The organism is Mariniflexile sp. TRM1-10 (assembly GCF_003425985.1).
GTDB lineage: Bacteria > Bacteroidota > Bacteroidia > Flavobacteriales > Flavobacteriaceae > Mariniflexile.
Genome location: NZ_CP022985.1, coordinates 4,668,501 through 4,858,325, shown reverse-complemented (window position 1 = coordinate 4,858,325; position 189,825 = coordinate 4,668,501). Strand labels below are relative to the sequence as shown.

Here is a 189,825-nt window from a genome sequence, read left to right as displayed (position 1 = left end):
TCTAAAGTTCTTTTATATCGATTTCAAAAAGGTGATTGAAAGCTTCGAAAACTGATTTCGCCTCTTTTTTTCTAACAGAAATTGTTATTTGGCAATCCATTTCTAATTTTTGATTAGTAATGTTTAAATTTTTCTCCTTAATAATACGCATTACGGTATTCATGTTTTTATAATCGAAAGCGATTATATAGTCAACATTGATAGTTTTTTCAACAATGGATGCTTCTTCAAGGGTTAATTGCGCCGTTGCTTTGTAAGCACTTATTAAACCACCAACGCCTAATTTTATACCGCCAAAATAACGAACCACTACAATTAAAATGTTGGTAACTTCAAACGATTGTATTTGACCGTAAATAGGCATGCCCGCAGAATTACTAGGTTCGCCATCATCATTGGCACGATACAAAATATTTTCTGTTCCTAGTTGGTAGGCATAGCACCAATGTCTGGCGGCATGATGTTCTTTTTTTAATGCGTCTAGATGCAGTTTTACATCGTCTTCATTTAAAACAGGATAAGCATAACCAAAAAACTTACTGTTTTTTTCTTTAAATAAAATACCTTCGACTGAAGTTTCAATGGTTTTATATGTGTCTTTTTCAATCAAACCAATTAAAATAAACTATTTTTAATTTTAAATAAGTTTGCAATGTCTTCGGTTTTAGGGTTGATGTGCCATGTTTCTATACCTAATAGTTTAGCGGTATGGCAATTATCATTGTTATCATCTATGAAAAGACATTCATTTGCATTCAGTTTGTTTTCCTTTAAAACAAAGTCGAAAATCTCGCGGTTTGGTTTTCTTAAATTGATTTCGTGCGATAAATAAAATACATCAAAGCAATTTTTAAATACTTCGTAAAACGGTACCTGTTTTTTAATCCAATCTATGTGAAGTTCGTTGGTGTTGCTTAAAAGAATGAGCTTGTATTTTGAAGTCGCTTTTAATTGTTTTAAAAATTCCAATCGATGTTCGGGAAAATCTTTCAGCATAAAATTCCAAATGTCTATGAGTTCGTCATTTGAAAGATTTGGAAAGTTTTCGCTGTAAAACTCAATAAATTCTTCGGTTGAAATTAAACCCTGTTCGTAAAAGCTGTTAAAGGCAGTCATTTCCTCCGAAAAGGCATCAATTTTAAATTCGTTAAAAGTACGCTTGATAGCGCCTTCAATATCTAAATTGATGAAGACATTGCCAAAGTCGAATATAATGGTTTTAATCATTTTTGTAGGTTTTAAGCGTATCGCCCATAATGGTTTCTTCAGAAATTAATGTTTCTGAGAATTTTGGAGCTTTTACTCCTTTTTTGAAGTGGATGTTTCCTGTAAATACGCGCGCTTCATCCCAAAGATTTTCATCAATAAATGTTTGTAATGTTTTTACACCGCCTTCAATAATTACAGAATTGATGTTGTTCTTAAAGAGTATATCGCAAATTTGCTGTGCTGTATTTTTTGAAAAATCAATGTCCTTATTTGAAAGTGTTATGGTTTTAGCTTCATTATTAAAAACGGTATATGCTTCAGAAAGCTTGTTCTCTTTATCAATGACAATACGGATAGGGTTTTGCCCTGTCCAATCCCTTGCCGTTAAACTCGGGTTGTCTTGCAGAACCGTATTGGTCCCTACTAAAATGGCTTGTTCTTCGGCACGCCATTTATGAACCAGTTGCCTGGAATATTCATTGGTTATCCAAACGGGTTTTTGTTCGTTTTTAGTTTCCGGAGCTATAAAGCCATCAGCCGTTTCTGCCCATTTTAAAATGATATAAGGGCGTTTTTTGTTGTGAAATGTAAAAAAACGTTTGTGGTGCGCTTTACATTCGTTTTCTGCAATTCCAATAACCACATGGCAACCCGCTTTTTTTAGTTTTTCAATCCCTTTTCCTGCTACTTGTATATTGTCGTCAATACAGCCAATAACTACATGGGGTATTTGATGCTTAATGATTAAGTCGCTACAAGGTGGTGTTTTCCCAAAATGGGAGCAGGGTTCTAAAGTGACATATATTGTGGATTCCTTTAAAAGTGATTTGTCCTTTACCGAGTTAATTGCATTTACTTCGGCATGATTACCACCATAAGCACTGGTGAAGCCTTCGCCTATAATTTGATTGTTATGAACAATGATGCTACCTACCATGGGATTAGGTCTGGTAGTGCCTAAGCCGTTTTTGGCAATGTCTATACAGCGTTTTAAATATGTTTCGTGACTGGTCAAAAAATATGGATTATTTTATTTTTACTTCTTCGGTTTTGTCAATAGCATAGGTATGCGAAAAGCCTAAAACTTTGTAGTTAATCGCACCTTTATACTGTACGGTCATTTTTTTGGTTAGCAAGCTGCCAATTAAACTGCTTAAATGTTCATCGCCAAAAATACTATCAACAGGCACATGGGCTGTTAAAGGTATTGAAAAATCTTTTTTAGCAGGCACTTCAAATTTTTTAGACGAAACCGAAGCCATTTCGCTATCGTTAACAAAAACTTTTATGTTATTAACATGCAATTCGCCGCTAATAATATTTGGGTTTTCAAAAAAAGCATCTGCGGTAAGAATAATGTATTCTGGGGTGGATTCAAGAATTTTTATATTTTCAACTCCTAAAAATTCGGGTTTCTCATTTACGGAACAGTTTAAAAAGGTAAGCAATATTGTTGATAAGATTATAATGCGTTTCATCCCAATTTTTTTAGATTTTGTATCTTCATCCCGATAAATTTCGATACAAAATTAACATTTTAAAGTGAGTAAAGATACTATAGTTATTCGGAAAATAGAACCTAGTGATAACGCTCAAATAGAGCAGATCATTAGGGCATGCTTTCATGAGTTTAAAATTCCTTTGGAAGGTACGGCGTATTCAGACGAAGAAACACCACGCATGTACGAATCGTATCAAAACGATAATGATGTTTATTTCGTAATTGAACAGGATGGTGAGATTTTGGGCGGTGGTGGCATAAAACCTTTAAAGGATTTTGAAGAGGATGTGTGTGAAATCCAAAAGATGTATTTTTCACCTAAAGTAAGAGGGAAAGGTTATGGAAGGCTCCTTTTTGAAAATTGTTTGTCTGCTGCTAAAAATTTAGGGTATAAACAATGTTATTTGGAATCCACGCCACAACTTAAAGCTGCTATTCATATTTATGAAAGTTACGGATTTAAACATTTAAAAGGTGCTTTAGGAAATACGGGGCATTACTCCTGTGGTGTTTGGATGGTAAAGGATTTATAATTAACGATTTTGATTTACATTGCCTAGAACTGCTTTTTTTGGTAGTTCTGGACTCTCCAAAGGAGATGTGAATTGGATACCGGAGGCAAGGTCTTCGTGGAATTATTTAGATTAAAAAGAAAAACTTTGAATTTAAAAGACCTACAAAATACATTTCATAAAGAGTTAGACCTTTTATATGGAAAAGAAGAAGTAGATAGTTTCTTTTTTATGTTGGTTGAATCTTATTATAAAGTTTCTAGGCTACAATTGGCAATGAAACCCCAATTTTCACTTGAAAATTATGATGCTATTTTAGGTGCTTTGGAATTACTAAAAATGCACCAACCCATACAATATATACTAGGTTACACCGAATTTTATGGATTGCCTTTTAAAGTAAACGAACATACCTTAATACCAAGACCTGAAACTGAAGAGTTGGTTGCATGGATTTTAAATCACCAACCAATAACCACCAACCACCAACTAGGTATATTAGATATCGGAACGGGGAGTGGTTGCATAGCCATTTCATTGGCAAAACATTTACCAAATGCCAAAGTTTATGGCTTAGATGTAAGTCATAACGCTTTAAAAATAGCTAAGGAAAACGCTGGGCTAAATAAGGTTCATGTTGAATTTATTGAAGCCGACATATTAAATTCTGAAACTTGGAATTCGGATTTTCAAAATTTGAATTTTGATATCATTGTTTCAAACCCACCGTATGTGAGGGAGCAAGAAAAGCAGCGTATGAAACCCAATGTGTTAGATAACGAACCGCATTTGGCATTATTTGTTAAAGATGAAGATCCGTTATTGTTTTATAAAGCGATTACACGATTTGCTATTGATAAATTGTCTAAAAACGGGAGGTTGTTTTTTGAGATCAATGAGTATTTTGGAAGTGATATGATTCAGTTATTGGTAAAAAACCAATTTACCAATATCGAATTAAAGCAAGATATGTTTAAAAAAGATAGAATGATAAAAGGGGTGTGGAGTCCCCCTCAATGATTTTAGAAAATAATTTTTAGTACATGATAAAAATTCAAATATATTCAGATGTCGGTCTGAGCCTTTCGACTGCGCTCAAGATAAACTAAAATCAAAGACATTGGAAATATTGTTTTTAATAGCATTTCGACTTTAGTATATCTTGAGCTTTTATCTTCAAATGAAAATATATTTTCATTTGAAGATAAAAGCTCAGCTTCCGAAAGGCTCAATGTGACACGCTTCATTTTTGTTATGTACTAAAAAAATAATTATAAATAATATATTTGTGAATTAGTGGCAAATACTATGGATATAGAACAGCAAATACAAAGCTTACGCAACGAATTAAATCAGCATAATTATAACTATTACGTGCTTGATAATGCAACGATTTCTGATTTTGAATTCGATAGCAAATTAAAAGAACTTCAAGATTTAGAAGCGAAGCACCCGGAATTTTTCGATGCCAATTCACCAACACAACGCATAGGAGGTGAGGTAACCAAAAATTTTGAAACGGTTCCACATGAATATCGTATGTATTCGCTGGATAATTCTTATTCAAAAGAAGATTTGTTAGATTGGGAAACGCGCATAAAAAAGCAAATAGAAGGTGATATTCAATACACTTGCGAACTAAAATATGATGGTGCTTCCATTAGTTTAACTTATGAAAATGGCGTTTTTGTAAAAGCAGTGACTAGGGGGGACGGTTTCCAAGGTGATAATGTTACGGCTAATGTAAAAACCATCAAGTCGGTACCATTAAAACTAAAAGGGGATTATCCACAAAAATTTGATATACGTGGCGAAATTGTTTTGCCTTTTAAAGGATTCATTAAAATGAATGAAGAACGTATTGAGATTGGTGAAGAACCTTATAGAAACCCCAGAAATACTGCATCGGGCAGTTTGAAGTTACAAGATAGTGCCGAGGTTGCAAAGCGGCCTTTAGAATGTTTACTTTATAATTTAACAGGTGCCAATTTAGGAATTGATTCGCAATTTGATAGTTTGAAACGTGCTAGGGAATGGGGTTTTAAGGTACCTAATGATGCAAAACTTGTAAATTCTGTTGATGAAGTTTTTGAATTTATAGATTACTGGAATGTACATCGCCATAAGCTACCCTACGAAACAGATGGTGTCGTTATAAAAGTAAACAGTTTACGGCAACAGGAAGAATTGGGTTATACGGCCAAAGCACCCCGTTGGGCTATGGCATACAAATTTAAAGCAGAACAGGTTTCAACAAAACTAAATAGTATTGCCTACCAAGTGGGGCGCACAGGAGCTATTACACCTGTGGCGAATTTAGAACCCGTTGAGCTTGCTGGTACAACTGTAAAAAGAGCATCGTTACATAATGCCGACCAGATTGAAAAATTGGATATTAGAGTAGGTGATGAAGTGTATGTGGAAAAAGGCGGAGAGATTATTCCGAAAATTTTGGGTGTCGATTTAAGTAAGCGTCCGTTGAATTCAAAACCAACAGCTTATATTACACATTGCCCCGTATGTGAAACAGAATTGGTAAGACAAGCAGGTGAGGCGCAGCATTATTGCCCAAATTATAACGGTTGTAAACCCCAGATAATTGGTCGTATTCAGCATTTTATATCTAGAAAAGCCATGGATATTGAAGGTTTGGGAGGCGAAACCGTAGCGCTTTTAGTTAATGAAGGATTGATTTCTAATTATTCGGATTTGTATGAATTAACTAAAGAGCAGGTCATTCCTTTAGAACGTATGGCCGAAAAAAGTGCCGATAATTTAATTCAAGGTATCGAACAATCTAAAAACATCCCTTTTGAACGTGTATTGTATGCCTTGGGAATTCGATATGTTGGGGAAACTGTTGCTAAAAAATTAGCAAAGCATTATAAAAGTATTCATGCCATTGCTGAAGCATCCGAAGAGGCATTGGTAAATGTTGATGAGATTGGCGTTAAAATAGCTGAAAGTGTTCGTGCTTTCTTTTCTTCTGAGGAAAACATCCTTATAATAAATAGATTGAAAGCGTTTGGTGTTCAGTTGGAAGTTTCAGCTGAACAACTTATTGGGCAAACCGATATACTGAAAGGTCAAAGTATTGTTATTTCGGGTGTTTTTGAGTCAGTTTCACGTGATGAACTTAAAAAACTGATTGAAGATAATGGGGGTAAGGTGAGTAGTTCTATTTCATCAAAAACAACTTTTGTTGTTGCTGGGGACAGCATGGGGCCAAGTAAAAGAAAAAAAGCCGAAGACTTAAATATCCCCATTATTGATGAACATGAATTCTTACTTAGAGTATTGTAAGTGTTGTTTTTATCGATAAAATGTATTTTTTTATCGTTTAATTGTAAAATTTGTGTATGTTTGTACTTCAACCAAAAATTGTTATTATGAACAAGTCGAAAGTCTTGGTGATTTTAGCATTATTACTTTATATTCTATCTGTTGTATTTCAGTTTAGCGATGAAGATGTAATTGCAAACGCTCTCAAATCAATTATATTGCCAGTAGTTACTTTGTTATATTTTGTAACGGTAAAAAGAAAGTCATTATTTTTTACACTTTTTTTAGTGTTGTTTTCTATTTCAGATTTAATGATTTTTATAGTGCCTTATATTTCGCATGACATTGATTATTTTTTAGGAAATTCTTTATACATATTAGCATATGCTTCTTTACTTGTTGAAGTTTCTAAATCTATTTCTATAGTGTATGTTTTAAGGAATTATAAAATTCATTTACTGGTTTTAACCATTTTAAACATATATTTAATTTATGTTTTGCAGGTTATAGTAGATCCTTTTGTGTCTCATCAAACAAATGAATACTATATTGAATTGATATATAACATAGTCATGCTATTGCTATTGTCGGTTTCATTAGTAAACTATTTTTATAGAGATAATGTAAAGTCTTTAAGTATGTTTATAGGTGCTTTGTGTATTGTGTTTGGTGAAGTCATTTGGGTAGCATATACTTATATTTCAGAAAGAAACTTGCTTAATGCTGTTTCTACAACCTTATATGTATTAGCCTTTTATTTCTTCTATAAGCAATCTAAAATAGAGCAGGAAGTTGAGCGAGAAGAAGTAAATATGTTAATTAACAATCATTAATTAATGATTGTTTTTTAAAGGTGCATTTTCTATGTAAATACAGAATCATTGCAGATAGTATAAAAGTTAGTATAGCTGTATAAAATAACATACCTCCATCTTTATTTATTTCAATGCCTAATTAATGTTATTAAATGTATTAATATGGCACCACTAATAACTCCCAGAGTTACAATGGCCCCAGCCCAAATTGTTTTTGGTATTAGCAATAAAATGCCGGCAATAAGTTCTGAAATACCTATAGCTATTCTGCCATAAGGTTCTAGTCCTACTTTTTCAAAAATATATACACTATCTGGATGCGCAGTAAATTTAAAACGAAGTGTTTGAATTAAAATAACAGCTACTGTCATTCTTAATACTAATTGAATGTGTTTTTTTCATCATGAGTCTTTGGAAATCTTATGCTTAGACGTTTTTGGGGTCGTTACTTATCAGAAAATTTCTAATTTATCCGATAAAGTGCACAAAAATTAGTAAATAATCGATAAAAGTATGTTTTTATCGTTGAAATATACTTTTATGTTTTATATTTGGAGTAACCTACTTATGAGAATATTGTGAAAAATTGGTTTAAAATTACTTTTAGCAAAGTGTTTGTGTACGCGTTAGTATTGCTAATAGCAGTAAACGTTGTTGGTGCTATTACTGAAGATGCATTCATAATGAAAACAGTAAAGCCTTTTTTCATTCCTGTATTTTTAACTTTCTTTTTTATTAAATACCGGTATTTGGGTATTGCTTTTATTTCGTTTTTACTATTTTCCTTTTTAGGAGATTTATCATCAGTGTTTTTTTCAGAAGATGTTTTAATAGAAACTTCAAGTGTGCTATATGTTTTAAGCTATTTATACTTGTTAGTTATGGTAGCTCCAAAATTTAAACTTTTAGAAGCGAAAGCATTAATAGGCACCTACTTGCTTGGCGTTTTTTTAATAGCCGTTTACTTTTTATATGTGGCTCATGGTTTTTTAAGCGTTGTTGTTTCCAATAAAAGCGAAGTGCTCTTATTTGTAATTAAAAATTTCACTTTAATAGTTTTAACATTTGTGTCTTTTGGAGTGTATTTAAACACACAAAGTAAACAATCTGCATTGTTTTTAACCGCTGTAGTATTTTTTGGTCTGTCTGTAATGCTGAATTATGTGAAGTTGTATTATTTAAACAGTTGGAGTTTAGAACTGTTAGATAGGATTTTGTATGCCACTGCACTTTATGTTATGTTTATATACATTATGAACAGAGAAGTTTTAGTTGCTAAACCTAAAGAAATACAATTAAAGGATCGTTATCCATCTGATACGGTCTTATCTTAGAATACTCATTTTAACCGAAAATGAGATAGAATTCGTATAGATGAGTTCTTAAACAATAATTGAAGTTCCGTTAGCCGATTTATTTTTATTGGCATCGAAATAAAAATCGATTCTTCCTAGGTTAATGCCATAACATCCCACTTGATTAACAAGCATGTTTTTGCCATCTCTGTTTTTTACAATAGTTGGTTTTTGTAAAAATGTATGTGTGTGCCCGCCAATAATTAAATCAATATCCTTCGTTAAAGAAGCTAGTTTTAGGTCACTTATTTTATTTGGATCTGTTTTGTAATGATAGCCTAAATGCGATAAACATATAATCAAGTCGCATTTATCTTCCGTTTTTAAAATGTGTGTCATGTCTTGTGCTATTTCAACGGGGTTTAGATACTTTGTTTCTTTATACATGGCAGGGTCAACCAAGCCATTCAACTCAATGCCTAATCCAAAAACCCCAATTTTAATACCCCCTTTTTTGAATATCTTATATGGTTTTACATGGGTGTCCATTATGGTATTCGAAAAATCGTAATTTGAAGAAATAAATTGAAATTCGGCATGAGGTAGCTGGGCGTATAGACCATCAATGCCATTGTCAAAATCGTGATTGCCAATAGTTGCTGCATCATACTTTAATTTGCTCATTAATTTAAATTCCAATTCACCACCATAATAATTGAAATAGGGCGTGCCTTGGAAAATATCGCCAGCATCCAATAAAAGCGTATTTGGGTTTTCTAATCTTATAGATTCAATCAAACTTGCTCTTCTGGCAACACCGCCTTTGTTGGCATTCCTACCGTCCTCAGGTCCAAAAGCATCAATATGACTGTGGACATCATTGGTGTGTAAAATAGTTATTTTAGCTGTTTTTGGGACTGTTGAAAACGATTGAAGTCCAAAACCACCAACGGTCACCAATGCAGTTGTAGCCGATACTTGTTGTATAAAATCTCTGCGTTTCATTTGGTTATTTTAATTGAATAAATCTATCATCTTGTATAGGGTTTATGGTGTCCATTTTTTTAAAGTGGTCTATCAGGGCATTTCGTATTTTGTAATTTAAAACATACAGGCCCTCATTCGGTTTAAAAAAAGTCATGGCGTCACCACCATTATATAAATAATCATTAGTGGCAACATAATAGATTTTATTCGAAACAATTTTTTCATCATTTATAGAGGCTTCAACCACATTAAAATTTTTATCAATAGCCATTTTAAGTTTAGAAATAGGGTGTGCTTTATGTGCTTTGCTTAAATAGTTAACTAAGCTGTCTATTTGTGTTCCTTTTAAAGCAACAACAACGATGCTGTTCTCAAAAGGCATTAATTGAAAAGCAGTCCGGGTGGTTATATTTCCTTTATTGATAACGGAACGAATGCCACCATGGTTTAAAATAACCATATCTATATCTTTGCCTGTTCTACTTTTAAAAATGGGGTTGGCTTCACTAAAAACCGCATCTGCCATAAAATTTCCAATGGCCGTATTAAAAGCACCATCAGATTTTGTGTAGGTGCCAACAGCATACGACAACACACTATCTAAATCCTTTTCGATGTGGGCTCTATAAGGTTTTATAAAGGATTCAATTTCGGGGTCAATGGCTAATGAATCTGTAATTTGGATTTGTTTCCCTTCAATTTTAGTCAGATAGTCATTAGAAGGTTTGCAATTAAAAAGCAGTAATATAAATAACAAATAAATTAAATATGTAAACCTCATGTTTTTAGTAGATTTTTTGAATGTACTTTTGTTACCTTTGCGCAAAGTATAAATATAAATGATTTTAAAGGGTTTTAAAGAAAAATCTATTAAAAAACACATCAACAAATTGTTATCTAAAAGACATGTAAATGTTTCGGATACTAAGGTTGAAAGTTTAGGGATTATCTTTAATTTAGATGAAGTTGATGATTTTGAACAGTTCAGTGCGCTATCGTCTTATTTAAAAGTGCTTCCAAATAGATTAAAGCTTATAGCCTTTTCATCAAATAAAAAAGACACCCTTAAATCTTGGGATGTTTGTTTTAACCCAAACGATTTTGGTTGGAATGGTGCTATTAAAAATAGCGAATTACAAACCTTTTTAGATACCAAGTTTGATGTTTTGATCAGTTATTACGAAGCTGAGGTTACGGAGCTGAAATTGCTAACGGTCTTATCGAAAGCACAATTAAAAGTAGGCATATTGCAAACCGACGAACGTATAAATGACCTAATTATAAAGACCAACTTAACAGAATTTAACGTATTTAAAACCGAAGTTTTTAAATACCTAACTATATTAAATAAAATTAAAAATGAATAGTAAGTTTCTAGGAACTGGAGTTGCATTGGTTACACCTTTTAAAGCAGATTTAAGTATAGACCATGATGCATTGGCAAATATTGTAAATTTCAATATTGAAAATGGCGTAGAATATCTAGTGGTTTGTGGTACTACTGGCGAAACTGCAACCATAACTAAACAGGAAAAGAAAGATGTCATAGCAACCGTTTCTAAAGCTAATAATGGCCGTGTGCCAATGGTTTTAGGTATAGGAGGCAACAATACAGTGGAAGTTATAGAAGAAATAAAAGCTACAGATTTAGGTAATATAGATGCCATTTTATCGGTGTCGCCTTATTATACTAAGCCAACACAAGAAGGTATTTATCAGCACTTTAAAGCCATTTCGGAAGCATCACCAATAGACATTATTTTATATAACGTACCAGGTAGAACATCCAGAAATATAGAGCCAGAAACAACGTTAAGGTTAGCTAACGATTTTAAAAATGTGATTGGCGTTAAAGAAGCTGGAAACAGTGTGTCGCAATATTTACAGTTAATTAAAAACAAACCAGAAGATTTTTTAATTATTTCTGGTGATGACGATTTAGCTTTGGGTATTGTATTAGCAGGAGGTGCCGGTGTTATTTCGGTAATAGGGCAAGGGTTTCCTAAAGAATTTTCAGAAATGATTCGTTTAGGATTAGAAGGAAATGCCAAAGATGCCTATAAACTTCATTTCAGATTAATGGATGTTATTGGTTATATTTTTGAAGAAAACAATCCCGCAGGCATCAAAGGGGTTTTTGAAGCTTTAGGGTTGTGTAGAGACAGCGTTAGATTGCCACTAGTGCCAGCTTCAAATCAATTAAAAGAGAAAATCAAATCATTTATAAATAAGTTTTAGGACTGTTAAATATTACTTAATCCTTATGCTTGCTGTGTTTAAGCCGTTATTTTAGCGGTAAAATAATATTTTTAAAATCCATATTAATAACTTAATTTTGCATCTTGTTTTAAAACTATGAAATCGCAATTACAATATTCTTTTGAATAACATTAAAAATGTAGCGATTGCATATGACTTTAAAAAAACAGATGATAATTCTCATATGAATAGATTTCTTTACATATTAATAACTATCACACTTTTAAGTTCTTGCAGCGAGTATCAAAAAGTTTTAAAAAACGAAGATATTGCTGCCAAGTTTAAAATGGGTGAAGAACTATATAATGAAGGTAAATTTGCAAAAGCAAATAAATTGTTTGCCCAAATAGTGCCTAATTATAGAGGGAAACCACAAGCCGAAAAGTTGATGTATTTGTATTCATATTCGTTTTATAAAATGAAAGATTATTATACAGCAGGTTACCAGTTTGAGCGTTTTGCTTCAAGTTACCCTAAAAGTGAAAAGCTAGAAGAAGCCTCTTTTTTGGGCGCAAAAAGTTATTACATGTTATCTCCGGCTTATACTAAAGACCAAAAGGAAACTAAAGCGGCTATTGAGAAGCTTCAAGATTTCATCAATTTGTTTCCGGAGTCCGAATATCTTTCCGAAGCTAATAAATTGGTGAAAGAATTAGATTTTAAGTTAGAAAAGAAAGCATTTAGTATTGCTAAACAGTATAATACGATATCCGATTATCCAGCGTCTGTTAAGTCGTTCGATAATTTCTTGTTCGATTTTCCTGGTTCTACATTGAGAGAAGAAGCTTTGTTTTTAAGATTTGATTCGGCTTATAAACTTGCCGTTAACAGTATAGAATATAAAAATACACCAAACGGCATTGTTCCTTTAAAGAAAAACCGTTTGGAACAAGCCAAAGAATTTTACACAGCATTTAAAAAAGCCTATGCCAATTCCAAGCACATTGAAGAAGTAAATGAAATGGCTTTGGTTTTGGAGGAAGAGTTAAAAAAATATAGCACTAAAAGTTAAATAACAATGACAATGGATTTAAAGAAAACCAATGCACCTGTTAATACCATCACGTACGACAGAAATCAAATTGACGAACCAACAGACAACATCTACGAGTCAATTTCAATCATCGCTAGACGTGCTGAGCAGATTAACACAGAGATTAAAAAAGAACTTATCGATAAGTTAGAGGAATTTGCTACTTATAATGATAGTTTAGAAGAAATCTTTGAAAATAAAGAGCAAATAGAGGTTTCTAAATTTTACGAAAAATTACCAAAACCACATGCTTTAGCTGTTCAAGAATGGTTAACAGACAAAATATATTTTAGAAATACTGAAGAAGATAATCAGTAAACTTTTTTAAAATGTCAATATTAAGCGGCAAGAACATACTATTAGGAATTAGTGGTGGTATTGCCGCTTACAAAACAGCTTCTCTTGTAAGGTTATTTGTGAAATTGGGCGCCGATGTAAAAGTGGTTATGACGCCTTCTTCTAAAGATTTTATTACGCCCTTAACCTTATCAACACTTTCAAAACACCCGGTTTATTCATCTTTTACAAACGAAGACGAGGAGAATGCTATTTGGAATAGCCATGTAGATTTAGGTTTGTGGGCAGATTTGTTCATTATTGCTCCAGCTACAGCAAATACCTTGTCTAAAATGGCAAATGGTGTTTGTGATAACTTACTGATAGCAACTTATTTATCGGCTAAATGTCCTGTGTATTTTGCGCCTGCGATGGATTTAGATATGCACAAACATGAAAGTACATTACGGTCTTTTGAAGTTTTAAAAAGTTATGGTAATGTCATGATTCCTGCAACAAGTGGCGAATTAGCAAGCGGTTTGGTAGGCGAGGGTCGAATGGCTGAACCTGAAGATATTGTTTCGTTTATTGAAAACGATATTCTAGAGAAACTCCCCTTAAAAGGAAAAAAAGTGCTTATTACGGCGGGACCAACACACGAAGCCATCGATCCAGTGCGTTTTATTGGCAATCATTCCAGTGGTAAAATGGGTTTTGAAATCGCTAAAGCTTCAGCAAATCTTGGTGCTGAGGTTATTTTAGTTACGGGCCCAACGCAGCAAAAGGTATTACATAGTCTCATAAATGTTATTCCTGTTGTGAGTGCCCAAGATATGTATAATGCTGCCCACGAACATTTTAAAATGGTAGATATTGCTATACTTTCAGCCGCTGTTGCCGATTATAAACCAAAAGAAGTAGCTGCCCAGAAAATAAAAAAGAAAACATCTACGTTTACTTTAGAATTAGAAAAAACTAAAGATATTTTAGCTTCTTTAGGCGACATTAAAACCAATCAATATCTTGTTGGATTTGCTTTAGAAACCGACAACGAACTCGAAAATGCAAAAGACAAATTAAAAAGAAAGAATTTAAATTTAATTGTTTTAAATTCGTTAAACGATACAGGTGCTGGTTTTAAAAGCGATACTAATAAAGTCACTTTTATCGATGCCGAAGATACTGTAACCGAATTTCAATTAAAGTCGAAAGCAGACGTTGCCAACGATTTATTAAATAAAATTTTAGAACAAATTAATGCGTAATATACTCATAGCTTTAATATTCAGTTTCGGACTTGTAGGTTTTTCCCAAGAGTTAAACTGCAATGTGGTAGTAAATGCACAACAAACAGGTAACGAAAATCAGCCCATTTTTAAAACTTTAGAAAAACAACTCAAGGAGTTTATTAATAATACCAAATGGACAAACAAAACCTTTACCTCCCAAGAACGTATTGATTGTAGCATGATTATTAATATTGTAAACTACAGTGGCGAGTCGTTTCAAGCATCTTTACAAGTACAATCGTCTCGACCGGTTTATGGTTCGTCGTTTACAACGCCTATTTATAATTATAACGATAAGGATTTTAATTTCAGGTATTTAGAATTTCAAAATTTGATTTTTAGTCCGACGCAATACGAATCTAATTTAGTTTCTGTTTTGGCATTTCATGTTTATATGATTTTAGGTTTAGATGCCGAATCGTTTTCTCCAAACGGAGGCGACACATACTTTGAGCAAGCCCAAACCATTGTTAATTATTCTCAACAAGATAATTTTAAAGGCTGGAAACTGGCAGATGGGTTACAAAGTAGATTTGCGCTTATAGATAATATTTTGTCGCCAACCTTTAAGGAATATAAAGATGTTATGTACACTTACCATCGTAAAGGTTTAGATGTCATGAGTAACAACGCTAAAGAAGGCAAAGAGCAAATAGCAGCGTCTTTAAAACAATTTCAGGCTATGAATAGTCGTAGACCAAATTCATTTCTGCTCCGTACATTTTTTGACGCCAAGGCAGATGAAATTCAGCAGATTTTTAGCGACGGCCCCAATGTGAACATAGCAAGCGTTAAAGAAACCCTACAAAAAGTAGCGCCTATGCACAATAGCAAATGGCAAAATATTAAGTTTTAGGTTTCAAAGTTTCAAAGTTTTAAAGTTTCAGGTTTAACCAACACCAGCAACCAATAACCAAAACCCAACAACCAAGAGCCAATACCCATTAACCAAAAACATGTTAACATCACTTTCCATAAAAAATTATGCCCTAATCGATAAACTTCATGTAGAGTTTAACGATGGGTTTTCTATAATTACAGGTGAAACAGGTGCAGGGAAATCGATACTTTTAGGCGGTTTATCATTGATTCTTGGTAAACGTGCCGATTTAAGCAGTTTAAAAAACACAGAGGAAAAATGCGTTATTGAAGCGGTTTTTAATATTTCAAACTATAAACTTCAATCCCTTTTTAAAGCAGAAGATTTTGATTATGAAGCGCAGACTATTATCCGCAGGGAGATATTGCCTTCAGGAAAGTCGAGAGCATTTGTAAACGATTCGCCAGTTAACTTAAATAGTTTGCAGTTGTTGGGTGAACGATTGATTGATATTCATTCACAGCACGAAACGTTACAATTAACAAGTAACGAATTTCAATTTCAGGTTATTGATGCATTAGCTAATAACGATAAAACACTTCAAACGTATAAACAGGCACTAAAGGTCTACAAAAAACTAAAAAAGGAACTTAAAGAGCTTTTGGATTTTCAGGCTGATGCTATTAAGGAACACGATTATAATTCTTTTTTGTTGAATGAATTGGTTGAAGCCAATTTGGTTGATGGCGAATTGGAATCACTTGAAGAAGAAAGTGAAACCTTAAATAATATTGAAGGCATTAAGGAAAGACTTTCTGAAGCGTATCATTTATTAAATGAAGAACAAATAGGCATTTTATCAGCACTAACATCTTTAAAAAATACATTTCAAAAGCTATCAAGTTATTCATTAAAATACGAAGATCTATTTAATAGAGTGAATAGTAGTTTGATAGATATGGACGATGTGTTCAGAGAAGTTGATGTGTTGCAAGACAATTTGGAAGCAGACCCTAATAGGCTGGAAGTCGTCGATTCTAAATTACGAACACTTCATAATTTAATGCAAAAGCATGTAGTGACTAGTATTTCAGAATTAATCGAAATAAAAAATCAATTAGAAGAAAAGGTAGCGTTTACTGAAAATCTAGACGAATCCATACAGAAAAAACAATTGGAAATTGAAAATAAAGAAGCCGAATTAAATACGATTTCAAAAGATATTCATAATAAGCGAACCGAAATCATTCCGCAGCTAAAACAACAATTAGAAGTTCTTTTAGCAAGTTTGGGTATGCCCAATGCGCAGTTTAAAATAGATGTTGTTTATGGTGATGATTTTTTTGCAAATGGAAAAGATGATTTGTCATTCTTGTTTTCTGCAAATAAAGGAGGCCATTTTAACGAACTTAAAAAAGCAGCCTCGGGTGGTGAATTATCGCGTATTATGCTGGCAATAAAATCGGTATTATCAAAATACATTCAATTACCAACTATTATGTTTGATGAAATCGATACCGGTGTTTCGGGTGAAATATCAAATAAAATGGGCGATATTATGCTGCAAATGAGCAAAACCATGCAGGTATTTTCTATAACGCATTTGCCACAAATTGCAGCCAAAGGGCATTCGCATTTTAAAGTATTTAAAGAAGATATAAACAACGTGACACAAACAAATTTGATACAATTAAACCACGACGAGCGTGTTGTTGAAATTGCACAAATGCTTGGAGGTTTGGAAATGTCGTCTTCGGCAATTGCACATGCAAAAGAATTATTGAACTAAAAGTTTAAAGTTTAAAGTTTAAAAGTTTAAAGTTTAGTATTTTTGAACTTTAATTGTTTCAAATTGGCTTTTAAACAAATCAACATATAAACGAATCAACACATAAACTAAAGAATATGTCATACAATTTACTAAAAGGAAAAAGAGGAATCATTTTTGGAGCATTAGACTCAAATTCAATTGCTTGGAAAACTGCAGAACGTGTTCATGAAGAAGGCGGAACGTTTGTTTTAACCAATGCACCCGTAGCCATGCGTATGGGACAAATTAATGAGTTGGCCGAAAAAACAGGCTCTCAAATTATTCCTGCCGATGCCACTTCAATTGAAGACTTAGAAAATTTGGTAAAGCAATCGATGGAAATTTTAGGTGGTAAAATAGATTTTGTATTACATTCTATAGGCATGTCTATAAATGTTAGAAAAGGAAAACATTATACCGATCAAAATTACGAATGGACACAGAAAGGAACCGATGTTTCTGCCATGTCTTTTCATAAAGTGATGCAAACACTTTACAAGCAAGATGCTATGAACGAATGGGGAAGCATTGTAGCATTAAGTTATATGGCGGCGCAACGTGTATTTCCAGATTATAACGATATGGCCGATAATAAAGCCTATTTAGAAAGCATTGCACGTAGTTTTGGGTATTTCTTTGGTCGCGATAAAAAAGTGCGTGTAAACACCATTTCGCAATCGCCAACGCCTACTACCGCAGGTAGTGGTGTGAAAGGTTTTGACGGATTTATTGCTTACGCCGATAAAATGTCGCCACTTGGTAATGCCACGGCTTTAGACTGTGCAAATTATACAGTGACACTATTTAGTGATTTAACAAAACGTGTTACATTACAAAACCTGTACAACGATGGAGGTTTTAGCAACATGGGTGTGAGTGATGCTGTTATGAGTACCTTTGTAGGAGAATAAAATGTTACAAAACCTCATAGGTTTTTAAAACCTGTGAGGTCTAAAAAAATAAATTATAGCCACTTGTATAAGGTGGCTTTTTTGTTTTGATTGGTTACATTTGTGTTATGCAACTACAATTCTCATTCATAATCCCTGTTTATAATCGTCCCGACGAAATACAAGAGCTTTTGCAAAGTTTTGTAGGCTTGAATACCAATACTACATTTGAGGTTGTTATTGTTGAAGATGGCTCAACGATACCTTCAAAAAAAGTTGTTGATAATTTTAGATCAAAACTTGATATTTCCTATTTTTTTAAGGAAAATTCAGGTCCGGGCGACTCCAGGAATTTTGGGATGCAGCAGGCCAAAGGGAACTATTTTATCATTTTGGATTCCGATTGCATTTTACCCAAAAACTATTTATTTGAAGTAGAAAAAAGCTTAAAACAAAATTATGTGGATTGCTTTGGTGGTCCCGATGCAGCTCATGAATCCTTTTCTGATTTGCAAAAAGCCATTAATTTTTCAATGACATCGGTTATTACCACAGGCGGTATTAGAGGAAACAAAAAAAGCGTTGATAGGTTTCAACCCAGAAGTTTTAATATGGGAATTTCTAAAGAAGCGTTTTTGGCTTCAAAAGGTTTTGGGCTTATTCACCCAGGGGAAGACCCTGATTTAACCATGCGTCTTTGGAACTTAGGTTACAGAACAAAACTCATACCCGAAGCTTTTGTTTACCATAAAAGGCGTATTTCTTGGAATAAGTTTTACAGGCAAGTCTACAAATTTGGTTTGGTACGCCCCATATTGAATAAGTGGCACCCTTCAACAAAAAAAATGACCTATTGGTTCCCAACGTTGTTTAGTTTAGGTTTTATAATAGCTGTGTTTTTACTTGTATTTGAAGTTAAGTTATTCATCATGCTATATGCTTTGTATTTTGTTTTAACATTTTTAATCGCGTTTTATTCAACTAAAAACGTTTGGGTTTCGTTATTATCTTTAATAGCCATTAACATTCAGTTTTTCGGTTATGGATATGGGTTTTTAAAATCAACGTTAGCTGTTGAAGTTTTTAAAAAGAACCCTGAAACACATTTTCCTAATTTGTTTTTTAAACCGTCATGATAAAAAAAATAAAGTCAGACATATTAACCTCAATTAAGAATAAAAAAATAAATGTCTTTTTTTTATTTTTATTGTTGGCATTTATCATTTTAATGTTTACAAAACTTTCAAAAGAGTATACAAACACCATTGTTTTCAATATTGAAAAAGTAAATGTACCGCAAGAAGATGTTATTTTTGACGATTCAATAGCTTTAAACATTACTTTAAAAACACATGGTTTTAAATGGCTGGCCTATTATTTCTCTAAACCGAAAATTAAAATCGATTTTAAAAAAGATGTTTATAAAAAAGATTCTGTTTTTATTTGGAGTAAATCCAAAGCATATATAGAGAATACCCAGTTTGACAAACAAGTTGAGTTGCTAAACATATCTCCCGAAGTATTAACTTTTAGATATAGTGTTAACATGGTAAAGAAAGTCCCTGTTACATTAAATTCAAATATAAAATACAGTCCAGGGTTTGATGTTTCGAAACCCTATGTTTTAAAGCCAGATTCTGTTGTAGTAGTGGGACCTAAAGCTTTAGCTTCCCAAGTTGATTTTGTGGAAACCGAAAAAATAGAATTAACGAATGTTAGAAAAAATTTGTCGGAAACCGTTAAGTTAAAACTCCCTAAAAAAAATAAAGATTTGTCATTTTCAAACGATAAAGTGGTTTTAAAAGCAATTGTTGAAAAGTTTACCGAAGGTACCGTAAAAGTTCCTGTAACCATTATTAACGTGCCCAATAACATTAATTTAAAATACTTTCCTAAAGAAGTGAATGTATCTTATTACGTAAGTTTAAGTCACTTCAATTCAATTTCGGCTAAAGATTTTAAGGTAGTATGTAATTATAGAAAGGTTGTAAATAACCAATCGTTTTTAATACCGGAATTAGAAAAGTTTCCGCAAACGACTAAAAACGTAAAAATTAAACAGCAACATATAGAATTCATCATAATAGAATGATAGTAGTAGGTTTAACAGGCGGTATTGGAAGTGGTAAAACTACGGTTGCCAAACAGTTTATGGTGTTGGGGATTCCAGTGTATATAGCAGATGAGGAAGCGAAAAAGCTTATGAATACATCTCAAGTTATTAAGCGTAAGCTCATTCAATTATTTGGTAATGAAGCCTATGTGAATGATAGGTTGAACAAACCTTTTATAGCAAATATTATTTTTAACGATAAAAGCTATTTAGAAAAAATGAATGCTATCGTACACCCACAAGTGGCAACACACTTTAAAAAATGGGTATTAAAGCAAAATGCGCCCTATGTTATAAAAGAAGTTGCTATTTTGTTTGAGAATGATGGTTACAAACAATGCGATTATGTTATTACCGTAACAGCACCTAAGAACATAAGAATAGAAAGATTGTTAGAGCGGGACGCAACTACTAAAGATAAAATAGAAGCCATCATGAAGAATCAATGGTCTGATGAAGAAAAAATAAAACTTTCGGATTATGTTATAACGAACATAGACCTTGAAAACACGAAGAGAAAAGTTCTTAAAATACATAAAGAAATTCTTAAATCCATCACACAAACCTAAATTTTAACATTTTTGTTAATGTAAGGTTAAAAGCGTCAACGCTAAATGTTAAAATGTTAATTTTGAATGATGAGCAAAAAAATATTCATCCTATTAATCCTATTAATGAGTTTGTCTCTAATAGGTATTATTTTTGTTCAGGCTTATTATATCAACGGTTCTGTAAAAAATGAAAAGGAACGTTTTAGGTTTAATGTAAATAAAGTATTAAATTACGTTTCCAATACCATTGAAAAACGAGAGTACTCAGAATATGTATATACGCTTCAAGGTCTAATTTCCCAAGGTGTTGAAGTTGATACCTCGGTAATTAGAAATTTATATATTATTAAAGAAGATTTTGACTCTAAAGAAACCGTAGTTTATAGAAGCGGAACTCTAGAAGAAAATTATAAATTTAATTCATCGATCTTTGACATAGGTTTAGATACTATCAGCGTAAAACGTATTTTAAACAATCGCGAAACCAAAGTGTACCAAAACAGTGGCTCTAGTTTAGATTTAGATTTAAGCACAAGTGACAAGTTGTTGCTTTTAGATAAAATGTCTAGCACCGACGAAATTGTTTTTGAGGATATATATAAAGATTTAGCTTCTAGGTTGCCTATACACAAACGTGTAACCAAGGAAGAAATTCAAAAGTTATTGTCTGAAAAACTTAAAGAAGATGGCATTGACATTGATTTTGAATTTGCAATTTACAGTAACGGATTAGCAACCAGAATACGTAGTGATAATTTTGAAAGTTACGATGAATCGGCTTTTAGCGTGTATATGTTTTATAATGAAAATAACCAAAGCTCCTATAAACTTTTGGTGAGTTTTCCAGACGATAAAAAATTTATTTTATCATCAAACATGGGGATGATTTTGTTGTCGGTCATTTTTACGTCCATCATTATCTTAGCTTATGGTAGTGCTTTGCACCAGTTAGTGAAGCAGCGTAAGATATCGGAAATAAAGACAGATTTTATCAATAACATGACGCATGAGTTTAAAACACCCATCGCCACCATAAATTTGGCACTCGACGCTATAAGGAATCCAAAAGTTATTGACGATAAAGAAAAAGTATTGCGTTACTTGACAATGATTAAAGACGAAAACAAACGCATGCATGCCCAGGTTGAAAACGTGTTAAGAATATCTAAGCTAGAGAAAAACGAGTTAAATATAAGTAAGGATAGGTTAAACCTGCACGACTTAATTGAAGATGCTATTACGCATGTAGAACTCATTGTTGAAGATAGGCAAGGTTATATCAAAACATTTTTAGATGCACCGAAGGCGTCTGTTTTAGCAAACGAGAGCCATTTTACAAACGTCATAGTAAATATTTTGGATAATGCTATAAAGTATTCACCAGAAGCACCAAAAATAGAAGTATATACCGAAAATATTGGAAACAATATTTTATTAAAAATAAAAGATCATGGTAGCGGTATGAGTAAAGCAGCTGCCAAACGTGTGTTCGAAAAGTTTTATAGAGAACATACCGGTAATATTCATAATGTTAGAGGTCATGGTTTAGGTTTGGCCTATGTAAAAAGAATTGTAGAAGACCATCAAGGTCATGTATCAGTAGAAAGTGAAAAAGACAAAGGAAGCACATTTATAATAAAGCTTCCAATAATATCATAAATTATGGAAGAGCAAAAAAAGAAAATTTTATTAGTTGAAGACGATCCTAATTTTGGAATTGTTCTTAAAGATTATTTGATGATGAACGATTATGATGTTGTTCACGCAAAAAACGGAATGGAAGGTTTCGAGAAATTCAAAAAAGACGATTTCGATTTATGCATTCTAGACGTTATGATGCCTTATAAAGATGGTTTCACATTAGCTAAAGAAATACGTGAAAAAAATACCGATGTGCCTATTGTATTCTTAACCGCAAAAACGATGAAAGAAGATGTTTTAAAAGGGTATAAAGTAGGTGCTGATGATTATTTAAACAAACCCTTTGATAGCGAAGTGTTGTTAATGAAAATTAAGGCTATTATGCAACGTAAAGCCACTGAAACCATTTCGGACAGTAAACAGTTTGAATTTAAAATAGGTAGGTTCGATTTAAATTCTAAGCTACGGTTTTTAAAATTTGATGGAGGAGACCCTGTTAAACTATCGCCTAAAGAAAACGAATTATTGCGCCTATTAGCGTTACACGAAAACGATTTAATGCCACGTGAATTGGCACTTACCAAAATTTGGAGAGACGATAACTACTTTACCTCGCGTAGTATGGATGTGTATATTGCCAAACTACGTAAATATTTAAAACTTGACGATAAAGTAGAAATACTTAACATCCACGGCGAAGGGTTTAGATTGGTAGTAAACTAATTGACAGAAGTTATATTTAGATATTAAAAAATCCAGCAACTTGCTGGATTTTTTTATGGTTTGGGGTTTAAGTTTTTTTTTAAAATTGGGTGCTTTGTTTAACTATCATAATATAAAAACCGTTTCAATGTTTTATACCATATGCTAAACGAAACTAGTAGTTTTTTCTGATAAAATCAAATAAAAAAATCCTAATAGGTTTCTATCAAGATTTTAATATGCGTTTAGGTAGTTGTAGGTTGCTAAATCCGCTTACCCAACCACTCCTTAAATTCATAAAAATTTTGGGGTGCGACACCATGTCCCACAGGGAACTCAGAATATTGGTTTTTAATGTGTAAACTATTTAAAAAAGGTGAAGTTTGTCGCGCCCAATCTACAGGTATGACTTGGTCAACACTGCCGTGTGAACAATAAAAATCAAGATTCGAATAATCTCTTGTGTTAATGTCTTCAGGCAAAATATCTTTATTTACATAACCGCTTAAAGCAATGATATTTTTAACCTTTTCGGGGTAGGTTAATGCCACAGCATAACTTAAAATACTGCCTTGGCTAAAACCTAAAAGCGTGACGTTGTTTTTGTTTACAGGGTATTCGGCAATGGCTTCGTCAATAAAGTTCGCCATTAAGTCGCGCGATTGTTTTGCTTGCTCGTTATCGTTCCATTTGCCTTGTACTTCATCAAAATTAATGGCATACCAGGCATTGCCATAAGGAGGCATAGGGTAGGGTGCACGTACCGAAATAATAAAAAGTTCTTTGGGCAATTCCGATGAAAAAGAAAATAAATCGTTTTCATCGCTACCATAACCGTGCATCATAATAAGCAAAGGAGCGTTTTCGGTTAAAGAAGATTTTCTAACAATGTGATATAAAGAAAGTGAAGTGTTAGTCATAGTTATTTACCTAAATTAGCAAATAGTTTTTGGTATAATTCTCCAACAAGTGGTACGGTTTGCGCTTTTCTGGCGATGGCATTTGCAAAACCAAAAATAAAAAGTACGCCAAAAAACATGTAAAACCCAAAGGTAATAAACCAACTATCAAAAATGCCAACGATATAACCAAGGGCAAAAAACGTCAGCCATAAACCAAGAGATTGCCTTATATGAAAACTGGCAAACTCACTTTTATTTTCATTATTTAGGTAAAAGGCTATGATGGTTCCAAATATGGTTAAGTAACTTATAATAGCGTTGTTTCTTCCTGCTTCAATATCTTGTTCTGTCATACTTAAGAATTTAGCGAAACTTTATTATTTGAAATAATGCCATACACCGTTCCTTTTAAAGTTTCATTTTCAAAAATAGCATTTTTTGATTTGGAAATGATATTGTTTAAAGAAAAAGTATATTTAGTGTCTGGATTAAAAAGTGTGATATTCAGTTTATTACCAATATTTATAGGTGTTTGCTCTAAAGCAAATCGAGTTTTTCCTTTAGTTAAAATCTCGATGGTTTTTTTGGTGTTAAAAACTGTTTGTAAAGCACCAAAAGCACTTTCTAAACCAATGCTTCCGTAAGCAGCGTAATCAAACTCTATTTTTTTGTGTTCAATATCAATCGGGTTATGGTCGCTGGTTACCATATCAATGGTACCATCTTTCACGCCTTCAATAAGTGCATCTACATCGGCTTGTATTCGTAACGGAGGCAATACCTTAAAATGCGTGTTAAAATCGGTTAAAACGGCATCGGTAAAGTATAAGTTATGAATGGCGACACTACAAGTTACGTCCAATTTTTTCTTTTTGGCTTCCCGTATTAATTCCACCGATTTTGCTGTTGAAATGGTTGGAATGTGCAGTTTTCCACCGGTATATTCCAATAAAAATAAATCGCGGGTTATTTGCATTTCTTCTGCCAACGCAGGAATACCTTTTAAACCTAATTTAGTGCTTGTAATATGTTCGTTTATAACCCCATTTCCAGCAATTTTGTTTTCCTGCGGAAACGAGCAAACCAAACCATCAAAATTACTGGCATATTGCAGGGCAATTTTCATGAGGTTAGGATTAGCAATAGGTTTTTTATAATCGTAAAACGCAACAGCGCCTGCAGTATTCATGTCGTAAAGTTCGGCTAAATCTTCGCCTTTACTACACATGGTTAAGGCACCCATTGGTAATAAAGTAACCGCATTGTTGGCAGCTTTAGAGTTTACAAAAGTGATATCGGAATTAGAATCTATTACCGGATTGGTATGGGCATTCATAGCCACGGCAGTAAAACCAGATGCAGCAGCTGTTTTCAATCCGTTTGCAATAGTATCGCGTTCCTCGAAACCAGGTTCGCCAAAACACACGCTACTATCAAACCAACCTTGCGAAATATGAAGATTATCAAAGGTGACTTCTTGATATTTTTTAGTGTTTTTAATAGAATTGGAAATTTGGGTAATCACACCATTTTCAACTAATATATCTTGAGTTGTATTGTGAAATTCGCTTTTAGAATCTATAATGGTGGCAGATTTTATAAGTATGTTCATTTAAAGTATTTTAATATGAGCATTTCAATAATCAATAACGCTAGCGCAAAAATAACAAACCATTTCCATAAGGCGTTAACTTTTGCATCACTTTTTATACTATCGAAAATTTCGGTAACAGAATCGCTAACGGTTAGGTTTTTTGAAGCTGAGAGGTTTCTGTAAACCAAAGCACTTTCGTCTCTATTGTAATTATAACTGACGTTTTTAATGGTGTCGTTTTTGTTTTTAATAGCGTAAATAGAAGCTGTTGAAGGTGTTTCAGAAGTATTAATTACCACTTTGTTATTGAAATATTGCTGTTTCGGAATGATATTTATATCCCCATTTACCAAAGTCACAATGTCGTCTTGCTGTAATGATGTTTCTACATCAAAGGTATTTTCATTGCCAATGGTATAATATAAAGCAGGATTTTTAAAACTGAATTTCCCAATGTTGTAAAATGTTGGCACTATTAAAGGTGAATTTTTAAAACTGGAATTAGTTGTGTTTAATGCCGATGTGAACACAAATGTATGCTTGGTCTGATTTAAAAAAGGTTTACCATCTTCAAATTTCAGAATAGACGACGCATTTTTAGATGTTATATTATAAAAACTTGCCGTTGTTGGATATTGAAAATTATCAACTTGTTTTTCAAACACACCAGAACTGTATAAAGGATGTGAATAATTGATGGTAGTGATGCGTTTTTCGATTTGAATGTCCTCATTAAAGTGACTCCCAAAATGATTAAGTAATTGGTTGTAAGACTCCAGATTGATATCTGTTGAAGGAATGACAACAAGCGAACCACCTTGGTTTGTAAACGATTTTAACGCATCGATGAGTGCGTTTGGGATGCTGTTCAATTCATTTAAAACAATAACATGCTGTTGGTTTATAATGCTGTAATTTAATTGATTTTCATTGGTTGAAGTAAAATGAAACTCGTCATCGGTATAAATTCGTTTTAAAAACGAATCTTCTTCAGCATTGATGGCCAGTATGTTAATTTTAGCTGTTTTATTGATGTTGAAAAACAAACTGTTGTCAAACTGTAAGTTTGCATCATCAATAGTAATTTTACCATTTATAATTTTGCTAGCAGGAAGTGAAAAAGCGGTTTCAACTTGGTCTTTAATCGCAACCGATGTTTTTGCAATCAGTTCCTCATTATTAAATAGCGAAACAGGTAAATTTTCAATAGGTTCCCCACTATTTTTTATAAGTACTTTTAATTCTATTGAAGTGGCTGTAGTTTCCGTAATATAGGCCGAATCGATCGCTATATTGTTGGTGTTTACCGGTTTTAGCTGTACTAAATGTAAGTTGGTCAACGAATCCGTTTTTGGAGCGAATTCCGATGTATCTTGTTGGAAATCTGAAATAAACACCACGTTTTTTAAAGTATTTTTCTGTTTGCTAAAAAAGGTATTACTTTTTAGTAAAGCCGCTTCAGGTGTTAATCGGTTAGAAGAATAATCTAATTGCAATAAGTCATTCTTTATGGCTTTTATTGTGGTATTTTTAAAGGTGTCATCGTTAGTGATAAGACTTATGTTTTCATCTTCGGGCACATGACCAATAATATCTTGTATAGCTCGTTTTAAAAGCGAACCTTGATTACCTTTTGCTTGCATGCTAAACGAATTATCTAAATAAATAACCGTTTCTTTTTTGGAATTGAACGCATTTGATTTAGAAGTGAATGGTTGTGCAAACGCTATAACTATAGCCGCAAGCAATAAGAGTCTGGTATACAGAATCAGCCATTTTTTTATTTGCGAACTTTTACGGGTTTGTATGGTCGCCTCTTTTAAAAATGCGACGTTGGTAAAGGCTTCTTTTTGAAACTTACGCAACTGAAATAAATGAACAATAATGGGGATGAGCAGTAAAAATAAAGCGTAAAGAAGTTCGGGGTGTTTAAACTGCATTGTGTTTTATATTTTTCATCTGTTATATTTTATTGATTTTTATAGGTCAGATGTCATTCTCTAATGAACATGTAAGTATAAATTTTACTGTTATTGTTCATTTCAAAAGTAAACATTTTTCATTGAAGTCATTTAAACTTTTTGTTTGTAAGCGAAAAATTTAACCTTGCTCCAGCTGGCTCGTTCGCTAAAATAACCCACGAGGTTATTTTTTACGCTCCGCCCAGTTTCATAATGCCCCCTTTTTTATATTGCACAGCAAGGATACGGAACTTAAAAAGTCAAAATTAGGGAGCAAAATGTGAGTTTTGTAGGTAAAAGAAAAATTTAAAGGACTTCATTATTAAAAGTCATGGAAAATAAATTCCCTTCCCTAAGGACTCGGATTAACAAAAGAATATATAATCTTTCATGGGTTTCAAATTCAGCGTTTCCAAATAGCTTCTAATTTCCATCTGAGCTGTTTTATTTGCTACTGTAATGATACTTTGAGGGTTTTCAATTTTTGAAAGTGTATTAAAAGCTTTTAATTCTTTTCCGTAAATAGCTTTTCCAATTTTTTTTGGGTTATCGCAAATCCATTCAAAAGGAATATGTTTTTCTAGTAATATACTGGCTATTAATTTGCCTTTGGTACCCGCACCCCAAATGGTTAATGTTTTTGTTTTGTTATAATCAATATCTAAAAAGTGCCTTAGTTTTAATTCGGTAAAATGGTTTTGTGCGTAATGTACATGGGTTCTGGAAGTGCGTGTGCTGTAATCGCGCCATTGGTGTAATACCGTATCACAAGGAATGCATTTATAGTTGTGTTTATAAAACCGAAATGTTAAATCGTAATCTTCCGGATACCGGTGCGGATTAAACGCATCACAAGCTATCAAATCATTTCTATGAATCATCCAACAAGGTGATGGAATCACACACTCCTTATAAATTTCAGAATAATTGTTTCCTGTTTTAGTCAGGTTGTTCAACCATGTTTCATAACTTTTATAACCCTCACCAACTCCCGTTTTACTAAAATATTCAACTAAACCAACCGCTACATGCTTTTCGCCATAAGTGATTAAATTATTCAGCAAAACCTCTAATTTGTTTGGTAACATGATATCGTCGCTATCCATTCTGGTAATAAAGTCACCTTTACTTTTACTAAAAGCGTATTGTAGCGCATCAATAATGCCGCTTCCTGAGTTTTTTAAAAGTGTTATCCTGTTGTCTTTTTCCGCGAAAGCGTTTACAACATCATAGCTGTTATCCGTAGAGCCATCATCAACAATAAGTAATTCCCAATGGGTGTAGGTTTGATTTAATATAGAATTTATACAGTCTTCTAAATAGGTTTCCGTATTCTTAAAAGGGGTTAAAATACTTATCAATGGTTTTTGCATGCAGCGAATATACATAATGAAATCAGAATTTAGAATTCAGAATTATGGATTACCGTTTGAAAGATGCCTTTTTGATTGACGATTGACGATTGATGATTTTGAATTATGAGCTATAAGAGCTAAGAGATTAGACAAGAGACAAGAGAATTGACATAGAGAATACACGATAGACAAATATTTCTCGCTAAGGCGTAAAGGCGTAAAGCTTTTTAAGACGATAGATAATTGTACATGTAATCTAACAGTGAAACAAGAAACTTGAACAGAACTCCGAACCTATAACCTTAGAGCACCTTAAGTACCCATAACTTTAGTGCACTTTAAGTACTCATACCTTTAGGCACTTTAAATTCAGAATTCAGGTTAATTAAGCTTTTTAACAAAACCTTAAGATGTGGATGCGTAACATAATGGTAAATTGGGCGTCAATAAAAAAACTCTAAAAAGCCATTAATGAATACTAAAACTTTAGCCGCTTTATTTGCGGGTATTATATTAGCCAGCTGTAGTGCTACAAAAACTTCGGGAAATGATTTAGCGACAAGCCTTCCCATAGAAACTTCAATAAATTTATCAAAAGTAGAAAATGACAAAGCCCCTGTAGTTATTGACCCGGGGCGTTTTACTGTTGAAACAGTTACCTATCATTTGCCAAAAGTGATACAAGGTACTTATTCGGTAAGTGATTTTGGAAAGTATATTGACGATTTTAAAGCTTTTGATTATAAAGGTAACGAGATGCCTGTAACCAAAACCGATGTTAATACATGGGTTATTAAAAATGCGAAGCAATTAGATAAAATAACCTATTTAGTTAACGATACCTTTGATATTGAAGAAGAAGGCGGGATAGGAAAAGAAGAACCGTTTTCGCCAGCGGGTACCAATATAGAACCAACTAATTATGTACTTAATTTACATGGTTTTATTGGGTATTTCGATTCGTTAAAGAATAACCAATACAAATTGGATGTTACAGCTCCTGCCGATTTTGTTCGTACTTCGGCTTTACAAAATACAGGCTCGAAAACAAGTGAAGATGGTTCTAGTATCACGACAAGTTACTTTGCAACAAGATATTTTGATATTACCGACAACCCAATGATGTATGGTAATTTAAGTGTTGAAGAGTTTCAAGTAGGTGATATTAAAATTGTTTTAAGTGTATATTCCCCAAATAAAGTACACTCTGCAACGTCTTTAAAAGAAACCATTTTTAAGATGATGCAAGCCCAAAAAGCATTTTTAGGTGATATCAATTCGACACCACGCTACGATATTTATTTGTATTTGTCTGAAGAAAAAGAAGAGTCGCCAAAAGGTATGGGTGCATTAGAACATCATACCTCTACAGTGGTCGTTTTACCAGAATCTATGGATGAAGAAGCACTTGCAGAAAGCATGGTTGACGTAGTATCCCACGAGTTTTTCCATATTGTAACACCTTTAAGTGTACATTCAGAGGATGTTCATTATTTCGATTATAACAATCCAACCTTCTCAAAACATTTATGGATGTATGAGGGTGTGACCGAGTATTTTGCAAATTTATTTCAGGTAAACCAAGGGTTGATAGATGAAAATGAATTCTACAACAAAATCATGGAAAAAATTCAACGTTCAAAGTCTTTGAATGATGCCATGAGTTTTACCATCATGAGTGAGAATATATTAAAAGAACCCTATAAAAGCCAATATTTAAACGTGTATCAAAAAGGCGCGTTAATTGGCATGTGTATAGACATTTTAATGCGTGAAGAAAGTAATGGCAACCGAGGCATTTTGTCTTTAATGAAAGAACTATCAAACAAATACGGTAAAGACAAACCTTTTGAAGACGATAAACTTATTGAAGACATTTCGAGTATGACATACCCTTCGGTTCACGATTTTTTAACAACACATGTGGTTGGGGATATCCCAATTAACTACAACGAATTTTTTAATAAAGTAGGTTTGGAAATTGGTGAAGGCAGGATAGAAACGAATTATATTTTGATGAATGGCGCTCCGATAGTTAGTGGAGATCCTCAAACAGGCACTATATTTTTTACAGATATGGTTTTACAAAACAGCTTTTGGGCTGATAATGGCGTACAGCCAAATGACGTTATTAAATCTATTGACGGTACCGAGCTAACCATGCAAAATGCAAACCAAGTATTACAAGGTGTGTTTATGTGGAAACCAGGTAAAGACGTCGAAGTAAAATTAGAAAGAGATGGTAAAGAAGTAGTTGTTAAAACTAAAACCACACCAACTTACACAATGGGTGAAAGCATTGTGGAAAAGTCAGATGCCACACCAGCCCAAAAGAATATACGTGAAGCTTGGTTAAAAGGGTAATGTAATTCTCGATTTTAAAATTTATATTAACGATTGACGAACTTTAAGTTTGTCAATCGTTTTTTTTAATTACCCAATCAGGGTTTAAAACCCTGATTGGGTTGGTTCAAACCCTGATTGGGTTTGTTAATCATTAAAACCCCTCAAACACCCCCAAACCAAACAAAGCAAAATCGTATTTAACCGGATCGTTGGCATCAAAGGTTCTTAAAGCCGTATCTAATTCCAATAATGCTTTGGCATCATTTTGTTTTCGGGTAAGTAAACCCAATTTCCTCGCCACATTACCCGAATGGACATCTAACGGACATGATAATTGAGCAGGGGAGAGGCTGTTCCAAATACCAAAATCAACCCCAGCTTTATCGTTTCTCACCATCCAACGTAAAAACATGTTTATACGCTTAGCTGCCGAATTTTTTAACGGGTCGCTAACGTGTTTTTGGGTTCTTTGTAAATGTTCAACTTCAAAAAAAATGGTTTTAAATTTGGAGATAGATGTTTGAAGTGACTCTTTTTCGGCATGTTTAGCAAATACAGTTTCCAAACCGTTATGGTTTATATAAATGTTTCTTAGGCATTTTATAAACTGTATAGAATCATCACTATTAAAAGTTCTATGTACAAAAGAGTACAGCTTTTCTAAATCGGTTTCAGTATGATTCATTACAAAATCAAAAGGAGAATTATCAAGAAACTCCATGAGCCGTTTCGCATTATTAATAATGCTTTTTCGGTTTCCCCAAGCTATGGTAGCAGTTAAAAACCCCGCAATTTCAATATCTTCTTTTATCGAAAATTGATGCGGAATTTGAATGGGGTCGCTTTCAATAAAACGTGGATGGTTGTACTGTGCTACTTTACCATCTAGAAAGTCTTTTAGTTCTTTTTTATTCAAAAGATTCGATTTTAAAATTCAAAAATAGGCTTATTTTTTCACTCAGTTTTATGGGGCAAAAAGATCATTTTGTAACCACTTGAAAAAAAGACAATACGCGTTCACTAATTATATATCAACGCTACTTTGTAATTCATAGTAAATCAATGTTTTGTAAAATATTGTTTAGATTTATTCTAAATAACTTGCGTAAACTAATTTCTGTATATATTTTTGCGTCAAAATTATTATTTATATTAAGTCTAAATAAAACCAATGAAAAAACAACTGACCATTATTCTTTTTTTTACCTTAAATATTTTGGGATTTTCGCAAAGTGGAACCGTTAAAGGCATTATAAAGGATTATAATGACACCTCGCTATTTGGTGTTAATGTTAGTGTCAAAACCACTACAAAAGGTACACAAACCAACGAGTCTGGAATTTTTGAAATTTCTGGAATTAAAGATGGAAATTATGTACTTGCTATTTCTTACTTAGGGTTTAAAACGAAGGAAGTAGCTTTTACATTAAACTCGAATGAAACGACCGATTTAGGAACTATCACCCTTTATGAGGGTGACGAAATTTTAGATGAAATTGTTATTAACGGAAATAGAACCAATAAGTTTTCAAGAAAAGAAACGGCTTACGTGTCTAAATTAGCATTAAAAGATATTGAAAACACACAGGTATATAGTACCATTACAAACGAATTGTTACAATCGCAAGTAGTTACAAACTTTGATGATGCTCTTAAAAATGCAGCTGGTGTTGAAAATTTATGGACATCAACTGGTCGTGGTGGCGATGGTGCGGGCTATTATTCGTTGCGGGGTTTTTCAGTACAACCAGAATTGGTAAATGGTTTACCCGGTTTAACAAACGGTACTATTAACCCTGCTAATATTGAGCGCATTGAGGTAGTAAAAGGACCATCTGCAACCTTATTTGGTAATTCGGTAACGTCTTATGGAGGTTTAATAAACGTAGTTACCAAAAAACCTTATGTAGGTAATGGTGGCGAACTATCATTTACTTCGGGGACTTATGGTTTAAACCAAGTTACGGGTGATTTTAATACGGCTTTAGATAAAGAGAATAACATCTATTTCAGGTTAAACACATCGTATGCTACCGAGCAAAGTTTTCAAGATGCGGGCTTTAGAAAATCGTTTTTTGTAGCACCGTCACTTTCATATAAAGTAAGCAATAAATTATCGTTTTCATTTTATGGGGAAATTACGCAAGCGGAACAAACAAACCCAACGTTTTTATTCTTAAACAGAAGTGAGCCAACCGAAGCCGCAAATCTTAAAGAATTAAATTATAACAATAAACTGTCTTTTACAAGTAATGATTTATCTCTTGAAAACCCAACTCAGAACTATAGAATCCAAATGGATTACAAATTATCTGATACTTGGCAATCACAAACATTGCTTTCAAAAAGTTCTACTTCAACAAAAGGTTATTATACTTATTTGTTTGATTATCTTGTTTTGGGGGGTAATACATTTTCACGTTTCTTAAACAAGCAAAATGCAAATACGCAAACAACAGACTTTCAACAAAACTTTATAGGCGATTTTAAAATAGCTTCATTAAGAAACAGAATGGTTGTGGGTCTAGATTATTTTAATGCTACCGAAACGAATAACAGTACAGGTTATGCATTTTATGGAAATGTGACACCACAAGGTGATACAAGTGGCGATAATCCGTTTACTCCTGATGTTGAAACAGACAGCTATCCATTATCTACCTCAGCAGTTGATGCTGTTTTAGCTTCACAAGCTATTGGAAATGCAAAATCCAAATACCACATTTATAGTGTTTATGCATCAAACGTTTTAAACTTCACCCAAAGTTTTTCAGCCATGATAGGGCTTCGTTTAGATAGATTTGATAATGAAGGCAGTTTAGCAAACCCAGACGATGATTATGACCAAACTACATTTTCGCCAAAATTCGGATTATTATTTCAGCCCATTTTAAACAAACTATCACTGTTTGCCAATTACCAAAATGGCTTTAAAAATGTGGCTCCAGCTTTAGTAGGTGACCCAGGTACAGGTCCACAAACACTAAAAACATTCAATCCAGAGCAAGCTAATCAGTTAGAGTTTGGTGTTAAAACAAATCTTTTCAATAGCAGGTTAAATGCAACGGTAAGTTATTACGATATTAAAGTAACCGATAGGGTTATTACAGACCCAGATTCACCCTTCAATAAAATTCAAGGAGGCGAAGTGGTAAGTAGAGGCTTTGAAATAGAAATTAACGCAAATCCAGTGAATGGTTTAAATATAAGAGGAGGGTTTAGCAATAACTATAGTGAAACCACAAAATCCGATAATGCAAATATTTTAAACAGAAGACCTTTGGAAGCTGGTCCAAGAAACCTATATAATTTATGGGCAAATTATGAATTCCAAGAAGGAAGTTTAGACGGATTTGGTTTAGGTTTAGGAATGAATGGTGCTAGCGATCGTTTTGCTATTAATTATGCATCAACAGGTGAGTTTGTTTTACCAAGCTATACCATTGCAAATACCTCTATTTTTTATGCAGCCGACAAGTACACTATCAGTCTTAAATTGAATAATGCATTCAATAAAGAATATTATAAAGGTTGGTCTACCATCAATCCGCAAGCACCACGAACCTTATTGGCAAATGTTACTTATAGATTTTAATATTATCCACTAAATACTTTAAAGGGCAATTTTTTAAGTTGCCCTTTTTCCACTTGAATATGGCATATAAAAAAAACATTCTTTGGCTTCATAAAATTTTAGGATTAGTAACGGGTGTTGTTGTTTTTATTGTGGCTATTACAGGCTGTTGTTGGGCTTTTAAAGAGGAAATTGAAAGTCTATATGTAGATGATTATACAGTTGAAATACAAAATGCACCTATTTTAACACCAACAGAAGTTAAAACGATAGGCAATTCAGTTTTTCCCAACAATACCATACACGGAAGCATTTTCAATAATAGTAATGAAGCCATTGAAATTATTTTTTATGACGCGAAGCCTGAGTTTTATCAAAGTGTATTTTTAAATCCGTACACAGGAGATGTTATGCATATTGAGAACCATCTTTCTGGGTTTTTCTCTTTTATTTTAAAAGGGCACATGCGATTATGGTTTCCAAAAGATATTGGCGAGCAAATTGTTGGGACATCGATTTTAATTTTCATCTTAATCATCATTTCTGGGTTTATTTTATGGGTTCCTAAAAAGCGTAAAAACCTAAAACAGCGTTTAAAATTTATGTGGAAACCAACAACGAGGTGGAAACGTAAAAATTTCGATTTGCATGCTATTGTTGGATTTTACATCTGTTCGCTTGCACTCATTTTGGCATTTACAGGCACTATTATTTCTTATAATTGGATGAAGTATGTTGTATACAAAGCGGCAGGAGGTGAAAAAGTACCTCAGTTTATCATTCCAGAGAATGAAAGTAAAACGGTAAATTTAGATAGTGAAACGTTAGCGATTGATAATTTAATCGTGAAGCTTAAAAACGAATTGCCAAATGCCGTGAGTTACGAATTGCACTATCCCCAAAACGATTCGTCAAGCGTGTATGTTGAAGTATCAAATAGTAAAGGTGTTTTTTATGATACCGATTTTCGGTTTTACGATCAAAATACCCTTGAAGAATTAGAAACACCTGGTGTTTACGGTAAATACAGCGATACCAAAGTCGCTGAGAAAATATTGCGTATGAACTACGATATACACATTGGTGCTATAGGTGGATTACCTGGTAAAATTATAGCATTTCTAGTTAGTTTACTTACGGCAACCTTACCAGTAACAGGCTTTCTTTTATGGTATGGCAGAAAATATAAAAAGGAAAAACCTGTAAAAATTACCGATGAAAAGTAAAAATTAACTTTAAACAGTGAGATTTTAGTGTTTGAGCAAACTAAAAATAAAATTTATAACGTTATTTAGTCTCTAAATTAATGTATTTCTAAAACATTGTATTATGAGAAAAATGATAGTCCCCATTCTTGCACTTTTTTTTATAAGTTGTCAAGAAGATGATCCAAAACCACATGTTGATTCTGCATCTGCTATGGAAGCTTTAACCGAATATGCCATAGTAAATAAGGTTTTTCAAGATGCAGGTAATAATAGTGGCGACGCTGTTTTAAGTTCCGAAAATTCAGCATCTGTTTCAAAAATAAGTAAAGCGAATGCCGAGGGCCCAATAATAACCGTTGAACCCTTAGATTTAACCACGTTTCCTAAGACCATAACTGTAGATTATCAGGAGGGTGTGTTATGTAAAGATGGTATAACACGTAAAGGAATCGCGACTATCGTTTCAACCAATTGGTATGGTATAGAAGGTAGTGAGCATACAACCACCTTTAACAATTATTACCACAACGATTATAAAGTTGAAGGCACGCATTATGTGAAAAATTTAGGTGAGAATACAGATGGTGATTTGCAGTATACCGTTGTCATTGAGAATGGAAAAATAACCACAAAAATGGGTAAAACCATCAACTATACCGAGAATTCTACTAGAACTTGGGTAGCAGGTTCTGATACACCTTTTAATATTTGGGACGATGAATACATGCTAGATGGCACCCAATCGGGTGTGAGTTCAAAAGGTGTTGAATATTCGTTAACCATTGAAGAATCACTACATTTTGTGTTATTGCCAAGAAGCATCAAATCGGGTATTCTTGATATTGATGTTGCGAATATAAAAGACATCAAATTGAATTATACGACCTCTACAATTACCATATTGGGTCAAACGTTTCCTTTTGGTAATTGATTGAATCTACAACAATAATTAAACAAAAAGGGCTTATTGAAACGTTCAATAAGCCCTTTTTGTTTGCTAAAAACCTATTAGTTATTGGTTATTTTCCCATCAACCATGACTAACTTCCTATCAGCTAAATTGGCAAGTTCTTCATTGTGTGTTACAATCACAAAGGTTTGCCCGAATTCATCACGTAGTTTAAAAAACAAGCTGTGTAGATTTTCTGCAGATTCGCTATCTAAATTACCAGAAGGTTCATCAGCAAAAATTAAATCAGGATTATTTATAAGCGCTCTGGCTACGGCAACACGTTGTTGTTCGCCACCGGAAAGTTCGTTTGGTTTATGATTGTACCGGTGTGATAATCCTAAAAAATCCAATAATTCTTTAGCACGTTTTTCGGCATCGGCCTTTTTGGTGCCTTTTATAAAAGCGGGTAAGCAAGCGTTCTCTAAGGCAGTGAACTCAGGTAGTAATTGGTGAAATTGAAAAATAAAACCAATATGTTCGTTTCTAAACTTTGCTAAAGCTTTATCGTTAAGTCCGTTAATGCTAACATTGTTAATAGTAAGTTCGTAAGGTTCTTTGGAAGAAGCTCTGTCTAAAGTACCCAAAATTTGCAGTAAGGTTGTTTTTCCAGCACCTGAAGCTCCTACAATAGAAACAACCTCTCCTTTTTGTACATGAATGTCTACGCCCTTAAGAACTTCTAAATCCTTATAAAATTTATGAATGTTTTTTGCTTGAATCATAAGTGTAAAATAATAGCGTGAAAATACTACTTTAAGCCGTTCTGTACAATTAAGAGACTGTTTAAGTTTTATCCTTCAGCTATTTTTCGGTCTATACTGTGGCTATGAATCTCAAAATACCTTCATCTGACAAAAAATACCCTGTAAAACATTCCAAAACAACATTTAAACAGTTTCTGAGAATTGTTTTTATTGCTATCTCCTATTTATGCTTTATATTTAGGTATTACAAAAACATACAGAATGCCATATAAAAATTTTGAAGAATTCAACATGCAGGTTCCCGATGAAGTGACAGACAGGTATAAAAATATTATTAAAGACTTGGGGGAAAATACCGAGCGTGATGGTTTGCTAAAAACCCCAGAACGTGCCGCCAAAGCCATGCAGTTTTTAACGCAAGGGTATCATCAAGATCCTGTTGAAATTCTTAAAAGTGCCATGTTTAAAGAGAGCTATAACGAAATGGTTATTGTAAAAGATATTGAGTTGTATTCACTTTGCGAACATCATATGCTGCCATTTTTTGGAAAAGCACATATTGCCTATATACCAAACGGACATATCGTGGGGTTAAGCAAATTACCCAGGGTTGTCGATGTGTTTGCACGCCGTTTACAAGTACAGGAGCGCTTAACCGAGCAGATTTTAGACTGTATAAACGATACTTTAAAGCCCCAAGGCGTTGCTGTAGTTATTGAAGCGTCGCACATGTGTATGATGATGCGCGGTGTGCAAAAGCAAAATTCGGTAACCACTACATCAGGATTTAGAGGGCAATTTGAAAAAAACGAAACCAGAAACGAGTTTTTAAAACTGATAGGGAAGTAGTTTTTGGTATATTTATTGAATAAAGTTTCATAACATAATTTATTATATTACAACGCATGAATGATTCTATGAGTAAAAACAAAAAGCTCTTGCTTGGACTTTTGTTTGACGGCTGCGGTTACATATCGTTTGTATTTCCACCGTTTGATTTTGTTTGGGCACCCTTATCAGCATATTTGATGACCAAACTTTATAAAGGCACTTCTGGTAAAGTAGCGGCTGCCATCTCTTTTATAGAAGAAGCTTTGCCTTTTGTGGATATAATTCCATCATTTACATTGATGTGGATTTACACCTATGTTTTTAGTAAGGAAGAAAGCGTTATAGACATTAAAAATTAGGGATTATTTTTAATTACTTTAAAATTAAAATGTTCAGTACCTAGTAAGCCAGTACCATTTATCCCTTCAATAGCTCCAGAGAAATTAGTGTTTATATCTGAACAATAAAATTCTATGACGGCTTCTCCTTGTACATTGGTTATTATATCCGGTTTCCAAAACAAGGTGTTTCTATAATCAGGGAAAGGGTCATTTGCAGTTTCTTCATTATAAAAAGGTTGGTAGAATTTTCGATAACCATAATATCCCTTTAACATTTTTAAGTTGAATTTTTTTAATAGCTCATCTTCTGTAAATTTGGGATAATGATATTCTATTTGTTTAAATTCTCTTGTTGGGTAGCCAAAAGTAAATGGATGTGAAGTAGGGATATCGGTACCAGTAAATATTGTATATATTTTGCCTTCAATAGGTTTATCACCAGTTGTACAAGCAGGACAGTTTAACCACCCATGATGAACAAAATCTGTATTAAGATCAAGTTTAGCCAAACTATCCAAAACACCTATATACTTGTCTCGAAACACCTGTTTTTTCTTTGTAGACAGAAGCACCTCTTCTAGCTTGTTTACTTCATCTGGCACAATAAAGTCATTGTTTGTATTTTCTGTTTGTTCTTCTTTTTCTTGTTTGGGAAGCGGATAGTTTGTTGTTGTAGCTTTTCGATGTGTATTTATGTCCTCAAATGTAGCATCCTTAATATCAATAACGTATTTGGGCTTTTCAGGTGTCATGGGTTTTATATACAGATAACCTTTTTCTGCCATTTTGAAGTGTTTATATTCAATACTGAAAAAACCTTTGGAATCGGTCATCATCATATCTTTCTCCCGTAAAGCATCAGGGGTGTATGCCATTACAATTTTTTGTCCTTGTTCGTCTGGTTTTTTATTGGGATTTTCTAACCTTACGTGTCCAACGATACTATCTGAAAGAAGGTGCTGGAAATGTTCATCATGTCCTTTTAAATTAGCTTCGTTCCATATATAGCGTCTCCAGCCTTGAGTTAGTAATAATAAGTTTAATGCTTCGTGCCTGTCTTTATTGTCCTCGTTAAAATAATATGCAGGATTGTAAATGTTCCCTTTTATCTGTGTGGAAAGATAGTAATGTGTTAGTATGCTTTTGGTATCCGGTTTATTGTTATATATCTCATCAAAGACACTTAAACCTAAATGGGCCACAACAGGCTCATTGTTTTGGTCCGTTACTTTAATTTTAAGAACTGCTTTTTCCCTGGTTAGGTACTCACTTTTGTTAAGTACGGTTTTTATGTTTAGTTTTTGTTCTGGATTTACATAAATTAAGCGTTCGGCCACTGGTACCGCATTTTCATCAAAAAGGGTAACTTCGGCAATGCCATGCGGTATATCTTTTAGTGGGATCTTAATAAGGAGCTCTTTGTTTAAAGTGCCCATGGCAATGTTATAAACAATACCTCTGGACTGTACTCTTAAATAAATAGGTTTATCTGTTAGATCGGAACTTTGTGAAACCTTAAAAAGAGCAAGATCTTTATTGATATTTAATAATTGTAATGTTTTCCCGCTAGAACGTATATTGGGCAAATTATAAATTTTATCACTTTTAGGTTCTGTAAGCTGGATGTGGTAGTTGTTGTTTGAATTTGGAGTGAACATAAAACTCCCCATACCGGTATGTATGCTTTTAAACTCTGTTATTGGAATGTTGTTTTCATATAAGGTGCCCAAAACGTCAATGGGCAATCCTTTTGAATCTTCAGCTTTAAAGGCGATTCTGTTTAGGATTCCCGAAACCAAATCGCCACCCTCTGGGAAGGTTGCAAAATTTAAGATGCTGTCCTTTGTTATAAACTCTTGTCTTGGTTTGTTTTTTATGTTTCTAAGAATCTGTAGTTTACGTAGGGCATGGAATTCTTTTGTGCCTTTATAAAATGAATGGGAACTATAGGCTGCCAGTGTGTAAGAACCTGTATGTAAGGAATCGTTTAAAAACAGATGTCCATTTACAAAACCATTTTCAATTTCATATTTTTCTTCCCAGACAGCTTTATTTGTTTTGTCTTCAATTAATTGAACAAACAGTGTTTTGCTTTTTATGGATGGTAAAAGTAACTGGGCATCCAATACATAGCCTTTGAACCAAACATCTTCTTCGGTTTCATAAATACCCTTGCTTGTTTGTAGATAAATTACATCTGATAGATGTTGCTCAGATAAATTTGTTATTTGAGAGGCTAATTGATTGACAATCTTATTTTGGGAATATGTAATTGAAAAAGAAGCTAATAGAAGTAATATTGATAGAAATATGGTTCCATAATTTTTATGAAATTTATTTTTTAAAAGAAAAAAAGATAATATCAAATCACTTCTATTAGGCTTATAAATTTACAAATTATAAGTTAATCCAATATTTATATTTCGACCCATATTAAAAATACCATCTGGTTTTAAACGTGACAGATGATTTACATAGGTTTTGTTAGTTAAATTAGTTCCCGACAAAGTTACAGTAGCTTCGTTTTTAAATAGGTTGAAACTACCACCCAATCCGGCACTTAACAAGCTGTAGCCAGCAGTATTGGTTTCAAAAGCACTTGCGTTATTTTGGTTAAATGTTGTGGTTAATTTTACGAACGAATAGGCTTTTTTTAGCCAAGGTCTTTCAAATTCAACTCTTAAAATATTGGTTACTGAGTTTGCAGGAATTAAGGGCAAATAGCTATCATCTGTTTGTTTTCCGGTAACGGTTTCAAAACTAGACTCCATGTGTAGCCAATCTAAAGGATGTGGGTGGATGTGCAATCCAACTTCACCACCATATAAATTTGCGTCATTTTGTAGATAGACAAACACAGGATCGCCATCAATGCTTTCTCCGTTAGGTGACAGGTAAATGTAATTATTAATTGTGTTGTAAAACCCGTTCACAAAAAACTCAACATGTTCGTTTTTGAATTCCAAAGCAATATCCGTTTGAAAGTTTTGCTCACTTTCTAAATTTTCGTTTCCAATTTCGTAACGGTTTGTACCTTCATGGGAACCGTCAGACGTTAGTTCAGATAGGTTTGGTGCTCTAAAGCCTGTTGCTAAATTTATTCTTGCGGTTACTTTTTTTGCGATATCTGTTTTTAAACCCAAAGCACCATTAAAGCTATTAAAGTTTTTTTGTAAACCAGTTGCTACATCAATAGTTCGGTTATCAAATCGAGCACCCAATTGCACATCTGCTTTTTCAAAATGGATATGTGAGGTTGCTAAAACTCCAAAATCGTTTGTGGTAGCATTGGGTATTAACTGTTCTTCACCGTAATTGGTGTTTACTTGGTTCATCCCTTGGATGCCCACAATGGTTTCAAATTTCCCTAGTTTTGGTAGGTTGTATTTAACGTCGTAATTAGCTGTTTTCAACTTCATGTGAAGGGCAGCTTCCAATATTTCATTTTCGTCCTCAAGTTCTTCTTCATGTTCTTCTTCTTCGCCTTCTTCTTCATGGTGGTGTTCTTCAAACTCTTTTCTGTCGTTATAGATATAGCCCAAATTTATATCCAAACGTGAATCATTAAAAAACACAGATGATTTTGAGCTAAACACATGGTTTGTAATGTCTTGAAACGGAAGCAAAGGTGTTTTGCTAGTAGATTGTTCGCCAATTTCTTCTGGTATTCCTAATTTGGAATGGTTTACATTATAGCGAAACTCAGTTTTAAAATCTTCTTTTTGGTAGCCTATCCCTGCTTTAAAATCTTGTTCTTTAAAGCGCGTGTTGGTCACTCGGTATGTGTTTGTTTTATAATCGGCGTGTTCGGTTAAGCTTCCTCTGAATAAAAACTTAAAATGATCGTCTGATGATTTATAGCCAGCATTGGTGCTAAAACCTTGTGTATTGCTAAAGTAGTTGCCATTAAAATCGGCATTTGAAGTGTTGCTTTGGGCGAACTTTTCAGGGTTTATATAGAGTACGCCACCAAGTGCATCACTACCATAGAGTAGGGAAGCAGGTCCTTTTATAACCTCGACGCTTTCAATGCCCGAATCGCTAAGTCCCAAACCGTGCTCGTCACCAAATTGTTGGTTTTCCAATCGAACCCCTTGGGCATAAACCAAAACGCGGTTAGAACTTAACCCACGAATAACGGGTTTACCTATACTTAAACCTGTTGTAACGCTTTCTACGCCGGCAATATTGGTAATACCATCGGCTAAATTTACAGCACCATTGGCTTTTAAATTAGCGATGGTTTGGTGTTCTACTTTCATGACGTTTTCACTTTGTAGTTTGTGAAATGGTGTAGATACAATAACCGCTTGCATTTCAATTGCTGTAGGTGTTAGGCTTATTGTTAGGCTGTTTGTTGTTGGAATTAAGATGTTTATGGATTTTGTTTCGTAACCTAAAATAGAAACGACTATTTTACGATTTCCTGAGGGCAAATTTTCTAATAGAAAGTCACCATTTTCATTGGTATATGTCCCTTTTTCAAGCTCTGAAAGGTAGATGTTAGCATACGGTATTCCTTGATTTGTTGTAGCATCTGTAACAGTGCCTTTTATTGAGTTTTGGGCATATAGGTTTGTAATTGCTAGAAATAGCAATACATTAAATAGTATTCGCATAGTATGTTTTTAAATTTAATAATTGTTTTTAATACTGAATAAGTTTCAGTGTATTTTATAGAACGCGTTTAGGGTTCAAATTATTAAATTAAAGCTGGAGGTCCGCGGAGCGCTGTTTGTAAACGTTGAAAATCACTTAAAAATTGATACTGGGAAATAATTTGCAAAGTATCTTCTTCAAAAGAAATTAATTCAATATTAAAAAAAGTAAAGGTGTAAGCATTGCTTATTTTGAATTTATAAAAGTCGCATTCGGTATTTATTTCATGTAAGTGTGTAGATTTTTCACCTTTACAGATATCATGTTTATGGTGAGCAAAGATATGAGCAAATTTAGTCGCCGTAGGAACTAATAACGCTAATGCGAGCATTAATGTTATTGTTTTAAAAGCGATATGTTCCTTTGCTTTTTGCATTAACCTACTAAGCGTTTTAAGCCAATGCGTCTTAACATCTTTTTTTCAAAATTCCAGAAAAACTTATATTGTCCAAATAGCCAACCAAAAAAGACCAGCATAAATTGGTACATGATGAATAGTAAAACAATACGTGTTACCCAATATCCAAAAGATCCAAAACTTTCAGTAGTAATGTTTAAATAATTTAGGATAGGTTTTCCTATATATGATGCGGTTGAACCTGTTATGGCAAATACGATTAGTATCACAATAATTTCCCAATTCTGTTCAATACCCCAACGTTCTTTTAATTTTTCCACAAGCCTTATTTAAAGTGCAAATGTAATTAAAAGAGATTTAAATTCTAGGAACAAATGGTCCTAATCTTTGATTGTAAGTCAGCTGAAAATAAATAAAGTAATTATACAACTTGTAATTAACCTCATACCCATAGTCTATATCAGGCTGATAATCAATTTGCATTTCATATAAATTGGGGTTATATCTTTGTGGTTGTAACACACGATTATTCCATTCGTTTACATAAATTAAGTTTCTGTTTTCCAGATATTGTTGGGAATAGAAGCCTTCGGGCTTTGCCATACTGACTAACCAGGAGTTAAAACCGGGTTCGATGATGATGATTTCGTATTCCAATTCATCATTGGAAATGGTAACCGTATCACTAAGCTTCGCGTTTTCCTGTTTTTCATTTTTGTTAGCTGTCGTGGACTTTGTCGTATTGCAGCTTATGGCAAAACCACAAATTAGCAGGATGTATATGATAGACTTCATTTTTTTTAAGTTTTTAAGATTATATGTCCAAAACTAGTGCTTACTATGTTATTATAAAAGCTACAATGAGTGAAACCCAATTTTGAACGAGTAAAGTAGTCTTGTCTGTTTACTTAAAGTTACAAAAATCATTCCTTAAATACTTGTTTTTGAGTTGTTTTAACAAAAAACCAAAACTGTATATAAAGGAGTTAGGATTGGGACTTCGACAAGCTCAGTCTGACAAACGACAAGTTCAGCACAGGTTTTGTCGAAGTATGAGCCTGTCGAAGCTATCGAAAGCAGTGGTAGTAATGGACTTCGACAAGCTCAGTCTGACAAACGACAAGCTCAGTCTGACAAACCAAACGTTATTTTATATTTCTTTTTTTAGAATAAAAATGATACCTACCAATGATGTTTTTTACAAATAGGACTTCGATAAGCTCCATGTGATATGCTTCAATTTTTGTCATGTACTAAAAACAAAAAGTCAAAATGAGTTCAAAAAAAAGGCTGTCCTTATTTTTGGACAGCCTTTAAAAACGTTCAGGTTATTGTTCCCTATTTTAAAAGATTTATTATTTGTTCAGCTAACTCAGTACCAATTCTGTCTTGCGCTTCGTTGGTAGCAGCACCAGTATGTGGTGTTAACGATAGGCCAGCATTCATTAATAATTGAATTTCCGGTTTTGGTTCGTTTTCAAAAACGTCTAATGCAGCACCAGCTACTTTTCCGCTTTCAATAGCAGTTACTAAAGCAGCTTCATCAACCACACCACCACGAGCAGCATTGGCAATAAATACGCCTTTTTTCATTATTTCGAACTCTGGTGCACCAATAACATACTCTTTTTGGGCAGGTACATGTAAGGTAATAAAATCAGCTTGTTTTAAAACGTCTTCTTTAGAAATGGTTTTTATATCGAAGTTTACTTTTTGTCCGTCAAAAAATTCTAATTCCAAATTAGCTTTTTCAATAAACGGATCGAAAGCAATGACTTTCATGCCAGCTCCTAAAGCTACTTTTGCTGTTGCTTGACCAATACGTCCAAAACCTAAAACACCCAAGGTTTTTCCTTTAAGTTCCACACCTTTAGCGTATGCTTTCTTTAATTTACCAAAGCTAACATCGCCTTCAAGAGGCATGTCTCTGTTTGAGTTATGTAAAAAACGTGCCAATCCGTAAAAATGTCCAAATACCAATTCGGCAACGGAATGTGACGAAGAAGCAGGGGTATTAATAACGTGTAAACCTTTGCTTATAGCATAATCAACATCGATGTTATCCATACCAACACCACCACGTCCAATGATTTTAATGCTTGGACACGCGTCAATTAAATCTTTACGTACTGTTGTTGCACTGCGCACCAATAAAACACTAATTTGTTTTTCGTTTATATAGTTCGCTAGTTGCTCTTGTGCTACGGTTGTTGTAATCACTTCAAAACCACCTTTTTCAAGGGCTTCAATACCACTTTTTGAAATACCGTCGTTTGCTAATACTTTCATTTTATAAGTTAAAAGTTAAAAGTTAAAAGTTAAAAGTTTCAAGAACGATTATACTTTTTACTTCAGATTAATTTTATTTTTAAGGGTTCGAGTAAGCACTGCAAACTGCAACTGCCCACTGCAAACTTTTCATTTTAATGGTTCGAGTAAGCACTGCAAACTGCAACTGCCCACTGCAAACTTTTTAAGCCTTACTCTCCAATTCGCTCATGACCTCAACAAGTGCTTTTACACTGTCTATTGGTAGGGCGTTATACATGGAGGCTCTATAACCACCAACGCTTCTGTGTCCGTTTACACCGCTAATGCCTGCTTCTTTAAGCATGGTTTCAAAAGTTTCCTTTAAATTTTCATTTTCTAAAGTAAACGTCGCATTCATTAAAGAGCGATCTTCTTTTGCAGCAAAGCCTTTGAATAATGGGTTTAAATCAATTTCAGAATACATGACCTGCGCTTTTTTCTCATTCAATTCCTCAACGGCTTTAATACCACCTAAGCTTTTAATCCATTCTAAAGTTAACATAGACGTGTAAACCGAAAATACTGGAGGTGTATTGTACATACTACCATTATCGATATGGATTTTATAGTCCATGATAGAAGGAATGTTGCGAGATACTTTTCCTAAGATATCTTCTTTAACAACCACAAGTGTCGTTCCCGCAGGGCCCATATTTTTTTGTGCACCAGCGTAGATCAATCCGAACTGTGAAAAATCCAATTGGCGAGAAAAAATATCGCTACTCATATCGCAAACCATCGGGATTGGTGAGTTAGGGAATGATTTCATTTGTGTTCCAAAAATGGTATTGTTTGATGTACAGTGGAAATAATCGTAATCTTTAGGGATATCATACCCTTTAGGGATGTAATTAAAGTTAGCGTCTTTAGAAGATGCCACTTCATAGATATCGTCCAATTTTTTAGCTTCTTTAATGGCTTTTGAACTCCAAGCACCTGTATTTAAGTAACCAGCTCTTTTTTCTAAAAGATTCATGGCAACCATTAAAAACTGTGTGCTAGCGCCACCTTGTAAAAATAAGGCTTTGTAACCTTTGCCTTCTAGTCCCATAAGTTCTAAAACCAATGCTCTGGCTTGTTCCATAACATCAATAAAAGCTTTGCTTCTATGGGATATTTCTAATATAGATAATCCTTCATTATTAAAATCAAGAACGGCTTGAGATGATTTCAGAATGACTTCTTGTGGTAAAATACTTGGTCCTGCACTAAAGTTGTGTTTCTTCATTTGTGTTGTAGAATTTAAAGATGCAAAGTTGCTAATTAATTAGAAATTTAATGCTAAAAATTCAATAATTTTTTTAAGAAATTGCTAACAAAAATTCAACAGAATCGATACTATCCGCATAATCCCAAAGTTGAGGTTTTTGTGTAGCCCCAAATGCGATTTCGTTTTCTGTAAATCCGTTAGAAACAATGCACTGAATTTGACTTTTATCGGCTTCCAATTTGTCTTTTAATTGTGACAAATCGTCATAATATTCATAAAAAACGGTAGCGATTGGCGAGGCATAACTCGGGTCTTCTTTGATCATTAAAAAACCATTTTCCAGCATATCAAATTCGCTCATTAAATAAACCGCTTTGTTATAATCGTAGTTATTGGCGTATTTCGCTTTGTCAATAATAGGGTGCCAGTGGTACATGCCATTAAAAAAGGCATCAAAATTATAACCTTTGGGCAGGAATAGTTTCGAAACGTTTCGGCAGCCCAAGCCGTAGTATCTAAAAATATCCTCGGCTAGGTTTTTTAAATCGGCTTCGGTTTCCTGTCCTGTTAAAACGGCCACTGAGTTTCTGTTGTTTCTAATAATGGATGGTTTTCCTTTAAAATAATATTCAAAATAGCGTGCGGTATTATTGCTTCCCGTGGCAATTACAGCATCAAAATTTTCAATTTTAGCTTCCGTAAAATGTATGCTTCCTTTAAATTCAGGAGCTACATATTCCAGATATTTGGCTAAATAGGGTAGCAGGTGCTTATCGTTTGATGATTGTTTAACCAGCACCTTATGTCCCGTAATCAACACCGATAAAAAATCGTGAAACCCAACCAACGGAATGTTCCCTGCCATGATAATGGCCACTTGTTTTGGCTTCGTAACATTCATAGTGTACGGAGCGAGCCATTTGGTTAAATTATCGTGGGTTAAAGCATCTACCCAGCTTTTAATGGCAAACCTAATATTTTCGGGGGTGAACCAACCATTGTGTTCCTCTGCCAATTTTAATTGATGCTTGAATCCATCAAAGAATAACGCGTTGTGTTCAACATTCTCTTTTTTTTGAATTACTTCATTAGAAAATTGACTTAAAAAGTCTCCTAATTTCACAAATGCGGAAATTCTTTGTTGTAATTGCATGGTTAATTTGGTTATGAATACTTTTGGCGTTATTTTTGCGAGTACAAAGTTAGAAAGAAAAAACACTATGGCAATTATTATAACAGACGAATGTATAAATTGTGGTGCTTGCGAACCTGAGTGCCCAAACACAGCAATATATGAAGGCGCAGACGATTGGCGTTACAAAGACGGTACGAGTTTAACCGGTAAAGTCGTATTGACGAACGGCAGTGAGGTTGATGCGGATGAAGCCCAAGAACCTATAAGTGACGAGATTTACTATATCGTGCCAGATAAATGTACAGAATGTAAAGGTTTCCATGACGAGCCACAGTGTGCTGCGGTTTGTCCTGTAGATTGTTGTGTGCCGGATGATGACCATGTAGAAACCGAAGAGGAGCTTTTAGCGAAACAACGCTTTATGCACCCGGAAGAATAATTGACAATTGACAATTGACAATGAACAATTAGCAATTTGCAATGAACAATTAGCAATTGGTGATTAATAATAAAGAATGAAATCCTGAGCGTTTGCTTGGGATTTTTTTTTGTGAATCGTGAAAGGTGAATCGGGAGTCGGGAATCGTGAAAAAACGGGAGTCGTGAGTCATGAATCGGGAGTCGTGAAAGGGTTGATGGTTGTTGGTTATTGGTTGATGGTTTGTGTCCTAAATTCTGAATTCTGAATTTGTCAAATCGTCAATCGTAAATCGATAATGCTGTTAGTTTGCAAATCCATGACACACATTGACACATATTGACACAAATTGACACAATAGGTGAAAAAAGTAGGGGTTTTGTTCGAGTTTTGTTCGGGTTTTGTTCAGCTGTGGGTTTGGGGTCTGTTGTTTGGATGGGGGTTTGCCTGAACAAAGGGCGAATGAAACTCAACTAAGACTGTTGTCATACCTACTTTACATTTAAAAATGTTTTTGTAAGTGGATTTTTATTATATTCGTAAACATGTAAACGATATAACTACAATGGTGCTGCTGTTTGTTGTGGTTATACAATTGTTAGCCACAAGGCGAAAACCAAACTGAACGAATAAAAAAATGGAGAAAGATTATTTTCTTTTAGAGGACAAAAAAAAGGAAATTGAATCCAAGTTCTTAATCAAAAACGGTTGGTTAAAAATATACGAAGACGATTCTAAAGACTTTGACGATTCTGCTGGAATATATTGCTGTCTAATATCAAACGACAAAGTTGAAAAATACAGTGAAGACTATAATTGGCCACTTTCTATGGGAAGTGAAGGGAAACCATCTGTTTATGGAGATAACACATATAGATCCAATGACGAAGAAGGTTTAGAGCCTTTTTTACTCTACAAAAGCTTTTCATTACAGGAAACTTCAATAAAGTATATAGATGTTGCAGAAGAATTTGTTCTCTACTTTCGCCTTTACGAAAAAGGAAATGACAAACAAAACCGCACATTTTATTATGTAAGCGATTACGGAGAATTGGACGAAGTACTTACTATTGAGCCAAAATTGATTAAAGTTAAAATCAAGTATTTGAGGGAATATATCACAATGAGAGATATGAACTTCGTGGTTTGCTATGATTTTATGAGATTGCTAAAAAAAATCCCTTCAGATTGGAACATCAAACACAAGGATGAACTAATCAAAGAAAACGACTTTATTTACAGTCATTTAATTAGAAATGTATCCGAGAAAACTCAAAGTTGGGTAATGGGAAAATCATTCATTAAGCCTAATGACATAAAAAAGTCGCATTTTGACTTTGGAGAATCAAAAAATGAAAGCTTCATAATTGGAATTGATGACGAAGGGGACTTAATGTATGAAGACTGTGGAAAAACAGATGGAAATCATTTCAAAGTAACCTATTTCAAAAAAGAGGTTTTAAACAAATACTATAATGAACCAAACAAATATCAAGTTGATGGATTTAGCGTTGGTTCAAAATTTTTTAGATTAAAAATAGACAACAATGTAGATGAATACATTCCAGTATTTCTTACCAATTTAAGGATGCTGCCAGAATTGGAACAACTTCATTGGAAACAATACAATATTCCGCCAAAAGAAGGAATGAATATCAGCCGAACTTATTATAGGACAATGATAGAAGGACAATGGGCGGAGCAACCTGAAACGGTTGATTTATTTTTTAAATCAAAATATAAGAGTTTTAACAAAAAGTGGGAAGAGAAGTTTGGTTGGAAATTATATAAACCTTTGTCAAAAACGGATGAATATTTATTTACCGCATTACATAAAATAACATCCAACAATGTCAAAGCATTTTGTGAGCAAACATTGACTATAGTGAAACTGACCATTGACAGATTAAATGAAAAAGAATTAGCTAAAGGATTAAGTTTAGATTCTAAAGTTAGAGGAATTGGGAAATTTGAGAAATTTTTAGAATCTAAAGGAATGAATATTCCTGATATGTTTGAGTTCTTAAGAAATCTACAAAATTTGAGGTCTGGATTAATTGCTCACACATTTAGCGAATCAAATAAGGATTGTAAAAAAGCTCTCAAATATTTTGGAATTGAAAGTGATAATTACACAGAGGTTTTAGAAGAAATATTTGTTAAATCCGTATTTACTTTCAATACTTTAGAAAAATACTTTGAACTAAACGAGGAAAAGCACAGTGGCTAACAATGGTAGCCGTTGCACAAATCCATAAATTCATAAAAAACGAATTCATTTAAGTCCTTTTCAAGGGCTTTTTGATTTTTCAGCAAAGCAGTTTAGTTAAATTCTGGTAGGCTTAAATTGAAGTTTATTACGTTTTGAAGGCCATTTATTTTCTTAAATAAAAAAGCAAGTGCTCTAGCACTGCTTTTTGGTAGTTTTTTGGTAAACCTCAAATACTTTTTAACGTTATAAGCAACAGCGGAGTGACAATTAATAATTAACAATGAATAATTAATAATGAAATCCTGAGCGTTTGCTTGGGATTTTTTTTTGCTTTGAAGTGGGTTGGTTTTTGGTTTTTTGTTGTTGGTTGTTCTCAATTCTCAATTCTGAATTCTGAATTTGTCAAATCGTAAATCGTCAATCGTCAATCCTGCTAATTTGCAAATCCATGACACACATTGACACACATTGACACAAATTGACACACATTGACACATATTGACACAAATTGACACAAGTGCCCAAAAAAGTAGGGGTTTTGTTCGAGTTTTGTTCGGGTTTTGTTCAGCTATGGGTTTGGGGTCTGTTGTTTGGATGGGGGTTTGCCTGAACAAAGGGCGAATGAAACTGAACTAAGACTGTTGTTATACCATACCTACTTTACATTTTAAAATGTTTTTGTAAGTGGGTTTTTATTATATTCGTAAACATATAAACGATATAACTACAATGCTACTACCGTTTGTTGTGGTTATACAATTGTTATGGCCAATTAAAAAAACAAACTCTAAATATTTAAAGTATAAAAATTTGTATGTTTGATTTTTAAAATTTCATACAATGAAAATAAGTATTAAAAATCTAGGACCAATAAAAAATGCTGAATTTGAAATTTCTGATTTCACAGCAATTACCGGATTTAATAACACTGGTAAAACATATATTTCATATGCTTTATATGGATTTTTAAAAACTTGGTCTACTAACACTAAGAACTTAGAATTAGATGAAGAAATTAATTCATTTATTGAAAATGGAAGTTTAACTATTAAACTATCTAAATTCAAAAAAAAAGTTTTAGGTAATTTTTCTCAACTAACTAAAAATTATTCTGAAAATATACACAATATATTTAGCGCAAATGAGGAGGAGTACAAACAAACTGAATTTAATATAAGACTGAATCAGAATGATATTTTACTAAAAAACACAATTAATAGTGACATTTCTATTAAGGGGAAAAAAATTCTAAGTGTTAATAAAGATCAAGAATCTGAAGATCTAAATTTTAAAATAAATTTAGAAAGCAATACTAAATTACCTCCTAAATACATATTATCTGAAATTGTAAGTGAATACATTAATGAAGCACTATTAAATGAAATTTTACCAACTCCATATATCATAACTTCTGAAAGAACTGGTATTAATATTTTTCAAAATGAATTAGACATTAATAAAAATGTTTTTTTTGAGAAATTAGCACAAAGTAAAACAGGAAAATTTGACTTAAACCCATTTGAATATATAGATGAAGTTTTTAATAGATACTCTATTCCTATTAAAGATGGGATAGATAGAACTCGAGATATTGAAAAAGATTTTAAGCAAAACAGTTATATTTCCAAAGAATATCCTGCAATCGTTAAAAAACTAGAAAACAGTACTGGTGTAGGGTATAAAAACAATAAAGGTCAATACTTTATAACCTATAAAGAAGGGAGAAAAAAAATAGCATTACCTGTTTATTTAGGGTCATCTTCTTCTAGAGCACTTTTTGATTTATATTTATTCATTAAACATACTGCAAAAAAAGGACAATTACTTATTATTGATGAACCTGAATTAAATTTACATCCTAAAATACAAATCCAAATTGCTCGACTTTTAGCTTCTCTTTCAAATATTGGGGTTAAAGTTATGATAACCTCTCATAGTGACTATATTGTTAAAGAAATAAATAATTTAATAATGCTATCGAGCGATTTTGAAAATAAAGCTTCTTTTAAAAAATCGCACAAATATTTAGAATATGAATTTTTAAAAAACATCAATTTTTATATTACCGAAAATAGTACTTTGAGTCATATTGAAACTGATAAATTTGGATTATTACGTACAACATTTGATGATTCTATTAGAGAAATGCAAAATATTTCAGATGAGTTATATGAAAATCTATTATAACTATGAGTATAAATTGTATTAAAAACATTTTTGATGGAACATCTATAATTCCTTCTGCTCAGGACGAAATTATTATTAGAGAAACTGATAATAATGTTAAAGATAATAGCCTAAAAAAGGTTAAAATCAAAGGAATTAATAACCCTAATTTAGTTTGTTTTAAATTAGATAAATATGTTCCCTTGACAAAATACTTTAATTCAATTAATTCTGACGGAATAAATAAAGGGGTTGATGCTGTTATTTTCTACATTAAGGATGGAAAAGGTTATATTTTATTTATTGAATTAAAATCTTTTACTTTAAATCAGAAAGATGTTAGTAATAAATTTTTTGCTTCTACTGCATTTATTCATCAAATTGGTTATTTAGCAAAAAATATTTATGGAAAAAACATTCATGATTTTTCTTCATCCGCAATTGTTTTCTCACTAAACAGTAAAAACGATAGAGTTAATAAATTTGGTATGAGACCAGATATTCCTACAGTTAGTAATAAGAGTTATTCAAACTCAAAAAGCAACATACAAGTTCTTGAAATCCAAAAAAACAATGGAGAAAACTTCAATATATCTATGGATTGTATATTAACGAAAGCAAGGCATAAAGAATTAAAAAACTGGCCATAAAAAGTTAATATTTATCTCATAATGATGATTCTGTGGTGTTGGAATGTGGATAATTCCGGTAGGATTATCAATCATTTACTATTTAATGTAACTTGCTAGGTATCTTAATATATAGAAAAACCCATCATTCATTTAAGCACCTTTAGTTTTTGTCTCACAAAAGTCTCTCCTAAAAAAACAAAACCCCTTAATCTCCCCAACCCTTCAAAACCATTACAATTCTGACTTGCTCCTTGTTGGATGCATGGCTTGATGCTCTTTAAACTCCCCGATTTCATCCTTTAAGGTTTTATTGAGGTTTTGGAGTAGGTTGTTTTGGAACTTCATAATGCCAATTAAATCGTGCATGGCATTTAGGTTTTCCAATTGTTTGAAGACTATTTGTTCTAAATCGGCTTTGGTATATCTTGTGCTCATAATAAACTTGAATTAATTTTAGTTATAAATATTACATTAAAGAATCAAAAATAGATTCAATAATTATGTAATACGATTCAAATATAGCTTTTTAATATGAATCATCAAAACATTTTAATCAATTAACTTTGTGTTAAATGCTACTTACATAGCTTAAAACGATTCAAATGACTAGTAAAAGAAATTACAATAGAATAAGGGTAGTTTTGGCAGAACAGGACAGAACGAACAAGTGGTTGGCTGAAAAGGTCAGGAAAAACAGAACAACAGTTTCAAGATGGTGTACTAATGATATGCAGCCCTCCGTTGAGACTTTAGCTGAAATTGCCGAAATTCTAAATGTTGACATTAGGGAGTTGTTATTACCAACTAAGGATGTGAATAATTGAATACCTAAAATCGAAAAAAAGGATGACAGAACTTGGACATTATTTATCTAAAAAATCGGCAAGTAAAGCAGGGATTTCGAAGAAAACTGGAATTAGTAAATCTAGAATCAGTGAACTCACACTTAATCCATTTACGCAACTTAGAGCATGGGAATTATACTTAATTGCTTTGGCATTGGGTGTGGATCCTGGAGAAATGTTCAAAGACATCTTTACTGAATTAAAATTACCAAGTAAATAGAGACAAAAAACCTGATATGTTTTCGGGATATTGGTAATAGATGTTATACTGCATAACAAATTTTAGGTAATTTGAGAAATGAAAATACTGATTGTAACATTTGGAATAATAATTAGTATCGGACTATTCTCTAAAATGAGAATTGAACCGAAAATTGAGTTTGACCCAAGTATTAAACTAAATAATTTAAAACCAAAACCTGTGGGACTATTTTTATCGATGTCCGGAGTAATCGGAAAAACAAAAGAGGATGTTGAAAAATGTTTAAATGAATACGCTAAAGATAATAATGGCGACTTCGTAAAAGAAGATTTAGATAATGACAATGAAAATTTTTGTGTTTTAAACGAAAAAAATGGAAATGTAACAGTCTTTTATCCAAGTGGATTCAATGAATCTGGAGATATGTCAAAGTACATCTCTGAAAAATTAAATTGTCCTGTTTTCTTTTTTCATATTCACGATGGTGATTTATGGTTATATTTTTTATATAACAAAGGCAATTTAGTTGATCAGTTTAATCCGATTCCAGATTATTGGGATGATAGTTTATCTGAAACAGAAATCGATGAACAAAAAGGTAATCCACAAATCGTCACGAGATTAGTTCCAAATGTTAAAGAGCAAGACATTGTTAATTATTATGTTCGTTGGGATTTAGACGCAGAACCATTCAAGGCATATCCTCAAGATGAATTTACCAACAAGGATTGGCAAGTTGTAGATTTTATGAATAAGATTGGACTTGAATATCCAATATCTGATAGAGGAACTGCTTTAGGTACAGTTTACAAGTTTTGGATTCCTGAACCAAGTGAAAAGAATAAAGAAAAAGAAAGTTCCACTTCAAAGAAATGGTGGGAATTTTGGAATTAAAAACTGGCAACACCATTCATAACCGATTTGCACAAGGCATCTAAAACTATAAAAAATGGCTCTATTGACTCGTTGACAGAGATTTTAAAGACCCCATGAGCAACTCTAAAAACAAACAGATAAAAACTAAATTTGAAAGCAATTGGACTTCAAAATCATTAGAAAGTTTAGAAAAGGATATTTGGGGAGAGCCTAAATACGATAGTTATTTAGTTACAACTTGTCATAGACTCAGAAAAAAGGAGTTAAAGGATTTCAATATTGAAGACCTGAGAATTATGATTGGTCAAAATATTGGACTCAAGTTTTTGATTCCTTTAGCAATTGATAGGTTAAAAGAAAACATACTTGCTGAAGGTGACTTTTATGAGGGTGATTTATTGAAAGCTGTTTTGACTTCAGAGGCTGCTTACTGGAGGGAAGATAAGGAAAGTTGGAAGAAAATTATTGATTTGTTTAACATCAATATAGAGACATTAAATAACACGGATACTATATCAAAAATAAGAAAAGAATGGTTTGATGCTTTTTCAGAGTTTGAGAAATTTAATAATTGAACAGAAACAAATATGAGTTGGGATATTATACTATTTAGTTCAAAACAGAAAATAGACTCCATTGAAGATGTTGATGACAATCAATTTGAGCCAATGGATTTTTGTGAAATTCTTGAAAATTCATTTAGTGAAATATTAATAAATGAAAATCATAGAGAAATTAAAGGAAAAGACTTTTCAATTGACTTTTTCACCGATGAAGAACCTGTAAGTAATAAAATGATTAGTCTTTATGGCGAGAATGGCCTTTTTGAATTAATCGAATTATCCAAAAAGTACGGTTGGCAGATTTTTGATACTGGATTAGATGAAATGATTGACTTATACAATCCAGAAAAAAATGGTTATGAAAATCACAAGAAATATGTGGGACAGATTTTGAGAAGCAGATAAAAACGGTGTACAGCGTAAATATTTAAAAATGTTTGGAGGAGGAAGTATTCAAGGAATGATTACTAGCCTGAATAACAACAAAAAGTTACTCAGGTCTAAAAGACTTTTCAAAAAAGAGAAAACATTTCTTAGTTTAAAAAAGGAATATTTAAAAGCAGCTTCAGGAAAATTAGACCTTAAAAAGGCTTCAGCTAAGGAAATATTAGAAATAAGAAAGAAAGTAATAAAAAAAAGAAAAAAGGAACATCTCATTTTTATTGCAATGGCATTAATTGTGATAAGTATCTTTTCATATGTCCCTTTAAAATTAATTAAACAAAATAACTTACTAGTAAAAAATCAGCAAACATTAGAGTTTAAAGAAAAAGAAAATAAATTTTTAATTCTTATAGATGATGGTGATAATTGGTTTAAAAAAGGAGATTGGCAAAACGCTATTTTCCAATACCAAAAAGCAAAAAAAATGTTCTCTGATAATTATGATGTCAATTATAGACTTGTTAATGCATATAGTTTGCAATGCGAAAGAGAAATTAAAAATTGCCACGTTGCTAAGGAACTTTTAGACAAGCTGATTTTGGATTTTCCTGAAAAAAAACATGAATTGATTAAAATTAAAGACAGACTAGAGTACGAATATCAATAAAAACAACGAGTTGTAAAACGTTTGAATGAAACACATTTCAATAATAATATTTTCATTTCTGATTTGTAATTTATCAATTGCACAACATTCTGATAGATTTCTTGAACTTGTAAAAGATTTAAAAAAAATTGGCTCGGAAGTAGATACAACATATTATAAAAATGGGAAAATTTTGTGGATAATTTGTTGGACAACTTATGAGTATAATTCAGAAGAATTCTCAACAGCAACAGGGAAACTTGTGCAATACCACAAAAATGGACAAGTCGCAGATGAAAGTTGTTTGGGCAAATATGGAAATATCTTATCGAGCAAAGGGTTTGACAGAAATGGGAACAAAACCGTAGAATTTGTAACAACAGAAATTGATTCGGAAGCTAAATCCCTAGATGAGTTTTTTGACTCTTTAGGAGAGGTTCGTTTCAAAAGATACTACCGACATTATAAATGTTCCAATAAGTTAGGAATTTGTTATTTGTACAAAGAAGGACAAAGGGTTAACGGAAAGAAAAATGGACTTTGGACAACTTACAATGAAAACGGAGAAATAAGAAAAGAAAAAGAATATTAAGGAACGATTTACAACGCCAGTAACCGTTATACAAAACATATAAAACCATAAAAAATCACAGATATAGCTCCTTTTTTTTGAAAGCTTTTAAAACTTTTATATATTGCGTGGTATAAGAATTTTCATCATTTAAAAAAGGGGAGGAGATAGTGGGTAGAAGCTGTAAAACTTCCGTATAGCCATCCATATCAGCTGTATGAAAAGATAAAAGTTCTGAGTATAAATAAGTTGCCAACAAGCTGAATGAACGAACTATTTGAATTAAACAAAGGATTCCTGATTAAAGGATATTTATGGATAAGCGGAATTCTGACTTTCGGATTTTCCACATATTTGTTTTACTTTTCTTCAGAGGTTTCAACTAAATGGATTTTGACAATCTATTCTATCACTTTATTTTTTGCACCTACATTTGTTTTGTTTGCTTGGATTTCCGATTGGTTTCGTAAAAGGAGGTACAAAAACCGAATTCTATCTAAAAAACCTTATTCGGATTTAGAAAAAATCGGATTTAATAAAAGAGCAATTAAAACAAATCATAACAGTCTTAAAGATTACGTTTTGTTTGGAGAAATAAATGGTTGTCAAATAACTTTTGATATAGATATTTACAAACCAAGAATAGCAGAATTTGCAATTTATGGACTTACTAATAACCTAAACAGTAAAGACTACTTGCAAAAAGCTCAAGAATATGACTATTCGAATATTGACTTTACTAGATATTCATTCACAAAAAAAATTGACACTAGAAAAGAAAAGTTGAATTCTATTCAAGAATTAGAAAAAATTTTAACGGAATTGACTCACATTGTGAAAAAAGAAAAATATGAACCGATTCCAATAACAGAAGCAAAGCCAGTTGGCAACACCTTGTAAAAATAATTGCTTGGTTCTAGCCTATTCGGAAAACCCTGCGGATTTTCTTCTGGTTCGTTCCATTTTTAATAAGTTAGTTGCTTGCATACCCAACTATCCTTACACAATCACATCATCAGTAATTTGAACAAAAATGTGCCGATACGGAATTAACTCATACAAACCTCATTATGCTTGTTTCGAATGTCGAAAAACATTTAAGCGAAGATTGTTAATTGATATTGACGAGAATACTGGATATACAAAAGTTTGGGAAAATCAGCCATATAAATGTCCTGAATGTAACGGAATGACTGCTAATATGGGATTGGACTTTGAATCACCAAAAAAGTCGGATTTAAAAGCGTGGAATCATATTCGAAATTTATACGAAACGGGAATTACATTTCATTCTTGTGGATGTTCTGGACCTGGTTATATTCCGAAGGACAAAGAAAGTCTAATTGAGTTTCTAAAAGAGAAAAAAGATATTTATATAAAACACAGGAGGTTTTGGTCTAATAGAATTGTACCAAAAAATGATAGCGAAAAAAGTAAAGACTGGTACAAAAACAGTGAATATTTAATTTATATTCCGAATGAACTAAAGGACGGAACTAACAAGAATCGGAAAATTGATTGGGAAAAAGCTGTTGTTTATTGGAGTGAAAAAATTGAATACATTGAGAGTCATCTGAAAAAACTATAGACAATACCATGTCCTAACATATACTGCTTCTGGTTTTCCTTTTGGAAAATCCTAGTAAGGGTTGTGGTTTGTGTTTTTTAATTATCTTAGTTCTTAAATCATACAACGCCTGTTACAGAAACACGTTACCTGCAAGCTTACATCTATGAACACTGAAGAATTTGTAAAGGCATTTTATGTCGAAAAACAGAGTTTCCTGAAAGAATATCTTTCTGAAAATTCTGAAACCGAAGTTGGGCAATTAATTAAGTCACTTAATCTGACTGACCAACAGACTGAAATAATGAAAAAAGTGTTAGACACTTCCTTTACTGATATTTTTTATACCATTCTTTTAGGTTTAGACGGTTGTGCTTCTATTGGTGGGATACAAGAAATGTATGATCTGAAAGATGAAAAAGGAAATCAGTTAAATGGAGAAATAGAAGGTTATGCTTATGAATATTTTCACGAACCAAAGTAACTAATGGAGCTCATAGGTGAAGGGCAAGGCAAAAGAGAGGGGTGAAATTATATTTGTAATGTGTTTTATTTTTAATGATTAACAAAATGTTAGCCTTATTTTAAAGAGCGAACCGTATAAAATTGAAATGAAACTTTGAAAAAACAAACATTATCAAGATACAAATGGCAAGATATTTAAGGGACTTAAGTATACATATTGGACATGGGCAAAAGCTACCAGACGGATTATCAGAAAAGGATTTTAATCTGACTACACATACTGTTCAAGATATTTTTTTCTACTTGATTCCCACAAAGTTTGAATTTGGAGATATTTTGAAGCTGAACATTGACATAAAAGGCAATGGGGAAAAACCTGATGATGTCAAGAATTTTGGTGGGTATGTTAACTATTCATTTGTTGATTTTGATTTCCATAAATATTTCAGACTTCCAAAGGCCAAACAAAATGATTGGATTCTGAATGTCCTAAAAACAGTAATTGATAATATACCTGTTGAGGTTCAGGGAAATAAAATCAAGGTATTGGAAATTATAAACCACATAAAAGAATTGAAGTATGATTATTCTTTTGACAGTAAGAAACTAAGCAAATTCAATAAGTCAAGAAGTCTCAAAGCAATATTGACAATTAGGATTAATGATAACGGACAGAACGCCTCTTTAAAGATTGTAGACAAGCAAGGAGTCGAATACTATAATGACTTCTTGCTAAAAAACGTAGTATATGATTTTTATAATAAACTCCATAAAACGAAATGGATAGATAATTCATTTCAAGTATTCGATAGAAATGGGAATATATTTAAAGAGATAACAATAAAGAGCTAAGGGTTCACAAAACATATAAAACCATAAAAAAATCACAGATATCGCTCCATTGAATAATAAATGTTACTATATAACGAGTTACCCACAAAACAAGAAAACCGAGAGATATGACAACATTTAGAATTATAATACCAATGCTTTTTGCAACAATACTTATTGGTTGCAATACCGAAAAAAAGACCAATCCCGAAATTGAAAACATAAGCCACACGGAAAAAGAAACGGATACGGACACGCTGACCAAACACCTAAAACCGTTCAAATCGGAATTGCCTACTATCGGACTTTTGATGTATAACGGCGTGCTTCAAAGCGAAGTCATCGCAGCTTCCGACGTTTTTGCAAAACCGACAGAAGATGGAACACAGCTTTTCAACGTGGTGTCCATAGCCGAAACTAAAAATCCAATAACAACGGAGGAAGGCATGCATTTTGTTCCCGATTATACATTTGGGAACTGCCCGAAATTAACAGTTTTGTTTGTTCCAAGTGCTTACGATATGTACGCCCAAATTCACAATGAAAAGATTGTGGATTTTATAAGGGAGAAGAATAAAGAAACCCAATATACCGTGAGCAATTGTGCGGGAGCTCAATTAATTGGAGCATCCGGAATTGCAGACGGCAAGAAAATCGTTACGTGGATTGGCGGTGGGGAACAATTACAAAAGGACTATCCGAATTTAAAAGTCCAAAACGACAGTTTGGTAACTTATGTTGAAGATGGAAAATTCAGTTCTTCTAACGGAAATTTGGCGAGTTACATTTCTGCATTGAATGTATTGGAAAAAATGACTAGTCTAGAACATAGAAAGTTTGTAGAAAGTTATTTATATCTCGACCGACTTCAAAATTGGAAAGAATAAGTATTGTGGGCACAATGATAACCGTTTACTAAACATCAAAAACCATAAAAAACCACACAGATATAGCTAAATGTTATATAACTACAAAAAATGAGTCTAAATTTAGAAAAGGAACTTATTGAAATCATAGAAAGTGATTTATGGATGATTCATGTTTTGAAAACCGTTAGGGATTTAAAGCTAAATGATTCTTGGGTTGGCGCTGGTTTTGTGAGAAATAAGGTTTGGGATGTAAAACACGGAAAAGAAAGCACCGAACTTAATGATATTGACATCATATACTTTGACAAAACTAAACCGATTAAAGAGTATGACTCACACATTGAGACAAAGCTAAAATCAATAAGTCCAAATCTGAATTGGTCTGTAAAAAATCAAGCAAGAATGCACCTTAGAAATGGACACAAACCATATGCAGATTGTCATGAAGCCATTTCTTTTTGGCCAGAAACTGCAACTTCAATAGCAGTAAGATTGAATTCCAAAAACCGAATTGAGTATATGGCGCCTTATGGTTTGGAAGATTTATTTAATCTTTTGGTGATTCCTACACCTGGATTTGATTTAGCGACTTACAATGAACGAATTCAAGAAAAGGGATGGAAAGAAAAATGGAACCAACTGGAAATAAAAACCAGCTCTGCACAGTCTTCCAAAATAGTTATGTAAAAGGAAGAGAGTTCTGTATGTAAGCAAGTTGGCAGTCATTGGAGAAAAGATTTATGAAAATCAAAAGTTGAATAGATAAAGTAATATGAGGAAGATAGTTGCAGCATTAAATATGACACTTGATGGAATATGCGACCATACAGCAGGAATTCCAGATGAAGAAATACATCAGCATTATACAGAGTTATTAGGACAGGGAGACGCCATTCTATACGGTAGAACAACGTATCAACTTATGGAATTTTGGCGAACGTTTTTAGAAAATCCTTCCGAAGAAAAATCAATGAATGACTTTGCCATAGCTATTGACAAAATTCCAAAAATTGTTTTCTCCCATACGCTTAAAAATGTAGATTGGGAAAGCGCAACCATAGCAAAACGTGACTTAAAAGATAAAGTTTTTGAACTCAAGCAACAATCAGGTAAAACTGTTTTTGTTGGTAGTCGCAGTTTAATTATACAACTGATGAAACTTAACTTGATTGATGAATTCCAACTTTGCATATATCCAATGGTGGAAGGAAACGGTTTGTCATTATTTGAAGACATAAACGCCAGGATTATTTTTAAACTTGTTAAGACTAAAATCTTTAATAGTGGAGCTGTGATTCTGTATTATCAACCGAAAAAGGAATGATAAAGAAAAAATAAGGAACTACCAGCAATGGACGTTGGCAAACATTTAAGCTGAAAATATGAAATGGCATTTCACTGTTTTAATTATCTGTGTATTTACTATTTGTTGTAAAGGGAAATCAGAAAAACTAAAGGAAGAATCAAATAAAATTGACCAAATCCTCAATGTAAAAGATACTATTGATTTTGGTGATTTTATAGTTTATAATATTTATAAAAATCAAATCTTAGTTTATAGAGAACTAAAAGGAGAAAAGGATTCTCTTAAAATTGCAAACAAAATAATAAGGAACTTATTTACACCATATCCTGCGATATTTAAAAATTGTTGGAGCTATTCTGAATCAAACTTTATTGGGTGGAACACGCACTTAATAAAGAACGACACCATAATTAATGAAAGAATAAAACTTATAGAACAAATAAACCTTGATGCTATCATCAAAAACACTTATAAAACCGTTTCAGAACTTTCTGGCTACAAACCCACTGGAGCCTGGTATATATATTTCTTTTCTAGTCCTGATGGATGTGATATGTGTGGATGTGATTTAAATTCGATGCAATTGAATTTATCCTATACAAAGATGTTTGAAAAAAATTATATCAAAAATTTGCTACCCCATGAGTTTAATCATAATATTTATGACTTAACAAGTAAAAATGACCCTGATAATAATACCGTTCTTTGGGATGTTATCAGTGAAGGTTTTGCTACTTACTTTGCAAAAAAGCATTCCAACCTATCCATTTCAGAAGCTTTTATGACTTATTCAAAAGAAGATTATCGATGGTGTTTAGAAAATGAAAAAAGGATTTTTGAAAAGGCCAAACCACTATTATTTTCAACTAATGGAAAAGATTATAATGAATTAGGAACGGCTGAAAGAAATTCTTTTATGCCAGATTCTCCCGGAAAACTTGGCTATTTTATTGGTTATAGAATAATTGAAGAGTATGTTAAAAGAAATGGAGAGGACTCTTGGACAGAGGTATATACAATTCCTGTTAGAAAACTATTAAAAGAAAGCGGATATGAAAAGTATATATCCGAATTAAAATAAAAATGATTTTCCAACACCGTGTCCTATAGCTCATTGCAGCTGAATTCAAGTAACCCTATTTTAAAAAATATGTTTTGATAGTTTTTAAAACATTTATATATTGCATGGCATAAGAATTTTCATCATTTTCAAAAAGAAGTGATAGAAGATAAAAAACTAACGATATCTTGTATGTTTATGGGGTATGGAGTAATGAAATATAACGAGTTGTCTGTGATTTTAAAATAACACCCTAATGACAAAAACAGAGATCAAAGTATCAACTGAGTTTAAAACTCAAACTACCAAGGCGATAATTTCTATTAACTTTTTTCTATTAACTTATATACTCATGTTGGTTTTGGCTGTTGGGTTGACAGCCCTATGTGTTTATGGCGGAATAATGTTAATAGCTATTCGACCAATGTTAATAACCATAGCTTTAGGAATAGGATTAGCAAGTTTGGGAATTCTTGTGTTGTTTTTTCTACTTAAATTTATATTTAAATCGCACAAAGTTGATCGCTCACACCTCATTGAAATTAGAAAAACGGATGAACCTGAACTTTTTAGTCTCATAGACGAGATTGTGAATAAGGTTGGTACAGACTTTCCTAAAAAAGTTTATTTATCTACAGATGTAAATGCGGCAGTTTTTTATGACTCTAGTTTTTGGAGTATGTTTTTCCCAATCAAAAAAAACCTTCAAATTGGCTTGGGGCTAGTCAACACCATCTCCAAATCGGAACTTACTGCGATATTGAGCCACGAATTCGGTCATTTTTCTCAAAAAACAATGAAGGTCGGAAGTTATGTTTACAATGTAAATCAAGTAATTTTTAACCTTTTGTATGACAACGAATCGTATGATAAACTTATACAAGGGTGGGCAAATGTAAGTGGCTATTTTTCAATTTTTGTGATTATAGCGGTAAAAATTGTTGAAGGTATTCAGTGGGTATTAAAAAAAATGTATGAAGTTGTTAATAAGAATTATATGGGGTTGTCAAGAGAAATGGAATTTCATGCTGATGAAATAGCGGCAAGTGTAACTGGATTAGACCCTTTAAAAAGTTCTTTGCTGAGAATGTCCCTAGCCGATCATTCTTTCAACAGTGTTTTATCATTTTATGAGAGTAAAATAACCGAAAATAAAAAAACTGAAAATATTTATAAAGACCACTTATTTGTAATGAATTTTATTGCTCAAGACAATAAAATTGAAATTAAAAACAACTTGCCTCAAATATCGGAAGATGAATTAAATAAATTCAATAAATCAAAATTGGTAATTAAAGACCAGTGGGCTTCACATCCAAGTACAGAAGACAGAATAGCAATGCTAGAGAAAACCGGATTGAATTCAAAAAATGTGGACAACGAATCTGCAAATCTATTGTTTAGTAATATAGAAAAAACACAAAAAGAGCTAACTGGAAAGCTGTTTAAAGAAGTCGCTTATACCGGCGAGTGTTCAATTATTCCAAGTGAAGTGTTTCAGTCTGAATTCAAAAATGAATTTATAGAAAACTCGTTTGCTAAAGTGTATAATGGTTATTATGATAATAAAAATCCGTTAGTTTTTGACACAAAAAATACAATGGATCATTTAGCTGATATCAAATTGGAAGATTTATTTTCTGAAGAAATGGTAGATCTCGTTTATACAGCAATATCTCTGCAAACTGACATTGAAACGATTAAACAAATTTCAGAGAAGACTCTGCCCATCAAAACATTTGATTATGATGGAAAAAAGTATAGCCAAAAGGACAGTAAAATTCTTCTTCAAAAACTTGAATTAGAACTAAAAGAAATAAACGAACAGATAAAGCTTAACGACATAAGGATTTTTCAGTTTTTCAGTAATTGCGAGCGTGATAATGAAAATAATTCCGTGTTGGAGAATTTATACAATGAGTTTTTTGATTATGAAAAAGAACTTGATTCTAAATATGAAACCTATATTAAGTTGTCAAACGAATTACAATTTGTAAACTTCACAACGCCTTTTGAACAGATTCGAGCAAATTTTTTACGGATTGAACCAATAGAAGAAGATTTGAAAAAAGGAATAAGGGAATTGCTGGAAGACATTAAGTATGAATCTGAATTAACAAAAAAAATTAAAGATAATTTTGAATTGTACCTTTCTAAGAAATGGACGTATTTTGGTAACGAAAAGTATTTTGATAGTAATTTGGAAATGATATTTACAGCTATGAACAATTATGCTTTTCTTTTATCACGAGGTTACTTTTTATTAAAAAAGAAATTATTGAATTACCAACTGGAATTGATAAAAATCACAGATAATAACAGCGTATCGCAAGAGGGAGTTGTGCTTAACATTGGAAAATCGAATTGAATTGATATTTAAATCATTGAAATACGAAAAATACGCTCAAAAAGCAGTTGGCAAACTTCAAGAAAGTCAGCCTAGTTTTAGAGAAAAATTTGGTACGGAAAATTACGCAAATTGGTTTTATAATCAATCCACCGAAACATTAAGATTGTATAACGACGACAAAGAGATTTACTTCCGATATATTCCAGTTGGAACATTTTCGCTGAATACAAACACTTGGATGTGGGCTTGGGCGAATGAAGATTCTATTGAACTTGAAAAATTTAGGACATTAAAAATTAAAGAGTTTGGAGAAAAAAAGAATTACGAAAATCTGACCAATAAGCACTTTAATGGAGATAAATATACAGGTTGGGAATTAACAGCAATAGCTTTTGACATAATTGGTGGAATTGGAACATATCGAGTTATTTCTGGGCATTTAGAAAAATATTTTCTATTGACTGAACAGATAACGAAAGAAGAAGTCGAAAAAAGTGAAAGTGAATTAATTGAATGTAGTATTCACGGAAAAATAAGGAAGGCATTTATTTGCCAACATTTGAATACGGAAAACAAAATAGGGTTTGAAGAAGCATTTGAAACTTATCGTGGAATGAAATTGGATGAAGATGATGATTTTCAAGCATGGTGTACCGAATGCGAAAAAGTGCGACTAAAAACGGATGGTTGGAATGATGAATCTATGAAATTTGCTAATATTAAGTTGGTCTGTGAAAGATGTTACTTTGAAGTTAAAGAATTGAATTTGAACGAACTAAAATATTAAGGATAACATCGGTACCCGTTGCGTAAGACCTATAAAACCATAAAACATCATGGATATAGCCTCCTTTTTTTGATAGTTTTTAAAACATTTACATATTGCATGGTATGAGAGTTTTCATCGTTTTAAAAAAAGAAGTGATAGAAGATAAAAAACTAACGATATCCTGTATGTTTATGGGATATGAGTAATATATGTTATTATATAACGGGGTTGACTTAGGCTGAAAAATGAACAAAACGATTAATGAAATAATAAACCGACTAAAAAAATATCAAGAAGCTGATTTTGAATTAGACTCGGATTCGATAATTGTACATCCCAAAAACAAAAACGGATTTCCTGTTGTTCTGATTGACAATGGCAAAGGGAATTTTACGGTTGAATATGATTTTTGGCACGAAGAATTTAAAAGTGAAGAAGAAGCTATTAGTTGTTTTGGTTATGGACTGTCAAATGAATGCAGATTAAAAGTAAAGAAAAGAGGCAATAAACGAATAAAGTGGACTTTACAGTTTAACAAAAACGGAAATTGGGAAGACGAAAGTACAGTCGCAATTTTTGACTTCCAATTTTGGAAAAAATCAGAATATGAATTTTTGCAAAACGATTTGATAAAAAATATTTCGGAATAAAAAGCCAGCAGGTAACTCCGGCTGAGTTAAAAACCAATGCCGTTCTATCTACTTAGAAGCGCCTCTTCCCAAGAATAATTTTTAATTTAAATTATCCCATTAGTTATTTGAGTTAAATACTCCATGCATATACTTTAAATAATTAATGAATTAACTACATTTGCACTCGCAAATTATAGATTTCCGCTTTTGTGGAAATGAAAAAAATAAATTTTTAATGAAAGCAGGTATTGTAGGATTGCCAAACGTAGGAAAATCAACCTTATTTAATTGTTTGTCTAATGCCAAAGCGCAAAGTGCCAACTTTCCGTTTTGTACCATAGAGCCTAATATTGGTGTGGTAAATGTTCCAGATAAACGTTTAGAAAAGCTTACGGAGTTGGTAAACCCTGTGCGTGTGCAACCCGCAACCGTAGAGATTGTTGATATTGCTGGGTTGGTAAAAGGCGCAAGTAAAGGTGAAGGTTTAGGAAACCAGTTTTTAGCCAACATCAGGGAAACGGATGCTATTTTACACGTATTGCGTTGTTTTGATAACGATAATATTGTGCATGTTGATGGGAGCGTAAACCCCATTCGCGATAAGGAAACCATCGACATGGAATTACAGCTTAAGGATTTAGAAACCGTTGATAAAAAACTTGAAAAAGTAAAACGTGCAGCCAAAACAGGTAATAAGGAGGCGCAAAAGGAAGAAGCGGTTTTATTAAAAATAAAAGAAAATTTAGAAGCAGGCATTTCGGTTCGTGCTTTAGAGTTTACAGAAGATGATTATGAGGATTTTGTAAAACCTTCGCAATTTATTACTGAAAAACCAGTGATGTATGTATGTAATGTAGATGAAGCGTCGGCAGTATCCGGTAATAAATATGTCGATTTGGTAAAAGAAGCGGTAAAAGACGAAAAAGCCGAAGTGTTATTTTTAGCTGTTGGTACCGAAGCTGATATCAATGAGTTAGACGATTATGAAGAGCGTCAGCTATTTTTACAAGATATAGGTTTGGACGAGGCAGGTTCTGCAAAATTAATAAGATCGGCCTACAAGCTTCTAAAACAACAAACATACTTTACTGCAGGTGTTAAAGAAGTACGTGCTTGGACTATTGATATTGGTGCTACGGCGCCACAGGCAGCGGGCGTTATCCATACCGATTTCGAAAAGGGTTTTATTAGAGCCGAAGTGATTGGTTATGATGATTATGTGTCTTTTGGAAGTGAAGCCAAAGTAAAAGAAGCTGGTAAAATGCGTGTTGAAGGAAAGAATTATGTGGTTAAGGATGGTGATGTGATGCATTTCCTTTTTAACGTTTAATGTCACTTTATCGATAAAAGTAATTCGTTATTTTTTTTTATTGGTCACAGAAATAGTTAAAACTATGCACTTTAGTGCATTTCCCTTTTAGATTCTAAAAATTTTTACAGATTAATTTCACAAACTAACCTTGCAGATTTAGTCTGCGAACAAAACTAAGGACTTCAAGTCCATAGAAGTGGTTGATTTATTTATTCTAAATAAAAGTAAATAGTTGTAGGTAAACTTATATTTTTGAAATAGTTTTGTAATATTATTATTCTATACTATAAGTTATTATGCCTTACGTTAAAGTCGAAACCATTATTAATGCAGATATAAAAACGTGTTTTAATTTAGCGAGAAATATAGAGATTCATCAAGAATCTTTAAAACATTCAGATGAAATTGCTGTTGCAGGAAGAACTTCAGGTTTAATTGAGTTAAGCGAAACAGTTACTTGGGAAGCCAAACATTTTGGGTTTGTGCAGCATTTAACTTCAAAAATCACAGAATTTAAGTACCCAGATTATTTTGTAGATGAAATGGTTTCTGGAGCATTCAAATCATTTCGACACGAGCACCACTTCAAAAAAGTTGGTAAAAAAACAATTATGTCCGATGTTTTTTATTTCGAATCCCCTTATGGTATTTTGGGAAAATTAGCGAACTGGTTATTCTTGGAAAAGTATATGGCAAATCTTTTGCGAACAAGAAATGCATTTTTAAAAGAAAAAGCGGAATCTGTTGTCAGTGGTCAGTAGGCAGTATTCAGTAGCAGTAGGCAGTATTCAGTAGTCAGTAGACAGTAAGCAGTAGCAGTAGCAGTAGGCAGTAGCAGTAGGCAGTAACAGTAGGCAGTAAGCAGTAAGCAGTAACAGTAGACAGTAACAGCAGTAGTCAGTAATCAACAATCAATTCAACGATTAACCAATTCAACGCATAAACGTATAAACAATAGCCAGTAGGCAGTGGCAGTAGGCAGTAACAGTTGCCAGTAGTCAGTAATCAACAGTCAATTCAATGATTAACCAATTCACGCATAAACAAATAAACCCATAAACAAATAAACAATAATCAGTAGGCAGTCGCAGTAGGTAGTAGTTGGTAATCAACAATCAATTCAACAATTAAACAGTTAAACGATTCAACGTATAAACAATAGCCAGTAAGCAGTAGACAGTAGGCAGTAAGCAGTCGCAGTAGGCAGTAGTCAGTAATCAACAATCAATTCAATGATTAACCAATTCACGCATAAACAAATAAACGTATAAACAAATAAACAATAGCCAATAGTTGATGATTAACAACCAATTCAACTCATAAACCCATAAACTCATAAACTCACAAACAAAACCCACGTTTGAACATCGTAATTCCTTCCTACATTAATTCCTTGCCACTTACATGTAGTTTATATTCGCTTCATGCAATCAAAAAAGAAATTCATCTCCGGTATTTTAATAGGTATTTTAGGCATCGTCCTTTTTTCATCTAAAGCTGTCATGGTAAAATTGGCGTATCTATATCAAGTGGATGCGTTGAGTCTTTTGTTATTGCGTATGCTCTTTTCGTTTCCATTTTATTTGGTTATTGCTATTATATACAGCAGAAAAGAAAACCCTAGTGTTATTGTGAAAAGAGATTATTATTGGGTCGTGTTTTTTGGTTTGGTAGGTTACTATTTGTCTAGTTATTTCGATTTTGTAGGGTTGCAATATATTAAAGCGAGCTTAGAGCGTATCATCTTGTTTTTATATCCAACCATTATCATTATTTTCAACAAGTTATTTCTTAAAAAACCTATCAATTCAACACAGGCACTGGCTATATTTTTAACTTACATTGGTATTGTTATTACCTTTTGGGGCGAAGTGGCTATTTCTGGTACCGATACTTACTTAGGAGGGTTTTTCATTTTGCTTTGTGCCATTACTTATGCTGCTTATTTAGTGGGAAGCGGTTGGCTCATACCTAAGTTTGGTGTGGTTAAATTCACGTCCTATGCCATGATAGTTTCGTGCTTTTGTGTGTTTATTCATTTTGGTTTGTTTTCCAATGTAGACATTTTTGGTTTGCAATGGGAAGTGTATATGTTGGGTTTTTTAATAGCCATTTTTGCTACCGTTATTCCATCGTATTTGGTTTCTGAATCCATCAATCGCATCAATTCTTCAAATTTTGCAGTTATTGCTGGTTTTGGGCCTATTTCGACCATTATATTAGCAGGTATTTTTTTAAATGAAGTGCTTACATTGTTGCAGTTATTTGGTGCATTAATTGTTATTTTTGGTATCTTGCTGGTGTCTTTGAGGAGGGGTTAGGGAGTGGAGAAGTTGAGGAGTTTAGTAGTGGAGAAGTTGAGGAGTTTAGGAGTATTAAAGTTTCAGAGATTCAAAGGTTTCAGAGTTTAAAAGTTTAAAAAGAGTATTATATATTTTCATTGTTCATTACCAATATTAGTCACAGACCAAAACCCAGAACCAAGACCCAAGACTCAAGAACTAAGAACCAAGACCCATCAACCACAAACCATCAACCACAAACCATCAACCATCAACCAAAACCCAACTTATCAAACAATATTGTTAATTACTTTGTGTAATGGCAGTTTCATTTTTTCTAGGGTTGTATTATATTAGCGTCCAATCACAAAATCTTACTCAAAATCTATGGCTGAATTAACCAATTACACCGAAGATAATATACGTTCACTAGACTGGAAAGAGCATATTCGTATGCGCCCAGGGATGTATATTGGTAAATTGGGTGATGGCTCTTCACCAGATGATGGTATTTACATTCTTCTAAAAGAGGTTTTAGACAACTCTATTGATGAGTATGTGATGGGAGCAGGAAAGACCATCGAGATTTCCATTCAAGGTAGTAAAGTAACCGTTAGGGATTACGGTCGTGGTATTCCGTTAGGAAAAGTGGTAGACGTGGTTTCTAAAATGAATACCGGTGGAAAGTACGACTCTAAAGCCTTTAAAAAATCGGTAGGATTAAATGGGGTTGGTACCAAAGCGGTGAATGCCTTATCGTCATTTTTTAGAGTAGAATCTACACGCGATAATAAATCCGCTTCCGCTGAATTTGAACAGGGAAATTTAATCAATCAAGAGTTATTAGACGATACAACGCGCCGAAAAGGAACGAAAGTGTCTTTTGTTCCCGACGACATCATTTTTAAAAACTATAAGTATAGAAATGAGTATATCGTTAAAATGCTTAAAAACTATGTGTATTTAAACCCAGGTTTAACCATCGTTTTTAATGGTGAAAAGTATTTTAGTGAGAATGGACTGAAAGATTTATTATCTGAAAACATTAACGAATCAGATAGAACATATCCCATCATTCACTTACGAGGAGATGATATTGAAGTGGCGATAACGCATAGTAAAACACAATACAGTGAAGAGTATCATTCGTTTGTAAACGGACAAAATACCACGCAGGGAGGTACGCACTTAAATGCATTTAGAGAGGCTTTGGTAAAGACGATTCGTGAGTTTTATGGCAAAAACTACGATGCTTCTGATGTTAGAAAATCTGTTGTAAGTGCCATTGCCATTAAAGTCATGGAGCCTGTTTTTGAAAGTCAGACGAAAACCAAATTAGGCTCTACGGATATGGGGGGCGATTTGCCAACCGTAAGAACCTATATCAATGACTTTTTAAAAACGCATTTAGACAACTACTTACATAAAAATCCAGATGCAGCAGAGAAGATTCAACGTAAAATTCTGCAAGCAGAAAGGGAGCGAAAAGAACTTTCAGGGATTCGAAAACTAGCAAAAGACCGTGCCAAATCTGCCAGTCTTCACAACAAAAAACTACGTGATTGCCGGGTGCATTTTGGAGACACAAAAAATGACCGTAGTTTAGAATCAACCTTGTTTATTACCGAGGGGGATTCAGCTTCCGGAAGTATCACTAAGTCACGCGATGTAAATACCCAAGCGGTTTTTAGCTTAAAAGGAAAACCTTTAAATTGTTATGGCTTAAGCAAGAAAATTGTTTACGAAAACGAAGAGTTTAACTTATTGCAAGCCGCTTTAAACATTGAGGAATCATTAGAGGACTTGCGTTATAACAATGTGGTTATTGCTACCGATGCCGATGTCGATGGGATGCACATTCGGTTACTTTTAATAACCTTCTTTTTGCAATTCTTCCCAGAAGTCATCAAGGAAGGCCATTTATACATTTTACAAACACCATTATTTAGGGTACGAAATAAAAAGGAAACCATTTATTGCTATTCAGAAGAAGAGCGAAGGGATGCCATAGAAAAATTAAAGCCAAAACCCGAAATAACCCGATTTAAAGGACTTGGAGAAATATCACCAGATGAGTTTGTGCATTTTATTGGAGAGAATATCCGTTTAGATCCCGTTATGTTAGATGATAATATGTCTATTGAAGATTTATTATCATTTTATATGGGGAAAAATACACCGACACGTCAAGAGTTTATTATAGACAATTTAAAAGTAGAATTAGATATTATAGAAGACAACTAAAATAAAAAGTCATGTTATACAATAAGGAAAAACCAGTATTGAGAAAAAATGTTTACGATTTCGTAACCTCATTTAATAGAAATTTAAGTCATAAAAGAGCGAAGGGTTTCAAAAAAACCATGCTTAACGGAAAGCCAAAAAAATAAGATCGATTAATGATTGAAGACGACAACGATTTAATTAGCGGACAAGACGAGCCAACTGAAACCATTACCCGTGTTACGGGTATGTATAAAGATTGGTTTTTAGATTATGCATCGTACGTTATATTAGAACGTGCTGTTCCCGCAATTGAAGACGGTTTTAAACCTGTACAACGCCGTATCATGCACTCTATGAAAGATTTAGATGATGGGCGTTATAACAAGGTCGCAAATATTGTGGGGCATACCATGCAATACCACCCGCATGGTGACGCTAGTATTGCCGATGCTATGGTGCAAATTGGTCAGAAAGATTTGTTAATAGACACCCAAGGAAACTGGGGAAACATTCTTACTGGCGATAGTGCGGCGGCATCGCGTTACATTGAGGCACGTTTGTCTAAATTTGCTTTAGATGTTGTTTACAATCCTAAAATAACCGAATGGCAAGCCTCTTACGATGGGCGTCGAAAGGAGCCAGTCAACTTGCCGGTGATGTTTCCGCTGTTGTTGGCGCAAGGAGGTGAAGGTATTGCGGTAGGACTTTCAACCAAAATATTGCCTCATAATTTTATCGAACTCATAGATGCTTCCATCAAGCATTTACAAGGAAAGCGGTTCACGATTTTACCCGATTTTCCCACTGCAGGCATCGCCGATGTTTCTAATTATAATGATGGTTTAAGAGGTGGGCGTGTACGTGTACGTGCCAAAATATCGCAGTTGGATAAAAATACCTTGGTTATTACCGAAATCCCCTTTGGAACAACCACATCATCACTTATAGATTCTATTTTAAAGGCGAATGATAAAGGTAAAATCAAGATTAAGAAGATTGAAGACAACACCGCTGCGGAGGTTGAAATTTTAATTCACTTACCTTCGGGGCTGTCTCCCGATAAAACCATCGATGCCTTGTATGCTTTTACAAGTTGCGAGTCGTCCATATCACCATTAGGTTGTGTTATTGAAGACAATAAACCGCTGTTCGTTGGTGTTACGGAAATGCTGCGTCGCTCCACCGATAATACCGTTCAGCTTTTAAAGCAAGAGCTGGAAATACGTTTAGGCGAATTTGAAGAGCAATGGCATTTTGCTTCTTTGGAACGTATTTTTATAGAGAACAGAATCTATCGAGATATTGAAGAGGAAGAAACATGGGAAGGCGTTATTAGTGCCATTGATAAAGGGCTGAAACCGCATATTCAACATTTAAAACGGCCCATTACCGTTGAGGATATTGAGCGTTTAACCGAAATAAGAATCAAACGTATTTCTAAATTCGATATCGATAAAGCACAGCAAAAAATTGATGCCTTAGAAGAACAAATTGCCGAAGTAAAGCACCATTTAGAACATCTTATCGATTATGCCATTGCATATTTTACAAGGCTTAAGAAAGAGTATGGTGCAGGGCGTGAACGTAAAACAGAAATCCGCACTTTTGATGATGTCGATGCCACTAAAGTCGTTATCAGAAATACCAAACTTTATGTAAATAGGGAAGAGGGCTTCGTTGGTACCTCGTTGCGAAAAGACGAGTATGTTTGTGATTGTAGCGATATAGACGATATTATTGTGTTTACCAAAGAGGGTAAAATGATGGTAACGAAAGTCGATTCAAAAACCTTTGTAGGGAAGGATATTATTAACGTAGAGGTTTTTGATAAAAAGGACAATCGTACCATTTACAATATGATTTATCGCGATGGAAAAAGTGGTCCATCGTACATAAAACGCTTTTCGGTTACTGGAATTACCCGCGATAAGGAATACGATTTAACCAACGGCAATAAAGGATCGGTAGTGCTGTATTTTTCAGCAAATCCCAATGGTGAAGCCGAGGTAGTTAGTATTTTACTGCGTCAAGCGGGAAGCATTAAAAAACTGAAGTGGGATATTGATTTTGCCGATATTATAATTAAAGGGAGAAATTCCAAAGGAAACTTAGTTACTAAATATCCTGTTAAAAAAGTAGAGCTAAAAGAGAAAGGTATTTCTACATTAAAACCACGAAAAATATGGTTTGATGACGCCGTACAACGCTTAAATGTTGATGGCAGGGGCGAGTTGGTTGGCGAGTTTAGAGGTGAAGACCGTATCTTAATCATCAACCAAAAAGGTGTGGCAAAAACCATCATACCAGAGGTGACGACCCATTTTGATAGTGATATGATTGTGATGGAAAAATGGATTCCTAAAAAACCGATATCAGCTATTTATTTTGATGGCGAAAAAGAAAAATATTTTGTAAAACGATTTTTGATTGAAAACGAAAATAAAGAAGAAAGCTTTATTACCAACCATGATAAATCGCATTTGGAAATTGTTTCAACCGACTGGATTCCCATGGCTGAAATTGAGTTTACCAAAGAACGAGGCAAAGAGCGAAAAGATAATTTAATTGTAAATTTAGAAGAATTTATTGCTGTTAAAGGTATTACAGCTTTAGGAAACCAATTAACAAAAGAGAAAGTAAACCAAATTAGTTTATTGGAACCGCTTCCTTATGAAGCACCAGAAGAAGTACACGCCGATGATTTAGAAGTGGTTGATGAAGAAGATGTTTCTTTAGATTTGGATGAAAGCACTGAGGGTGATAATCAAAATAGAGATGATTCTAATTCTGAGAGTGATGATGATAGACTAGATGATAAAGGACAAACGAAACTGTTTTAACCTGAGCTCGATATAAATTTTAACGAAGTTTGATGTTAAAAGTTCAGAGTTCAGAGTTCAAAGTTCTGAGTTTGTACCGATGAAGTTTGTGATACACGATTCCACAATTATACGGCTAAACTGTTAAAAGTTAGAGGTACGTTTATCAATCTGAACTCAGGTTTTGTAATGATTTTTTATATAACTATTTAAACCCTTGGATATCAGATTACATTACATAGAACTCACGTTATTTTAATAATTTTATGGTATGATTTTCAGACTCATAATAATCGTATTGCTTGTGATAATTGCTTACTATTTATACCGTTTATATAAAGGCAATAGAAATTACTAAATCAGTAATAGAACTATTACATTGAGCCTTTCGACTGCGCTCAAGATAAACTAAAGCCGAAAATCTTATTAATCAAATTATCAATGCATTTCGGCTTTAGTTTATCTTGAAGTCGAAAGACAACCATTAACATTTTTTTAAATTAGGACTTCGACAAGCTCAGTCTGACAAAGTAAATGTCATTTTATATTACCTTTTTAGAATAAAAATGATACCTCAGATTGATATTAAAGTTTACTTTTTTGTCGCCTTCTTTTGTTTCTTTTCAATTCTAAAGCTTAAAAACTCCACAAAAAGTGAAAAGGCTATGGCAAAATACAAGTAGCCTTTTGGTATGGCGCCAACGGTATTTCCAAGTATTTTTGTGTGCGATAAATGCGCAGCCTCGGTAATTAACATAAATCCAATCAGAATTAAAAAGGCCAAACCTAATAACTGCATACTAGGGTGTTCATTAATAAAGCGACGAATCGGGTTTGCAAACCCAATCATTACAAAAATGGAAATAACCACAGCAATGATCATTAAAACCAAATTGTAGTTGTGATTGGGGTGCAATCCATTGGTCATACCAACTGCGGTTAGAATAGAATCGATTGAAAAAATAAAATCGATTAGCATGATTTGGACTATGGCCTGCGAGAGGCTTTTTATTTTTTTCCCTTTCAAGGCATCTTCATCGTGGTCGGGCATTTCAACCTTTTCATGTATCTCTGAAGTGCTTTTGTAAATCAAAAACAAGCCACCTCCAAATAAAATAACGGCTTGCCAGCTAACCGCGATATGAAGCCAGGACAATTCAATAGTATAGAAAGGGTCTTTTAAGCCAATTAAAAAGCTAACAAAAAACAACAAGATAATGCGTTGTACCATAGCTAAAATCAAGCCAATGGTTGTTGCTTTAGCTTGTTGGTGTTCGGGTAGTTTATTGGCTGCAATTGAAATGAATACAATATTATCAATGCCTAAAATTATTTCTAAAAAAGTAAGTGTTAAGAGTGCCATTATGGCATCGCTGGATAATAAAAAATCTATCACAATATGAAAATTTAGATGGGATTAAGTATGTAAAATTACTTAAAATTTACTTGTTCGATTAAGATTTTATACGAAATGTTTTTAGGTACGTTTTAACTGCTTTTTAATTTTTTCTATGGCAGCTTCAATAGACTTTTCAGGTTCAATAATATTATATTTACCCCAAAAGGCGGGGTCTTTAAAACCTGAAGTTTCATCTGCTAAAATAGTAGTTGGTTTTAGCATGTTTTCTTTGTTTTTAACTAATTTCGGGTTGGTAATACGCCAATCGGTAATAGCCATTTCACTGTTTAAGGTGTATACGCTATTAAATAATTTACCTTTCCAATTAACCTTAAAAGTTAGTAAAATATTGCTGTAGGCATAATGCCATTTTCCATTTTGGGTACGGTAGTTAACACGGTAAGAGGCTTCGGTAGGATATACATCTACTTTTCTTGGTTTCTTCCGAATATACATGTCGCTGGATAATTCTTTGTTTTCAACATTAAGTCTAAAAACAGCATTGGTTAATGCTAAAGTTTCGGAATCTATATAAAGTTTGCCGTAGTACAAAGGTTCTTTAATACCTGGTTTTTGTTTAAAATTGATAACATATACGGGTTTGTTATTCACTTGGGTCGATTCGCCAAAGCTGAATTCGTATAAAGCAATGTCTTCATTCGTAAATATATATTCTGGGTATTTTATAATATCGGTGTATAAATTACTAAAGGGACCTCCCTGAAGTTTTAAAGCTAATGTATCCAATCTGGAGTAATTGGTACTTTTTCTCGATTTTATAAGTTCGATAGCATCATTTTTAAAATTGCTGTAAGGCTGTTTATGTATTTGTACAACGGCTTCCGATAATGAAGCATTTTTTCGTCTCTTTTTAATGGTTTCTCTGTAAAAAGCAGTCATTAATGCGTTTTCATTATTATAAGCATTGCTTCTGTTTTTTAAAGTTTCCCGTAATAAGGTTTCGGCATCCTTAAAAGTTTTAATTTCTACCAAATTCAATTCTGTAATTGTAGGAATGAGTTTGATTTTTGAATTCGTATGTAATTCAGAAATTTTTAGTTCCTTTTTTTGATATCCTAAATGAGAAAATGTCACTGATTTATCGGCAAGTGAATCAGGTATTTTTAAAGCAAACTCACCATCGGAATTTGTTATGGTACTAATGTTTGAATCTTTAATAATGATGTCGGCAAAAATTAAGGCATCGTTAGAGTCATCATCTACAATTTTTCCTTTAATTTCTATAAAAGCTGTTGTAGTTTGCGCATTGAGATACTGCATGCCATTAAAAAAAAGAAGGCATGTAAGCATGGAAAGTAAAAAGCGTTTCATTTTCATGAGGTATTGATAGCTAATAATTTAGCTTGCATTAAGATACGAAAAAAAAAACGCTTATTTATATTGTTTATGTAATATTTTTTAACTTAAACTGTTGTTTATAAAAGACTTACTTCTTGTGTTGTGGGTTTTTAGGCGTATGACTCTCGGTAAGTGTCTTCATAAAAGCAACAATGTTTTTTTGTTCTTCGTCACTAAGATTTAATGCTTCAAAAGGCAAAGTTTGGTGTTCTAACTCAAAACCAAGTCCGTTACCACCACCTTTATTGTAAAAATCTACCACTTCTTCTAGGGTTTGATATACCCCGTTGTGCATGTATGGTGCTGTTTTTTCGACGTTTCGTATGGTAGGTGTTTTAAACATACCTTTGTGTAAATCTTCTTTGTATTTCCAATAAAATCCCAAATCATTGTCAAATTCTTTGTTATCAGATGTTTTTGGAACACCTATAACTTCTTTTTCAGTTTCGTTAAAAAATGGAGGTACAGTTCCATTTGTTAACGGGATAAAATGACAGGTTGCGCAAAGTGCTTTTCCCATAAAAAGATTATATCCCTGCCTTTCTTCATTTGTAAATGTATTTTCTTCACCTCTAATGTTTTTGTCAAATTTAGAGTTAAAGCTATTAAGTGTAGAAATGTATGACGAAATAGCCTTAATAACATCTTTGTTGTTTTTAGAAATACGACCATACGCATCTTTAAAAAGATCAACATAGGTAGAATCTTTTAAAATGATATCTGAAAACTCATGTACATTGGTATTAAATTCCTTGTCGTTGGTAAACACTAGCGAAATTTGGTCAATTAAACTACTCGCCCTACCGTCTAAAAAGAAACTTTGCTGAAATGCTGTATTTATTAGTGTTGGTGTATTACGTTGAAGCGGTTTACCATTATTGTCTAAATTAACTTTCATACCATCTGCATATCCTTTATTTGGAACATGACAGGTTATACAGGCCATAGTGCCATTTGAGGAAAGTTTAGGATCTGAAAATAGTTTTTCTCCAAGAGCAATTTGTTTGTCTGTTGGGTTTCTGTTTGTGGCTGGTGTAAAAAAGTTGAGGTTGAAGGAGTTATTTTCAAAAAAAGTTGGGGCATCAAAATTGAAAGGCTCTGTATTTACAGGATCCCAAAGGTTACTTGTTTTACGAATATTAACCCAATTTCGGGTGATAGGATTCATATAATCTCTGGTAAAAGTAAATCTATCAAACGTATCAAAATTATCATTTTGTTCAATAAATTTTACAGCTTTTGAAATGCTATTTAAAAAATCTATATCTAATGATTTGTTTTTATTTTGAATAATGGGCTGAATGGTATTTTGGTAAACTGTTTTTAAACCTTCCAAAGAAATTTTACTCTCATTAATTCCCAAATGACTTACAGGTGTATCGAAACCAGAAATGGCTAAACTTACAATTCTGAATAGTTGCTGATGGGTCGCTATAAAAAAGCGTTGGGCATTCAGTTCTCTTTTTTCAATGCCTTTTTTTAGTACATAAAGCATGCCCTTGGTTACATAAAGTTCTTGTTCGAAATCGGTCTTACTGGTTTCTTGTTCGTAAATGCTTTCTTCTATTTTTTGAAAGCCTACAGGGTTTAATACTTTTCCATTATCATCTTTATAAATAGGAAGTGCTGGACCGTTAGCTCTATGTCCAACTTCGGGGTTTAAATAGGAGGCATAAGGTTCAGATTTTTTAAAGGCTTCACGTGCGAGTGTGAAATATTGTTTAGATTTTGTGCCATCAAATCCTTCCTTTTTTAAACTATCTAGGTAATCTATAGATGTTTGAATGTTTTTTAAATAATAGTTTTGGGCACTTGACCAATTTATTGCAGCAATGGTAGTTTCTTTTTCTTTTTTACAAGATATAGCTAAGATTAAAAATATGGAAAAGGCTGATGCTTTAATGGGTGTTTTCATTTTGAAGGTTTTATAATAAAAAGAATCTCCATTAAAAAATGGAGATCTTTTTATCTTAGGAAATAATATGTTTTTATCTAGGAAGTCCTTTTAAAATAACAATTTGGCCACCTTGGTTATGTGGTAAGTTTGTTGATACAAAACTATCACTTTTCCAATAATGTGGTTGCAATGCTAAAATAAAGGTGTCAGGTACTCCAACTTTATCCGAAACATCAACTAAAGCTCCAAATTCACCAGAAAAACTGGAGCTTCCCGTAGGAGACAGATTGCTTTCTATTTTAAGTTCTAAGACAACTTTAGTGTTATTGCCATTTAAATCAGATTGATAAATATACGCAGCATGATTTCTACTAAAAGAGTTAGGGTCTTCTTGAAAATAAACATAGTTTTCGGTCACACAGATATTATCAGGACTTTGAAGTAAGGAAACATTTCCGTCATTATTGTTAGAATCTGTATTTCCGCTTATAATTTGAGTTAATTTTCCAGCTAATGGATTTGTAGCATCTAACTCTAATTTATAAATAGTTCCCCAATCGTTAACATCTCCCGTATTTGGACCAAGACCAGTTACAGCAAAGTATACGTTTCTAGCATTGGCATCACTTCCTTTTTGGTAATCTACGTCTTCAACTCTAATGAATTGAGATGCGTTAACGGCAGTACAAGCTGCTTCCATTTCATTTTTTGTCATGGCTGCACCATCAACAATTTCAACAAATTCCACATCGTAGGTTTTGCCAAAATCAAGAGAACCTTCATCGTAAGTGGTAGAAGCAGTAACATTCATAGCGCCCCCAGAACCGTTGGAAACCTGTTTAAATCTTAAAACGTAAATTTTTCCGTTTTCTAAATCGGCATCACTGTTTTCAGATAAATACATTATTACTTGACCCTTAGAGCCACTAGAATCATCATCACCTCCAATAATAACTGTTTTTCCTGAATAAGTGTTTTTTGGTAATGGCACTGCATTTTCCCATGAAAATTCACCAAGAGCATCTAAACCAAAATCGGCAGTAGGTGTTGGGGTTGTTACCCACGGATCAATACCTTTAACATCATAAGCAATACTTTCTGAAGCTGATAAAAATATATCTTTATCGCCGCCATGAATGTCTTTCTCCCACATAGTTCCTGAACATTGTCTTGCATAATCTGCAACACCAGCGTTTAACAACCAATCCCCTTTAATGGGGCTTAGGTTTTTATCAAAACGGATACGAGACACACCATAATCATCTTCAGCATTGACAACACATATATATTCATCACCATCTTTTAAAAATCCAGCACCATCTTGAGAACCAACTAATCGGAAACCGTTTGAAAGTACGTCGGTTGAACTTATTAAGGAATAGGCTTCTACAGAACTAAACTCTGAGTGCATTTGAACTAGAGGCGATAAAGATGATTTGTTAGTAAACATCATAGCAGAAGGCGTAAAATCTTCTCCATCTTGTCCGTCTTCTCCATCGACACCATCTTTTCCATCGACACCGTTTATTCCATCTTCACCTTCGCAGCTTATTAATACAGCACTTGTTGAAGTAAACACAAATAAGAATAAAAATAGTTTTAGTAATTTGTTCATAATCTAATAATTTTTTGGTTGTTATATTTGATGTCAAAGGTATTATTAGAGGTTTTTAAGTTTGTTAACTTAATACTGTGGTTTAATTAATTTAGGGTTATTGAAATGTAAACAAGGTTAATAATTTATTAATAGAAGCCCTTTTTATGGTTAAAATGTTGTTTTAAAATTAATACTGGATTTGCTGTAATGGTTATTAAGTATTAATTAAAAAAAAATCAAGACGAGTTCATTCACATTACTTTTTGTTTTTGTGGATTTATCTAAACTCTTAACGTATTTTTTAGATTTCTAAAATTATAATAACTGTATATTTACACTTAAATTCCACTATTTATATGCCAACCGATTGTATTTCATTTAAAAAAACAGGCTATTTTTCGTCACTTATTTGTGATTATTTAGATGAGAAACCAGAATTGCAACCTTTTTATAACCGATTTCCAAAACTTGAGAATTTTAAAGCACAGATGGATGAAAAAGCATTGTCTTTTAAAATGCAGTCTAGAACCGTTTTGGTTAACAGTTTAAAAAGGCAATACCAAAACACGACAATTTCAGAAAGTACCGCATTACATATTGAAGCTTTACAACTAGAAAATACGTTCACAATAACAACGGGACATCAATTAAACTTGTTTACGGGACCGCTTTATTTTCTGTATAAAATAGTGTCGGCTATCAATCTTTCAAAGGAATTAAAACATACCTACCCAGCGTATAATTTTGTGCCTATTTATTGGATGGCAACCGAAGACCATGATTTTGAGGAAATAAATTATTTCAACTTTAAAGGAAAAAAAGTCCATTGGAATAAAGAAGCGGGTGGGGCAGTAGGTGAACTTTCTACCGATGGTTTAGAAGCTGTGCTGAATTTGTTTTCTTTGGAATTGGGAACGAGCAAGAATGCCGAATATTTAAAAACACTTTTTGAGGAAGCTTATGTAAAGCATCAAAATTTAGCCGATGCTACCCGTTTTTTAGCGAACGAATTGTTTAAAGACTACGGTTTGGTAATTATTGATGCCAATGATGCCGAGTTAAAAAAGCAGTTTAGTCCTTTTATGGAAGATGAATTACTAAATCAAACGTCTTTTAAAAGCGTATCCAAAACAAATGAACAAATAAACAAATTGCCAAATCAGCCCTACGGTATTCAAGTAAACCCACGTGAGATTAATTTGTTTTATCTAACTGAAAATTTAAGAGAGCGCATTGTTTTTGAAGAAGGTGTTTACAAAGTCATCAATACTGATATATCCTGGAGCAAGAGTGAGATAATAAAACAGCTCTATGAGGTGCCGGAACGGTTTTCACCCAACGTTATTATGCGTCCGTTATACCAAGAAGTTATTTTGCCAAACCTTTGTTACATTGGTGGTGGCGGTGAGTTGGCGTATTGGTTTCAATTGAAGCACTATTTTAATCAGGTTAATGTGCCGTTTCCTATATTGTTGTTACGCAATTCAGTATTGATTCAATCTGAAAGTCAGTATAAAAAGCTTCAAAATTTAAATATTTCAAACGACGCTATTTTTTTAAAGCGCGATGCGTTCATTAATAAAAAAGTAAGAGAGATTTCGAATATAGATATTGATTTTTCAGAACAGAAAACAGCTTTAAAGCAACAATTCGAAGCATTATATAAACTAGCTGAACAAACAGACAAATCGTTTTTAGGAGCTGTAAAAGCGCAAGAAGTTAAACAGTTAAAAGGCTTGGATGCTTTGGAAAAGCGGTTATTAAAAGCCCAAAAAAGAAAACTGTCTGACCAAGTGTTTAGAATGACCGAGATTAAAAACGAGTTATTCCCAAACGGAAGCCTACAGGAACGCAACGCCAATTTTTCGGAGTTTTATTTGGAATATGGCGACCAGTTCATACCGGAACTTATAGAAAATTTAGAACCTTTAAAGGGCGAATTTTTAATATTAAATCTTTAAAAAATGCATAAGGCGGATATTGAATTGGTTGAAATGTCTATGGATGTCATGAAATATGCTATCGATAGATTATCATCTAAAAAAATTAAAATCGGCAAGCCTAGAAAGGAAGAAGAGCTAAAAGCATTAGTTGGCGAAACCATTACGGAAAAAGGCATTGGTGGTGAGGTGGCTTTTAATCTTTGGAAAAAGCATTTAATGAAAGCCAATGTGTCCATTGACCATCCCAGGCATTTGGCATTTGTACCTGCATCCCCAACAAGAGCGGCTATTATGTTCGATTTGGTTACATCGGCTTCAAGTATTCATGGGGCGTATTGGATGGAAGGTGCCGGCGGTATTTTTTGTGAAAATGAAGCTATGAGATGGATCGTATCCTTAACAGGTTTACCAAAAGGAGCCTTTGGAGTTTTTACTAGTGGCGGTACCGCTGCAAATCTATCGGCTATGGTGACTGCTAGGGAGCATTGGAGAGAAAATGATGTTTATAAAGACGAAAAAGGACTGATAATAACGTCTATTGGGGCGCATTCATCCATAAAAGCGATGGCAAAAGTGATTGATGTGGATGTTTTTTTAGTTGATACTGAAGATAAATTATTAGGAACTGAATTGGAAAACGCCATTAATAGTTTAACAGCGCAACAACGAAAAAGATTGTTTGCAGTAGTGGGGACAGGCGGAACAACCAATGCCGGTATTATTGATGATTTGGATGGTATTGCGTCTATTTGTGAAAAAGAAAATCTTTGGTTTCATGTTGATGCGGCTTATGGAGGTGGTGCTTTGGCAGCAGATTCTGTACGGCATTTGTTTAATGGTATTGAAAAAGCAGATAGTATTACCATAGACCCTCATAAATGGATGTTTTCACCATACGATTGTGGTTCGGTTATTTATAAAAATCCAGAATTAGCTAAAAAGGCACATGCTCAAGAAGGCTCTTATTTGGATATTTTTAAAGATGAAGGTGCCGATGGTTTCAACCCATCAGATTACCAGATACAGTTAACACGTCGTGTTCGAGGTTTGCCTTTATGGTTTTCACTGGCAATGCATGGAACGAACAGATATAAACAGGCGGTGGAACGAGGCATTGAATTGGCACAAATAGCTGGTAGATTAATTGATGAAAGCCCACATGTTGAGTTGGTTAGAGAACCAAGTTTGTCATGTGTATTATATAGAAGAATTGGATGGACACCTGAGGATTATACACATTGGACCTATAAAAACCATAAAAAAGGATTTGCTTTGGTAACGCCAACAAAATGGAAACAAGGCAATGCCTATGAAACAGTTTCCCGTTTTTGTTTTATCAATCCAGATACCACAAAAAAAGACATTGAAAGGATTTTGGATTCCATGCAGTAGAGATTGAAGTGGTTAAAAATAACATTGGGCCATAGATATGAGCCGAAAACTGGCTAAAGTATGGCAGAAAAAGGCACATAAAAGAGCCAAAGGATAAAATTTAAACAGGCTCTTAAAATTTATTTAAAAAATTGGTTTGGTAATTCGTCAATCTAAAATCAATTATTACTTTTGCGCATGCAACATGATAAGGTACTTATTTTAGACTTCGGATCGCAATACACACAGCTTATTGCCCGTAGAGTTAGGGAACTCAACATTTATTCCGAAATACATCCATTCAACAAAATTCCAACAAACTTTCAAGAGTATAAAGCTGTTATACTTTCTGGTAGTCCTTATTCGGTAAGAGGTGAACAGGCTTTGCACCCCGATTTAACAAATATTAGAGGTGAGAAACCTTTACTAGCGGTTTGTTATGGTGCACAATATTTAGCACATTTTTCGGGAGGAGAAGTCGCGCCTTCCAATACGAGGGAATACGGTCGTGCAAAATTAGCTTTCATTAAAGACAACGAGGATTTCTTTAAAAATATTCATGTAGGAAGTCAGGTTTGGATGAGTCATAGTGATACGATTAAAGAACTACCAACCAACGGTGTTTTAATAGCAAGTACGCATGACGTTAGCAATGCTGCCTATAGAATTGAAGGCGAGGACACGTATGCCATTCAATTTCATCCAGAAGTTTATCACTCTACCGATGGTAAACAGTTATTGGAAAACTTTTTGGTGGGTATTGCAGGTCTTAATCAGGATTGGACCCCCGATTCTTTTGTTGAAGAAACCGTGGCAGCTATACAAGAAAAAGTAGGAAACGACAAGGTGGTTTTAGGTCTATCGGGAGGTGTAGATTCTACCGTAGCAGCGGTATTGTTGAATAAAGCCATTGGCAAAAATTTATATTGTATTTTCGTTAATAACGGATTGCTTCGTAAAAACGAATTCGAAAATGTTTTAAGTCAATATGAGGGTATGGGACTGAACGTTAAAGGGGTGGATGCCTCTCAACGTTTTTTAGATGCCCTAGCAGGAATCGAAGACCCTGAGAAAAAACGCAAAGCCATTGGGAATGCGTTTATTGAGGTTTTTGATGATGAAGCCCATAAATTAACCGATGTAAAATGGTTGGCACAAGGTACTATTTACCCAGATGTTATTGAAAGTGTTTCGGCAACTGGTGGCCCTTCAGCAACTATAAAAAGTCATCACAACGTAGGGGGGCTACCCGATTTTATGAAACTTAAAATCGTAGAGCCTTTACGTGCTATTTTTAAAGATGAGGTTAGACGTGTAGGAGCTACTTTAGGTATCGATCCTGAACTTTTAGGACGTCATCCATTTCCAGGTCCAGGATTGGGAATTCGTATTTTAGGCGATATTACTGCCGAAAAAGTACGTATTCTACAGGAAGTTGATGCTATTTTTATTAACGGATTAAAAGAATGGGGACTGTACGATAAAGTGTGGCAAGCGGGTGCTATGTTATTACCTGTGAATAGTGTAGGCGTTATGGGCGATGAGCGTACATACGAAAAATGTGTGGCACTTCGTGCGGTTGAAAGTACCGATGGCATGACTGCGGATTGGGTAAATTTACCGTATGAATTCCTTCAAAAAACATCAAATGATATTATAAATAAAGTAAAAGGTGTTAATAGAGTCGTTTACGATATTAGCTCGAAACCACCAGCAACTATTGAGTGGGAGTAAAATTTCGTTGAAATACAAGCTTCTAACATTTTGATAAAGTTGGCGTTACAATATTTATAACTTATATTTAGTGTGTTGAATATCTTATTTATATAAATTGAACGTATATAATTAAGTCGGAATTAAATGGCTGTTGGCTGTGCGCTTTATTTTTTGGCATGCTATATGTATATTGAAAAACACCATTTTGTTCCTAACGTAATTAAAAAAATAGATTTACATGATTAAATTCTTTTCCGTTTTATGTTTCGTATTCATCTTCGGCATAAATGCTGTAACAGCCCAAAACTTTAGTACGCATCAAGTTAAAAAAGGAGAGACTATTCACGGTATTGCAGCACGTTATGGCGTGACGATTTCCGATATTTATGCCTTTAATCCGGATGCTAAAAAAGAATTAAAAGCCAATACGGTCTTAATAATTCCTATTTCTAAAGCAAAAATGACGCCAGTTGCTACTACAAAAGAATTACAAGGGTTTAAAGTACATAGAACCAGTAAGAAAGAAACCTTATATAGTATAGCGAAGCGCTACGATATTACTGAAGATGAGATAAAAAAGCACAACACTTTTTTATATGCCAATACTTTGCAAAAGGGCGATAAGCTTCAAATACCTGTTTTTAAAATAACTAAAGAAGCACCTAAAGCCACCACTAAACCATATTTGGTGAAAGCTAAAGAAGGGAAGTGGCGCATAGCCTATAAATTTGGTATTACAGTACAAGAACTTGAAGATCTAAACCCGGGCATGGGCGAAACACTACAGGAAGGACAACAAATTTATGTGCCTAATATGGATGGCGACGTTGTTAAAGAAGTTGATGAAAAATACAGTTATTACAATGTATTGCCAAAAGAAGGATTTTACCGTTTAAAACTTAAATTAGGGTTAGACCAAGAAACATTGGAAACTTTAAACCCTGAGTTGAAAAGCACTGGTTTAAAGGAAGGCATGGTTTTGAAAATACCGTATTCGAATAAAATGACCGATAGTAGTGAAACAGCCACTGAAAAAACACATTTAGAAAGCAGAATCACCAATTTCGATACCAAACACATTGCGGTTATGTTGCCTTTTAGATTAAATCGTGTCGATTTCGATTCTATTTCAGATATAAAAGGCAGTATAAAAAAGGATCCTTATTTAGATGCCTCTCTCGATTTTTATACCGGTGTTTTGTCTGCATTAGATTCCTTAAAATCATTAGGCATATCACTTAAAGTAGATGTTTACGATACCAAATATCAAGTAAGTGAAGTGTTAAGAATAATTAATGAAAACAATTTTAAAGATGTTGATGCGGTTATCGGACCGTTAACATCTGAAACCTTCGATAAAGCCGCATCCGAATTACGCGCTTATAATGTACCTGTAGTGTCACCAATAGGCACTAATTTAACATTATATGACAACGTGTTTCAATCACGACCATCAGACGACTTGTTAAAAGACAGAATTGTAAATTTTGTAAAAGCAGATTCGTTGGTAAAAAACATTGTTATTGTTTCAGACACAAAAAATGAATCGGTAGCCAACAGTATTAAAAGCGAATTTAATTATGCGAAATTGATCTACTCCCGAAAAAATAAACAAGGTAAGGATGAAAATTTCCTGTATGTAGAAGATATAAGAAGCACCTTGAAACCAGGAAGAAATATCGTGTTTTTAGAAACACAGAGCGAAGGTTTTGCTTCGAATGTTACCAGTATTTTGGGATCTTTAACGCAACGAACAGAAGGAAATCCCAATGCTATCGAAATCGTATTGGTAACAACCAATTTTAATGCCGCTTTTGAAGGTGATCAAGTATCTAACGAGCACTTGTCTAAACTTCAGTTTCATTTTGCAACAGCTTCAAAATCATATAGCGATACAGAAAACAATTCGTTTGTTAAACGCTATACACAAACCTATGGCATAACACCAAGTAAGCGTGCCGTTAAAGGTTTCGATTTGACCATGGATGTTGTGTTGCGTTTAGCAACTGCTGAAGATTTGTATCTATCTGCAAATAGCGCCCCTCTTACAGAGTATGTTGAAAATAAATTTGCTTATAAAAAGAAATTGTTGGGAGGTTATTATAACGATGCTACCTATATTGTAAAGTACAAAGATTTGGAAATTGTTGAAGTAAAATAAGGGCAAGTGCTACCAGACAAACAATTCTTAATAGACTTAGCACACACCAAAATGCCATTTGGCAAGTACAAAGACCGTTATTTAATAGACTTACCCGAATATTATGTGGTTTGGTATAACCAAAAAGGCTTCCCCAAAGGAAAATTGGGCGATATGCTTAAACAAGTGTACGAGCTAAAATTAAACGGCTTGGAAGCGTTGATACGGAATATCAAGAGGCAGTATCCTAAGTAGTTTTTTGGAATTCTCGTTTAACATTTGGTGGGTGCTGTTATAGCCAATGCTTTATTGGTATTTTTTCTTTCTATAGCTTTTTTATCAAATCTATTAGTTTGTCTTTAGTAATAGGTTTAATGACATAATCGGAAACCTCGTTAATTGCTTTTGCTCGTGTAATGTCGTCATGGGAAATAGATGAAGAGCAAATGTAAATGGTGATATTTTTTCCTATTGTAGGATTGAGTTTTGTGTATTCTTCAAGAAACTGCCAACCATTCATGATGGGCATACTAAGATCTAAAAGGATAATCTCGGGTAAAGCATCAACATTGTGTTTGTTTTCTTTTAAAAAATTTAAAGCATCTAAACCATTTTTGAAAACCTTTATTAGTTCAACAAGTTTAGTTTGTTCAATCGCTTTTTTTGTTAAGAAAACGAAAATGTCATCGTCATCAATGAGTGTAAGGGTTCTTATTGGATTCATATATTTTGGTTTTGAAATTCTATTAAAAAAGTACTGCCTGTGCCAGGTTGGCTCTCAGCCCAAATTTTTCCATTCATTGCTTCAACTTGGGTTTTTGTCATAAACAAACCAAATCCTTTTGCATCAGGATGTTTGTGAAATGTTTTACGAATTTTAAATATTTGATCTTTATGTAATACTAAATCGATCCCTAATCCGTTGTCTGCTACCGATAATATGACGGCATCATTTGCTTCTTTTTTAGTTTTTATTGTAATTATGGGCTGTCTGTTTGGGTGTCTATACTTAAGCGCATTACTTATTAAATTAGACAAAATACTTTCCATATATTTTTGAGGAAAATAGATTGTAGAAGCTTGGTTTAAGTTGATTTGAATATCTGCATCATATTCTTGAATTTGAGTTTCAAAACCTTTTAGAACCTTCTTTATACAATCTTTCAAAATTATTTTATCCGCTTTAATTTCAGTGTCTTGTTTCACTTGGATCGATTCTACCAATTCATTAAAAACATCCATTAAATGGTTCACAACAGGTTTTATTTTTACAAGTATTTCCTTACGCTCCATCTCATCTTGGCTTTGTTCAAGATAATCAACCAACATAGATATATTTATCAATGGTGCTCTTAAATTATGGGAAACAATATTGCAGAAATCAATAAGTTGTGTGTTTTTTAATTCCAAAATATGGGCGTGTTCAATAGCTTTTGCGTTATTTTTCTTGATTTGTTCTTCTCCCTCTTTTCGTTCGGTAATATCAGACCTAATAGCAACATACTGGTAAGGTTTGCCCACCTGATTTAAAAAGGGCACAATCGTTGTATCTACCCAATAAGTAGAGCCGTCTTTCGCTCTATTCTTCAGTTCTCCTTTCCATACGTTGCCATTTGCAATAGTTGTCCAAAGTTCCTTTATGAATTCTTTTGGGTGATACCCAGAGTTTATAATGCGATGGTCTTGTCCAATGAGTTCTTTGTTGGAATATTTTGATATTTTGCAAAAGTTGTCATTTACGTGCGTAATGATTCCTTTTTGGTCGGTAATGGCAACGATAGCCGATTCGTCAAGTGCATATTTATAATCAGAAATCTCTTTTAATATCTTTTTAAGTTCCTCTTCGCCTTTTTTTCTATCCGTTATATCTGAACGAATAGCAACATACTGGTAAGGTTTGTTATCCGCATTTAAAAAAGGGACAATCGTGGTGTCAACCCAATAAATAGTTCCATCTTTTGCCTTGTTTTTCAGTTCACCTTTCCATACGTTGCCATTGGCAATAGTTGTCCAAAGGTTTTTAATAAATTCCTTTGAATGGTAGCCAGAATTTATAATTCGATGATCTTGCCCAATTAGCTCTTCAGCCGTATATTTTGATATGTTACAGAAATTCTCATTTACATAGTTGATGATTCCTTTTTGGTCGGTAATGGCAATAATTGATGATTCATCGAGAGCATACTTGTAATCTGTTATTTTCTCCATAATCATATAAAACTTAGTGTGGATTAATTAATTTACGAAAAGGCAAAATTGTTTGAGGTATTACTTTTGTCTTTAAGCTTTAGGGGGAATGTGTTACAACTTTTATGATAGGGGTCAGTTTTTATTGACCATAATCAGCTGTTATTACGAAGTTAGTTGATTTTTTTTACAAAGACAAATTTTAAATCAAAAAATAATTTTCTTACTAAAATTGTTGTTAATAAACGTCCATTAAATAACTAAAAACTTATTCGGTAATAACTATTTTAATTTTGTAAATTTGCCTGCGTTTATAAGCGCAACATGACAACTACAGCAAAATACATTTTTGTAACCGGAGGGGTTACATCATCATTAGGAAAGGGCATTATAGCAGCATCACTTGCTAAGCTATTACAGGCACAGGGTTACAGAGTAACCATTCAAAAATTAGATCCATACATAAACGTTGATCCAGGGACATTAAACCCATACGAACACGGTGAATGCTATGTTACCGAAGATGGCGCTGAAACCGATTTAGATTTAGGTCATTATGAGCGTTTTTTAAACGTGCCAACCAGTCAAGCAAACAATGTTACTACGGGGCGCATTTACCAAAGTGTGATACAAAAAGAGCGTCGTGGCGAGTTTTTAGGTAAAACAGTACAAGTGGTACCTCATATAACCGACGAAATTAAAGAGCGTATCCAGCTTTTAGGTAAATCGGGCGATTACGATATTATTATCACCGAAATAGGAGGTACGGTTGGCGATATTGAATCATTGCCATATATAGAAGCAGTGCGTCAATTACGTTGGGATTTGGGTGAAGCAAATGGTATTGTAATCCACTTAACCTTGGTGCCTTATTTAGCTGCTGCAGGTGAGTTAAAAACCAAACCGACACAGCACAGCGTTAAAACGTTGATGGAAAGTGGTGTGCAAGCCGATATTTTGGTTTGTAGAACGGAACATGATTTACCATACGATTTACGTAGAAAATTAGCTTTATTTTGTAACGTTAGGGAAGAGGCGGTTATCCAATCTATCGATGCTTCTACCATTTATGATGTGCCAAATTTAATGTTGGAAGAAGGCTTGGATAAGGTGGTACTTAAAAAATTAGGCTTAGGAAGTTCTACTCCCGATATCACCAAATGGAACCAATTTTTAACACGCCATAAAAATCCTAAAACCGAAATCACTATTGGCTTAATTGGAAAGTATGTTGAATTACAGGATTCATACAAGTCTATTTTAGAGGCTTTCATTCATGCAGGTGCAGAAAACGAAGTAAAAGTTAATATTGAGTCTGTTCATTCCGAATATTTAAACGAAGATAATATTAAACTTAAACTAGCTCATTTAGATGGGGTTTTAGTGGCGCCAGGTTTTGGAGAACGTGGTATTGAAGGTAAAATTGACGCGGTTCGATTTGTGCGTGAAAATAATGTACCCTTTTTTGGTATTTGTTTAGGCATGCAAATGGCCGTTATAGAATTTGCCAGAAATGTGTTAGGTATTAAAGATGCCGATTCTACCGAAATGAGTCCCGATACCAGCAACCCCGTTATCGCTTTAATGGAAGACCAAAAAACGATTACCGATAAAGGGGGGACCATGCGTTTAGGTGCTTGGGATTGTGAATTGAAAATGGGCAGTGCGGTACGTGATATTTATAAAGCCGAAAATATTAAAGAACGTCACAGACACCGTTACGAATTTAATGGTAAATATAAGGAACAAATGGAAGCTGCAGGTTTGATAGCGACTGGCTTGAACCCTGAAACAGGATTGGTGGAAATTGTTGAATTACCAAGTCACCCGTGGTTTGTTGGTGTGCAGTACCATCCTGAATATAAGAGTACAGTTGCCAACCCACACCCTTTATTTGTGGCATTTGTTAAAGCAGCTTTAAATTATAAAAAGAAAAAGTCAAGTGTCAGAATGGCACAAAATTAATTTTGGATAGTTTATTGATATAGGGCAGTGCGTTTTATATACAACGCCAGTCTTTTTTACTAGATACATAGAGAATACATGGAAGAAAAAAAATTAGATATTAATTCGATTATAGGTTTTTTGCTTATTTTCGGAATATTAATGTACATGCTTTGGCAAAATCAACCAACGCCAGAAGAACTTGAAGCTCAAGAAAAAGCAAAACAAGAACAGGTTGAAGCCGAAAACAAAGCTAAAACACAGCAAGAAACCAAAGTAACCACCGCTGAAGATTATACAGTTGGTACGACCGATTCTCTTCAATTAGTAAAATTAAAAAGCAAATTAGGGGCATTTGCTTATTCTGCTGCAACTGCATCAAAAGAAGAAACTGTCGTAGAAAGTGATTTGTTAGCTTTAAAATTCAACAATAAAGGCGGCTATCTTTCTGAAGTAAAACTTAAAAAACATACCGATTTTAGGGACAGCCCAATCTATATAATTAAAGATAATAACGCATCTTTTAATATAAATTTCGGAACTACAGACAGTAGAATTCTAAACACCAAAGATTTATATTTTCAGCCTACCGTAACTAAAAACGGTAATACTACCGTAATTTCCATGAAATTAAAAGTGTCTGAAGCTAAGTTTTTGGAATACCGATACGAGCTAAAGGAAGGTGATTATATGATGGATTTTACCATTCGTTCGCAAGGGTTAAGTGATGTTATAAACAGCTCGCAACCTATTAATTTAGATTGGAAGTTAAAAACCTACCGCCATGCTAAAAGTATTTCTTATGAAAACAGATATACCGAGGTGGTGTTTGAATATGAAGATGGTAAAGACGATTATTTAGGGCAAGGTGACCTATCTGAAGATACGGCAGAAGACATAACCTATGTAGCCTTCAAGCAACACTTTTTTACATCCATTCTATTGACAGATACCTCATTTAAAACAGGAACTTTCGAGTCTAGAAATCTTGTTCAAAATGAAGATGTGGATACTATATATAATAAAGCATTTTCGGTAAAACTTCCTTTAGAACTTACTGGTGGAGAAATTAACAAATCTATGGACTGGTATTATGGTCCAAGTGATTTTAAAATTTTAAATAAATACGATAGAAATTTAGATGAGATTGTACCTTTAGGTTGGGGTATTTTTGGTTGGATAAACAAATATCTTTTCATTCCACTTTTTGCATTTTTAGGAGACTTCATGCCTTATGGAATTGCTATTATCGTAATGACCATTTTAATCAAATTATTATTGTCGTTCGTTCAATACAAACAATTTTTGTCGCAAGCGAAAATGAAGATTCTAAAACCGGAATTAGATGCGATTCGCGCAAAGCATAAAGACAATAAAATGAAAGCGCAACAAGAAACATTGGCGCTTCAAACTAAAGCAGGTGCAAGCCCAATGGCAGGATGTTTACCAGCATTGGTGCAGTTACCGGTATTTTATGCACTATTTCAATTTTTCCCATCGGCATTCGATTTACGTCAAAAAAGTTTCCTTTGGGTGGAAGATTTGTCGTCTTACGATACCATTGCAGAATTACCTTTTAAAATCCCATTTTATGGCGATCATGTTAGTTTATTCCCCATATTGGCTTCCATTGCTATTTTCTTTTATATGCGTTTAACTACGGGCGACCAAATGGCGTCGCAACCAACGCAAGAAGGGATGCCGGATATGGCAAAAATGATGAAGTATATGATGTACTTCTCGCCAATTATGATGTTATTTTTCTTTAATAATTACGCATCTGGGTTAAGTTTGTATTATTTCATTTCAAACGTAATTAGTATAGGTATCATTTTGGTAATTAAAAATTATATTCTTGATGAAGATAAAATTCATGCCCAAATCCAAGAGAATAAAAAGAAACCTAAAAAGGAAAGTCGTTTCCAACAAAAAATGAAGGAAATGATGGAGCAGGCAGAAAAGCAAAAACAAGTGCAACAAAAACGCAAAAAGTAATACCATTTAACAAAAAAGCTGCCAATTAAGGCAGCTTTTTTGTTGAACTCATTTAAACTTTTTTGATTGAAGTGAAAATTAGTCGTTTTTTGTCCAATCGAAGTTTTTTTTGAATTACATAGCAGGGCTATGGAAGGAAAAAAAGACATAGAGTGGGTGTAAAAGGGCAATTTTTTAGCCAATTGAAAAAAGTTTAAAGGAGTTCTATATATACAATTTGATACAAATAGTTTCGTTTAAAGATTATTCAGAAATAAAAAGAATTCATTTTGAAGTTTGTTCTATGAAATCGTCATAACCATAGTGCTTGTTTGCAAAAACCGATGAAAATTGAGCGATTACATATAACCTTTAAAAGACAATAAATACTTGTATATGAAAACAGTTTTTACAACCTTATTTATATTTATTAGTTTGCTTCTTACGGCACAAGAAATCAATCAATTTGATGCTAACGGCAAACATCATGGTATTTGGAAAAAGAATTTTGATGGCACCAATATACTTAGGTATGAAGGTGCGTTTTTACATGGTAAAGAAGTAGGCACCTTTAAGTTTTATAAAAACATCAAGAAAAAAGCGGTACTAACAGCTACCAAAGAATTTAATGAAACTGATAATAAAGCTTATGTGAAATTTTTTGCTTCAACTGGAAAAGTGATTAGTGAAGGACACATGGATGGCAAAAAGTATATAGGTGAGTGGAAATATTATCAAAAAACAAATAACAAGCTGTTAACCTTAGAACATTACAATGATTTTGGGAATTTAAAAGGTGAACGTATGGTGTATTATCCCAATGGACAAATAGCAGAAAAAAAAACTTATAAAAATGGGAAGCTAGATGGTATCTCTGTAGTGTATTCGGATACAAATGTACTACTAAGTGAACTAATATACGTTAATGGCGAATTACATGGGTATGCAAAATATTATTCACCTAAAGCCGAATTAGTGGCAGAAGGCTTGTATAAAAATGATAAGAAGGTTGGTGTTTGGAAGTATTATGAAGATGGAAAATTAACCGAAGAGAAAAATTTTAGTGATGTGCCTAAGTATCCAATTTTGATTAATGATTAACGATTAACGATTTTTGATTTACGATTAAACGATTAACCACATAACCTCATAACCATATAACCTCATAACCATATAACCATATAACCTCATAACCTCATAACCATATAACCATATAACCATATAACCATATAACCTTTAGTAGTATATAATTTATATCTTTGCAGAATAATTTTTTAATAAATGAAACATCCATGCTAAAAATATTTTTAACACACAGGAGCATGATTATGGATGTAACATCTGACCGATAAAATAACAATAAATATAAACAGATGAAACGGGTAATTATAGGGCTTTCAGGTGGTGTAGATTCTAGCGTAGCAGCTTATTTGTTAAAGCAGCAAGGCTATGAAGTGATTGGTTTGTTTATGAAAAACTGGCATGATGATTCGGTGACTATTTCTAACGAATGCCCTTGGTTGGATGATAGTAATGATGCGATGTTGGTTGCCGAAAAATTGGGTATTCCTTTTCAAACAGTCGATTTAAGTGAACAATATAAAGAACGTATTGTCGATTATATGTTTCATGAGTACGAAAAGGGAAGAACACCAAACCCAGATGTGCTTTGTAATAGGGAAATAAAGTTTGATGTTTTTATGAATATTGCCTTAGAACTTGGTGCCGATTATGTTGCTACAGGGCATTACTGTAGAAAAGGTATTATTGAAAAAGATGGTAAAGAAATTTATCAATTATTGACTGGGGTAGATGATAATAAAGACCAATCATACTTTTTATGCCAGTTATCACAAGAACAATTATCAAAATCCTTATTTCCCATTGGCGAATTAACGAAGCCTCAGGTGAGGGAAATAGCTATGGAACTCGATTTGGTAACTGCTGAAAAGAAGGATTCACAAGGACTTTGTTTTATTGGTAAAGTAAAGTTGCCCGATTTTCTTCAGCAGCAATTAAAGCCTAAAGAAGGTATTATTGTTGAAATTCCCAAAGAGCAATCTGTATTTAGCGAAGTTGAACCAGAATTCGATTCGGAAGAAGAAAAATTAAAATACCTGTCACGAAAAATAGATTATAGAGTCGATCAAGGTAAAGTAGTCGGTAAGCACCAAGGGGCACATTATTTTACAAAAGGCCAACGTAAAGGCTTGGCTGTTGGAGGTACTTTAGAGCCTCTATTTGTAATTGATACAAATGTAGAAGACAATGTTATTTATACTGGTCAAGGTAAAGAACACCCAGGGTTGCTGAAAAAGGCACTATTTGTTACCAATGAAGAATTACATTGGATACGTGAGGATTTGGCTTTGCAAGTAGACGAAACCATGCACGTGCAAGCAAGAATCCGATATAGACAACCCCTACAAAAAGCCGTTTTGCATAAAGTTGACAGTGGTATGTATGTTGAATTTGAAGCTTTTCAGTCGGCAATAACCGAAGGACAATTTGTAGCATGGTATTTAAAAGATGAGTTAGTAGGTTCGGGAGTTATTTCATAACTTGCTGTAAATTAAATATTATATTTACAATGAAAAAAAATCTGCTTTTTTTAATGCTGCTGTGCGTTCCATTTATTCTTTTAGCGCAGCAAGATGCTTGGGTGTATTTAAAGGACAAGCAAGATGTAGCAAATTCAGTTGCAAACCCCACAACTATTTTGACCCAAAAAGCCATTGATAGAAAAAATAGGCACCATATTGTTATTGATGCCCGCGACGTCCCAGTAAACGAAACATACATTTCACAACTTAAAGGAGCTACTGGTATTACGGTTATGGCAAAATCTAAATGGTTTAATGCGGTTCATGTGAGAGGTAGCGAAATCGACATTAATAATTTGCTAATCAGTTTTTCTTTTATAGACCATATTGAATTTGCCGACAAAAGTTTGAATGCTTCAAAAAAAGTTAAGCAAAAACAACAATCAAAATTCACGGAAACGTTAACCACTTTTAATTATGGTTCTGCTGGCAATCAAATTCAAATGATTAAAGGAGACCAATTGCATTTGGCAAATTATACAGGCACAGGAATGACGATAGCTGTTTTGGATGGAGGCTTCAAAAATGTAAATACAATGCTTGCTTTTCAACGATTACGTGATGCGGGAAATATTTTAGGCGATTACGATTTTGTAAATAGAGATGATGATATTTATACCAATGCAACTGGTAATCATGGAACATGGGTATTAAGCACTATGGCGGGTTATTTACAAGATCAGTATGTAGGTATAGCTCCAGACGCATCTTATTATTTATTTACTACTGAAGATGGTCCTAATGAAAATCCTGTTGAAGAAAGTTATTGGGTGGAAGCTGCAGAACGTGCCGATAGTTTAGGAGTAGATGTAATAAATTCATCATTAGGATATACTACCTACGATAATCCGAATTACAGTTACACAACTGCGGATATGGATGGCAATACCGCTTTTATTACAAAAGGAGCTAATATTGCTTTTGAAAAAGGAATGCTGGTTGTAAATTCTGCAGGAAACTCTGGGAATGATAGTTGGCAAATCGTTGGTGCTCCTGCAGACTCCCCAAATGTACTAACGGTGGGAGCTGTAAATGCTTCAGGTGATTATGTGTCGACTAGTTCGGTAGGAAGCGCAATTCAACCAAGTCAAAAACCAGATGTTGTAGCACAAGGACAAGCGAGTGCTATTATTACAGAAAATGATGTTATTTCAACCAGTAGTGGCACATCTTTTAGTTCGCCAATTATGGCAGGAGGCATCGTCTGTTTATGGCAAGCTTTGCCGGATAAAACAAATGCCGAAATTATGCAGTTGGTTCGAGAATCAGCTTCACAATACAATACACCCGATTATCTTTTAGGCTATGGTATTCCTGACTTGCAATTAGCATTAAGTTCAGCACTATCTGTTGATGAAAATTTTAGAGATAATAGTATAAATGTTTTTCCAAATCCAGTAAAAGACGTTGTTTATTTTAAACTAGCTTCAAATGAAGATTTTGTTGATGTAAATATTTTCAATATGCTAGGGAAACATCTTTCCCATGCATTCATTACCCCTACTAATAATCAAATGGATGTGTCATCATTATCAAGTGGGATATATCTTATCAAACTGGAATCTGTAAATACATCTAAAACCATTAAAGTAATTAAGCATTAAATGGCCAATAGAATCACGCAATTATTTCAAATAAAACACCCCATAATTCAAGCGGGTATGGTTTGGAATAGTGGTTGGCGATTGGCGTCTGCGGCAAGTAATTCGGGTATTTTGGGACTTATAGGAGCAGGTTCTATGTATCCTGAAGTTTTAAGGGAACACATTCAAAAATGTAAAAAAGCAACCAATAAACCTTTTGGGGTCAATGTGCCTATGTTGTATCCAGATATTCAAGAGGTCATGAATATTATAGTGGAAGAAGGTGTGAAAATTGTATTTACCTCTGCTGGGAATCCTAAAACATGGACTACTTGGTTAAAAGAACGCGGCATAACAGTCGTACATGTGGTCAGCAGTGTAAAGTTTGCATTAAAAGCACAAGAGGCAGGTGTAGATGCTGTCGTAGCCGAAGGTTTTGAAGCAGGTGGACATAATGGAAGAGATGAAACCACAACCCTAACATTAATTCCAATGGTTAAGGAACAACTTCAAATCCCATTAATAGCGGCAGGTGGTATTGCCACAGGTCGTGCTATGTTAGCAGTAATGGTATTAGGAGCCGATGGAGTACAGGTTGGAAGCCGGTTTGTTGCTAGTACGGAAAGTTCGGCACATAGCGCTTTTAAACAGCTTGTAGTAAATGCTAAAGAAGGCGATACCCAATTAACATTAAAAGAATTAGCACCAGTACGCTTAATAAAAAACAAATTTTATAGCGATATACAAGAACTTTACAAAAAAGCACCAACTATTGAGGAGCTTAAAACATTGCTAGGTAGGGCACGTGCCAAAAAGGGCATGTTTGAAGGCGATTTAGAAGAAGGAGAACTTGAAATAGGCCAAATTTCCGGGTTAATACATGATATAAAACCTGTCGCTCAAATAGTTGAAGATATACTACATGAATTTAATTTAGCTAAAGAGCAAGTTGCTTATTTATAGAATAAGAAAAAAAGGGAAAAATAATTTTTTCCCTTTTTTGGATATTGAAACAATAAGCCCTAATATTTTAAATCCCTAAAACAAAAGCTACGAGTTCCTTAAGCGCTATAAATTCTTAAAGATAATGATTTAAAATTCGCTAAATTATAAAAATTTATCAGTTAAAACCTTTAATATTATTATAAATTATTAACATTTGTTAATTTATTTCATTGTTGTCCGATAAAATTTTTACAATTCCCTACAAACAGAGTGATAATGGATTTATTAAAGAGGGTACTGATTTGTGGCCTTACAGTTTGTAGTAATTAGTTACTTACAATTATTAAAACAGAAATGTGAATAGAACCTGAATATTAATTTATTGCTATTTAGTCTATATGCTATTTTCTTTTAGCAAAGCGGTTTTGAATCTTTAATCGGACACTAATGAATTTATTTGTCGTATAAATAGTTGAAAATAATCACTTTAGTGCATTACCCTTTTAGGCTCTAAAAATTTTTACCGCAAATTCGCAGATTAATTACCTAAAATGATAAAAATTTGCGAATCTGCGGTAAAATTTCACCGATTAATTTTGCAAACTAACCTTGACTTTTAGTCTGCAAACAAAACTATGGACTTCAAGTCCATGGTTTATTTGCCTAAAATGATTTTTTTGAAAAATTGGTCTATGCTATTCCTAAAGCCTATTTTTGCAGAATGCAATTAAAAAACTATACCAAAGAATTTACATATAATTGGCAACTAGCGGCACCCGTTATGTTGGGTATGTTGGGACACACGTTTGTTAGTTTTGTAGATAATATCATGGTTGGTCAATTAGGAACTGCCGAGCTTGCAGCCGTGTCTTTAGGCAATAGTTTTATGTTTATTGCCATGTCTTTGGGTATTGGCTTTTCTACGGCCATAACTCCTTTAATTGCCGAAGCCGATGCAGAGAAAAATTTTGAAAAAGGAAAATCTACATTCAAGCACGGATTGTTTTTATGCACATTTATTGGTGTGGCACTTTTTCTATTAGTGCTATTAGCGAAACCGCTTATGTATTTAATGAAGCAGCCTGTAGAGGTTGTTGAGTTAGCAATTCCGTATTTAGATTTGGTAGCCTTTTCATTGATCCCTTTAATCGTTTTTCAAGGGTTTAAACAGTTTAGCGATGGCTTGTCTATGACACGTTATCCCATGTATGCCACTATTGTAGCGAATATTTTAAATGTGGTTTTTAATTATTTGTTAATCTTCGGAAAATTTGGTTTCCCGGAAATGGGTATTGTTGGAGCTGCTTATGGCACATTAATATCAAGAATGATCATGGTTTGGCATATATGGTTTTTACTTAAACGAAAAGAAAAGTCGAAAGCATTTGTAACCCACATAAAGTTTTTTGTATTAAATAAATTAATGCTTAGGAGAATTTTAGATTTAGGTTCGCCCAGTGCCATGCAAATGTTTTTTGAAGTAGGAATTTTTACGGCAGCTATTTGGTTAAGCGGGTTGTTGGGTAAAAATCCGCAAGCGGCGAATCAAATTGCATTAAATTTAAGTTCCATGACATTTATGGTAGCTACGGGGTTAAGTGTAGCAGCTATGATACGTGTAGGAAACCAAAAAGGCTTGCAAAATTATATCTATTTACGTCGAATCGCTTTTTCAATATTTTTATTGGGTATTATTTTAGCGTTTTGTTTTGCTGCCATGTTCTTTTTGCTGAATAACCAATTGCCAAAATTATATGTAGATTTTGATGATGCAAAAAATTTAGTTGATAATACAGAAGTAATAAAAATAGCCTCCAAATTATTAATTGCTGCGGCCATTTTTCAAATAAGTGATAGCATTCAAGTCATTGTTTTAGGAGCGTTACGTGGTTTGCAAGACGTTAAGATACCAACTATTATTACGTTTTTTTCGTACTGGCTTATTGGGTTTCCTATTAGTTGGTTTTTAGGTAAAGAAACCGCTTTTGGAAGTTTTGGAATATGGTTGGGTTTACTTGCTGGGTTAACAACAGCGGCTATTTTATTGTATATTCGATTTAATTATTTAACTAAAAAGCTTATTTTAGAAAGTCATTTTGAAAATTAATTTTGATATTAAACAGCCATGATTAATTTTTAATCACCCAAATAGTAGGGCTACTTGAGGAGGACAAAAAGCGCGTGTAAAAGGATATTTTTTAGCCAATTTTAAAAAATTTAAACGAGTTCTATAAAAAGAAATCAATACCAATGAATAAATATGATTAATAAATTATAGACTGTTTTTATTTCAATAGCGAATAAATTATAACTTTGATTAATTAAATAACTTAAGTGCATTTTTGGCACTTGCAACTTATAACTTAAAATGAACCTTCCAAAATTTATACTTGGCGATAACACCGATTATCCAAACGCTATTTATGTGATTCATACCGAATTTCCTAGATTTATTATTAATCTTGAAGATGATGAGATTGAATGGTTTGAAGATTTTGATGATGAAGATGAAAAGGAACTACTAGCCGAAACCGAGAACATGATTAAACAGGCTACCGAGTTTTATGATAATGAAATTTTAAAATACGAAGAGTAATTGCGTACGAAAGTAAAACGCCAAAAGCATTAAAATGATTGAAAAACTTTTAGAATACGATACCAAGTTATTTTTATTTTTAAATAATTTAGGTTCGCCAATTTGGGATAATTTGTGGCTAGTTATAACGCATGAAGTTACTTTTGTGCCTTTGTACGCTATTTTATTGTTTTTGTTATATAAAAAATTTGGACTTAAAGCATTATTGGTTTTTATAGTTCTTGTAGCTTTAATGATAACGTTTACCGACCAGATTACCAATGTATTTAAGCGTGGTTTTCAAAGACCAAGACCTTGTGGCGAAGCAAATTTAATTGACCAGATGCGTTTTATTGCTGTGCGTTGTGGTAAGTATGGGTTCTTTTCTGGGCATGCATCAAACTCTATGGCAGCAGCCGTTTTTGCTGGCTTGATGTTGCGACCGTATTATAAAAACTTGATATTCATTTTGCTTTTTTGGAGTGCTATTGTGGCGTATAGCAGAATTTATGTAGGGGTGCATTATCCGTTAGATATTGTTTGCGGTTTAACCTTTGGCGCTATAGGTGGATTCTTATTTTATAAATTAGGAAAGTACCTTTTAAAAAGATTTGTTTCTGCCTAATTTAAACAGTCTCTAAATCCCTATAACATTTAAAGCCTTTTTGAGTACCGAAATCTCTATGGTGCGATTTTTTATCATTAAGAACTCGCCATCAATTTGGGTTTGAAAGAAGAATCGTTTTTTTTGGATAATTTTGATGCTTTTTGTTTGATGGATTTCAACTTCTTTTAAAATATGGTGTTTTTTTATAAGCATGAGTAGCGTAAACAATGCTATTTTAAAAAAGCTTAACTTAGGAACAATAAGTACATCTAATTTGCCATCATCTAACGAGGCTTTTGGGGTTAGGCTTACGTTATAGCCCATTTGATTAGAGTTGGAAATGAAAATAAGAAACGGTTTTTGCTTTACAATTTCACCATTTAAGGTAGTTTCAACTTCAATAAGTTTATTCGATTTTCTTAATGATTTCAGGGTTGCTTTTACATAACTACTTAGGGTTCTTTTGTTAGCGGCTTCGTAATGTTTTATTACTTGTGCATCAAAACCAATGCCTGTGTTGCTAAAAAAGTAATGGTTGTTTAACTGGCCTACATCAATTTTTTTTACTGTTTGTTTTTTAATTAGAGCAAGCGCCTTATCTAAATTTTTTGGAATGTTTAAATTAGAAGCTAAACCATTTCCAGAACCAATAGGAATAATACCTAAAATAATAGTGGAATTAACTAAGCAAGAGGCTACTTCGTTTATAGTGCCATCACCACCACAAGCAACAATAACATCGGCATTTTCGGCTATGGAGTCTTGTGTTAATTTAATAGCGTGTTTCTTATAACCTGTAGGCTTTACAGCTATAGTAAAGTCCTTTGTATTAAAATGTTTATTAAGAAGCGCTAAATCTAGATTGTTATTGCCATTTCCGGCTATAGGGTTTAGAATAAAGTGTATATGTCTCACAGACTATCTTTTGATTTGAGACCGTCATTACGGTACAGATAATCTGCTGCTTGATAAAACGAAATGGTTTCTTCCAACAGATTTGTATTAATGGCTTTAGGTATCAAATTATCGTTGTCTGTTTCCCATTCATAATAATTAACAATGTGTTGATCGCTTAAAATCATTAATTGTTGGTCTTTTAAAAGCCCTAAATTTCGGTAGTTGCCTATAAAGGCACGCTCATCTTCCTTCTTCATTTTCATAATATCCAATCCGAATAAATTTGAAGTGTAGTCCCAGTTTAAAAGTGCAAATAGGGTAGGGAACATGTCTATTTGTGAACTTAATTTTTCTATTTTTTGAGGAGCTACATTTTCTAGGTTGAATATCATAGCGGGAATACGGTACTTGTCTATGTTTAAATTCCAACGCCCGGCACTACTGGCACAGTGGTCTGCCATAATTACAAATACAGTATTATTGAACCAAGGTTTTGTTTTAGCTTGTTTTAAAAAATCGCCAATGGCATAATCGGTATATTTTATGGCACCTTCTCTATTTGTTCCAGAAGGAATATCAATTTTGCCTTCAGGATAGGTAAAAGGTCGGTGGTTTGAGGTGGTCATTACAAAATTAAAGAAAGGCGTTTCGGTAAGATGTGCTTCATCAGCTTCTTTTAAAACTTTACTATAAATATCTTCATCGCAAACACCCCAGGCATTTTCAAAAGTTACTTCCTCATCATCTATATTAGTTCGTTTTGTTTTGATGCTTGAATCTAACAAAAAGCCTCTTCCTCTGTCGATAATATTAAATCCGTTACCACCAAAATAAGTGTTCATATTATCAAAATAGCCATCGCCGCCATAAAAGAAATTACGCTGGTAACCTTGTTTTTTAAACACGTCTCCAATAGTAAATAAATCTTGGTTTTTATCGCGTTTTACAATGCTTCTACCTGGTGTTGGTGGAATAGACAAGGTAATGGCTTCCATACCTCTTACAGTGCGTGTGCCCGTTGCGTATAGGTTGGTGAAAAACAAACTTTTGTTTGATAGTGAATCGAGTGTTGGCGTTATTTTTAATTCGCTTCCTAACGAATTTAGATAAGAAGCACTTAAACTTTCAATACAGATAAAAATAACATTGGGCTTTTGTGCTGGATGTAAGCTATCGGCATGTGTTATAGTTCTATAAATTTGCTTTTCTTTTGGTTGCAAAAATTTGCTGTTAGGTGCGCTTAATTTCTGTTTTACATTGGCGAAAGCTTTATTCTCATCAATGGTGACATAAAACTCGGTATACGATAATTCGTTGCTTCTAAAGGCAGCAAAAAAAGAATAGATGCCCGTTTTTGCTAATTCGTTGTTGTATCTATTCTTAAACTGTTCGGCATCTTTATTTTTAATGAATAAGGCAAATATGGCGACTATAGCAAAAATTACTATTGACGGTATTAATTTTTCTTTAAATGCGGTATCGTTATTAAATGTTTTTTTGAATACGTTTGTTTTTTTAGTAATGAACATTATTAAAATCAGTACACTTAAAATAGCTCCTAATAATATAGGAATGGGGTACGATTCATTAATGTTTTTAACAACTTCGTAGGTGTAAATCAAATAATCTACCGCAATAAAGTTAAAACGACGCTCAAATTCTTCCCAAAAGGTAATTTCAGCAAAAAAGGAGAAAAGAAAAACAAGAAGCCCAATAGCATAGGCTATGTAGGTAACTGTGCAATCGAAAATAGAACCGTATAGTTTCTTAGGAATAATTAATAAATAAATAATATACGGTAAGGCAAAAAAAGACACGGTGCCTAAGTCGAATATAAAACCAATCAAAAAGGTTTTAAGCAAAATAGGTAAAGAAGCATCTATTTGTGGATAATACCAAAACGTCAAACAAAACCTTAATAAAAAGGCAAGTAGCATAAATATTACTATAAATACTTTTAGTAATTCGAAACGTTTGGGGAAAATTTTATTCCACATATTTTTTTTGTTGAAGAATAAATTCTAATAGCTTATTCATTAAGCGGAACAGCAATTTTAATATCATCCCAAGCCATGGTTAGAGCTAAACTATCAGTAGAATTATCAAAAGCTATGGTGAATTGTTCTACTGGCGAATTTAATTTTTTAACGGGTACTTCAACATCTACAACATCATAGTTGGGATCCCACATGGGTTGCATTTCAGAATTTACACCCCAAGAGTATTGTTTAGAATTAAAAAGTACCGTCCAGGTGCTGTCTCTAGGGACTGTCCATAGCGTGTATTTTCCGGCAGGTAAGGGGATGCCTTTTATTTCCAGATCTTGATTGGTTTCAAAGGTAGTCGCTTCATTGGCACCTGTTCTCCAAACCTGATTGAAAGGCACTAAGGCACCAAAAATTTCCCTTCCTTTTTTGTAAGGTCTGTTATAAAACACTTTGAGTTTTAAATCGTTTAGTTCAAACTTTACAGTGTCTTTTGGACTCAAACGTTTTTCAAAAATATTTTCAACAAAAATAGAATATAAGAATAAGCCTAGGGCAACAATGGTTAAGAGTATTAAAATGCGTTTTAAAAAGGTGTTCATAAACTGGATATTATTTGGTAAATATACTTTAAAAAGTAATGATTTCTAAAATGCAAACGTAGAATTCTTTAGTTTTGTTTCATTCGTTAAAAATATTTTTTGCAACATTCCACTTTTTTTGTCGTCTTTAAAATGAACTAACTAAAACCAAAAGAAAAATTAGCATGTTTCAGGTTGACATTATAGAACAATGTAAACAAAACAATCGGAAAGCACAATTGCAGTTATACAACCAGTACTGCGATGGTATGTATAGTGTTGCCAAACGATTTTTGAAAGATGCCGATGATGCCGAAGATGTGGTGCAAGAGGCTTTTATTAAAGCATTCTCTAAGCTAAATCAGTACAAAGCAGAAGTCACTTTTGGTGCTTGGTTAAAACGTATTGTCGTAAATAAAAGTATCGATTTCTTAAAATCTAAAAAACAACAGCTTGTTGAATTAGATGAGGTGCACCTAAAAGTTGTAGATACTTCAGAAGACGACAAATGGTCGGTAGAAGACGTCATTACATTAAACGATGTAAAAAAGGCAATTAATAACTTACCTGAAAAGTATCAGTATGTGGTAATGCTCTATCTTATTGATGGTTACGACCATCAAGAGATTTCAGAGATCTTAAATATTTCTGAAGTTGCATCGCGTACACAACTATCTCGAGGTAAAATAAAGTTACAAGAACTGTTAACACTTAAAAGAAATGGCACAAGATATTAGAGAGTTATTTAAAGAAGATGCACAAACGCACGAAAAAATGCCAATAAATCATCAAAACAGGTTTCTTAAAAAGTTAGATGATGCATTCCCAATAGAAAGTAAATCTAAATTTAATAGGTTAAAAATAGCGGCTAGTATTGTAGTGTTTTTGGGTTTGGGTTTTGGTGCGTACAATTTTTTGAAACAAGAAGCACCAATACCAAATAATACAATCGTAAATACAAATACTGTTGAAACCAAAACATTGGGCGATGTGTCGCCAGGATTAAAAAAGGTTGAAGACTACTACTTAGCAAGTATAAATTTAGAGTTATCCAAAATAGAATATACGCCAGAAACTAAAGATCTTTTTGATGGCTATGTTGTTCAATTAGAGGAACTTGATAAGGAATATAAACGGTTGTCGGTTGAGTTAACCCAATCTGGTCCCAGTGAACTAACAGTCAATGCATTAATTGATAATTTGAAATTTCGTTTAAATCTATTGTATCGTCTAAGAGCACAATTAAAAGAATTAAACACTTCCGAAACCGGGGTTGACGAAGTAAAACAATCCATCTAAAAAAATCAAAAAATGAACAAATCAATTATAAAAACAACGCTTTTTGTTTTAAGCTTTTTTGTTGTAGGTTCTTTGTTTTCTCAACAAAAACTAACAAAGACAGCACAATCTATTGATGTAAACAAAGATGTTACCATCAATTTAAACACAAGTTATACAAACATTGTTTTTGATACTTGGAATAAAAGCACTGTTGAGATAGAAGCTTATATCGAAGGTGAAAAACTAAGTGGTGATGCACTAAAAAAAGCATTAAAAGACTGGCAGATTACCGTTGACGCTTCAAAAAGTGTCATCTCTATTTCAACTAAAGGAGGTGATTCCAATCCATGGTTCCATAGTATTAATGGTCATGCTAATGATGCGGTACATGCCGTTTTAAAAGAATTAAAGTTCGAATTGGCAGATTTACCCCCATTGCCCGAACTGCCACCAATACCCGCACTACCCATGATGCCCGAAATGCCTGAATTACCAAATTTACCAGAAGGGATAAGTAACATGCAGTTCGATTATGATGCTTATCAAAAAGATGGTGAGAAATATTTAAAAGAGTATTCCAAGAAGTTTGAATCTAAGTATGGTAAAGATTATGCCAAAAATATGGAAAAATGGGGTGAGAAATTCGGAAAGGAATGGGGCGAAAAGTATGGTAAGGAAATGGAAGCATGGGCTAAAAAGTTTGAAGGTAAATGGGAAGAAGAATACGGAAAACAAATGGAAGCTTGGGGCGAACAGTTTGCTAAGCGTATGGAACAGCAAGCAGAAAGACTTGAGAAGCAGCAAGAACGTATGGCCATCGAGCAGGAAAAACATGAACAAATACGAGAAAAGCATATGCAGGAACGTGAAAAGCATATGCAAGAACGAGAAAAACTTGCAGACGAAAGACGTGTTTTAATTGAAAAAATGGTAAGTGAAAAATCGAATACAAACGTTAAAAAAACCATTAAAATAAAAATGCCAAAAGGTGCTAAATTAAAAGTAAATGTAAAATATGGTGAAATAGAATTTGCTGCTAATATAGATAACTTGAAAGCAGATTTGGCATATACCAAGTTTACGGCGCAAAGCATTAATGGGAGTTCTACTTCCATTAATGCTTCGTACTCACCGATACATGTAGCCTATTGGAATTTAGGACAATTAAACCTTAATTATGCTGAAAATGTAAAATTGAGTAACGTAAAACAATTGGTTTTAAATTCTAATTCTTCAAACATTACCATAAATAATTTGTTAGGAAATGCTATTATAAACGGAAATATTGGGGATTTAAAAATTTTAAAAATTGACGATGCGTTTACTAATTTAAATATTATTCTTGAAAATAGTAATGCTATCATTTCACTTCCTAAAACAGCTTGTAGTTTACAGTACAAAGGAAATAAAAGCCGTTTTAGTCACCCTAAAAAATCTTCAAAAGAGACCTTATCAACTTTTTCTACAGGGAGTTTAAGCAGTGGAAAAAGTATAGTTGTAAATGCTAAATACAGCAATCTTACTTTCCAATAAGTACTACTTGCTAAGCTTTAGAATCCTAAAAGCACCTTGTATTACTAAAACGAAGACAACAGATCCAATGATTAAATCTGGTTTGTTGGAATTTAATAGATTTACCATGATACCAGCAACTATAACCCCGAGGTTAATAATAACATCGTTTGAGGTGAAAATCATACTTGCTTTCATGTGAGCTTCGTCTTTGCTTTTTGACTTTTGTAGCAGGTATAAGCAAATACCGTTTGCTATAAGGGCAAAAACTGAAACAACAATCATTGTTGTAAAATCCGGTAATTTTTCGTTTCCAAAAAAGCGCCTTAAAACTTCAACAAATCCTATAAAAGCCAGTGTTATTTGAAAATAGCCAGCAAGTTTTGCAATGTTCTTCTTTTTAATTAAGGTGCCGCCAACAGCGATGAGGCTAAGCCCATACACAAAACTATCTGCTAGCATATCTAAACTATCAGCAATCAATCCCATCGATTTTGAAATGATGCCCGTAGTTATTTCAATTAAAAAGAAACCAAAATTTATTAAAAGGACTGTGTAAAGTAGCTTTTTCTGGTTTGTAATATCGGTAAATTTGGTTTGGTTACTTTGTTCGGATACAAGTTTTTTGCATCCCAGATTTAGCTCCCTAATGGATTGCTCTATGTCATCAATGCCTCCCCAATGAAAAACGGTTAATTTTCGGTTTGGAATATCGAATTCGAGGTGTTTTATGTTTGATATGCCATCTAATTTCATTCTTATTAAGTTTTCTTCAGATGGACAATCCATTTTAGTAATTTCAAAAATTGTTTTTTCCATTCTTAAATTGCTTCATTAATTTGTTTAATAATTTCTGAAACATTGGTCAAATAATCAAACCACAAGGTGTTTTTATCCCTTTTAAACCAAGTAAGTTGGCGTTTGGCAAAGCGTCTGGAATTCTTTTTTATTTCTGAAATAGCAAAATCGAGTTCCCATTCACCTTCCAAATAATTAAATAATTCTTTATAGCCTACGGTATTTAAAGCGTTCAATTCTTTAAAGGGAAGTAGGTTTTTAATTTCGTTTAGTAAGCCTTGTTCCATCATGACATCTACACGTTGATTAATGCGGTTGTAGATGATTTCTCTTTCGGCAGTTAAGCCGATAGTTATGGTTTTAAAATGACGATTTACATGTTTCTTCTTTAAAAACGACGAATAAGGTTTCCCTGTGCCCATGCAAATTTCAAGGGCACGAATAACCCGATGTGGATTATCGATAGCGATTGTGTTATAAGCAACGGCATCTAATTCTTTAAGTTGGTTTTGAAGATAGGGGAGTCCTTTGGTTTCTAAATGGGTATTTAGGGTTTGCCTGATGTTGCTATCAACTTCGGGAAAATCGTCCAATCCTTTGGTTATGGCATCCACATATAAACCAGAGCCTCCAACCATAATGACAACATCGTGGGTTTTAAAAAGCTTGTCTAAACAGTTAATGGCTTCTTTTTCAAAAGTGCCAACGCTGTAGTTGTCTTGAATAGATTTATGGTGAATGAAATGGTGTTTTGCAGCGGCTAATTCTTCTTTTGAAGGCGCAGCAGTACCAATGCTCATTTCTTTGAAAAACTGTCGGGAGTCTGCCGAAACAATTTCAGTATTAAAATAATTTGCCAATTTAATACTTAAAGCTGTTTTGCCAATGGCAGTAGGTCCAACTATGGAGATTAGGTATTTAGGCATGGTGTAAATTATGGCCACATTTATAGCAAAACTTGGCGTTATCTTTATGTTTTTCGGCAGAACAATTAGGGCATGATTGCGTATTAAGATGCCATTGGTCTTTTTCAGGTTCTTGTTTTGGTTTGTTTTGTGCGGTATATTCAGCCGATACAATACCTGTCGGTACTGCAATAATGCCATAACCCAAAATCATAATTAAAGAAGCTATGAATTGCCCCAATGGTGTTTGGGGTGCAATATCACCAAAACCAACCGTAGTGAGTGTCACGATGCACCAATACACACTTTTTGGGATGTTTGTAAAGCCGTTTTCTTCACCTTCAACCAAATACATAATGGTGCCTAAAATAATCGTGGCTATTATAACAGTAAATAAAAATACCGATATTTTAGCACGGCTTGCTTTTATAGCTCTTGCTAGATTGTTGGAAGCTCCTAAATAACGCACTAGTTTTAATATTCTAAAAACCCTTAACAAACGTAATGCACGTAATGTAGCCAAGGCATGTACACCTCCAAAAATTATTGAAATATATTTAGGTATGGTAGAAAGCAAATCTACAATACCATAAAAGCTAAAAATATAACGAAAAGGTTTTCTTACGGTTATAATTCTGACAATATATTCTATGGTAAACAGAATGGTTATTATCCATTCCGATATATTTAGTAGGTCATGATACTTGGCATTAATACTTTTGACACTTTCTAGCATTACAAGCAAAATACTAGCAATAATGGTAATTAATAAAACGACATCAAACAACTTACCTGCAGGTGTATCTGCTTCATAAATTATTTCGTGTAGTTTTGTTCTCCAGTTTTTTTTTTGCTGTATGCTCATAACTTCAAAAGTAAAAAATCTTTTATTACTTCTTTTTTATTAAGATAAGGGAATTGGTCTGAACGTCTACGATTTTATTAAAGAATTCTTTTAAATAGGGATAATATTCTGGCTCGAAAACTGTTTCATTAAACTTAATTCTAAGTAGGAGACTTATTGAATTATCAGTTAAATTACTTGATAAAATTATTTGTCCTTTACCATCTGGTAAATTTAAGGCAAGATCTTTAGGTTTTTCTAAAATAGTATACGCTTCGTCAAAATTTAGTTTAAAGGCATAGTAATAGGTGTCTTTATATCCAAAATCTATAGGGTAAGTCCTTTCTTGAAGTTTAAAAGGGTTTTCGTTAAAAAACTTCATTATAAAAGGATTTAAATAAATGTGGTCTCCTGTTACATTGTCTTCATATTTAATATCGTAAGATTCTATAAAATCAGGACTTGTTTTTCCTTCACTTAATACCTTGTGATTGGAAATTTCAATATAGGGATACTTATCATGAATTTTATTAATATACACTTCTCTATTTGGGTAATATGCTTTTCTTGAGTCTAATGCATGATAGCCTATTTTTTTTCCATAAACATTGCCTGACATGTTTTCGTTGGCATCTAAATTTAATTCAATTTTATATTGTACGGTAGATGGTTTTTCAGGCTCAATGTTAATCCAATCACTTCCTTTTTTAAAATCTAAAATACGCCCATAACCATTTAAACATTTAAAAGGAATATCTCCAAAATTTAAGTATTTATCAGTAGCATCCAATAAATAAGTTTTGTCATTAATTGTCGCTTGTACTATTAAATAATTAAATTCTGAAATGACGGGGAATATTTTTGTAGCAAACCCATTGTCTCTGGTTGATAGTAAAATGGGTTTTACCTCCATACCAACACTTTCTAATAAATTGTGGAGTAAAATGTTTATGGATGAAATATTTCCGGATTTATTTTTAATAAGGTCTTTAACAGAAACCTCGTGAAATATTCTATACTCATCATTCCAAGTATAGTTTTCTTGCACATAATTGTAAATGCTTTGTGCTTTTTTTAAAGCATCGGTTTCATTTAGTATGTCATTGCTTAATAAGGTTTCAGTATCAACTGATTTCGTGAGTTGTTTGCCAATATTTGCATCTCCTCTTAGTTCGCTGTCAACTGTTTCCCAAGTTTTTGTATAGTTGTCTATAACGCCATTAAAACCTCTAAATATTTTTAGCTCGTACTCAATTCTTGCTAAATAATTTGATTTACTTGTCATGTAATCTTCTTCAATAAAAGCAGGGATATCTTCCATAGCATACACGTATTTTCCACAATGAGCAACACCACCATTAAAGGCACGTAAGCATTCTTTTTCTACCGAGGTGGTATTGGTTTTTAGTTTTCTGCCACCAACTAACTTGATATTATATTCATAATTACCAGGGATACTGGCTCGGTATTCACTATATAATTTGGGGATATCTTCTTGAAAACTCCAGCCCTTATAATTAAACATAAAAGGTGAACTAAGGGTATAGCTATAAGCTATTACTGAGCCTTCTTTAATATTAGGCAATGTAAATTTTACTAATGTATGGTTCTCATCATATTTTTCCTCAAAAATATCTTTTTTATCAATTTTGGTTGAAACGATAGTATTGCCAACAAGGTTATAAGTAGTCGCCATGATGTTCTTAACGGATTGTGAAGCTTTACTACTGTTGTATAAATGAATGGAGATGGTGGCTTTGTCAAAACCTTCTCTATTTAAAATTTTTACTTTGCGTTTTATTTCGGTTTTAAGTTCAAAATCATCTGGATCAACATGGCTATTTCCAAAATCGTATATGACTAAGGCGTTGGCAGTACTATCTCTTGCAAAGGTTGAAGATTTAATATCGTTAAACTTTACATTATAGCTTTCTGGAAAGTAGTCTTCTTGTGAAAAACTTAATAAACTAAAAAGAACAAATAGGAAAGTGAGATTTTTTTTCATGTTTTTGTTGGCGTTTGTTTTGAACTCATCTTGACTTTTTTCCGCTTCGATCAAAAAGGTCAAGACAAGTTCATTAAAAATGTCCTAAATTTCTTGAAATTTATTAATCAAACAAAATTATTTTTACTCTATTGTTTCTTCGAAGATAACTTTGAATAATATGTTGGGTATCTCTATTATTTTTCATGGGCGTAATAATAGATTCCAAAACCTCAATATTGTTTATTTGATAGTTTAAATTGAAAAAGCCTAAACCTTTAAACACACCATTTTCAATTAAAATGGCACTATGCTCATCAATATCCCTTCCTTTATCAATAATCACCATGTTTTTGTTTTTATAACTGTTTTTATTGATTAACGCCTCAACGCGTTTGTTGTAAGATTCGGCAGGCTCTTTTTCAATACAGGCACCTTCACAAGTCTTAATATCATAGTTAAAACAACTGGTTTTGGTTTTGTATAAGCCGGTTAGTTTTTGGCATAATTTATATTCTTCAACAGCTTTTGTTATAAAGCTTTTGCCACTTTCCCTATTACTAAAGGTTGTTATGGGGTTTTTACGACCATCAACCACATCAATTTTTAGGTTTATGTAATTGTTATCATCTACAAAGCTATACAGGGCATGGGTAAAAACGGTACGTCTCAATGCCCTGTTATATATGGGTTTAACGCGTTTAATTTCTTCACTTTCCTTTAAAAGGGCAACAAGTTCACTACCGGTTGCTTCATAGGTTACAGCGGTAACATGTGCTTGTATTCTTTTTGATTTTTGATTGGTATTCGTAAAGTGTTGGTTGATGCGTTTTTTTATATTACTGCTTTTTCCAATATAGATGATTTCTCCATCAGACTTATGGATGTAATACACGCCTGTAATAGGAGGCAACTCATTAATAATGTCTAAATGCCTAGGTTCTAGTTGAAGCTTTGGATTCAATCGGATAGATTGTTGAATGATGCTTTTTGCAGTGTCTTTGTCTAAAAGCATTTGAAACAGTTTAACTGTAGCTAAAGCATCACCAGATGCCCGATGTCTATCGGCAACAGGAATTCCAAGTGAGCGCACTAATTTTCCTAAGCTGTATGATGGTTGGTCTGGTATTAAATCTTTGGCAAGTTCAACGGTACAAAGTGACGGACGCACATACTCAAAACCTAAACGACCAAATTCTGTACATAAAATACGGTAATCAAATTGCGCATTGTGGGCTACTAAAATGCAATCTTCTGTAATTTCAACAATGCGTTTTGCTACCTCATAAAATTTAGGCGCATGGCGTAACATGTTGTTGTTAATTCCAGTAAGATTCACCACAAAGGGCTGTATGTCGCGTTCAGGATTAACGAGACTTATAAATTGATCTACAACTTGGTGACCATCAAATTTATAGATAGCGATTTCAGTTATGCCTTCTTCATTGTACTTACCACCAGTGGTTTCTATGTCTAATATTGCGTAAATTTGTTAAAAGTTAAAAGTTAAAAGTTAAAAGTTAAAAGTATAAATTTGCCTATTGCCTATTGCCTATTGCCTATTGCCTATTGCCTATTGCCTATTGCCTATTGCTAATAATTCCGTTCTCCAAATATACTACTTCCAACGCGAATCATGGTACTTCCACAATCAATAGCCAAGGCATAATCGCCACTCATTCCCATACTAATGGTTTCAGGTTTAAAGTTAAAAGATTCATGATATTTTAAAGCATCAAAAGTGGTTTTTAACAATGTGAATTCTTTTTTAATTTGATTTTCATCATCGGTAAACGTTGCCATTCCCATAACACCAGTAACTTGTATGTTTTTTAATTTTGAAAATGAATCAGATTTTAATATGTCGGTAGCTTCCAAAGCCGTCATTCCGAATTTAGAATCTTCTGAAGCTATTTTAATTTGAAGCAAACAATCAATAATTCGATTGTGTTTTTTGGCCTGTTTGTTTATTTCTTCCAACAATTTAAAATTATCCACTCCATGAATTAACTTGACAAACGAAGCCATGTACTTTACTTTATTGCTCTGTACATGCCCAATCATGTGCCAGTCAATATCTTTTGGCATGACTTCATGTTTTTCAACCATTTCCTGGATTTTATTTTCACCAAAAATACGCTGACCCGCATTATAGGCTTCCATTAAATCGCTCACAGGTTTGGTTTTTGAAACAGCGACTAAAGTAACGTATTTTGGTAAAATGGATTTTATATGATTAAGGTTGTCTTGTATATGCATTGCTATTTGTAAAGTTGTTTATTGCTTAGTTTTTAGAATTCATAAATAGTAATCCCACTACGTAATTTTGGTTCTATAAACGTGCTTTTTGGCGGCATGGTTAGGTGGTTGTCGGCAATGGCTTTTAGTTCACCGATCGTAATGGGCACTAAACCAAAACCAACAGCAAATTCACCGGAATCGACTTTGCTTTTTATAGTTACTAAATCGTTTTGACCATGTGAATAACTTATACGGGTATTATTACGCACATTGGTAATGCCTAAAATAGGTTCTAAAACAGTTTTGTGTAAAATTTGAGTATCTAAAGCATCTAGAGCTGTGTTGAATTGGTGATTGGTTTTCCGTAAAAACAACGAATAAAAATCACCATCCAAGTACATGCTAAAATGATGTTTTTGAGTAGGTTTGTATAATTCTTTGCCTCGTTTTTCAATACGAAATATGGCATCGAGTTGAATTAAAAAGGCCTCCTTTGTTAAGCCATTTAAGTCTTTTACCAGTCGGTTAAATTCATAAATTTTCAATTCAGATTCTGGAATTAAATAACTCATAAAATAATTATAAGCTTCGGTTCCAGTGTGTTGGTTGTTTTCAGATTTTAAATCTTCAGAAAGTAAGCAGGAAGAGGCCGAACGGTGGTGGCCATCGGCAATATAAATGGTGTTTATCTTTTCAAACTCATGCTTTATTTTATCAATTAATTTAGCGTCTTTAAGTAGCCATAAGTAATGGGTGTCTCTAAAATGTGTTGTAAACTCATACTCGGCACGTTCTTTTTGCACTTCAGAAATGACAGTTTTAATAGTTGTATTATCGGGATAGGTAAGGAGTACCGGTTCTGCATTAAAACCAACGGTTTTTAAATAATCTTTAAAAATGTTTTCACGATACTCAATGGTGTCTTCGTGTTTTTTTATAACATCGTTTTTGTAATCTTCGGTACTTGCGGCGGCAATAATGCCAGAAAAGGAATTACCATCACGATTAACAATTTTATAAATATAATAACAAGGAGTTTCATCTTGAATAAAAATGGCATCCTCTTTAAACTCTAAATAGCGGTTTTTTACCAAATTAAAGCGTTCTTTTCCACGAATGTTTTTATCGTATTTATAACCCGGATTTACAATATGTAAGAATGAAAATGGATTGTATTCCAATCGTGCTTTTAGTTCCGCTTTTGAATAGCTTTGGTACGAGCGTGATGCTACAAGTCCAACTTTATCTCGGACAGGTCTTACTGCTTTAAAAGGAATTATTTTTGCCATTTTTTGTTAGGTTTCAGTCTCAGCTATCAGTTTCAGTTCTGAAAACTGCGATTGTGACTGTTTATTTCAAAAACTGTCTAGAAATTTTTTCTGCTTTTTTGCTTTCGGAATAATCATAAAAACCTTCACCGGATTTTATGCCTAATTTACCAGCACGAACCATATTTACCAATAATGGGCATGGAGCATATTTGGGGTTTTTGAAGCCGTCGTACATCACATGCAGTATGGATAAACAAACGTCTAAACCAATAAAATCGGCTAATTGTAATGGTCCCATGGGGTGTGCCATGCCTAATTTCATAACGGTATCAATTTCATGCACACCGGCAACGCCATTATATAAGGTTTCAATGGATTCGTTAATCATGGGCATTAAAATGCGGTTGGCAACAAACCCAGGGTAATCGTTCACTTCAACAGGTGTTTTACCGAGTGTTTTGGATAAATCCATAATGGTATTCGTTACAGCATCACTGGTATTGTATCCGCGGATAATTTCAACCAATTGCATAATAGGTACCGGATTCATAAAATGCATTCCAATGACCTTATCTGGTCTTGAGGTAACCGCTGCTATATGTGTTATTGAAATAGAGGAGGTGTTTGTAGCTAAAATGCAGTCTTTAGCACAAGTCTCATCCAGTTGTTTGAAAATATTCAGTTTTAAATCCACATTTTCGGTTGCCGCTTCAACTACCAAACTCACATTTTTAACACCTTCAGAAATACTAGTAAAGGCGCTAATGTTTTTAAGGGTGTCTTCTTTTTGAATCTCCGTGATGGTTTCTTTCGCAACCATTCTATCCAGATTTCGAGTGATGGTAGCCATACCATTTTTAAGTGACGTTTCGCTTATGTCAATTAGGTTAACCTCAAATCCACTTTGAGCAAAGGTATGTGCAATACCATTTCCCATAGTACCCGCACCAATTACTGCTATATTTTTCATTGAACAGATTATTTCGTTATCATTCGTGAATTCGTAGCTATTTCTTAAAAACAATTAATAATTTGAGTAGCAACACGCAAAGCCTCCGTACCATCATGAAGTGTGACCACAGGTGATGAGTTTGTATTAATAGCATCGGCAAAAGCCTCCAATTCATCAAGAATGGAGTTGTTGTTTGCTACATGGGGGTTATCAAAATAAATTTGTTTTTTCTCGCCTTCAGCATTTTGAAGCACCATATCAAAATCACCCGGGTTTTCTGGGGCATCTTTCATTTTAACCACTTCACATTTTTTATCTAAAAAGTCAACCGATATATAGGCATCTTTTTGAAAAAAACGGGCTTTCCGCATTTTTTTAAGCGAAATTCTGCTAGCAGTTAAGTTCGCTACACAACCATTTTCAAATTCAATACGTGCATTGGCAATATCGGGTGAGCTACTAATTACCGCCACACCACTGGCACTAATGTTTTTTATTTTCGATTTTACAACGCTTAAAATAATATCGATATCATGAATCATTAAATCCAACACCACAGGCACATCGGTACCACGTGGGTTAAACTCTGCCAAACGATGTGTTTCAATAAACATAGGTGATTTGATGTCATTCTTTACTGCTAAATATGCTGGGTTGAACCGTTCTACATGGCCCACTTGCCCTCTAAGGTTATTTTCGGCAAGAAGTTCTCTGATATGTTCAGCTTCTTCAACGGTGTTCGTAATAGGCTTTTCAATAAAAATATGCTTTCCTTTCGAGATGGCTTTTTTAGCACAATCGTAATGCGATAGCGTGGGCGTTACAATATCCACCATATCTACGGCATCAATAAGTGCATCAATAGAATTGAAAAATTTATACCCAAATTCAGCTTCTACTTTTTTACCATTGGTTTCATCGGCATCATAAAAACCAACAAGCTCATATTTATCAGATTGTTTAAGAAGTCTTAAATGAATTTTTCCAAGGTGGCCGGCACCAAGTACTCCAGCTTTTAGCATCATATTTAACGTTTTCAACAAAAATAAGATATTTAACACACGAATTTTAGTATTGCATACGAAAATTTAGTTAAAAATAATTATTTAGGCGTCACCACATGGGACGGGCTTTTCTCTACAAGTTCTCGCTCCTGAATCACTGTGGGCTTTCCGTTTCTAATACATAGGATTCACATATAGCGTAGTATCTATGAGTAATCCCTAATGCGGACGTATTTATAATGGGTGTTGCTTAGGTTTTACTCTTTTTATAAAACTATCATTGTTATCCGATAAAACTTTTATAATTCACTGCGAACACAGTGATAATGGCTTTTTAAAGAGATTACTGATTTGTGGACTTGCTTTTTATAATAATAAATTACTGCGATTATTAAAACAGACATGTAAATATACATTTGAATATGAATTGGCTATTAGTCTTTTCTTTTTTATATTTTCTTGTTTCTTGAATCTTTTAGCGAAGCGGTCTTGTTTCTTCAATCAAAAATCGTCTAATACAATTTGTAATCAGCACATTAAAAACAACATAAAATTAATTCCTATTTAAGCTTTATAACCTAGAAATGTTTGTTTAATTTTAACCTTATAAACTACACCAATCTTGAAAGACACTTTTAAACATAAAGGACTACGACAACAACTAGTTAATGTATTAAAAAACAAAGGAATAAAAAACGAAGCCGTATTAGGAGCTATTGGCAAAGTACCAAGGCATTTGTTTATGGATTCGGGTTTTTTAGATTATGCTTATAAGGATATGGCTTTCCCTATTGCTGCAGACCAAACCATTTCGCAGCCTTATACCGTGGCATTTCAAACCGAATTGTTACAAGTAAAAAAAGAAGATAAAATTCTGGAAATTGGTACAGGAAGCGGTTACCAAACGGCCGTTTTATGCGAACTGGGTGCTAAAGTCTATAGTATAGAACGCCAACAAGAACTGTTTAAAAAAACTAGTAATTTTTTACCAAAATTGGGCTATCGTGCCAAGAAACTTATTTTTGGTGATGGCTATAAAGGACTAAAAGAAGAAGCCCCTTTTGATAGTATTATTGTGACTGCCGGTGCGCCTTTTGTGCCCAATCCATTATTGAGCCAATTAAAAATAGGGGGCAGGTTGGTGATTCCTGTGGGTGGCGATGTGCAAATCATGACTCTTTTTATTAGAAAAGACACCAAAGAATTTGAACAACACGAGTTTGGAGAATTTAGGTTTGTGCCTTTGTTGGAGGATAAGAATTAGGGGTGGTTGTTGGTCGTTGGTTTTTGGTTGATGGGTTCTGGGTTCTGGGTTGCTCGTTTCAAAACACAAAAATTAAAGCTAATATGAATTAGGTAGTGGTTGATAGTTGATGGTTGTTTGTGGATTTGATGACTTTCAAAAGCAAAAATTAAGCTAACAAAAATTAAAGCTAATATGAATTAGTTAGTTTTGCTTACTGCTTACTGCTTACTGCTTACTGCTTACTGCTTACTGCTTACTGCTTACTGCTTACTGCTTACTGCTTACTGCCCAAAACCTACTTCGGTAAATAATTTTTAGGTATCGGGTTTCTTCGGTTTTCGTTATCCCAAAAAACATTAATTATCCACCAGCGGTCTCCATCGTTAAGTAGTTGAATACTGTTAATACCTCGCATAAAAGGATCATCGTCAGCTTCATCATAAAACGCTTCGAAAGTGCTAAATACATGGGCCATGTTACCGAAAGCATCAACGGTTCTATGAATTTCTTTTTCAAAGAACCCTTTTTCAACCAGCCATTTACCTGAGCTTTTAATATAATCGTCTGGTTTCATGTAGCGGATTTGAAATTTCCTTTCATTGTTTCTGCCCGAAGTAATCAATTTACCATCTGGGTGAAATAAAAACTTAAAAAGTGCCCAATCTCTTTTTTTTCCTTTTTCACCAGAAATTACCCCATATAAAGAATTGACAGTGCTATCTATGGTTAACACGTTCTCGGTATAATCCTTTGGAGCTTCTTTACCTTTTTCTTGAGATTGAATGGTTGTAGATACAAAAGAAATTAAAACCAGAAGTAGCAGTTTTTTTATCATTTTAAACAGATTATAAGGATGTTTATTTGAAATTTTTCTTTATACGATCCAAATCGCGTTTATTATCGCGGTCTTTCATCGTTTCGCGTTTATCATAAAGTTTCTTGCCTTTTGCTAAGGCAATCTCCATTTTAGCATAGCCTTTTTCGTTAATAAACAAGCGTAACGGGATAATGGTAAGTCCCGAACTTTGAACTTCTTTTTGCAATTTTTTAAGTTCCCGTTTGTTTAAAAGCAATTTTCGTTCCGCTTTAGGGCGGTGGTTGTAATAATTCCCAAAGGCATATTCTTCAATAGTAGCATTAATTACAAAAAGCTCGCCTTTTTCGTTAAACTCACAAAAACTTTCAGCAATAGAAGCTTTACTGCTTCTAATCGATTTTATTTCGGTACCCGTTAGCACAATACCAGCGGTGTACTTATCTAAAATTTCATATAGAAAGCGTGCTTTTTTATTTTGTATGTTTATGTTTTTTTGCATCGACCACAAAGCTACATAAATTTATTTTTAGGGACAGCTTAAGTTTTGTTTTTGGAATATTTTATAGGGTATTTTTTTGTCAGACAGGGCCGAGCGTATAAAAAAGGTATAGGGAGACCTTTTTAGCGAAGGAGCCAGGCTGCCGAGAGGGAGAGGTACATAGCCACGAACCAAAAAATAGCTGATGCATGGCGGAAAAAGGCACAGACAAGAGCCAAAGGGTAAAACTTAAACAGTCTCTTAGTCCAATTTGCCATTTTATTGAAACGTTAAATAAAATAAAAACCTTTTTCAATTGATCAAAATACAAGTAATTTACATAAGCTTAAAATTGAAAGTTAGTGTATGAAAAAACAATTCCTGTTTTATGTTGTTTTAATACTATTGGTTTCCTGCGGAAGCATCAAAAAACATAATGAGCAAATTACAATGCCTCATCCAGTTGAAGATTTAAGGCGTGATGTCGATAAGGTTTACAATCAATTAAAAAAGCACCATCCCAAGTTATATCAATATACCTCTAAAGAGGTTTTGGATTTTAAGTTCGATAGTTTAAAAATGTCTATAACAACTCCTATAACATCGCGTGAGTTTTATAAAAAATTAGCACCGGTAGTTGCCCAAATAAAACAAGGACATATTTCGGTTGGTTCGGTAAGTAAACGCTATACAAAAAAAGAGCGGAAAGCATTAAAGAAACGAAAGTTTGAATTTTATGATTTGGAATTTGAATATTTGGATAACAAACTTTGGGTGGTTGGAACCAGAGGAAACGATTCCATGTTTATTGGAAGTGAAGTGCTTAAAATTGAGGATGATATTGCAGCGGACTTGGTGGAGCAATATAAAACCCGATTTACATCCGATGGTTATAACCAAACCCTGTACAACAGAGCAGTAAGCAACCATTTTTCCACGTTCTTTTATCAAGACAAAGGTTTTTTGGATAGTTTGAAAATTGAATTCAGACAAAAAGATTCTGTCTTTACAAAAACCTTTAGACGTATTTTAAAAGATGAAAAAACGAATAAAAATGATTCTTTAGCAAAGGTAATTCCTGAAAAATTAACCAAAAAAGAAAAGCAGCAAAACCGTATGGCTGCTAAAAGAAAACGCAAAGAAAATAGAAAACGTGGTTTTATAGCTGCCACAAAAGAATATACCCGAAATTTTAATTTTATTGGAAAGGATAGTACGGTTGCTTACATGAAAATCCGAGGATTTAGCAATGGTAATTACAGGAAATTTTATAAAGAGAGTTTCAATAAAATAGACGCGCTAAAAACCGAGCATCTTATTTTGGATTTACGGGATAACGGCGGCGGAAGAATAGCCGAAATAGATTATCTCTATTCATTTTTAACTAACAAAAAGTATAAATTGGTTGAAGACAGTGAAGTAAATAGCCGTTTGCCTTATTTTAAATATTTAATGAGTAACACCACACCGATTGTGGTTAAAGTATCAACCGTTGTTCTTTCTCCTATAATCATTGCCCAAAATTTAATTAAAACAAAGAAGAAAGACGGTAGGATTTATTATAATTTCAGGTTTTCAAAAGAAAAAGAACCCCACCCTTTAAATTACAAAGGCGCGTTGTATGTCATAATCAATGGAAACTCTTTTTCGGCATCGTCGCTACTATCGACCCATTTAAAAGCCAATAAAAGGGCTGTTTTTATAGGAGAGGAGACTGGTGGCGCATACAATGGCTGTGTTGCTGGTATTTATAAAATTCACGAAATGCCAAACTCTAAACTAAAAATAAGAATGGGATTAATGCAAATTGAATCATCCTATAAACAAACGCCCGATGGTTATGGTATAAAGCCCGATGTTGAAATTGTTCCTACTATTGAAGACCGAAACCAGCATAAAGACCCCGAATTGGAATGGATATTAAATGCTATAAAAACGAATGAAACATCCATACTAAAACGCTTTTAACACACAGGATCATGATTATGGATGTACCATCTGACGGAAGAGTTATGAGTTATGGGTTAAGAGTCTAACCAAGGGTTAAGGATACTAGTATGAGTCCCCTTCGGGGGTTAGGAGGCTAAATATAAACAGATGAAAAATTATTGGAATAAAACGAGTTGGTTTAAAAGATTCTTATCTATAACGGGTTTTATTTTCAATGTAATAGAAATAACAATTACAACTATTTAAGATTTCTTTTTTATTGTCTTACCATAAAACATTTGTATTTTTGTTTTCGATTTTTAATAAACGAACTTCAATAATATAATATGAATTCATACGATGTAGCCGTTATTGGCTCGGGTCCAGGAGGCTATGTGGCAGCCATTCGTTGCGCACAATTGGGCATGAAAACTGCCATTATAGAAAAATACAACACACTTGGTGGCACTTGCTTAAACGTGGGCTGTATTCCAAGTAAAGCACTTTTAGATTCTTCACATCATTACGAAGATGCCATCAAGCATTTTGAAGAACACGGTATTGAAATTCCTGGAGATATTAAAGTAAATCTTGAAAAAATGATTGCCCGTAAACAAGCTGTGGTAGACCAAACGACAGGAGGTATTGATTTTTTAATGAAGAAGAACAATATTGACGTGTATCAAGGCTTAGGAAGTTTTAAAGATGCCACCCATATTACCATTTCAGGTGATGAAACTCTTGTAATTGAAGCTAAAAACACCATTATAGCTACAGGAAGCAAGCCATCAAGTTTACCGTTTATCAATATTGATAAAGAGCGTATTATAACATCTACCGAAGCATTGAAACTTAAAGAGATACCAAAACATTTAATCATTATTGGTGGTGGTGTTATTGGTTTGGAATTGGGTCAGGTTTACAAACGTTTAGGTGCCGAGATATCGGTTATTGAGTTTATGGATCGTATCATTCCAACGATGGATTCTGGTCTTTCAAAAGAGCTTAATAAAGTATTGAAAAAACAAAAATTCAATATTAATATATCCCATAAAGTGAAATCTGTAGAGCGTGTTGGTGATGAAATTATTGTAAAGGCGGATAATAAAAAAGGGGAAGAAATTGAATTTAGAGGTGATTACTGCTTAGTATCTGTAGGACGCCGTCCGTATACCGATGGATTGAATGCTGAAGCTGCCGGAGTGAAATTAACCGATAGGGGCCAAATAGAAGTGAACGACCATTTACAAACAAGTGCTTCCAACATTTACGCCATTGGAGATGTGGTAAAAGGGGCGATGTTAGCGCATAAAGCTGAAGAAGAAGGCGTATTTGTTGCCGAAACATTGGCAGGACAAAAACCACATATCGATTATAACTTAATTCCGGGTGTTGTTTATACATGGCCAGAAGTTGCTGCGGTTGGTAAAACCGAAGAGCAATTAAAAGAAGCTGGTGTTGAATACAAAACAGGGTCTTTCCCAATGCGTGCTTTAGGTAGAAGTAGAGCCAGTATGGATTTAGATGGTTTTGTTAAGATTTTAGCAGACAAGAAAACCGATGAAATTTTAGGCGTACACATGATTGGTGCCCGTGCTGCCGATATGATTGCGGAAGCTGTGGTTGCTATGGAATTTAGAGCATCTGCTGAAGATGTATCTCGTATGAGCCATGCACATCCAACATTTACCGAAGCTATCAAAGAAGCAGCTTTAGCGGCTACTGACGATAGAGCATTGCATATTTAAGCAAAATTCCTGCGAAGGCAGGAATCTCTTTATAACAAAAAGCGAACCCATTGAGGTTCGCTTTTTTGTTTTCTCTAATACCGTTCCAACCGTTCCAAAACCTCTTTTTTGTAACTTCTGCTAATCGTTAAGGCTTTATGGTTAATGACCACATGTTCATTAGTAAAGGAATTGATATGTGCAATTGAAATGATATAGGAGCGATGGATTCTTAAAAATTGATTGTTTGGAAGTTTAGCCTCAATGGCACTAATCGTTTCCCGTGTAACTATAACTTCGTTTTTTAAGTGAATTTTAATGTAATCACTAAAACTCTCAATGTAAATAATAGCTTCAAAATCTATTTTAATCATGCGTCTGTCTGAACGGACAAACATAAAACTACTGGATTCTAAAGGTTTTTCATCAGTTGTTTTAGGTTGATGATATACTTCAAAATAGGTGTTTATGCTTTGTAACAAACGTTCAAAAGAAATGGGTTTTAATAAATAATCAACTGCTTGAAGCTCAAAACCCTCCACGGCATAATCGCGATAGGCCGTTGTGAATATGATTTTAATGTTTTTATTAATAGACCTAGCTAATGAAATTCCAGAAATATCGGGCATATTAATGTCTAAAAATAGCAAATCAATAGTATGGGTACGAATGATATTGAAAGCTTCCATGGCATTGCTACAGCTTTTCACAATGGTAACATTTTCAATCTTTGAAATATGGGTTGCTATAACGTCCCTTGCAATAGCTTCATCATCAACAATTAAGCAGGATATGTTTTTTTGGTTTTGCAATTAGCTATGTTTTAGTGTCAGTGTTACTTTAAAAAGATCTTCTTTGTTGTCAACTTTTAGAATGTAATGGTCTTTGTATAGAAGGTCTAATCGTTTTTGAATATTTTGCAATCCGATGCCTTTATTTGGTGTTTCACTTTTTGAGCTTGTATTTTCTATTGAAAAATGTATGTTTTCCTTAGTACAGGAGATATCAATTTTAATGGTTAAAATACTGTTTTTTAATCTACCGTGCTTAAAGCTGTTTTCAACAAATGTTAATAATAGCATAGGTGCAATTTTTACTCGATAATCGAGATTTGAATGCTCCGGGGTTTGCTTCGAATTTTCAATGTTCTTCCTATAAATGCCTCGTGGGCTTGCCCCGAGGTCGTTGACTGATTCAATACTATTATGACAATTAAAACTAACAAAAAGAGTGTTGTTGAATCGCATTTTTTCTAATTCAATATAGTCTTTAATATGATTTATTTCATCTGTTAAAAGCACAAAGGGTTTATCAATTTGATAGAGTAAATAATCCAGTAAATTGGATAGTTTTAATATCATTTCAGGAGTTTCGTCAGCTTTTCTTAAAGCAAAGCCATACATTGTATTTAAGGTGTTAAATAAAAAATGGGGATGAATTTGCATTTTAAGGTAGTTCAGCTCTTGCTCTTTAAGTTTTAATTGGGCTTCTAAAATTTTGGTTTCTAACTTTTTGGTTTTTTCGGCGTGGTTTAAATTCAGTTTTAATAACTTAAAGGCACTAACAATAATAATTACTAGATACACGGCAGTGCCAACAAACAATAAGTTTCTGCTGATGGGTGCCATATTTGCATATTGAAAATTAGATAGATAAATCAATCCATAAAAAACAGAAATTACAATAAGATAGGCAGAAATTATAAAGGTATATATGCTGTATAATCCAAAACGAAAATATCGTTTTGTTATAAGGTATTCGGGGATTATTTTATAAATTAAAACATAGGTCGTTGTAATGGTAATGGGCATTAAAAATAAGGAGAATGATAAGATATAATTAAAGTTGGTACTATTAAAACCAAAAAAGTAAGTGTAAAACAACAAAACACCACACCAAAATAATATATGTAGCAATAACTGACCTATTTTTTTTATAATGAATTGTCTTTTTAACATCTTTACCAAATATCAATACAATGATAGCATATTTTTATAGCTATTTTGTTTTTTGTAGACGAATAACCAATTTAGCAATTGTTTTAACAAGATGTTATTTAAATCGCTAAATTGGTCATCTGTCGCATTTTAATTTGAGTCAAACATTTACATTTTAAGTTTGTAGCATGTTTAATTTAAATCAAATAATTATGAATATGTTAGTAATCAGTACTCAGAATTCTTCAATTGGTGATGAATTAGCCAAGAGGTTTAACGAAGGTGGCCCATTTTTTATGGCCCTTATTTTAATTTCCTTATTGCTGTCCATTTTCTTTTTAATTAGGGCAACCCTGCGTTTAAATAAAGATGAGATGACGTTTAAAAAAATGATTTCTTTGGTATCAGACATGAGTCTGTTAGGATTAGTGCTAGGAATTTTAGCATCCATAATGGGTATGATAGAGGCTTTTGATACTGTTGATGGGACAGGTGATGTTTCTAAGATGGCAGGAGGTTTAAAAGTCACCTTTTTAACGATGCTGTTTGGTACGGTTACGTTTATTATTTCTAGAATTGGAATTGTTATATTGAAAGGGCTTCAGAAAAGTTCATAGTGTTTGTATTTTTCAAACTAACCCTCAATCTTCTTAACCGTACTTCTTCTTAATAAAAGCAAGGGTAACGAAATGCCGGCAGTTATCGAAATCAATATAAAAAACATGGTAAATCCGTTAGAGAAAATAGCATCTATAAGCGCTATTCTTTTAACAGTATCTTTTTCTATAAAAATAAAATTCATAACAGATAAAACGGTTTCATAAGCAAAATAACCAGGAATCATAGGTATTACAGGTGGAACACAAAAAACCACCGGTGGATGGTGTATTTTATGCGCAGTTGGGATACTAACAATAGCAACAAAAAATACCGCAATGAAAGTGGCCAATACAATGTGCACGTCAAATTTTAAGAGTGTGAATTTTATTAAACCAGCGAAAAAGCCTAAAACAAAAACAGTCACAATAGTTCCTTTTGGAATGTTGAAAAGTATTCCGAACCCTAATGCAGCCACTCCAGACCAAACAGCAACTTCTAATAATTTTATTATAATGTCCATCATAATTAGTTGAATTGAAAAATGAGCATGGTTATAAATAAGCCCAGTGCAATAGCCAAAACCGTCATAAGCCCTGTTGTAAAGCGTACCATGCCATTTATTATGTTATTGTCTAATAAATCGGTGAATGAATTAATTAAAGCGACACCGGGTACCAAGTACAAAATAGAAGTAGCTAAAGCTGTTTGGGGGTTTGCGCCAATATTGTAAACAATGCCAACACCTGCACATAAAGAAGCTATAAATGAGCCAAAAAATATACGGATATATACATTGAACTTTTCCTTATGGGTCAGCTGAAAAACAAGTAAGCCAATAAATGTGCTAATAAAAGCCACAAGCATATTCAAATAATCGCCTTTAAAAATATTGCAAAACCCGGCACCGGCTAAACTTACAGCTATAAGGACCGTTAGTTTCGAATATCTTTTTTGGTTTTTTATTTTTTCAATGTCATTGGAAATTTGTTCGAGAGTCCAATTTTCGTTTACTGCGCTCCAACTGGCTTTACTAATGGCTGAAATTACAGAAAAATTGATGGCATACGGTGGAATATTCTTTACTCTCGTACAGCTTTGGGTTGAATCTTCCTCATATAAAGTCATAATAATACTTTTGTGACTTATAAAGCAGGAGGTTTTAAAATTTAGACCAGCAGCAAATCTATTAATGCTCAAATTGACTCGTATGGTATTAGCCCCAGAAACCATAAGGAGTGATGCTATTTCTAAAAGTAAGTTTGTGGTTTTTATTAATTCTTTTGAAGCATCCATTTTTTTATAATATTTATTTTAATACATGACAAAAATCCAAATATATATCAATTAACAATTAACAAAAACCAACTAAAACCATAAAAATGGACACAATGGCAAAAGGAGCAAATTCATGTGCTGGGCTTAGACAGTTTTTCCATAATAGATCGCCATACCAACTGGTAGTATGGTTTATTTGAAGGTACAAAGTGATTGTCTTCGCCAATATTTTCTATAAGTTTTTTAAAGGCATCGAGCGTAACAAATTTTAAAGCTTCAACCTCTTCTTCTTGAATTGTTAATTTTGAAAGTGGTACGGTGATTTTGGCTATAAAGGTATTGTGGAATTCATTGTCTACAATTCCATTTTCATACGATTGAAAACATTTAAAAATACCAATAGGGTGTAAATCACTTTCTGAAATTGCGATGCCAATTTCTTCTTCAGCTTCTCTAATAGCACTTTGTTTTGGGGTTTCACCTGCATCAATATGTCCTGCAACCGATACGTCCCACATAAGCGGACAAATACTTTTTTTTGCTGAACGTTGAGATAATAGCACTTCGCCATCCTTGGTGTAAAACCAAACATGCGCCGTATGGTGGAAATACCCTTTTTGGTGAATTACCGATTTCAATTCCGATTTTCCCGTAGGATTTCCGTGTTCGTCAACAATGTCTATGTATTCGTCCATGAAATTTTAGAAAAAGTTTTTTGTCATGAAAGAGATTCCCGCTTTCGCGGGAATGGTAAGTATTATTTGAAATAACTAAAAGTCTCACCATCTTTAATATTAAGCAAGCTTTCGTATATAAGTTTTATAACGTTTTCGACATCTTCTCTGTGTACCATTTCAACCGTGGTGTGCATGTAACGTAATGGCAATGAAATGAGGGCAGAAGCGACACCTCCATTGCTGTATGCAAAGGCATCGGTATCGGTGCCTGTGGCACGTGATAAAGCGTTGCGCTGAAACGGTATTTTTTTAGCATCGGCAGTATCTGTAATTAAGTCGCGAAGCTTTTGTTGTACCGCAGGGGCATAAGCAATTACCGGACCTTTACCCATTTCTAAATCGCCTTGTGTTTTCTTCTCGATCATAGGCGTGGTGGTATCGTGCGTTACGTCCGTAACAATCGCCACATTTGGTTTGATGGTTTGTGTAATCATTTCGGCACCACGTAAACCAATTTCTTCTTGTACAGCATTTACGATGTACAATCCAAACGGTAAGGTTTTCTTATTTTCTTTTAATAAACGTGCTACTTCGGCAATCATAAAACCACCCATGCGGTTATCTAGTGCACGACACACAAATTTATCACCGTTTAAAATATGGAACTCATCTGGATAAGTAATAACACAACCCACATGAACCCCCAATTTTTCTACATCTTCTTTGGTTTTGCAACCACAATCAATAAAAATGTTATCTAGTTTTGGGGCTTCTTCTTTAGATTTATCACGTGTGTGGATTGCTGGCCATCCAAAAACACCTTTTACAATACCGTTTTTCGTATGTATGTTTACAACCTTACTTGGTGCTATTTGGTGATCACTTCCACCATTTCTAATCACATAAATCAATCCGTTATCTGAAATGTAATTTACGTACCAAGAAATTTCATCGGCATGCCCTTCAATAACTACTTTGTATTTAGCTTTTGGATTTATTACGCCCACAGCGGTTCCGTAGGTATCGGTAATAAACTCATCTACATAGGGTTTTAAATAATCCATCCACAGTTTTTGCCCTGTCCATTCGTAACCTGTAGGCGCTGCATTGTTTAAATATGACTCTAAAAAGTCCATAGACTTTTTGTTTAAAATGCTTTTCATCGTATTGAATTAAAATTTCCGACTAAATTAATAATATAAATACAAAAAAAATGTTTTAAACATTGTAATTTGTTAATTTTGGAAGATTATTTGCTCCAAAAGTTTTATGAAGAATTTTATAATATTTCTATTTTTACTTTGCCCTGTTTTTTTCTTTGCTCAAGTTAAGGATGAGGAAGAGGATACGTTGGAATATGAATATATGTTTATTGAAGGCGATTCGGTACCTCAAACTATCATAAACCTAAATCCTATTTACATACTTGGCGATTTAAAATTCCCTAGTAGGGAAGACCGCATTAAGTATTTGATTTTACGCAGAAAAACACTGAAAGTATATCCATATGCCAAATTAGCTTCCGAAAGGTTGGATTCTTTGAACTCACGATTGGAATCAATGAAAAAAGCGAGTGATAAGCGTCGTTACACTAAAATAATTCAAAAGTATATTGAAGGTGAGTTTTCAGATGAATTAAAAAAACTAACACGCACCGAAGGGCAAATATTGGTAAAATTAATACACAGACAAACCGGAAAAACAACCTTTGGATTAGTTAAGGAACTCCGTAGTGGGTGGCGTGCCTTTTGGTACAATACCACCGCAAGTATGTTCGATATTTCACTAAAAAAACCTTTCGATCCCAAAAATGTTTATGAAGATTATCTTATTGAAGATATTCTCCAACGAAGTTTTAAAAGCGGATTGCTGGTTCGACAAAAAGCAGCAGAAGAATATAATTTTTACGATTTAACAGATATCTGGCTGGACAAACAGAAAAAAAAGTAAGGAAGTGTCGGTTTATAAGCAAACACCACTACAGGAACGATTAAATGCCATTTCACATGCCATAGGTGCTATTTTTGGTGTTTTAGGATTGACCTCACTTATTATTTTTAATAGCAATAAAACCGGTTGGAGCCTTTTTAGTGTTATTGTTTACGGGATTTCTATTATTACTTTGTTTACGGCGTCAACATTATACCATTCGGTAAAAGACGAGGTTAAAAAACATTACTTCCGAATTATAGACCATATTAGTATTTACTTTCTTATTGCCGGAACTTACACGCCTGTATTGCTCATCACATTACACCAAAGTTTAGGGTGGACATTGTTTTATACCGTTTGGGGAATCGCCGCTTTTGGAATTGTTTTAAAACTATTTTTTACGGGTAGGTTTGAAATATTCTCAACCTTGTTATATTTGGTAATGGGTTGGCTTATTGTGTTTGATTTCACCAATCTTTCAAAGTTAATGGATAGCAATGGTGTACTGCTTTTGTTTTTTGGAGGGTTGGCATATACCGTGGGTATCATCTTTTATGCTATTAAAAAAATACCTTATAACCATGTTATCTGGCATTTATTTGTACTTGCAGGTGCGGTGCTTCACTTTTTTATGATATTCTTTTATGTCATTTAATCTAAAGAATTCCTTGGGCTTCCGTTTCTACCTCGCCTTGAAGAGAGGGCAAAACTGTCAAGCACTTTTTTGCAAGACATCCATCATTAATTATTCATTATTAATTGTTAACTATTCATCACTAATGTATGATAAAAATTATTCCAGCAACCAAGAGCATTGATTTTGATTGTATTTCAAAGTTGGCCCATATTATTTGGTATGAGCATTATGTGTCTATTATTAGTTTGGAACAGATCGACTATATGCTCAATAAATACAATTCTGTTCAGGCTTTAGAAGATCAAGTTAATCAAGGTTTTTTGTTCTTTTATATCACTTATAATGACAGTCCAGTTGGTTATGTCGGTGTTAAAAAAGAAAGCGATTATTTATTTCTGAGCAAACTTTACGTTTTAAGTAACTATCGCGGAAAGAAAATAGGAAAAGCGGCGATGCAACATGTTATTGAATTAGCACATTTTTTTAAATTACAAAAAGTAAAACTAAACGTGAATAAGTATAACACAAATTCGATGCTTGCTTATGAAAAAATGGGTTTTATAAAAACCAAAGAAGTGGTTACGGATATTGGTAATGGCTTTATAATGGATGATTATGAAATGGAGAAACAATTATGAATTAAGGATTAATGAATTAAGAATTGACGATTCATCCGACCCAACACCCAACACCCAACACCCATCAACCATCAACCCTCAATCACCTCTCTATATTCCTCAAAAAAGGCTTCAAATAAGTGCATTTTTTCATTGAAAAATACCATCACATCACGCCAGGTATTTTTATTATGAATGGACACTTTTTGTTCTAAAGGCACATAAATTCTAGAAATTTCTTTTTCGTTGTCAAGTATATATGCTTCTTCAAAAATGGCTTCAGGTAAAAAATCATCTAAAAGAATCGATTTTAAAGCCACCAGTTTCTCCCAGTATTTAATACGAAATTCCAAATCGTCTTCCAAATCAAGAGCTACTAACGCTATTTTCGTATCAAAATGAAATTTAAAACTAAACCCTTTTAATTTGGTGTCATACAAAATCCATTTCCTTGGAAACGATTTTCCAAAGCTCGTCCAAAATTCCTGTCGTAATAATCTAGATTCTTCTTTGCTAAACACTGTTTGGAGTTAAAAAGTTATAAGGTTATAAGGTTAAAAAGTTATGAGTTCAGAGTTCACAGTTGTGTGTTAAAATGTGAATTTTGTCTACAACGTACAATTGTCTATTGTCTATTGTCTAAATCAAAAAAGCCACCCCAACACCTACAACAATAGATATAAACTTCGATAAATTAAATTTATGCCCGTCGCCACTTTCAAATAAAATGGTGGTAGAAATATGAAAAAAGATACCAATAACAAAGGCATTAATTATCTGTGAATAATCGGCAAGAGCTTCCCATGTATTGCCTATAAAAGTGCCTAAAGGGGTCATAAATGCAAAAACCAATAAAAACCCAGCAATTTGTGTTTTGCTGTAATGTGATTGTATTAAGAACATTGAAATCAGTGCAGCAATAGGAACTTTATGCACCAAAATGCCATAAACCATATCGTTGTGGTCGTGAATAGAAAAACCTTCTAAAAAGCTATGTATACACAAACTTATGAACAATGACCATGGAAACGCTGTTCCGTGTTTGTGGATGTGCACATGTCCGTGTTCGGCACCTTTAGAGAATAGTTCCAATACAATTTGCAGCATAATACCGCACATGATAAACAACCCAGAACGTTTGGCGTCTAAGTGTCCATACACTTCAGGGAGCAATTCAAAAAGCGTTAACGCCAATAAAAACGAACCACTAAAAGAAAGTAGCAGTTTGGTATTCCAGGATTTTTGATTTTTGGTAATGATTGCTAAAATAAAGCCAAAAATTACAGCCAGTATAGGAAAAAGAAATTTATTCATTAAAATCAACCTACTTAAAATTTAATTAATACGATGAAGTGGTTTAAACTTTTTTCAATTGGCTAAAAAAATGCCCTTTTTGTCCCATTCTTTGTCTTTTTTTTACTTCGTAGCACTGCTATGCATTTCAAAAAAGCCTTCATATGGAACAAAAATCATCATTTTTCGCTTCAATCAAAAAAGTTTAAATCACTTCTATTTAAAAATCATTACCAAACGTTCCGATGTTTTCGCATTAAACTTACGCAATTTATGATCACCAAAAACATCCAATAAATAAACACCAGCTTGCTCAAAAAGAGCTTCAAAATCGGCTAAAGTAAACGCTCTAACACGTTCCTGAAAATTATAATCCTCGCCATTGGCATTAAAACTAATATCTTTTACAATATGGCCGTCTTCCACATAGCGTTTTAGGTTAAAATCAATGCCTTCAACCGTTTTTACTTCTTCGGGCACTAAATTATCAATAACAAATTCACTATTCATAAAATCAATGACCCCGAAACCAACGGCGTTTAAATCGGCTTTAATCGCTTTTATGGTGTTTAAATTGTCTTCATCTTTATCAAAATACCCAAAACTGGTAAACAAATTAAAAATAGCATCAAAAGGTCTGTTGAAAGGTTTGCACATATCATGAACCTCAAAATGCAAGGTGTCGTTTTCAAATTGTTTGGCGTAGTTAATGCTGTTTTCGCTCAAATCGGCACCCGTAACATCAAATCCCAAAGAGTTTAAGTACACCGCATGCCGTCCGCGGCCACAAGCCAAATCCAATATTTTTCCACCTTCCGGAATATTCAAATACCCCGTAAGCGTATCCATAAAATGTTGCGCCTCGGTATCGTCTCTATCTTTGTATAAAATATGGTAAAATGGTGTATCAAACCAAGAGGTAAACCATGTACTTGTGTCTTTATTCATAGGTACTTCCTGCGAAGGCAGGAATCTTTTTAATCTTTTTTGGAGGTTACCCCAAAAAGGGGTCAGGCTTTTTGCTATATCTTTCTGCGAAGCAGCCTTAACCTAAATTTTAATAAACATCGTGTTTGCCGCAAAATTACATTATTTTTGCAATCTATTCGAGATAAAAAATGGAAGAAAATTTTAATATGTTAGCCAAAACGTTATTTGGTTTTGAAGATTTATTGGCAAACGAACTGACGCAACTAGGTGCGCAAGATGTTAAAACAGGGGTGCGGAGTGTGTCTTTTTCGGGTGATAAAGGGTTTATGTACAAAGCCAATTTAGGGTTGCGTACCGCCATAAAAATATTAAAACCCATTAATACGTTTACCGTAAATAACGAACAGGATTTATATAACAAACTCTACCAAATGCCTTGGGAACAATATGTAAAACCCACAGGCACCATTGCTGTAGATGCGACTATCCACTCCGAATTATTTACAAATTCGTTATACATCGCACAAAAAACCAAAGACGCCATTGTAGATAAATTTCGCGATACCACAGGCGAACGCCCTAATGTCGATTTAAAATTTCCCGACCTAAAAGTCAATGTGCATGTAGACAGACACCAGTGTACCATTTCGTTAGATTCATCGGGCGATTCCCTACATAAACGCGGTTATAAATTAGCGACCAATATAGCGCCCATAAACGAAGTACTGGCAGCAGGATTGATTATGTTATCGGGTTGGGATGGTCAAACCGATTTTATGGATCCCATGTGCGGATCGGGTACCATGCTTATTGAAGCAGCCATGATAGCCTGCAACATCCCCCCAAACCTCATGCGTAAAGAATTTGCTTTTGAACGTTGGAATGATTGGGATGTCGATTTATTTGAAAAAATTGAAGCATCGCTACTTGGTAAAACCCGCGATTTTCATCATAAAATAGTAGGTTACGATAAAGCACCAAGTGCGGTAGCCAAAGCCATTGAAAACGTAAAAAATGCCCAATTGGATGATTTTATAGAAGTAAAACACGAAGACTTCTTTAAAACCCAAAAAGGCGGTGATGCCAAATTACACATGGTATTTAACCCACCGTATGGCGAGCGTTTAAATATAGATATGCAGGAGTTTTACAAAAGCATAGGCGATACCCTAAAACAGAATTACCCTAATACCGATGCTTGGTTTATAACCAGCAACCTCGATGCATTAAAACATGTAGGGTTAAGACCTTCACGTAAAATACATTTGTTTAATGCCAAACTGGAAGCACGTTTGGTTAAATACGAAATGTATGCGGGGAGTAAAAAGGGGAAGTATATGAAGTAGATTTTTTTTTTGAGTTAGGTTTATCGGTCTAGTAGGATAATCGACTAAGAACCAGTTCGGTCAACAGGGCGTTCATGTCCGGTTGTATCGACCACACGAACGCTTAGTTATTGGCAACTGTTTTTATTTAATTCGTTCCGAGTAATATCCGAGCGTTTTCGTGATTCGGAAAATTTTAAAAAATTGTCAATTTGGTCAATCCAATCACTCTCAGTTGTGCATTCCGCGACATTTTTTATTATTGCGATTTTCATAAAGGTATGGGTTAAAACTCCTTTTGTGATTTTGAGTGACCTTAATTCTTCTGGCAGAATATCAAGAGTACAAAATAGAGAGAAACACAAATTATACAATTCTTTATAATCGACAGAGATTGGTAATTTCGAATTCAGATAATTATAAAGCTTTTCAACACTTTCTATTTCAACTTTGTCTGTCAATTTTGGTTTTTTTAAATTGTTGCCAACAACCATGTAACCACAATAAATAGGAATACAATTGTAGTTATATTGTTTATATGTTCACGAATATAATAAAAATCCACCTACAAAAACAAAAGACATTTTAAAAATGTAGGCATTACAGCAGTCTTGTTTCAGGCTTGTTCGCCCTTTGTTCGGACAAATTCCTATCTAACAAAAATCTAAGCTATTGATTTTATACCATATTATCGGCTTTTTCTTTCCTCTTTTAATTTTTAGTCGTACATTTGGACTGCGAACTTTATCAAATTATCATGGTGCAAATACAACACAAACGGTTAAAAAAGAAAGCCTTGGAGAGGCAGACGGGTGCAAGTCCCGAGACCTATTCAAAGCACCGCTTTGATAAAGTTCGCAGTGACCTCTCCTCTTTTTATTCACTTAATCCATTATATTATGCGAACTTCAAATGGTCAAAGTGTTTGCCTGAATGGTAATTTGGTAAGCACAACGGTTGATGCCCGACACGTATCAAAAATTCAAAAATCTTTATTGCCTTCACAGGCTGAATTTCTGGACTCCATTATGTTTCATGGTGTTTCTGGATTCTCCAAATCCTTGAAGTTAATTCATGATTTAGCACTTTATCATTCGGATGTCCCTTTCGATGAAGATGAAAAGTCCGCTCTTTTTGATTTAAAAATCTTGTGGGAAGGCTTTGAGCGGATTGGGCAAGAATCTTAAAATTCAGGGAGGGTTGCGTGTTGGCAGTCCTCCCATTATTTTGTTCCAAGAAGTTTAGTCAAAACCGCAGTTACTTTTTTAAGCACTTCTTCAACTTGACTTTTTGAGTAACTATTTTATACCTCTATTTAGTTGTGCAACAGCTACCGGTGTTATACAACGTTTTTCATTTTTTCCGTTTTCTGTTTTTAAGTTGCCATAGCATACTACTCCCCACGAAAAGGTATAAGGTAATCCCTAAAATTGAATCAAAGTCTATATCTATAAATCCAAGCAATACCAGTCCAAGAATACCTATTCCGCTTATTAAATGAATCGGTGCGATATATTTCCAAATGTCTTTGTTGTAAATCCAATGTTCAATATTTCCGCCAGTATAATGTCCAGGGTCATACATTTTATCATTCCATTCGTTATGACCAACTAAGTAACCTTCGGATTCGGGATCTAAATCAGATTCCACAATTTCCAGTTTTTCAATTATTGGTATTGCTGTGTCCAAATCACCTTCATGAACCAATACCTGAAAAGGAAGTGTTTCATTGGGTTCATCTTTTATAATAGAATTAAGTCCGTTTTCCCTCAATTTTTGAGAAACGAACAATGCATCAGAGCCAAATTTATATGATGAAGCGATTACCATTTTCAAATGTTTTACAACAACCATATAACCACAACAAATAGCAATTCAATTGTAGTTATATTGTTTATATGCTCACGAATATAATAAAAATCCACCTACAAAAAACAAAAGACATTTTAAAACAGCAGGTATTCTTGTAGTCTTGTTTCAGGCTTATTCGCCCTTTGTTCGGGCAAACGTTGCTATGCGAAATTTTAAGCTTCGCATTATATCATAACATAAAACAAAAAGCTGTAATTAGTTTTACTTAAATACAGCTTGTGTTTATTTTATTGAAATTACTTTTATTATTTACTATGCTTTGAATTCACTGACTTAGAAGGGCTGGGGTTCATGTTGGGTCGTACCGACCACACAAACGCTAGTTATTACCAGTAGTTTTTACTTAAAAAGTATATTTTCCGATAACTCTTTGAATTCAGGTAAATTTATTTCATGTTCAGAATATGAAATACCTTGCATTGCTATCGCATTCAAAGATTCTTTATTAAGAATTACTACTTGATATAAAAGAGCATATTCAGCTTTCATATATCCATAAATTTCTCTTCTAATTGCTTTATAACCGTTTAAATTTTCAAAAGATACATTTTTCTCATCAGTTTTATAAAATCCATTTTGTAGCATACCTTGTAGGAAGCTTTCTGCAATTGTTTCTGCATTCGTTGTTTTATCAATTGTGAAGCTATTAATTGTAAACATTGGTTCCTTAACATATGCATCTTTTACTTTTCCGTTTTCAGAAAAAAGAAAAATATTTGAATTATATTTTGCGAATTTAAACTTTGAATTATTAGGAGTAACTTTAAAAAGAGCAAAATCTAATGGATCAATTTTAATTTTTTTATCATATTTTAATGAAAATAGTGCTTTTTTTAAATCTTTTTCTGTTTTTAAATCTTTACTATGATATAGTGCCATGACCATATCAGAAAAAGTTGAATCACCAAAAACTATATTAATTGTTTTTTCATTTTCGTTAGCTTGTAATAGAAAATATTTTGCGTCATAATTGTCAATTTTTAAATCTTTATTTTCTAATACTTTTATTCCTTTACTTTCAAAAATTTCTTTTGATACTGTATTAGAATTGTTGAAATGATTTCCTCCTATTAAATCGAAAAATTGAACCATTGAGTTTTTGTCCTTTTCAATACCGATTGAGCCAGAAGTTAGTTTAAAGCCTGCAGGCATATCAATTAGAATTCTGCTTCCTGGGATATTAGTATATTCTGATTTGTCTACTTTATTTTTACATGAAGTAAGGTTAATCAAAATTAATAATGTATAAATTATTTTTAGGTTCATTTTTTAATTACTGGTAACAACCATATAACCACAACAAATAGCAATCCAATTGTAATTATATTATATATATGTTCACGAATATAATAAAAAACCACCTACAAAAAAACAAAAGGCATTTTAAAAAAGTAGGTATTATTACTGTCTTATTTTATGCTTATTCGCCCTTTGTTCGGGCGAACGTTAAACTTCGCATTATATCATAACACAAAACAAAAGGCTGTAATTAGTTTTATTTAAATACAGCTTGTGTTTATTTTATTGAAATTGCTTTTATTATTTACTATGCTTTGAAGTTACTGATTACGAAGAGCTGGTGTCGTTTTTATTCTTTTCGTTTATAATGTACCTGTGTCAATCCTGTATCAAATGTTTTTATTGTCACAAATTCAAGTAGTTGTTCAGGTCGTCCGTCTTTAAATAATCTTGTTCCATTACCTAACAATACTGGAACGACTGAAATAATAAACTCATCAATCAAGTCATTTTTTAATAGCTCATTAATTATTTCTGCACCACCATCACAATATATATTTTTTCCGTTTTCAGATTTTAGTTGTTTCACCAAATCGGTCAAGTTATCCGTGTAAAAAGTTGTTCTTCCAACATTTGGTCTTTGGGTTTTTGTAATAACATAAACATCCCTTTGTCCATTGTCGTAATGAGATGAACCGATTTCTTTAAGCACATAATCATAGGTTTTTCTACCAACAATCAAAGTGTCAATTGTATCCGTAAATTCTCCATAGCCATAGTCTTCGCCTTCTTTTTCTACGAGTTTTAAGAAACTTAAGTCGTCATTAGGTTTTGCAATGTAGCCGTCTAAACTTGTGGCAATAAAGAGTGATATTTTTCGCATCTGTTTTAAATTTTAATGTTTTTTCAAAATTACTTTTAAACAACCATTTGCACTTTGTATAAATGCGACATTTTAAAGTAGCGATGGTGAAAGCCCTGTATTTCGCTTGATTTCATTAGTAAGATGCGAATGGTCATAATAGCCGCACTCAAATGCAATATCTAATAAACTGCGATTTTCACTTGAGTTTTTAATTATGCTCAAAGCATTTTGAAAGCGAATAATGTTTGAATATTCTTTTGGTGGAATTCCTATTTGTGATTTAAAATGTCGTTCTAACTGCCGCACAGTTGTATAATTCCGCTTTGAAAGTTCGGAAATACTCAATTGCCCATTTGAAGAATGTATATCACTGATTATAGATTGTAGTCGGTTCTTTTTGCTTTTTATTCTGTCTGTAAAATATAGATTTAGATAATTGGAATGGTTTGCTAGTATTTTGTCAATATTAAACGAATTGGATTTTTCAAATTCAATAGTATTATTTGTCAGTTCATCTTGGGCTACATAATTATAGAAATTTGCAAAAGTTGCAGGTTTGAGGCAAACTCCTAATAAATGTGTGTTGCTGTCAATAAAACTATCTTTAAAAGAAGTCATTGCACCAACTATATAGGTTTTCCCAAATTCCATAGATACAGAACCATTGTCCGTCAAACAGGTTTCTCCCAAGTTCATTACTAAGCCGGCACAGCCATCTGGAAAATTTCGCTCCCATTGTCTGTCGAATTCTTCTCCTTTCAGTTCCCAATAGGAATGAATAAAGGGTTCTAGTTCTTTGTATGGTTTTATTTCTATGTATTCCATCAATTTCGTGATGTTGTTTTTATAATGACAGCCAACAACCATATAACCACAATAAATAGGAATACAATTGTAGTTATATTGTTTATATGTTCACGAATATAATAAAAATCCACGTTGCTGTGTAAAGTTCCTTACAGCCTAGGTTACGAACTTCACACAGCAGGCCTTTAAAGCAAGCATTAGGGGATTGCTTCATGCCTCGTAACGACTTTGTTAACTACAAATTCAAAAGATAGTATGTTAAAACACCAGCTAAATATCCAATAACGGCTAACCAACTAATCTTTTTCAAATACCATAGAAAGTCTATTTTTAAAATGCCCATAATGGCAACTCCTGCTGCCGACCCAATAATTAAGGTGCTACCTCCGGTACCTGCACAAAACGCTAAAAGTTCCCAGAATTCATGGTCTTGAGGATATAGTGATAAAGGATACATACCCATGGCACCAGCTACAAGTGGCACATTATCTACAATAGAAGACATGAAACCTATAATGATGTTGATGATATAAATATTTCCAAAGGTGTCGCTTAGTAATTTGGCAACTTCTGCTAAATGGCCTCCGGTTTGTAAACTAGCTACAGCCAATAAAATACCTAAAAAGAAGAGTACGCTTGGGGTATCTATTTTTCTAACAACATGTGCAACCGATAAATTATGACGGTGTTCTGTGGTTTTGTTTTTGTGAATAATTTCGGTTACAACCCACAAAACACCCAAACTTAAAAGGATTCCCATAAAAGGAGGTAAGTGTGTAAGTGTTTTAAAAACGGGAACGAATAAAAGGCCAGCTACACCTAACCAAAGTATTAATGAAGCTTCAAACGAACTTGTAATTGGTGCATGTGTACCTTCATAGCCCAAACTAGCTGTTTTTGTAATGGTTCCTTTTTTTATAAAAGATAATACTATAAGTGGCACGATTAAGCAAATAATACTTGGCAATAATACTTCTTTAATGATGTTAATAGCGGTTACTTGACCTCCAATCCATAGCATAATGGTAGTGACATCACCAATTGGCGACCATGCTCCTCCGGCGTTTGCCGCAATAACTACAATACCGCCAAAAAACCAAATATCTTCTTTATCCTTCATTAGTTTTTTAAGCAGCGTAGCCATAACGATGGTGGTCGTTAGGTTATCTAATACAGACGATAAAACAAAAGTAACACAACCAATAATCCATAATAATTTTATACGGTTGGTTGTTTTGATTTTTTCAGTGATAATATGAAAACCACCATGGGTGTCGATTAACTCAACGATGGTCATAGCACCTAATAAGAAAAATAGAATTTGGGATATTTCACCTAAATGATGCAAAATAGATTCATCAATAAAATGAGGTTCTGGTGTGGTTTGAAAAATAGAGTCTTGCCCTAAAACAAGAATAACCCAGCAAAGAACACCCGTAAGAATTGCAGATGCCGCTTTGTCTATTTTAAAAGGGTGTTCGAAGGCTATAAAAATATAGCCAATTATAAAGGTAATAGCTAGAAGAATATACATGGTTCAATTTGGTTTAGTGAATAAAAGTTGATGATTGGTTTTCTTTTTTATAACGCTTTGTTGTTTTGTAAAAGCGCCGACTAATGTAGTATATATTTTGTATCGAATTGATTTTCTGAAAAAGATTTTTTATAGAAATAATGGATATCATAAACGGTTGTTTTTTTCTGTTAATTTACTAGTTAACAGATAACATTTTTGGCTTTTATGTTTCTTGGGAGAGTAGATTGCTGCTTGTGTTTTTTAAATGTAAATTTGGACTCTTTCGCATAAAATCATGTGTACATAAGTTATTAATGCACTTTTATATTAAAAATTGAACATTTTATACCCCCTTTTTTGCTGAATTGGTTACGTTAACAATTAATTAATATGTCGATATTTGAACAATTAGTTTTAAAAATGTAATTTTGACACTTATTATGTGTAATTATCAACAAAAGCTTTTCAAGCGCTCATAAAATTGGACTTTTATTAATGAAGAAAAATAAATTGATTTTATCTTTAAAAAATTATTTGCTATTAGCTTTGTGCAGCATGTGTTTGGTGGCGTGTACCAAAAACATATCATACACATCTGTAGGTAATGGATGGGGTAGCAATTCCGTAAACACGGTGAAATTTAGAAAAAATGCACTGACTACTTATAAAGACTTTCAATTTACTGCATATTACAATCAAGAAGGCTCTTTGATTTTAGGAAAGCGGCACATTAAATCCTCCAACTGGACTACATTAAAAACCCCCTATAAAGGAAATATAAAAGATGCCCATAATAGTATTAGTATCGCTATTGATGGTTCAGGGTATTTACATGTAAGTTGGGACCACCATAACACCAAACTAAGGTATGCTATAAGTAAAGAACCTTTAGGGTTAGAACTCGGTGAGGAAATGCTTATGACGGGCTTTCAGGAAGATAAAGTAACCTACCCGGAATTTTATAATCTGCCAAACGGAAATTTGGTTTTTTTCTATAGGTCTGGTGAATCTGGAAGAGGCAATCTGGTGATTAATTCCTATGATATTAGCACTAAAAAGTGGTCGCAATTACAAAGCAATCTTATTGACGGTGAAGATAAACGAAGCGCTTATTGGCAAGCATGTGTAGATGCCAATGGCGTTATCCATATATCTTGGGTTTGGAGAGAAACTTGGGGCGTAGAAACCAATCACGATTTATGCTATGCGCTCTCTAAAGATGGTGGCAAAACTTGGGAAAAATCTACCGGGGAAGTTTACAAATTACCAATCACGTTAGCCTCAGCTGAAATGGCTTGGAAAATCCCTCAAAACAGCAATCTCATCAATCAAACAGCTATGAGTACCGATAGCAATGGCAATCCCTATATCGTTACTTACTTCAACGAAGGAATGATTCCGCAATACCAAATGGTTTATTTAAAAAATAATAAATGGAAGAAGGTTAATGCAGGTTTTAGAAAAACGCCGTTTTCATTAGGTGGCGGTGGCACAAAAAAGATTCCTATCGCACGTCCGGATATTTTAATTGAGGATACTAAAAACCAAACATTGGTGTCCATACTTTTTAGAGATGAAGAAAGAGGCAATAAAGTGTCTTTGGCTTATTCTTTTTTAAATGATGAATTGCCCTGGAAGGTGGTTGATTTAAGTGAGCAGGGTGTAGGGCAGTGGGAACCCAATTACGATATCGCCCTATGGAAAAACAAAAAAGAACTCCATGTTTTTTTACAAAACGTCACTCAAATAGATGGGGAAGGTGTGGCTGAAAAGAAAGCTTCAGAAATAAAGATTTTAACGGTGAAAAACCTCAAAAGATTCATTGATTAGCCTCATAATAAATTAATACCAACTATAAACCAATAAAGAAAACTATGAAATCGCTATAATTAGGAAACATAATTGATAATCATCGAACACCAATGAAAATAAAATTTGTGAGATAAACACCAATGAAGATTAATGCGGTACCATATCCTGAATTCAGAATTATGAGCCAAGCCAAGGGCAATGTCATTAGGTTAAGAGGAAGATGTCAGGAGCCTTTCGTAAGCTACGCTTTTATCTTCAAATAAAAATATATTTTCATTTTCGATAATGCTCAAGATAAACTAAAGTCGAAACCCTTGTCAAGCATCAAACAAATAAACGAATAAACAGTTAAACATAACCCTTAGAACCCAGTATGAGGTTCCCCCTTCGGGGGTTAGGGGGCTAAATATTTCCATATGAATTTAAGAATACTGCTTTTTTCAAATGCCATAATAGCTACATTACTTTTTGTTAGCTGTAGTAGTGCTGTAAGAGAAAAAGCAATGAACCAATCAAAGAAAGAAGTGATTTCAATAATTCATAAAGTTAATACACATTGGCAGGAAAACCATTCCGATCTTGGCAATGCTTTTTGGAATGTTGCGGCATACCATACAGGAAATATGGAAGCTTACAAAATAACTAAAAACAAAGACTATCTTAATTATTCGTTAGCTTGGGCAGCTAAAAATGAATGGATGGGTGCCAAATCCCAAAATAAATCCGAATGGAAATATGATTATGGCGAAACAGACGATTATGTGCTATTTGGAGATTGGCAAATTTGTTTTCAAACTTATATTGACCTTTATAATATTACAGGAAAAAAGGATAGCTCTAAAATTGCTCGTGTGCGAGAGGTCATGGAATATGAAATGAGTACCCCACAAACCGATTATTGGTGGTGGGCAGACGGTTTGTATATGGTGATGCCCGTCATGACCAAGATGTATAACGTTACAGGTAATGACCTTTACTTGGAAAAATTAAATGAGTATTTATCTTATGCCGATAGCATTATGTACGATGAAGACGCAAAACTCTATTATCGTGATGCTAAATATGTATATCCCAAACATAAAAGCGCCAATGGCAAAAAAGATTTTTGGGCACGTGGCGATGGTTGGGTTTTTGCAGGGTATGCTAAAATAATTCAAGACATGCCAAACACTGCTAAATATAAGCAGGACTATATGAACCGATTTAAAGATATGGCAAAAGTCTTAGCCAAAGCACAACAAGAGGAAGGTTACTGGACGCGTAGTATTTTGGATGCAGAACACGCACCTGGACCAGAAACTAGCGGTACAGCCTTTTTTACTTATGGTTTTTTATGGGGCATAAATCAGGGCATTTTAGATAAAGAAATCTATTTGCCAGTGGTTAAAAAAGCATGGCATTATTTAAAAAATACAGCTTTACAGGAAAATGGCGCCGTAGGTTATGTACAACCCATTGGCGAAAAAGCGATACCCGGTCAAGTAGTGGATGTTAATTCCACGGCCGATTTTGGAGTGGGTGCTTTTTTATTGGCAGCTTCAGAAATGTATCGATTTTTAGATTGAACGTATTTTACGATCAGCAGTGGGCAGTGGTCAGTAGGCAGTGGTCAGTAGTCAAATCAACAATAATCAATAGTAAATAGTTTACGGGCAACAAACCAAATCAACGAATCAACAAATAAACAATAACAATTCCCAATGTCAGACTGAGCCTGTCGAAGTCCTAATTTAAAAAAATAGTTCATTAATTAAATTAACTAAATTATAAATGAGAAAATTAATTTTAACACCGCTGTTTTTGATACTTGTATCTTTAAGTTTTGCACAAAGCGAAGCCAACGAATGGGAAAACCCAACGGTTGTAGATCGCAATAAAGAAACAGGAAGAGCGTCTTTTGTTTTATATGAAGATGAAACATCGGCGCTTACAGACCTCCCTGAAAACTCTAAATTCTATCAAAGTTTAAATGGAGAATGGAAATTTACTTTAGTAAAACAACCTGCAAACAGACCACTGGATTTTTATAATGTCAACTTAGATGATTCTAATTGGAGCACTATTAACGTGCCTTCTAATTGGGAATTACAAGGTTTTGACATCCCTATTTATACCAATATTGTTTATCCGTTTCCTAGAAATCCTCCCTATATAGATGGGAGTTATAACCCTGTTGGTAGTTATAGAAAGCAGTTTACCGTGTCTGGTGACTGGGATGGCAAAGAAATTGTTTTGAATTTTGGGTCTATTTCAGGATACGCTAGAATATTTGTAAATGGAAATGAGGTTGGAATGACGAAAGCTTCAAAAACCGCTGCGGAATTTAATATTACCAAGTATATAAAAAAAGGACAAAACCTACTTGCAGTTCAGGTATTTCGTTGGCATGATGGTAGCTATTTAGAAGATCAGGATTTTTGGCGCTTAAGTGGTATAGAACGTGATGTGTATTTACAAGCCATGCCGAAAACGACTATTTGGGATTACTCTGTTGAAGCCAATTTAGACGATGCTTATAAAGATGGCATCTTCAAAGTAGCTGTAGATTTAAGACAGTTTGAAGCCAAACCTTCAAAAAGCCAATCGATTTCCCTAAGTCTTTTAGATTCATATGGTAAAGTTGTGTATTCCGAAGAAAGGAAAATAAACCCTTCAACCAATACCATTAATTTTTCAGCTACACTAAAGGATGTTTTAAAATGGAGTGCAGAAACACCCAATTTATATCGGTATGTATTAAAATTATCTGATAAAAAAACATCTCAAGTTATTTCGAAAAAGATAGGTTTTAGAAAGGTAGAAATTAAGGATTCCCAATTAATGGTTAATGGGCAACCTTTAATGGTAAACGGTGTAAATCTGCACGAACACCATGGTGTAAAAGGGCATGTCCCAGACAGGGAAACCATGTTGGAAGATATTAAGTTGATGAAACAAAATAACATCAATGCCATAAGAATGAGCCATTACCCCCACGATCCATATTTATACACTTTGTGTGATGAGTATGGCATGTACGTAGTCGATGAAGCCAATATTGAAACACACGGCATGGGTGTAGAAAAGCAGGCAAGTTTAGATAAAACGAAACATCCTGCCTATTTACCAGAGTGGGCACCAGCGCATTTAGATAGAATAAAAAGAATGTTGGAACAGAACAAAAACCATACGTCAATCATTCTTTGGTCTATGGGTAACGAATGCGCCAACGGACCTGTTTTTTATGATGCTTATAAATGGCTGAAAGCGCGCGATAACACACGTTTTGTAATGTTTGAACAAGCCCATGAAGACATGAACACAGACATTGTTGCACCTATGTACCCAAGCATTAATAAAATGAAGGACTATGCGAATGGTAACGACCCACGCCCGTTTATTATGTGTGAGTACTCGCATGCCATGGGAAACAGTAATGGTAATTTTCAGGAATATTTTGACATTATAAGCACTAACAAAAAAATGCAAGGCGGTTTTATTTGGGATTGGGTAGACCAAGGCTTGAAAACCGAAACTGCAGACGGTCGCATGTTTTGGGCTTATGGTGGCGATTTAGGTGGCGAAAACTTACAACACGATCAAAATTTTTGTGCTAACGGATTGGTAACAGCAGACAGGATTCCACATCCGGGACTTTTTGAAGTGAAAAAAGTATATCAAGATATTCAGTTTGAGCAGAAAGAAAGTAATAGGCTCGTGGTTTCAAACCGTTTTAATTTCAGCAATTTAAACCAGTATAATTTCAAATGGATTTTAAAGGCTAATGGTAAAGTTGTTGAAGAAAAAACATTTCAAGTTTCAGCAAAACCAAATGAAAGTAAAGAAATTGCTTTAGAACTTCCTGTTTTGGAAAGTAACAAAGAATATTATCTAGAAGTTTATGCATTCACAAAAAATGCTACAAAAAGCATTCCTGAAAATCATGAAGTTGCCCGCGAGCAGTTTTCATTAGGAACCACAACTTATTTTGATTCAGAAGAAGCAAATGAAGGTGACATCGTATTCAAAATTGAAGACAAGGTGCTTTCTTTTTCTAACAACCTCGTTAATGGGGAATTTGATTTAGCTACGGGCAAATTAAAAAAGTATGCATCCGTTAAAAAGGGTTCTAAAACGATCTTAAACTTTCCAGAGCCTTATTTTTGGCGCGCACCAACCGATAACGATTATGGTAATAAAATGCCGGAACGTTTAGGCACATGGAAGAATGTCCATAAAAATATGAAGCTTGAAAATGTAACCGTTGGCAAGAAAACAAAGGAAGGCATTCCAATTAAGTCAGCGTTTCTTATTTCAGAATTACAGGTTCCTTATACCGTAGATTATGTAATTAAAAACAATGGCGCTATACAGGTGACTGCCCATATTGATATGGGTGCTAAGGAACTGCCTGAATTACCACGCTTTGGTATGCGAATGGTTGTCGATGGTCGTTTTGATAATTTAACCTATTACGGTCGTGGTCCATGGGAAAATTATTCCGATAGAAATACAGCCGCTTTTTTAGGAATATATAACGATGAGGTTGCTAATCAATTTACTTGGACGTACATTAGACCACAAGAAGCTGGTTATAAAACCGATGTACGGTGGTTGACTTTAACAGATAAAAATAACGATGGTTTGGAAATTATTGGGGAGCAGCCATTAGGTTTTAGTGCTTTGAATATGGCTACTGAAACCTTAGATGGAGGGGATACCAAATCGCAAACACATCCCACGGATATCATTGTGGAAAAAGATAAAGTATACCTGCATGTAGATTTAAAACAAAGAGGCGTAGGTGGCGATAACAGTTGGGGTGCTTATCCTCATAAACAGTATCGTTTGCATGACAAGACATATACCTATTCATACCAGATTAAATTAGTAGAATAAATTAAAATGATAAGAAAACTTAATTTAATTTCAGTGACATTTTTAATGTGCCTATGGTCATTTGCACAAAGTGAAGATGTTTCTATTGAAACAAGTAATAAGACTTTTGAAATAGTAAATCCAGATTATCAGTTGAGCCCTTATACAGGCATGACAAAACAACACTGGAAAGATGCGGCACTTTATCTTCTTGAGGGTGCTTTTGGGTATGTAAATAGTTTAGATGACCCGATGAAATTCCCTAAGCAACCCGGAAAAAGTTATCCGCATGATGAAAGGCGTGTTCCTACCGAAAAGCTGGAAGGTTTATGTAGAACGCTGTTTGTAGCAGCACCACTTTTAAAGGAAAACCCTAATTTAACAATAAACAAAATAAAAGTTGCCGACTATTACAGATATCAAATAGGAAAACTAATCGACCCAAAAAGCGAGTCCTACATTGTTCCTAGACCTAAAAATGGCGGACCAAGTCAAAATTTAGTAGAGTTTGGGGCATTAGCAGTGTCTCTGTTAATTAATCCAGAAGTCTTATGGGAACCGTTGCCGCAGCATCAAAAAGATGAATTAGCTAAAGCGATGTTGAGCTATGGCGATGGCCCTACGGTAGATTCAAACTGGAAGTTCTTTAACATTTTTGTATTAAGTTTTTTTAAGGATCAAGGTTATGATGTCAATGAAAAATTACTGGTAGAATATTTAGAAAAATCCTTAACGCACTACCGTGGACAAGGTTGGTATAACGATAGTCCAGCTTATGATTATTATAGCATGTGGGCATTTCAAATGTATGGTGCGATATGGTCTGAATATATTGGGAATAAATACTATCCGGAAATCGCTTCGAAATTCAAGGAAAATTTCAATGATTTAAAAGATAATTATCCCTATATGTTTAGCGAAAATGGGGAAATGATCATGTACGGACGAAGCATTAGTTATAGAATAGGAGCCATCATACCATTTCCATTAATGGGGTTGGAAACCGATTCAAATATAAATTATGGGTGGATGCGTAGAATTTCATCAGGTGTGATAAAACAATTTTTCACACATCCCGATTTTATGGAAGATCATGTGCCTACACTTGGTTTTTATGGTGCTTTTGAGCCAGCTGTTCAAGTTTATAGTTGTAGAGGAAGCGTGTATTGGATGGGAAAAGCTTTTTTAGGGTTGCTTATTCCAGATGATAACCCTTTCTGGACAGCCCCAGAAAACAATGGTGCTTGGGAAACCGAGTTTCAAAAGGATAAAGTTTATAATAAATACCAAGGCGCTTCAGAAATTTTAATTACCGATTACCCAAATATTGGTGCTTCCGAAATACGTGCTTGGTGTCATGAAAAAGTAGAAGACGATTGGCAAGGATTCAGGGCTACAGAAAATTATAATAGACTCTCATATAACAGTGCGTTTCCTTGGCAAGCCGATGGTGAAAACGGCGAAGTAGCCATGAATTATATGGTTAAAAACAAAGAAAATAAGTGGGAAGCCTTTAGATTGTTCACTTTTAAAAAGTTTGAAAACGGTATCTATTACAGAGATGTCGTTTTGGAAACCGATGAAAGTATTAAATTTAGTTTGGCGGATGTTCCTTTAGCGAATGGTATTTTAAGAGTTGATAAAAATAATAGCAATCATCCTATAGAGATGCGATTAGGACATTATGCGTTGCCTAAATTGAACAACGAAATGGTTGTCACCAAAAGAAATGTGAAAGGGTATGATATAACAATTATTGATAATGGTGCATACCAATTAGCCTTGGTGCCCTTGTTGGGATGGGATAAAACAGATGTTGTAAAAGCGAAAGGATTACACCCAGAAAGCGAGGAAAGCGCAGTGATTAATATCACTAGAAATGAGATTCTAAATGGAAAAAAATCACCTATTTATGCAACTTTAATGCTTTGGAAAAGGTCAGGAGAAACATGGACTAATAATGAATTACTCCCAGTCAAAAAAATGACAAGCGCAAATGATGGCACTGTTACTATGGAAATGAAAGGTGGTATAGAGAGAAATATCCAGTTTTAAATTGTGAATCGTGAATTCTGAAAACGTGAAAGGTGAAAGGTGAATCGATTAATGTGAATTGTTAATCGTGAATTGTGAAAAAGAATCGAGAAAAGGTCTAGGTGTCGTCATTAAAAAAAACATCTTTCTAACAATCTAACAATCTAACAATCTAACAATCTAACAATCTAACAATCTAACAATCTAACAATCTAACCAAGACCCAACACCTAATATCAATAAAAACATGAAATTACTAAGAATCTTTACCGTAGTTATAATGGCTATTGTATACCCACTCCAAAACCATTCGCAAACATTCGAATTTGACAACCCTATTGCTGAACAGCGTGCAGATCCTTGGGTACATAAAACAGATGATGGTATCTATTATTTAATAGCCACAGTTCCAGAATATGACCGTATTGTTATACGAAATGCCAATAGTATAAACGGTTTGAAAGAAGCTAAAGAAAAAGAAGTTTGGCATAAACACAAAACAGGCGTTATGGGGCATCACATTTGGGCTCCAGAACTACATAAAATAGACGGGATTTGGTATATTTATTTTGCTGCAGGAGAAGCCGAAAATATATGGAACATCAGAATGTGGGTACTATCCAATCCATCGGAAGACCCCATGAAAGGAGCATGGACAGAAGCAGGACAAATAAAAACCCAAAAAGAGTCTTTTTCATTAGACGCGACAACATTTGTACATAAAGAAAAGAGATACCTCATTTGGGCACAAAATGTAAGGGGTGGAAGTCATGGTACAGCCTTGGTACTATCTGAAATGAAAAACCCAACGACCCTTACAGGACCAGAAGTGATTTTGACAGAACCGGAATTTAGCTGGGAAAAAATGAAATATAATGTCAATGAAGGACCCGCAGTGATTATGAAAAACGAAAAAATATTTGTAACCTATTCAGCCAGTGCTACCAATCACAATTACTGTATGGGGTTGTTATGGATTGATGCAGAAGCGGATTTGTTGGATGCTTCCAATTGGCATAAATCTCCAGGACCTGTTTTTTATACAAATGAAGATTTAAAAAGATATGGACCTGGTCATAATTCATTCACCACAGATGAAGATGGGAAAACTACCGTCATGATTTACCATGCACGTGACTATAAGGAAATACAAGGACATGAATTATCCGATAAAAATCGTGCGACCCGGGCCCGTGTTGTAGAATGGACAGAAAAAGGGTATCCAGATTTTATGCAAAATACAACTGATTAATGTTAGAAGAAAGCTTAGTTTTAAGATATTGTGTATTTTATAGGCAGCTTTTGTTAATCAAGCTACTTTGTAGGAATAAAAAAAGATAAAAAAAGGGCTTCAATTTTTTGAAGCCCTTGTCATTACCGGTAGCGAGAGGGGGCACTAAAACATTAAGACTTCGCAAAATCCAATAAGGGTTGATACTCATTTACATCGGCTAGTTTTACGGCCTTTAGATATGTTTTACGAGTATCACCTGCTTCTGAGAGGTTATATGCACCCCAAGAAAAGGGTTCTTTATCGAATAGTTTTTCAATAATGATGTCGGCCATTAGCCTACTATGCCTTCCATTTCCATTAGGAAAACAGTGGATGCTCACCAAACGGTGTTTAAAGCGTATGGCTATTTCTTCAGGTGGATAGGTATTGTTTTCTATCCAAAATAAAGTGTCATCGCAAAGTATTTTAAGTTGCATTGGAATTAGGTGTTTATCAATCCCAATGTTTTTATCGGTTTTTCTAAATTGACCAGCCCAATCCCAAATATTGCCATACATGCGTTTATGTAAATCACAAATGAATTTTTCTGTCAATACCTGTTTGGGTTTAAATTTTTTACTGAACACCCACTGTAAAGCCTCTTCAATATTGAGTTGCTCGAACTCATCCAATTCACCTTTAGTGGAAATTGTTTCTATTAGTAGACCTTCTTTTTCTTCTTCTTCAATAGGTGTTTGCCCATCGATATATTCTAGGTTTAATCCCATAGCATTTTAGGCATTTCATTTTTGATAATAGCGGTACGCTCTTCTATGGCTTTTTTAAGACGCTGCTTTGAATTTTCCTGATCCTCGAGCTTCATAGTATTAGACGTTCTGGAAACGATGTGAATAGCTAATTCTTTAGCTTTTCGCTCTATCAAATCGTCTAATGTGCCATCTTTAGGGACGAAACCATACACTAATTGCATGTCGAGCGCATTAGCCGTGTCTTTTAGGGTTTTAAGGGTGATATTACCTTCTTTTTCCCTTTTCTCAATTTCCTGAACACTCTGCTTGGTAATGGACAATTTACCTGCTAACTGCTGTAAAGACATTCCCAAGGAAACCCTAACCGCTTTGAGCCAACCCGTTGGTGGTGGCGTTACTTGAGCAGCTACCGTAAATCCTTTTAATTTGCGGTCTAATTGTTCTAATTGTAATTTCTTTTTGTTCATAATTTAAGGATTTAAGCTGACATATTAAATACAAAAGTAAGTCTTTAGGCTGACAAAATCAAACTTTTAGTCAGCTTATAGGATGACTAAAATAAATATTAAGTAAGGTTACAAGCTGACGACATTTGTATTTATATATTTAAAGTACAATTAATAGATACTGAACCCAATTAAATGACCGGCAATTAAAAGCTGTCAAACGCATGTTAGATGAAGGACCAACAGGATTTGAAGGTGGTATGACCGCTAAAAAATACATGCGGATTACCCAAACATCTAAACCTACAGCAACAAGAGATTTACAAAAGCTCGTTGATTTAAACGTGCTTAAAGTTGAAGGTGATGGACGTAGCACTTCTTATCAGATTAATTTCTTAGATTAATCTAAAGAATTCTCCGCTATCGAAAGCGGAACGCTTGTAATAAACCATCATTTGTTGTACCCAAGCCATTTTTTAGGAATAAAAAAAGAGCTTCAATATCTTGAAGCCCTTGTTATTGCTTGTAGCGAGAGGGGGGCACGATCCCCCGACCTCCGGGTTATGAATCCGACGCTCTAACCAACTGAGCTACCTCGCCTAATTTAAGGCTGCAAATATAAAAACAATATTGTTGTCTGCAAACATTACTTGAGTAAATTATTATTAAAAATTATTACGGTACTTATTAATTAATGTATATATTGGGAACTTAAAATTTTCACAGTACTTATGGACGAAAAAATTAAATTTGAAATTGAATTTACGATACAGGCGTCACCTCAATTAATTTATCAATACATATCGACACCCTCTGGTTTATCGGAGTGGTTTTCAGATAATGTGAATTCTAGGGGTGAGTTATTTACTTTTATTTGGGATGATAGTGAAGAAAAAGCAAAATTGATAAGTAAAAAAACAGGCGAACGCATTAAATTTAAATGGTTGAATGATGAAGACGATCAAATCTCTTATTTTGAGATTAAAATTCAGGTAGATGAGATTACGAAAGATGTCTCGCTAATAGTCACGGATTTTGCCGAAGAAGATGAAGTTGAAGAATCTAAAATGCTTTGGGAAAATCAAATTTCCAGTTTAAAGCAAGTATTAGGGTCAGCTTAATTCCAAAACAATATATTTAAATTATATTTGTCCCGAATTTATTTCGGGACTTTTTTTATGACGAATTTTAACGGAACTTTTTTAGAACAAGAGCAATTATTATCAATCAATAATAGGGGGTATGCGTACGGAGATGCGCTTTTTGAAACTATAAAAGCGTCACATGGAAAATTATTTTTTTGGGAAGATCACTATTTTAGGCTCATGGCGTCTATGCGAATTATGCGTATGGAGATTCCAATGAATTTCACCATGGAATTTCTTGAAGAACAAATTAAAAACACATTAAAAGCGGCGAATTTAGACACGGCTTCGGCAAGAGTTAAATTGTCGGTTCATAGAAATGAAGGCGGTTTGTATTTACCAAATACCAATGCTATTAGTTTTATAATCACTGTAAAGCAAATCGAAGACGATTTTTATACATTTCAAGCTGGTTTTTATGAAGTAGATTTGTTTAAAGACTACTATGTGTCGCCTAGTTTATTGTCAACCTTAAAAACCAACAATAAAGCCCTTAATGTTGTCGGAAGTATTTATGCGAAAGAAAATAAACTGAATAATTGTTTTGTTTTAAACACCAACAAACATGTTATTGAAGCATTAAATGGTAATGTTTTTGTTATAAAGGGAAGTACTATTAAAACCCCACCTATTAGCGATGGTTGTTTAAAAGGCGTTATGCGTAAGCAGGTTATAGAGGTTTTAAAAACCTTACCAGAATATGAATTGGTTGAAGAATCGGTATCTCCTTTTGAGCTTCAAAAAGCCGATGAAATTTTTATAACAAATGTTGTTGTAGGTATTCAGCCCGTAACAAAGTACCGTAAGAAGTTATTTAATACAGAAGCATCAAAAACAATTCTGCAGAAATTAAATATAAAATTACGTTTAAGTTAATTATAGTTTGGGTTGTCGGGTGCGTTACTCCATATGCTGTACTCATCTCCAAACTCTAACATTTTTTCTTTCCAAAACGTTTCGTAATTTTTTTCAATGATACTGTTTTTATAAACATTCTCGGTAACTACCCACGAATTCAATTTTAATTCGTTTTCCAGTTGATTGGCATCCCATCCAGAATACCCTAAAAAGAATTTAATATCGTTTTCATTTATAATTTCTTTAGCAATAAGTTCTGCCACCATATTAAAATCACCTCCCCAATAAATATCTAAAGAAATTTCAATACTATTAGGAATTAAGTGTGGAACTTTATGAATAAAATATAAATTATCTTGTTCTACGGGGCCGCCGTTGTAAACCTTGAAAGTGGCTTCCACTTCAGGAACCAAATCGTTAATGGTATAATCTAAGGGTTTGTTTAAAATAAAACCTATAGATCCCTCAGAAGAATGGTCTGCTAATAAGATAATGGACCGGCTAAAAGAGATATCTCCAAAAATGGTAGGCTCGGCGATTAACAAATTACCTTTTTTTGGTGTTGTTGTTACCATATTATATAGGAATTAGTAACTAAATTTAACATTTATTTATTAAAAAAACAACTGTTTTTATGAAATAAAGAAAAAATGCCTCCAAATTTTGGAGGCATTTCTTTTATAAAAGACGTAAATAATTAGTTTACAGCGTTTGATAAATCTGCTCCAGCTTTAAACTTTACAACTTTTTTAGCTTTAATTTTGATAGTAGCTCCAGTTTGTGGGTTTCTACCTTCTCTGGCAGCTCTTTTAGAAACTGACCAAGATCCAAATCCTACTAAAGAAACACGGTTGCCTTTTTGTAAAGCACCTTCAATTTCAATAAGTGCGCATTCTAATGCCTTTTTTGCAGCAGCTTTAGTAATTCCGGCATGTTCTGCCATTGCATCGATTAAATCTGTTTTGTTCATAATGTAATATTTAATTATTAATAAATTGGTTAAACATTTTGTTAAATCCTATTACAAATTTATACGGATTATGCAACCACGCAAGTAATAGCAAGGGAAATACGTAGTATTGTTGATAAATTAGTGCTTTTGTTAATAAAGAACCCGTGTTTTATCGATGAAATTAGGTTATATCAATGATAATAGGGGCTTAGCACATTTTTGCATCGGCTTCAAAATTATAACCGTTTAAAAGTGATTTTGTATCCATAGTACGTTTACCAGGGAGTTTAATTTCCTTAATAATGATATATCCTTTTGATACGGCAACCTTTAATTCGTTTTTTGTTGAAATGATGGTTCCAATACTATAGTTATGTGATGCAGATTCTTTATCTGCTGCATAAATTTTTATGTCTAATGTATCATCTCCATTAATTAAGGTACACCATGCAGCTGGGTAAGGACTTAAACCTCGAATTAAATTGTAAATATTTTCTAACGAATCGTTCCAATCAATTTTACAATTATCTCTATCTAGTTTATATGCGGTTTTAATGTCAGATGATTCTGTTTGCGGAATGGTTTTAACCGAATCTTGCTGTATTAATTCCACAGTTTTTAAAACCAATTCGCTACCAATATGCATTAATTTATCGTGTAAGCTACCTGCATTTTCTTCTGGGTTTATAGCAATAGAATCTTGAAGAATCATATCGCCAGTATCAATTTTTTCGTCAATAAAAAAGGTTGAAACACCTGTTTTTGTTTCACCATTAATAATAGCCCAATTAATGGGCGCGGCACCTCGGTAGTTTGGTAATAATGAAGCGTGCAAATTAAAAGTACCATATTTAGGCATTTGCCAAACAACTTTTGGTAACATTCTAAATGCCACTACAATTTGTAGATTGGCGTTGAGTTGCGTTAGCTCATTTAAAAAATCCGCACTTTTTAAATTGGTTGGTTGCAAAACGGTTAGATTTTGAGATACAGCATATTGTTTTACGGCACTTTCGTTTAATTTCTGTCCGCGTCCTGCTGGTTTATCGGGTGCGGTAATAACACCTACAATATTATAGTTATTCTTGACTAAAGTTTTTAACGTGGTTACTGCAAAATCTGGCGTACCCATAAATACGATTCTTAAATCTTTCATAAATGGCTTAATTTATATGTGTTTGTTGGTGTTATTGATATGATATCGTGTTCTAAAAGTAATTTTAAAACGCTTTTTAATTCGGTTTCAGTACAATTTAAAGCAGCAATCATGTTTCTTGACGATTGGTCGCCGGTTTCCAACAATTCTATAATACGTTTTTTAATGACATTGGCGTCTTGCGGTTTTACCGTTTTTTTAGTACTTGTACAAACCGAACATATCCCACAGGGTTTGGCATCTTTCTCGCCAAAGTAGGCAAGTAGTTGTATGCTTTTACATACTGAATCATTTTCAACATACGCAAGCATAGACTTAACCTGTTGCTGTTTTAATTCGTTTTGTTGTTCGATGATGGCTGCAATCCGATTGATGGTTTTGTCATCTTCACGCGGTTCAATAAAAGTAACTTGTGCATCGGTTTTTGCTAAATGTAAATTTATAACTTCATCACTTTCTAACTTTTGAAGAACCTGAGTTACCATGTTTTCTGTTGTTGAAGCTTTTTCAGCAATTTTGGATAAATCAATTTTGCTGTCATGGTCAAAAATACCACCATACATACGAAGCATCGATTTTACTATTAAATTGAAATTAGTATGATTTTCTAAATAACTAAAAAGTGTAGAACTTGATATGATAAATTGCACCGAAACCTTATTTTTAAATTGTTTTGATAAGGTGATAACACTATTTCTGTCTAATAAAAGTAACGCATTATATGCTAAAATGGTACTAAAACTATAGGTTTTACAAAAGGAATTAAAATCGAAATCAAAAGTTTCGTATTCGCCTTCACCATACGATATTTGAAAATAGCTACACAGTTTCCTATAGACTTGTTTCACATAATCAACTGTTGGTAATACGTTTAAAAACTGATTTTTTACCAAAACTTCGTCGCTATTATTCTTCAAAATAACTGCAAAAGCCTTGTCGCCATTGCGACCCACACGTCCTGCTTCTTGAAAATAACTTTCAATGCTTTCGGGTAAGTTTAAATGGATTACCGTTTTAACGTCAGGTTTATCTATACCCATTCCAAAGGCGTTGGTAGCAACCATGACCTGTTTTTTATTTTGCACCCAGAGTGCCATGTTTGTGTCTTTTTCGGCATTTGTTAAACCACCATGATAATGGGTAGCTGATATGTTTTTTGAATTTAAAAACGTGCTAACATCTAAAGTTAATTTTCTGTTTCGAACGTAAATAATGGAGGATTCCTTATATTTTTTTAAAATGGTTTCTATGCGATAATATTTATCGTTTTCATGATACACCATATAGCCCAAATTGGGTCTGGAAAACGATTGTTTAAATATTTTGGGTTGAATAAAATCGAGTTCTTTTATAATATCATTGACGACTTCGGGAGTTGCCGATGCTGTTAAAGCCACCACATTAACCGAAGGTTGTAATTGGCGTAATAGTGCGATGTTTTTATATGCCGGTCTAAAATCACTGCCCCATTGTGAAATACAATGCGCTTCATCTACAGCTATTAAATTGACGTTCATTTGCCTAATACGTTCTTGCACAAGTTCTTGTTGTAAACGTTCAGGCGATAGGTACAAAAACTTATAGTTACCATAAATACAATTATCTAAAAGTGTATCTAACTGACTGTAAGTAATGCCACTTGTAAGCGCCATAGCTTTTATGCCTTTATCATTAAGTTGCTGTACTTGGTCTTTCATTAAGGCTATTAAAGGCGAAATAACCACACAAATACCTGCTTTTACTAAAGCAGGAATTTGAAAACATAACGATTTTCCGCCACCGGTTGGTAACAGTACAAACGTATCTTCCCCTTCAATTACGGCATTTATAATAGCTTCTTGTTCGGGACGGAATTCGGTAAAATTCCAATAGCGTTCTAATATGTTTATAGGTTGTTCCATTTATAGCTTTAACACTTTTAAAATGTAATCGGTTCGGTCTGCTATGGTGCCAAAAGGGACATCTATTAAACTGTAATTGAACTGTTGGTAGGTATTTAGTAAATGGTCGTGAATTTCCAAGGCTTGTTCAAAGCTTTCGTAGCGCTCATTATCGCTAGTATAAATAGTTTCCCAAGGCTTTAAAACAAAAACAGTATCGTACACTGCATTTTTACAGGCATCTACAAACGACTGTGGATAGGTGTTGCCAATATAATTCATATATGCCAGTACATCTGGAAGGCCTCTGTCAAAAAAAATAACATCTGATTGTAATGTGTTGGCTTCTTCAAATTGTTGTTGCCTGCCTTTTAAGAGCAGTTCGCTGAATAGTAAAGGGTTGGTTAAAAACAACTGGTCAATGCCTTTTTTTTTGGCATCTAAGGTTACCTGACGCGAAATTTCTTCAAGACAGGTGTAACCATGTTTGGTCAATTTGTTTATTAAAGTCGATTTTCCTGTGCCTGGGCCACCTGTTATTACAATCTTTCTTGTGTTCAAAAGTGAAAATTTAGCTGTAAAATTAAGAATTAAGAATTAAGAATTAACAATTAAGAATTAACAATTAGCAATTGTACGTTGATGATTCAAATTCAGAATTCAGGATTATGGATTACGAATATGGAATTTCAGAATCTAGAACCTACACTCTACAAACCCAGAACCCAGAACCTTTGAACAACTCACGACCTACGTTTACGATTCACCTTTTGACATTTCACGCTTCTCGATTCCCATTTCACGTTAGGGATTGCACTGGAAAGCCCACAGCGAGGTACGAGCGAGGACTTGTAGGGAAAAGCCCGACCCGACGCAGGAGGGGAACGCCCAAATTTTAATAGTGTTTATTTTTATAATGTGCCTACTAAACGTATATTTGCAGTATATAAAAGCATTATGGGTACATCTCCAAATTCGGATGAATTTTACGAAAAATTAAAAGCACAGTTATACGACACAACTAGTTGGCCATCGGAATATTTATATAAGTTTATTGTAAAATCGGATGTAGCTGATATCGCTAAGATAGAAGCAATATTTGATAACATGGGAGCTGTGATACAAACTACCGAATCGAAGAAAGGTAATTACACGAGCATTTCCATAAATATTTTGTTGAGGAATCCAGATGCTGTTATAGAAAAGTATAAAGAAGTTGCAGAAAAAGTAGAAGGCGTAATAAGTCTTTAGTTTTTTTTTGTATTTTGCACAAGCATAACCACTACATGCAGTTAACACATAACTCTACACAAATTATTTTGACAATAGACGAATTAGAATACAACACAGAGCGTGAACATTTAATCATACCCGAATACGGACGCCACATGCAGAAAATGATTAATTACGCTAAAACCCGTGAAACCAAGGAAGAACGTAATAAAGTTGCTAGAGCCATTATTTCGGTAATGGGCAATATGCAGCCCCATTTAAGGGATGTTCCGGATTTTCAGCATAAACTTTGGGATCAGCTATTTATAATGGCTAATTTTGAATTGGATGTTGATTCCGATTATCCAAAACCAACAAAAGAACTTCTAGAGGAACGCCCAGAGCCTTTAAAGTACCCACAAAATTTTCCTAAATACCGTTTTTACGGAAATAATATTAAAACCATGATTGACGTTGCCAATACATGGGAAGATGGCGAACTTAAAGAAGCTTTGACCTATACTATTGCCAACCACATGAAAAAGTGTTTTTTAAATTGGAATAAGGACACGGTTGAAGATGATGTGATTTACGATCATTTATACGAGCTTTCTGGTGGTAAAATAAATTTAAAAAATTCGGAAGAAGACCTATCAGACGCTACTAGTTTAATGCGAACCAAAACAAAGTTTGCAAGCAATAATAGCAGTAGTAAAAAAGGAGGTCATCATAAAAAAAACACTTCTACTCACAAAAGAAAACGCTTCTAAGAATATATGGGAACATTTAAAATTGAAGGTGGACACCAATTAAAAGGTAGTATACAACCACAAGGTGCAAAAAACGAAGCGCTACAAATTTTATGTGCGGTTTTATTAACCCCAGAGTTGGTTACTATTCATAATATCCCGGATATTGTTGATGTTAATAAACTTATTAACTTATTAAGAAAACTAGGTGTTAAAATTGAAAAATTAGCACATGGTACCTGTACCTTTCAAGCCGACGAGGTTAATTTAAAGTACTTAGAATCGGATGAATTCAAGATTGACGGTCGTGGTTTACGAGGATCAATCATGATTGTTGGTCCATTATTGGCGCGCTTTGGAAGAGGTTACATCCCTAAACCAGGAGGTGATAAAATTGGTCGACGTAGATTAGATACCCATTTTGAAGGTCTTATTAATTTAGGTGCCAAATTTAGATATAGTAAAGAAGAACAGTTTTATGGTGTTGAAGCTGAAAGGCTAAAAGGCGCTTATATGCTTTTAGAAGAAGCTTCGGTTACAGGAACTGCCAATATAGTCATGGCTGCGGTGCTAGCTGAAGGTCGCACTACTATTTATAACGCTGCGTGCGAACCCTATTTGCAACAATTGTGTAAAATGCTGAACCGTATGGGCGCTAAAATTAGTGGCGTAGGTTCTAATTTATTAATCATTGATGGCGTTGATAATTTAGGTGGTACCGAACATACCATGTTGCCCGATATGATTGAAATTGGTAGCTGGATTGGACTTGCTGCTATGACCAAAAGCGAACTGACTATTACCAATGTATCTTGGAACGATTTAGGCGTTATACCAGCGGTTTTTAGGAAATTAGGTATAACGGTTGAGAAGCGTGGTGACGATATTCATATTCCAGCACATACCGATGGTTATGAAATACAGAGTTTTATCGACGGTTCTATTTTAACAATTTCTGACGCGCCTTGGCCAGGGTTTACACCCGATTTATTAAGTATTATTCTGGTAGTGGCAACACAAGCCCGAGGTAGTGTGCTTATTCACCAAAAAATGTTTGAAAGCCGTTTGTTTTTTGTGGATAAATTGATTGATATGGGTGCTAAAATTATTTTGTGCGACCCACACCGTGCTACCGTAATTGGACATGATTTTAAATCGACTTTAAAAGCAACGAACATGACATCTCCAGATATTCGTGCCGGTGTATCGTTACTTATTGCAGCTTTATCTGCAAAAGGAACATCTACCATTCAAAATATAGAACAGATTGATAGAGGTTACGAACGTATCGATGAACGTTTACGTGCTATCGGAGCTAAGATTGAACGTATAGCGTAGTTTTTAGTTTTTGTAGAAGTAAATTTGCGGTTGGCTTATTGTTGTGATATGAATCTATTTGAATGATTTATATTCATCATTTAGAAATATTAGTTTTTTTCTACTATAATACGTGATTATAATTAATTCTTAAAGGTTGTTTTTTATTTCAATACGATACAAGAATCTTTTTTAGTTGATTAATATCATATTTTATGTGTTTTGCAAAGTATAATTTTGAAAATAACGTTTACCGTTAATTTAAAATTATAACATGGCATTAAAAAAATCAAAAACAGTAAGATTATTTGGAGCTGGTGGACATTCTCAGATCATAAAGCTAGTTTTACAGGAAAATAATCATAAAGTATCAGATGTTTTTGATGATAAACCAGAAAATTGCCATTCTTTTTTTAAGAGTATCACCGTAGGAAACCGAAGTAATTATGACGCATTAAGTGCTGAGGGAGACCCTTTTATTATTGGAATAGGAGATAATTTTCAACGGGCTGAAGTAGCAAGGTTTTTAAAAAGTGATTTTGAAACAGCCATTCATAAATCGGCTATCATAGGCAACAAGGTTATTATTGGTAAGGGAACCGTTATATATGCTGGAGCTGTTATAGGACTAAATTCAATAATAGGAAAACATGTAATAATTAATACATCAGCTAATGTGGGTATTGATAATAAATTAGAAGATTTTGTTCATATTTCTCCAATGGCAGCCTTATGTGAATCGGTCGAAATTGGTGAAGGCTCACATATTGGCGCAGGGGCTATTGTAATGCCAAAAATAAAAATTGGTAAATGGTGTACCATAGGTGCTGGTACAGTTGTTACAAAGGATGTTAAAGACCATTGTGTGGTTGTGGGCAATCCTGAAAGAACTATTAGGTCTAATAAATTTAACTTCCCAAATAAAAAACTAACTAACTAACTAACTTAAAGCTGCCTTATAAACCTGTAAGCAGCGTTCTCTGGCAAATGTATGATCAACAATAGGCGTGGGGTAAGCTAACTCTTGAAAGTCGGGACACCATTGTTTTATGTACTCTAGGTTTTTATCAAACTTTTCTATTTGTGTGGTTGGGTTAAAAATCCTGAAATATGGCGCAGCATCTACGCCACAACCAGCTACCCATTGCCAGTTACCAATATTGCTCGCCATGTCATAATCATGTAGTTTTTCAGCAAAATAGGCTTCACCCCAACGCCAATCAACAAGTAAATGTTTGCATAAAAAACTGCCCACTAGCATGCGTACACGGTTGTGCATAAACCCCGTTTGGTTAAGTTGGCGCATGCCGGCATCTACCAACGGATATCCTGTTTTACCTTCACACCATAGTTCAAATTCAGTTTTATTGTTGCGCCATTCAATACGGTCGTATTGCGGTTTAAAGCTTTGTGTTACCGTATGTGGAAAATGCCATAAAATTTGCATAAAAAACTCACGCCATATCAATTCTTGCCAAAAAATTTCGTTGGTTTCTGCAATGGCTTTAGCTACCATTTTTCTAATGCTTACGGTGCCAAAACGCAAATGCGGACCCAGTTTAGATGTAGCATCTTGAGCTGGAAAGTTTCGCATAGCTTCATAGTTTTGTATCAACTCAGAATCGACATGATATGGTTGCACTTTTTGATTGGATACTTCAAAACCCATATCAGATAAATTGACATTAGCTAAATCTGTTATTTGTACAAAGTTTTGAAGTAAAGTTTCTGATGGATAATGTTTAAAGGTTGACGTTTTAAATTTTTCTTTCCAAGCTTTCATGAATGGCGTATAAACCATATAAGGTAGGCCATTACTCTTTGTTATTTCATTTTTTTCAAAAACAACTTGATCTTTATAACTATGAAAAGCAATGTTTTGGTCTTTTAGAAATTGACCAATTTCTGTATCACGTTTTAAAGCATAAGGTTCGTAATCATGATTGGTGAAAACCGTATCAATGTTATAATCTTGTAGGAGCTGTTTATAGATTTTCAAAGGGTTTCCAAAATACATAGCCAAACTGCTACTGTATTTAGTTTGAAGTGTTTTATTTATATTTTGAAGTGTTTGATGAATGAATGTTACTCTAGCATCATCTTTTGGAAGTTTCTTTAAAATCTCTGTATCAAAAATAAAGATAGGAAGCACGGGACGGTTTCCGCTTAAAGCTTCAAATAACCCATGGTTATCATCCAGTCGTAAATCACGACGAAACCAAAATATGTTAATTGTTTGTTTCATTAAACACCGTTATGTAAACACCAAATAATTCTTCTAACTTTCTAGTTCTGTAATTAAAGATTTCTTCCAATTTTGGTTTAACTAAAATAGGGTGTACTAGCTGACCAAGAAATCCAAAAGGCACTTTGTAATCTATAATATCTTCCATTTCTCCACCGCCTTCAATTTCCTTTATAAAATGTTTGTGATGCCAAAGTGCGTAGAGGCCAAAACGTTGCTCGTCTACAAAATAATGTTTATCTCTAACATGTGTAATTTCAGTGACCCATGTTGTTTTAATCCTTAAAACCGGGGTTACAATATACTGAATGATTTGTTCTGGATACATGGGTTTGTCTGCTCCCGACACCATATGAAAGCCCATGTAATCGGGCGTAATGGTTTTTAGGTTTTCGGGGTTTGATAAAAAATCCCAAGCTTGTTCGATAGAAATTGGTAGATTTTGCTTTTTGTGAAATGTGTAGATTTTCATAGATGTTTAAGCGAGTTCTTAATTATACACTAAAATATATGCATTAAGTGAGGTCGCAATACATAACCAAATCAAGTAAGGCAAAATCAGTAAACGTTTGGCTTTTAAATAGGTTTTAAAATTGAAAAAGAATATACCGACCACAATAGTTAGTATCGCAATGATTGCCAAACCCAATCCTACCAAATGCTGGTTGAAAAATGCGTAGTTCCAACTCACGTTGAGTAACCATTGTATCACAAATAAACCAATGACTCGCTGCGTTGGTTGTTTGAGATACAAATAGCTCATAAAAAATGAAAAACATAGCATGATGGTTGTCCAAGCAGCACCAAAAACCCAACCTGATGGCGTCCATGGTGCTTTGTTTAAATTAATATACCAATCAGTTTGTGGGCCATTATTCATGAGCCAACTTCCCAATGCTAAGGCACCAAAATTGAGAACTAAAAAGAAGACGAGCGTTTTGGTAAATTTCATTTCGTTGATTGAATGGCTTCTGGCTTATTTTAAATGATTCGTGATTTTAGAACTTAAAGGCGTTGTTGCTGATAAATAGTAATCTACATAATTGCCTTTTTCGTCTACTAAGTACTTTTGAAAATTCCATTTCACAGAGGTATCTTGGTTGCCATTTAGTGATTTTTGAGTCAGCCAAGCGTACAATGGATGTTGGTTGCTGCCTTTAACATCTACTTTTTCAGTGATTAAAAAAGTAACACCATAATTTTTTTGGCAAAACGATTTGATGGTTTCTGAACTTCCTGGTTCTTGACCGCCAAACTGATTACACGGTACACCAATAATCATTAATTTATCTTTATAGGTATCATAAAGTTTCTGTAATCCTTCATATTGTCCAGTAAAACCACATTCAGAAGCGACATTGACAAACAGAATTTTTTTGCCTTTATAATCTGATAATTGAATAGGTTGACCGTCAATATCATTGATAGCAATATCGAATAAGGGTTTGGTTGGCGCCATTTGCGCCGACGATTTAGTGAAAAATGATAAAATGAAACACATAGCTACGATTTTTAAAAGAGTCATAATTGAAAATGTTTAGATTTTAAAGATACTAATATCACAGCCATTTGTATTGGTGGATTTTATAAAAAGTTGTAAAAACGATGTATGATTTAATTTCATTTAATTGATATACAGAATTATAAGTTTTTAAAGTTGTTTATTTCTATATCTTTAGCTTTTAAATCGAACATTAAATTATACAAGCCAAAAAAAGTTCGATTCATGTAAATGAAATGTTTAGAGCCACGATTACCATTCATTTTACGCAGTTCGGTATTTTTTGAGTAACGCTGCCCCAAGTCTGTTATTTTTCCAAAGAAATCGGCATCTGAAAAATCAAAAGTATCTGCATGAAATGGTTGTGTAAACAAACTTAATAGTTCGTGAAACATGCCTGTAAAAAAATCAAGTTCTTCTTTCGAATCATTGCTTTTTAAAATTTCAAGTTCATATAATTTAGTTAGAAAATAAGCTTTATTAGATATATTTTCAGGTTTAGCCAATTCAAAATAAGGAATATAAAAATCGTCTGGAATGGTTTTCATGCAACCAAAATCCAGAGCTATAAGTTCGACTCTTTTAGAAACTAAAAAATTACCCGGATGCGGGTCTGCATGTACTTTTCGTAGGTTATGTATTTGAAACATGTAAAAATCCCATAGAGCTTGACCTAATGTATTAGCAGCCTCTTGGTTTTTATTACGAGCTGTAAATTCCGATAAATGCTCACCTTCCATGAAATCCATGGTAATAATTCTTTCGGAAGATAATTCTTCATAATATTGAGGAAACAAAAGGTTTGGAATGAGAGCGCACGCCAACGCAATTTCCTTGCTTTGTTGTACTTCCAAAATATAATTTGTTTCCTCAATTAATTTTCCCTCAATTTCTTTAAAATATTTATCTGAATCTTTCCCTTTAATATTAAACATTTTCATAGCAATTGGCTTAACCAGAGCCAAATCAGAAGCAATACTTTGTGCAATACCAGGATATTGTATTTTTATGGCAAGTTTTTTACCGTTTTTTTCGGCAACATGTACTTGTCCAATACTTGCGGCATTTACAGATGTAGAGTTGAAGGAATCATATAATTCATGTGGTAATTTGCCAAAATAGTTTTTAAATGTTTTTAAGACCAATGCCGGTGATAGAGGTGGCACCGAAAATTGTGACAACGAAAACTTTTCAACATAAGCCTGTGGCAAAATGCTTTTTTCCATACTTAGCATTTGTGCAACTTTTAAGGCACTTCCTTTAAGCTGTTTTAAGCTGTCGTAAATATCTTCAGCATTATTTTCGTTTAGTGTAGCTCTGGCTTGATCTTCAGTTTTTGTTAGCTTGTCTCCATAATACTTTAAATAATTTACGCCAACTTTTGCACCAGTGGTAACTAGTTTGGAAGCGCGTTGTATTTTAGATACCGGAATAGAATCTATTGTTTTCATCTATTTATATTTATTGTTTTGATCAGAAGGAACACCCTTTATAATCATTTTTTTGTGAGTGAATGTTTAGTTCATGTGCATTTTTTCTTTGAAAATGAATTTCCCAAAGTCAATTATGCTCTCTAAGGGAGCAATGTTTAATAGATCAAAACTGGTATTTATAGATTTTTCAATAAAAATGTCGGTCTTTTCAAAAGAGGTTGATGTATCGTCTATCCAAAATTTAATAGTAAGAAGTAACTGTATCCAAGCCGATTCTTGCAAAGCACGGTTTTTAATTTTTATGAGCTGTTCTTGTTCTATGGTGATGGCTTCAATATTTAAATTGTTTATAAAATGAATGAAACTCTTTTTTAATTCTGATAAAAGTGAAAGGCTTTTTAGACTGTTTTTATGTTGATGAAGCGCATAAACAACATAGCTTCTATTAGCCGTTAAATTCTCGAAAAATGTAAAATAGAAACTTAATAGTTTGTTTCGGGGATCAAATGATTTAAACGCTTCATCTTTTTCTAAAATAGCCAGTGTGTTTTCAAAAAAAGCATTAAAAATATGCTTTTCTATGGCATCAAATGATCCGAAAAATTCATAAAATTTTGCTTCTTCAAAGTCGTTGGTTTTTGCAAACGTATATACCGATTTTGGTTTCTCGCCATGCTCTAAGACATCATTCATATAAGTTGATACGATGTCTGTTTTTGAAATTAGTTTCTTTTTCGCCATGATTTCTAATTGTTTGTCAAAGATATGTAATGTTTAACAAATATTTAAAAAAGTTAAACAAAATTATTAAAAATAAACAGATTATTAACATGGCCACTAAAAGGGTATATATTTAATTTAAGCTTTTGTTAACATTTTAGGAAATTGTATTGACTAATTTTATAAAAACTATTAAAATCTAAAATAATATAAGAGATGAAAAAATTACTATTAATTTTACTAGCAATAACAGCTGCTTTTTCTGTTAATGCGCAAATTACAACCCCTCAACCAAGTCCGTTTAGTAAACTGGAACAAAAGGTAGGATTAACCGATATAACTTTAGAATACTCAAGACCATCTATGAGAGGTCGGGTTATTTTTGGTGGTTTAGAGCCTTACGGAGAGCTTTGGCGTTTGGGTGCCAATGCTAATACGAAGATTACTTTTAGTACTGATGTAACCATTGGAGGCAATGAGGTAAAGGCAGGTACTTATGCTATTTTTGCAACTCCAAACGAAACGTCTTGGAATGTGGTGTTTTATAATGATGCATCAAATTGGGGTACCCCACAAAAATGGGACGACTCTAAAGTCGTTGCTATGGTAACTGCAGAAGTTTACCCAATGCCTGTTAAAATTGAAACGTTTACCATGACTTTTGATGATTTAACCAATAGTTCTGCTGTTTTGGGTATGCTTTGGGAAAGTGTTTATGTAGGTGTAAAAATTGAAGTGCCAACAGATGAAATGGTTATGGCCAGTATTAATGAAGCGATGAACGGTACACCAGCTGCTAATGATTATTTTGCTGCTGCCGTTTATTATTTACAAGAAGGAAAAGATATTAACCAAGCAAAAACCTGGATTGATAAGGCCATCTCAATGGCAGGAGATAAAGCTCCTTTTTGGCAGTTGAGACAACAGTCGTTAATTTATGCGAAATCGGGTGATAAAAAAGGTGCTATTGCCGCTGCTAAAAAATCGCTAGCTGCTGCAGAAGCTGAGGGTAATGCCGATTATGTTAAAATGAATAAAGACTCGCTTAAAGAGTGGGGAGCTAAATAGATTAGATGGTTAGAACGCTTCGCTTTTAGCTATTTAGACTTTTAGAGTGGCTCGTTTAAACTAAAAAACCTAATAGGATATTTAATCTTGTTAGGTTTTTTGTTTATTGCCTTGCTCTAATCGTTTTCGTCTAAAAAGAAAATATCTTCAACAGGTACTTTAAAAAGTTTCGCTATTTTAAGGGATAATACTGTTGACGGCACATATTTGTTCTTTTCCATAGCGTTGATAGTCTGTCTACTTACACCTATTTTTTCTGCTAAATCTGCTTGCGTCATATCATGAATGGCTCGCTGTACTTTTATATTATTCTTCATCACTTATGGATTTATGTTTTAGGAAGTTAAAACGAGTAATGAAAAACAAAAGAGGTGTAAACATATTAAAAACAAGAATATGGAAAAATGTGAAATTGTAAATAAATATAATGGTTAAGATTAAAATTACATAGTTAAAAATAATCGCCCAAACTAAGGAATCTTTTCGAAGCTTGTAGATAAATTCATCTTCAACTTTTTCTTTGGTAAAACCAACCAAAAGCCCTCCTATAATAATAGCTAGAGATACAAGTTCATCAATGATACTGTTTTCTATAATTTTGAATAGTTTTTTATTACTATCAAAAATTTGATCATCATTAAATATAGATAATACATTAATAGTTAGTAGGTCTGATTCATAATCGGTAATCCAAATGTAAAGCCCAAATAAGCAACCCAGCAAAAAGATAACCCATCCTATAAATTTATACCGATGGGGCAATAAATAATTTGTTTTCATAACTGTTCGTTTTTAAATTGATTTATGTGATTGATAAATCAAAAGTAAAACAAAACAATCTAAAAGACAAATATTTTTTACATTTTGTAACATTTATTTAACTTTATGTATGATAAAGATAATAGAATTTGGTATTAATTTTTTAAATCTTTTATTAGCCCTAAAGCAAAATAGCTAATAACTGCTATAGCTAATAAAATACAAATCCACATGAACGTGTTGGTTTGCCAAAATGATTTACTATTTATTGAAGATTCATTTTTAGTATTTATTTTACGGAAATCAGTAATAATTGCTTGAGGTAACCCTGAATTAAAATTGGAGTTAAAATTAACCAAATCATATACTGGTTTATGCAATGTGGTGTCAATAATAGCTTCATAAGTTTCGCTATGTTGCAAATTGCAAATGACATAAAGTGGTTTTTGGAAAAACTTAATCTGTTTGATATTTAGTGGTGGATTATCGTTGTTTTCAATTTCAATTATAATTTCTTTTTCAAAAACATAAGGTAATTCAAAGATATTTTGAGTACCAGAATGCAGTTCAAAATTAAACACATGATCCTGATAGTTCTCTGTTCTTTTTTTGATGGTTCTAGTTTTATTTACCAGAATTTTTGCTTCGCGTAAAAAAACATCATTTTCAATATCAAAAGCCATACTTTCAATATGTTGTGGCGTGTTGAAAGTAACAGTCAACTGAGTGGTTTTGTTCTCTTTATTGGTACTGTTTTTTATTTTGAAATCGGTAATTTCTATTTGAGGTGCAGTGGCATACAAATGATTATAAAGACCAATATTTAAAATTTGAAGCGGTAATGATTTTTTGTTGCTAAATTCAAATTTTATGAAAGCATAATCATTTAAAGGAAATGAAAAATTTTGTTCAACAGTTGTTTTTTCTGCTTCATTCAAGCCATAAAACATTTGATTTGTTGATAGTCCATACCATTCCTTTTTATCATTGCTACCACTTATGCTGTAGTTTTTTTTAACTTTTGTATTGGCAATTTTAAACGTAAAATGATTTAGTTTTAGCTTATTTTTATTCTCTATTATAATGGAAGAAACAGAGTCTTTTGCATTATTTACAGCTTCAAAATGAAATGGCATATATGAAGATTGCATTGTGCTTTCATCGTTTAGCAATATATAAGGCACTTCCTTTTTTTTACTGTCTAATATTCTAAAATAATTGATGTTTGATAAACTGGCTGAACGAACTTCTGGTGATAGCAATATTTTATGAAATCCATTTTGTTTTATTTCGGAAACAGTTCCTTTAAAGTTTTGGGAAACTATGGTTGCCGTTGATAGCAGTAAGAATATGTTAAGAAGCTGTTTATACATTGGCATTGTGGTTTTTAGGAGCATCAGCATCAACGACTAGTTTTTTAATTTTTTGATATACAAATGAAATGACCAAAATAAGTATGCCCAAAAGTATAAAGGCAATGATTTTTCCTGTTTCGGATACATTATTAATATCATAAACAAAGAGTTTTATTATAGTAATTCCTAAAAGTGAAAGCGCAATAATTCGTAAGTGTTTCCATTGTCTTCTTATTCCAATAATCAGAAATATGAACGATAAAATACCCCACAAAATAGGATAGCCTATTTTTATAACTTGTCGTTTTACAGAATAAAATTCATTATTTATAAAATCCATTCGGCCATAGCGTGTAGATTTAGAATAGATGGTGTTAAGTTCGTTTACATCTACCAATTGTGGAGTGAGTTTTAAACTATGAATAACAATTTCGCTACTAAAAACATAAACAATGGCAAAAGCAAATGCCCAAAGTGCCATTTTTGAACTTAAGAAGTTAAAAACAGGGGGTTCTTTAGAATTTTTTACCAAACAAATCCCAAAATAAACTAAACATGCAAGCAGGATGTAATGGCCTATAAAAGCATAATTGTAATTTAAAGTCAAATTATAATTTGCTGTCATTTCGTTTAAAGTAAGCTTGTAGAATAACAAAATGTAAAGTGCCATATTGACGATGGCGAGTAGTAAAGCACCTTTGGTAAAGAGGGTGTTTTTATTTTTTAAAGCAACGTATAATAATATAGCACTAAAGACAAAATGATAAACAACCGCAAAAGAAAGGGCGGATGGTTGGTTGGCAATATATTGATTGGATTGGTAGCTAATTTCAATAATCCCTACTAAATAACCAATACCAATAGTTGCAATTAACAGAAGCTTTTTGTAATAAGAGAGATCCAAATTGAACCCTAACATCTTAAAACTTATATTTTCCCCTTTAATAATATAATAGGTGGAAATTAGTGCTGCCAAAACAACGATGCCCGTAATAAATATAGGGTTTAAAATGATTGATAAAGAATCTCCATGACTGCTCATATATTTTTGCCCCCAATCAATTACCAGACTGATTATGCTTAAAAACTGAACTATAATAGCACCCAGTTTAAAGCCATTGATTTTTGATTTTTGCGATAACCAAAACAATAAAACCGCTTCGGCAGCCCAAAATAATGTAATGTAATTTCCTTTAAATTGAATAGGAATTGTTAAGGTTACAAAAGTTAATGTTAAACCTATAAGAAGATAAATGGCGTTTTTGTCTAACCCAAACTTTTTATAAAGAACAATGGCGTAGATAAGATTGTATAAAGCAAGCGAAAGTGTAAACAACCCTTTTATTTGAAGTTCCCAATCGTGAATGATGGTTATTCCAATTCCGAAGAAAAAGAAGGTATTAGCTATTAGGATTCCATATTCAATCAATGAAAAACTGCCTTTGTTTCTCAAATTATTTAAAACAACAGTGATGCTGAAAATAAAATAGAACAGTGTAGCAAATGCTAGCGCACCACCATGTGGCAATGTATCATCGATGAGTTCTTTTACAACCCATGAAAAGAAAAGTAAGGTGGTAAAAAGGAACGATAATATGGTAACGACATGCCATTTTTTAAAATATGAAATAGCTAAGATACCAATGTTTAAAATAGCGATATACGTGAATAACACGATGTAATTACCACTTCCGGTGCTGACCATAAAAGGCACTGCAAATCCGCCAATTAATGATAAAACAGCAAGTTCTTGCCTGTTGTAAGCCACCGAAATAAAAACACTAAAAGCTGTAATAATTACCATAATTATAAATGCCACCGTTTGGTTGAATAAGTGGTATTCATGAAAAGCAATGGCTATTGTGAAATAAAAGATGCTTATTGCGCCTGCCACCATAACAGAACTAAAGGCGGCATAATTTTTTTTGAGTTTATTGGCAATGGCCATCACCAAAGAGCCACATAAAATGCCAATACCAACACGAGCGTATTCATTAATCCAGTTTTTATCAATAGCATATTTTACAAAAAAGCTAATGCCTAAAACTAAAATTAGAATCCCGATTTTATTAATAAGATTTTCACCAATAAATTTTTCCAAATCGGGGTTGTTTTCTTTAAAAGATTCAAACCATGATTTATTAGGTGGTATGGGTTTTAAAGGTTTGGTAACAGGTAAAGGTTTTGGCACCGAAATAGGTCTTGAAACAGTATCCGCAACCATTGTTTTTGGTGGAGCGGTAATTGGCTTTTGTTCAATCGGTTTAACTATTTCCGGGGCAACTTTTGGAGTCGGTTTTACTTCTTCTTTAGGTTTAGTCCCTAGGTTTTCTAGTGATGATATTTCCTTTTTTAGCTGATTTAGTTTTTGATGAATACCATCTATGGAATGGTTTATTTCTTTATAATGTGAATTATTTTTTGAAAGAATAATAATGACTAAAATCAGGATAATTATAATTAGAAAACCCTCCATAATATGATGTTAATTGAAAATCAAATATAATCTATTTTTTACAAAATAAAAGGAGTTTAAATTTACTTGGTTTGAGTATAAAAAGCATTGGTTATTGTCCGATAAAGTTTTTACAATTCACTGCAAATACAGTAATAATGGCTTTTTTCTGTTTTCTTTATTCTTTTAGCAAAGGTCTTGTTTCTTTTAGCGAAGCGGTCTTAAATCTTTAATCGGAGAATTTAATATTCTAATTTAAGTATGCTTCTAACATCATCAAGGGTTTTTATAAGTTTTTTGCTAAAATCAAAAGTCATGATATCACTTTCGGTTTTCCCTGTTTTAAGCAAGTTATTAAAGTGAATGGTTTCAAAATTATAACCAATGGTGCTATAGTCAAAACCTTTTGTTTCTTCTTTTCCATCGGCGATTATAGTGACTGTGGACGGTGCATGGAATTGGGTATTAATTTTTATGGTTCCTTTTTCACAATAGAAGATAGCCTGGGTAGGTAAAACTTCCAAAAGCGAACTTTTTAAGTGTGCTTTCACATGGTTATCATAATTAAAAACCATGTTGCAAGAAGAATCTATACCATTTTCAAAAAAAGTAGCAGAAGCTTCTATATTTTTAGGTAAACCTAATGTAGAAAGTGTTGCAAAAATAGGGTAGATGCCAATATCCAATAAACTGCCTCCACCCATGGCTTTATTAAAAAGTCTAGTTTCGGTATCGTACGGACGTTGAAACCCAAAATCGCTTTCAATTTTTAAAATATCACCGTACGTTTTATTTTTTAATTCCTTTAAAACAAATTGATAATGTGGTAAAAAGTAGGTCCAAAGTGCTTCCATAAGTAGCACGTTTTTTTCTTTGGCTTTTGCTATCATAGCATCTACTTCCTCGGCATTCATTGCGAAAGGTTTTTCACCTAAAACGGCAATACCATTTTCTAAACACATAAGTGCGTTCTCTTTGTGTAATGCGTGGGGCGTCGCAATATAAACCGCATCAATGTTGGGGTCGTTTGCCAAATCTTCATAACTACCGTACGCTTTTGTTGCACCATGGTTTTTAGCAAACTCATCGGCTTTTTCTTGGTTTCTGGAAGCCACGGCATACAATTCGGCATCGTCAATAGTCAAAAGATCGGTAGCAAAACTATGGGCTATTTTGCCTAAGCCAATAATGCCCCATTTAATTTTTTTAGGTCGTGATTGTTGTGTCATTTTTATTAATTAGTTGAAAGATACATGCCATAGTAATAACAATGGCACAACCTACAAAGTTAAGCCATAAAAATGGCAGGTTGATATGTTGGTATAAATCTAAGAAATAGAGCGCAATAACTATGAATTGAGTAAATATAGCAGCGATAAATACAGCATGTCCTTTAACAAACTTAAAGAAAAAGGCCAATAGAAAAATGCCTAGAACATTGCCATAAAAGATAGAGCCAATAATATTTACCAACTGGATTAAATTTTCGGCAAGATTCGCAATGCAAGCCACCCCAATCGCCATGATGCCCCAAGCAAACGTAAACCATTTAGAGGCTTTTACCATGTGTTCTTCGGTTTTTTCGCCGGTGTTTCTTTTGTATAAATCAATGGCGGTGGTAGAGCCTAAAGCATTTAATTCGCTAGAGGTACTAGACATGGCGGCACTTAAGATAACTGCCAAAAGCAAACCAATGAGGCCACGAGGTAAATTGTTCAATATAAAATGAATAAATACATAATCCTTATCATTGCTTTCAACTTTTATATGTTGGTTTTCCGAAGCTTTGTTAATTAATAAACGGGCTTTGTTTCTTAAAGCATCATTTGCTTTATTGGCTATTGAAATATGTTTTGAAACCTCAGGATTTTCAGAAGCAATAAACGATTGAATAAGTTTTTGTTTATCATTAAAAAGAGCTTGTTGTTCTTTTTGAAGGCTTATATATTCCTCTGAAAATTCAGAATTTAAAACAAGCTCGGTCGCTGTAGGATTAAAATTCATGGGGGTTTCATTAAACTGATAAAACACAAATACCATAACGCCTACCAGGAGAATAAAAAACTGCATGGGTACTTTTAACAAACCATTAAAAATCAATCCTAACTGCATTTCCTTAACCGATTTTCCCGATAGATAGCGTTGCACTTGGCTTTGGTCTGTCCCAAAATAAGACAACATTAAAAATGTACCACCAATAATACCACTCCAAAACGTGTAGCGGTTATTTAAATCGAATGAAAAATCCAATATCTCCATTTTTCCGCTAACACTTGCTATGCTTAATGCTTTGCTAAAGGTGATGTCCTGTGGAAGTTTGTCAACAATTAAAAAGAAGGCGATGAGCATGCCAATAAAAATAACCACCATTTGGTGTTTTTGAGTCACGTTGACCGCTCGTGTACCACCCGAAACCGTATAGATAATCACTAAAAAACCGATTACTATATTGAGTGTCAATAAATCCCAACCCAATACAACCGACAAAATAATGGCGGGTGCAAAAATGGTAATACCAGCAGCCAATCCACGTTGTATTAAGAATAGAATGGCAGTTAAGGTTCTGGTTTTTAAGTCGAAGCGTTTTTCTAAGAATTCGTAAGCAGTGTATACATTCAATCGGTGGTATAACGGGATAAATACCATGCATATAACTACCATGGCAATGGGTAACCCAAAATAAAATTGCACAAAGCCCATACCATCATTGAAGGCTTGCCCTGGCGTTGAGAGAAAGGTAATGGCACTGGCTTGTGTTGCCATGACAGATAATCCAATGGTCCACCATTTTGAGGTATTGCCACCTTTTAAATAATCTTGAACATTTTTACTACCTCTAGTTCGCCAGGTGCCATAAACAACTATGGTAAGCAAGGTAGCGCTTAAAATAACCCAATCTATCAAGCTTAGTATTTGCATATTAAAAGGCTTGCATAATGAGATAAAAGACTATAAAATAGATGGCATTCGCTATTAAAACAAAAGAGTACCATTTTAGCCAAGGTTGTTTTATTGGTTTCTCTTCATTCATAGCTAATTGTTTAATTTAGATTCTAATTTTAAATTTTCTTTTCCAATGGATAGCATATTGGCAAACAAACGATATGCTCCGGAAACACCTGCGGGAAACTCTCTAAAAAAGCTTAATCCTGTATAAATATAATAGCCTTTGCCGTATTTAGCGACCAATAAACTGCCATCTTTTGGTGTTTCATTTTTATCGTTCATAGATAAAACGGGAGTAAAATTATCATGCCATGAATTTGGAAAATACAAACCACGTTCTTGGGTCCAGCCTTCAAAGTCTTTTTGGGTTATTTTGTTGGGATAGTTTAAAAGAGGATGATTCGGATTTAAAAACCGAACCTCGGCATTTTCGTCAGTTACTCTATCATTAGATAATTTTAAATCGTAAGGAGCTATATTGTCTGCTTTTAAACCTCTGCTGGTATTGTATTGTACAATCATGTTACCGCCATCGGCAACAAAATCAAATAACAGTTGTTGTTTAAAATCCAAATTTTCAACAATATTATAGGCTCTAATACCCACGACCACAGCATCAAATCTGCTTAACGTTTCGGCGCTAATTTCCTCGGGTCTTATGGTAAAAACGTTATAGCCAATTTGTTGTAAACTTTCCGGAACGACATCGCCAGCACCAGCAATGTAGGCAATATTTTCTCCGTTCTTTTTAATATCCAAACGCACCACTTTGCTTTCACTTGGTAGTAAAACCGTTTGGAACGGAATATGTTCGTAATTGATCTCGATAAGTTCTTTGGTGTAATCTTTATCGTTTACATGAACAATAGGACTGATATATCCTTCACTTTGGTTTTTAGGAGGAATGACTGTAAATGTTAGGGTTTGCTCTTCACCTTTATGGGCAATGCTTACTTTTTGTTTCTCGGGATATACGTTCCAATCTTTTGGGTGGCAAACTTCAACAAAACCTTCTAAATTATCACGACCTGCTTTTACGGCAATAGTAATATCATGTTGTTTATCAGTGCTGAAAATGATGACATGCTCTAAGATTTTAGCTGAAGCTTCTGGAATAATTTCAAAAGGACGGTACAATTCACCTTTATCTGGTTTAGAGTAGCGATATACAACATCCTTGCTGATGGTGATAGGTGTGTTATTGATTTTTAAATTGAAGTTAACAACAATGTTTCTTGGTGTTTCGGGCAATCCTATGAATGCTTTATTTTCAACTTCATACATGCCTAAAGAGCCTTTTTTGTTTAGCCAATAAGGTGATGTATAAGATTCGTTATTCGAAATAGAATAACTGCTATCAAACTTTTCAGAATCGTTGTTTTTTAATTCTAAGTTTTTTGAAATTACTTTTCCATCATTTTGTGTGATGCTTTCTAAAACAATAGTTTGATTGCTTCGGTTTAAAGCCTCCATATTGATTTTGACAATTTGGTTTAAAGTACTTGTTGGAGTTTCTGCCGATGCTTCTAAATATAAACCGGCACACATTTCGATAATCGATTTTAGTTCTTCGGTTTTTTGGGTTTTCCAATGTTCGTCTTGAATGTTTTGGAGCAATTTATAAGCTTCCAATAATTGTGGGATGTGCACCGAAGGGTCTTTAAAATTGAAATTATTTTCAACAGCATATAAAACAGTACCAATGGCTTTTCCGCCTTTTACACGGTTCCATGAGGTATCAATGCCATCAAAAACAGTTTCTTTATTTGTTATGGCATCACCTTTTAAAAATTCGATGTATTCTTTTTGGGAACCACGTTGTGATAAGCGTCCAAAACCTTGGCATAAATGCTGACTACTAGCTAAGGATGCTATTTCGTTATTCGACATCCCTTTTAATGGGTAATAGGTACCAATATCAAAACTTAGCATGTTGCTTTTATCGGCTTTATCAAAATCTTCCTGACTTCTGTAAAACCATGAGTTTGTATTGAAAAACAAGCGTTTAGGTTGCCATGGGTCAGCCTGTTTTTGCAAGTTAGGGAATGCCGATTTATCGCCGGCCAAATCGAACGCTTCAAAGCTTAACATGGCAGAACCGGTATGATGTCCATGTGTGGTTCCTGGTGTCCTATGGTCAAAACGGTTAATAATAATATCCGGTTTAAACTTTCTAATAGCTAAAACCACATCGCTTAAAACTGCTTCTTTATTCCAAATAGCTAACGTTTCTTCGGGATTTTTGGAATAACCAAAATCGTTGGCACGGGTAAACAGTTGTTCACCGCCATCAATACGTCTTGCAGCTAATAGTTCTTGGGTTCTAATGACGCCTAAAAGTTCTCCGATTTCAGGACCAATAAGGTTTTGCCCACCATCACCTCGTGTTATCGATAAATAGGCGGTTCTGGCTTTTTCATGATTTGCCATATATGAAATGAGTCGGGTGTTTTCATCGTCTGGATGCGCCGCAATATATAATACCGAGCCTAAGAAATTAAGTTTCTGAATGGATTCAAAAATTTCTGAAGATGAGGGTGTTGTTGGTTTTTGGGCTTGTGAAATTGTAAAAGTAAGTAGTGCTAATATGGTAGAAAGTATCGTTTTTCGCATGTTTATTTGTTAGCTAAAAACCAAATATATAAAAGAAACCAGCACTTTTGCTGGTTTTAATCTTTATTTAACGGTTTTGAAATACGGGTATTTAGATTCCTTTGTAATCTTTTTTCTCAGGTTCGGCAGGAATGATACTTTGGAAGTTTTGCTCAAAAAATAATTGCTGAATAGAGTCCATACGCTTCATCATGCTTTTGATGTGATCATCTTGATTCATGAAACCTTTATAAAAAAAGTTGTCTGGGTTGAAATGTCCAGAAGCTGAATCTTGTTTGAAGAAATCATCAAAAAACGAATCGTTAAAGAATGAATGGTTGCTAAAATGCTTTTGGAACTGCATTTTTATACTGTCGTTAATTTTTCCGTCAGAAGAATAGCTATACGAATAAATAGAATCGTATTTTATTAAATTGCCGTGCTCGTCATATTCTTTATTTACCTGAACATTTTCGTCTGGTTTTAAAGAATCCTCTTTGGTTTTTTGTTTGTTTTGTGCCGTGCAACTATAAAACAGAAGAAAGAAAATTAGAATGAATTTAAGTGTTTTCATCATTGATACATTTTAAATTAAACAATTTTTTAATCTGAATTCGACTTAAAGATTCAACGCTAATTTATATCAATAGAAAAGCTTCAACAGGCTTCAGTAGGACTGTATTTTTAAAAACATTCAAGATTTTAAATATTCAACATTTGTCAGTCTGAGCTTGTCGAAGACAGTTACATACTAATATGCAAATCGGCAATTGTGCTTAAGCTGAACTCATTTTTTATGGAATAATTTCAAAAAATATACCAAAAGCTTTCAATAATAATGTACAGAATTTAGAAAATGTCAAATTGACAGAAATTACTATTTATAGCCATTTCTTCCGCTTAAAATAATAAAGCATGGCTAAAAATATAGTAATCATAACACCCCATAAAATAAAGTAAGAGTACTTATAATGAAGTTCAGGGATGTAATCGAAATTCATACCGTAAATACCGGCTATGAATGTTAAAGGAATAAAAATGGAGGCCATTATAGTAAGCACTTTCATAACCTCATTCATTTTATTGCTAATGGATGTCATGTACATATCCATTAAACTCCAAATCATTTCGCGGTAAATATCTATGTTTTCGGATACTTGAATTAAATGGTCGTAAATGTCGCGGTAAAAGGTTTTTGTTTTTTTTAGAATGAGTGTGCTTTCGTGTTTTTCGATGCGATTAATAACTTCGCGAAGCGGAAAAATGGCACGACGTACCCGAAGTATTTCCCGTTTTAAATCCTGAATGTCTTTGTTGATGGTTTTATTAACTTGTCCAGAAAAAATACTGTCTTCATAATCTTCAATTTTATCGCCTAAATCTTCAATGATGGTAAAGTAATGGTCTACAATGGTGTCCATTAAAATGTAAAGTAAATAATCGGCCTGTAAGCTACGCGCCCTACCTTTGCCTTGTCTTATACGTTCTCTAACGGCATCGAATACGTCGCCTTCAGATTCTTGGAATGATAGCACATAGCCTTTTCCTAAAATAAAACTAACTTGTTCTGAAGCAATAGTATCGTTTTTGTCTATGTAAAGCATTTTAACGACTACAAAAAGGTAGTCTTCATATTCATCTATTTTTGGACGTTGTGAAATACTAACAATATCTTCTAATACTAAAGGGTGTAAATTATAATGATTGCCTAATTTTTCAATTTCTTCCACATGGTTCAAACCATTAATATTTATCCATGTAACAGAATCGGAATGTTTAAAATCGAAAGCTTCTTCTATGGTTGATAATTCTTTTTCAATACACGTTTCGATATTATAATCAAAAACCTCAATAAATAATTTTTTAGTTGATTTATCACCAGTATAAATCATACTTCCAGGAGATTTCCCCAGTTTTTTATGTTGCTTTTTGATCCTATTTTTAGCCATTCAATAAATATAAGGATATATTTATGAGGTTGTATAAAAAGTCCTTTAAATTTAATTTGTCAGGTTGAGCTTGTCGAAACCAATATTGATTACCAGTAAGTTAAAATATTTCGACAAAGCCTGTGCTGAGCTTGTCGAAGTGATCAATATGACATAGAACTTGATTTTTTAGACTGCCTCCTTAAATACTGTCTATAGCATCATCGTCTATAGCATCTTTTTCAATAAGCGTTACGGCTTTTTGCAACATTAAATTGTTGGGATAAGTCACCAAGTCGCCATTTTCTAAGCGTAAATGCAACTGAAAAGCCCTAATATCTTCAATAATGCCTTCTAATGGAAAATCTTTATCGTGAATTTGAATTTTATCGCCCACTTTATAAGGAAAAGAGAAAAACATAATGATGCCCGAAGTGATGTTGCTTAGAATAGACCAAATAGCAAATAACCCAATGCCAATTACTGCAAAAACAGAAGAAAAAAGTACAGCCAATTGCTCTATTTTCGTACCAAAAATAAATGGTATAACGATGAGTGCAATTAAAAACAATGTTACCGATACATATCTATTTATTAAATGGATACGAGCAATGTTAATACCGTTTTTTCTGAATATTTTAGTTATAAGCCTAGTTAAAATAAACCTAACAATAAGCAAAAAAAGTAGAAGAAATCCTGTTGCAATAAACTCGTTTTGATGAATTTCAAAATACATTTTAAATTTTATTTGAATTGAACGATAAACAAAGATACGTTAGAAACGCAACATAGCCTTGCTGTATTTTAGTTTTCACAAATCATTAACGATATCGTTTAATGTTCTGTAAACAATGTGCGTTGGTAAGCCCATCACATTAAAATAAGAACCTTCCATTTTTGTAACTCCAATAAGCCCGATCCACTCTTGAATACCGTAAGCACCTGCTTTATCAAACGGTTTGAAGGTATGTATGTAGTATGATATTTCTTCGTCGGATAACTCTTTAAAGGTGACTTTTGTAATGGCATTTAAGGTTTTTTCGAGGATTTTTGTCGTAAAGCAAACCGAAGTAATAACCTCGTGTGTGGCATTGCTTAACGATTTTATCATTTGAAAAGCATCAGCGTCGCTTTTTGGTTTTCCTAAAGCTTTGTTATGATGCCAAACAATGGTATCGCTAGTGATTAGGATGTCGTTTGCTTTCAATTCATCTTTAAAAGGTAGCGCTTTTAGTTGTGCTAAGTAATCGCTTATTTCAAAATGTCTTAGACGTGTTGGATATTCTTCAGCAATTGGTTTTAATCGAATTTCAAAATCCAATCCTAATGTTTTAAAAAACTCTTGTCTCCTGGGAGAACCAGAGGCTAAAATAATGTTGTGGCTTTTTATTTTTTCGTTCAGCATTATAATAAAATATACTTGTATAAAAGTAATGAAAGCATTCCAAAAAGCATTACTAACTTAAATACATTACTAATATGGTGAAAATCTTTTTTTGTCGATGCGCTAAAAAGTTTAATAGATATATAGAGTAGTGGGGCGATTATAAAGATTAAAAAATATAAAACGGCTACTTGGTTTTTATAAAGCGAATTAACAACATAATGACTAATAACAAATAAGGGGATAAAAGATAAAACGAACAGTACTTTAGTGGCTCGTTCACTACCAATGATAATAGGCAAGGTATTCATACCAGCTTTATGGTCGCCATTAATGTCTTCAAGGTCTTTGGTTATTTCTCGAAGTAAATTAATAATGAAAGCGAAAACCGCATAATCAAAAATAATCTTAAAAAAAGTTAATTGTGTTTGCTGGTTGATGCTTGTAGTTGAAGGAAGTAATTCAAAGATACCCACAATAATCAATGTTAATGCGACTAAAACTGAAATAACAATATTACCAATTAAAAGGGTTTGTTTTAAATAGCTTGCATACACATAAAGCAATACAGAAATGATAACAAATAAGGAGAAAAAGGCATTTCTATCTACCAAATGTGATAAATAAAACCCGATGCCGACACCTAGTACATTAAAAATGATAAACAAGTTGTAAGCGGTTTTTTCTGAAATGGATTTACCAACAATAAGTTTATCGGGTTTGTTAACAGCGTCGGTTTCAACATCAAAAATATCATTGATAATATTACCAGCAGCTGCGATGCAAATAGTTGCTAATATTAAAAGCGTCATTCCTAAAGTATCCAAACTTGTTTGAACGCCAAAAGGTTCTAAAAGTGCATATTTAATTAGTAATTGCACCATGGCAATCATTAATAAATTTTTCCAGCGGATTAGGTTTAGGTAGTTCAAAAGTTCAGTGTTCAGTAAAAAGTGTTCAGTGTTCAGTAAAAAGTGTTCAGTTTGGTAAAAGAATTAAATATTAGACATAAAAGTATCTATTAATAGTTTAATTGAAAAAACAACGACTATTAAAATTATAATTGATAGGATAATGGTTTTTCTCATTTGGAGTTTTTCCTGTTTCCTTATTTTATTTTTTATAATCTCTTTTTCGGCCTTGGTTAAATCTTTATGCGTGAAATTGAGTTGAAAATGAGTTTGTGAGTTTTGTTCAAGGGTTTCCTTAAGCGAAGAAAAAGCTCTTTTTGAATGTTGATTAAAGATGCTTTGGTTGTTGCCAAAACCAATATACCCAAAACCTGTGCTATGTCTTCTTTTATTTCTACTCAACTTAATTTTTTATGAAAGTTAAAAGATTATTGTTTAGAGCTTAAAGCCTATAGCCTATAGCATAGGCCTTTTATAGCGCCCATTTCCCCTGTACTTTTAAAACTTGCTCAATAACATCTCTAGCGGCACCCTCACCACCTTTTTTATGGGAGATGTATTTGGCTATTCCTTTTACTTCAGGAATGGCATCTTGTGGGCAACTTGGTAAACCCACTAGTTTCATTACAGGGTAGTCGGCAACATCATCACCCATATATAGAATGTTTTCCGACTTAATATTATTGGCTTTTATATAGGCTTCAAATTGTTTTACTTTATCATGTGCGCCCAGAAATACGTCTTTAACACCCAAGCCTTCTAAACGTAATTTAACACCTTCATTGGTTCCTGCGGAAATGATGGCCACATTATAACCTGCACTAACAGCAAATTTTAGAGCGTATCCATCTTTAATGCCCATAGTTCTTAATAATTCACCTGACGTTGTTACTAAAACAGTACCATCGGTTAATACACCATCTACATCAAAAATAAATGTGGTGATATGATTTAAATATTCTTTATAGCTTTTTTCTTCCATGTGTGCGTTGTATAGAGCTTGTTAATAGGTTGTAAATGTCTTTATGGTATGGGTCTTGCAAAAGTTTTAAATGCTTTTTTAAGGTTTTTTTATCGTTGCGCTTTGCAGGACCTGTTTGCGCCATATACGGCGATAGATCTTGCACTTTTTTGGCGGTTTCTAAAATGAGGGGTTTTAAAAGATCGAATTCAGCACCTTCACTTTCGGTTATTTCATGCGCTACTCTGTAAAGTTGATTCGTAAAATTATTTACAAAAACAGCTGCTACATGCAATACGTTGCGTTGGTCGGTATTTACTTTCTTGGTAGGGCTTCCAATAGATATGGCTAAATTTTTTAAAATGTGATAATCTGGACTTTCTAAGGCTTCAATACAAATAGGGACATTGGCAAAATCGATTTCTGCCGTTTTGCTAAATGTCTGTAGCGGATAGAAAACACCTCGTTTGTGTTTTTTATCAATATCGTACAAACTTGCAGCTCCCGAAGTATGTACAACCAACCTGTTTTCAAAAGGAAGTTGCGAAGAAAGTGATTTAATAGCATCATCACTAACAGCTAAAATATATAAATCGGCTTCTTTAAGTTGCCCTAAATCATCAATAATATCTACGTCGTTTTTATACGCTTTAATAGCGTTTATATTTCTGTTATACCATTGAATAATAGAAACTTGATCTACTTTATTGAAAGTTTTAAATAAGTGTGTTGCAACATTGCCTGCACCGAGAATTACTACTGAAATCATACGGCAAAAATACAGAAGTTAAGTTGGATTAAAAGTTATAAAGTTAAAAAGTTATAAAGTTAAAAAGTTAAAAAGTTTCAAAGCTACAGAGTTTCAAAGTTTCAGAGTTTCAGAGTTTCAAAGTCCCTAAGTTTCAAAACTGAAAAGTTCTTGAATTTCAAATTTTCAGATATTTAAAGTGATAGAATATTAAAGATTTGGCAATCCATACTAAGCCACTTAGAAGCTTTACGACTTATAAGAACTTTTAACTTTGCAACTTTGTAGCTTTGCGTCTTTGCCACTTTGCAGCTTTGCCACTTAGCAAGAAAAAATAACGTAATTTTGTAACATGCAAAAAGATATTAAAACCAGGGAAGATGTATATTTATTAGTGTCTTCATTTTATAAGAAAGTCAGAAAAGATGCTGTCTTGGGACCTTTTTTTAATGATGTTATAAAAGATTGGGACACACATTTAGAAAATTTAACTTCTTTTTGGGAAGCGAGTTTGTTTTTAAAAACCAAATATTTAGGGAATCCTTTGGAAGCGCACGTAAAAGTAGATAAAGAAACGAATAACAGTATTACAGAACTACATTTTGGTTTATGGTTAAACCTTTGGTTTGAAACTATTGATGAGCTTTTTGAAGGTGACTATGCAAATAACGCCAAACAGCGCGCCCGTAAAATGGGAACATTTCTGTATTTAAAGATTTTTGAAGCACGGGGTTAGTGGGCAGTGTTCAGTCGCAGTCGCAGTCTCAGTATGCAGTGTTCAGTCGCAGTTTCAGTATGCAGTGTTCAGTCGCAGTCTCAGTATGCAGTGTTCAGTAAGCAGCGTTCAGTGTTCGGTATGCAGTTGCTTTTTTCAGATGCTTTGTAACTCTGAAACTTTGAAACTTTACAACTTTGTAACTTTACAACTCATAACCTCATAACCCCATAACTCCATAACTCCATAACCTCATAAACTTATAAACTTTAACACTTCAAAATAAACTTAAAATACTTAAATTTGCACGACCTTAAAATTGGGTTCATATTATGCAAAATAAACTCGCCAAAATTCTTTTTTCAACACGACTTACCGGTATTTTATTTTTAGTATTTGCAGCAGCTATGGCTACAGGTACGTTTTTAGATGCCGGACAGGATACATCGCCAACGCCTTATACCAGAAATTTAATCTATAATGCTTGGTGGTTTGAGGCTATTATGGTGGTTTTTGTTATCAATTTTGCAGGGAATATTTTTAAATATCAACTGTATAAAAAGGAAAAATGGTCAACTTTAGTATTGCATTTAGCTTTTATTTTTATTCTGTTAGGTGCTTTTATTACCCGATACATCAGTTTTGAAGGGATGATGGCCATTCGGGAAGGTGCTACCGAAAACACATTTCTGTCACAAAAAACATATATAACAACATACATTGATGGCGATTATGAAATTGATGGCGTTGCCCAACGTTTACCTATTGAAAAAGAAGTTGATTTTTCTGGGCGTTTAGAGAATGACTTTAAAATAGAAACCAAATACAACCAACAACCCGTAACCATTGAGTTGGAGAAATTTATAAAAGGTGCGGAAGAAGATATTGTTCCAGACGAACATGGCGAAGCCTATTTAAAAATAGTTGAAGCAGGAGGCGGTGCGCCACATAACCATTTCTTAAAAGTAGGTGAGGTGCAAAGCATTCATAATGTCTTATTTGCGTTAAACAAACCAACAAATGGTGCCATAAATATTACTTATGAAAACGATCATCTTACTATCCAATCCCCATTTGAAGGCGAATATATGGTTATGGCAACGATGGCACAGGGCACTTTGGTTAAAGATAGTTTACAGCCTTTAATGCTACGTGCACGTTATGTAATCGGTGATATGCAAATGGTATTTCCAAAGCCTGTTGTAAAAGGCGTTTTTGATATCGTACAAAAATCACAGATTTTAAAGAATGATGAAGATGGTGTTGTGCTAAAAGTAACAACCAATGGCGAAACCCAACGTGTTGGTTTGCTAGGAGGTAAGGGTATGAATAACGCTTTTAAACAGGTTTCTATTGGAGGATTGGACTTTGCCTTTAAATACGGCTCTAAAGTTATGGAGTTGCCTTTCGCCATTAAACTAAACGATTTTGAAGCAGAACGTTATCCAGGTACCGAAAAGG

The 189,825-nt window shown here is 33.6% G+C and carries 176 protein-coding genes and 1 tRNA gene (1 of these 177 cut by a window edge); 92 read left to right on the top strand and 85 right to left on the bottom strand.

The features are described from left to right. Window position 1: 1 nt before the first annotated feature. The 4 genes from CJ739_RS20185 to CJ739_RS20170 are packed head-to-tail and all read right to left on the bottom strand — an operon-like array spanning window position 2 to window position 2,687. Window positions 2-610, bottom strand: coding sequence for an IMPACT family protein (locus CJ739_RS20185; protein ID WP_117178631.1), 609 nt, complete (start codon window positions 608-610; stop codon window positions 2-4). 5 nt (window positions 611-615) lie between these two features. Continuing rightward, window positions 616-1,227: an HAD family hydrolase gene (locus CJ739_RS20180; protein WP_117178629.1), complete on the bottom strand. Its 612-nt coding sequence runs from the start codon at window positions 1,225-1,227 to the stop codon at window positions 616-618. Beyond that, on the bottom strand, window positions 1,220-2,224 hold the full coding sequence (gene ribD / locus CJ739_RS20175; protein ID WP_117178627.1) for a bifunctional diaminohydroxyphosphoribosylaminopyrimidine deaminase/5-amino-6-(5-phosphoribosylamino)uracil reductase RibD: 1,005 nt from the start codon (window positions 2,222-2,224) through the stop codon (window positions 1,220-1,222). The genes CJ739_RS20180 and ribD overlap by 8 nt, the downstream gene beginning before the upstream one ends. 10 nt (window positions 2,225-2,234) lie before the next feature. Beyond that, on the bottom strand, window positions 2,235-2,687 hold the full coding sequence (locus tag CJ739_RS20170; protein WP_117178625.1) for an LEA type 2 family protein: 453 nt from the start codon (window positions 2,685-2,687) through the stop codon (window positions 2,235-2,237). A 64-nt stretch (window positions 2,688-2,751) separates the two neighbouring features. Between CJ739_RS20170 and CJ739_RS20165 the strand changes: the two genes are divergently transcribed. The 4 genes from CJ739_RS20165 (at window position 2,752) to CJ739_RS20150 (ending at window position 7,337) form a co-directional block, all read left to right on the top strand. Beyond that, window positions 2,752-3,243 carry a GNAT family N-acetyltransferase gene (locus tag CJ739_RS20165; RefSeq protein WP_117178623.1) on the top strand — a complete coding sequence of 164 codons (492 nt, stop codon included), beginning with the start codon at window positions 2,752-2,754 and terminating at the stop codon, window positions 3,241-3,243. A gap of 126 nt (window positions 3,244-3,369) precedes the next feature. Continuing rightward, window positions 3,370-4,242, top strand: a complete 873-nt coding sequence (gene prmC, locus CJ739_RS20160; RefSeq protein ID WP_117179182.1) for a peptide chain release factor N(5)-glutamine methyltransferase — start codon at window positions 3,370-3,372, stop codon at window positions 4,240-4,242. Window positions 4,243-4,530: 288 nt separating this feature from the next. After that, entirely contained in the window at window positions 4,531-6,525 is a 1,995-nt protein-coding gene (gene ligA, locus CJ739_RS20155; protein ID WP_117178621.1) for an NAD-dependent DNA ligase LigA, read from the top strand. An 86-nt stretch (window positions 6,526-6,611) separates the two neighbouring features. Continuing rightward, window positions 6,612-7,337: a hypothetical protein gene (locus tag CJ739_RS20150; protein ID WP_236951570.1), complete on the top strand. Its 726-nt coding sequence runs from the start codon at window positions 6,612-6,614 to the stop codon at window positions 7,335-7,337. Window positions 7,338-7,447: 110 nt separating this feature from the next. On the opposite strand, the gene CJ739_RS20145 is transcribed toward CJ739_RS20150, so the two are convergent. Then, on the bottom strand, window positions 7,448-7,690 hold the full coding sequence (locus CJ739_RS20145; RefSeq protein WP_236951569.1) for a DoxX family protein: 243 nt from the start codon (window positions 7,688-7,690) through the stop codon (window positions 7,448-7,450). A 207-nt stretch (window positions 7,691-7,897) separates the two neighbouring features. On the opposite strand from CJ739_RS20145, the gene CJ739_RS20140 reads away from it, so the two are divergent. After that, on the top strand, window positions 7,898-8,653 hold the full coding sequence (locus CJ739_RS20140; RefSeq protein WP_117178617.1) for a hypothetical protein: 756 nt from the start codon (window positions 7,898-7,900) through the stop codon (window positions 8,651-8,653). 48 nt (window positions 8,654-8,701) lie between these two features. On the opposite strand, the gene CJ739_RS20135 is transcribed toward CJ739_RS20140, so the two are convergent. Then, complete coding sequence (locus CJ739_RS20135; RefSeq protein ID WP_117178615.1) at window positions 8,702-9,619, bottom strand: bifunctional metallophosphatase/5'-nucleotidase; 918 nt, start codon at window positions 9,617-9,619, stop codon at window positions 8,702-8,704. A 4-nt stretch (window positions 9,620-9,623) separates the two neighbouring features. Continuing rightward, window positions 9,624-10,382 (bottom strand): 5'-nucleotidase C-terminal domain-containing protein, encoded by a 759-nt coding sequence (locus tag CJ739_RS20130; RefSeq protein WP_117179180.1) that lies wholly within the window; start codon window positions 10,380-10,382, stop codon window positions 9,624-9,626. Between the two features lie 58 nt (window positions 10,383-10,440). Here CJ739_RS20130 and CJ739_RS20125 point away from each other — a divergent pair, with 58 nt between their 5' ends. The 13 genes from CJ739_RS20125 to CJ739_RS20065 all read left to right on the top strand — a co-directional run bounded on the left by CJ739_RS20125 (window position 10,441) and on the right by CJ739_RS20065 (window position 23,006). After that, a complete protein-coding gene (locus tag CJ739_RS20125; RefSeq protein WP_117178613.1) occupies window positions 10,441-10,968 on the top strand; it encodes a DUF6913 domain-containing protein in 528 nt (175 codons plus the stop codon). Then, window positions 10,961-11,839, top strand: a complete 879-nt coding sequence (dapA, locus tag CJ739_RS20120; protein ID WP_117178611.1) for a 4-hydroxy-tetrahydrodipicolinate synthase — start codon at window positions 10,961-10,963, stop codon at window positions 11,837-11,839. Before CJ739_RS20125 ends, dapA begins: the two co-directional genes overlap by 8 nt. 205 nt (window positions 11,840-12,044) lie before the next feature. After that, window positions 12,045-12,872, top strand: a complete 828-nt coding sequence (locus tag CJ739_RS20115; protein WP_117179178.1) for an outer membrane protein assembly factor BamD — start codon at window positions 12,045-12,047, stop codon at window positions 12,870-12,872. 12 nt (window positions 12,873-12,884) lie between these two features. Next, window positions 12,885-13,211, top strand: coding sequence for a DNA-directed RNA polymerase subunit omega (locus CJ739_RS20110; RefSeq protein ID WP_117179176.1), 327 nt, complete (start codon window positions 12,885-12,887; stop codon window positions 13,209-13,211). 11 nt (window positions 13,212-13,222) lie between these two features. Then, window positions 13,223-14,434 (top strand): bifunctional phosphopantothenoylcysteine decarboxylase/phosphopantothenate--cysteine ligase CoaBC, encoded by a 1,212-nt coding sequence (gene coaBC / locus CJ739_RS20105; RefSeq protein WP_117178609.1) that lies wholly within the window; start codon window positions 13,223-13,225, stop codon window positions 14,432-14,434. After that, window positions 14,427-15,314, top strand: coding sequence for a type IX secretion system protein PorD (gene porD / locus CJ739_RS20100; RefSeq protein WP_117178607.1), 888 nt, complete (start codon window positions 14,427-14,429; stop codon window positions 15,312-15,314). The genes coaBC and porD overlap by 8 nt, the downstream gene beginning before the upstream one ends. Before the next feature lie 100 nt (window positions 15,315-15,414). Beyond that, the gene (recN, locus tag CJ739_RS20095; protein WP_117178605.1) at window positions 15,415-17,067 is read left to right on the top strand and encodes a DNA repair protein RecN; all 1,653 of its coding nucleotides are present in this window, start codon (window positions 15,415-15,417) and stop codon (window positions 17,065-17,067) included. A 116-nt stretch (window positions 17,068-17,183) separates the two neighbouring features. Then, window positions 17,184-17,999 carry an enoyl-ACP reductase FabI gene (locus tag CJ739_RS20090; protein WP_117178603.1) on the top strand — a complete coding sequence of 272 codons (816 nt, stop codon included), beginning with the start codon at window positions 17,184-17,186 and terminating at the stop codon, window positions 17,997-17,999. Window positions 18,000-18,106: 107 nt separating this feature from the next. Continuing rightward, on the top strand, window positions 18,107-19,114 hold the full coding sequence (locus tag CJ739_RS20085) for a glycosyltransferase family 2 protein (protein ID WP_117178601.1): 1,008 nt from the start codon (window positions 18,107-18,109) through the stop codon (window positions 19,112-19,114). 92 nt (window positions 19,115-19,206) lie between these two features. Next, window positions 19,207-20,070, top strand: coding sequence for a CdaR family protein (locus CJ739_RS20080; RefSeq protein WP_236951568.1), 864 nt, complete (start codon window positions 19,207-19,209; stop codon window positions 20,068-20,070). Next, on the top strand, window positions 20,067-20,660 hold the full coding sequence (gene coaE, locus CJ739_RS20075) for a dephospho-CoA kinase (RefSeq protein WP_117178599.1): 594 nt from the start codon (window positions 20,067-20,069) through the stop codon (window positions 20,658-20,660). The genes CJ739_RS20080 and coaE overlap by 4 nt, the downstream gene beginning before the upstream one ends. A gap of 69 nt (window positions 20,661-20,729) precedes the next feature. After that, complete coding sequence (locus tag CJ739_RS20070; RefSeq protein ID WP_162880295.1) at window positions 20,730-22,301, top strand: sensor histidine kinase; 1,572 nt, start codon at window positions 20,730-20,732, stop codon at window positions 22,299-22,301. A gap of 3 nt (window positions 22,302-22,304) precedes the next feature. Continuing rightward, on the top strand, window positions 22,305-23,006 hold the full coding sequence (locus CJ739_RS20065; protein WP_117178598.1) for a response regulator transcription factor: 702 nt from the start codon (window positions 22,305-22,307) through the stop codon (window positions 23,004-23,006). 242 nt (window positions 23,007-23,248) lie between these two features. Here the strand turns inward: CJ739_RS20065 and CJ739_RS20060 are convergent, their stop codons facing one another. From CJ739_RS20060 to CJ739_RS20040, 5 genes are all read right to left on the bottom strand, one after another. After that, window positions 23,249-23,905: an alpha/beta hydrolase gene (locus tag CJ739_RS20060; protein ID WP_117178596.1), complete on the bottom strand. Its 657-nt coding sequence runs from the start codon at window positions 23,903-23,905 to the stop codon at window positions 23,249-23,251. Window positions 23,906-23,907: 2 nt separating this feature from the next. Next, a complete protein-coding gene (locus tag CJ739_RS20055) occupies window positions 23,908-24,240 on the bottom strand; it encodes a hypothetical protein (protein ID WP_117178594.1) in 333 nt (110 codons plus the stop codon). A gap of 2 nt (window positions 24,241-24,242) precedes the next feature. Then, entirely contained in the window at window positions 24,243-25,499 is a 1,257-nt protein-coding gene (locus tag CJ739_RS20050) for a dihydroorotase (protein WP_117178592.1), read from the bottom strand. Beyond that, the gene (locus tag CJ739_RS20045; protein ID WP_117178590.1) at window positions 25,496-27,421 is read right to left on the bottom strand and encodes a vWA domain-containing protein; all 1,926 of its coding nucleotides are present in this window, start codon (window positions 27,419-27,421) and stop codon (window positions 25,496-25,498) included. The genes CJ739_RS20050 and CJ739_RS20045 overlap by 4 nt, the downstream gene beginning before the upstream one ends. 386 nt (window positions 27,422-27,807) lie before the next feature. Continuing rightward, on the bottom strand, window positions 27,808-28,815 hold the full coding sequence (locus CJ739_RS20040) for a glycosyltransferase family 2 protein (RefSeq protein WP_117178588.1): 1,008 nt from the start codon (window positions 28,813-28,815) through the stop codon (window positions 27,808-27,810). 453 nt (window positions 28,816-29,268) lie between these two features. On the opposite strand from CJ739_RS20040, the gene CJ739_RS20035 reads away from it, so the two are divergent. Further along, the gene (locus CJ739_RS20035) at window positions 29,269-31,161 is read left to right on the top strand and encodes a M61 family metallopeptidase (RefSeq protein ID WP_117178586.1); all 1,893 of its coding nucleotides are present in this window, start codon (window positions 29,269-29,271) and stop codon (window positions 31,159-31,161) included. Window positions 31,162-31,294: 133 nt separating this feature from the next. Here CJ739_RS20035 and CJ739_RS20030 read toward each other — a convergent pair whose 3' ends face one another. After that, a complete protein-coding gene (locus CJ739_RS20030) occupies window positions 31,295-32,059 on the bottom strand; it encodes a TIGR02757 family protein (protein ID WP_117178584.1) in 765 nt (254 codons plus the stop codon). A 255-nt stretch (window positions 32,060-32,314) separates the two neighbouring features. On the opposite strand from CJ739_RS20030, the gene CJ739_RS20025 reads away from it, so the two are divergent. From CJ739_RS20025 to CJ739_RS20015, 3 genes are all read left to right on the top strand, one after another. Further along, on the top strand, window positions 32,315-34,738 hold the full coding sequence (locus CJ739_RS20025; RefSeq protein ID WP_117178582.1) for a TonB-dependent receptor: 2,424 nt from the start codon (window positions 32,315-32,317) through the stop codon (window positions 34,736-34,738). A 59-nt stretch (window positions 34,739-34,797) separates the two neighbouring features. Then, window positions 34,798-35,943: a PepSY-associated TM helix domain-containing protein gene (locus CJ739_RS20020; RefSeq protein WP_117178580.1), complete on the top strand. Its 1,146-nt coding sequence runs from the start codon at window positions 34,798-34,800 to the stop codon at window positions 35,941-35,943. A 103-nt stretch (window positions 35,944-36,046) separates the two neighbouring features. Next, entirely contained in the window at window positions 36,047-36,856 is an 810-nt protein-coding gene (locus tag CJ739_RS20015) for a hypothetical protein (protein ID WP_117178578.1), read from the top strand. Between the two features lie 77 nt (window positions 36,857-36,933). Here the strand turns inward: CJ739_RS20015 and CJ739_RS20010 are convergent, their stop codons facing one another. After that, window positions 36,934-37,599: an ABC transporter ATP-binding protein gene (locus CJ739_RS20010; protein ID WP_117178576.1), complete on the bottom strand. Its 666-nt coding sequence runs from the start codon at window positions 37,597-37,599 to the stop codon at window positions 36,934-36,936. A 243-nt stretch (window positions 37,600-37,842) separates the two neighbouring features. On the opposite strand from CJ739_RS20010, the gene folE reads away from it, so the two are divergent. Together folE and CJ739_RS20000 are read left to right on the top strand one after the other, a co-directional pair. Beyond that, window positions 37,843-38,430, top strand: a complete 588-nt coding sequence (gene folE, locus CJ739_RS20005) for a GTP cyclohydrolase I FolE (protein ID WP_117179169.1) — start codon at window positions 37,843-37,845, stop codon at window positions 38,428-38,430. A gap of 68 nt (window positions 38,431-38,498) precedes the next feature. Then, window positions 38,499-38,771 (top strand): hypothetical protein, encoded by a 273-nt coding sequence (locus CJ739_RS20000; protein ID WP_117179167.1) that lies wholly within the window; start codon window positions 38,499-38,501, stop codon window positions 38,769-38,771. On the opposite strand, the gene CJ739_RS19995 is transcribed toward CJ739_RS20000, so the two are convergent. The 8 genes from CJ739_RS19995 to CJ739_RS19960 form a co-directional block, all read right to left on the bottom strand. Further along, window positions 38,768-41,119, bottom strand: a complete 2,352-nt coding sequence (locus CJ739_RS19995) for a hypothetical protein (protein ID WP_117178574.1) — start codon at window positions 41,117-41,119, stop codon at window positions 38,768-38,770. The genes CJ739_RS20000 and CJ739_RS19995 overlap by 4 nt on opposite strands. Window positions 41,120-41,143: 24 nt before the next feature. Further along, window positions 41,144-43,372 carry a TonB-dependent receptor gene (locus tag CJ739_RS19990; RefSeq protein ID WP_117178572.1) on the bottom strand — a complete coding sequence of 743 codons (2,229 nt, stop codon included), beginning with the start codon at window positions 43,370-43,372 and terminating at the stop codon, window positions 41,144-41,146. Window positions 43,373-43,455: 83 nt separating this feature from the next. Continuing rightward, window positions 43,456-43,788, bottom strand: coding sequence for a hypothetical protein (locus CJ739_RS19985; RefSeq protein WP_117178570.1), 333 nt, complete (start codon window positions 43,786-43,788; stop codon window positions 43,456-43,458). Beyond that, a complete protein-coding gene (locus CJ739_RS19980) occupies window positions 43,788-44,090 on the bottom strand; it encodes a DUF6787 family protein (protein WP_117178568.1) in 303 nt (100 codons plus the stop codon). Before CJ739_RS19980 ends, CJ739_RS19985 begins: the two co-directional genes overlap by 1 nt. A gap of 37 nt (window positions 44,091-44,127) precedes the next feature. Then, window positions 44,128-44,565, bottom strand: a complete 438-nt coding sequence (locus tag CJ739_RS19975; protein WP_117178566.1) for a DUF6146 family protein — start codon at window positions 44,563-44,565, stop codon at window positions 44,128-44,130. A 543-nt stretch (window positions 44,566-45,108) separates the two neighbouring features. After that, a complete protein-coding gene (locus tag CJ739_RS19970; protein ID WP_117178564.1) occupies window positions 45,109-46,059 on the bottom strand; it encodes a D-2-hydroxyacid dehydrogenase in 951 nt (316 codons plus the stop codon). A gap of 184 nt (window positions 46,060-46,243) precedes the next feature. Beyond that, window positions 46,244-47,308, bottom strand: a complete 1,065-nt coding sequence (gene serC, locus CJ739_RS19965) for a 3-phosphoserine/phosphohydroxythreonine transaminase (RefSeq protein WP_117178562.1) — start codon at window positions 47,306-47,308, stop codon at window positions 46,244-46,246. Window positions 47,309-47,381: 73 nt separating this feature from the next. Then, window positions 47,382-48,443, bottom strand: a complete 1,062-nt coding sequence (locus CJ739_RS19960; RefSeq protein WP_117178560.1) for an acyl-CoA reductase — start codon at window positions 48,441-48,443, stop codon at window positions 47,382-47,384. A gap of 67 nt (window positions 48,444-48,510) precedes the next feature. On the opposite strand from CJ739_RS19960, the gene CJ739_RS19955 reads away from it, so the two are divergent. The 4 genes from CJ739_RS19955 (at window position 48,511) to CJ739_RS19935 (ending at window position 53,871) form a co-directional block, all read left to right on the top strand. Next, entirely contained in the window at window positions 48,511-48,864 is a 354-nt protein-coding gene (locus CJ739_RS19955; protein WP_117179165.1) for a 4Fe-4S dicluster domain-containing protein, read from the top strand. A gap of 616 nt (window positions 48,865-49,480) precedes the next feature. Continuing rightward, a complete protein-coding gene (locus tag CJ739_RS19950; protein WP_117178559.1) occupies window positions 49,481-51,073 on the top strand; it encodes a hypothetical protein in 1,593 nt (530 codons plus the stop codon). 822 nt (window positions 51,074-51,895) lie between these two features. Further along, window positions 51,896-53,242 carry an AAA family ATPase gene (locus tag CJ739_RS19940; protein WP_117178555.1) on the top strand — a complete coding sequence of 449 codons (1,347 nt, stop codon included), beginning with the start codon at window positions 51,896-51,898 and terminating at the stop codon, window positions 53,240-53,242. 2 nt (window positions 53,243-53,244) lie between these two features. Then, window positions 53,245-53,871: a hypothetical protein gene (locus CJ739_RS19935; protein WP_117178553.1), complete on the top strand. Its 627-nt coding sequence runs from the start codon at window positions 53,245-53,247 to the stop codon at window positions 53,869-53,871. Between the two features lie 213 nt (window positions 53,872-54,084). Here CJ739_RS19935 and CJ739_RS19930 read toward each other — a convergent pair whose 3' ends face one another. Then, a complete protein-coding gene (locus CJ739_RS19930; protein WP_117178551.1) occupies window positions 54,085-54,288 on the bottom strand; it encodes a hypothetical protein in 204 nt (67 codons plus the stop codon). Between the two features lie 167 nt (window positions 54,289-54,455). Between CJ739_RS19930 and CJ739_RS19925 the strand changes: the two genes are divergently transcribed. The 23 genes from CJ739_RS19925 to CJ739_RS19810 all read left to right on the top strand — a co-directional run bounded on the left by CJ739_RS19925 (window position 54,456) and on the right by CJ739_RS19810 (window position 76,449). Then, window positions 54,456-54,677 (top strand): helix-turn-helix transcriptional regulator, encoded by a 222-nt coding sequence (locus CJ739_RS19925; RefSeq protein WP_117178549.1) that lies wholly within the window; start codon window positions 54,456-54,458, stop codon window positions 54,675-54,677. Between the two features lie 22 nt (window positions 54,678-54,699). After that, window positions 54,700-54,918, top strand: coding sequence for a helix-turn-helix domain-containing protein (locus CJ739_RS19920; protein ID WP_117178547.1), 219 nt, complete (start codon window positions 54,700-54,702; stop codon window positions 54,916-54,918). Between the two features lie 78 nt (window positions 54,919-54,996). Further along, the gene (locus CJ739_RS19915) at window positions 54,997-55,794 is read left to right on the top strand and encodes a hypothetical protein (RefSeq protein ID WP_162880280.1); all 798 of its coding nucleotides are present in this window, start codon (window positions 54,997-54,999) and stop codon (window positions 55,792-55,794) included. 95 nt (window positions 55,795-55,889) lie between these two features. After that, window positions 55,890-56,351, top strand: coding sequence for a contact-dependent growth inhibition system immunity protein (locus tag CJ739_RS19910; RefSeq protein WP_162880279.1), 462 nt, complete (start codon window positions 55,890-55,892; stop codon window positions 56,349-56,351). 12 nt (window positions 56,352-56,363) lie between these two features. Next, window positions 56,364-56,744 carry a hypothetical protein gene (locus CJ739_RS19905; protein WP_117178543.1) on the top strand — a complete coding sequence of 127 codons (381 nt, stop codon included), beginning with the start codon at window positions 56,364-56,366 and terminating at the stop codon, window positions 56,742-56,744. A gap of 28 nt (window positions 56,745-56,772) precedes the next feature. Further along, window positions 56,773-57,390, top strand: coding sequence for a hypothetical protein (locus CJ739_RS19900; protein WP_117178541.1), 618 nt, complete (start codon window positions 56,773-56,775; stop codon window positions 57,388-57,390). Window positions 57,391-57,415: 25 nt separating this feature from the next. Continuing rightward, window positions 57,416-57,961: a hypothetical protein gene (locus CJ739_RS19895; RefSeq protein WP_117178539.1), complete on the top strand. Its 546-nt coding sequence runs from the start codon at window positions 57,416-57,418 to the stop codon at window positions 57,959-57,961. 243 nt (window positions 57,962-58,204) lie between these two features. After that, window positions 58,205-58,840, top strand: a complete 636-nt coding sequence (locus CJ739_RS19885) for a hypothetical protein (RefSeq protein ID WP_117178535.1) — start codon at window positions 58,205-58,207, stop codon at window positions 58,838-58,840. Window positions 58,841-59,048: 208 nt separating this feature from the next. After that, a complete protein-coding gene (locus CJ739_RS19880) occupies window positions 59,049-59,528 on the top strand; it encodes a hypothetical protein (RefSeq protein ID WP_162880278.1) in 480 nt (159 codons plus the stop codon). A 145-nt stretch (window positions 59,529-59,673) separates the two neighbouring features. Next, window positions 59,674-59,991, top strand: coding sequence for a hypothetical protein (locus tag CJ739_RS19875; protein WP_117178531.1), 318 nt, complete (start codon window positions 59,674-59,676; stop codon window positions 59,989-59,991). A gap of 164 nt (window positions 59,992-60,155) precedes the next feature. Further along, window positions 60,156-60,824 (top strand): hypothetical protein, encoded by a 669-nt coding sequence (locus CJ739_RS19870; RefSeq protein WP_117178529.1) that lies wholly within the window; start codon window positions 60,156-60,158, stop codon window positions 60,822-60,824. Window positions 60,825-60,931: 107 nt separating this feature from the next. After that, on the top strand, window positions 60,932-61,690 hold the full coding sequence (locus CJ739_RS19865; protein WP_117178527.1) for a DJ-1/PfpI family protein: 759 nt from the start codon (window positions 60,932-60,934) through the stop codon (window positions 61,688-61,690). 90 nt (window positions 61,691-61,780) lie between these two features. Then, entirely contained in the window at window positions 61,781-62,359 is a 579-nt protein-coding gene (locus CJ739_RS19860; protein ID WP_117178525.1) for a nucleotidyltransferase family protein, read from the top strand. A gap of 85 nt (window positions 62,360-62,444) precedes the next feature. After that, the gene (locus CJ739_RS19855; RefSeq protein ID WP_117178523.1) at window positions 62,445-62,996 is read left to right on the top strand and encodes a dihydrofolate reductase family protein; all 552 of its coding nucleotides are present in this window, start codon (window positions 62,445-62,447) and stop codon (window positions 62,994-62,996) included. A gap of 58 nt (window positions 62,997-63,054) precedes the next feature. Continuing rightward, window positions 63,055-64,059 (top strand): gliding motility protein GldB-related protein, encoded by a 1,005-nt coding sequence (locus CJ739_RS19850; protein ID WP_117178521.1) that lies wholly within the window; start codon window positions 63,055-63,057, stop codon window positions 64,057-64,059. A gap of 235 nt (window positions 64,060-64,294) precedes the next feature. Next, window positions 64,295-66,406 carry a M48 family metalloprotease gene (locus CJ739_RS19845; protein ID WP_117178519.1) on the top strand — a complete coding sequence of 704 codons (2,112 nt, stop codon included), beginning with the start codon at window positions 64,295-64,297 and terminating at the stop codon, window positions 66,404-66,406. Between the two features lie 16 nt (window positions 66,407-66,422). Next, window positions 66,423-67,175 carry a DUF6882 domain-containing protein gene (locus tag CJ739_RS19840; protein ID WP_236951567.1) on the top strand — a complete coding sequence of 251 codons (753 nt, stop codon included), beginning with the start codon at window positions 66,423-66,425 and terminating at the stop codon, window positions 67,173-67,175. A 227-nt stretch (window positions 67,176-67,402) separates the two neighbouring features. Then, complete coding sequence (locus tag CJ739_RS19835; protein ID WP_117178515.1) at window positions 67,403-67,807, top strand: hypothetical protein; 405 nt, start codon at window positions 67,403-67,405, stop codon at window positions 67,805-67,807. A gap of 217 nt (window positions 67,808-68,024) precedes the next feature. After that, window positions 68,025-69,119: a redox-regulated ATPase YchF gene (gene ychF / locus CJ739_RS19830; RefSeq protein WP_117178513.1), complete on the top strand. Its 1,095-nt coding sequence runs from the start codon at window positions 68,025-68,027 to the stop codon at window positions 69,117-69,119. A gap of 278 nt (window positions 69,120-69,397) precedes the next feature. After that, window positions 69,398-69,862: an SRPBCC family protein gene (locus tag CJ739_RS19825; protein ID WP_117178511.1), complete on the top strand. Its 465-nt coding sequence runs from the start codon at window positions 69,398-69,400 to the stop codon at window positions 69,860-69,862. 663 nt (window positions 69,863-70,525) lie between these two features. Further along, window positions 70,526-71,422 (top strand): DMT family transporter, encoded by an 897-nt coding sequence (locus tag CJ739_RS19820; protein WP_117178509.1) that lies wholly within the window; start codon window positions 70,526-70,528, stop codon window positions 71,420-71,422. A gap of 348 nt (window positions 71,423-71,770) precedes the next feature. Then, window positions 71,771-73,627 carry a DNA topoisomerase IV subunit B gene (locus CJ739_RS19815; RefSeq protein WP_117178507.1) on the top strand — a complete coding sequence of 619 codons (1,857 nt, stop codon included), beginning with the start codon at window positions 71,771-71,773 and terminating at the stop codon, window positions 73,625-73,627. 155 nt (window positions 73,628-73,782) lie between these two features. Beyond that, a complete protein-coding gene (locus tag CJ739_RS19810; RefSeq protein WP_117178505.1) occupies window positions 73,783-76,449 on the top strand; it encodes a DNA gyrase/topoisomerase IV subunit A in 2,667 nt (888 codons plus the stop codon). Window positions 76,450-77,020: 571 nt separating this feature from the next. Here CJ739_RS19810 and CJ739_RS19805 read toward each other — a convergent pair. From CJ739_RS19805 to CJ739_RS19790, 4 genes are all read right to left on the bottom strand, one after another. Further along, on the bottom strand, window positions 77,021-77,824 hold the full coding sequence (locus CJ739_RS19805; protein WP_117178503.1) for a TerC family protein: 804 nt from the start codon (window positions 77,822-77,824) through the stop codon (window positions 77,021-77,023). 81 nt (window positions 77,825-77,905) lie between these two features. Then, on the bottom strand, window positions 77,906-79,159 hold the full coding sequence (locus CJ739_RS19800; protein ID WP_236951566.1) for a carboxypeptidase-like regulatory domain-containing protein: 1,254 nt from the start codon (window positions 79,157-79,159) through the stop codon (window positions 77,906-77,908). A 115-nt stretch (window positions 79,160-79,274) separates the two neighbouring features. Continuing rightward, window positions 79,275-81,101 carry a cytochrome-c peroxidase gene (locus CJ739_RS19795; RefSeq protein WP_117178499.1) on the bottom strand — a complete coding sequence of 609 codons (1,827 nt, stop codon included), beginning with the start codon at window positions 81,099-81,101 and terminating at the stop codon, window positions 79,275-79,277. A 73-nt stretch (window positions 81,102-81,174) separates the two neighbouring features. Beyond that, window positions 81,175-82,698, bottom strand: a complete 1,524-nt coding sequence (locus CJ739_RS19790) for a PhoX family protein (protein WP_117178497.1) — start codon at window positions 82,696-82,698, stop codon at window positions 81,175-81,177. A gap of 338 nt (window positions 82,699-83,036) precedes the next feature. On the opposite strand from CJ739_RS19790, the gene bshC reads away from it, so the two are divergent. The 5 genes from bshC (at window position 83,037) to CJ739_RS19765 (ending at window position 90,105) form a co-directional block, all read left to right on the top strand. Beyond that, entirely contained in the window at window positions 83,037-84,641 is a 1,605-nt protein-coding gene (bshC, locus tag CJ739_RS19785) for a bacillithiol biosynthesis cysteine-adding enzyme BshC (protein WP_117178495.1), read from the top strand. Between the two features lie 3 nt (window positions 84,642-84,644). Continuing rightward, window positions 84,645-86,015 (top strand): pyridoxal phosphate-dependent decarboxylase family protein, encoded by a 1,371-nt coding sequence (locus CJ739_RS19780; RefSeq protein WP_117178493.1) that lies wholly within the window; start codon window positions 84,645-84,647, stop codon window positions 86,013-86,015. A 177-nt stretch (window positions 86,016-86,192) separates the two neighbouring features. Beyond that, the gene (guaA, locus tag CJ739_RS19775) at window positions 86,193-87,728 is read left to right on the top strand and encodes a glutamine-hydrolyzing GMP synthase (RefSeq protein WP_117178491.1); all 1,536 of its coding nucleotides are present in this window, start codon (window positions 86,193-86,195) and stop codon (window positions 87,726-87,728) included. Window positions 87,729-87,948: 220 nt separating this feature from the next. Then, window positions 87,949-89,871 (top strand): amino acid ABC transporter substrate-binding protein, encoded by a 1,923-nt coding sequence (locus tag CJ739_RS19770; RefSeq protein ID WP_117178489.1) that lies wholly within the window; start codon window positions 87,949-87,951, stop codon window positions 89,869-89,871. A gap of 6 nt (window positions 89,872-89,877) precedes the next feature. Next, window positions 89,878-90,105, top strand: coding sequence for a DUF3820 family protein (locus CJ739_RS19765; protein WP_117178487.1), 228 nt, complete (start codon window positions 89,878-89,880; stop codon window positions 90,103-90,105). A gap of 70 nt (window positions 90,106-90,175) precedes the next feature. Here CJ739_RS19765 and CJ739_RS19760 read toward each other — a convergent pair whose 3' ends face one another. Together CJ739_RS19760 and CJ739_RS19755 are read right to left on the bottom strand one after the other, a co-directional pair. Then, window positions 90,176-90,574, bottom strand: a complete 399-nt coding sequence (locus tag CJ739_RS19760; protein ID WP_117178485.1) for a response regulator — start codon at window positions 90,572-90,574, stop codon at window positions 90,176-90,178. After that, entirely contained in the window at window positions 90,571-92,058 is a 1,488-nt protein-coding gene (locus CJ739_RS19755) for a PAS domain-containing sensor histidine kinase (protein ID WP_205419382.1), read from the bottom strand. Before CJ739_RS19755 ends, CJ739_RS19760 begins: the two co-directional genes overlap by 4 nt. A gap of 303 nt (window positions 92,059-92,361) precedes the next feature. Between CJ739_RS19755 and pyrG the strand changes: the two genes are divergently transcribed. The 9 genes from pyrG to CJ739_RS19710 all read left to right on the top strand — a co-directional run bounded on the left by pyrG (window position 92,362) and on the right by CJ739_RS19710 (window position 104,286). Beyond that, window positions 92,362-94,002 (top strand): CTP synthase, encoded by a 1,641-nt coding sequence (gene pyrG / locus CJ739_RS19750; protein ID WP_117178481.1) that lies wholly within the window; start codon window positions 92,362-92,364, stop codon window positions 94,000-94,002. A 78-nt stretch (window positions 94,003-94,080) separates the two neighbouring features. After that, the gene (gene yidC, locus CJ739_RS19745) at window positions 94,081-95,976 is read left to right on the top strand and encodes a membrane protein insertase YidC (protein WP_117178479.1); all 1,896 of its coding nucleotides are present in this window, start codon (window positions 94,081-94,083) and stop codon (window positions 95,974-95,976) included. A 375-nt stretch (window positions 95,977-96,351) separates the two neighbouring features. Beyond that, on the top strand, window positions 96,352-97,056 hold the full coding sequence (locus CJ739_RS19740) for a toxin-antitoxin system YwqK family antitoxin (RefSeq protein WP_117178477.1): 705 nt from the start codon (window positions 96,352-96,354) through the stop codon (window positions 97,054-97,056). Between the two features lie 272 nt (window positions 97,057-97,328). Beyond that, window positions 97,329-98,516, top strand: a complete 1,188-nt coding sequence (mnmA, locus tag CJ739_RS19735; protein ID WP_117178475.1) for a tRNA 2-thiouridine(34) synthase MnmA — start codon at window positions 97,329-97,331, stop codon at window positions 98,514-98,516. Between the two features lie 29 nt (window positions 98,517-98,545). Further along, a complete protein-coding gene (locus tag CJ739_RS19730; RefSeq protein WP_117178473.1) occupies window positions 98,546-100,162 on the top strand; it encodes a S8 family serine peptidase in 1,617 nt (538 codons plus the stop codon). Continuing rightward, window positions 100,163-101,104, top strand: a complete 942-nt coding sequence (locus CJ739_RS19725) for an NAD(P)H-dependent flavin oxidoreductase (RefSeq protein WP_117178471.1) — start codon at window positions 100,163-100,165, stop codon at window positions 101,102-101,104. Window positions 101,105-101,807: 703 nt separating this feature from the next. After that, window positions 101,808-103,193, top strand: a complete 1,386-nt coding sequence (locus CJ739_RS19720; protein ID WP_117178469.1) for an MATE family efflux transporter — start codon at window positions 101,808-101,810, stop codon at window positions 103,191-103,193. Window positions 103,194-103,454: 261 nt separating this feature from the next. Further along, the gene (locus CJ739_RS19715) at window positions 103,455-103,682 is read left to right on the top strand and encodes a DUF8828 family protein (protein ID WP_117178467.1); all 228 of its coding nucleotides are present in this window, start codon (window positions 103,455-103,457) and stop codon (window positions 103,680-103,682) included. Window positions 103,683-103,716: 34 nt separating this feature from the next. Further along, window positions 103,717-104,286 carry a phosphatase PAP2 family protein gene (locus CJ739_RS19710; protein ID WP_117178465.1) on the top strand — a complete coding sequence of 190 codons (570 nt, stop codon included), beginning with the start codon at window positions 103,717-103,719 and terminating at the stop codon, window positions 104,284-104,286. A gap of 12 nt (window positions 104,287-104,298) precedes the next feature. Here CJ739_RS19710 and CJ739_RS19705 read toward each other — a convergent pair whose 3' ends face one another. From CJ739_RS19705 to CJ739_RS19695, 3 genes are all read right to left on the bottom strand, one after another. Then, a complete protein-coding gene (locus tag CJ739_RS19705; protein WP_117178463.1) occupies window positions 104,299-105,183 on the bottom strand; it encodes a diacylglycerol/lipid kinase family protein in 885 nt (294 codons plus the stop codon). Then, entirely contained in the window at window positions 105,180-107,072 is a 1,893-nt protein-coding gene (locus tag CJ739_RS19700; protein WP_335645414.1) for an LTA synthase family protein, read from the bottom strand. Before CJ739_RS19700 ends, CJ739_RS19705 begins: the two co-directional genes overlap by 4 nt. Window positions 107,073-107,194: 122 nt before the next feature. Beyond that, window positions 107,195-107,752: a DUF2911 domain-containing protein gene (locus CJ739_RS19695; protein WP_117178459.1), complete on the bottom strand. Its 558-nt coding sequence runs from the start codon at window positions 107,750-107,752 to the stop codon at window positions 107,195-107,197. Between the two features lie 164 nt (window positions 107,753-107,916). Here CJ739_RS19695 and CJ739_RS19690 point away from each other — a divergent pair, with 164 nt between their 5' ends. From CJ739_RS19690 to CJ739_RS19680, 3 genes are read left to right on the top strand one after another with little or no spacing between them, the layout of a single operon-like run. Beyond that, window positions 107,917-108,468 (top strand): RNA polymerase sigma factor, encoded by a 552-nt coding sequence (locus CJ739_RS19690; protein ID WP_117178456.1) that lies wholly within the window; start codon window positions 107,917-107,919, stop codon window positions 108,466-108,468. Next, on the top strand, window positions 108,452-109,030 hold the full coding sequence (locus CJ739_RS19685) for a hypothetical protein (protein WP_117178454.1): 579 nt from the start codon (window positions 108,452-108,454) through the stop codon (window positions 109,028-109,030). The genes CJ739_RS19690 and CJ739_RS19685 overlap by 17 nt, the downstream gene beginning before the upstream one ends. Before the next feature lie 12 nt (window positions 109,031-109,042). After that, window positions 109,043-110,545, top strand: a complete 1,503-nt coding sequence (locus tag CJ739_RS19680) for a hypothetical protein (protein WP_117178452.1) — start codon at window positions 109,043-109,045, stop codon at window positions 110,543-110,545. Between the two features lie 3 nt (window positions 110,546-110,548). Here CJ739_RS19680 and CJ739_RS19675 read toward each other — a convergent pair whose 3' ends face one another. The 9 genes from CJ739_RS19675 to CJ739_RS19635 all read right to left on the bottom strand — a co-directional run bounded on the left by CJ739_RS19675 (window position 110,549) and on the right by CJ739_RS19635 (window position 120,541). Further along, a complete protein-coding gene (locus CJ739_RS19675; protein ID WP_117178450.1) occupies window positions 110,549-111,343 on the bottom strand; it encodes a cation efflux transmembrane domain-containing protein in 795 nt (264 codons plus the stop codon). 2 nt (window positions 111,344-111,345) lie between these two features. Continuing rightward, entirely contained in the window at window positions 111,346-112,248 is a 903-nt protein-coding gene (gene miaA, locus CJ739_RS19670; protein WP_117178448.1) for a tRNA (adenosine(37)-N6)-dimethylallyltransferase MiaA, read from the bottom strand. Beyond that, window positions 112,241-113,092, bottom strand: coding sequence for an ion transporter (locus CJ739_RS19665; protein ID WP_117178446.1), 852 nt, complete (start codon window positions 113,090-113,092; stop codon window positions 112,241-112,243). Before CJ739_RS19665 ends, miaA begins: the two co-directional genes overlap by 8 nt. A gap of 25 nt (window positions 113,093-113,117) precedes the next feature. Continuing rightward, window positions 113,118-115,076 carry a DUF3858 domain-containing protein gene (locus CJ739_RS19660; RefSeq protein ID WP_162880277.1) on the bottom strand — a complete coding sequence of 653 codons (1,959 nt, stop codon included), beginning with the start codon at window positions 115,074-115,076 and terminating at the stop codon, window positions 113,118-113,120. Window positions 115,077-115,179: 103 nt separating this feature from the next. Beyond that, window positions 115,180-116,544 (bottom strand): exonuclease domain-containing protein, encoded by a 1,365-nt coding sequence (locus tag CJ739_RS19655; protein WP_117178442.1) that lies wholly within the window; start codon window positions 116,542-116,544, stop codon window positions 115,180-115,182. 104 nt (window positions 116,545-116,648) lie between these two features. Continuing rightward, window positions 116,649-117,314 carry a YggS family pyridoxal phosphate-dependent enzyme gene (locus CJ739_RS19650; RefSeq protein ID WP_117178440.1) on the bottom strand — a complete coding sequence of 222 codons (666 nt, stop codon included), beginning with the start codon at window positions 117,312-117,314 and terminating at the stop codon, window positions 116,649-116,651. Window positions 117,315-117,346: 32 nt separating this feature from the next. Then, window positions 117,347-118,585 (bottom strand): DUF1015 domain-containing protein, encoded by a 1,239-nt coding sequence (locus CJ739_RS19645; protein WP_117178438.1) that lies wholly within the window; start codon window positions 118,583-118,585, stop codon window positions 117,347-117,349. A 61-nt stretch (window positions 118,586-118,646) separates the two neighbouring features. Further along, window positions 118,647-119,537 (bottom strand): 3-hydroxybutyryl-CoA dehydrogenase, encoded by an 891-nt coding sequence (locus tag CJ739_RS19640; RefSeq protein WP_117179163.1) that lies wholly within the window; start codon window positions 119,535-119,537, stop codon window positions 118,647-118,649. 44 nt (window positions 119,538-119,581) lie between these two features. Continuing rightward, entirely contained in the window at window positions 119,582-120,541 is a 960-nt protein-coding gene (locus tag CJ739_RS19635) for a Gfo/Idh/MocA family protein (protein ID WP_117179161.1), read from the bottom strand. A gap of 604 nt (window positions 120,542-121,145) precedes the next feature. On the opposite strand from CJ739_RS19635, the gene CJ739_RS19630 reads away from it, so the two are divergent. Further along, a complete protein-coding gene (locus CJ739_RS19630; protein ID WP_117178436.1) occupies window positions 121,146-121,787 on the top strand; it encodes a protein-L-isoaspartate(D-aspartate) O-methyltransferase in 642 nt (213 codons plus the stop codon). 277 nt (window positions 121,788-122,064) lie between these two features. On the opposite strand, the gene CJ739_RS19625 is transcribed toward CJ739_RS19630, so the two are convergent. Both CJ739_RS19625 and smpB read right to left on the bottom strand, forming a co-directional pair. Further along, the gene (locus CJ739_RS19625; protein WP_236951565.1) at window positions 122,065-122,604 is read right to left on the bottom strand and encodes a hypothetical protein; all 540 of its coding nucleotides are present in this window, start codon (window positions 122,602-122,604) and stop codon (window positions 122,065-122,067) included. A gap of 22 nt (window positions 122,605-122,626) precedes the next feature. Further along, on the bottom strand, window positions 122,627-123,085 hold the full coding sequence (smpB, locus tag CJ739_RS19620) for an SsrA-binding protein SmpB (RefSeq protein WP_117178434.1): 459 nt from the start codon (window positions 123,083-123,085) through the stop codon (window positions 122,627-122,629). 345 nt (window positions 123,086-123,430) lie between these two features. Here smpB and CJ739_RS19615 point away from each other — a divergent pair, with 345 nt between their 5' ends. Continuing rightward, complete coding sequence (locus CJ739_RS19615) at window positions 123,431-125,032, top strand: S41 family peptidase (RefSeq protein ID WP_117178432.1); 1,602 nt, start codon at window positions 123,431-123,433, stop codon at window positions 125,030-125,032. Between the two features lie 308 nt (window positions 125,033-125,340). Further along, window positions 125,341-126,741 carry a dihydrolipoyl dehydrogenase gene (lpdA, locus tag CJ739_RS19610; protein ID WP_117178430.1) on the top strand — a complete coding sequence of 467 codons (1,401 nt, stop codon included), beginning with the start codon at window positions 125,341-125,343 and terminating at the stop codon, window positions 126,739-126,741. Between the two features lie 74 nt (window positions 126,742-126,815). Here the strand turns inward: lpdA and CJ739_RS19605 are convergent, their stop codons facing one another. Next, window positions 126,816-127,532, bottom strand: a complete 717-nt coding sequence (locus CJ739_RS19605; protein WP_117178428.1) for a LytR/AlgR family response regulator transcription factor — start codon at window positions 127,530-127,532, stop codon at window positions 126,816-126,818. Further along, on the bottom strand, window positions 127,533-128,636 hold the full coding sequence (locus CJ739_RS19600; protein WP_236951564.1) for a sensor histidine kinase: 1,104 nt from the start codon (window positions 128,634-128,636) through the stop codon (window positions 127,533-127,535). Between the two features lie 233 nt (window positions 128,637-128,869). Here CJ739_RS19600 and CJ739_RS19595 point away from each other — a divergent pair, with 233 nt between their 5' ends. Further along, entirely contained in the window at window positions 128,870-129,274 is a 405-nt protein-coding gene (locus tag CJ739_RS19595; protein WP_117179157.1) for a MotA/TolQ/ExbB proton channel family protein, read from the top strand. 17 nt (window positions 129,275-129,291) lie between these two features. On the opposite strand, the gene CJ739_RS19590 is transcribed toward CJ739_RS19595, so the two are convergent. The 4 genes from CJ739_RS19590 to CJ739_RS19575 all read right to left on the bottom strand — a co-directional run bounded on the left by CJ739_RS19590 (window position 129,292) and on the right by CJ739_RS19575 (window position 132,372). Continuing rightward, on the bottom strand, window positions 129,292-129,780 hold the full coding sequence (locus CJ739_RS19590; protein WP_117178424.1) for a threonine/serine exporter family protein: 489 nt from the start codon (window positions 129,778-129,780) through the stop codon (window positions 129,292-129,294). A gap of 2 nt (window positions 129,781-129,782) precedes the next feature. Further along, window positions 129,783-130,550 (bottom strand): threonine/serine exporter family protein, encoded by a 768-nt coding sequence (locus CJ739_RS19585; RefSeq protein ID WP_117178422.1) that lies wholly within the window; start codon window positions 130,548-130,550, stop codon window positions 129,783-129,785. Window positions 130,551-130,663: 113 nt separating this feature from the next. Next, window positions 130,664-131,227 carry an NUDIX hydrolase gene (locus CJ739_RS19580; protein WP_117178420.1) on the bottom strand — a complete coding sequence of 188 codons (564 nt, stop codon included), beginning with the start codon at window positions 131,225-131,227 and terminating at the stop codon, window positions 130,664-130,666. Window positions 131,228-131,289: 62 nt separating this feature from the next. Continuing rightward, window positions 131,290-132,372: a M42 family metallopeptidase gene (locus CJ739_RS19575; protein ID WP_236951563.1), complete on the bottom strand. Its 1,083-nt coding sequence runs from the start codon at window positions 132,370-132,372 to the stop codon at window positions 131,290-131,292. A 106-nt stretch (window positions 132,373-132,478) separates the two neighbouring features. Between CJ739_RS19575 and CJ739_RS19570 the strand changes: the two genes are divergently transcribed. From CJ739_RS19570 to CJ739_RS19560, 3 genes are all read left to right on the top strand, one after another. Continuing rightward, window positions 132,479-133,159 carry a DUF4294 domain-containing protein gene (locus CJ739_RS19570; protein WP_117178418.1) on the top strand — a complete coding sequence of 227 codons (681 nt, stop codon included), beginning with the start codon at window positions 132,479-132,481 and terminating at the stop codon, window positions 133,157-133,159. 4 nt (window positions 133,160-133,163) lie between these two features. Beyond that, window positions 133,164-133,796 (top strand): PAQR family membrane homeostasis protein TrhA, encoded by a 633-nt coding sequence (gene trhA / locus CJ739_RS19565; protein WP_117178416.1) that lies wholly within the window; start codon window positions 133,164-133,166, stop codon window positions 133,794-133,796. A gap of 128 nt (window positions 133,797-133,924) precedes the next feature. Next, window positions 133,925-134,416 carry a GNAT family N-acetyltransferase gene (locus CJ739_RS19560; protein ID WP_117178414.1) on the top strand — a complete coding sequence of 164 codons (492 nt, stop codon included), beginning with the start codon at window positions 133,925-133,927 and terminating at the stop codon, window positions 134,414-134,416. Window positions 134,417-134,487: 71 nt separating this feature from the next. On the opposite strand, the gene CJ739_RS19555 is transcribed toward CJ739_RS19560, so the two are convergent. The 3 genes from CJ739_RS19555 to CJ739_RS19545 form a co-directional block, all read right to left on the bottom strand. Further along, a complete protein-coding gene (locus CJ739_RS19555; protein WP_117178412.1) occupies window positions 134,488-134,916 on the bottom strand; it encodes a DUF4268 domain-containing protein in 429 nt (142 codons plus the stop codon). A 118-nt stretch (window positions 134,917-135,034) separates the two neighbouring features. After that, window positions 135,035-135,709, bottom strand: a complete 675-nt coding sequence (locus CJ739_RS19550) for a ZIP family metal transporter (RefSeq protein ID WP_117178409.1) — start codon at window positions 135,707-135,709, stop codon at window positions 135,035-135,037. A 195-nt stretch (window positions 135,710-135,904) separates the two neighbouring features. Further along, entirely contained in the window at window positions 135,905-136,636 is a 732-nt protein-coding gene (locus tag CJ739_RS19545; RefSeq protein ID WP_205419381.1) for a class I SAM-dependent methyltransferase, read from the bottom strand. 170 nt (window positions 136,637-136,806) lie between these two features. On the opposite strand from CJ739_RS19545, the gene CJ739_RS19540 reads away from it, so the two are divergent. Together CJ739_RS19540 and CJ739_RS19530 are read left to right on the top strand one after the other, a co-directional pair. Continuing rightward, window positions 136,807-137,964 (top strand): THUMP domain-containing class I SAM-dependent RNA methyltransferase, encoded by a 1,158-nt coding sequence (locus CJ739_RS19540; RefSeq protein ID WP_117178405.1) that lies wholly within the window; start codon window positions 136,807-136,809, stop codon window positions 137,962-137,964. An 878-nt stretch (window positions 137,965-138,842) separates the two neighbouring features. Further along, window positions 138,843-139,130 (top strand): hypothetical protein, encoded by a 288-nt coding sequence (locus CJ739_RS19530; protein WP_117178401.1) that lies wholly within the window; start codon window positions 138,843-138,845, stop codon window positions 139,128-139,130. 166 nt (window positions 139,131-139,296) lie between these two features. On the opposite strand, the gene CJ739_RS19525 is transcribed toward CJ739_RS19530, so the two are convergent. From CJ739_RS19525 to nhaD, 5 genes are all read right to left on the bottom strand, one after another. After that, window positions 139,297-139,773 carry a hypothetical protein gene (locus CJ739_RS19525; protein WP_162880276.1) on the bottom strand — a complete coding sequence of 159 codons (477 nt, stop codon included), beginning with the start codon at window positions 139,771-139,773 and terminating at the stop codon, window positions 139,297-139,299. A 381-nt stretch (window positions 139,774-140,154) separates the two neighbouring features. Then, window positions 140,155-141,081, bottom strand: a complete 927-nt coding sequence (locus CJ739_RS19520; protein WP_117178397.1) for a hypothetical protein — start codon at window positions 141,079-141,081, stop codon at window positions 140,155-140,157. Between the two features lie 322 nt (window positions 141,082-141,403). Continuing rightward, on the bottom strand, window positions 141,404-141,937 hold the full coding sequence (locus tag CJ739_RS19515; RefSeq protein WP_117178395.1) for a dihydrofolate reductase family protein: 534 nt from the start codon (window positions 141,935-141,937) through the stop codon (window positions 141,404-141,406). 72 nt (window positions 141,938-142,009) lie between these two features. Further along, on the bottom strand, window positions 142,010-142,744 hold the full coding sequence (locus CJ739_RS19510; RefSeq protein ID WP_117179153.1) for a helix-turn-helix transcriptional regulator: 735 nt from the start codon (window positions 142,742-142,744) through the stop codon (window positions 142,010-142,012). 217 nt (window positions 142,745-142,961) lie between these two features. Next, window positions 142,962-144,260, bottom strand: a complete 1,299-nt coding sequence (gene nhaD / locus CJ739_RS19505) for a sodium:proton antiporter NhaD (RefSeq protein ID WP_117178393.1) — start codon at window positions 144,258-144,260, stop codon at window positions 142,962-142,964. Window positions 144,261-144,737: 477 nt separating this feature from the next. Here nhaD and CJ739_RS19500 point away from each other — a divergent pair, with 477 nt between their 5' ends. From CJ739_RS19500 to CJ739_RS19480, 5 genes are all read left to right on the top strand, one after another. Further along, window positions 144,738-146,072, top strand: coding sequence for a BNR repeat-containing protein (locus tag CJ739_RS19500; RefSeq protein WP_117178391.1), 1,335 nt, complete (start codon window positions 144,738-144,740; stop codon window positions 146,070-146,072). A 398-nt stretch (window positions 146,073-146,470) separates the two neighbouring features. After that, a complete protein-coding gene (locus CJ739_RS19495; protein ID WP_117178389.1) occupies window positions 146,471-147,619 on the top strand; it encodes a glycoside hydrolase family 88/105 protein in 1,149 nt (382 codons plus the stop codon). Window positions 147,620-147,824: 205 nt separating this feature from the next. Continuing rightward, window positions 147,825-150,932, top strand: a complete 3,108-nt coding sequence (lacZ, locus tag CJ739_RS19490) for a beta-galactosidase, LacZ type (RefSeq protein WP_117178387.1) — start codon at window positions 147,825-147,827, stop codon at window positions 150,930-150,932. A gap of 6 nt (window positions 150,933-150,938) precedes the next feature. Then, window positions 150,939-152,966, top strand: coding sequence for a DUF2264 domain-containing protein (locus CJ739_RS19485; protein WP_117178385.1), 2,028 nt, complete (start codon window positions 150,939-150,941; stop codon window positions 152,964-152,966). A gap of 226 nt (window positions 152,967-153,192) precedes the next feature. Continuing rightward, window positions 153,193-154,197, top strand: a complete 1,005-nt coding sequence (locus CJ739_RS19480) for a glycoside hydrolase family 43 protein (protein WP_117178383.1) — start codon at window positions 153,193-153,195, stop codon at window positions 154,195-154,197. Between the two features lie 152 nt (window positions 154,198-154,349). On the opposite strand, the gene CJ739_RS19475 is transcribed toward CJ739_RS19480, so the two are convergent. Continuing rightward, entirely contained in the window at window positions 154,350-154,946 is a 597-nt protein-coding gene (locus tag CJ739_RS19475) for a mobile mystery protein B (protein WP_117178381.1), read from the bottom strand. Continuing rightward, window positions 154,937-155,395 carry a mobile mystery protein A gene (locus CJ739_RS19470; RefSeq protein ID WP_117178379.1) on the bottom strand — a complete coding sequence of 153 codons (459 nt, stop codon included), beginning with the start codon at window positions 155,393-155,395 and terminating at the stop codon, window positions 154,937-154,939. Before CJ739_RS19470 ends, CJ739_RS19475 begins: the two co-directional genes overlap by 10 nt. Before the next feature lie 203 nt (window positions 155,396-155,598). Between CJ739_RS19470 and CJ739_RS19465 the strand changes: the two genes are divergently transcribed. After that, entirely contained in the window at window positions 155,599-155,778 is a 180-nt protein-coding gene (locus CJ739_RS19465; RefSeq protein WP_117178377.1) for a hypothetical protein, read from the top strand. A 122-nt stretch (window positions 155,779-155,900) separates the two neighbouring features. On the opposite strand, the gene CJ739_RS19460 is transcribed toward CJ739_RS19465, so the two are convergent. After that, window positions 155,901-155,974 (bottom strand) — tRNA-Met (locus tag CJ739_RS19460). A gap of 131 nt (window positions 155,975-156,105) precedes the next feature. On the opposite strand from CJ739_RS19460, the gene CJ739_RS19455 reads away from it, so the two are divergent. Together CJ739_RS19455 and CJ739_RS19450 are read left to right on the top strand one after the other, a co-directional pair. Continuing rightward, window positions 156,106-156,495, top strand: coding sequence for an START-like domain-containing protein (locus tag CJ739_RS19455; protein WP_117178375.1), 390 nt, complete (start codon window positions 156,106-156,108; stop codon window positions 156,493-156,495). 57 nt (window positions 156,496-156,552) lie between these two features. Further along, window positions 156,553-157,395: an aminotransferase class IV gene (locus CJ739_RS19450; RefSeq protein ID WP_117178373.1), complete on the top strand. Its 843-nt coding sequence runs from the start codon at window positions 156,553-156,555 to the stop codon at window positions 157,393-157,395. Here CJ739_RS19450 and CJ739_RS19445 read toward each other — a convergent pair. From CJ739_RS19445 to CJ739_RS19425, 5 genes are all read right to left on the bottom strand, one after another. Beyond that, the gene (locus CJ739_RS19445; RefSeq protein ID WP_117178371.1) at window positions 157,392-157,952 is read right to left on the bottom strand and encodes a YqgE/AlgH family protein; all 561 of its coding nucleotides are present in this window, start codon (window positions 157,950-157,952) and stop codon (window positions 157,392-157,394) included. The genes CJ739_RS19450 and CJ739_RS19445 overlap by 4 nt on opposite strands. A gap of 122 nt (window positions 157,953-158,074) precedes the next feature. Further along, on the bottom strand, window positions 158,075-158,347 hold the full coding sequence (locus tag CJ739_RS19440) for an HU family DNA-binding protein (RefSeq protein ID WP_117178369.1): 273 nt from the start codon (window positions 158,345-158,347) through the stop codon (window positions 158,075-158,077). 190 nt (window positions 158,348-158,537) lie between these two features. Further along, the gene (gene fmt, locus CJ739_RS19435; protein ID WP_117178367.1) at window positions 158,538-159,485 is read right to left on the bottom strand and encodes a methionyl-tRNA formyltransferase; all 948 of its coding nucleotides are present in this window, start codon (window positions 159,483-159,485) and stop codon (window positions 158,538-158,540) included. Next, the gene (locus tag CJ739_RS19430) at window positions 159,482-161,386 is read right to left on the bottom strand and encodes a RecQ family ATP-dependent DNA helicase (RefSeq protein ID WP_117178365.1); all 1,905 of its coding nucleotides are present in this window, start codon (window positions 161,384-161,386) and stop codon (window positions 159,482-159,484) included. Before CJ739_RS19430 ends, fmt begins: the two co-directional genes overlap by 4 nt. Further along, a complete protein-coding gene (locus CJ739_RS19425) occupies window positions 161,387-161,926 on the bottom strand; it encodes an AAA family ATPase (protein ID WP_117178363.1) in 540 nt (179 codons plus the stop codon). Window positions 161,927-162,322: 396 nt separating this feature from the next. On the opposite strand from CJ739_RS19425, the gene CJ739_RS19420 reads away from it, so the two are divergent. The 4 genes from CJ739_RS19420 to CJ739_RS19405 all read left to right on the top strand — a co-directional run bounded on the left by CJ739_RS19420 (window position 162,323) and on the right by CJ739_RS19405 (window position 165,583). Next, complete coding sequence (locus tag CJ739_RS19420) at window positions 162,323-162,616, top strand: DUF493 family protein (RefSeq protein ID WP_117178361.1); 294 nt, start codon at window positions 162,323-162,325, stop codon at window positions 162,614-162,616. Between the two features lie 35 nt (window positions 162,617-162,651). Continuing rightward, complete coding sequence (locus tag CJ739_RS19415) at window positions 162,652-163,347, top strand: DUF4290 domain-containing protein (protein WP_117178359.1); 696 nt, start codon at window positions 162,652-162,654, stop codon at window positions 163,345-163,347. A 6-nt stretch (window positions 163,348-163,353) separates the two neighbouring features. Next, on the top strand, window positions 163,354-164,664 hold the full coding sequence (murA, locus tag CJ739_RS19410) for a UDP-N-acetylglucosamine 1-carboxyvinyltransferase (protein ID WP_117178357.1): 1,311 nt from the start codon (window positions 163,354-163,356) through the stop codon (window positions 164,662-164,664). A gap of 253 nt (window positions 164,665-164,917) precedes the next feature. Then, a complete protein-coding gene (locus CJ739_RS19405) occupies window positions 164,918-165,583 on the top strand; it encodes an acetyltransferase (RefSeq protein ID WP_117178355.1) in 666 nt (221 codons plus the stop codon). Here CJ739_RS19405 and CJ739_RS19400 read toward each other — a convergent pair whose 3' ends face one another. From CJ739_RS19400 to CJ739_RS19375, 6 genes are all read right to left on the bottom strand, one after another. Then, window positions 165,584-166,888 (bottom strand): cryptochrome/photolyase family protein, encoded by a 1,305-nt coding sequence (locus CJ739_RS19400; RefSeq protein ID WP_117178353.1) that lies wholly within the window; start codon window positions 166,886-166,888, stop codon window positions 165,584-165,586. Further along, window positions 166,872-167,360 carry an SRPBCC family protein gene (locus tag CJ739_RS19395; RefSeq protein ID WP_117178351.1) on the bottom strand — a complete coding sequence of 163 codons (489 nt, stop codon included), beginning with the start codon at window positions 167,358-167,360 and terminating at the stop codon, window positions 166,872-166,874. Before CJ739_RS19395 ends, CJ739_RS19400 begins: the two co-directional genes overlap by 17 nt. 18 nt (window positions 167,361-167,378) lie before the next feature. After that, complete coding sequence (locus tag CJ739_RS19390; RefSeq protein ID WP_117178349.1) at window positions 167,379-167,840, bottom strand: TspO/MBR family protein; 462 nt, start codon at window positions 167,838-167,840, stop codon at window positions 167,379-167,381. A 24-nt stretch (window positions 167,841-167,864) separates the two neighbouring features. After that, window positions 167,865-168,347: a glutathione peroxidase gene (locus tag CJ739_RS19385; RefSeq protein ID WP_236951669.1), complete on the bottom strand. Its 483-nt coding sequence runs from the start codon at window positions 168,345-168,347 to the stop codon at window positions 167,865-167,867. A 182-nt stretch (window positions 168,348-168,529) separates the two neighbouring features. Further along, window positions 168,530-169,840 carry an ABC1 kinase family protein gene (locus CJ739_RS19380; RefSeq protein WP_117178345.1) on the bottom strand — a complete coding sequence of 437 codons (1,311 nt, stop codon included), beginning with the start codon at window positions 169,838-169,840 and terminating at the stop codon, window positions 168,530-168,532. A gap of 66 nt (window positions 169,841-169,906) precedes the next feature. Then, the gene (locus CJ739_RS19375) at window positions 169,907-170,563 is read right to left on the bottom strand and encodes a TetR family transcriptional regulator C-terminal domain-containing protein (RefSeq protein ID WP_117178343.1); all 657 of its coding nucleotides are present in this window, start codon (window positions 170,561-170,563) and stop codon (window positions 169,907-169,909) included. Between the two features lie 195 nt (window positions 170,564-170,758). Between CJ739_RS19375 and CJ739_RS19370 the strand changes: the two genes are divergently transcribed. Beyond that, the gene (locus CJ739_RS19370) at window positions 170,759-171,610 is read left to right on the top strand and encodes a DUF2911 domain-containing protein (RefSeq protein WP_117178341.1); all 852 of its coding nucleotides are present in this window, start codon (window positions 170,759-170,761) and stop codon (window positions 171,608-171,610) included. A 116-nt stretch (window positions 171,611-171,726) separates the two neighbouring features. Here CJ739_RS19370 and CJ739_RS19365 read toward each other — a convergent pair whose 3' ends face one another. The 14 genes from CJ739_RS19365 to CJ739_RS19295 all read right to left on the bottom strand — a co-directional run bounded on the left by CJ739_RS19365 (window position 171,727) and on the right by CJ739_RS19295 (window position 187,670). Further along, window positions 171,727-171,927, bottom strand: coding sequence for a helix-turn-helix transcriptional regulator (locus CJ739_RS19365; protein WP_117178339.1), 201 nt, complete (start codon window positions 171,925-171,927; stop codon window positions 171,727-171,729). After that, the gene (locus CJ739_RS19360) at window positions 171,917-172,390 is read right to left on the bottom strand and encodes a hypothetical protein (RefSeq protein ID WP_117178337.1); all 474 of its coding nucleotides are present in this window, start codon (window positions 172,388-172,390) and stop codon (window positions 171,917-171,919) included. Before CJ739_RS19360 ends, CJ739_RS19365 begins: the two co-directional genes overlap by 11 nt. Before the next feature lie 134 nt (window positions 172,391-172,524). Further along, window positions 172,525-173,742 (bottom strand): hypothetical protein, encoded by a 1,218-nt coding sequence (locus CJ739_RS19355; protein WP_162880275.1) that lies wholly within the window; start codon window positions 173,740-173,742, stop codon window positions 172,525-172,527. After that, window positions 173,735-176,200, bottom strand: coding sequence for a DUF2339 domain-containing protein (locus tag CJ739_RS19350; RefSeq protein ID WP_117178333.1), 2,466 nt, complete (start codon window positions 176,198-176,200; stop codon window positions 173,735-173,737). Before CJ739_RS19350 ends, CJ739_RS19355 begins: the two co-directional genes overlap by 8 nt. A gap of 221 nt (window positions 176,201-176,421) precedes the next feature. Next, the gene (locus CJ739_RS19345) at window positions 176,422-177,408 is read right to left on the bottom strand and encodes a Gfo/Idh/MocA family protein (RefSeq protein ID WP_117178331.1); all 987 of its coding nucleotides are present in this window, start codon (window positions 177,406-177,408) and stop codon (window positions 176,422-176,424) included. Further along, a complete protein-coding gene (locus CJ739_RS19340) occupies window positions 177,386-179,098 on the bottom strand; it encodes a sodium:solute symporter family protein (RefSeq protein WP_117178329.1) in 1,713 nt (570 codons plus the stop codon). Before CJ739_RS19340 ends, CJ739_RS19345 begins: the two co-directional genes overlap by 23 nt. 114 nt (window positions 179,099-179,212) lie before the next feature. After that, window positions 179,213-181,738 carry a PIG-L family deacetylase gene (locus CJ739_RS19335; RefSeq protein WP_117178327.1) on the bottom strand — a complete coding sequence of 842 codons (2,526 nt, stop codon included), beginning with the start codon at window positions 181,736-181,738 and terminating at the stop codon, window positions 179,213-179,215. Window positions 181,739-181,829: 91 nt separating this feature from the next. Continuing rightward, complete coding sequence (locus CJ739_RS19330; RefSeq protein WP_162880274.1) at window positions 181,830-182,294, bottom strand: hypothetical protein; 465 nt, start codon at window positions 182,292-182,294, stop codon at window positions 181,830-181,832. A 304-nt stretch (window positions 182,295-182,598) separates the two neighbouring features. Beyond that, on the bottom strand, window positions 182,599-183,666 hold the full coding sequence (corA, locus tag CJ739_RS19325; RefSeq protein ID WP_117178322.1) for a magnesium/cobalt transporter CorA: 1,068 nt from the start codon (window positions 183,664-183,666) through the stop codon (window positions 182,599-182,601). 181 nt (window positions 183,667-183,847) lie between these two features. Next, entirely contained in the window at window positions 183,848-184,381 is a 534-nt protein-coding gene (locus CJ739_RS19320) for a mechanosensitive ion channel domain-containing protein (protein ID WP_117178320.1), read from the bottom strand. A 75-nt stretch (window positions 184,382-184,456) separates the two neighbouring features. Further along, window positions 184,457-185,050: a Maf-like protein gene (locus tag CJ739_RS19315; RefSeq protein ID WP_117178318.1), complete on the bottom strand. Its 594-nt coding sequence runs from the start codon at window positions 185,048-185,050 to the stop codon at window positions 184,457-184,459. Then, window positions 185,050-185,961 carry a geranylgeranylglycerol-phosphate geranylgeranyltransferase gene (locus CJ739_RS19310; RefSeq protein WP_117178316.1) on the bottom strand — a complete coding sequence of 304 codons (912 nt, stop codon included), beginning with the start codon at window positions 185,959-185,961 and terminating at the stop codon, window positions 185,050-185,052. Before CJ739_RS19310 ends, CJ739_RS19315 begins: the two co-directional genes overlap by 1 nt. A 451-nt stretch (window positions 185,962-186,412) precedes the next feature. After that, complete coding sequence (locus CJ739_RS19300; RefSeq protein ID WP_117178312.1) at window positions 186,413-186,922, bottom strand: KdsC family phosphatase; 510 nt, start codon at window positions 186,920-186,922, stop codon at window positions 186,413-186,415. Then, the gene (locus CJ739_RS19295) at window positions 186,903-187,670 is read right to left on the bottom strand and encodes a Rossmann-like and DUF2520 domain-containing protein (protein ID WP_117178310.1); all 768 of its coding nucleotides are present in this window, start codon (window positions 187,668-187,670) and stop codon (window positions 186,903-186,905) included. The genes CJ739_RS19300 and CJ739_RS19295 overlap by 20 nt, the downstream gene beginning before the upstream one ends. Window positions 187,671-188,001: 331 nt before the next feature. Between CJ739_RS19295 and CJ739_RS19290 the strand changes: the two genes are divergently transcribed. Both CJ739_RS19290 and CJ739_RS19285 read left to right on the top strand, forming a co-directional pair. After that, window positions 188,002-188,385 (top strand): group III truncated hemoglobin, encoded by a 384-nt coding sequence (locus CJ739_RS19290; RefSeq protein ID WP_117178308.1) that lies wholly within the window; start codon window positions 188,002-188,004, stop codon window positions 188,383-188,385. Window positions 188,386-188,696: 311 nt separating this feature from the next. After that, window positions 188,697-189,825, top strand: the 5' end (the start) of a protein-coding gene (locus tag CJ739_RS19285) for a cytochrome c biogenesis protein CcsA (RefSeq protein WP_117178306.1). It continues 2,060 nt past the right edge of the window; only the first 1,129 of its 3,189 coding nucleotides appear in the window; its start codon is at window positions 188,697-188,699; its stop codon lies beyond the right edge, outside the window.

Excerpts from the sequence above, each read along its gene's own strand:
- CJ739_RS20060 (WP_117178596.1), bottom strand. The coding sequence starts at position 23,905 with ATGACTAACACTTCACTTTCTTTATATCACATTGTTAGAAAATCTTCT.
- CJ739_RS19885 (WP_117178535.1), top strand. The coding sequence starts at position 58,205 with ATGAACGAACTATTTGAATTAAACAAAGGATTCCTGATTAAAGGATAT.
- CJ739_RS19895 (WP_117178539.1), top strand. The coding sequence starts at position 57,416 with ATGAAACACATTTCAATAATAATATTTTCATTTCTGATTTGTAATTTA.
- CJ739_RS20025 (WP_117178582.1), top strand. The coding sequence starts at position 32,315 with ATGAAAAAACAACTGACCATTATTCTTTTTTTTACCTTAAATATTTTG.
- yidC (WP_117178479.1), top strand. The coding sequence starts at position 94,081 with ATGGAAGAAAAAAAATTAGATATTAATTCGATTATAGGTTTTTTGCTT.
- recN (WP_117178605.1), top strand. The coding sequence starts at position 15,415 with ATGTTAACATCACTTTCCATAAAAAATTATGCCCTAATCGATAAACTT.
- CJ739_RS19300 (WP_117178312.1), bottom strand. The coding sequence starts at position 186,922 with ATGGAAGAAAAAAGCTATAAAGAATATTTAAATCATATCACCACATTT.
- CJ739_RS19910 (WP_162880279.1), top strand. The coding sequence starts at position 55,890 with ATGAGCAACTCTAAAAACAAACAGATAAAAACTAAATTTGAAAGCAAT.
- CJ739_RS19935 (WP_117178553.1), top strand. The coding sequence starts at position 53,245 with ATGAGTATAAATTGTATTAAAAACATTTTTGATGGAACATCTATAATT.
- CJ739_RS20130 (WP_117179180.1), bottom strand. The coding sequence starts at position 10,382 with ATGAGGTTTACATATTTAATTTATTTGTTATTTATATTACTGCTTTTT.
- CJ739_RS20085 (WP_117178601.1), top strand. The coding sequence starts at position 18,107 with ATGCAACTACAATTCTCATTCATAATCCCTGTTTATAATCGTCCCGAC.
- CJ739_RS19440 (WP_117178369.1), bottom strand. The coding sequence starts at position 158,347 with ATGAACAAAACAGATTTAATCGATGCAATGGCAGAACATGCCGGAATT.
- lacZ (WP_117178387.1), top strand. The coding sequence starts at position 147,825 with ATGAGAAAATTAATTTTAACACCGCTGTTTTTGATACTTGTATCTTTA.
- CJ739_RS20010 (WP_117178576.1), bottom strand. The coding sequence starts at position 37,599 with ATGATTCAAGCAAAAAACATTCATAAATTTTATAAGGATTTAGAAGTT.
- fmt (WP_117178367.1), bottom strand. The coding sequence starts at position 159,485 with ATGAAAGATTTAAGAATCGTATTTATGGGTACGCCAGATTTTGCAGTA.
- CJ739_RS19860 (WP_117178525.1), top strand. The coding sequence starts at position 61,781 with ATGAGTCTAAATTTAGAAAAGGAACTTATTGAAATCATAGAAAGTGAT.
- CJ739_RS19770 (WP_117178489.1), top strand. The coding sequence starts at position 87,949 with ATGATTAAATTCTTTTCCGTTTTATGTTTCGTATTCATCTTCGGCATA.
- CJ739_RS19345 (WP_117178331.1), bottom strand. The coding sequence starts at position 177,408 with ATGACACAACAATCACGACCTAAAAAAATTAAATGGGGCATTATTGGC.
- CJ739_RS19470 (WP_117178379.1), bottom strand. The coding sequence starts at position 155,395 with ATGAACAAAAAGAAATTACAATTAGAACAATTAGACCGCAAATTAAAA.
- mnmA (WP_117178475.1), top strand. The coding sequence starts at position 97,329 with ATGAAACGGGTAATTATAGGGCTTTCAGGTGGTGTAGATTCTAGCGTA.
- pyrG (WP_117178481.1), top strand. The coding sequence starts at position 92,362 with ATGACAACTACAGCAAAATACATTTTTGTAACCGGAGGGGTTACATCA.
- CJ739_RS19835 (WP_117178515.1), top strand. The coding sequence starts at position 67,403 with ATGAACAAAACGATTAATGAAATAATAAACCGACTAAAAAAATATCAA.
- CJ739_RS19740 (WP_117178477.1), top strand. The coding sequence starts at position 96,352 with ATGAAAACAGTTTTTACAACCTTATTTATATTTATTAGTTTGCTTCTT.
- CJ739_RS19390 (WP_117178349.1), bottom strand. The coding sequence starts at position 167,840 with ATGAAATTTACCAAAACGCTCGTCTTCTTTTTAGTTCTCAATTTTGGT.
- ligA (WP_117178621.1), top strand. The coding sequence starts at position 4,531 with ATGGATATAGAACAGCAAATACAAAGCTTACGCAACGAATTAAATCAG.
- miaA (WP_117178448.1), bottom strand. The coding sequence starts at position 112,248 with ATGCCTAAATACCTAATCTCCATAGTTGGACCTACTGCCATTGGCAAA.
- CJ739_RS20020 (WP_117178580.1), top strand. The coding sequence starts at position 34,798 with ATGGCATATAAAAAAAACATTCTTTGGCTTCATAAAATTTTAGGATTA.
- CJ739_RS19930 (WP_117178551.1), bottom strand. The coding sequence starts at position 54,288 with ATGAGCACAAGATATACCAAAGCCGATTTAGAACAAATAGTCTTCAAA.
- CJ739_RS20050 (WP_117178592.1), bottom strand. The coding sequence starts at position 25,499 with ATGAACATACTTATAAAATCTGCCACCATTATAGATTCTAAAAGCGAA.
- CJ739_RS20040 (WP_117178588.1), bottom strand. The coding sequence starts at position 28,815 with ATGCAAAAACCATTGATAAGTATTTTAACCCCTTTTAAGAATACGGAA.
- CJ739_RS19760 (WP_117178485.1), bottom strand. The coding sequence starts at position 90,574 with ATGAATCCAATAAGAACCCTTACACTCATTGATGACGATGACATTTTC.
- CJ739_RS19495 (WP_117178389.1), top strand. The coding sequence starts at position 146,471 with ATGAATTTAAGAATACTGCTTTTTTCAAATGCCATAATAGCTACATTA.
- CJ739_RS19915 (WP_162880280.1), top strand. The coding sequence starts at position 54,997 with ATGAAAATACTGATTGTAACATTTGGAATAATAATTAGTATCGGACTA.
- CJ739_RS19710 (WP_117178465.1), top strand. The coding sequence starts at position 103,717 with ATGATTGAAAAACTTTTAGAATACGATACCAAGTTATTTTTATTTTTA.
- CJ739_RS19875 (WP_117178531.1), top strand. The coding sequence starts at position 59,674 with ATGAACACTGAAGAATTTGTAAAGGCATTTTATGTCGAAAAACAGAGT.
- CJ739_RS19730 (WP_117178473.1), top strand. The coding sequence starts at position 98,546 with ATGAAAAAAAATCTGCTTTTTTTAATGCTGCTGTGCGTTCCATTTATT.
- CJ739_RS19430 (WP_117178365.1), bottom strand. The coding sequence starts at position 161,386 with ATGGAACAACCTATAAACATATTAGAACGCTATTGGAATTTTACCGAA.
- guaA (WP_117178491.1), top strand. The coding sequence starts at position 86,193 with ATGCAACATGATAAGGTACTTATTTTAGACTTCGGATCGCAATACACA.
- CJ739_RS20115 (WP_117179178.1), top strand. The coding sequence starts at position 12,045 with ATGAATAGATTTCTTTACATATTAATAACTATCACACTTTTAAGTTCT.
- CJ739_RS20045 (WP_117178590.1), bottom strand. The coding sequence starts at position 27,421 with ATGCAGTTTAAACACCCCGAACTTCTTTACGCTTTATTTTTACTGCTC.
- CJ739_RS19525 (WP_162880276.1), bottom strand. The coding sequence starts at position 139,773 with ATGGTAATCGCTTCATCATATAAATTTGGCTCTGATGCATTGTTCGTT.
- bshC (WP_117178495.1), top strand. The coding sequence starts at position 83,037 with ATGCCAACCGATTGTATTTCATTTAAAAAAACAGGCTATTTTTCGTCA.
- CJ739_RS19635 (WP_117179161.1), bottom strand. The coding sequence starts at position 120,541 with ATGCTAAAAGCTGGAGTACTTGGTGCCGGCCACCTTGGAAAAATTCAT.
- CJ739_RS19640 (WP_117179163.1), bottom strand. The coding sequence starts at position 119,537 with ATGAAAAATATAGCAGTAATTGGTGCGGGTACTATGGGAAATGGTATT.
- CJ739_RS19790 (WP_117178497.1), bottom strand. The coding sequence starts at position 82,698 with ATGAACAAATTACTAAAACTATTTTTATTCTTATTTGTGTTTACTTCA.
- CJ739_RS19955 (WP_117179165.1), top strand. The coding sequence starts at position 48,511 with ATGGCAATTATTATAACAGACGAATGTATAAATTGTGGTGCTTGCGAA.
- CJ739_RS19295 (WP_117178310.1), bottom strand. The coding sequence starts at position 187,670 with ATGATTTCAGTAGTAATTCTCGGTGCAGGCAATGTTGCAACACACTTA.
- CJ739_RS19650 (WP_117178440.1), bottom strand. The coding sequence starts at position 117,314 with ATGCATATACAAGACAACCTTAATCATATAAAATCCATTTTACCAAAA.
- CJ739_RS19870 (WP_117178529.1), top strand. The coding sequence starts at position 60,156 with ATGGCAAGATATTTAAGGGACTTAAGTATACATATTGGACATGGGCAA.
- CJ739_RS19330 (WP_162880274.1), bottom strand. The coding sequence starts at position 182,294 with ATGATGAAAACACTTAAATTCATTCTAATTTTCTTTCTTCTGTTTTAT.
- CJ739_RS19475 (WP_117178381.1), bottom strand. The coding sequence starts at position 154,946 with ATGGGATTAAACCTAGAATATATCGATGGGCAAACACCTATTGAAGAA.
- CJ739_RS20080 (WP_236951568.1), top strand. The coding sequence starts at position 19,207 with ATGTTTACAAAACTTTCAAAAGAGTATACAAACACCATTGTTTTCAAT.
- CJ739_RS19395 (WP_117178351.1), bottom strand. The coding sequence starts at position 167,360 with ATGAAAATCTACACATTTCACAAAAAGCAAAATCTACCAATTTCTATC.
- CJ739_RS19865 (WP_117178527.1), top strand. The coding sequence starts at position 60,932 with ATGACAACATTTAGAATTATAATACCAATGCTTTTTGCAACAATACTT.
- CJ739_RS19415 (WP_117178359.1), top strand. The coding sequence starts at position 162,652 with ATGCAGTTAACACATAACTCTACACAAATTATTTTGACAATAGACGAA.
- CJ739_RS19380 (WP_117178345.1), bottom strand. The coding sequence starts at position 169,840 with ATGAAAACAATAGATTCTATTCCGGTATCTAAAATACAACGCGCTTCC.
- CJ739_RS19815 (WP_117178507.1), top strand. The coding sequence starts at position 71,771 with ATGGCTGAATTAACCAATTACACCGAAGATAATATACGTTCACTAGAC.
- CJ739_RS19350 (WP_117178333.1), bottom strand. The coding sequence starts at position 176,200 with ATGGAGGGTTTTCTAATTATAATTATCCTGATTTTAGTCATTATTATT.
- CJ739_RS19550 (WP_117178409.1), bottom strand. The coding sequence starts at position 135,709 with ATGAATAAATTTCTTTTTCCTATACTGGCTGTAATTTTTGGCTTTATT.
- CJ739_RS19455 (WP_117178375.1), top strand. The coding sequence starts at position 156,106 with ATGGACGAAAAAATTAAATTTGAAATTGAATTTACGATACAGGCGTCA.
- CJ739_RS19660 (WP_162880277.1), bottom strand. The coding sequence starts at position 115,076 with ATGAAAAAAAATCTCACTTTCCTATTTGTTCTTTTTAGTTTATTAAGT.
- porD (WP_117178607.1), top strand. The coding sequence starts at position 14,427 with ATGCGTAATATACTCATAGCTTTAATATTCAGTTTCGGACTTGTAGGT.
- CJ739_RS19445 (WP_117178371.1), bottom strand. The coding sequence starts at position 157,952 with ATGGTAACAACAACACCAAAAAAAGGTAATTTGTTAATCGCCGAGCCT.
- CJ739_RS19690 (WP_117178456.1), top strand. The coding sequence starts at position 107,917 with ATGTTTCAGGTTGACATTATAGAACAATGTAAACAAAACAATCGGAAA.
- CJ739_RS19675 (WP_117178450.1), bottom strand. The coding sequence starts at position 111,343 with ATGGAAAAAACAATTTTTGAAATTACTAAAATGGATTGTCCATCTGAA.
- CJ739_RS19900 (WP_117178541.1), top strand. The coding sequence starts at position 56,773 with ATGTTTGGAGGAGGAAGTATTCAAGGAATGATTACTAGCCTGAATAAC.
- CJ739_RS19795 (WP_117178499.1), bottom strand. The coding sequence starts at position 81,101 with ATGAAAACACCCATTAAAGCATCAGCCTTTTCCATATTTTTAATCTTA.
- CJ739_RS20055 (WP_117178594.1), bottom strand. The coding sequence starts at position 24,240 with ATGACAGAACAAGATATTGAAGCAGGAAGAAACAACGCTATTATAAGT.
- CJ739_RS19720 (WP_117178469.1), top strand. The coding sequence starts at position 101,808 with ATGCAATTAAAAAACTATACCAAAGAATTTACATATAATTGGCAACTA.
- coaE (WP_117178599.1), top strand. The coding sequence starts at position 20,067 with ATGATAGTAGTAGGTTTAACAGGCGGTATTGGAAGTGGTAAAACTACG.
- CJ739_RS19780 (WP_117178493.1), top strand. The coding sequence starts at position 84,645 with ATGCATAAGGCGGATATTGAATTGGTTGAAATGTCTATGGATGTCATG.
- CJ739_RS19940 (WP_117178555.1), top strand. The coding sequence starts at position 51,896 with ATGAAAATAAGTATTAAAAATCTAGGACCAATAAAAAATGCTGAATTT.
- CJ739_RS19385 (WP_236951669.1), bottom strand. The coding sequence starts at position 168,347 with ATGGCGCCAACCAAACCCTTATTCGATATTGCTATCAATGATATTGAC.
- CJ739_RS19360 (WP_117178337.1), bottom strand. The coding sequence starts at position 172,390 with ATGAAAACAAATTATTTATTGCCCCATCGGTATAAATTTATAGGATGG.
- CJ739_RS19645 (WP_117178438.1), bottom strand. The coding sequence starts at position 118,585 with ATGGCAAAAATAATTCCTTTTAAAGCAGTAAGACCTGTCCGAGATAAA.
- CJ739_RS19725 (WP_117178471.1), top strand. The coding sequence starts at position 100,163 with ATGGCCAATAGAATCACGCAATTATTTCAAATAAAACACCCCATAATT.
- corA (WP_117178322.1), bottom strand. The coding sequence starts at position 183,666 with ATGGCTAAAAATAGGATCAAAAAGCAACATAAAAAACTGGGGAAATCT.
- CJ739_RS19990 (WP_117178572.1), bottom strand. The coding sequence starts at position 43,372 with ATGCGAATACTATTTAATGTATTGCTATTTCTAGCAATTACAAACCTA.
- CJ739_RS19340 (WP_117178329.1), bottom strand. The coding sequence starts at position 179,098 with ATGCAAATACTAAGCTTGATAGATTGGGTTATTTTAAGCGCTACCTTG.
- CJ739_RS20170 (WP_117178625.1), bottom strand. The coding sequence starts at position 2,687 with ATGAAACGCATTATAATCTTATCAACAATATTGCTTACCTTTTTAAAC.
- CJ739_RS19810 (WP_117178505.1), top strand. The coding sequence starts at position 73,783 with ATGATTGAAGACGACAACGATTTAATTAGCGGACAAGACGAGCCAACT.
- CJ739_RS19685 (WP_117178454.1), top strand. The coding sequence starts at position 108,452 with ATGGCACAAGATATTAGAGAGTTATTTAAAGAAGATGCACAAACGCAC.
- CJ739_RS19905 (WP_117178543.1), top strand. The coding sequence starts at position 56,364 with ATGAGTTGGGATATTATACTATTTAGTTCAAAACAGAAAATAGACTCC.
- CJ739_RS20090 (WP_117178603.1), top strand. The coding sequence starts at position 17,184 with ATGTCATACAATTTACTAAAAGGAAAAAGAGGAATCATTTTTGGAGCA.
- CJ739_RS19530 (WP_117178401.1), top strand. The coding sequence starts at position 138,843 with ATGCGAACTTCAAATGGTCAAAGTGTTTGCCTGAATGGTAATTTGGTA.
- CJ739_RS19695 (WP_117178459.1), bottom strand. The coding sequence starts at position 107,752 with ATGAACACCTTTTTAAAACGCATTTTAATACTCTTAACCATTGTTGCC.
- serC (WP_117178562.1), bottom strand. The coding sequence starts at position 47,308 with ATGAAGAAACACAACTTTAGTGCAGGACCAAGTATTTTACCACAAGAA.
- CJ739_RS19615 (WP_117178432.1), top strand. The coding sequence starts at position 123,431 with ATGAAAAAACAATTCCTGTTTTATGTTGTTTTAATACTATTGGTTTCC.
- CJ739_RS20125 (WP_117178613.1), top strand. The coding sequence starts at position 10,441 with ATGATTTTAAAGGGTTTTAAAGAAAAATCTATTAAAAAACACATCAAC.
- CJ739_RS19590 (WP_117178424.1), bottom strand. The coding sequence starts at position 129,780 with ATGATGGACATTATAATAAAATTATTAGAAGTTGCTGTTTGGTCTGGA.
- CJ739_RS20150 (WP_236951570.1), top strand. The coding sequence starts at position 6,612 with ATGAACAAGTCGAAAGTCTTGGTGATTTTAGCATTATTACTTTATATT.
- CJ739_RS19405 (WP_117178355.1), top strand. The coding sequence starts at position 164,918 with ATGGCATTAAAAAAATCAAAAACAGTAAGATTATTTGGAGCTGGTGGA.
- dapA (WP_117178611.1), top strand. The coding sequence starts at position 10,961 with ATGAATAGTAAGTTTCTAGGAACTGGAGTTGCATTGGTTACACCTTTT.
- CJ739_RS19960 (WP_117178560.1), bottom strand. The coding sequence starts at position 48,443 with ATGCAATTACAACAAAGAATTTCCGCATTTGTGAAATTAGGAGACTTT.
- CJ739_RS19975 (WP_117178566.1), bottom strand. The coding sequence starts at position 44,565 with ATGAAGTCTATCATATACATCCTGCTAATTTGTGGTTTTGCCATAAGC.
- CJ739_RS20070 (WP_162880295.1), top strand. The coding sequence starts at position 20,730 with ATGAGCAAAAAAATATTCATCCTATTAATCCTATTAATGAGTTTGTCT.
- CJ739_RS19755 (WP_205419382.1), bottom strand. The coding sequence starts at position 92,058 with ATGGAGAAAATAACAGATTACAAGTATGCTCTCGATGAATCATCAATT.
- CJ739_RS19925 (WP_117178549.1), top strand. The coding sequence starts at position 54,456 with ATGACTAGTAAAAGAAATTACAATAGAATAAGGGTAGTTTTGGCAGAA.
- CJ739_RS19450 (WP_117178373.1), top strand. The coding sequence starts at position 156,553 with ATGACGAATTTTAACGGAACTTTTTTAGAACAAGAGCAATTATTATCA.
- CJ739_RS19985 (WP_117178570.1), bottom strand. The coding sequence starts at position 43,788 with ATGCAAAAAGCAAAGGAACATATCGCTTTTAAAACAATAACATTAATG.
- CJ739_RS19825 (WP_117178511.1), top strand. The coding sequence starts at position 69,398 with ATGCCTTACGTTAAAGTCGAAACCATTATTAATGCAGATATAAAAACG.
- CJ739_RS19365 (WP_117178339.1), bottom strand. The coding sequence starts at position 171,927 with ATGAAGAATAATATAAAAGTACAGCGAGCCATTCATGATATGACGCAA.
- CJ739_RS20180 (WP_117178629.1), bottom strand. The coding sequence starts at position 1,227 with ATGATTAAAACCATTATATTCGACTTTGGCAATGTCTTCATCAATTTA.
- CJ739_RS19520 (WP_117178397.1), bottom strand. The coding sequence starts at position 141,081 with ATGAACCTAAAAATAATTTATACATTATTAATTTTGATTAACCTTACT.
- CJ739_RS19560 (WP_117178414.1), top strand. The coding sequence starts at position 133,925 with ATGATAAAAATTATTCCAGCAACCAAGAGCATTGATTTTGATTGTATT.
- CJ739_RS19370 (WP_117178341.1), top strand. The coding sequence starts at position 170,759 with ATGAAAAAATTACTATTAATTTTACTAGCAATAACAGCTGCTTTTTCT.
- CJ739_RS19335 (WP_117178327.1), bottom strand. The coding sequence starts at position 181,738 with ATGCGAAAAACGATACTTTCTACCATATTAGCACTACTTACTTTTACA.
- folE (WP_117179169.1), top strand. The coding sequence starts at position 37,843 with ATGCCATATAAAAATTTTGAAGAATTCAACATGCAGGTTCCCGATGAA.
- CJ739_RS19420 (WP_117178361.1), top strand. The coding sequence starts at position 162,323 with ATGGGTACATCTCCAAATTCGGATGAATTTTACGAAAAATTAAAAGCA.
- murA (WP_117178357.1), top strand. The coding sequence starts at position 163,354 with ATGGGAACATTTAAAATTGAAGGTGGACACCAATTAAAAGGTAGTATA.
- CJ739_RS19545 (WP_205419381.1), bottom strand. The coding sequence starts at position 136,636 with ATGAATAAAGACACAAGTACATGGTTTACCTCTTGGTTTGATACACCA.
- CJ739_RS19515 (WP_117178395.1), bottom strand. The coding sequence starts at position 141,937 with ATGCGAAAAATATCACTCTTTATTGCCACAAGTTTAGACGGCTACATT.
- CJ739_RS20015 (WP_117178578.1), top strand. The coding sequence starts at position 36,047 with ATGAGAAAAATGATAGTCCCCATTCTTGCACTTTTTTTTATAAGTTGT.
- CJ739_RS19465 (WP_117178377.1), top strand. The coding sequence starts at position 155,599 with ATGTTAGATGAAGGACCAACAGGATTTGAAGGTGGTATGACCGCTAAA.
- CJ739_RS20135 (WP_117178615.1), bottom strand. The coding sequence starts at position 9,619 with ATGAAACGCAGAGATTTTATACAACAAGTATCGGCTACAACTGCATTG.
- CJ739_RS19680 (WP_117178452.1), top strand. The coding sequence starts at position 109,043 with ATGAACAAATCAATTATAAAAACAACGCTTTTTGTTTTAAGCTTTTTT.
- coaBC (WP_117178609.1), top strand. The coding sequence starts at position 13,223 with ATGTCAATATTAAGCGGCAAGAACATACTATTAGGAATTAGTGGTGGT.
- CJ739_RS19580 (WP_117178420.1), bottom strand. The coding sequence starts at position 131,227 with ATGGACGAATACATAGACATTGTTGACGAACACGGAAATCCTACGGGA.
- CJ739_RS19625 (WP_236951565.1), bottom strand. The coding sequence starts at position 122,604 with ATGATAAAAAAACTGCTACTTCTGGTTTTAATTTCTTTTGTATCTACA.
- CJ739_RS19920 (WP_117178547.1), top strand. The coding sequence starts at position 54,700 with ATGACAGAACTTGGACATTATTTATCTAAAAAATCGGCAAGTAAAGCA.
- CJ739_RS19585 (WP_117178422.1), bottom strand. The coding sequence starts at position 130,550 with ATGGATGCTTCAAAAGAATTAATAAAAACCACAAACTTACTTTTAGAA.
- CJ739_RS19500 (WP_117178391.1), top strand. The coding sequence starts at position 144,738 with ATGAAGAAAAATAAATTGATTTTATCTTTAAAAAATTATTTGCTATTA.
- ychF (WP_117178513.1), top strand. The coding sequence starts at position 68,025 with ATGAAAGCAGGTATTGTAGGATTGCCAAACGTAGGAAAATCAACCTTA.
- CJ739_RS19510 (WP_117179153.1), bottom strand. The coding sequence starts at position 142,744 with ATGGAATACATAGAAATAAAACCATACAAAGAACTAGAACCCTTTATT.
- CJ739_RS19665 (WP_117178446.1), bottom strand. The coding sequence starts at position 113,092 with ATGAGCATACAGCAAAAAAAAAACTGGAGAACAAAACTACACGAAATA.
- lpdA (WP_117178430.1), top strand. The coding sequence starts at position 125,341 with ATGAATTCATACGATGTAGCCGTTATTGGCTCGGGTCCAGGAGGCTAT.
- CJ739_RS19970 (WP_117178564.1), bottom strand. The coding sequence starts at position 46,059 with ATGAAAGTATTAGCAAACGACGGTATTTCAAAAAGTGGTATTGAAGCC.
- CJ739_RS20035 (WP_117178586.1), top strand. The coding sequence starts at position 29,269 with ATGAATACTAAAACTTTAGCCGCTTTATTTGCGGGTATTATATTAGCC.
- CJ739_RS19855 (WP_117178523.1), top strand. The coding sequence starts at position 62,445 with ATGAGGAAGATAGTTGCAGCATTAAATATGACACTTGATGGAATATGC.
- smpB (WP_117178434.1), bottom strand. The coding sequence starts at position 123,085 with ATGCAAAAAAACATAAACATACAAAATAAAAAAGCACGCTTTCTATAT.
- CJ739_RS19320 (WP_117178320.1), bottom strand. The coding sequence starts at position 184,381 with ATGTATTTTGAAATTCATCAAAACGAGTTTATTGCAACAGGATTTCTT.
- CJ739_RS19850 (WP_117178521.1), top strand. The coding sequence starts at position 63,055 with ATGAAATGGCATTTCACTGTTTTAATTATCTGTGTATTTACTATTTGT.
- CJ739_RS20065 (WP_117178598.1), top strand. The coding sequence starts at position 22,305 with ATGGAAGAGCAAAAAAAGAAAATTTTATTAGTTGAAGACGATCCTAAT.
- CJ739_RS20145 (WP_236951569.1), bottom strand. The coding sequence starts at position 7,690 with ATGACAGTAGCTGTTATTTTAATTCAAACACTTCGTTTTAAATTTACT.
- CJ739_RS19375 (WP_117178343.1), bottom strand. The coding sequence starts at position 170,563 with ATGGCGAAAAAGAAACTAATTTCAAAAACAGACATCGTATCAACTTAT.
- CJ739_RS20110 (WP_117179176.1), top strand. The coding sequence starts at position 12,885 with ATGGATTTAAAGAAAACCAATGCACCTGTTAATACCATCACGTACGAC.
- CJ739_RS19570 (WP_117178418.1), top strand. The coding sequence starts at position 132,479 with ATGAAGAATTTTATAATATTTCTATTTTTACTTTGCCCTGTTTTTTTC.
- nhaD (WP_117178393.1), bottom strand. The coding sequence starts at position 144,260 with ATGTATATTCTTCTAGCTATTACCTTTATAATTGGCTATATTTTTATA.
- CJ739_RS19845 (WP_117178519.1), top strand. The coding sequence starts at position 64,295 with ATGACAAAAACAGAGATCAAAGTATCAACTGAGTTTAAAACTCAAACT.
- CJ739_RS19595 (WP_117179157.1), top strand. The coding sequence starts at position 128,870 with ATGAATATGTTAGTAATCAGTACTCAGAATTCTTCAATTGGTGATGAA.
- CJ739_RS19950 (WP_117178559.1), top strand. The coding sequence starts at position 49,481 with ATGGAGAAAGATTATTTTCTTTTAGAGGACAAAAAAAAGGAAATTGAA.
- CJ739_RS19485 (WP_117178385.1), top strand. The coding sequence starts at position 150,939 with ATGATAAGAAAACTTAATTTAATTTCAGTGACATTTTTAATGTGCCTA.
- CJ739_RS19480 (WP_117178383.1), top strand. The coding sequence starts at position 153,193 with ATGAAATTACTAAGAATCTTTACCGTAGTTATAATGGCTATTGTATAC.
- CJ739_RS19575 (WP_236951563.1), bottom strand. The coding sequence starts at position 132,372 with ATGAAAAGCATTTTAAACAAAAAGTCTATGGACTTTTTAGAGTCATAT.
- CJ739_RS19315 (WP_117178318.1), bottom strand. The coding sequence starts at position 185,050 with ATGCTGAACGAAAAAATAAAAAGCCACAACATTATTTTAGCCTCTGGT.
- CJ739_RS20000 (WP_117179167.1), top strand. The coding sequence starts at position 38,499 with ATGAGTAAAAACAAAAAGCTCTTGCTTGGACTTTTGTTTGACGGCTGC.
- CJ739_RS19715 (WP_117178467.1), top strand. The coding sequence starts at position 103,455 with ATGAACCTTCCAAAATTTATACTTGGCGATAACACCGATTATCCAAAC.
- CJ739_RS19820 (WP_117178509.1), top strand. The coding sequence starts at position 70,526 with ATGCAATCAAAAAAGAAATTCATCTCCGGTATTTTAATAGGTATTTTA.
- CJ739_RS19800 (WP_236951566.1), bottom strand. The coding sequence starts at position 79,159 with ATGAAACGCTTTTTACTTTCCATGCTTACATGCCTTCTTTTTTTTAAT.
- CJ739_RS19290 (WP_117178308.1), top strand. The coding sequence starts at position 188,002 with ATGCAAAAAGATATTAAAACCAGGGAAGATGTATATTTATTAGTGTCT.
- CJ739_RS19400 (WP_117178353.1), bottom strand. The coding sequence starts at position 166,888 with ATGAAACAAACAATTAACATATTTTGGTTTCGTCGTGATTTACGACTG.
- CJ739_RS19540 (WP_117178405.1), top strand. The coding sequence starts at position 136,807 with ATGGAAGAAAATTTTAATATGTTAGCCAAAACGTTATTTGGTTTTGAA.
- CJ739_RS19355 (WP_162880275.1), bottom strand. The coding sequence starts at position 173,742 with ATGTATAAACAGCTTCTTAACATATTCTTACTGCTATCAACGGCAACC.